Raw genomic sequence first — 226,411 nt, 5'->3', positions numbered from 1 at the left:
GGCGCCGGGGCGGTGCAGGACGCCGCCGTCCTCGCGCAGGGCGTAGACGTCGGCGAGTTCGGCGATCCGGGCGACCGGGTAGTGGAGCCGCTCGGTGTCGGGGCGGAAGCCGGTGCTGGTGGCGACGACGGCCATCTCGCAGTAGTCGGCGGTGGCTCCGGTGGGAAGCGCGGCGACCGCCTCGGCGCGGGCTGCCAGGGTGGCGCGCACGTCGTCGCCGAGGTCGAGCAGGCCGGCCAGTTCCGGGGCGGGGACGGTGATGTCGAGCTGGGTGACCGTGCCGGCGGCAGGGTCCAGGACGAGGTCGTACTCGGTGGACTTGCCGATGGCGACGATCTCCAGGCCGAGCGTCTCGGCCCAGCTCACCAGGCCGATCAGGTTGGCGGGCTGGTCGCCGTCGGCGGTGGTGTAGACGCTGCCGTGGGTGCGGGCCAGTTCGGCGAGGTGGAGCCCGGCGACCGAGTCGACCTCCTTGCTGACCATGGCGACGTGGCGGCCGCCGGTCAGCGCCTGGCGGGCCATCTCGTATCCGGCGGCGGGGCTGCCGGTGGCCTCCACGAGGATGTCCCACTCCCCCGCGCCGAGCAGGGCGCCGTCCCCGACCAGGGCGACACGGCCGTCCTCGCGGGCGTCGCGGACCGCCTGGGCGTCGCCGCAGACCTGGAGTTCCGCGGGGTCGTACCCGAGCTCCAGGAGCATGGCGCGCAGCCCCGGCACGTCCTGGTCGCAGAGGACGGCGGGGCTGAGGCGGGGGATGCGTCGGGTCTGCGCGAGGAGCGTCCGGGCGAATCCGCCACCGGCGCCGGAGAGTGCGTACCGCACGGTCCGGTCGCCGCCCGGGGCGAACAGGTGAAGGAAGTTCATGGGCACTCCTCATTGGGTGCGCGAGGCGTTGGTCCGCGAGGCGGGCGCGGGGTCCGCGAGGCGAGGGGGATGCTCCCGGTGGCCGGAAAGGCAGGCTCACCCGGGGGCTGGTTAACAACATGTACCAAGTTAACTCAGGAACGTAAAGTCTGTTAACATTCTTTCACACATCGACTCACTGAGCGGCCGTCCGCGGGACGCCCCACGGCCGCGCCACACCATGGAGGTCCCATGCCGACCCTCGGGGCCATCGCCGACGACTTCACCGGCGCGACGGATCTCGCCACCATGCTGGTGTCGCGGGGCTTCCGGACGCTGGTCGCCATCGGCGCCGACGCCGTGGACCCCGCGGCGGCCGCCGACGCGGACGCGGTCGTCGTCGCTCTCAAGTCGCGCACGGCGCCGGTGGACGAGGCCGTCGCCGATTCGCTGGCCGCCCTGCGCGCGCTCCGCGCCGCCGGGTGCCGCCGGTACTACTTCAAGTACTGCTCCACCTTCGACTCCACCCCGCGCGGCAACATCGGCCCGGTCGCGGACGCCCTGCTGGACGCGGTCCACGCGGACCGCACCGTGGTCGTGCCCGCCTTCCCCGCCACCGGCCGGACCGTCCGCGACGGACTCCTGTACGTCCACGGCGAGCCGCTCGACCGCAGCCCGATGCGCCACCACCCGCTGACCCCGATGACGGACGCGTCGCTGGAGCGCCTGCTCCGCCCGCAGACCCGGCGCCCGGTCCGGCGCATCCCCCTGGACACCGTCCGCGCGGGAACGGAACCCCTGCGGGCGGCCGTGGACGCCCCCGGGGCGGCTGGAGCACTCCTCGTGGTGGACGCCGTCACCGACGACGACCTGCGCACCGTCTCCGCCGCCACCGGTCACCTCGGCCTGGTCACCGGCGCCGCCGGCCTCGCCCTCGGCCTGACCGGCGCGCACCCCGGCGCCGCCCGCGCCACTCCCGCCTCCGGGCCGGGCGCCCCGGCCGCCGTGCTGTCGGGCAGCGCCTCGTCCACCACCCGGGCGCAGGTGGCCCACGGCCGCGCCCGTCTGCCGCACCGCAAGCTGGACATCGCCGCGCTCCGCCGCGACCTGCACGGCACGGTGGCGGACCTGGCCGCGTTCGCCCGCGAGCAGTGGCGGCTGGACCCCGCCCGCCCGCCGCTGTTCCACTCCGTCGACGACCTCGACGACCTGGAGCGGACCGCGCCACCGGGCGAGACCCCCGCCCCCGCCCTGGTCGAGGAGGCGCTGGCCGCCCTCGCCGTCGCCCTGGTCGACGACGGTGCGCGCCGCCTGCTGGTGGCCGGGGGCGAGACCTCCGGCGCGGTGGTGACGGCGCTGGCCGTGCGGAGGCTGGCCATCGGCGCGCCCCTCGCCCCAGGCGTCACCTGGGCCCGCGCCGAGACCGGGACCGGCAGCCACCGCCGGAGCATCGACCTCGCCCTGAAGTCCGGCAACTTCGGCGACACCGACATCTTCACGGAAGCATGGAGCGCCCTCGTATGAGCGACGTGCGAGCCGACATCGCGGCCGCCGGAGCACACCTCGCCGCCCTCGGCCTGAGTCCCGGAAGCTCGGGCAACCTCAGCGTCCGCGACGGCGGGCGGCTGTACATCACCCCGACCGGGGCGGACCTCTCCCGCCTCGACCCGGACGGACTGAGCGTCCTGGACGCGGACGGCACCCACCTGGAAGGCCCGAAGCCGTCCAAGGAGTTCCCGCTGCACACGGCCCTGTACCGGCGCGACGACGCCACCCGGGCCGTCGTCCACCTGCACTCCCGGCACGCGGCGGCGGTCTCCTGCCTGCCGCCGTGGTCCGAGCGGAGCGCCGTCCCGCCGCTCACCCCCTACTTCGTGATGCGGGTCGGCCAGACGCCCCTCCTCCCGTACGCCGCGCCCGGCGACGCCGACCAGGCCAAGGAGCTGGAGCGCCTGCCGTTCCCGCTGCGCGCCGCCCTGCTCCAGAACCACGGCCCGGTCGTCTCCGGCGCCTCGGTCCGGGCGGCGGTGGACGCCGCCGTCGAGATCGAGGAGGTCTCCGCCCTCCTGCTGGCTCTCGGCGACCGCCCGGCCCGCCTGCTGACCGGCGAGGAGGCCGGGGAGCTGGCCCGCCGGTACGGGTCCTGCTGGGGGGCGTGAGTACGCGGCCGAGCCCGGCGTCGGCCGCGTACGCCCGGGGCGCGCCCCGCGCCGTGTCACCTCAGGTCGGCCTCCCGGGCGGTGCGGCGGGCGAGGACGTCCGCGCGGCGCTCCGCCGTGTGCCGCAGCGCCTCCTTGCGGTCCCGCCGGGAGAGCCGGTCCAGGTAGGTGCGGCCGGTGAGGTGGTCGCTCTCGCGCTGGAGGCACCGGGCGAAGTACCCCGTGCCCTCCACGACGAGCGGGGCGCCGTCCTGGTCGTGCCGGCTGCCAGCTCCTCCGGGGAGAGATGCAGCGACCGTGCGGGGGTCGCGCCCACGTCGGCGAGGCTCGGCGCGTCCGGCAGGGGCTCGGCCCCGGCCGACTCGGGGCGGTGGATCAGCACCGGCACGTCGCGCGTGTGGTGGGCGTGGCCGATCACCGGGTCGTTGCCCAGCCACCGCCTCCGCCCATCTCGCCACCGCCACCGGAGGCGGGAGAACGCGCGAAGAACGCTCCCTGGGGGCCGAACTCGAAGGGGCCGCCCAGGGCGTCACCCACCGCTGAGCCGACGACCGCGCCGGCGGCCCGCTGAATACGCCTCATTCGCGCAGGTGAACCAGGGGGTTGCCGTCGGCCGGGCGACCTCTTCCCCCTTCGGCTCCCGAACCACCGGGTCGATCCCGCCGCGGTTTCCGTCAGTCGAGTTGCCGGACGAACGCCTCGTACGCCCGGTCGTCGAAGAGCACGAACCTCACCTCTTCGACGGCGGTCGGCGTGTTCCGCACCGTCTCGACGGCGATGCGGGCCGCGTCGTCCATCGGCCACCGGTACACGCCGGTGGAGATCGCCGGGAAGGCGACGGTCCGCGCCCCCAGCTCGTCGGCGACCCGCAGGGACGCGCGGTGGCAGGAGGCGAGCAGGTCGGAGCGGTCCTCGGAGGCGCTCCAGACGGGCCCGACGGTGTGGATGACCCACCGCGCCGCCAGCCGCCCCGCCGTGGTGGCGACGGCCTCGCCGGTGGGGAGTCCCTGGCCGTACCGGGAGGCGCGCAGGTCGCGGCAGGCGGCGAGGATGTCGGGGCCGCCCTGGCGGTGGATGGCGCCGTCGACCCCGCCACCGCCGAGGAGGGAGGAGTTGGCGGCGTTGACCACCGCGTCCACGGCCTGCTCGGTGATGTCGCCCTTGACCGGCGTGAGTTCCTTCATGGGCGCGAGGGTAGCGAAGGGCGGCGGCCGGGGGGAGCCGAGGTGCGGCGAGGCGACGCCCCGGCGGGCTCCGCTCAGGCCCGCCGCAGGTGGCGCCAGACCGCCTTGGCCGCGTTGTGGCCGGACATGCCGTGGACGCCGGGGCCCGGCGGGGTGGCCGACGAGCAGAGGAAGACCGCCGGGTGCGGGGTGGTGTAGGGGGTGAGGGACAGTCTGGGGCGGAGCAGGAGCTGGAGGCCGGAGGCGGCGCCGCAGGCGATGTCGCCGCCGACGTAGTTGGCGTTGCGGGAGGCGAACTCCGGGGGCCCGGCGGTGGCGCGGGCGAGGACCCGGTCGCGGAAGCCCGGGGCGTACTCCTCCAGGCGGCGTTCGATGGCGTCGGTGAGGTCGCCGGTCCAGCCGTTGGGGACGTGGCCGTAGACCCAGAAGACCTGTTTGCCCTCGGGGGCGCGGGTCGGGTCGGCGACGCTCGGCTGGACGGTGATGAGGAACGGCGGGGTCGGCGGGCGGTTCTCGCGGGAGACGGCGCGCAGCGCGGCGCCGATCTCGCGCCCGCTCGCGCCGAGGTGGACGGTGGTGGCGCGGCGGGCTTCGGGCGAGGTCCAGGGGACGGGGCCGTCCAGGGCGTAGTCGAGCTTGAAGACGCCCGCCCCGTAGCGGTAGCCGTCGTAGTACCCGCCGAGTCCGGCGATGCGGGCCAGCGCGGTGGGCGAGGTGTCGAAGACGTAGGCGCGGGCCGGCGGGAGGTCGTCGAGGCGCTTCACCTCGTAGCCGGTGTGGAGCGTGCCGCCGTGGTCGGTGAGGAGTCCGGCGAGGGCGTCGGAGACCGCCTGGGAGCCGCCCTCGGCCACCGGCCAGCCCCGGGCGTGCGCGGCCAGGGCGAAGACCAGGCCGACGGCGCCGGTGCCGATGCCGTTCAGCGGCGCCATGATGTGGCCGACCAGCCCGGCCAGCAGCGTACGGGCACGGTCGTCGTGGAAGCGGCGCAGCAGCAGGGAGGCCGGGGGCAGGCCCACCAGGCCGAAGCGGGCGAGGGTGAGCGGGTCGCGAGGCAGGGCGGTCGACGGGAGCGACATGAAGTCGCGGAAGAGGGTCTCCCAGCGGGGCAGCAGCGGGCCGACGAGCCGCCGGTACGTCCCGGCGTCGCGCGGGCCGAAGGAGGCGGCGCTCTCGCCGACGGAGCGGGCCAGCACGGCTGCCGGGCCGCCGTCGAGGAAGGGGTGGGCCATGGGCAGTTCGGCGTGCAGCCAGCGCAGTCCGTACCGCTCCAGGGGGAGCGCGTCGAAGGCCGGGGAGGTGGCGCCGAGGGGGTGCGCGGCGGAACAGGGGTCGTGGCGGAAGCCGGGCAGCGTCAGCTCCTCGGTGCGCGCTCCCCCGCCGATCCCGTCCCTGGCCTCGAAGACGGCGACTTCCAGGCCGCGCCGGGCCAGCTCGACGGCGGCGGTCAGCCCGTTGGGTCCGGAGCCTACGACGACGGCATCGAGCAGCGTGGGCATGCGCGGACTCCTAGGTCGGCCGGGCCGGGACGCCCAGGATATGCGCGTGCGCCGGGCGCGGGGCCGTCGGTACGGTGCCGTGGGGCCGAACCCGGCCCCGACTGCTGGCTTCCGCGTCCGAGCGCGGGTCCGCCCGGCGGAAAGGGTGCGATGACGGGTACGAGCGGGGCGCGCGAGGGCCGGGACGCGGCGTACGGCGGGGGCGCTCCTCCGGCGTGGGAGCCGGTCACCCGGATGGCCCGCGCACTCACGGCGGTCCCCGGCGTGCGGGCCGTGGCGCTCGGCGGCAGCCGGGCACGCGGCACGCACCGCCCGGACTCCGACTGGGACCTCGGCGTCTACTACCGGGGGGCGCTCGACCTCGACCGCCTCGCCGGACTGGCCGCTGCCGCGCAGGGTCCCCCGGTGGAGGTGGCGGGACCCGGCGGCTGGGGCCCGTGGGTGAACGGCGGGGCCTGGCTGCGGGTGGAGGGCGTCCCGGTCGACTGGGTCCTGCGGGACCTCGACCGGGTCGAGGGGGTGTGGCGCGACTGCCGCGAGGGGCGGTACGAGGTGGGGGTGCAGGCCGGGCACCCGCTGGGCTTCTGGTCGCCGGTGTACGCCGGTGAGGTGGCGTACGGGCGGGTCCTCGCCGATCCCGCGGGCGAGCTGACCGCGCTGCGGCACCAGGTGCGCGAGGAGCCCGGCTATCCCGAGCCGCTGCGCCGGGCGCTGGCGGAGGCCGCCTGGGAGGCGGAGTTCTCCGTGGCGGCGGCCGCGAAGTCGGCGCCCGCCGGGGACAGCCTGCACGTGTCGCTCTGCCTGGCGCGGGCCTTCGGCGTCCTGACGCAGTCCCTCCACGCCCACCACCGCCGCTGGCTGCTCAACGAGAAGGGCGCACTGGCGGCCACGGCGGCCCTGCCGGGGACGCCGGACGGTTTCGCGGACCGGGTCACCGCCTGCCTCACCGCGCTCGACGCGGAGGCGGTCGAGGCGGCGGCCGCGCTGGTCCGCGAGGTGCGGGGCGTGCTGGACGCCTGACGCCGGCACCGGCCGGCCCCTGGGGCGGGGCGGCCCGGGCTCAGCCGCCCAGCAGCTTCACCACGCGCTCGGCGGTGGCGGCGTCGCGGGCGGCGGTGAAGGGCAGCGCGTTGCCTCCCCGGTAGCGGAACGGGACGCGGTCGCGGGTGAGGTGGGCGCCGCCCGCCTCCGTGACCAGCAGGAGCCCGGCCGCGTGGTCCCAGGCGGCCTCCCAGGAGAAGGCGGTGGCGTCGCAGGTGCCGCGCGCCACCGCCAGGTACTCCAGCCCGGCCGAGCCGCAGGGGCGCGGGGCGACGCCGGGTGTCCGGAGGCCGAGCAGCGCCTCCTTCTGGGCGGGGGTCGTGAAGTCGGGGTGCGAGGTGGCGACGGTCAGCGGCTCCCCGCCGGCGGGCGAACCGGCCGCCAGGGGGGTGCCGTTCAGCGTGGCGCCCTCGCCCCGCACGGCGAGGGCCAGCTCGCCGAGGGCCGGCGCGTAGGTCCAGGAGGCGAGGGTCTCGCCGTCGCGCACCAGCGCGACCAGGGTGCAGAAGCCGGGGTCGCCGTGGACGAACTGGCGGGTGCCGTCGACCGGGTCGACGATCCACACGGGGGCGTCGCCGTCGAGCGCGGTGTAGACCCCCGGGTCCGCGTGGACGGCTTCCTCGCCGACGACGACGGAACCGGGGAGCAGCGCGGTGAGGGCGCCGGTGAGCTGCACCTCGGCGAGGCGGTCGGCGGAGGTGACCAGGTCGTGCGGGCCGGACTTCTGGACGATGTCGTCGTCGGCGAGCTGCCGGAAGCGCGGCATGACCTGAGCGGCCGCCGCCTCCCGGACGGCCTCGGTGACGTCGTCGAGGTGCCGGTCGAGGAATCCCCTCAGTTCGGAGAAGTGTTCGATCATGTGTCCCATCAGAACACGCCGCACCGACAGCGCCGCACCGCCGGGCGAACCGGCGGCGGCGCCGCGGTGAACTCCGGGTGCCCCGAGGGCGGGGTTCAGCGCCCGACGGCGTACCCCTGCATGCCGCGCGGGTTGGCGGCGGCCGACAGGACGCCGGTGCGCGGGTCGCGGGCGACGGCGCACAGGCGCCCCTCGGACCAGGGGCCGCCGACCGTCACCCGGTGGCCGCGCCGCCGCAGCTCCTCGACCACCTCCGGGTCCATGCGGGACTCCACGGTGATGGCGCCGGGGTCCATGGCGCGCGGGTAGAAGGAGCCGGGGAAGGAGTCGGTGTGCCAGTTCGGGGCGTCGATGGCGCCCTGCAGGTCGAGTCCGCCGCGGACCTCCTCGCGCAGGGCCACGGCGAGGAAGAAGTGGGTCTGCCACTGGTCCTGCTGGTCGCCGCCGGGCGTGCCGAAGGCCAGGACGGGCACCCCGTCACGCAGGGCGATGGACGGCGTCAGCGTGGTGCGCGGGCGCACGCCGGGCGTCAGGGTGTTGGGCAGCCCCTCGTCCAGCCAGGTCATCTGGAGCCGGGTGCCGAGCGGGAAGCCCAGTTCGGGGACGACCGGGTTGGACTGGAGCCAGCCGCCGCTCGGGGTGGCCGAGACCATGTTGCCCCAGCGGTCGACGATGTCGAGGTGGCAGGTGTCGCCCCGGGTCGCCCCGTCGCGCGCCACGGTCGGCTCGCCCGCCCCGGCGGCGCGGGGCGCCGGGGTGTGGGTGGCCTGACCGGCGGCGACGGCGGCGGCGTGGGCGGCGAGCGCGGGCGTGCGCCCCTCGGGGCGGCCGGGCCGCAGCTCCAGGGAGGCCCGGTCGCCGACGAGAGCGCGCCGCTCCTTGTTGTACTCCTCGGAGAGCAGCGCGCCCACCGGCACCTCGGCGGCGTCCCCGTACCAGGCCTCGCGGTCGGCCATGGCGAGCTTGCACCCCTCCACGAGCAGGTGGACGTAGTCGGCCGAGCCGTAGGCCGGCAGTTCCTCGGGGAGCAGCGCCAACTGCTGGAGCAGGGACGGCCCTTGGCTCCAGGCGCCGACCTTGCAGAGCCTCCACCCGCGCCAGTCGTACGTCGCGGGCTCCTCGTACGACGCGGACCAGTCGGCCAGGTCGGCGGCGGTGAGGGTGCCGGTGTGGCGGGTGCCGGTGGTGTCCATGGTGGGCCGGGCGGCCTGGCGGACCAGGGCCTCGGCGATGAAGCCGGTGCGCCAGACGGAGCGGGCCGCCTCGATCTGCGCGACCCGGTCGGCGCCACCCGCCTGCTCCGCCTCGGATATCAGGCGACGCCAGGTCGCGGCGAGGGCGGGGTTGCGGAACAGCTCGCCGGGGGCGGGGGCCTTGCCGCCGGTGAGGTAGACGTCGGCGGAGCTGGTCCACTCGGTGGTGAAGAGCTCGCGGACCGTCTCGACGGTGGCGGTGATCCGCTCGACGGGGGCGTGCCCGTCCTCCGCGTAGCCGATGGCGTACTTCAGGAGCTCGGAGAGGGTGCGGGTGCCGTGGTCGCGCAGGAGGAGCATCCAGGCGTCGAAGGCGCCGGGCACGGCGGCGGCCAGCGGCCCGGTGCCCGGGACGAGATCCAGACCGAGCGAGCGGTAGTGGGCGGCGCTCGCCCCGGCGGGCGCGACGCCCTGCCCGCAGAGCACCTGCACCTCGCCGTCGCGGGGCGCGAGGAGCAGGGGGACCTCGCCGGCGGGGCCGTTGAGGTGGGGCTCCACCACGTGCAGGACGAACCCGGCGGCCACGGCCGCGTCGTAGGCGTTGCCGCCGTCCTCCAGCACGGCCATCGCCGACTGGGAGGCGAGCCAGTGGGTGGAGGAGACCATGCCGAAGGTGCCTTGGAGGGTGGGACGCGTGGTGAACATGCAGCCTCTCGCCTTGCTGTCGACGCCGGTGTTCCCGCAGGCTATCGGTCCGCATCCGGGGCCCCTCCCGCGCCCGTACCCGCTCGGTCCCGGGCGCTCAGGGAATCCGGGCGATCCACTCCTCGGTGGCGAACTTGGTGCGGACGAGTTCCTCGGCGAGGGCTGTCTCCCGCTCGGTGACGGTGCCTTCGGTCAGGCCGTACCGGTCGCGGAAGGAGCCGATCATCCGGTCGATGACGTCGGCGCGCGAGAGGCCGGTCTGGCGGCGGAGCGGATCGACGCGCTTCTTGGCGGAGGTGGTGCCCTTGTCGGACATCTTCTCCTTGCCGATCCGCAGCACGTCGAGCATCTTCTCGGCGTCGATGTCGTAGGACATGGTCACGTGGTGCAGCACGGCGCCGTCCCCGGCGACCACCCGCTTCTGCGCGGCGCCCGCGATCTTCCCGGCGTCGGTGGCGATGTCGTTGAGCGGCTGGTACCAGGCCTTGATGCCCATGTCGGCGAGGGCGCCGAGCACCCAGTCGTCCAGGTAGGCGTACGAGTCGGCGAAGGAGAGGCCCGAGACCAGGGAGGCGGGGACGGAGAGGGAGTAGGTGATGGTGTTGCCGGGCTCCACGAACATCGCGCCGCCGCCGCTGATCCGGCGGACCACGCCGACGCCGTGGCGGGCGGCGCCCTCGGGGTCGACCTCGTTGCGCAGGGACTGGAAGGAGCCGAGGATCACGGCGGGGCCGCCCCACTCCCAGACCCGCAGCGTCGGCGGGCGGCGTCCCTCGGCGACCTCGGTGGTCAGCACCTCGTCCAGGGCCATCAGCAGGGCGGGCGGCTGGGGCGCGGTGTGGATCAGCTGCCAGTCGTGGTCGGTCCAGTCGGTGGCGCGGGCCAGCGCGCGGCGGACGGCGACGGCCACCCCCTCGGCGGTGAGGCCGTACATGACGGTGCCCTCGGGGAGCGCCGCCTCGACGCGGGCGGCGAGGCCGGTGGCGTCGGTGCCGGACGGGACGCCCTCCAGGGCGGCGTCGATGGCGCCGATCGCCTCGTCGGGCTCCAGGAAGAAGTCACCCGCCACCTGGACGTTGCGCAGCACGCCGTTGTCGTCGTCGAGGTCGACCACGACCAGCTTGCCCCCGGGAATCTTGTACTCACCGTGCATCGCGTTCCGCCTCCAGCGCTTGTGACCTGCGCCTACGGTAACTCTGCCCGGATTCGCGAGGGCGCGGCCCGGCGGTCAGGGCCGCACCGGCGGTGCCTCGCTGATGTCGTACTCCCAGGCGGTCGTCCCCAGCACCCCCTCCCCCACGTCGAGTCCGCCGTCGGCGACCTCCACTGTCTGCGGCGGTGTCCCGTCGTCGGGGGCGACGCGCAGGTACGCGCCGAGGCCGCGGCCGGTGGAGGGGTCGACGGCCCAGTAGCGCCAGGCGAGGGTGGAGCGGGCGGACATGCCGGGCTTGAGGGCGAGGGGGCGGGGCCCGGGGTCCTCCGGGGCCATGGAGACGCGGCCGGTGCCCTCGACCACCTCGGTGGCCATCGGTTCGCTGTCCAGGTCGAGGACCTGGAGGAAGGGGTAGCCGTCGAGCCGCAGCGTCTTCGTACCGCAGTTGTGCACGACGACGTACCCCACCCGCAGACCCATGGCGGCGTCGCTGGGCGCGGCCACCGCCCGGAAGCCGGAGGCGGGGCAGCCCTCGGGGTCCCCCGGGTCACCGGTGGCGGAGACGGGCGGCGGGACGGGGGCCGCCTCGGCCGAAGGCGCGGCGGGGGCGGGCGGTGCCGCAGGCGAGGGCGGGCGGGAGGTGCGCGCCGGGTCCGCCTCGCGCTCCAGTTCGGCGGCGAGGCCGCAGCCGGTGAGCGGCAGGGCCAGGGCGAGGACGAGGAGCGGGAGGCGCACCCGGCGCGGGAGTCTCATGCCGGGATCATGCCGTACGGCCGGAGGGGCCCGGTGCCGGACCCCGCGCCCCTCCGGCTCGCCGCCACCGGCGAGTTGGCCGCGGGTCAGCTCAGGGCGGGGATGACGGTCGAGCCGTAGGCGTCGATGACCTCCTCGCGGGCGTCGTGCATGGCGTAGACGGCGAACTGGTCGACGCCGAGGTCCCGCAGGGCGCGCAGCCGCTCGATGTGCGCCTCGGCCGGGCCCAGCAGGCAGAACCGGTCGACGATCTCGTCCGGGACGAAGGCGGTGTCGGGGTTGCCGGAGCGTCCGTGGTGGGCGTAGTCGTATCCCTGCCTCTGTTCCACGTAGGAGGTCAGGGCCTCCGGGACCAGGTCCGAGTGGGCGCCGTAGCGGGCGACCAGGTCGGCGACGTGGTTGCCGACCATGCCGCCGAACCAGCGGCACTGCTCGCGGGCGTGGGCCAGGTCGTCGCCGATGTAGGCGGGTGCGGCGACGCAGATCTTGACGGAGTCGGGGTCGCGTCCGGCGTCGGCGGCGGCGGCGCGGACGGCCTTGATCATCCACTCGGTGAGGAAGGGGTCGGCCAGTTGCAGGATGAAGCCGTCGCCGCGCTGCCCGGTGAGGGCGAGCGCCTTCGGGCCGTACGCGGCGATCCAGACGGGCAGTCGGCCGTCCTTCACCCACGGGAGCCTGATGGGTTCCCCGCCGACGGACGCCTCGCGCCCCTCGGCCAGGTCGCGGATGGCGTCGACGGCCTCGCCGAGCCGGGCGAGGGTGTTGGGCGGGCGCCCGGCGACGCGCATCGCGGAGTCGCCGCGGCCGATGCCGCAGACGGTGCGGTTGCCGTACATGTCGTTGAGGGTGGCGAAGGTGGAGGCGGTCACCTCCCAGGTGCGGGTGGACGGGTTGGTGACCATCGGGCCGACGGTCAGCCGGCTGGTGTGCTCCAGGATGCGGCTGTGAATGACGAACGGCTCCTGCCAGAGGACGGCCGAGTCGAAGGTCCAGCCGTAGCGGAAGCCGTTCCGTTCGGCGCGGCGCATCAGCCCGACGACGGTCGACGCGGGGGGATCGGTCTGTAGAACGAGTCCGAAGTCCATGTCCAGCTCTCTCCTCGGTGACGGTACGGGCGGGGGTGTTCGGTGGTCCGGGTCTCGTCGCGGGGGCGGCGGCCGGATCCGGTACGGCGCTTCCGGCGGCGGCCCCGGAGGGCAGGCGGGGGGCGGCGCGGGCGCGATCCCCGAGGCGTCTGCGGCGCAGGGAGGGCCGGCGGCGCGTCTCACAGTAGGCCGCGCGGGGCGCCACGCCAGGAGCCTCGGGCGCGCGTCGCGGAGGCCAACCCCGGAAAGGCTCCCGGGCGTTGGGGGGCCGGCCCTTCGACGCTTCCCCCTCCCGCACGTCTGCCGCCGCCTGCCGCCGCCCAGCCGGAACCGTCCCGGCATCGCCGATCGGCACGGACCTCCGCATCTCGCATGAATTACTGATCCATATGAATGAAGCACCCGTTTCGTTCCGTGCGAATGCGGACGAAAACGACAGACTCCACTTGTAGCCCGCGACGCTCGTAGCGGGCATGGCAGTTCCGAAAGGTTTCTCATGCGCAACCTCCTCAAGGCCGCCGCCGTCGGCGCCGTCGTCGCTCCCCTCGTCCTCGCCGGCGCCTCCGTCGCGGCCGCCTCCGGCGGCCCCTCCTACGCCAAGCACACCGCGGTGGCCGGTCCGCACGGCGCGGCCTCCTCGCACATCGCCTCCGGCTTCCACGGCAAGCACGGCGACCACGGCAAGAAGCGCAGCGCCGAGGGCAAGCACAGCCACGGCAAGGGCCCGAGCTACAAGAACGTCACCAAGTACGCCGGCCCCAAGGGCGCCTGGGTGAACAAGACCGCCAGCGGCGTCAAGGGCAAGGGCAAGCACGGCAAGGCGTACTACTACAACGACTTCAAGTTCGCGGGCCCCAAGGGCGCCGGCACCAGCACCACCGCCTCGCACTCCTGACCCGCCCGGACCGCCAGGTCCGGACCGTGAGTGAGGTACGGCAGCGGCCCCGGGACAGACGTCCCCGGGGCCGCACCGCTGTGTGCGCACACCGGCACGACCGGCCCCGACGACCGGCGCCGGGGGAGGGAAATCGCTCAGCCCAGGTGCTGGCAGGTGCCCCTGGGGACGTACATCCCCTGGCCGGCCCGCCCGGTGTACCGGCCGCCGTCGATCACCGGCACTCCGCGCGAGAGCACCGTGCGGACCCGGCCGGTGACGCGTTTGCCCTCGTACGGCGAGTAGTCGACGTTCATGTGGTGGGTGCCGGCCGACAGGGTCTGCTCGGCGTGCGGGTCGTAGAGGACGATGTCGGCGTCCGCGCCCGGGGCGATGGTCCCCTTCTTCGGGTACAGGCCGAACATGCGGGCCGGGGCCGCGCAGGCGATCTCGATCCAGCGGCGGCGGCTGATGTGGCCGTCGACCACGGCCTGGTGGAGGAGATCCATGCGGTTCTCGACCCCCGGCATGCCGTTGGGGATCTTCGAGAAGTCGTCACGGCCCAGTTCCTTCTGGCCCTCGAAGCAGAACGGGCAGTGGTCGGTGGAGACCACCTGCAGGTCGTCGGTGCGCAGCCCCCGCCAGAGCGCGGCCTGGTGCTCCTTGGGGCGCAGCGGCGTGGAGCAGACGTACTTGGCGCCCTCGAAGTCCGGCTCGGCGAGGTTGTCGGTGGAGAGGAAGAGGTACTGCGGACAGGTCTCGCCGAAGACCGGGAGCCCCTGGTCGCGGGCGCGGGCCAGTTCGGTGACGGCCTCCTCGGCGGAGACGTGCACGACGTACACCGGCGCCCCCGCGACCTGGGCCAGCTTGATGACGCGGTGCGTGGCCTCCGCCTCCAACAGGGCCTTGCGGACCTCGCCGTGGTGGCGCGGGTCGCGTTCGCCGCGGGCCAGGGCCTGTTCGACCAGGACGTCGATGGCGAGGCCGTTCTCCGCGTGGGTCATGACCAGGCCGCCGTTGGAGGCGGCCTGCTGCATGGCGCGCAGGATCTGGCCGTCGTCGGAGAGGAAGACCCCCGGGTAGGCGGTGAACAGCTTGAACGAGGTGACGCCCTCGGCCACCAGGGCGTCCATCTCCTTGAGGGAGGAAGCGTTCACGTCGGACATGATCATGTGGAAGGCGTAGTCGACGGCGCACCGCCCGCCCGCCTTCTCGTGCCACGCGTCGAGCCCCTCGCGCAGCGAGCCGCCCTTGGACTGGATGGCGAAGTCGACGATGGTGGTCGTGCCGCCCCACGCGGCGGCCCGGGTGCCCGTCTCGAAGGTGTCGGACGCCTGGGTGCCGCCGAACGGCATCTCCATGTGGGTGTGGGCGTCGACGCCGCCCGGGATCACGTACGTCCCGGTGGCGTCGATCTCGTGCTCGGCGTTCCAGCTCGCGGCCGCGTCGGTGCCGTGCGCGGCGAGGGCCGCCACCCGGCCGTTCTCGACGAGGACGTCGGCGTGCAGCTCGTCGGCGGCGGTGATCACGAGGCCGCCGCGGATGACCGTACGGTTCATGGGGTTCCCTCCGGTGCCGGTTCTGGGGACGGGCCGCCGGGCGCGGTGCGGGCGGCCGGGGCGCGCGGGCGGCGCCGGGCGGGGCGGCCGGGCCGGCGCCCGCGCCCGGTGCCTCGTCCGGTGGAGCCGGTCAGGGCGCGGTGAGGCCCTCGTAGGCGTCGGGGCGGCGGTCCCGGTAGAAGGCCCACTGGTTGCGGACCTCCTCGATCAGGCCGAAGTCGAGGTCGCGGACGAGGAGTTCCTCGGTCTTGTCGTCGGCCGGGTCGCCGACGAACTGGCCGCGCGGGTCGACGAAGTAGCTGGTGCCGTAGAAGTCGTTGTCGCCGTACTCCTCCTGGCCGACCCGGTTGATGGCGGCGACGAAGTACTCGTTGGCGACGGCGGCGGCGGGCTGCTCCAGCTGCCAGAGGTAGGCGGAGAGGCCGCGGGAGGTGGCGGAGGGGTTGTAGACGAGCTGGGCGCCGTTCAGGCCGAGCTGGCGCCAGCCCTCCGGGAAGTGCCGGTCGTAGCAGATGTAGACGCCGATCCGGCCGACCGCGGTGTCGAAGACCGGCCAGCCGAGGTTGCCGGGCTTGAAGTAGTACTTCTCCCAGAAGCCCTTGACCTGCGGGATGTGGTGCTTGCGGTACTTGCCGAGGTAGCTGCCGTCGGCGTCGATGACCGCGGCGGTGTTGTAGTAGAAGCCCTCCTGCTCGACCTCGAAGACCGGCACCACGATGACCATGCCGGTCTCGCGGGCCAGCTCCCGCATCCGGGAGACGGTCGGCCCTTCGGGCACGGCCTCGGCCCAGCGGTAGTGCTCGGCCTCCTGGACCTGGCAGAAGTAGGGGGCGTTGAAGACTTCCTGGAACCCGATCACCCGCGCACCGGCGCGGGCCGCCTCGCGGGCGTACTCCTCATGCTTGGCGATCATGGATTCGGTGTCGCCCGTCCAGGTCGCCTGGACGAGTGCTGCGCGTACGACAGGGGCCATGAGCTGCTCCTTCGACCGGTCGTCAGCAGGGCTTTCTACGCCCGTAGAAGGGACGTAGGAGGACGAACGTAAGCCCCCCGCAGGCGCGGGGCAAGACCATCTCCGTCCACATCCCGAGTCGGGCGCGATTGGCACCCGTGCGGGCGCCACCGGCACCGGGGGGCCGCCGCGCGGCCGTCGGTGGAGTGGATCAGGCGAGGACCCCGGCGACCCGGAAGGCGTGCACGAGGTCCCAGTGGCGCTCCTCGGAGACGCCTCGGGCCGCGTCCAGCAGCAGCGGGACGAGCCGGCCCGGATCGTTGCGGGCGACCCCCGCCGCGTCCTCGGCCGAGCGGACCGCCAGGTAGGCCCCGGCGAGAGCGCGGGCCTGGCGGTCGCGGCCGTCGCCGGTGAGCAGGTGCAGGGCGTCGGCGATCTCGGGGGCGGGCCGGGCGACGCCCTGTCGCAGCAGCCGCCGGGCGTCGGCGCCCCGCCCCGCGGCGGCCAGCGCGTCGGCGGCCGCGACCAAGGCGTCCGGGGGCAGCGCCGCCACCTCCCAGAGCAGGGTCGCCCAGTCGGCCTCCAGCCCGGCCCGGTGGAGTGCGGCGGCGAGCAGCGGCAGCCGGGGCGCGGGCCAGTGCGCCAGCTCGGCGAGGAGGACGTGCGCCTCGCCGCCCCTGCCCCGGGCCCGCAGGGCGTGCAGGCGGGCCGCGGCGCCGGCGGCCGCTCGGTCGGCCTCGGGGTCGGGCGGGGCGGGCGCCGGGTCCTCCGGCTGGTCGGCGACACCGGCGAAACGGGCACCCCGGACGGCGGTGGCGGGGGCCGGGGCGGCGGGGACGGTGGCGGGGGCCGGGGGTGCCTCGGCAGCCTCCTCGGCGATCCCGGCGAAGCGGGCGCCGCCCCGGGGGCGCTTCTTCGGTCCGGGCCGCGCGGCGGACCGTTCGGGGCGGGACGTCGCGACCGGGGGCGGTGGGACCGCGAGGGCCTCGCGGCGGGCGCGGAGTTCGGCGCAGCGGGCGGTGGCGCGCCGGTGGTCGTCCTGGGCCCAGGCGAGGTCGACGTCGAGGGCGGCGGCCGCCTCCGCGGTGGTGGCGGTGGCGCGGTGGGCGGTGAGTTCCTGGAGGCGCTCGGCGGCGTACCGCTGCTCGCGGAGCATCCCGTCGAGCCGGTCGGCGAGGGCGGCGGCCGCGCCCGGACGGGCGTCGTGCGCGGTGGTGGCGGCGGCGTGCAGCGCCCGGGCGGTGGTGGCCTCGGCGCGGGCGGCCGCCGCGCCCTGGTCGGCGGCGAGGTCCTGGAGGAGGGCGTCGACCACGTCCCAGGGCGGCAGCTCGGTGCCGTCCAGACAGGCCCGCATGCCGTCGGGGTCGCGTTCCCAAAAGACGGCGCACCAGCCGGCCCGCCGGTCGAGGCGGGCCGTGAGCCCTTCCAGGAAGTGCGCGAAGTCGACTGCCGCTCTCGGGAGTTGTGCCACTGCCATTGCTGCCCGCCCCACAGACCGAAGGCCCGGTGCCGGAGAACGCCGGGCTGGAATCCTCAGGTCCGGTAGGAAACACCACGGTTGTTTCGACGGGGCTACGCGCGTTTTTCGCGGGCGCGCGGATCAGGCGCGGCGGGGCGTTCGGGCGGCGCGCGGCCCGGCCCGCGCGCCGGGGTGGCGGGGACCGGGGCGCGGGGCGCGGGGCGTCAGAAGGTGATGGCGATCCCGGTGTGCGGGCGCTTGCCGAGCCGTCCGATCAGGCCGCCGATGTCGAGGACGTAGAACTGGAGACGGTACTTGCGGCCGAGGCGCTTGCGGAGCCGCTTCAGCCCTTCGGCGTCCTCGACGAGGCGGGCCGTGCCCTCGGCGCGCGGCGCGTCCTCGGCGACCTTGCCGCGTACGTCGCAGACGGTGATCCGGACCCGGGGGTCCCGCCGGAGCCGCTTGATCTTCCACGAGTCGCTGCGGGTCCAGATGTACAGGGTGTCGCCCTCCCGCACCGCCCACACGGGCGTGGCGACGCCGGTGCCGTCCTTGCGGAAGGTGGTGAGGCTGACGTAGGGGGCCTTGCCCAGCTCTTCGAGGATCGTGTCGGGGGTCATGGGGAAGAGCGTAGGGCGCGCGGCAGCCTCCGGGCGCGCCCCCGGGCGGCGTACGCGCCGGGGCCCGGTCCGTTTGCGGGCCTTCGATCGGGTCAGTGAGCTAGGAGTACGAAGTTCCGCTTGTGAGAGGCCCCCGATGAACCGCACCCCCAGCTCCCCGCACCGCCGACCGTCCCGCGCACTGGCCGCCGCCCTGCTGGCCCTGGTGGCGCTGGGCGCGGCGGGCTGCTCCGACGGGGAGGAGCCTGAGACGGGGACGGCCTCCGGCGCGTCGCAGAGCGAGACGCCGAGCCCGACGCCGAGCCCGTCCGACCAGGACACCGCCACTCCGATGGACGACGACGCGCGGGAGAACCAGGCGCTGCTCGCGGCCACCACCGTCTCCCTGGCCGAGGCGGTGAAGGCGGCGGGCGACGACGAGCCGGACGGCCGCCCGGTCGCGGTGGAGCTGGGCCGGACCGCGCGGGAGGCCCCGCACTGGACGGTGACGCTGGCCGGCGAGGACGGCTCGGCCGTCGTCCGCCAGGTCGACGCGGCCTCCGGCGCGGTCTCCGACAGCCCCCGGGGCGACGAGCCGGACGACGAGCGAGAGGACCGCGAGGAGCGTCAGGCGCTGCTGAAGGAGGCGGAGACCGACGCGGCCGGGGCCGCGAAGGCGGCCACCGACCGGCGCCCGGGCACGGCGGTCAAGGCGGAGCTGGAGGAGTCGGACGGTTCGGCGATGTGGCAGGTGGAGGTGGTCGACCAGGAGACGTTCCGCACGACGGAGGTCGACGTGGACGCCGCCGACGGCCGGGTCCTGCGCGAGAACACCGCCGACTGACGGCCGTGGTGCCGGTGCGTCAGGGCTGGCCGGGCCGGACGACCATCGCCGAGCCGCCGCCGCGTCGCTCGGTCTCGGCGGCGGCCAGCCAGCGGCCGTCGGGCAGCCGCTGCACGGCGGTGGCGGCGCCGATCTCGGGGGTGCGCCGGAAGGTGTGGCCCAGCGCTTCCAGCCGGGCCCGCAGCGGGCTGTCCCAAAGGCCGGGCTCCACCTCCGTGTCGGCCGTGTTGCGCTGGCTGGCGCGGGGCGCGGCGATGGCGTCGACCAGTGGCAGGCCCCGGTCCACGACGCCGGTGAGGGTCTGCAGGACGGTGGTGATGATGGTGGCGCCGCCGGGTGAGCCGAGCGCCAGGACGGGCTTGCCGCCGTCCAGGACGAGGGTGGGCGCGATGGAGGAGCGCGGCCGCTTGCCGGGGCCGGGGAGGTTGGGGTCGGGGACGCCCGGGGTGGTGGGGGTGAAGGAGAAGTCGGTCAGTTCGTTGTTGAGCAGGAAGCCCCGGCCGGGCACGGTGATTCCGCTGCCGCCGGTCTGCTCGATCGTCAGGGTGTAGGCGACGACGTTGCCCCACCGGTCGGCGGTGGTCAGGTGGGTGGTGTTCTCCCCCTCGTACGTGGTGGGGGCCGGGGTGCCGCCGGTGGGGCAGCCGGCCGGGTCGCGGGGGTCGCCGGGCGCCAGCGGGCTGGTGAGCGCGGCGTCGTCGCGGATCAGGCAGGCGCGGGAGGCGGCGAAGCGGGGGCTGAGCAGTCCGGCGGTGGGCACGTCGGAGAAGGCGGGGTCGCCGACCCAGCGGTTGCGGTCGGCGAAGGCGATCCGGCTCGCCTCGACAAGCCGGTGGAGGTAGCGCTGCGGGGAGGCGGCCTCGAGGTCGGTGCCCTCCAGGATGTTCAGGGCCTCGCCGACGGTGGTGCCGCCGGAGGAGGACGGGGCGACGGAGCGGATGTCCAGGCCCCGGTAGCCGGTGCGGGTCGGCGCGTGCCGCTCGGTGCGGTAGCGGGCGAGGTCGGCCGTGGTGAGGCGGCCGGGGCGGACGACGCGGTCGGCGTCGGGGTCGACCGGCGGCTTGTTGACGGTCCGGACGATGTCGCGGGCGAGGGGGCCCCGGTAGAGGGCGCCGACGCCCTTGCGGCCCAGCTCGGCGTAGGTGCGGGCGAGGTCGGGGTTGCGGAAGGTGGAGCCGGTCTCGGGGGGCTTGCCGCCGGGCAGGAAGAGCTTGGCGCTGGCGGGGAAGTCGGCGAACCGGGCCTGGTTGTCGGCGGTCTGGGCGCGGAAGGTCTCGTCGACGGTGAAGCCGTCGCGGGCGAGGCGCTCGGCGGGCTTGAGCAGGTCGCGCAGCGGGGTGGTGCCCCAGCGGTCGAGCAGGGTGCGCCAGGTGGCGGGGGTGCCGGGGGTGCCGACGCCGAGGCCGCTGGTGACGGCTTCCTCGAAGGGGACGGGCTCGCCGTCCTCCAGGAAGAGGTCGGGCCCTGCGGTACGCGGCGCGGTCTCCCGCCCGTCCACGGTCTGCACGGTGCCGGTGCGGGCGTCGTAGAGGACGGCGTACCCGCCGCCGCCGATCCCGGCCGAGTACGGCTCGGTGACGCCGAGGGCCGCGGCGGTGGCGACGGCCGCGTCCACGGCGTTGCCGCCCCGCCGCAGCACCTCGATGCCCGCGGCGGTGGCGTCCTGGTCGACGCTGGAGACGGCACCGCCGTGGCCGACCGCGACGGGGCTCTTGCCGGGCGCCGCCCGCTCGGCGGCCCGCTCGCCGGGCGGAGCGGCGGCACCCACCGAGAGCATCGCGACGGCGAGGGCGCAGAGCGAGAGCCTGCGGATCCGGGACGGACGCATTCCATACCTCCAGTCAGCAGCCGTCCGCGCAGCGTAACTTCACCGGGGGATCCCGACCAGGACGCCTCGAACACGGGTGCGCCGCTTACGCCTTCGGGGTGTGCCGGGCGGGGCCGCCCCGGGGTGCCGAGATTGCGCTGAGTGGACGTACCTGGTCGCCCGTGCCGCGGGAATGGCCTGAGATGGAAGCCGAACGCATCCTCATGCAGGAAGGCGAGCCACTGTGCCCGGTCGCGCGGCCCGGCTGTGCGCCGGCAGAGCCCGCCACCACCCGGCGGCGGGCTCCTGACCCTCACGGGCGGGGCCGGCGACCGCTCCCCCGCTTCGCCCTGTCCGTCGGCGGTCCCGCCGAACAGCGGCACAAGAAAGGACGTCCGTGCCATGCAACACGACGAGATGATCGGGAAGGTCCAGGCGGCGGCTCAGCTACCGGGGCGGGGCCCCGCCGAGCGGGTCACGCAGGCGGTGCTGGCCACCCTGGCCGAGCGGCTGCCGTCCGGGCTCGCCAAGAACATGGCCGCCCAGCTCCCTCCCGAACTGGCGGCTTCCCTCCAGCAGTCGCTGGGCAACTCGCCCGGCGGCCCCTCGGACGGCTCGGCCGAGCGGTTCGACCTGACCACCTTCGCCGGGCGGATCGCCGTCCGCGCCGGCACGACCGAGGACACGGCCCTGCGTGATGCCGCCGCCGTGCTGGAGGTGCTCGACGCCGCGCTCGCCCCGGAGCTGATGGAGCACCTGGCCGGAGCTCTGCCCTCGGACATCCGCACGTTGCTGCCCACCGACCGCGCCGCCGAGGACTCGGAGTGAGGGGCTTCGCCGTCGTCCCCTGACGCGTCCTGGCCCAGGCCGGAGGCACGGTGCCGTTGGAGGCTGAGCAGCGCGGGTCGGGGCTACGGGGCGGTGGCTGTGAGCCGGGGCGCCGGGCCACGCGGCGACCCGCCCGGCCTCCTCCGGGCGGCCGCGTCGTCCGGCGGTATCCGGCTGGAGGCGCCGACCGGGGCGGCCGGCGGCCGTGTGACGGCCGTGACCGGCTCCTCCCGGCCCGGGTGGGGGAGGCACGGCGTGGACGGCGCGGCCCTGCTGACCGGTCTCGGGTGGTGCTGCCGGCCGGCCCGTCACGCGCCGGGGGCCGGGGGCCTGTACGCGCTCAGGGCCTCGGTGACCTCCCGGTCGCTCACCTGCTCGAACTCCTCGTACCAGAGGCCCACCGCCCCGAAGCCCGGCGGCTGCTGGAGGCAGACGACGTCGTCCGCCTCCGCGCGCGTCCCGGCGACGGCGTCGGGCGCGCCCACCGGAACGGCGAGGATCAGCCGGGCCGGTTCCCGACTGCTCAGGTGGCGGAGGGCGGCGCGAGCGGTGGCGCCGGTGGCCAGGCCGTCGTCGACGAGGACCACGGCGCGGTCCTTGACGTCGGGCGTCGAGCGGTCGCCTCGGTAGACCAGGGAACGGCGCTGCAGTTCCTCACGTTCACGGGCCACTTCCTGGACAAGGCGGTCCTCGCCGAGGCCGAGCGTCTCCAGTGCCCGCCGGTCGTAGAGCGGCGGGTCGTCGCCCACGACCGCCCCGATGCCCGTTTCCGGACGCCCGGGGATGCCGATCTTCCGTACGACGAGCACGTCCAGCGGGGCGCCGAGGGCCCGGGCGACTTCGACCGCCACCGGAACGCCACCGCGGGGCAGCGCCAGGACGAGGGGCCGGGGAAGCTCTTGACCGGACGCCCATTCCTCGATCCGGCGGCCGAGTTGGAGGCCTGCGTCCCGGCGATCGTGGAATCCCATGATCTATGCCTGCCTTCCTTCTTCCTCGGGGCCCCTGAGAGGATCGCCGCCGGCTTCCGCCCTGCTTCGGAGCCTGCCCCGCGGTGGAGGCGGAAACCCGTCACTCCCCCGTTCCTCGCGTCGCCTCCGCCGCCGTGGGGCCAGGTGAGCCGGCAGTCGTGGCCGCGCCGGTGCCCGCCGCCTCACCGAGGCCGGGAGCGATCGATCCGTCGTCCGAGAATCCGAGGACCACCTTGGTCCAGCCCGCTTCCCGGCGGTCGAAACGGCGGTACGCCTCGACCACGCTCTCCGCGCTTCCCCAGCGGGTGACCAGCGGAGTGGGGTCCAGGCTTCCCGAGGCGACCAGGGAGACCAGATCGGGCACGTAGCGTCGGTGGTTGCAGTTGCCCATCTTGAGGGTCAGGTTCTTCATGAACGCCTCACCGATCGGGTAGTGCTGCACCTGCGGCGGATAGATGCCGACCATGCCGACGGTCCCGGCCTTCGCCGCCATCCGCACCGCCCAGCGTGCCGCCAGGGTGGGGGCGTCGCCCGGCACCCACGTCTCGCCGTCCGGATTCTGCTCCGGCGCGGCCTCGGCGCGCTCGTGGCGGAACTCCTCCTCGTCCCCGCCGGCGGTCTCGGCGGCCTGGCCGTGCGACGGTTTCCGGGCGTCCACGCCCACGGCGTCGATCACTCGGTCCACGCCGATGCCGCCGGTCAGCTCGCGGACCGCCTCCACCGGGTCCTCGGCGTTGAAGTCGACGGTCTCCGCGTGCTGGCTGCGGGCCATGTCCAGCCGGTCCCCGATGCCGTCGACCACGATGATGCGCCCCGCCCCCTGAAGACGCGCGCAGGCGACGGCGGCCTGTCCGACAGCTCCCGCTCCGAGGATCGCCACGGTGTCGCCGTCACCGATCTCGGCCAGTTTGGCTCCGAACCAGGCGGTCGGGTAGATGTCCGACAGCAGAATCGCCTGCGTGTCGTCCACGGTGTCGGGCAGGGGCACGAGCCCGACGTGGGCGAACGGGACGCGGGCGTATTCGGCCTGCAGCCCGTCCAGTCCGCCGGCGGACTGCGGCCCGCCGAAGAACACGGTGCCCGCCAGCGGTCCTCCGGGGTTGGCGTTGTCGCACTGGGCGTAGTAGCCCGCGCGGCAGTAGCTGCAGACGCCGCAGGCGACGGTGGAGGGAACGACCACGCGGTCGCCGGGGCGGAGGTTGCGTACCTGGGACCCGACCTCCTCCACGACTCCGACCGCTTCGTGGCCGAGGACGCGGCCCTCCTGCATACCGGGCATGGTGCCGCGGACGAAATGCAGATCGGTGCCGCAGACGGCGGAGGTCGTGATCCGCACGATCGCGTCGTACGGGTCTGTGATCGTAGGTTCGGGCACGTCCTCAAGGCCGATGTTCCCGAGTCCGTGCCAGACGACGGCTTTCATGCGGATACCCCCTTGTGGGTTACCGAACGAGGCGTTCTTTCCGGTGGTCAGCGGCGCGGAAGACCGAACTGCTGCCGGGAGGCGACCGTTCCGCCCTACGGCTACTCAGCGTAACGCCGTTCCGGCCCGGGCGCGCGGTCTCACCGCTCCCTGACCCGGGGCCCACGCCGGCTCACCGTGCGCAGTCCGGACGGAACGTTCATCGTCTGCTCCCTCGGTCAGGTTGGTCGGCCGGCGGCGGCCTCGGCGACCTCGCCCCGCCTCAGCGACGGGCCAGGAGGGCCCGGGTCTCACGGTCGGCCTGCTGGGCCTCTCCGGTGGGTACGACGACGACCGGCACCGGCGCCCCGGGCCCACTGACGATCTCGGGACGCTCGGCGACCAGCGCCCGCAGGTCACCTGTGAGGCCGAGCGCGGGCAGCCGGGCGCACACCTCCTCGCGCACCTCGGGCTGGTCCTCGCCGATCTCCCCGGTGAAGACCAAGGCGTCGAGCCGGTCCAGGGAGGCGGCCATCCCGGCGATGCCGCGACGGCAGTGGTGGGTGAAGACGTCCAGGGCGAGTGCCGCACGCTCGTCCCCCGCCGCCCGGCTGCGGACCAGGTCGCGTGTGTCCTCCGATGTGCCGGAGAGGGCGAGCAGCCCGGACTCATGGTTCAGCGCGTCCTCGACGGCGTCGGCGGACAGACTGTGCCGGGTCTGCAGCCACGTCAGGGCGCCCGGATCGACACTGCCGCTGCGGTGGCTCATCACCAGCCCCTCCAGCGGCGTGAAGCCCATCGTCGTGTCGACGCTGTGGCCGTCCCGCACGGCGCAGGCGGAGCAGCCGCCGCCGAGGTGCGCGATCACCAGGTGGAGCTGTTCGGGACGGCGGCCGAGGAGCTCGGCGGTCCGGGCCAGCGCCCAGGCGTAGGAGAGCCCGTGAAAGCCGTAGCGCCGCAGGCCGTACTCCTCGCGCCAGGTGGCGGGTACCGCGTACTCCCGCGCGGCAGCGGGCAGGCCGGTGTGGAAGACGGTGTCGAAGCAGGCGACGTGCGGGACGTCGGGCAGCAGCTTCCGGGCCGCGTCCAGGACGGTGAGAGCGGGCGGGACGTGCAACGGCGCGAGGCCGGCCACGTGCTCCAGACGGGCGCGGACGTCCTCGTCGACGAGGGTGTGGCCGCGCAGCTCCGGTCCACCGTGGACGATGCGGTGACCGACGGCCGCCGGAGCAGGCCCTTCGCTCAGCAGACGCCGAAGCGACTGTGAGGCTTCCTCCCCGGGCGGAGCGTCGCTTCGGTGTTCGGCAAGGACCGCGCCGTCCTCACCGAACACCGTCAGGCGCAGGCTCGACGATCCCGCGTCGACCACCAGGACCGGGCTGTTCTCCGACGCGCGCACAGTGATCCCTACCTTCGGACCGGGGCGCCCCGCACGAGGCTTCACGGCCGCGTCGCGGAGCGCGCCTGCCGCGGCACCGCGTACCCGTCCCGGCCTCGCACGAACGGACGACGTGCTGCTGATCGTCAGTGGACCGCCACACCGGCCGAGCACTGGACCGGACGCGGCCCCGCCGCCTCACGGAAGCCGCTGCCTCTCCTGCGTCGCGGCGAGGAAGGGCAGCGGCGTGGGGACTCACTCCGTGTCGAAGACGGCCTTCTGCACCTCGTCCGGCCCCTCGAACCGGTCGGCGTTCACCGAGGAGAGCTTGTCGACGACGCCCGACCCGGCACCGTTGTCCCGGGCGAGGGAGACCAGGTCCTCGCGACTGGCCGGATAGCTGGCGCCGTGAAGGGCTTTCTGCAGGTCGATCGGGCTCAGGTCTGCCACGGTGATCCCTCGATTCTCTGTGTGCCGCGTCGCCTGTGAGCTGCGACCTCGGCGTTGCCATGGGGCGAGAGCGACACCGCACGTAGCCGTGCCGCCTCGCGCGTGTCGCACCTTGCCTTCCACAGCCCGCCGACGGCGAAGCAGAGATTACCCTTTTGCCCCTTACCTCTCGCGTTGCCCTTGGGGCTCTCCGCGGGCCGGCGGACGGCTCGGGCACGGCCGCGCCGGCCGGCTTCCGCCGGGGGGCGAGTGCCCCGGCGGGCGCCGGCAGCGGCGCGTCTGCGGCCTCTTGAGCCGCTACCCGCGCAAGCCCGCGCCGCGGGGCGCCGGCCACCACGCCGCGCGACGCGTTCAGCCCAGGGAGGACATCAGGTCGTTGCACGCCTCTTCGCAGCGGCGGCACGCTTCCGCGCAGACGCGGCAATGGTCGTGCATGTCCGCGTGGCTCCGGCATTCGTCGCCGCAGGCTTTGCAGACGGTGGCGCACGCCTGAAGCAACGTCCGGGTGACGTCGGCGTCGTAGCCGGTGCGGCGGGAGAGCACGGCGGCGGTGGCGGCGCAGATGTCGGCGCAGTCCGCGTCGGTACGGATGCACCTGGTCAGCTCACCCACCGCCTCCTCCGCCAGACAGGCGTCCGCGCAGGCGGTGCACGCTTGGGCGCAGGCGAGGCACTCCTCGATGCAGCGGGCGAGCTTGGCCAGGTCCACGCCGCCCGGGTCGGCGGGGTACGCGTCCAGCATGTCCTTGACCGAATTGGTCATCGGTTCCTCCGGGGACGAGATGCGGTCGGGGGATGACGCTTGTACGCGTATCACCCGGTGCCGCGCCGCAAACAGGCCTGGTCCGTTCTGTCACCGAAGGGTTCGGGGCCGCGGCGGCCCCGCCGGCCGGAGGTGGCGGCGCCCAGGCGCAAACTCCCTGGCCCCGGGGCGTCGGCGATCGCCCAAGGGCCTGCGGCCCGCCGACCGCTTACGCTGACAGGGCACGCACATCCGCACATCCGGCACCGGGAGCACGGCGCGGACCGCGAATCCGCGCCCACGCCTTCTTGCCGGACACAGGACTGGTGGAGGTGAACGGCATGCCAGGACGTCAGGAACTCCCGTCCACCCTGCGCCGCTCGCCCGAAGGGGCGCAGCGCACATGGGTCGAGGCGCACGACTCGGCGGTGAAGGAGTACGGCGAGGGTGAGCGGTCCCATCGGGTCGCCTACGGCGCGCTGAAGCATTCGTACGAGAAGGTGGGCGACCACTGGGAACGCAAGCAGGGAGGCCGCCGCGGCCCCTCGGACCCCCAGTCGGCCCGGCCCCGGCAGCAGGGCGGCCGTAGCGGCCAAGGGGTCGACGAGCAGGCGAGCAAGGCGCACCTGTACGAGCTCGCCCGGCGGCTGGATGTGCCCGGCCGTTCATCGATGAGCAAGCCGGAACTGCTGGACGCGATCCGCAAGGCGAACGCCCGGGAGACACGCGAGTCCCGCTGACCTGGCCTTACAGCCGGCCAACTCCAGCCCGACCGCCCGAGGACGCGTCAGGGGCCGGTCCGCGACGCGCGCGGCCCCCTTCAGGTCGGCGTCGGCGTACCGACCCGATCCAGCAGACGAGGGTCCTTTTCCCCTGGGGAGAAGGGCCCTCTTTTCCGGTACGGGCAGGCCCGCGTCAGCGAGCCACGCGGGCGGTGAGGGCCCGTGGTCGGCCGCTGACGCCGGAAGGCTCCTCCCCGCGCCGAGCACCTTGACCGCATTGCCCCGGTCGCCCACGAGGCTCGACCCGGGCCGAGTGAGCGCGGGGCGGGGCGAAACGGTGGCGCCCCGGAGGGCGCGAGAGGGCGACCCGCAATCGTTACTCGTGCGTAACCTACCCGCCCGTTACCCCGGGTAAGTCATTCCGCTTACCGTCGGGTCACTTGTCCTGCCCGCAGCGAGGAGTGACCCCATGAGACGCCCCCGCCCCGCCCTCACCACCACCGCCGCCTGCGCACTGACGGCGGCGCTCGCCGTCGGCACGCTGTCCGCTCCCGCCCAGGCCGCCCCCGCGGCACCCGGCCGGGCCCAGGCCGGCACCTCGGGGGCGGGCATCCGCTTCGTCGACGTCACCAGCCAGGACGGCACCGTCCTCAAGGCCAACGTGGTGACGCCCTCCGAGGCCGCCGAGGGCGACCGCCACCCGGTGATCGTGCTCCCCACCAGCTGGGCCGTCCCCCAGGTCGAGTACCTGGCGCAGGCCACGCAGCTCGCCGACTCCGGCTACGTGGTGGTCAGTTACAACTCCCGTGGCTTCTGGCAGTCCGGCGGCGAGATCGAGGTGGCCGGGCCGCCGGACGTCGCCGACGCCTCCGCCGTCATCGACTGGGCCCTCGCGAACACCCCCGCCGACCCGGAGCGGGTGGGCATGGCCGGAGTCTCCTACGGGGCCGGGATCAGTCTCCTCGCCGCCGCGCACGACCCGCGGATCAAGACGGTGGCGGCGCTCAGCGGCTGGGCCGACCTCATCGACTCCATCTACAGCGGCCGCACCCAGCACCTCCAGGCCGCCCTGCTGCTCGGCGGCTCCGGCCTGCTCACCGGCCGCCCGAGCGCCGAACTGAAGGGGATCCTGGGGGACTTCATCGGCTCCAAGCTCGACAAGGAGCAGGAGATGATCGACTGGGGGAAGAAGCGCTCCCCCGTCACCCACCTCGACGCGCTCAACGCCAACGGCACCGCCGTGATGCTCGGCAACGCCTGGGGCGACAGCCTCTTCCCGCCCAACCAGTACGCCGACTTCTACGAGAAGCTGACCGGCCCCAAGCGGCTGGAGTTCCGCCCCGGCGACCACGCCACCTCCGAGGCGACCGGCCTGCTCGGCCTGCCCAACGACACCTGGGCCTCGGCCCGCCGCTGGTTCGACCACCACCTCAAGGGCGAGGACAACGGCGTCGACCGCGAGCAGCCGGTCCGCGTCAAGTCCCGCTCCACCGGCGCCTACGAGAACTATCCGGACTGGAAGTCGGTCGGCGCCGACAGCCGCAAGATCGAGCTCGGCGGCTCGCACGAGATCCGCGCCAACATCGACTCGGGCGCCAACGGCGGGCTCATCTTCCTGACCAACGCCCTCGACCAGTTGATCCGGACGCCCCCGATGGCGTCGATGCCACTGCTCCCCCGCCGGTACGCGGCCGTCTGGCAGTCCGAGCGGTACGCCACCGGGGCGGCCGTCCGCGGCACGCCCGAGCTGCACACCACGGTGACGCCGACGAAGAGCAGCGGCACCTTCGTGGCGTACCTGTACGACGTGGGGCCGCTGGGCGTCGGCAAGCTGGTCACGCACGCCCCGTACACCTTCCACGACCGCGAGCCGGGCCGGCCGTTCGCCGTGGACCTGGAGTTGTTCTCCACGGCCTACGACGTCCCGGCCGGTCACCGGCTCGCCGTCGTCGTCGACACCGTCGACCCGCTGTACATCGAGCACAACCCGTCCGGCGCGCAGCTGACCTTCTCCTCGCCTGCGGACGACCCGGGTCACGTGTCGGTCCCGGTCCGCGAGAAGTGATCTCCGGCTGCTGCCGGGCGGGCCAGGGGCGGTGCGCCCCGGGTCGGCCCGCTACCGGTCGCCCGGCAGCAGCCCTCCCGGCTCGGCCCGGGTGACGGCGGCCGCCTCGGCCTTCGGATTGCGGCGCTGCCTGCGGGACACCCACTGGGCGAACCACGAGAGCAGCATGCACATCCCGATGTAGATCGGTGAGATCACCATCACCACGGGGATGAAGGGCAAATCGTAGTCGAGGTTGGAGGCGATGAGTTTTCCGGCGTGGAGGAACTCCTCGTAGGTGATGAGGTAGCCCAGCGAGGTGTCCTTCAGCGCCACCACCAACTGGCTGATGATGGCGGGCAGCATGGCGCGCAGCGCCTGCGGGGCGAGGACGTGGACCATGACCTGGGTCTTGCGCATGCCGAGCGCGTAGGCGGCCTCGCGCTGGCCCTTGTCGACGGAGTTGACGCCGGAGCGGAAGACCTCGGCGAGGACCGAGCCGTTGTAGAGGGTCAGGCCGGTCACCAGCGCGGGCAGCGCCTGGACCTGCAGCGCCACGAAGACGAAGAAGATCATCACCAGCACCGGCATGGCGCGGAAGAACTCCACGATCACCGTCGCCACCCAGCGCACCGGCCGGTGTTCGGAGAGCCGCCCCACGGCGAGGACGCCGCCGAGGACGAGGGAGAGCACCGAGGCGTACGCGAACGCCTTGAGGGTGTTGCCCAGGCCGCGCAGCAGCAGCTCCTGGATGCCGGTGTAGGCGAAGGGGCGCCACTTGGCGGTGGTGAACTGGTCGGTGTCGAAGAGCAGATACAGCACCCAGCCGATGATCACGAGGATCACCAGGGCGGAGAGGATCCCGTAGAGCCGGTGGCGCTTGCGGGCCTTGGGGCCGGGGATGTCGTAGAGGGCCGAGGGTTCCTGCTCGTACTTGGCGGTCATCGGGCGACTCCCCAGCGCTTCTCCATGAGGTTGAAAAGGGCGCTGATGGTGAGGGTGATGATGAGGTAGCCGAGCGCGATCCAGACGAAGGTCCAGATGATGTTGTAGCCGAGCTCGCTGAGGGTGCGGTAGGTGCCGAGGAGTTCGGTGACGCTGAAGGCCCCGGCGATGGCGGAGTTCTTGGCGAGGGCGATCAGGGTCGAGCCGACCGGCGCGATCACCGACCGGAAGGCCTGCGGCAGCACCACCGTGGAGAGGGTCTGGCCGAAGCTCATGCCGAGGCTGCGGGCGGCCTCGCCCTGGCCGCGCGGCACGGTGTTGATGCCCGAGCGGAGCGCCTCGCAGATGAACGCCGAGGTGTAGCAGCCCAGCGCCAGCACGGCGAAGAGCTGGAAGGACAGGGCGAGGCCGAACCGCGGCAGGCCGAGCAGGACGGCGAAGAACAGCAGGGTGAGCGGCGTGTTGCGGAGCACCGTCACCCAGGCCGTGCCGAAGAGGCGCAGCGAGCCGATCGGCGCCACCCGGAAGGAGGCCATCAGGAAGCCGAGGGCGAGCGCCAGCAGCGAGGCGTAGACGGTGAGTTCGACGGTGCCGAGGAACCCTTTGCCGTAGGTGGAGAAGTTGTCGGTCAGGACGTTCATGGCGTCTCCCCTCCTCAGCCGGCCGAGTAGCGGTCGATGGCGGGCGGGGAGGGCGCGGGGACGCCGGAGAGGCCGAGCGTCGCGTCGTACGCCGCCTTCCAGTAGCCGTTGCGCTCGCCGTCCTCCAGGGCGTCGTCGACGGCGAGGCGCAGCGCGTTGTCGGCGCGCAGCACGCCGATGCCGTACGGCTCCTCGGAGAAGGGCTTGCCGACGACCTTCAGCTCGTCGGGGACCTTGGCGGCGTAACCGAGGAGGATGGCGTCGTCGGTGGTGACCGCGTCGACCTGGTAGGTCAGCAGGTTGTCCACGCAGATCGAGTAGGTGTCATAGGAGACGAGCACGGCCTTCGGGTACTCCTCCTGCATCCGCTGGTACGGCGTGGAGCCGGCGGCGGAGCAGACGCGCTTGCCGTCGAGGTCCTGGGGGCCCTTGATGTCCTCCTCGTCGCTGCGGACCAGCAGGCCCTGCCCGGCGACGTAGTAGGGGCCGGCGAACCCGACGAGGCGCTTGCGGTTGTCGTTGATGGTGTAGGTGCCCACGTAGTAGTCGATCTGGCCGTTCTGGAGGGCCGTCTCGCGGTTGGCGGAGGCGATGGTGGTGAAGCGGATCCGGTTCTCGGGGAAGCCGAGGTACGCGCCGACCATCTTGGCGATCTCGATGTCGAAGCCGGTGTAGCCGCCGCCCGCGGGGTCCTTCTCCCCCAGGTACGGCTGGTCCTCCTTGGCGCCGACGACGAGGGTGCCCCGGGACTCGGCACGCCGCCAGGTCGGCGACTCGGGGAGGCTGAAGCCGGTGTCCACGCGGTAGTCGGGGAGCTGGTCGGCGCGGGGGCCCTTCACCGGCGGGCTGCCCTCCTTGCCGCAGGCGGCCACCAGGGCGAGGACGACGAGGAGCGTCAGGGCCAGCAGGCGGGTGGCGCGGCCGGGGCGGGGAAGGGGGCGGCGGGAGGCGGCCTCTCGGGCCGGAGCGTGGCGGTGGGTCAGGTTCGGGTTCATCGCGGCGTCACCCCCTCAGTGCTTGAGGATCTTGGAGAGGAAGTCCTTGGCCCGGGCGCTCTCCGGGTTGCTGAAGAAGTCCTCGGGGGTGCGGTCCTCGACGATGCGTCCACCGTCCATGAAGACGACCCGGTTGGCGGCGGAGCGGGCGAACCCCATCTCGTGGGTGACGACCACCATGGTCATCCCCTCCCGGGCCAACTGCTGCATCACTTCCAGCACTTCGGTGATCATCTCGGGGTCGAGCGCGGAGGTGGGCTCGTCGAAGAGGAGCGCCTTGGGGTCCATGGCGAGGGCCCGGGCGATCGCCACGCGCTGCTGCTGGCCGCCGGAGAGCTGCGCGGGGAGCTTGTCGGCATGGTCGGAGAGGCCGACCCGCTCCAGGAGTTCGCGCGAGCGCCGGTCGGCGTCGGGCCGTTTGCGGGAGCGGACCTTCATCTGGGCCAGCGAGACGTTCTGGAGCACCGTCTTGTGCGCGAAGAGGTTGAACGCCTGGAAGACCATGCCGACCTCGGCGCGGAGCCCGGCGAGCGCCTTCCCCTCCTCCGGCAGCGGCTGCCCGTCGAGCTTGATGGTGCCGGACTGGATGGTCTCCAGCCGGTTGACGGTGCGGCAGAGGGTGGACTTTCCCGACCCGGAGGGGCCGATGACGACGACGACCTCTCCCCGGCCGACGGTGAGGTTGATGTCCTTCAGGACGTGCAGGTCGCCGTAGTACTTGTTCACGTCGTGCAACTCGATCAACGGATCGACAGCCATGCCCAGCTCTACCCACTTCCAGCGGTGTCGGTCCGCGCAAACTATCCAGCGCCCCTCAGGGCCGGACAAACGACACGCACAGGGCGGGATTAACCGTATTTGCCCATCCTCGGACCGCCGGCGGCGGGTGCCGCGGGCCGCGCCGGGCCTGCCGGACGGGCTCGCCCGGGCCACCGGCCGGGGGCAGGGCGGTCAGCCCTCGGAGAACTCCGCGTACATCTGGGAGAGCTCGGGCGCGCCGTGCACCGCCCATTCGACGCCCGCCTCGACGACGTGCAGTTCGCGGCCGGAGGGCAGCCGGACCACGACGCGCCCGCCGGGCCAGACGTGCCAGCGCGCACCGGGCACGGTCCGCACCACGACGGTGCCCAGATAGAGCCCGGCGTCGTTGCCGAGCCAGGGCAGCACCTCGGGGTCGTCGCGCCAGCGCGGCAGCAACTGGTCCAGGGCGGTCAGCGAGGCCGGGGTGTCGTCCAGCTCCAGCCCGGCCAGGTACGCGTGCGAGCGCAGCAGCTCGCACTCGGCGAAGAGCTCGGCGGCGGCGTCCGGGTGATCCTCGAAGACGGTGGCGGCCCCGCGCCCCGGTCCGCTCTGCCGCTCGCGCCACTTGTCCAGGAAGGGGATGTGCATGGCATCCAGCGTGGCACCGCCGGGCGTCCGGGGGCCACAGGCGCGCGGCCGGAAGACGGACATGGCCTGTTCGGCGCTTGTTCACGCCCCGTCACCCGGGGCGCCGTTGACGCCTTCTGACGGCGCTTCCTACCGTGGCACGGACCTTCTTCCACCCGCCGGGTCGCGCCGTGCCCCGGCCCGACGCACCGAACACCTCCCGCACCACGGGACCGGCGCCGCCGACCGGCACCATCGAGTCGGCGGCGGTCCTCGCGACGTACGGGCGTCCGGGCCGCCGGACACCCCCTGGACGACCGACGACCGAAGAAGGGGGCGCGTGTGCGCCGACAACTGTGGGGGCCCGCCCTCGTCCTGGCCCTGGTCACCAGCGCCGCCTCGCTGACCTCGGCGGGCGCGGCCGAGGAGCGGGAGCCGCGGCCGCTGCGCGAGCTGTACGACAACCGGGCGGTCAGCGAGGACGGCCGGCCGGGCGCCGCCGACTTCGACGGGCAGGGCCGCTCGCTGCCGGCCGCCGCGCTGCGCGCCGCCGGGTGGCGGATCGGCGCCCGCCCCACGGTGGAGGGCACCCGGCTCGACTGGCCGGTCTCCAGACCCGGCAGACCGGACAACGTGCGCGCCGACGGCCAGCGGGTGGCGGTGGAGGGCCGCGGCGACGCGCTCACCTTCCTCGTCGCCGGGACGGGCGGGGAGGCGACCGGCATCGGCACCGTGCACTACCGCGACGGCGGCCACAGCCGCTACCGGCTGACCGCCCCCGACTGGCGCACCGGCCCGCTCGCCACCAAGGCCCTCACCCTGCCGTACCTCAACACCCGCGAGGGCGCTGTCGAGGACCGCCCCCGGCTGTACGTGGTCACCGTGCCCCTGGACGCTCGCCGCACCGTGGAGTCGGTACGGCTGCCGCACGTACGGGGGCTGGGCCGGTCCCTGCACGTCTTCGACCTCCGGGTCCGCCCGGCGGCGGAGGGCTGGACGGGGAGCTGGTCGGCGTCGACGGCGGGTCTGCCGGAGGTCGGCCCGTGGCGCGACCAGACGCTGCGGCTGGTCGTCCACCCGACCAAGGCCGGGCCGACGGTGCGGGTCCGGTTCTCCAACACCTTCGCGGCGGCACCGGTCCACGTCGGCAGCGCCACCGTGGCGGTCCGCGCGGAGGGCGCCGCGCCCCGGTCCGAGCCGGTGCCGCTGACCTTCGGTGGGCAGGGCCCCACCGTGCTGCCGGCCGGGGCGGAGGCGGTCAGCGACCCGCTCGACTTCACCGTGGAGGAGGGCGAGGACCTGCTGGTCAGCCTCCACCTGCCGGGTTCGGTGCCGTCCGTGCCGCTGCACGACAAGGCGGTGCAGACGTCGTACCTGAGCACCCGGGGCGACCACGCCGCCGACGCCGACGGCGCCGCGTACACCGGGACGGTCGCCACCTGGCCGCTGCTCACCGGCGTCGACGTGAGCGGCGGGCCCGGCTCCGTGGTGGTGCTCGGGGACTCCATCACCGAGGGGGTCGGCACCCCGGAGGGCAGCAACAAGCGATGGACCGACGCGCTCGCCCGGCGGCTGCGCGAGCAGGACCGGGTGCCGCGCTACGGCGTGCTCAACCAGGGGATCTCCGCCAACCGCGTCCTCAGCGACCGCTACCCGGGCGACGGCGTCTCCAACGACACCGGCGGCGTCAGCGCCCTCAACCGCCTGGACCGGGACCTGCTGGCCCAGACCTCCGCGCGGACCGTGGTCCTCTTCGAGGGCATAAACGACGTGCGCTGGGGCGCGAGCGCCGACGAGGTGGTGACGGGCCTGCGGGAGCTGGCCGACCGGGCCCGGTCCCGGGGCGTACGGGTCGTGGTGGCGACCCTCGCGCCGTGCGAGGGCGAGTCACGGTGCACCGCCGCCGTCGACGCCGAGCGGACCGAGGTCAACCGGGCGCTCCGCGCCGACCGCGGGTCCTTCGACGCGGTGCTCGACTTCGACCGGGTCCTGCGCGACCCCGACCGCCCGGCGCGGATGCTGTCCGCCTACGACAGCGGCGACCACCTGCACCCGAGCGAGGCGGGGCTGCAGGCGCTGGCCGACGCCGTCGACCTGACCGTCCTCGACGGGCGCCCGCGGGGGTGAGCCTCAGACGGTGAGGTCCACGACGACCGGGGCGTGGTCGGAGGCGCCCTTGCCCTTGCGCTCCTCACGGTCCACATAGGCGTCGGAGACGGCGCCGGCGAACGGGGCGTTGCCGTAGACGAGGTCGATGCGCATGCCGCGGTTCTTGGGGAAGCCGAGCTGGCGGTAGTCCCAGTAGGTGAAGGGCTGGTCGTACTTGAGGGGGCGCGGGACCACGTCGCTCAGCCCCGTGGCGCGCAGGGCGGCGAGGGCCTCGCGCTCCTCGGGGGTGACGTGGGTGGCGCCGATGAAGGCGGTGGGGTCCCAGACGTCGGAGTCCTGGGGGGCGATGTTGTAGTCGCCGAGGACGGCGAAGGGGCGCGTCCCCGCCGCGTCGTCTGCGACGGCGTCCCGCAGGGCCTTGAGCCATTGGAGCTTGTAGGCGAAGTGCGGGTGGCCGACCTCGCGGCCGTTCGGCACGTAGACCGACCAGAGGCGGACCGGGCCGCAGGTCGCGGAGATCGCCCGGGGCTCCTCCACGCCGTCGTAGTCGGGGCCGCCGGGCAGGCCGCCGACCACGTCGGCCAGGCCCACCCGGGAGACGATGGCCACGCCGCTCCACCGGCCGGTGGAGCGGACCGCGCTCTCGTAGCCGAGATCGGCGAGGGCGTCGGCGGGGAAGGCCTCCTCGGTGGTCTTGGTCTCCTGGATGCACAGCACGTCCGTGCCGCTGCTCTCGAGCCAGGCCAGCAGCCTCGGGAGGCGCGCGGTGATCGAATTGACGTTCCAGGTGGCGATGCGCATGCCTGACAACCTAACCGACCCCGCCGACATCGCCCTCAGACCTCGGTGAACGTGCCGGGGCCGAGGTGGTGGTGGTCGGTGCCGGCCAGCGCGCCGATCTGCCGCCCGTAGACCGGCAGGGCGAGGTCGGTGAGGAGGGCGTCGTGGATGTCGTAGGCGCGGGTGGGGCGGACCTCGCGGACGTAGTCGACCACCTCGGAGAGCTTGTTCCAGGGGGCCATCACCGGCAGCAGCAGGGTCTCGACGGGCCGCTCGGGGACGGTCAGCGCGTCCCCGGGGTGGAAGACCTCGCCGTCGACCAGGTAGCCGACGTTGGTGATGCGCGGGATGTCCGGGTGGATGACGGCGTGCAGCTCGCCGTGGACCTCGACGTCGAACCCGGCGGCTGTGAAGGTGTCGCCGTGGCCGACGGTGTGGACCCGGCCGGGGAAGGCCGCCGCCATGGTCTCCGCCACCGAGGCGAGCGTCCAGAGCTGGGCGGCCGGGTTGGCCTCCAGGGCGGCGCGCAGGTGGCCCTCGTCGAAGTGGTCGGGGTGCTCGTGGGTGACCAGCAGGGCGTCCGCGCCGAGGGCGGCGTCGGGCTCGGTGAAGTTGCCCGGGTCGATGACGAGCGTGCCCGACTCCTTCTCGAGGCGGACGCAGGAATGGCGCTTCTTGATGAACCTCATGGTTCCATCGTGCTCCCCCCTGGCGCGGCCGCCACTCCCCCGCCCCCCTCCACGCCGGATCAGCCGCCCAGGTCGGGGCTCAGCGGGCGTTCCCCGGCGCCGCCCCGGCCGTGAAGAGCGGCATCAGCACCTCGTCCACGAGTGCCTCCACCTCGGCCCGCGAGACGGTGCCGTGCTCCATGTTGGGCCGCGATGACCAGGCGGGGCGCGGTCGCGGCCGTACGGGGCCGAGTGCCCCGGGGCCCGCCTCGCCGCGGTCGACGGCGGCCCGCGGGAAGCCGAGCAGGATCTCCTTGTGGGGCAGGACGGCCTTCGCGCCGTCCCGGCGGGCGGGGGCCGACGCGGTCACGCACGTCCCGCTCGCGGCGCCGTGGCCCCGGTCCTGCGGGCCGACCTGGTCCTGGTCGACGGCGACCCGCTGGCCGACATCACGGCGACGACACGGGTCCGGGCCGTCTGGTGCGGGGGTGTGCGGCGCGGGGGCCTGTGACGCGCGGGCGCGTGCAGGGGCCGTACGGGGGCGGCCCCTGCACGCGCCCGGGCCGACCCGCCCCCCTTACTCCTGCGGCGTCGTCTCCTCCGCGACCACCGCGCGAGCCACACGGAACGCCTCCTCGGCCGCCGGGACCCCGCAGTAGACGGCGGCCTGGAGCAGAACCTCCCGCAGCTCCACCACGGTGAGGCCGTTGCGCAGGGCCGCCCGTACCTGTGCGGGCAGTTCGGCCGTGTGCCCGGAGGCGATCAACGCGGTCAGCGCGACGCAGGAGCGGGTACGGCGGTCCAGCCCGGGCCTGCTCCAGATCTCGCCCCACGCGTACCGGGTGAGGAAGTCCTGGAACTCGCCCGAGAAGGCGTCGGCCTCGGCCAGTTCACGATCGACGTGGGCGTCGCCCAGCACCTCGCGCCGCACCTTGATGCCGGACTCGTAGGGGTCGGGCCGTACGGCGGCGTCCGGGTCGGTCCAGGGGGCGATCTCGGCGACCGGCCCGGTGGGCTGCGGCGGCAGGGGCACCGGCGCGGGGACCGGCGGCAGGTTCTGCCCGGCCGTCTCCGGGGCGGAGCTCCAGGGCGCGGAGAAGTGCCGTACCAGCAGGTCGGTGACGGCGGCGGGCTGCTCGACCGGTGCGAGATGCGAGGCGCCGGGGACCACCGCGAGGCGTGCGTCGGGTATCCCGGCGACCAGGGTGCGCGCCTCGGCGGGCCCGGTGACCTGGTCCTCGGAGCCGACCAGGACGAGGGTCGGCACGCCGATCCTGCCCAGTTCGGGGCGGATGTCGAAGGCGGCCAGCGCCTCGCAGGCGGCGATGTAGCAGCCGGGGTCGGTGGTGCGCACCATCTGCACCGCCCACTCCGTGATGGCGGGCTGCGCCCCGGCGAACCCGGGCGTGAACCACCGCTCCGGCGCCGCCCGCGCCATCGGGTCCAGACCGTGCGAGCGGACCACCACACCGCGCTGGCGGAACTCGTCCGCGGTGCCGAACCGCGGCGAGGCGGCGATGAGCGCCAGCGAGGCGACCCGTCCGGGATGGCGCAGCGCCAGCTCCGCCCCGACGGCCCCGCCGAGCGCACACCCGGCGAACCCGAACCGCTGGACCCCTGCGCCGTCCAGCGCGGCCAGCACCCGGTCGGCCAGATCGGCGACGGAGCCGGCCGGATGGGCCGGCGCCCCGCCGTGCCCGGGCAGGTCGAACCGGAACACCCGCCAGGTACGGGCCAGTTCGGGCACCTGCCGGTCCCACATGTGCCATGTGGTACCCAGTGAGGGACCCAGGACCAGGACCGGGGCGTCCTCCGGCCCGTCAAAGCGGTATTGAAGGGTGTTCGACGGTGTCTCACTCACGCCCCAGACCCTCTCACGTCTCACCAAATCTCACACAGCCGGGGGAATCACCTGCGCATGCCCTACCTGCGCGACGGTCTGGCTCGCACGGGGACCGTCGTCGAGACCTTCGAGACCGCCGCCACCTGGGACACGACTCCTGCCCTGATCGACGCCGTCCGCCGCGAGGTCGGCGCCGCCGCCTCGAAGGGCACAGGCCACCCGGCCACCGTCAACTGCCGCCTCACCCGCGTCCACCCCGACGGCGCCGCCCCCTACTTCACCGTGGCCGTCGCCGGCCGGCCCGGCGACGAGGCCGAGGTCTGGGACGAGAGCAAAGCCGCCGCGACCGGCGTCCTGCACCGCCACCGCGCCACCATCACCCACCACCTCGCCGTCGGACGCGACCACCGCCCCGGCTACGACCTCCAGCGCCCGGAGCCCTTCGCGCCGGCGCTGCACGCGGCCCAGGGCGCCCTGGACCCCCGCCGCATCCTCAATCCCGGCGTTCTGCTCGACTGACAAGACGGCGGCGACCAGCGCGGGCGGCGGGAACTGCCGCGACGGCTTTCCCCCACCGCGCTCTCCGACAGCGGGTCACGGGCCGGCAATGGCCTGCGGAGCAAGGCGGAGCAAGGCGGAGCAAGGCCCTCTGGGACGCTGCCGAACCAGCCAGGCGAAGCAGGGGACTGTCCAGGCCGACGCCTGCCTCATCTCGCTCGCCGCCCGAGCCGCCCATCGAACGCTGTCAGCAGGCCGACTTCGGGGTAGCTGGACGTTGCGCTTCTGACTGACACATCAGTCAGGGCCTCAATCAGGCTTTTTACCAGTACCTTCTTCTCCATTGATGTTGAGTTTTCCGCAACATGCACCTACGGTCTTGCCTGTGGAAACCGACGACGTCCTCGCCAGCGCACCGCCCGCCGACGCCGCCGCCCGCGTCCGCGAGGTCATCGCGGACGCGGGCGTCAGCCAGCGCGAGTTCGCGCGCCGTGTCGTCATGGATCCGTCGAAGCTCTCACGTTCGCTGAGCGGCGCCCGCCGCTTCACGGTCGCGGAGCTGGCGCGGATCGCGGACGAGGGCCGGGTCGACGCGGGCTGGCTGCTCGGCACCCGACCCCACGAGAGGGAAACGGCGCCGGCCGCCGGCGTCGGGGGCGGGCGACCGCTGCAGATCGTCCGCGAGACGGTCCGGCTGATCGCGGAGCACGGCTTCCACGCGGTGCGGGTCGCCGACATCGCCCGCGCCTGCGCCACCAGCAGCGCCGCGATCCACTACCACTTCCCGGGCCGTGCCGAGCTCCTGGAGGCAGCCGTTCGCTGGTGCATGGACGAGGACACCGCACGCCGCGCCGCCTGCCTCGCCGAGGCGGACGACGCGGCGGCGGAGCTGCGCCAGCTCGTCTCGCTGCAGACGCCGCGCACCGCGCAGCAGCGCCGCCAGTGGGCGGTGTGGCTCGACCTGTGGGCCGAGGCCGCGCGCTCGACGGCGGTGGGCCGGCTCCACTCCGAGTACTACCGGCAGTGGCGGGAGACCGTCACCGACGTCGTACGCCGAGGGGTCGAACAGGGTGTGTTCCGCGCCGGGGTCGATCCGCAGGCGGCGGCGCTGACGCTGACCGCTCTGATCGACGGCCTGGCGACACACGTCCTCTCGGTGAGCGGGCCGTCGTCCGCCACGGCCGCGGACACGATGCACGCGACCCTGACCACCCACATCACCCACACGATCCTGGCTCCGTGACCCAGAGGCCACGGACGCCCACCCCCTGCCCCGCCATCGCCGGAGCGGCAAGATTTCGGGAGGCCCCCGCATGCCCATGACCGAGAACGTCATCGTCACCTGCGCACTCACAGGCGCCGGCGACACCGTCCGCAAGAGCCCCCACGTCCCCATCACCCCGGAGCAGATCGCCAGGAACGCCGTGGAGGCCGCCGCCGCCGGAGCGGCCGTCGTCCACATCCACGTACGTGATCCGGAGACCGGCGACCCGTCCCGCGACCCGAAGCTGTACCGGGAGGTCGTCGAGCGCGTCAAGGAGACCGGTACCGACGTCGTCATCAACCTCACCGCCGGCATGGGCGGCGATCTGGTCATCGATCCGGACGACCCGCTCACCCACCTCCCCGGCACCGACCTCGTCAGCGGTCTGGAACGCCTTCCGCACGTCGAGGAGCTGCTTCCCGACATCTGCACGCTGGACTGCGGCTCGCTCAACTTCGGCGACGGCTCGAACCTCTACGTCTCGACGCCCGACATGCTGCGCGCGGGCGCGCGGCGCATCCAGGAGCTGGGCGTGCGGCCCGAGCTGGAGATCTTCGACACGGGTCAGCTCTGGTTCGCCAAGCAGTTGCTCGCGGAGGGGCTGCTCGACGACCCGACCGTCTTCCAGCTGTGCATGGGCGTCCCGTGGGGCGCGCCGGCGGACCCTGGAGTGCTCCAGTCGATGGTCAACATGCTGCCGGACGGTGCGCGTTGGGCGAGCTTCGCGCTCGGCCGGATGCAGATGCCGTGGGTCGCGCAGTCGATCCTGCTCGGCGGGCACGTCCGCGTGGGCCTGGAGGACAACCTGTACCTCGGCAAGGGCAACAAGGCGACCAACGCTCAGCTCGTCGAGCGGGCCGTGACCCTCACCGAGTCGATGGGCGCACGCGTCGCGACACCGGACGAGGCCCGCGCCACTCTCGGCCTCAAGCCGCGCAAGTAGACCGCCGCGACGACGAAGGATCCCTCTCATGACCTCACCCGAGACGACCTCGCCCGAGACGACCTCTCCGAAGGCGGCGTCACCGGAGATCACCTCACCGGAGAACGTCCGCCGCGTCGCCTGCGTCGGCGCCGGAGTCATCGGCGGCGGCTGGGTCGCCCACTTTCTGGCGCGCGGCTACGACGTGACCGCCTGGGACCCCGCGCCCGGCGCCGGGCAGAAGCTGCGCCGCCTGGTCGACGCGGCGTGGCCGGCGCTCACCTTGCTCGGCCTCGCCGAGGGCGCGTCGGCCGACCGGCTCACCGTGACCGACACCCTCGAACAGGCCGTGGGCAACGCAGAGTTCGTCCAGGAGAGCGCGCCAGAGAAGCTCGATCTCAAGCGCGACCTGCTGGCCCGTCTGGACGCGGCGACGCCGCCCGGCGTCGTCATCGCCTCCTCTACTTCCGGCTACCCGATGACCGACATGCAGACCACGGCCGCGGATCCCTCGCGCCTGGTCGTCGGCCACCCGTTCAACCCGCCCTATCTCATCCCGCTCGTCGAGGTCGTCGGCGGCGAGCGCACCGCCGCGGCGGCGGTCGCCTGGGCCTCCCGCTTCTACGAGGTCGCGGGCAAGTCCGTCATCACGATGGACAACGAGGTACCCGGCTTCATCGCGAACCGCCTCCAGGAGGCGCTGTGGCGCGAGGCGCTGCACATGGTCGCCAACGGCGAGGCGACGGTCCGGGACATCGACCTGTCGATCACCGAGGGCCCCGGGCTGCGCTGGGCGGTGATGGGGCCGATGCTGACGTTCGCGCTCGCGGGCGGCGAGGGTGGCATGGCGCACATGCTGGACCACTTCGGTCCGTCCTTGAAGTCGCCGTGGACGCGCCTCGAAGCGCCGGACCTGGACAAGGAGTTGTACGACGCCGTGGTGGCGGGCTGCGACGAGGCGGCGGAGGGCCGCTCCATCGCGGACCTGGTGGCCGAACGGGACCAGGGTGTCATCGAAGTGCTGCGCGCCACCGGCCGTCTGGGCCGCGAGGAGGAAGCCCGATGACGAAGCTCCCCCTGTTCCACAGCACGGTCCGCCCGGAGTGGATCGACTACAACGGCCATATGAGCGAGGCCTTCTACGTCCTCGTCTTCGGCCACGCCACGGACGCGCTGATGATCGAGACGGGCCTGGACTCCGGCTACCGCGAGTCCACGGGCTGCTCCCTCTACACGGTCGAATCACACGTCCGCTTCCTCCAGGACGTGCCCGAAGGAGCCCACCTGGCCCTCCGTACACGCGTGTTGGGAGCGGCGGCGCGCAAGGCGCGGTTCGTGCACGAGATGTACGTGGTGTCCGAACCGGAGTCGGAGCCGGCGCGCGACGCGGCCCCGGTGGCGACGACGGAGCTGCTCGCGGTCCACGTCGACCAGGAGGCGGGCCGGGCCGCCGAGTTCCCGGAGGCGGTCCGGCGCCGCTTCACGGAGCTCACCGAACCGGCACCGGAGTGGGCGGGCCGCTCCATCGCCGCCGTGGCCTGACGCACACAGGGGCCCGAGCCTGACGGCACCTTCTGGGACCACGTCGACGGGCGGCGGGACGAGCACGCCCGGCCGGCTGTGACCGTGTGGGGGGGGCTGACGTGGGTGGACCCTCGCGAGGAGCGGCCGTGGTCGAAGGACCGGTCCCTCTTGACAGGCCGCGCTGACGCGGGGCGGTCCGGCAGGTGGGGGCCTGCCGGGCCGCCCGGTCCGGCGGAAGGACGACATGGACGTATGAAGCCGAGCCGGCTCGCCGCCTCGGCGGGGCTCACGGGGTCACGTACGTCCCGCACTTGATGGCGACCCAGGCGCGCGCGCCTTTGTGCTTCACCGGCAGCCAGCTGCTGTACGACGTGCCTCCCGACTGGCAGGTGTAGCTCCCGCCCGACGTGGTGCCACCGCAGTTGTCGAGCCAGCAGGGGACGGAGTCGTGACCGCCGCTGCCCGGGCAGTTGCCGTTGCGGTTGTACAGCGTGCGCAGGACAGAGGAGGAGGACTTCGTCCCGGAGCGCACGTTGAGCTTGCAGTGCACCATGGTCGGGGCGGCGTACCCACTGGCGGCCGCGGCGGCCCTGGGGGCCGGTGCCGACGGGGCGGCGGGGGCCGCGGTGGCCGTACCGGCGGCACCCGCCAGGGCCAGCAGGACAGCGGTGAAGAGAGACAGCAGACGGGCGAGGCGCACGGCCCAGTCCTTTCGGAGCGTGACGTCTCCTCCTTCACAAGGGCGCCTTCTTCCGCGCACGAGGAAATCCGGAGAGCCGTGCGGCGAACAGCCGGATATCACGGCCCGCGGAATTCCTGACTCGTACCCTTCCCGATGAGCGTGATCCCCTTGGTGGAGGAGCTTTCCAGAGATCGCCCTCATCTTTCCGCAGCTCCAGCGGGTGCCGCAACCGGTCCAGCATCACGGCAACCTTTTCAGACATGTGAGCGATCGCCGTGACGGAACGGTGAAGCGGCGGGCAGGAGAATTCCCCGATCAGAGGATATTCACTCCGGATGTCACGCCGTCCCGGATTTCCGTTCGACGTCACCGGGGAATCTCCTTTCCTCGCACCGTCGGACGATTTCCACGACTGCCACCTCAGGGGCAAGGGGCCACCCGGCGCAGACCCGGGTCGCCCACCCCGCCGCCACACGCACGCGGACGCCGGAACCATGGGCGCTCGCCCGGGCGTCCCGGTACCGGACAGCCGGGATCACGACTGGGCCGCGGACGCGGCACCGGGACGGGGACGCATGACGAAGACCGCCGCTGCCGCTCCGCCCCGAGCAGGCCGGGGACGGGCGGCCGGGCGACGCGGACGGGCCTGGGGGCGGGCGGGGTGCGGTCTCGCGCTCGCCGCGCCCGCCGCCCTGCTCGGTGTCCGGCTGGCGGGGCTCGACGCGGGGACGCCGTTGGCGGTGCCCGTCGTCCTCTTTCCCTACGCCGCGGTCCTCGTGGTGCTGGTGCTGGGCGTGGTGGTCGCCGTCCCCGCTCTGCGGTCCCGCTGGTCGGTGGCCGTCGCCGGGACTCTGGCGGTCGTCCATGTGGCGGTGCTGGCACCGCGGTTCGTGCCGGGGGGCGAGGCCGTCCCGGCGGGGGCCGTCGAGTTGCGCGTCGCCACCGTCAACGCCGACGGCGGCGGGGCCGATCCCCGCGCGCTGGTGGAGCTGGTCCGGGCCGAGCGGATCGACGTACTGGCCGTGGAGCAGTTGCCGCCCCGAGGGGTGGAGGCCCTGGACAGGGCGGGGCTGGGCGGGCTGTTGCCGTACCAGGCGCTCCATCCCGAGGACGACTCCTCGCTCTACTCACGGCACCCGCTGTCCCGCTCCGGTACGACGCGGGTCGACACCGCCTGGCCCCAGACCACCGCCGAAGTCGTCGTCGGCGGACGTGGGGTCCGGTTCGTGGCCGTGCACACCTATTACCCGCTCGGGGACGCGGAGCGGTGGACGCGGGACATGAGCGCCCTCACCTTCCTGGCGGAGCGCGGCGGCCCGGACACCGTGTTCCTGGGCGACTTCAACGCCTCCCTCGACCACGCCCCGATGCGCCGGCTGCTCGCGGCCGGACTGACGGACACCCATGCCGAACTGGGCCGAGGAGGGGCCCCCACCTGGCCCGTGGGTCATGCCCTTCTCCCGCCGCTGATCCAGTTGGACCATGTCCTGCACGGCCCCGGCCTGGCCGGCGTCACCGTCGGCGAGCAGACGGTGCCCGGGACGGACCATCGGGCCGTCGTCGCGGTGCTGGCCCTGCTGCCGGAGCAAGCCGGGACCGGGTGACCAGGCAGGGGCCGGGCGTCCGTCAGCGGCTCAGCCCTCGGCCAGGGTGGCGAGGACCGCCGCGGTCAGCGCCGCGCGCTCCACCATCCCGCTGACCGTGGTGTTCTCGGTGCGGGCGTGGGCCCCGGAGCCGACCGCGCCGATGCCGTCCAGCACGGGGACACCGGCCGCCACGACGAAGTTGCCGTCGCTGGCGCCGCCCACCGCCGTCTCCCGCAGCTCCCAGCCGAGCGAGGCCGCACACCCGCGGGCCAGCTCGGCCAACTCGGCCACCTGGGCGGTGCGTTCGAAGACCGGGCGGTTCCAGCCGCCGGACACCTCGACGGAGGTGCGCGCGTCCACGGGCCGCAGCGCGGTCAGCGCCGCGCCGATCCGCTCCTGTTCGGCGCCGGTGGCGACCCGGACGTCGAGCCGGGCGACCGCCTGTCCGGCGGTGACGTTGCTACGGGTGCCGCCCTCGACCACGCCGACGTTGAGCGAGGTGCCCGCCTCCCGGTCGCGCAGGTCGGCCAGGCGCAGGATCTGGTGGGCCAGTTCCTCGACAGCGCTGGCCCCGGCCTCCGGGTCGAGACCCGCGTGCGCCTCCTGGCCGGTGACGGTGAGGGTGAAGAGGCCGACCCCCTTGCGGGCCGTCTTGACGGCGCCGTCGGCCGCGGCCTCGAAGACCAGGGCGGCGCGGCTGTCGCGGGCCTCGGCGACGATCGCCTCGCTGGAGGCGAGGCTGCCGGTCTCCTCGTCGCCGTTGAGCATGAGGGTGCACGCCGGGCGGGGCAGTCCGAGCGCGTCCAGCGCCTTCAGGGCCCACACCGCCTGCACCAGTCCCGCCTTCATGTCGAAGACGCCGGGGCCGGTGATCCGGTCGCCGTCACGCCGGAAGGGCCACTGGTCCAGGGTGCCGGTGGGCCAGACCGTGTCGTAGTGGCCGAGCAGCAGGAGCGGGCGGCCGCCGGTGCCGGGGTAGCGGCGGATCAGGATGTCGCCGGTCTCCTCGCGTTCCTGTATCTCTTCGGCCTCGGGGGCGCCGAGCGCCCCGTCGAGCCAGTCGCGCAGCCAGGCCAGGCAGGTGTCGAGCGCTTCCAGGTCGGTGCTGGAGCTCTCCACGGAGGTGTAGGCGGCCAGGTCGGAGACCATCTCCTCGCGGTGGGCCGCCAGCCATGTCCGCACCGCGGCCGCCCGCTCCTCCCCGGGGCCGCCGGTGGCGCCCGGCGCCGTCGGGGCGGCCGGGCCCGTGTCCGCCGCCAGCCGGTCCAGGGCGTCCAGCCGTGCCTCCGCCATCAGGCCGGGATCGCGCTCCAGTTCCCGCAGACCGTCGATGACGGCGTGCAGGACCGGGGTGGCCAGGCCGTGCCGCTCGGCCTGGGCGAAGACCTCGGCGTAGTGCGTGGTCACCTCGACCGGACGGCGGCGTACCGCCAGGTCGCGCCAGATTCCGCTGCGGTCCTTGGCCTGGGTGCGGAGCCAGGCGGTGAGCCGCGCGGTGGCGGCGCGGCGGGCGGCGGGGTCGGCGCCTCGGCGGAACGCCGCGGGTTCGAAGGCGTCGAAAGCCTCCAGGGCGACCCCGAGGGCGCCGGCCACGTCGAAGACCTCCGCGGCCACCGCGTCCATCGTCGGCGGGTGGCGGTCGATCAGCTCGGCCATGGGGGCGTCGGCCAGGGCGGTGGCGGCCAGCATGGCGCCGAATCCCGCCTTGGCCCACAGGTATCCCTCGACGTTGTCACTGGCCACGGCCGGCCCCCAGCTGCGCAGGTCGGCGACGAGGGAGCCGACGCGGTCGGAGACGGCGGCGCCGTGGCGCTCGCCGACCACCAGGGCCCCGGCGCCCCCGTCGAGGATCACCCCGGGCTCGACGACGTCGGCGAAGATGTTGACGAAGGCGGCGACGGTGCGGTCCGGCCCGACCCGCTCCGCGATCAGCTCCTCGTTGAAGCCGTTCTGCAGGGAGACGACCCAGCCGTCCGGGGCGAGCCGCGGCGCGATCCAGTCGAGGGCGGCGCCGGTGGCCTGCGCCTTGACCGCGAGCAGCACGCGGTGGACGGGGCCGTCGTACGCGTCGGGGGTCACCGCCTCGACGGGTACGCTCTCGCGGTGCTCGCCCCGGGCGACGGTGAGCCCTCGCGCACGGATGGCCGCGACGTGCGCCGCGTCCGTGTCGACGAGGCGGACCCGGTGGCCGGCCCGGGCCAGGCTGAAGGCGAGGGTGCCGCCGATGGCCCCGGCGCCGACCACGGTGTAGCTGTCGCTGCTCATGCGGGATGTCCTTTCGTGGCCTGGGCAGGCGCGGGTACGGCGTCGTGGGGCGGGTGGGTGCCGTCGGTCGGCCCGGTGGCCGCCGGCGGCCAGATCCGGGGCAGCTGGAGGGCGCCGGTGCTGGATCCCCCGTCGACCCGCAGGATCTCGCCGGTGATCCAGGAGGCGTCCCCTCCCGCGATCCAGCGGACCGCGCGGGCGACGTCCTCGGGGGTCCCGGCCCTGCCGAGGGGGTTGGCGCCGATCGCGGCGGCGTACTCCTCGGAGACCGGGTTGCAGGCGCTGTCGACCGGGACGAATCCGGGGCTGACCGCGTTGACCCGGATGCCGTGGGCGCCCAGTTCGAGGGCGGCTGCCCGGGTGGCCATCTCCAGCGCGGCCTTGGAGCTGGCGTAGGGGCCGCCGCCGGGGCGGGCCCGCAGCGCCGAGCCGGACGAGATGTTGACCACCGCGCCGCCCCGGCCGTGCTCGACGGCCAGGTGGGCGAAGGCGGCGGTGGCCAGTACGGGCGCCCGCAGGTTGACGGCGAAGAGGCGGTCCCACGCCGCGGCGTCCACGTCGGCCATGTCGAGGGACGGGTAGACCCCGGCGGCGTTGACCAGGACGTCGACCGGTCCCCGCGCCGCCCAGGCCCGCCGGACGAGCTCCGCCGGCGCCTCAGGGGCGGCCAGGTCGGCGGTGAGCGCTCCGGCGGCGGAGGCGGTCTCGGCCAGCCGTGCGACCTGGCGGTCCAGGGCGGTGTGGTCGCGGTCGGCGAGGGTGAGGACGGCGCCTTGCGCGGCGAACTCCGCGGCGATCGCCCGGCCGATGCCTCCGGCCGCGCCCGTGATCAGGACGTGGCGCATCAGTGGAACTCCTTGTTCTTGGTCTCCGGCATCGTCACGTAGACGAGGAAGGAGATCAGCGACGCCGCGGAGACGTACAGCCACAGGAGGTCGCTGTGGCCGCTCTCGTGCATCCAGGTGGTGAGGTACGGCGCGGTGCCGCCGAAGAGGGCGACGGCCAGCGCGTACGGCAGGGCGATCCCGGTGGCCCGGATCTCCGCGGGGAACTGCTCGGCCATGATCACCGCGCAGTTGGCGGAGTAGCCGAGGATCAGCAGCATCCCGGTCAGCTGCACCAGGAACAGGCTGAGGAAGCTGTTGTCCAGCAGGTGCAGCAGGGGCCAGGCCAGCAACGCGAACCCGCCCGCGAAGGCGGCCATGGTCGGCTTGCGCCCGAGCCTGTCGGAGAGCAGGCCGACGAAGGGCAGCAGGACGACGAAGACGATCAGGCAGAGCGTCTGGGAGAGCAGGGCGCTGCTCAGCGGGATGCCGGTGGTGAGGTTGGCGTACGTCGGGAGGTAGTTGACCCAGATGTAGTACGTCAGCGTGCCCGCGACGGTGATGCCCGCGACCCGCAGCGCGGCGCCGGGGTGCTCGACGAACATCGCCTTGAGCGGGTTGGAGCGCGTACGGCCCGCTCCCTGTGCCTCGGTGAAGGAGTCGGTGTCCTCCACCGACACCCGCAGCCACAGGCCGACCAGCCCGAGCAGTCCGCCGATGACGAAGGCGGCGCGCCAGCCCCAGGCGTGCAGGGCGTCGTCGCTGAGGAGGGAGGTGGTGAGGGTGCCCAGCAGGGAGGCGATCAGCACGCCTCCGGCGACGGACACCTGCTGCCACGACCCGGCGAAGGCACGGCGGCCGGTGGCGGCGGACTCGACCAGGAAGGCCGAGGAGGAGCCGAACTCGCCGCCCGCCGAGAACCCCTGGACCAGCCGGGCCACCAGCAGCACCAAGGGGGCGAGGACGCCGATCGTGTCGTAGCTCGGGGTCAGGGCGATGACGAACGCGGCGCCGGCCATCAGCCCGACCGTCAGGGTCATGCCCTTCTTCCGCCCGCGGCGGTCGGCGTAGACGCCGAGCACGGCCGCGCCGACGGGCCGCATGACGAAGCCGACGGCGAAGACGGCCAGGGTGGACAGCAGGGCGACCGCGCCGTTGCCCGAGGGGAAGAACTCGTCGGCGATGATCTTGGCGAAGATGGAGTAGAGGGCCCAGTCGACCCACTCCACGGTGTTGCCGATGGTGCCGGCGACGATGGCCTTGCGCTGCTTGCCGTTCAGCTTGTGCGCGGGGTGCGCGGCCGGAGCCGTGCGGGACTCGGTGCTCATGAGGGCTGCTCCGGGTTGTCAGGGGCGGAGGCGGCGGTCCGGACGGCCCGGGCCAGGTCCGCGTGGGTGGCGTACCAGACGCCGGTGTGCGCGCTGATGTGGTCCAGCAGTTCGCGCAGCACGGTCAGCCGTGAACGGTGGCCGATCACGTGCGGGTGCAGGGTGAGCTGGAAGACGCCGCCGGAGCGGTAGGCGGCGTCGAACTCGTCGGTCCATATCTCCAGCACGTCGCGGGGGCGGCTGTGGGGGCGGACGGCGCCGTAGCGGTCCATGGTGAAGTACGGCGCGTCGTCGCGGATCCAGTCGACCGGGATCTCGACCAGCCCGGTGGGGCGGCCCTCGGCCAGGATCTCGTACGGCTCGTCGTCCGCCATCAGCGAGGAGTCGTAGGCGAAGCCGAGGTCGAGGATGGTCTCCAGGGTCGAGTCCGAGAAGTCCCAGGACGGCGTGCGGATTCCGGTCGGGCGCTGCCCCGTGAGGTCGGTGAGGGTCTTGAGGGCCCGTCCCACCAGTTCCTTCTCGTCCTCGGCGCCGAGCAGGGTGTTGCGCTCGTGGATCCAGCCGTGGACGGCGATCTCGTGGCCGTCGCGGGTGTACGCGCGGGCCTCCTCGGGGTGGAGCAGCGCGGAGACGGCCGGCATGAAGAACGTCGCCGGCACGCCGAAGCGGGCGAGCAGCTCCAGGACGCGCGGCGCCCCGACCCGGGCCCCGTACTCGCCCTGGGCGAGCAGTCCGGGAGTGGTCTGCCCGTCGCGCAGGGGGATGGTCTCGTGGTCGGAGTCGAAGGACAGGGCGACCGCGACCCGCGCGCCGTCCGGCCAGCGCTCGGGGCGCAGCGGGCGCCCGGCGCGGACCGCTTCGACGTGCCGGCGCCACGTGGTCTCGGGCCATTGCCAGCTCGGTGTCGTCGTCTCCGGGTCGGTCGTGGACATGGTGGTCTCCGGTGGGGGCTCGGGGGTGCGCTCGCCTCGGGGGCGGCCGGTGCGTGCCTGCGGCGGGACGTGCGCCCCGGGGGTACGGGGAGGCCGTCGGCGCATGCCGGACGTGCCGTTGCGCGTGGGTGGGGTGTGCGGATGTGCGGGCGTGCGGCGGAGGGCCGCGGGGGCGGCGGGGTGCTCGCAGGGGCTCGCCCGGCGGGCTGTCTCAGACGGCCTGGTCCAGCCGGGTCCAGGCGCCCTTCAGGGTGGCGAGGTGCACGGTGACGTCCGAGGCGTTCAGCCCCGGCAGGGCACCGATGACCTCACCGGTGTAGCGGAACAGATCGGTACGGCGGGGCAGGACCATGTGGCCGACCAGGTTGAACCGGCCGGTGGCGGCGGCCAGGAACTTGGTGCCGGGGTGACGTGCGAGCTGGCGGCCCGCGGCGTCGAGCTGGTCCGGCTCGATGGAGAGCCAGACCATGAACTCGGCCTGGTAGCCGAGCAGAGCGGGCTCGACCAGGGTGCGGAAGTGCAGGACGCCGCGCTCCACGAGCCGGTCGAGGGCCCGCGAGACGCTGGACTCGCTGCGGTCCAGCCGGCGCGCCAGCGCGCTGACCGGCAGCCGGCCGTCCTGGGCGAGGCCGTCGGCGACGGCCTGTTCGAGACCGGAGAGCGCTTGTGGCGCTCGGTCCCAGTCGTCACGGTCGCACGGTGGGGCGAGCGTGGCGGGCCGCAGGTCGGCGACGGCCTCGGCGGGCAGCAGGCCGGTGTCCCACATCGCCGCCGAGGTGAAGCTGCGGATGACGGCGACGCACTCGGTGCTGGTGATCAGGTGTGCGCCCGGCAGGTCGGTGAAGAGCAGCCTCATGAGCTCTTCGTTGTCCTGGGCGACGAAGTCGACGATCAGGTCGGCCGTGCCGGTGACGACGGCCAGGAACCGCGTCTCCGGGCAGGCGGCCAGCAGCTCGGCGAGCTCCAGACCCTTGCCCGGCTTGGCGTGCACACGCACCAGCATGGAGGAACCGCTCTCGGTGCGGTCCAGCTCCAGCGCGCCGACCACATGGACGAGCCGGCGCTCGCGCAGCGCCTGGTAGCGCCGCTGCGCGGTGGTCTCGCTGGCTCCCACCCAGCGGGAGACGGAGTTCCACGAGGCACGGCCGTTGAGCTGGAGCGCGGCGATGACGCGGCGGTCCAGTTCGTCGATCATGCCTGCGTGGGCGCGGGGTCTCATGGCGGGGACGTTAACCACCGGGCCGGAAGCCCGTCAACGGTGGAATCCTGCACGGCCGCCCCGCCCACCGGGGTTCTCCGGCGCCACGCGGGTCTCAGGAAGGCACATTCCGCAGATCGGCCCCGTGGCCGGGCAAGGGCGGGCGCCTGCAGGATCGCTGCGCGAGAAGGCCGGATTTTTCCGCGCGGGCGGGCGGCCGACCGGCCCGTCCGCTCGGGACGGTGGGCTACGGCGGCGGGAACGCGGCTCAGGCCGCCGCGATCCGTGCCCTCTCCTCGAGCAGCCTTCCGCGCCGCACCGCCCCGAGCACCGGGACAGTCGTCAGCGGGATTCCCTCGCCGGGTGCAGCGGCCTGGCCCGGCGCCCGCACCGACGCCCACGCATCCGAAACGGCTCAGGGCGTCCGGGGCGCTCCGGGAGCGCATCCTCTCACTCCCGCGGCACCACCATCGGGGTCCCCGTCACAGGGTCGGGGACGACCACGCACTCCAGGTCGAAGACGGCCTCGACCAGGGCGGCGTCCACGATGTCGCCGGGCGCTCCCTGGGCGACCACCCGGCCGCCGCGCATCGCCACCAGGTGGTCGGCGAAGCGGCAGGCCTGGTTGAGGTCGTGCAGGACCGCGACGACGGTGCGGCCCTCGTCCCGCAGCCGGGCCAGCAGCCGCAGGAGCTGGTACTGGTGGGCGAGGTCCAGGAAGGTGGTCGGCTCGTCGAGCAGCAGGTACGGGGTCTCCTGCGCCAGCACCATGGCCACCCAGACCCGCTGCCGCTGGCCGCCGGAGAGCTCCTCGACGGGCCGTTCGGCGAGTTCGGCGACGCCGGCCGCCTCCATCGCGTCCGCCACGGCCCGCTCGTCCGCCGGGGACCAGGTGGCCAGCAGCGACTGGTGCGGGTAGCGGCCGCGGGCGACGAGCTGCCGTACCAGGGTGTTCTCCGGTGCCGTCAGCCCCTGGGGAAGGAAGCCGAGTTGGCGGGCGACCGCCTTGGGGCGCAGCGCGTGCAGGTCCTCGTCGTCCCACCGGACGGTCCCGGCGTTCGGGGTCAGGAGCCGGACGAGGGCCTTGAGCAGGGTCGACTTGCCGCAGGCGTTGGCGCCCACCACGGCGGTGAAGGCGCCGTCGGGGACGTCCAGGCTGAGGCGCGGGGAGACGACCCGGTCCCCGTAGGCGAGTTCGAGGGCGTCGGCGGTCAATCGGGGCGGCATGGCGGTGGGTTCTTTCTGGGGGTGGTTCGGTTTCCGCGGGACGCGTCCCGGTACGGCGGCCTCGGGCGGCCGGGGCGCGCGGGTCATCGGCGCACCTCGCGCAGGAGCAGCCAGAGCAGGTAGCCGCCGCCGACCACCGTGGTGACCGCGCCCACCGGCAGCGCCACCGGTGCCAGGACGGTCTGCGCGGTGAGGTCGGCCACCAGGAGCAGCACGGCGCCGGTCAGCGCGGCCGGGAGCAGCGGCACACCGGCGGCGCCGGCGAGGCGGCGGCCGATCTGCGGTGCGGCCAGGGCGATGAAGACGATCGGCCCGGCCACCGCCGTCACCGTGGCCGTGCAGCCGACTCCGGCGAGCACGACCAGCGGCCGGTAGCGGGAGAGCCGTACGCCTGAGGTGACGGCGAGGGCGTCGCTGATCGCCGCCTGGTGCATGGGGCGGGCCAGGACGGCCAGCAGCACGGCGAGGACGCCGAGGAGCGCGAGCGGCAGGCGCAGGTCGCCCCAGCCGATGCCGTTGAGCGAGCCGGCGCTCCAGCCCACGGCGGCCATGGCGACCTCCAGTTCGGCCCGCAGCACGATCCACGAGTTGAGCGCGGTGAGCATGGCGTTGACGGCGATGCCGATGACCACCAGGCGCAGTCCGCCGAGGCCGGAGCCGAGCGACAGCAGGTAGACGACGGCCGCCGCGGCCAGCCCGCCGACCACCGAACCGACGGCCAGCTGCACGCTGGTGCCCGACAGCACGGTGAGGGCGACCAGGGCGCCTGTGTAGGCGCCCGCGTCGAGGCCGATCACGTCGGGGCTGCCCAGCGGGTTGCGGGTGAGGTTCTGGAAGACCGATCCGGCGGCGCCGAGGGCGGCCCCGAAGACCAGCGCCGCGGTCACCCGGGGCAGCCGCCACTCCTGGACGACGAAGGCCGCGTCGCCGTGACCGGCCAGCGCGGCGAACACCTCGCCGGGCGGGTCCCAGGAGTCGCCGCGGCACAGCCCCGCGAAGGCCAGTACGGCGGCGAGGACGGCCAGCACCGCGACGGCGGCGGCGGTGCGCCGCTCCACGGCCGCGGAGAAGGGGCCGAGCCTGACGGCGAAAGGCCGCCGGGCGGCGGCAGGTGTGCCGCTCCCGCCGCCGGCGTCGTGGTCCCGCGTCTTGTTCTCGACGAGCGTCACAGCGTCACCGCCCCGTAGCGTCGTACGGCCCAGATCAGCACCGGCCCGCCGAGGAAGGCGGTGACGACCGCGACCGGCACCTCGCCGGTCGGCAGCAGCAGCCGCGCCGCGACGTCGGCGGCCAGCAGGATCAGCGGGCCCAGCAGCATGCACAGCCCCAGCAGCAGCCGGACGGAGCCGCCGGCCAGGCGGCGGGCCAGGTGCGGGACCATCAGCCCCAGGAAGGCGACCGGCCCGGCCAGCGCGGTCGCCGCCCCGGCCAGCACCGTGATGAGGACCAGCACGGTGATCCGGGTGCGCCTGACGCGGCTTCCCAGGGTGCGCGCCACCTCGGTGCCCAGCGCCAGCGCCTGGAGCGGTCTGGCCGCCGCCAGCGCGCCGGCCAGGCCGGCCGCGATCACCAGCAGCGGCAGCAGGTACGGCACCTGCTCGCGCCCGGCGAGCGAGCCGACCACCCAGAAGCGGTACGTGTCGAAGACGTCCGGCATGGTCATCCGCAACCCCAGCGACAGCCCGGCGAGGACGAACCCCAGCGCGGTGCCGGCCAGCACCAGGCGCAGCGGGGAGGCACGGCCCACGGCGTACACGAGGAGCGCCGCGAGCAGCGCGCCGAGGGTGGCGAGGCCGAGTTGGGCCGCCTGCGAACCGGCGAGTCCGGCCACCGCGCCGAGGGTGACGGCGAAACCGGCGCCCCCCGTCACCCCCAGCACGCCGGGTTCGGCGAGGGCGTTGCGGGTGAGCGTCTGCATGAGCGCGCCGGAGGTGGCGAGCGCGGCGCCGACCAGGACACCGATGACGGTGCGGGGCAGCCGTACCTCGCGTATCACCAGGTGGTGGGCGGTCGTGGCGCCGTCGCCCGGCGGGGTGTCGAGCAGGGCGCGCCAGACCTCGGACGGGGGCACGGTCCGCGAGCCGACGGCGAGGCTGGCCACGGCGGCGGCCAGCAGCACCACCAGCACGCCGGACAGCAGGGCGGCGCGGGCCGGTTCAGTCCTCAAGTCCGGCAACTCCGCGCTTCCAGTAGCCGGTGAACAGCGCCTCGCAGCGGCCCCGGCTCCAGGCCCGCAGCGGCTTGATGTCGCCGGACTCCCCGGCAGCGAAGAGAAAGGTCCGACCCGGGCGGGCGGGCAGCTCCCGCACCGTGTCGGCGAGTCGGGACGGTCCGCCCGCCCGGGTCAGACGGATGACCTCGACACCGGGGCGGTCGGCGAGCGGGTAGTCGTGCTCGCACTCCTCGTCGGTCTCCACCACCACCCGTGCGGAGGTGGTGACCGGGCTCTCCTCCAGCCAGCGGGCGACGGCCGGCAGTCCGGTGGCGTCCACGGCGAACACGTAGTGGTCGTAGGTGTGCGGGAAGGACTTGGCGCCGGGCGGCCCGGCCACGGTGATCCGCTCCCCCAGCGGCACCGAGACGGCCCAGCCGGAGGCGTGGCCGCCCTCGTGGACCACGAAGTCCAGGTCGAGTTGGCGGGCGGCGGGGTCGTGGCGGCGCACGGTGTAGACCCGGCTGAGCGGGTGCGGGCGCGGCCAGCTCAGCATCTGGCCGGGAGCGGGGACCGGCGGGCGCAGCGTGCCGTCCGGGTCGGGGAAGACCAGTTTCACGTGGTCGTCGGCCTGGTGGCTGTGGAAGCCGTCGAGTTCCGGGCCGCCCAGGGTCAGCCGCACCATGCGCGGGTTGATCCAGGTGCGGGCGAGGACCTCCAGGGTGCGGACCTCGATCGGGTACCCGATGCGGGCCACTCCGGTGCCGCCGCGGTGGTGTGCGGCGACCCGGGGTCCCGGGTTCGACCGGTCCTCGGAGGGGTCGTCGGGTCCGCCCCTGCGGCGGTGCTGGTGCTGGTGGTCTGCGGTGCTCATCGCCGTCACCGGTCCAGGAGCGGCTTGAGCGCCTTGTCGAGGGCGTCCAGGGTGCGCAGGGCGGAGGGGTAGGTGGCGGCCTCGGTGTAGCGCAGCGGCAGGGTCAGCTTCGCGCGGGTGGCCGGGAGCTCCTTCCACAGCGGGGAGTCGAGGACGTACTGCACGGCCGCGGCGGGTTCGCCGTCGGGCTGCACGGTGTAGGTGATGACGTCGGCGTCACCGAGGCTCTCCGGCAGTTCCTCGATCGACGGGTTCTCGCTGACGTCGCCGCTGCCGCCGGTCTTCTCCTTCACCTCGCCGTAGTACGAGATGCCCACGTCCTCGGCGATGTTGGTGCCCCAGGAGCGGCCGAACTCGCGCTGGAAGGAGCCCTTGCCGGCCTCGCTGTAGGCGCCGACGTGTCCGAACTCCAGCCCGTCCAGGGCCTTGGCGTACTTCTTCCGCAGCTCTCCGGCCCGCTTCTCGTAGGCGGCCCTGGCCTCCTCGAAGTGGTCGAGGCGGCCGGCGGCGTCGGACTGGCGCCGGGAGAGGGTGCGCCAGGCGTCGGGCTGCGTGGGCCCGATCGCGACGACGGGAGCGACCGACTCCAGGCGCTCCATGTCGATGTCGGCCAGCACGGGCGTGGGCACGCCGATCACGATGAGGTCGGGGCGCGCGGTGGCGATGGCCTCGTAGTTGGTCTCGGCGGCGGTCTCCCCGGCGACCTTGGGCACCTTCTTGTAGCGGGCCAGGTCCTTCTCGGTCATCAGGTCCAGGCCGCGCTTCCAGGTGGAGATGCCCACCAGCGCCGCGTCGGCCTCGATGAGGGCCGGGACCGCGTACCCCGTGGCGACCACGCGCTTCGGGTCGACCGGGATCTCGACCTCGCCGTTGTCGGCCTTGAAGACCCGCGTCTTCGGCCGGTCGCCGCCCTTGTCCTCGGTGTCCGTGCCGCAGGCCGCCGCCCCGAGGGCGAGTGCGAGGGCGAGGGCGCCGACGCGCAGCGGCAGGGCGCGGCGTCGCGCGCCGGCCGTCCGCGCGGAGGCGGTGGACGGCGGTCTGACGGGGAGGGAGGAGGCCGTGGCGGGCGGCGGGGAACTCGGGGACATGGGGCGCGTTTCCTTCGGCAGTGGTGCGGTGAACGGCCACCCACGCGGGCGGCGAAAGTTAGGCTAGCCTTACTTTTCCGTGAGGGGTGTCGCTGAAAGGACGCGTTGTGTCGCTCGGGGGACAGCGAACCGGGGATCCGGTGCACTGCCAGGAGTACGGGTACGGGCTGGGGCGGCCTGAGGGCATCTTCGTGCTGCGCTACCAGTCGGCCGGACCGCTGGAGTTCGGCGCCATCGCCCGGCAGGACTTCCTGCACCAGCTCTACTGGTCGCCGGACGGCGCCCTGTCGGTGCTGCACGGCGGCGACGCCCGCTTCCTCGGCCCCGGTGAGGCGTTCTGGGCACAGCGGGCCGTCAGCCACGAGGTGCGCGGAGCCGACCGGCAGACGGTGTACCGGATCTGCCTGCGCGAGATCCCGGCCGGGCTGAGGGAGCTGCGCGCCGGACCGGTCGTCGTACGGGAGGAGACGGGACGGCTGATCCGCGGGCTGGCCCACTCCGGGGTGACCGAGGCGGACGCGCTGGCGGACCGGGCGCGCATCATGGCGGCGCTGGTGCCGTACTCCCCCGCCGGCTCCCGCCCGGGCGGCGACGAGCCGCCCCCCGGGCACGGCGCCGGACACGCTCTGCGGGTGGCCCGCGCCCTCGCCCACGACCCGTCCGACGCCCGCGAGTTGGCGGCGTGGGCGGCCCATCTGCACATCAGCGCCAAGACCTTGCAACGCGACTTCCAGCGGGAGTTCGGCATGCCGTACACCCGCTGGCGGACCCGGCTGCGGCTGAGCGCCGCCCGCGCGCTGCTCGGCACCGAGCCGGTCACCCGCATCGCCCGGCGGGTCGGGTACGCCAGCCCGTCGGCGTTCGTGGAGGCGTTCGCCAAGGAGTACGGGCAGACCCCGGGGCGCTACGCGCGGGGAAGGGGAGGCGGGGCCGCCGGGTGAGAGGCCCGGCCGCTCATGCCGACGAGGACGCGGCCGGCTCGTCGGGCCGGGTTCCGCGATGACCCCACGCACGCCCCTGCCCGGCCTGGTCCCTCCCAGAAGGCCGGCTCCCGGGCACGTACCGGCCGTTCGCGGTGCCCCGCCGGCCCGAAGCGCCCGTCCAGCAGGCAGATCAGACCAAGATCAATCTCAGCGACGCTTTCTCTGCCTCGACTAGTCACACCTGTCCACCCCCGGCGCGCCGGCGCGCCGGCGCGCAGCTCGGGCAGGTCCGGATGCGGTTGTGGAGCGAGCCCGGCGAGACGCCGAGCGGTCCGGGGATCGAGGTGATCGAGGTGATCGAGCGGCCCGGGTCGGGCAGCAGGTCACGGGCGGCCCGGATGATCTCCTCGGTGGCGACGCTGGGGCGTCCGCCGACCCGGCCGCGGGCGCGGGCGGCGGCGAGGCCCTCCTTGGGGCCCATGACGATGAGTTCGCGAAGGCCTTCCGGCACCCGGTGGTGAGCGCGTCGAGCTGCCGCTCCAGTTTCCGCGCGCCGGTCGACACCCGGACGTGCCCGCTTTTGGTCTCGGTGCGCACGAGCGGCTCGGCGACGAGCGCGTCCGCGTTGTGCGCCGGCCCCTGGGTGGCCGTCACGGCCTCGGGTCATGCCAGAAGGCGGCGCTCCGGAGTTCTTGAACACTCGGGATTTCGGAGGGCCTTTGAAGGCTTCGAGGCGGCTGGGCGGCCCCATCGGGGGTGGTCTTCGGAAAGCGAAGCTCTTCCGACACTTCCCACCCCACATCTGGGCCAGCCCAATGCGGGACCGGGCGCCAATCAGCGCGGCGTTCGCCCCGGCGACGGTGTCGGCGCGCACGTGGTTCTGGTCGACGTGCGAGAGGCGCGAGCGGGTCAGCGCCTTGCTGCTCGGGTCGATGGCCGGGGTCAGGCCGACGTCGCCGCCGGGGGACGAGCAGGCCCTCCATGCGGGTATGCGGCGGCCGGAGACGTGGCCGAGGGAGTCAAGCCGGTCCAGGAGCGGGCCTCGGACAGCAGGTCCGGCAGGTCCGGCAGGTCCGGCAGGTCCGGCAGGTCCGGCAGGTCCGGCAGGTCCGGCAGGTCGATGCTGTCCGCCGTGCGGGCGGTGGGCGGGCAGCCGGTCTGCGGCGGGCCGGGCGCTGGTGTCTTCGAAGTCCTGTGCGGTGTCCGCAGTGTCCGGTGCGTGCTCTCGGCGCGCCGGGCGGGACTCTGAAGACATCCCTGGGCCCGGCCGCCTCGTACGTACGGCCTTCTCAGGCCCCGCCGCCGGGCAGCCCCCCGAACACCGCCACCGGGTCCAGCCCCGGGGTGCCGGTGGGCCACCAGTCGTCGCGGCCGGGGTCGGAGATGTAGCCGTACCAGAGGCCGTCGCGGCCCAGGCGGAGCTGGCGGTCGGCGGAGGGGTGGGTGAGGCGGTTGCGTTCGGGGCGGAGGCGCGGGTGTCCGGCGGCGAGGAGGGCGGGGCGGGCCCGGTCGAAGGGGCCCGCGGGCGGGTCCCAGGGCTCCTCCAGGGCGGCGAGGCCCGCCTCGCCGCCGAGCTGCCAGGCGGCGACGGCGCGGTGCAGGGCGGTGACGTCCCGTCCGGCGGCGCGGGCCAGGCGGGCGTAGAGGTCGCGGGCGGCGGAGGTCAGGCCGGAGCCGGGCCGGGCGGCGGCGATGCGGACCGCGTCGGCCCAGTGGCCGAGCCCGGCGAGCGGGTCGCGGCCGGTGGTCAGCAGGGCGTGGGCGCGGGCGGCCGCCTGGGTGGCGAGCTGGTCGAGGGCGAGCGGGTCGGGGCCGCCGTGGCCGGACGGGTACGAGGGCGGCGGCGCGGGCCCGTCGGGGACCGGGGCGGGCGGCGGCAGGGGCGGGCGGGGTCCGGCGGTGAGGACGTCGCGGGCGCGGACGCCCGGCAGGGCGGGCGTCCTGTGCGGGTCGTCGGCCCCGTCGCTGCCGTCGTCCGGGCCGACGTCGGCGCCGGGGGCGGGGCGGGCGGCGCGGGTGACGCTGAGCCGGGTCAGGGTGTCGAGCAGGTCGTCCTCGCCCCGGCCGCGCAGGAGCAGCAGGACGAAGGGATCCTGGTCGAGGAGGCGGGCGGTGCGGTGGCAGAGCGCGGCCGCGTGTTTGCAGGGGCGGACCGGGTCGGGGCAGGTGCAGTCGGGCACCAGGTCGCCGGCGCCGGGCAGCAGCGGCACCGGGCCCTCGGCGAGGGCGGGCGGCAGTTCGCGGTCGAGGAGGGCGGCGAGGTGGGCCGGGTGGTCGGCGATGTGGTCGAGGAGGCGTTCCCAGGCGTCGTCGGTGAGCGGGCGGACCCGCAGCCGTGCCCGGTAGGGGCGGGGGCGGCTGCCGTGGACGTAGGCGAGGACCAGGCCCGGGGTGACGGTGACGGCGTCGACGCTGCCGCGCGCGGCGTACTCGCTGCCGCGCTCCAGGCGCCCGGGGTCGCGGGACTGCGCGGTGAGCGCGGTGACCCAGGCGCGCCCCCACCAGGTGGTGGCGGCGGCGTCCCCGGCCTGCTGGGCGGGGAAGGTGCGGCGCAGGCCGTCGGCGGAGGCGCGGGCGCGGGCGCCGGTGGGGCGGTTCACGAGGTCCTGCGCAGGGAGACGAGGTCGGTCAGCTCGCGGTCGGTCAGCTCGGTGAGCGCCCCTTCGCCGGAGCCGAGGACGGCGTCGGCGAGGGCCCGCTTGGCGGTGAGGAGTTCGGCGATGCGGTCCTCCACGGTCCCTTCGGTGATGAGCCGGTGGACCTGGACGGGCCGGGTCTGGCCGATCCGGTAGGCGCGGTCGGTGGCCTGCTCCTCGACGGCCGGGTTCCACCAGCGGTCGAAGTGGAAGACGTGGGAGGCGCGGGTCAGGTTCAGCCCGGTCCCGGCGGCCTTCAGGGAGAGGACGAGGACGGGGGTGCCGCCCTCCTGGAAGCGGTCGACCATGCGCTCGCGCTCGGCGATCGGGGTGCCGCCGTGGAGGAGTTCGGCGGGGACGGCGCGGGAGGCGAGGTGGGCGCCGATGAGCTTGGCCATGCCGACGTACTGGGTGAAGACCAGGGCGGAGCAGTCCTCGGCGAGGAGGGTGTCGAGGAGTTCGTCGAGCAGGGCGAGCTTCCCGGAGCGGCCCTCCAGCCGGGCGGGTCCCTCCTTGAGGAACTGCGCGGGGTGGTTGCAGATCTGCTTGAGGGAGGTGAGGAGCTTGAGGACCAGGCCGCGGCGGGCGATGCCCTCGGACGCCTCGATGGCGGCCAGCGACTCGCGGACCACCGCCTCGTAGAGCGAGGCCTGTTCGCGGGTGAGCGGCACCGGGCGGTCCGTCTCGGTCTTGGGCGGCAGTTCGGGGACGATGCCCGGATCGGACTTGCGGCGGCGCAGCAGGAAGGGCCGGACCAGGCGGGCCAGCCGCTCGGTAGCCTCGGGGTCCTCGCCGGACTCGACCAGCCGGGCGTGCCGGGCGCGGAAGGCGGTCAGCGGGCCGAGCAGGCCGGGGGTGGTCCAGTCGAGCAGGGCCCAGAGTTCGGAGAGGTTGTTCTCGACGGGGGTGCCGGTGAGGGCGACGCGGGCGGCGGCCGGGATGGTGCGCAGCGCCTGGGCGGTGGCGGAGTGCGGGTTCTTGACGTGCTGGGCCTCGTCGGCGACGACCATGCCCCAGCGGATCGAGGCGAGCGACTCGGCGCTGGAGCGCATCGTGCCGTAGGTGGTGAGGACGAAGCCGTCGGGTACGTCGCCGAGGCTGCGGCCCTGCCCGTGGTAGCGGCGGACCGGCACGCCGGGGGCGAACCGGGTGATCTCGCGCTGCCAGTTGCCGAGCAGCGAGGCGGGGCAGACCACGAGGGTCGGGCCGCTGCCGGTCCGCTTGAGGTGGAGGGCGATCAGGGTGACGGTCTTGCCCAGGCCCATGTCGTCGGCGAGGCAGCCACCGAGCCCCAGCGAGGTCATCAGCTCCAGCCAGCCGAGGCCGCGGAGCTGGTAGTCGCGGAGGGTGGCGTTCAGCCCGGGTGGCGGCTCCACGCGGCCGGGCGGGGCGGTGAGCCGGTCGCGGAGGGCGGCGAGCGCGCCGACCGGAACGGCCTGGACCGGCTCGCCGTCGACCTCGGCGGTGCCGGTGAGGGCCACACCGAGGGCGTCGACCGGGTCGAGCAGGCCGAGGTCGCGTTTGCGGGCGCGGCGCACCACGTCGGGGTCGACCACCACCCACCGGTCGCGCAGCCGCACCACCGGACGGTGGGCCTCGGCCAGTTCGTCCATCTCGGCCTCGCTGAGCCGCTCGCCGCCGAGCGCGACCTGCCAGCGGAACTCCAGGAGCCGGTCGGCGTCGAAGAAGGGGGTGCCGTCGGTCGCCGAGCCGGGGGCGCCGCGCACCTCGGCCTCGGCGGTCAGCTCCCGGGCCAGTTCTCTGGGCCAGTGCACGGGGACCCCGGCGGCGCGCAGCCGCTCGGCGGCCACGCCGAGCAGGTCGGAGAGTTCCGCGTCGTCCAGCGGGAGCACGTCGGGGACGGGCTGGTCGGCGAGGCGTTCCAGGGGGGCCCAGACGCGGGCGGCGCGGCGCAGGGCGAGCGCGGCGTCGATCCGGGCGCGGGGGCCGAAGCCGGGCAGCCGCTCCCCCGACCAGAGGGCGGCGGCGTCGGCGACGCGGGTGGGGTCGGCGAGGCTGTGGACCTGGAGGACGGCGGCCCCGGCGCCCCGGCGGCCGTCGTCGCCCTCGGGGTCGAAGAGGCCGTACGCGGAGAGGTCCAGGCGGAGCGAGACGCTGACCCCGGCGTCCTGTCCGGCGGCGGCCAGCGCCGCCCAGCCGCGTGCCTGCGCCAGCCGCTGCGGTGCCCGGGCGGCGAAGGGCGCGCCGAGGGCGTCGGCGGCGGCCGGGGTGCGTGGCAGGGTGTCGGCGACGGCGTCGAGGAAGGCGCGGAGCAGCGCCTCGGGTTCGGCGACCAGCAGCGGGGCCCGGCCCTCCAGGGTGACGGGGTGTCCCTCGGGCGGCAGGGCGGCTGCGACGGCCCGGAGCCGGGCCAGGTCGGCGGCGTCCAGCGGGCCGGCCCGCCAGGCGTCCTCGTCGGCCTCGGTGAGGCCGGGCAGCAGGCGGCCCCGGGTGACGAGGTCCAGGGCGAGCCGGGCGGCCGCCTGCCAGCAGGCCGCGGAGGGGCTGGGGGCGGGGTCGGCGAGCAGGGCGGTGAGGCCGTCCTCGACGTCGAGGACGGCGGCCTCCACCTGGACGCGGCGCACGGTGGCGCCCCGGGCGCGGGCGACGGTGAGGGTGGTGGTGGCGCCGGTGTCGCGGGGCGGGGCGCCGCCCTCGGGCGACCACCAGGCGAGGCGGCCGCGGCGGGGCAGCACGGCGGGCAGGAAGGTGACGGCCGCCCGCTCCGGCCCGCCGCCGGTGCGGCGCGCGGCCCCGCTCACCGGAGGGCTCCCGGTCCGCTCACGGCGTGCTGGTGGCGACCACGTAGACCAGGGCCTCGCCGGTCGGCTTGCGGGTGACGGTGATGTCGTGGGTGGGCAGCGGGTCGTCCTGGCGGTGGGTGAGGCCGGACCAGGGGCCGGAGACGCCGAAGTCCCAGCCGGTGACGGACTGGTTGCGGGCGCTGATGGTGACCTCGCCCTGCCGCAGCTCCTCGGGGGTGGCGTCGTAGGTGGCGAGGAAGGCGGCCAGTTGCTCCTCGGTGGTGCGGAACTGCACGTACAGGCGGCTGGTCTTCCAGTTGTTGGTCTCGTAGTAGGCGACGTGCCAGGCGTTGGGCGGGATGGGGACCTGGTAGACGCGGCGCTGCACCTGGGAGGGCCAGCCGGTGGTGAGGCCGGTCGCCGACCACTTGCGCTCCTTGTCGCGGCCGCTGTCACGGCTCTGCCCGGCCGAGACCAGCAGGTACCCGGCGGGGACGCCGATCAGCAGCACGATGACGATGGCGGTGATCCACCGCCTGCGCACGGTGCGGCGGCGCTGCTCGCGGGTGGGGTGCGGCGGCGCGGCCTCGGGCCCCGGCTTGGGTTCGGTGGGGCTGGGGACGCTCATGACGGGGTTTCCTGGCTGGTGGCGGCGGTCTGCTCGTCGCCCGCGCGGCGGCCTTGGACGTACCGCTCGTAGCGTTCGTACCGCTCGACGCGGCGTCGCTTGGCGCGGCGGAAGCGGCGGGCGACCAGGCGGGCCAGGTCGGCGGCGCCGACCATGCCCGCCTCGGGGCCGAGCTGGGCGCGGGTGATGCGGGCCTCGGGGCGGTAGCCGCGGCCGGTGAGCTGGCGGCGGAAGGCGTCGCGGGCCGGGAGGATCAGCAGGTCGTCGGCGGCGCTGACGCCTCCGCCGACGACGAAGCAGGACGGGTCGAGGGCGGCGGCGAGGTTGGCGATGCCGACGCCGAGCCACTGCCCGATGTCGCCGAGCAGCTCCACGCACATCGCGTCGCCCTCGCGGGCGAGCTGGGTGATGAGGGGTCCGGTGATGTCGTGGACGTTGCCCTGCACCCGGTCGATGAGGTTGTACGCGACCGGGGAGTCGGCGGCGGCCAGCTCACGGGCCTCGCGGACCAGGGCGTTGCCGGAGCTGTACTGCTCCCAGCAGCCGCGGTTGCCGCAGGGGCAGCGGTGGCCGCCGGGGACGACCTGCATGTGGCCGAACTCGCCGGCGACGCCGTACTTGCCGCGCTTGACCTGGCCGTCCTCCAGGATGGCGCCGCCGATGCCGGTGCCCAGGGTGATCATCACCAGGTGGTCCTCGCCGCGTCCGGCGCCGAAGCGCCACTCGGCCCAGGCGGCGGCGTTGGCGTCGTTGTCGACCATGACGGGGACGGCCAGGCGCCCGGAGAGCCGGTCGCGGAGCGGTTCGTTGCGCCAGGAGAGGTGGGGGGCGAAGAGGACCCGGTTGCGGTCGGCGTCGACCCATCCGGCCGCGCCGATGCCGACGGCGTGCACGTCGTGCCGGTCGGAGAGGTCCAGCACCAGTTCGACGATGGTGTCCTCGACGACCTTGGGGCTCTTCGACTTGTCGGGCGTCTCGGCCCGGAGCTGTTCGAGGATGACGCCGTCGGGGTCCACGACGCCCGCCATCACCTTCGTCCCGCCGATGTCGATGCCGACGGTCGGCACCCGGGGCGCGGTCAGGTGGGACCGCCTCTCCCTCGTGCCGACGGTACGCAGGACGGTGGCCCGTGCGGAGCCGCGGTGTGCGAGGTCGCGGTAGGTGCTCATCGCGACGATTCTGCCTTACCGGGCGCGCCAGGCGCACACGCGCCCGCCCGGGTGCGTACCCCGGCGGGGGCTCGGCCCGCCGGGGTACGGGTCACCGGGTGCCGGTGTCCGGGCGGTCCGCGGCGGCCCGGCCGAGGTGGTCGGGGACGGGGGCGCGCTCCAGCGCCTCGCCCAGTTGGTCCAGGTCGGAGCCGCCCGCCATCTGCCGGGTCAGCTCGTCCAGGTCGATGTCGCCCTTGAGGTGGCTGCCGGCCATGGCACCCCGCTTGAGCAGGACGAAGCGGTTCCCGACCAGGTAGGCGTGGTGCGGGTTGTGCGTGATGAGCACGACACCGAGACCGGCGTCGCGGGCGGCGGCGACGTACTTGAGGACGACGCCGGACTGCTTGACGCCGAGGGCGGCGGTCGGCTCGTCGAGGACGAGGACCTTGGCACCGAAGTAGACGGCGCGGGCGATGGCCACGCACTGGCGCTCGCCGCCGGAGAGGGTGCCGATCGGCTGGTCGACGTCGCGCAGGTCGATGCCCATCCGGGCCAGCTCGGCGCGGGCCGTCTCGCGCATGGAACGGACGTCCATGCGGCGGAACGGTCCCTTGCCGAGGGTCGGCTCGGAGCCGAGGAAGAAGTTCCGCCAGACCGGCATCAGCGGGACCACGGCGAGGTCCTGGTAGACGGTGGCGATGCCCTGGTCCAGGGCCTGGCGCGGCGAGGAGAGGTGGGTCTCCTCCCCGGCGACGCGCAGCGTGCCGGTGTCGTGCGGGTGCAGACCGGCAATGATCTTGATGAGGGTGGACTTGCCCGCGCCGTTGTCGCCGAGGACGCAGGTGATCTCGCCCGCGTGGACCTCCAGCGAGACGTCCTCCAGGGCGCGGACGTTGCCGTAGTACTTGCTGACGTCGGCCAGCTCGACGAGGGCGCCCGGGTCGGCCGGGGCCTCGGTGGGTGCGGGGTGCGCGCTCATGCCGTCTCCTCCGCCCGCTTGCGGACCCAGTGGTTGAGCAGGGTCGCCAGCAGCAGCATCGCTCCGAGGAAGAACTTGAACCAGTCGGGGTTCCACTCGGCGTAGACGATGCCCTTGCTCGTCATGCCGAAGATCAGCGCGCCGATGGCGGAGCCGATCGCGGAGCCGTAGCCGCCGGTGATGAGGCAGCCGCCGATGACGGCCGCGATGATGTAGATGAGTTCGTTGCCGACGCCCTCGCCGGACTGGACGACGTCGAACGAGAAGAGCAGGTGCTGGCCGGAGATCCAGGCGCCGAGGGCCACACCGAGGTAGAGGCCGATCTTGGTGGCGCGCACCGGCACGCCGACGGCGCGGGCCGCGTCGGCGTCGCCGCCGGCCGCGAAGATCCAGTTGCCGTACCGGGTGCGGAGGAGGATCCAGGTGGCGACGGCGACCAGGGCGATCCACCACAGCACGGTGATCTTGATGTTGACGCCGCCGACGGTGAGCGTCGAGGCGAAGACCGCCCTGGCGGAGCCGAAGCCCTCCATGTCGGCGATCGACTTGGTGGAGACGGTGCCGCTGATCAGCTTGGTCAGGCCCAGGTTCAGGCCGGTCAGCATCAGGAAGGTGCCGAGCGTGATGATGAAGCTGGGCAGCCTGGTGCGGGTGAGCAGCGCGCCGTTGAAGAGTCCGATGGCGAGGGTGACCAGCAGGGAGACGCCGACGCCGACCCAGACGTTGGCGGTCATCTGGTAGCTGAACATCGAGGAGACCAGCGCCGAGCTGGTCACGGCGACACCGGTGGAGAGGTCGAACTCGCCGCCGATCATCAGCAGCGCCACCGGCACCGCCATGATCCCGATGGTGGAGGCGGCGTAGAGGACCGTGGTGAGGCTGGAGAGCTGGAGGAAGCTGTCGGCGGCGAAGACGAAGAAGACGAAGACCGCGACGGCGCCGACGACCGCGCCCAGCTCGGGGCGGCCGAGGAGCTTCTTCAGCGGGGAGCGGGTGATCAGCCGCTCGTCGGCGGCGGCCGGGGCCGCTGGGCCTGAGGGGGTGGCGGGTGCGGGCGCGCTCATCGGGTGCCCCGCTTGGTGTGGTCGGCGAGGGCGTCGGCGTCCTTCTCGGTGATGATCTGCGGACCGGTGAGGACCGGCCGGCCACCGCCGAGGACGTCCGCGTTGTAGTGGTACAGCCAGAGCAGGTCGACCGCCTCGTACCCCTGGAGGTAGGGCTGCTGGTCGACGGAGAAGCCGAGGGTGCCGTCCTTCAGCCCCTGGGCGACCTTGGCGTTGAGGTCGAAGGTGTTGATCTCGGCCTCGCTGGAGGCGCCCTCCTTGGCCTTGACGGCCGCGTCCGCGAAGGGCGCGCCGAGGGTGACCACGGAGTCGAGGCTCTTGTCGGTCTGGAGCCGCGCCTCGATGGAGGCCTGCACGTCGGGCATGTTGGTGCCGTCGACGTAGAGATTGATCAGCTTGCCGTCGAAGCTCTCGCGGACGCCGTCGCAGCGCTGCTCGTGGCCGACGTTGCCCTGCTCGTGCAGGACGCAGAGGGCCTTCTTGCGGCCGCGCTTGTTCAGCTCCTCGCCGACGGCCTCACCGGCGATCTCCTCGTCCTGCCCGATGTGGGTGAGGGCCCCGAACTCCTTGGACTTCTCGGAGCCGGAGTTGACGGTGACGACCGGGATGCCGGCCTTCACGGCCCGCTCGACGGCGGCCTTCATCGCGCCGGGCTTGGCGAGGGTGACGATCAGGCCGTCGACCTTCTTGTCGATGGCGGCGTCGACCAGCTGCGCCTGCTGCTGGGCCTCGTCGTGGTGCGAGTAGAGGAACTTGATGTTGTCCTTGGCGGCGGCCTGTTCGGCGCCCTTCTGGACGATGTCCCAGAAGGTGTCGCCGTCGCCGGAGTGCGTGACCATGGCGAAGGTCCAGCGGGGCGTGTTCACCGCGGCCCTCCCCTGGGCCGCCTCGGCCTTGGCGGCGTCCTCGGCGCGCTTGCCGCCCGTACTGCTGCATCCCGCGAGGGATGCGCCGAGAACCCCCGCCAGCGCGATGCTTACCCAGGTCCGAAACCGTGCCACGAGGCCGTGCCCTTCTCGCTGTGCCGCTTCATGCGAAGGGGGCGGAGAAGCCGCCCCAACCGCCCAAGTATCCCCGACCACCCCCGGCGGCTCTCAGGCCGGGGGCCCGGGGCCGCCGGACCGGCCCGGCGCCCCGGGGGCGCGAGGCCCGCGTCTGCGGGGTCAGGGGAGGTTGTAGTGGGGCCTGCCAGGCCCGTCAATGTGTGCGACGCCACGTTGGCGGTTCGTTGTACGACCGTTCCCGTACGGCCTCGCGCTCAGCGGCGGGCGAGGAGCTGGAAGTCGAAGGAGTGGCGGGTGGCCCGGTAGACGTGGCTGCCCAGTTCGACGGCGCGTCCGGTGTGGTCGCGGCTGAGGCGGCCCATGGTCAGCAGCGGGGCGCCGGGTGCCTCGCCGAGCAGCTCGGCCTCCTCGGCGGTGGCGGCGCGGGCGCCGACCGACTGGCGGGCGCTGTGCAGGGTGACACCCGCCTCGCGGAGCAGCGTGTAGAGGCCGCTGCCGGCGAGCCGGGCGGGGTCGAGTTCCAGCAGGCCGGCGGGGAGGTGGTTGGTGAGCCGGGCGAGCGGTTCGCCGTGGCTCAGCCGCAGCCGCTCCAGGCGGACGACCTCGCTGCCCTCGGCGACCTGGAGGGCGGCGGCCGTCTCGGCGGTGGCGGGTTCGGTGGCGCAGCGCAGGACGCGGGTGGTGGGGCGCAGCCCGGCCGCGTCGAGGTCGTCGTGGAGGCTGCTCAGCTCCAGCGGGCGGCGCAGCGGGGCGTGCAGGACCTGGGTGCCGACGCCCCGGCGGCGGACCAGCAGCCCGGCGTCGACCAGCGACTGGATGGCCTGGCGGACGGTCGGCCGGGACAGGCCCAGGCGCCGGGCGAGGTCGATCTCGTTGCCGAGGAGGGTGCCGGGGGCGAGGGCGCCGCCGGTGACGGCGGCCTCCAGTTGCTGGGCGAGCTGGTGGTAGAGCGGGACGGGGCTGCCGCGGTCGACGCCCAGGTGGAGCGAGGCGGTGGGGTCGTGGTCGGTCGGGGGCACGCAGGCGAGCGTAGGGGATGGCGGGAGGGGCGGGAAGCGGTGCGGTCCGGTTGTCCGGACAACCGGTTGACGGGACGGACGGTGCCCTGCACGTTGGGTCCATGAGGATCGCACTCGCCGGAACCGGCCGGATCGGCTCGGCCCACGCCCGGACGCTCGCGGCGCACCCGAAGGTGTCGTCGCTGGTGGTGGCGGACGCGGAACCGGAACGGGCGGCGGCGCTGGCGGCCCGTACGGGGGCGGAGGCGGCGCCGGACGTGGACGCGCTCTTCGCGGCGGGACCGGAGGCGCTGGTGGTGACGGCGGCGACGGCGGCGCACGCCCCGCTGATCGGGCGGGCGGCGCGGGCCGGGCTGCCGGTCTTCTGCGAGAAGCCGGTCGCGGTGGACCTGCCGGGGACGCTGGCGGCGCTCGCGGAGGTGGAGGCGGCGGGCACGGTGCTCCAACTCGGTTTCCAGCGGCGCTTCGACGCCGGGTACGCGGCGGCCCGGCGCGCGGTCCGCTCGGGGGAACTGGGCCGCCTGCACACCGTCCGCGCCCTCTCCTCGGACCCCGCTCCCCCGCCGCCCGCCTACGTCCCGCTCTCCGGCGGCCTGTTCCGCGACTGCCTGGTGCACGACTTCGACATGGTCCGCTGGGTGACGGGCCGCGAGGTCACCGAGGTGTACGCGGTGGGGTCGGACGCCGGTCCCGCGATGTTCCGCGACGCGGACGACGTGGACACCGCGGCCGCCCTGCTGACCCTGGACGGCGGCGCCCTGGTGACGGCGACCGCGACGCGCTGCAACGGCGCCGGGTACGACGTGCGCATGGAGCTGGCCGGTGAGGCGGCCCAGCTCACGGTGGGCCTGGACGCCCGGGCTCCGCTCACCTCGGCCGAGCCCGGCGGCCCGGCCGCGCCGAAGGACCCGTGGCCCGGTTTCCTGGAGCGGTTCGCCCCGGCGTACGCGGCGGAGCTGGACGCCTTCCTCGCGGTGGCCCGGGGTGAGCTGGCCAACCCGTGCGACGGGCGCGAGGCGCTGGCGGCGCTGCGGATCGCGGAGGCGTGCGAGGTGTCGCGGCGGGAGCGCCGCCCGGTGCGGCCGGCGGAGATCGAGGGCGGCTGAGCCCGGTCGCGTGCGGCGGCCCCGGCGCGGCGGCGCGCCGGGGCCGGTCGTTCACCAGCGCAGCGGGAGGTCCTTCACCCCGCGGATGAGCAGGCCCGGGGCCCAGCCGGAGGGTTCGCCGTCCGGCGCGAGCTCCGGGCAGCGCTCCAGCAGGGTGGTGAGGGCGATCCGTCCCTCCATGCGGGCGAGCGGAGCGCCCAGGCAGAAGTGCAGGCCGTGACCGAAGGCCAGGTGGCCCTGGGCGCGGCGGCGGATGTCGAAGCGGTCCGGGTCGGGGAAGCGGGCCGGGTCGTGGCCCGCGGCGGCGAGGCTGACCAGCACCGGTTCGTGCTTCTCCATGCGAACGCCGCCGATCTCCAGCGGTTCGCCCGTGTGCCGCCAGGTGGCGGTCTCGATGGGGCCTTCGTAGCGCAGGATCTCCTCGACGGCACCGTCGATCAGGGCGGGGTCGGCGCGCAGCGCGGCGAGCTGCTCGGGGTGGCGGAGCAGGGTGTGGACGCCGCCGGCGATGAGGTTGACGGTGGTCTCGTGGCCGGCGATGAGCAGCAGGTAGGCCATGGCGCGCAGTTCGCTGGAGCTGAGCTGGTCGCCCTCGTCGTCGGCGGTGCGGATGAGGTCGCCGATCAGGTCGCCGGTCGTCCCCGAGCGGCGCTTCTCCTCGATCATCGCGTCGAGGAAGGTGCCGAGCGCGGCGAGGTTCACCTCGGGTGGCACGTCGCCGGAGGGGGCGACGACCTCGCTGGACATGCGGCGGAAGGCGGCCCGGTCGGCGACGGGCACGCCGAGGAGTTCGCTGATGACGGTGAGCGGCAGCGGGAAGGCGAACGACTGGACGAGGTCGGCGCGGCCGTGCGGCACCATGGCGTCCAGCAGGTCGTCGGTGATGCCCTGCACGAGCGGCGCCAGCGCCTGGACCCGGCGGGCGGTGAACTCGCGGGCGACCAGGCGCCGGAGCCGGGTGTGCTCGGGCGGGTCGGCGGTGAGCATGTGGCGCCCGATGAGTTCGCCCTCGGGGATCTGGATGCCGAGGTCGGCCGGGTCCTTGGAGAGGCGCTGGTCGGCGAGGGCCTCGCGGGCCTCCTCGTAGCCGACGACCAGCCACGCCTCCATCGGGCCGTTCCCTCTCGGGACGCGGACGCGGTGGACCGGGCCGCGTTCGCGGAGTTCGGCGTAGACGGGGTACGGGTCGGCGGTGAACTGCTCGCCGTAGGCCGTGAGGTCGATGACGTCGGTCATGGTTCCCCCTTCGTACCGGCGCCGCGTCAGGTCCCTCCCGGTGCCGCGCCAGCCCAACCACCCTACTGTTCGCCCCTGTTGGCGTATTCGTCGAGGCTTGCCCCGGCGTGTCTCACCGGCCCCGGGGTGGCGGGCCGCCCGGTGCGGGGTCGGCCGGGTACCCGGCGTCGTAGGTGAGCAGGGCGATCTGCACGCGGTTGTTGAGGCCGAGGCGGGCGAGGACGCGGGAGACGTGGGCCTTGACGGTGGCGACGCTGAGGTACATCTCGGCGGCGATCTCGGCGTTGGACGCGCCGCGGCCGACCGCCAGGGCGACCTCACGTTCCCGGGGCGCGAGGGAGGCGAGCCGTTCACGGGCCCGGGTGCGGCGGGTGTGCGGGCCGTCCTGGGCGACCTGGTCGATGAGCTGCTGGGTGACGGCCGGGGAGAGCACCGGGTCCCCGGCGGCGACGCGACGGACGGCGGCGACGATCTCGGCGGGCGGGGTGTCCTTGAGGACGAACCCGGCCGCTCCGGCGCGCAGCGCCCGCAGCACCTGCTCGTCGGCGTGGAAGGTGGTGAGCAGCACGACCTCCGGGGCGTCGGGCAGGGCGCGGAGCCGTTCGGTGGCGGTGAGGCCGTCGACGTGCGGCATGCGGATGTCCATCAGGACGACGTCCGGCCGGACCCGCTCGACCAGGGCGGGGACCTCCCGGCCGTCGCCCGCCTCGCCGACGACGCGGAGGTCACCGGCGCCGCCCAGCATGAAGGAGAGGCCGGCCCGCAGCAGCGGGTCGTCGTCGACGAGGAGCACCGTGATCTCGGTCGTGTCTCTCATGACGCCCACGGTAGCCAGGCGGTGACCCGGAATCCGCCGTCCGGGGCGGGCCCGTGGCCGAGGCGGCCCCCGGCGAGCGCGGCGCGTTCGGTGAGTCCGATGAGGCCCTGTCCGGAGCCGGGTACGGGCGGGACGGGTCCGGGCGGGGCGGCGTTGGCCACGGCCACGTCGAGGCCGTCGCCCGGGCCGCCGGTGAGGGTGACGGTGACGGGGGCACCGGGGGCGTGTTTGCGGGCGTTGGTCAGGCACTCCTGGACGATGCGGTAGACGGTGCGGCCCAGCGCGGGCGGGACGGCGGCCGGGTCGGTGACGCGCCGGTCGAGGGTGAGAGGGGTGCCGCCCTCGCGGGCCTCGTCGAGGAGGTCGCCGAGGGCGTCCAGGGTGGGCTGGGGGCGGGCGGCGTCGGTGTCGTCGCCGGTGCGCAGCACGCCGATGATCGCGCGGAGGTCCTGGAGGGCGTCGTGGGCGCTGTCCCGGATCACCCCGGCGGCGCGGGCGATCTCGGCGGTCGGGGCGTCGGGCCGGAACTCCAGCGCCCCGGCGTGCACGCTGAGCAGGGTGAGGCGGTGGGCGAGGACGTCGTGCATCTCGCGGGCGATCGCCTCCCGGGCCAGCCGCTGGGCCTGCGCGGCCCGCAGCTCCGCCTCGGCCTCGGCGCGCCGGGCGCGTTCACGCAGGCTGAGCAGGAGCTGGCGGCGGGAGCGGACGTACATGCCCCAGCCGACGGTTCCGGAGATCAGCAGCGCGGCGAAGACGATCGCGGCGACGTAGTGGAGGCCGGGGTCGGGGTAGAGCCAGAAGGTGAGCGGTGCCGAGGCGAGGGAGAAGACGGCGACCCAGGCGACCTGGCGGAGGGGCCGGTGGACGGCGACGGTGAAGAGCCCGACGACGGCGGCGCCCCCGGCGGTCTGCGCGACGACGGCTACCACGGCGGTGGCGACGGCGAAGCCGAGCGGGTACCGGCGCCGCACCCAGACCGCCGCGCAGGCGAGCGCTCCGACGACCTGGTCGGCGACGGCGACCCCGGCGGGGACTCCGGAGGCCTGCTGGAGGACGTCGAGGCCGGTGAGGCCGATCACCACGGCGACCGCGAAGCAGACGAAGTCGGCCGCCCAGTCACGCGGCCGGCGCCGGGCCGGCCGGTCCCGGGCGGGGTCGGCCGGGTCGGTCGCGGGCCGGGCCGCGGCAGCGGGCCGCTGGGGTGGCGGGGTGGTGGGGTGGCGGTCGGCGCGGATTCCCATGGTCGGCAAATCTACGCATCCCGGCACCCGCGAGGAGGCGGTCGGCGCCGATCGTGGACCGTCGTCGGCGCGGTGCCTACTTCGGTAGGGGGTCGGTGCGGGCGGGCGCCTACCGGGGAGGGGGTGCGACCTCGCCCCGCGGCCGATGTGAGTGGGGGGTCCGCGGGGCGAGGATCGCGGCATGAGGAAAACCCTGGAAGTCGCCGGTTTCCTGCTGCTCCTGCAGGGCGTCATGGGCCTGGTCACCGAGTTCACCGACCGGTTCGACGTGGGCCTGATCTCCCGCGTCGGCCTCCTCGACGGTTACGAGGTGTACGCGAGCATCGCGGCCCTCGTGCTGTCGCTGGCGCTGTTCGCGCTGGCGGAGAGCCGTCCCAGGTGAACGCCGTTCGACGCCCGTATGCTCCGGGCCGGCGGTGTGTGGGGCACCGCCGGCCCGTGGGCCGGCCCTCGCGGGGAGGCGCAGGGCCGGGGTCGGGTGGGTCAGCAGCCGTGGTCGACGAGGTCGAACGAGGCGTAGTGGTCGGCGGTGTAGTAGTCCTCGTCGGCGGCGGAGCCGGTGACGATGCGGCGGGCGCCGCGGTCGTCGGAGCCGGGGGTCTCCACCGTGTACTCGTGGTAGTAGCCGGTGGACTGCGAGGGCAGCAGGCCCTCGCGGTTCTGGAAGACGGTGCCGTCCTGCGGGTACGGGAAGGGCCCGCCGGAGTCGATGAGGTCGAGGGTGTCGTGGGCCTGCGCGGGGAGGTCGGAGTAGCAGATGTCGCCGACCGCCTGGGCCGCGAGGACGGCCTGGACGCTGTGGGCGACGGGGGCCTGGGCCGGGACGGCCTGTGCGGCGGCGGGGCCGCCGAGCAGCAGGGCGGCGGCGAGCGCGGTGACTGCGGCAATGCGTGGGGGGATTCGCATGCGCATAAGGATGACGCGCGTAGACAGGGGGCCGTCAAGGTCAACGACCGTTAATTTTCCCGCTGTTGACGAAGAACCTGGATGCGCCGCCCGGGTCCGCCGGTGGTGCGCCCCCGGCGCTCACGCCGTACCGGACGGCCGCACGACGGCCGGACATCGGGCCGGACGGGTGCGCCGCACAAGGCGGCGGCTCCACCCCGGCGCTTCGGGGTGGGGCCGCCGTCGGGCAGGCGTGCTGGCGCCGCGTCAGCCCCGCTCCAGCAGACGGCCCGTGGGCTCGGTGTAGGTGCCGTCATGGAGGATGCGGCGGCCTCGCAGCCAGGTGGAGCGGACGACGCCGTGCAGGGTCCTGCCGGCGTAGGCGGTGACGCGGTTGCGGTGCTGGAGCGCCGCCGGGTCGACGGTGAAGGTCTCCTCGGGGGCGAGCACGGTGAAGTCGGCGTCCTTGCCGGGGGCGATGGCGCCCTTGGCGGTGAGTCCGGCGAGGCGGGCGGGCGCCTCGGACATCCAGCGGACCACGTCCTCCAGGGTGTGGCCGCGCCGCCGCGCCTCGGTCCAGATGGCGGGGAGGCCGAGCTGGAGGGAGGAGATGCCGCCCCAGGCGGTGGCGAAGTCGCCGGTCTTGAGGTCGGCGGTGGACGGGGAGTGGTCGGAGACGACGCAGTCGATGGTGCCGTCGGCGAGCGCGGCCCAGAGCGCGTCCTGGTTGGCGGCCTCGCGGATGGGCGGGCAGCACTTGAACTCGGTGGCCCCGTCGGGGACTTCCTCGGCGGTGAGGGTGAGGAAGTGTGGGCAGGACTCGACGGTGATCCGCACCCCGTCGCGGCGGGCGGCGGCGATGGCCGGGAGGGCGGAGGCGGCCGAGAGGTGCAGCACGTGGACGCGGGCGCCGAGGCGCGCCGCCTGCCCGATGAGGTTCTCGATCGCCTGGTTCTCGGCCTCGCCCGGCCGCGAGGCGAGGAAGTCGGCGTACTGCGGGCCGGAGGCCTGCGGGGCGCCGTCGAGGGCGTGCGGATCCTCGGCGTGGACGATGAGCAGTCCGTCGAACCCGGCGATCTCGGCGAGGGCGACGGCGAGCTGCTCCTGGTCGAGCGGCGGGAACTCGTCCACGCCGGACGGCGACAGGAAGCACTTGAAGCCGAAGACGCCCGCGTCGTGCAGCGGCCGCAGCTCCTTGGTGTTGTCGGGGAGCGCGCCACCCCAGAAGCCGACGTCCACGTGGGCCTGCGGACGGGCGGTGTCCTGCTTGACCTTGAGGTGGGCGGGGGTGGTGGTGGGCGGCAGCGAGTTGAGCGGCATGTCGACCAGGGTGGTGATGCCGCCGGCCGCGGCGGCCCGGGTGGCGGTCCAGAACCCTTCCCAGTCGGTGCGCCCGGGGTCGTTGACGTGGACGTGGGTGTCGACGAGCCCCGGCAGCAGAGCCGCGTCCCCGAGTTCCTCGACGGGCACCCCGGCGGGCAGCGGCGCGTCGTGCGGCAGTACGCCGGTGATGGTTCCGTCGGCCACGGTGACCTGGGCGGCCCGTGTTCCGGTGGGAGTGATGACCCGTGTCGAGCGCAGTACCCGTTCCAGTTCCGGCACCCCGGCCCCTTTCCTGCTTATGTGCTGCGTGGCGCGGACGCGGCGGCGGGCCTTCGGCGGCGTGGCGCCGTCGCGTGCGGCGGCCGGAGGGGCCGGGCTTCCCCCGGACTCCGGTTTCAACGATCTGTTGAAGGAGTTTTCCCGCCCCGGCCGACCCCGTCAAGGGCGGCCGGGCCGCCCGGAGCGGCTCCGACCGCCTCACCCCGGAGGTTTCACTCCGCCGCCGCCGGGCGGGAACACCGGGGAAACACCGGGCGAGCGTCCCTTGCCCGGGGCCAGACGACGCCCTCCGTACGCTGGACGTTTTCATTTTGTGAAATTACTCTTCCGGATAACAGAACATGAACCGTGTGTACGGGCCGTCCCGGCGCCACGCGTTCCCCCTTCCGGCCGCCTTCCCACGGCGCCCGGAGGCGGGCGCCGCCCGCCGGGTAGGCTGCAGCCTTGCCCGCCTGCTCCGAAAGGAACGCGACGTGCCGACGTCCCGCACCCCCGACGCCTCCGCCGAGAGCGCGGCCCCCCGGCCGTCCGGCGGCGTGCAGTCCCTGGAACGCGCCTTCGACCTGCTGGAGCGGATGGCGGACGCGGGCGGCGAGGTCGGCCTGAGCGAACTCTCGGCCACCAGTGGCCTGCCGCTGCCGACCATCCACCGCCTGATGCGCACCCTGGTCGCCTGCGGCTACGTACGCCAGCAGCCCAACCGCCGCTACGCGCTCGGCCCCCGCCTGATCCGCCTCGGCGAGTCCGCCTCGCGCCTGCTCGGCACCTGGGCCCGGCCGCACCTGGCCCGCCTGGTCGAGGCGACCGGCGAGACCGCCAACATGGCCCTGCTCGACGGCGACGAGGTGGTCTACGTGGCCCAGGTGCCCTCCAAGCACTCGATGCGGATGTTCACCGAGGTCGGCCGCCGGGTGCTGCCGCACTCCACCGGCGTCGGCAAGGCCCTGCTCGCCGACGCCCCGCCGGAGGAGGTGCGTGCGCTGCTGGCCCGCACCGGCATGCCGGCCGCCACCGCCAGGACGCTGACCACGCCGGACGCCTTCCTCGGCGCCCTGGACGAGGTGAGGCGGCTCGGTTACGCGGTCGACGACAACGAGCAGGAGGTCGGGGTGCGCTGCCTGGCCGTGCCGGTCCCCGACTCCCCCACGGCGGCGGCCATCTCGATCTCGGGACCGGCGGGCCGGGTCACCGAGGAGGCGGTGGTCACCATCGTCCCCATGCTCCAGCAGGTGGCGGCGGAACTCTCCGTCGAACTGGCCGCCTCCGGCCAGCCGGGCTGATCCCGGACGGGCGGGGGCCGCACGCCCCCGCCGCCGGTCAGCCGCGTACCCCTGTCCCGAAGAGCTCGACGGCGGCGCGCAGCCGCGTCAGCTCCCCGCTGAAGGCGCTCACGGAGCCGAGTGAGGCGACGACCAGGAGCAGCGAGCGGCGCAGCCGCCCCTGGTCCGGTGCGCCCTCCCGGGCCATCGCGCCGAGCGCCGCCAGTTCCTCCTCGGCGACCGCCCGGTCCGGGAACTCGGCCCGGTGGGCGGCGAGCCGCTTGCGCAACTGCACCGTGGCGCCGCGCAGTTCCTCGATCCTCGGGTCCTGGCACGCCTCGACGACCTGCCGGTCCTGCTGCCCCATGTCCATGCTTCGCAACACGGCCCCTCCCCTGCGCACACCGTTGTGCGCCGCACCTGTGTGATGGTCCCGCTCCCCACTCCCCCTGGCACGGTGGTCAAGCGCACCGGGGGTCGTTCAGTAAACGCCAGCAGGGGCCCGACGCGCCAGCGGGCGGGGCGAATTCGCCGCTGTTGCCACCGTTGCCGCCCTTTCGGCAGGCCGGATTCCGCTTACGCCCTGCCCGGGCGGCCGCCCCCATGAGGTATGCAGGGCGGGTGGAGACGAGAGCGGAGACACCCGGCGGACCTGGCGGGACACGGGAGGACGAGGTGGTCGGCCTGCTGCTGGCGGCTGGCGGCGGCCGGCGGCTCGGCGGCCGCCCGAAGGCGCTGCTGGAGTACGGCGGGCGCCCGCTGGTGGAGCAGGCGGTTGCGGCCCTGCGCGCGGGCGGCTGCGCGCGGGTGCACGTGGTGCTGGGGGCGGCCGCGGAGACGGTACGGGCCCGCGCCGACCTGACCGGCTGCGTCCTGGTGGAGAACCCGGAGTGGGCCACCGGCATGGGCTCCTCACTGCGCTCCGGACTCGCCTCCCTCACCGGCTCCGGGGCGGGCGCCGCCCTGGTCGGCCTGGTCGACCAGCCCGGCATCGGCGCGGCGGCCGTCGGCCGGGTCCGCTCCGCGTACCGGGGCTCCGGGACGCTGGCGGCGGCCGCGTACGAGGGGCGGCGGGGCCACCCGGTGCTCTTCGGGTCGGCGCACTGGCGGGGCGTGGCGGCCGGGGCGGACGGCGACCGCGGTGCGCGGGACTACCTGCGCGCACACGCGGCCACCGTGGCGCTGGTGGAGTGCGGGGACGTCGCCGAGCCGTACGACATCGACACCCCTGGGGACCTGTGGCGGCTGGGCGGCGCGTAGGGGGGTGTCTCCCCACGTTCCGGTTCCGCGCTCAGGCGTCTCCGGCGAGGGCGGCCCGGACGTGGTCCGGGGTGAGGGGCAGGGAGCGGAAGCGGACGCCGGTGGCGTGGTGGGCGGCGTTGCCGATGGCGGCGGCCATGCCGACGATGCCGATCTCGCCGATGCCCTTGCCGCCGACCGGATTGAGGTGCGGGTCCTGTTCGTCGATCCAGGCCACGTCCATGGCCGGGGACGGCGGCACGTCGGCGCTGACCGGGACGTGGTAGGCGGCGAGGTCGCGCTCGGCGAAGCCGCCGAAGGCCGGGTCGAGGGTGCTGTGCTCGGTGAGGGCCATGCCGATCCCCATCACCATGCCGCCGAGGAACTGGGAGCGTGCGGTACGGGCGTTGAGGATGCGTCCGGCCGCGAAGCGCCCGTGCGCGCGCAGCACCCGGACCTCGCCGGTGTCGGTGTCGACGCTGACCTCGGCGAAGTGGGCGCCGAACGCGTGCCGGGCGTACGGCGATCCGGCCTGGACCGCCTCGGTGGTGTCGACCTCGGCGGTGAGCCCGTCCGGCGGCAGGTCCGGGGCCTCGGTGAGGCGCCGGGCCAGCTCCGTGCACGCCTCGTGGACGGCCCACCCCCAGGAGGCGGTTCCCGAGGAGCCGCCGGCGAGCGGGGCGGAGGGCAGGTCGCTGTCGCCGATATCGACGCGGATCCGGTCGCCGGGGACGCCGAGGGCGTCGGCGGCGATCTGGCCGAGGACGGTACGGGCGCCGGTGCCGATGTCGGTGGCGTTGACCCGGACGCGGTAGCCGCCGTCGGGCAGTGCGGTGGCGGTGGCCTGGCACGGGGAGGCCATGACCGGGTACATGGCGGCGGCGACGCCGGTGCCGGTCAGGCGGGGCCCGTCGCGGCGCACCCCGGGGCGCGGGTCGCGGTCCTGCCAGCCGAAGTGGCGGGCCCCCTCGCGCAGGCACTCCACCAGGTGGCGGCTGCTGAAGGGGCGGCCGCTGTCGGGCTCGGTCTCCGGGTCGTTGCGTACCCGCAGTTCGACGGGGTCGAGCCCGGCCCGCTCGGCGAGTTCGTCCATGGCCGACTCCAGGGCGTACATGCCGGGCGCCTCGCCGGGGGCGCGCATCCACGAGGGGCTGGCCACGTCGAGGGCGACCACCTCGTGGACGGTACTGCTGTGCGGCGAGCCGTACATGACGCGGGCGGGGACGGCGGCCTGCTCCACGAACTCCTTGATGCGGGAGGTGTGGGTGAGCGCCGTGTGCTCGACGGAGAGCAGCGTGCCGTCCTCCTGGGCGCCGAGCCGCACCCGGTGGAGGGTGGGCGCCCGGTGGCCGACGGAGGCGGGCAGGTCGCGCCGGGGCAGGGCGAGGGTGACAGGGCGTCCGGTGTGGCGGGCGGCGAGGGCGGCGAGGACCACGTGCGGGCGCGGGGTGCCCTTCGAGCCGAAGCCGCCGCCGACGTGCTCGGAGGTGACGGTGATCTGCTCCTCGGGGAGGCCGAAGGCCTGGGCCAGGACGGAGCGGACGGTGGTGCTGCCCTGGCTGGAGTCGTGCACGGTGAGGCGGCCCCCGGCCCAGGAGGCGGTGGCGGCGTGCGGCTCCATGGGGTGGTTGTGCAGCGGCGGCACGTCGTAGGAGGTGTCGACCCGGACCGGCGCGTCGGCGAAGGCGCCCGGCGCGTCGCCGCGCTCGCGGACCGCGGGGAAGCCGCCGTTGGCCTCCTCGGGCACGTAGCGGCGCGGGTGGTCGCGGGTGAGGGTGACGTCGTGCGGCCGGGTGTCGTACGTGACGCGTACCGCCTGGGCCCCCGCGCGGGCGGCCTCCACCGTCTCGGCCACGACGAGGGCGACGAACCAGCCCCGGTGCGGGACGTCAGCCCCCTGGAGGACGTTGAGCGTCGGGTCGTCGGCCGGGGTGAGCGGCGGGGTGTTCTCGGAGGTGAGGACGGCGATCACGCCGGGCAGCGCGAGCGCCTGGGCGGCGTCCACCGACCGGACGCGCCCGGCGGCCACGGTGGCGGGCACCGGCCAGGCGTGGGCCCGGTCGGCCGGGGCGAACTCGGCGGCGTACCGCGCGGCGCCTGTGACCTTCTCCCGGCCTTCGCGGCGGGGAGCACCGGTACCGATTTCCGAGGTGGTGTCAGTCATCTCAGCGGACTTCCTTCGCAGGGGCCGGAAAGGCGGTGGGCCGCGGGCTCACGGCCGGGTGAGGCCGAGCAGGACGGCGCGGGCCAGGTCGCGGGCGAGGCCGATCTTGAAGACGTTGTCCCGCAGCGGCTCGGCCGCGGTCAGTTCGGCGTCGAGCGCGGCGGTCACCCGCTCCTCGGAGAGCGGCTGGCCGGTGAGCTCCGCCTCCGCCCGCCACGCCCGCCACGGCCGGTGGGCGACCCCGCCGAAGGCGAGCCGCACCTGCTCCGCGGCCCCGTCGTCCCGCTGGGCGACCTGGGCGGCCACGGAGACGAGCGCGAAAGCGTACGACGCCCGGTCGCGCACCTTCCGGTAGGTGGCCCGGGTGCCGTCGAGCGGCGGGGGGAGCCGTACGGCGGTCACCAGCTCACCGGGTTCGAGCACGGTGTCCCGCTCCGGCAGTTCCCCGGGCAGCCGGTGGAACTCGGTGACCGGGATGACGCGTCCGCCCCCGGGCCCGGCGGTCTCCACCTCGGCGTCGGCCGCCGCCAGTGCCACGGCCAGGTCGGAGGGGTGCGTGGCGATGCAGGCGGCCGAGTGGCCGAGGACCGCGTGGTCGCGGTGGACGCCTTCGCGTGCCGCGCACCCGGTGCCGGGCTCCCGCTTGTTGCAGGGCATCGACAGCTCCTGGAAGTAGACGCACCGGGTGCGCTGGAGCAGGTTCCCCCCGGTGGTGGCGGCGTTCCGCAACTGGCCCGAGGCCCCGGCGAGCAGCGCCTCGGAGACCGCCGGGTACCGCGCCCGGACCACGGGGTGGGCGGCGAAGTCGCTGTTGCGCACCAGCGCCCCGACCCGCAGCACTCCGTCGGCCTCCTCGCTGACGGCGTCCATCGGCAGCCGCGTGATGTCCACCAGGGTGTCGGGCGCCTCGACCCCCTGCTTCATCAGATCGACCAGATTGGTACCGCCCGCCAGGTAGCGGGAGCCGTCCCGGCCGCCGTGGGCGCGCGCGGCCTCCTCGGCGTCGGTGGCCCGGAGATAGGTGAAGGTGCGCATCAGCTCAGATCCCGTACGGCGTCGACGATGTTCGGATAGGCCCCGCAACGGCAGAGGTTCCCGCTGAGCCGCTCACGGATCTCGTCCTCGGTGAGCGGCACCGGCTCCCCCGCCGGATGCGCCGGATCGGTGACGGCCGAGGGGTGCCCCTCCGCCGCCTCGTCCAGCACCCCGAGGGTGGAGCAGAGCTGGCCGGGCGTGCAGTACCCGCACTGGAAGGCGTCACGGTCGAGAAACGCCTGCTGCACCGGGTGCAGCCCGTCCCCCTCCCCCAGCCCTTCCACCGTGGTGACCTGGGCCCCGTCCATCGTCACCGCGAGCAGCAGGCAGCTGTTCACCCGCCGCCCGTCCACCAGCACGGTGCACGCCCCGCACTGTCCGTGATCGCACCCCTTCTTGGACCCGGTCAGCCCCAGCACGTCCCGCAACACGTCCAAGAGGGCCGCCCGGTTGTCGAGGGTCAGCTCGTACGGCTCCCCGTTGACCCGCAGCGCGACGGGCGTACGTCCGACATCCTCCGACGCAGACTCCGAAACGGCAGACACAAGTCACCTTTCTCGACGCGGCGAAGAACCCCGCACAGACGGACCGACACCTCTCTCGCCTTTCCACCCTCAGCCACGCCACTCCACCCCGCCCGCCGAACAGCGCGAACGAGTACCCCCCCTGCCGACCTCAGCCCGGCCGGCCCGGGGGGCCCCCCGGGGCCCCCGGGGGGGGGGGGCCCCCCGGCCCCGCCCCCCGCCGGGGGGGGGCGGGGCCCGGGGCCCCGGGGCCACCTTCTATCGACCGAAAGATTCTCGACATCAACAGACCATTGAACTTCCACCATGAGGAAACTAGTATCCACTGATCAGAACCACTGCCCTCGAAGACGGCCCTCCAAAAGCCCCGAATCCCCCCCTGGCACCCAGTGCCGCAGCCCAACCAGCGGCCCCCCGCCAGGGGAACCCCACGGACCGGCCCCGCCAGGGGCCACCCCACGTGAAGGAAGTGACAGTCATGTCCGCACCCGCGTCCCCGTCCGCGACGCCGGTCACCGTCGACGCCGAGCCCCTCCCCCGCCAGGAGGAAGTCCTCACGGACCAGGCGCTCGCCTTCCTGGGCGAGCTCCACCACCGGTTCACCCCCCGCCGGAACGAGCTCCTGGCCCGCCGCGCCGAGCGCCGCGCCGAGATCGCCCGGAACTCGACGCTCGACTTCCTTCCCGAGACCGCGCACATCCGCGAGGACGACTCCTGGCGCGTCGCCGAGGCCCCGGCCGCGCTGAACGACCGCCGCGTCGAGATCACCGGCCCGACCGACCGCAAGATGACGATCAACGCCCTCAACTCCGGCGCCCGCGTCTGGCTCGCCGACTTCGAGGACGCCTCGGCTCCCACCTGGGAGAACGTCATCCAGGGCCAGATCAACCTCACCGACGCCTACGAGCGCCGCATCGACTTCACCGACGAGCGCACCGGCAAGTCGTACGCGCTGAAGCCGCAGGAGGAGCTGGCCACCGCCGTCGTCCGCCCGCGCGGCTGGCACCTGGACGAGCGCCACCTGCGCGCTGCCGACGGCACCCCGCTGCCGGGCGCCCTGGTCGACTTCGGCCTGTACTTCTTCCACAACGCGCAGCGCCTCCTCGACCTCGGCAAGGGCCCGTACTTCTACCTGCCGAAGACCGAGTCGCACCTGGAGGCCCGCCTCTGGAACGAGGTCTTCACCTTCGCCCAGGAGTACGTCGGCATCCCCCACGGCACCATCCGCGCCACGGTCCTCATCGAGACCATCACCGCCGCGTACGAGATGGACGAGATCCTCTACGAGCTGCGCGACCACGCCTCCGGGCTGAACGCGGGCCGCTGGGACTACCTCTTCTCGATCGTCAAGAACTTCCGTGACGGCGGCCGCAAGTTCGTGCTGCCGGACCGCAACGCGGTGACGATGACCGCGCCGTTCATGCGCGCCTACACCGAACTCCTGGTCCGCACCTGCCACAAGCGCGGCGCCCACGCCATCGGCGGCATGGCCGCGTTCATCCCCTCGCGCCGCGACGCCGAGGTCAACAAGGTGGCCTTCGCCAAGGTCAAGGACGACAAGGACCGTGAGGCCCGGGACGGGTTCGACGGCTCCTGGGTCGCCCACCCCGACCTGGTGCCGATCGCCCTGGAGTCCTTCGACTCCGTCCTCGGTGAGAAGCCGAACCAGAAGGACCGGCTCCGCGAGGACGTCTCGGTGGCCGCCGGGGACCTCATCGCCATCGACTCGCTCGACGCCGAGCCCACCTTCGACGGCCTGCGCAACGCCGTCCAGGTCGGCATCCGCTACATCGAGGCGTGGCTGCGCGGCCTGGGCGCCGTCGCCATCTTCAACCTGATGGAGGACGCCGCCACCGCCGAGATCTCCCGCTCGCAGATCTGGCAGTGGATCAACGCCGGTGTCGAGGTGGAGCGGGACGGCGCGACCGTCCTGGTCACCCGCGACCTGGCCCGCGAGGTCGCCGCCGAGGAACTGGCCGCGATCCGCGCCGAGATCGGTGAGGAGGCGTTCGCCGCCGGACGCTGGCAGCAGGCCCACGACCTGCTGCTGACCGTCTCCCTCGACGACGACTACGCCGACTTCCTCACGCTCCCCGCCTACGAGCAGCTCGTCGGCTGACCCCGCCGCACCCGCGTACGCCCTGTGCCCCGGCGCCCACCGCCGGGGCACAGGCATCTCCGAGGCCGGCCCGGCTCACCCCAGGTGCCGGGACCAGTCGGGGGCCGCGTCGGGCTTGCCGTGTAGGTCGGGGACGTGCTGCAGCCAGGCGGGGCGCCCGGCGCGGGTCGCGGCCGCGCGTTCGGCGTCGGCCTCGGCGAGCTGCCGGGCGGAGGGGAACTCCAGCGGCAGCCACTGCTCGGAGACGGCGGCGCGTTCGGCGAGCTGCCGTGCGTACGCCTCGCGCAGCTGATCGGGCGAGGAGAAGCCCGGCTCGTCGGCGAGCCAGGCGTCGGGGACCAGCGCGGTGACCTCGCGGAGCAGGTCGAGGGTGACCCGGGCTGCCAGTTCCGCGTCGGCGTCGGCCACCTGGGGGGCGTACCCGCCCAGCGCGTGGTGGCGGAAGTCGTACCGCTTGGTGACGGCTCCGGCGGCGTTCTCCCACCGGTGGTGGAAGACGAGGGCCGCCCCGTGGTCGATCAGCCAGAGCCGCCGCGCCGAACGCGGGGTCCCGGCCGGGGGCCAGATCATCAGGTTGGTGCTGTGCACGGTCCGGTCGACGTTGGCCGTGAGCGCGTCGAGCCACACCACCCGCCCGGCCTCCAGCGGGTCCACCGCGAGGTCACCGGGGTGGAAGTCGACCGCCCCCGGCAGCAGGTCCATGCCGAGGTTGAGCCCGGCACTGGCCCGCACCAGGTCCTGCACCTCCTGGTGCGGCTCGTCCCGCGCCACCGCCGGGTCGAAGTCGACCAGCACCAGCTCCGGCACCCGCAGTCCGAGCCGCCGCGCCAGCTCCCCGACGACGATCTCGGCCACCAGCGCCTTGCGCCCCTGCGCCGACCCGGTGAACTTCACGACGTACGTGCCCAGGTCGTCGGCCTCGACGACTCCGGGGACGGAACCACCGGTGGTCAGCGGCTGCACGTAACGGGTGGCGGTGACCTCTTTCAGCATCTTCCAAGGCCCCACGTGTCATTTACGTCGTCTTCCACGGCCAACTCCCAGGCGGTGCGCTGTGATGGGACCTCCCCGGCACGAAGTGTGCATAGTAACCATGCGTGAGACCCGGGGACGAGCGCCAAGCCGGGCCGCACCGGGGGACCCGCCGGACCGGTTGGTCCGAGTGCCGGCGCGACCGGCCCGGGCGGTAAGCACGAGCTGGGCGCCGGCCCCGGAAATCGCGCCCGGCCACGGTGATCAGCCAGCCCTTGGCGTCCCGGACGGGGACAGCCGTACCCAGGGGGAGCCGAGAGCTCGGGGAAGGGCCGGCCGGTGAAGGCCGGAACGCCTCGACGAGAGCCTCCCGCACGGCGTCCTCGGCCGCCGCGAAGTCGGCTCCGCGGCGGGCGAGGACGGTGAGCACGCTCGGTGTGAGGCTCCGGAGCAGGAGCTCGTCCACCGGTGAGGTCACTCCGCGACGGTGGGGCGGCGCGGACAGGGAGGGGGGCGCACCTCCAGCCACTCGTGGATCGGCTCGCCGCCCGCCCCGGGCGCGGCCGACAACTCCCCGGCCAGCTCGACGGCCATGGGGGTTCTCCTCGGTGTTCGTGCGCCCATTGTGGGCGCACGAACACCGGGGACGGAGCCGGACACGCGTTCTCGACATCGCCGCGCGTCTCTTCTTCCGGGCTCGTGCCTCCGGCGAGCGGCGGGCACGGCCACCGACTTCAGTCGGCGCGCTCCTCGGGCACGTCCAGCTCCTCCAGGGGCCGGGTCGCCGGGCCCTGGAGGACCGCCCCGTCGACGTCGAAGCGGGAACCGTGGCAGGGGCACTCCCAGGCGGTCTCGGCCTGGTTGAAGGAGACCAGGCAGCCGAGGTGGGTGCACCTGGCGGAGACGGCCCGTACCGTGCCGTCCTCGGCGCGGTGGACGGCACAGCGGCGGCCGCCGAGGCGTACCACCGCGCCGGTGCCGGGCGCGATCTCCGCCACGCTGTCCACGTGGGTGACGCGCAGCCGGTCACCGGCGAAGTGCCCGGCCACCTCTGCCTGCAGGCCGAGCAGGGCCCGCCCCTCGCGCATAAGGCTCTTCAGCCGCCTCGGGTCGTACAGGTCCGCCCACGGCGGTACGCCGGAACCGGTGATCAGGCTGGTGAGGAGGTGTCCGGCGAGCGCGCCGCCCGTCATGCCCCAGCCGCCGAACCCGGTCGCCACGTAGGTGTGGCGCGCGCCGGGGTGGAAGGGGCCGACGAGCGGGACGGTGTCGCTCGGGTCGAGGTCCTGGGCGGCCCAGTGGTAGGCGGTGGGCCCGGCCGCCGGGAAGCGGTCGTGCATCCAGGTGTCCAGGCGCCGCAGGGCGGCGCGGGGGTCGCCGGTGCCGGGCGTGAAGCTCTCCCCGGTGACGATGAGCAGGCGGTGCTCCTCGTCGAGCGGGGCGGTACGGACGGAGCGCTTCCCCTCGTCTTCGGTGATGTACATGCCCTGCGGCGCCCTCTCCCGCGCGAGGGGCGCGGCCACCACCAGTTCGCGGCGCGGGCTGAGCCGGGCGAAGAGCAGGGCCCGGTCGAACACCGGGTAGTGCGTGGCGATGACGACGTCCCGCGCGGTGACCTGCTGCCCGGTCTCCGTGGTGACCCGGCACGGCTGGCCCTCGGAGAGGCGGGTGACGCGGCTCCGTTCGAAGACGCGGCCACCCCTGGCCTCCAGGTCGGCGGCGAGGGCGAGGAGGTACTTGCGGGGATGGAACTGGGCCTGGCCGTCGAGCCGGACGGCCCCGGCGACGGCGAAGGGCAGGCCGGTCTCGGTGACGTGCCGGGCCGCGAGCCCCGCCTCGGCGGCGGCCCGGGCCTCGGCCGCGATCGCGTCGGCCGAGGCGGGACCGGCGGCGTAGGTGTAGGCGTCGGCCCGTTCGAAGTCGCAGTCGACGGCCAGTTCGGTGACGGTGCGGGCGATGCGTTCGACGGCGTCCCGCTGCGAGTCGGCGTACAGCCGGGCGGCTTCGGCGCCGTGGGCGCGGCGCAGCGGGTCGTAGACGCGCGAGTGCAGCGCGGAGACCTTGGCGGTGGTGTAGCCGGTCACCCCGGAGGCGACACGGTCGGCCTCCAGCACCGCGACGGACCGTCCCGCCCGGCTCAGCTCCCACGCGGCGCTGAGCCCGGCGACGCCGCCGCCGACCACGGCCACGTCCACTTCGATGTCTTCGGCGAGCGGCGGTCGCTCGGGGCCGGGGGCGGTCTCCATCCAGTAGGACTCGTCGCGGCCGGGCAGCGGGGGCGGGGCTGACATCAGACTGACTCCTGTCGTACGCGCGGGGGCAGGTCTGGCGTGTTCCCGGTCACGGCGCCCGCACGCACCGGGCGGTGCCCCGAACGGTGCGGGGCGCCTGCCTCAGGCGGCCATCGTCAGCAGGGCCAGGACCGAGAGCGCGGTGCAGAAGGCGCCGAGGAGCAGGGCCGTCGTCGCGCACCGGCGACGCAGCCGGTCGCGGGCCTCCTGGGCGGCGCGCTGCCGGTCGAGCCGGGCGCGGGCGTCCTGGGCGAGGGCTAGGCGGTCGTGGGTGTAGCGGCGGACGAGGGCGTCGCGCTGGACGGCGGAGAGGCGGGGCACGAGGTCTGCGAGGGCTTCCGCCGCCCGGCGGGCCCTGGCCCTCTCCTCCTCCACCGCGAGGAACGCTTCGATCTCCCCGTCGCTGGGGTACGCGGACGGCGTGCGCTGCCGCACGCGGCGCTCCTGGGGCGCGGTCATCGGCGGCCGCCCCCGGACGACTTGCCGTGCCCCCCGGGTTCGAAGACGTCACGCTTACCGGCGCCCTCGGCCTCGTCCCACCGTGCGACGACCGGGTAGTGCAGGTCGAAGGCGGGCGACTCGCTGCGGATGCGGGGGAGCGTGACGAAGTTGTGGCGTGGCGGTGGACAGGAGGTGGCCCACTCCAGTGACCGGCCGAACCCCCACGGGTCGTCCTCCTCCACGCGCTCGCCGGTCTGGGCGGTCTTCCAGACGTTGTAGAAGAACGGGAGCGTGGAGGCGCCCAGGAGAAAGGCCCCGATGCTGGAGACGGTGTTGAGTGCGGTGAAGCCGTCCGCGGCGAGGTAGTCGGCGTAGCGGCGGGGCATTCCTTCGGCGCCGAGCCAGTGCTGGACGAGGAAGGTCATGTGGAATCCGGTGAAGAGGGCCCAGAAGTGAATCTTCCCCAGCCGTTCGTCAAGCATGGTGCCGGTCATCTTGGGCCACCAGAAGTGGAATCCGGCGAACATCGCGAAAACGACCGTGCCGAAAACGACGTAGTGGAAATGGGCGACGACGAAGTAGCTGTCGGTGACGTGGAAGTCCAGCGGCGGGGAGGCGAGGATGATCCCGGTCAGCCCGCCGAACAGGAAGGTGACGAGGAAGCCGATCGACCACAGCATGGGGGTCTCGAACGAGAGCGACCCCTTCCACATGGTGCCGATCCAGTTGAAGAACTTGACGCCGGTGGGCACGGCGATGAGGAACGTCATGAAGGAGAAGAACGGCAGCAATACCGCTCCCGTGGCGAACATGTGGTGCGCCCACACGGTGATGGAGAGGCCGGTGATCGCGATGGTGGCGCCGACGAGTCCGAAGTAGCCGAAAATGGGCTTGCGGGAGAACACCGGGATGATCTCCGTGACGATGCCGAAGAATGGCAACGCGATGATGTACACCTCGGGATGACCGAAGAACCAGAACAGGTGCTGCCAGAGGATGGCACCTCCGTTCCCCGGGCTGAACACCTGGGCGCCGAACCGGCGGTCCGCCTCCAGCACCAGCAGCGAGGCTGCCAGCACGGGAAAGGCGAGCAGCACCAGCACCGAGGTGAACAGGATGTTCCACGTGAAGATCGGCATCCGGAACATCGTCATACCGGGAGCCCGCATGACGACGATGGTCGTGATGAAGTTCACGGCGCCCAGGATGGTGCCGAACCCGGAGAGCGCGAGGCCCATGATCCACAGGTCCCCGCCCACCTGGGGCGTACGCTCACCGCTGCTCAGTGGGGTGTAGGCGGTCCACCCGAAATCCGCCGCCCCCTGGGGAGTGAGAAGGCTGGCGAGGACGATGAGTCCACCGAAGAGGAACAGCCAGAAGGACAGCATGTTCAGGCGCGGGAAAGCCACGTCGGGAGCACCGATCTGCAAGGGCATGATCGCGTTGGCGAAACCGGCGAACGTCGGCGTGGCGAAAAGCAGCAGCATGATCGTGCCATGCATGGTGAAAGTCTGGTTGTACTGCTCGTTCGAGACCATCTGAATTCCAGGGCGTGCCAGTTCCGCCCTCAGCAGCAGTGCCATCAGGCCCGCCACGACGAAGAAGAAGAACGAGGCGATGAGATAGAGATGACCGATCTTCTTATGATCGGTCGTGGTCAGCCAGGAGACTGCCACGCTGCCCGGGCCGCGTTTCTCGTCCGCTACCAAGGTCGGTGGTTCAGTGGTGGACGAAGTCATGTGGGCCTCACTCACGTTGAGCTGAACAGTGCGGGGCAGCAGCCGGCCGCAGCTACACAACGCAAGATATAAGCAACCCTGCCCAAGTCCAGGAATACGCGCCTGACGGGATGGGAGAAGCGCTCAGCAGTCATGAGAGGAATGAGAGCGCCCTCTCCGCCGAGGGGCACGCGGCCGGGCCGGCCTGATCGACCGTGACCCGGCAGGCCGGTGGCGCGCCGACGCCAAGGGCGCGCACGGCCTGCCCCCGGTCGCCGACAGCACGCCCGGCCGCTCCCCAGCGGCGGTCTGACCGGTCTACCCTGGCGGCCCGGCCGACGCCGCGCCGGGCCGCCGCGTACCACCCCCGAAGGGACATTTCCTGTGATAGTCGTCGCCGGTGAGGCTCTGATCGACCTGGTGCCGCAAGTCCGGGGCGACGCCCTGACCCCGCTGCGGCCGGTGCGCGGAGGCGGTCCGTACAACACGGCCGTGGCGCTGGCCCGGCTGGGCGGCGAGGCCGCCTTCTGCTCGCGCGTCTCCACCGACGCCTTCGGCGCCTCCCTCCTGGAGCGGCTGGCCGAGGAAGGCGTCGCCACCGGCCTCGTCCAGCGGGGCCCCGAGCCGACCACGCTGGCCGTCGCGGCGGTCGGTGCGGACGGCTCCGCCTCGTACGCCTTCTACACCGGCGGCACCGCCGACCGCCTCTTCACCCTGCCGCCCGCCCTGCCGGAGCCGACACGGGCGGTCTCCTTCGGCACCTGCTCGCTGGTGCTGGAGCCGGGGGCGAGCGCCTACGAGGAGCTGATGCGGCGCGAGGCGGCGCGCGGCGTCCTCGTCGCCCTGGACCCGAACATCCGAGCCGAACTGATCCCCGACGCGGACGCCTACCGGTCCCGGTTCCGCGGCTGGCTCCCGCACGTCTCGCTGCTGAAGCTGAGCGAGGAGGACGCCGACTGGCTCGGCCTGGGCCTGCCGGAGCTGGCCGCCGCCGGTCCGGCCGCCGTCGTCCTCACCCGGGGCGGGGACGGCCTGACCGTGCGCACCCGGGAGGGCACCGAGCACTCCGTTCCGGGCGAGAAGGTCGAGGTGGTCGACACGATCGGCGCGGGCGACACGGTCAACGCCGCCCTCCTGCACGCCCTCGCCGAACGCGACCTGCTGACCCCGGCGGCGGCGGCCGGGCTGGACGCGGCCGGCTGGGCCGAGATCCTCGCCTTCGCCGCCCGCGCGGCGGCCGTCACCTGCTCACGGGCGGGGGCGGAGCCGCCTCGGGGGTGGGAGGTGGAGGCGTTCGCCGCACGGTGAGCGCGCACGGGCGGCCCGGCCCGTAACCGCCCGCCGTTCCGCGCGTTCCGGCACCATGAGCGCGGCGGTGCCGGGGCCGCCGCCGACAGGGGGTGCGCGATGGCGAGCGGGACGAGCGGTGTGGTGGAGCCCGTGGCGGTGATCGGTGGTTCGATCGCCGGGTGTGCGGCGGCGCTCGTGCTGCCCCGGCGCCACCGCAGCCTCCCGCACCCTGGACACGGCCCACCGGGCCCGGCTGACGGAGATCACCGACGAGCTGCTGCCCCCGTTCTGGGGCGAGTTGATCCGCCGCACGGGCCCCGGCTCCGTCTTCCTCCAGCGGCTGTACGACGTGACGGCGCCCCGGTACGCCTCGGAGCGCCTGCTGCTGCTCGGCGACGCCGCCACGGTGGCCCGTCCGCACACCGGGGCGGGCGCCGTCAAGGCGCTCCAGGAGGTGGCCGTGCTGGAGTCCTCGCTCGCCGGAGCCGCCGACTGGGCCTCGGCGGCCGCGGCCTACGAGGTCGCCGTCGGCCACTTCGACGGCGTAGGTCAGCGGGGTCCAGCAGAGCCCCTGCGAGTAGGTGGGCTTCCGCCGGACCCGCCAGCGGTACTTGGCCCCGTCGACGGTGATTCGCCGGGACCCCTTCTTGTTCAGCGCCAAGGCTCGTCCCCCCTGATCGGCTCGTGCCGAATTCCGTCGGACGGTACTCCCGGCGTTCGGTCCACATTGTCAGTGCCGCCCGGCACTCTGGACGGTGGGCGTGCGCAGGGGCGCGCCGGACGGGAGGTGCGGTCATGGTGAAACCGGTGACGGGGGCGCAGCAGCGGATCATCGAGGCGGCCGAGCCGGGCACGGGACGGTTGACGGGGACGGCCGCGCAGCTGGAGGGCCTGGTGCGGCGCGGCCTCGCCTTCCGCCATCCGAGGCCGCCGCACGCCTGCTTCCTGACTCCGGCGGGGCACCGGCTGCGGGAGGGGGACGCGCCGGTCTCGCCGCCGCCCCCGGACTGCCCCGTCCCGGGCGAACGGCCCGCGCAGGACGGCGGGTTCCGGGCGCGGACCGGTGGGCAGGACGATCCGCCGGGCGGTGCGGCGCGGCTGCGGGAGGCGCGGGGTGCCTGGTCGGGGATGCGGGAGTTGCGCCGGATGACCCGGGCGGACGGGGCGACCGGTCGGCTCTGCGGCTGGGAGCGGCAGCATCTGGTGCGGGCGGCGGCGCTGGTCCTGGAGGCGGCGGGGTTCCCGCCCGCCGCCGAGGAGCCCGGCGGGTACCGGGTCTCGGAGACGCCGCAGCCCGACGCGGTCGAGGTGCGGCCGGTGGGCGGCGCGCCTCCGGAGCGGGTGGACGAAGCCTGGTCGCGGACGCTGACGGAGGCGGGCTGGCAGGTCAGCCACCACCAGGGTGTCCGGCCTGCGGGGCCGTATCTGCTGGCCTCGCCGCGCCGGGACTGAGCGGGGCGGCCCGGCCCGGTGGGCGGGGGGCGCGGTTACGCTCGGCCGAGGGGCGGCGGTGCGTGCCGCGCAAGGCATCGGGACGGCGGGGCGGATTGCGGACGGCGGGGGCGAGTTGAGGGCGAGGACGCGCAGGGAGGTCGGTGCCGCGCTGCTGGGGGTGGCCGTACTGGCGGCCTGTTCCGGCGAGGCGGCGGGGGACGGCGGACGGGGCGGCGGGAGGAGCCCTCGCACACCGACACGTCCCGGATCGACACCGCCCAGCGCGTCTTCCTCCGCGAGGGGAACCTGCGCCTGGACCCGCCGCTGGTCTGGCGGGTGTATGGGGACACGTACCGGATCGACACGTGAAGGGGGCGGACGGCGAGGTGGCGGCGGGCGGTGTCGACGAGCGGCGGGCCGGACGGCAACGGGAGCTGATCGGCGAGGCGCTGGGGGCGGCTCGGCGGACCGGTACGGAGCTGTGGCTGCGCGGGCTCTGCTGGAGCGGTGTGTGGCGCAGGGGGCGGGGAGGACGGAGCCGTCGTCCCGTGACGCCGGCCGCCCGGCCCCTGCCGGGACCGGGCGATCAGCGGTGCGAGGTACGGCGCGGGCGGGTCAGTGCGCTCCGGCCCCCTGGCGGTGGGACGGGAGGTCGGCCGCCGGTTCCATGGGGGCGGTGACGTCGTCGCTGTCTCGGCCCTGGCCTTTGCCGAGGTGGTTGAAGACCAGGTTGAGCAGGACGGCGGCGACGCAGCCGGTGGAGATGCCGGAGTCCAGGATGATCTTCGCGGTCTCCGGGAAGGCGTGGTAGAAGTCCGGCGCGGTGATCGGGATGATGCCGACGGCCAGCGAGACCGCGACGATCAGGACGTTGTTGTCCTTCTCCAGGCCCGCCTTGACCAGCGTCTGGATGCCGCTGGCGGCGACCGAGCCGAAGAGGACGACGCCCGCGCCGCCGAGGACCGGGCGGGGCACGACCGCGATGAGCGAGGCGGCGATCGGGCAGAGCCCCATCAGGACGAGGAAGCCGCCACCGGCGGCGACCACGAAGCGGCTGCGGATGCGGGTCATGGCGACCAGGCCGATGTTCTGGGCGAAGGCGCTGCACATGAAGCCGTTGAAGATCGGGCTGATGGCGCTGCCCAGGGTGTCGGCACGCAGGCCGGCGGCGATCGTCTTCTCGTCGGCGGGCTTGTCGACGATCTCACCGAGGGCGAGCATGTCGGCGGTCGACTCGGTCATGGAGACGACCATGACGACGCAGAGCGAGATGATCGCGGCGAGCGCGAACTGCGGCGGCCCGAAGTGGAAGGGCGTCGGGAAGCCGATGATGTCGGCCTCGGCGACCGGCCCGAAGTCGGTGGCGCCGAACGGGATCGCGATGACCGTGCCGATGACCAGGCCCAGCAGCACGGCGATCTGTTTGACGAAGCCGCGGGTGAAGCGGCGCAGCAGCAGGACGACCAGGAGGGTGATCCCGGCGAGGCCGAGGTTGGTGGCCGAGCCGAAGTCGGGCGCCTCCGGGGACGGTCCCTGGGCCCAGCCGAAGGCGACCGGCATGAGGGAGACACCGATGAGGGTGATGACCGTACCGGTGACGACGGGTGGGAAGAACCGGACGAGTTTGCTGAAGAACGGTGCGGCGAAGAAGCCCAGGACTCCGGCGACGATGACCGCGCCGAAGATGATCGGCAGGGCGTCCTTCTTGTCGTCGGTGGAGTCGACCACGGCGAGCATGGGGGCGACGCCGGCGAAGGTCACGCCGTTGACGAAGGGCAGCCGGGCGCCGATGTTCCAGATGCCGAGCGTCTGGAGGAAGGTGGCGAGGCCCGCGGTGAAGAGGCAGGCGCCGGTGAGGAAGGTGAGTTCGGTGGCGCTGAGGCCCACGGCGGCGCCGACGATGAGCGGGGGCGCGACGACGCCCGCGTACATGGCGGCCACGTGCTGGAGGCCGGTGGTGGCCATCTTCAGCGGTGGCAGCTTCTCGTCGACGGGGTGGACGGCGGGCTCGCCGGCGGGCTCTGCGGCCCCCGGTTCGACCGGCTCCTGACCGGTCTTCTGTCGGGGTATCGGCCCCTCGCCCTCGACGGGGTCGTGGGCCGGGTCTTTCGGGTTGAACCTGGGCGTGTCGGCCACTGCGGCTCCTCCGGTTGTTTTCCTGTGCCGTCGCGTTGCGGCACGTGCTTCTGGGAGGTGATGCGAAATGCCAGGAATACGGTGGTACGCACCCGGATGGAGGGTGCGGCGGTGCGCCTCGTCGCGCCCGAGCGGCGAGGGTCTGCGGTGTCTCTGTCGTGTTCTTGGTCGTGCTGTGGTGCGCCCAGGTCGTACCGGCCGCGCGGTGTGCGGCGCGGGTCGGTACGGACCGCCCCGGTGGCGTGAGGCGTTGGGCCACGCACCGGGGCGGCGTCCGAGCAGCCCGCTCGGCTGCTCGGACCCCGGCCGGGAACCGTCCCTCCCGGCCGGAGTTCAGGGGGTCAGCCGCCTGCGGCGATCCGCGCCAGGCGCTGTGCCTCGTCCCGCGTGGAGCGGGCGACGGCGTCCTCGTCCACCGTGGTGAGGTGGTTGTCCTCGACGACGGTGCGGCCGCCGACGAGGGAGAGGGTCACGGGGGCCGGTGCGCCGAGGACCAGGGCGGTCACCGGGTCGGCGATGGAGGAGTGCGCGAGGGTGTCCATCCGCCACAGCACCAGGTCGGCGAGTTTGCCCGGCTCCAGGGAGCCGGTCTGGTCGCCGCGCCCGAGGACGCGCGCCCCGCCGTGGGTGCCGAGCCGCAGCGCCTGACGCGCGGTCAGCGCGGCTTCGCGGTGCGGGCCGAGGCGGTTGACGAGCAGGGCGTTGCGCAGCTCGGTGTGGAGTTCGCCGGACTCGTTGGAGGCGGTGCCGTCGACGCCGAGGCCGACGGGGACACCGGCGGCGAGCAGGTCGGGGACGCGCGCGATGCCGGCGGCGAGCCGGGCGTTGGAGGACGGGCAGTGCGCGACGCCGGTGCCGGTGCGGGCGAAGGCGTCGATGTCGGAGTCGTTCATGTGGACGCAGTGCGCCATCCACACGTCCTCGCCCAGCCAGCCGGTGGACTCGAAGTAGTCGGTGGGGCCCATGCCGAACAGTTCCTTGCAGAACTGCTCCTCCTCGACGGTCTCCGAGCCGTGCGTGTGCAGGCGTACCCCCTTGCGGCGGGCGAGTTCGGCGCCCTGGCGCATGAGTTCGGTGGAGACGGAGAAGGGCGAGCAGGGCGCGACGGCGATCTGCGTCATCGCGTCGAAGGAGGTGTCGTGGTGCCGGTCGATGGTCTCCTCGGTGGCGGCGAGCGCGCCGTCGAGGCTCTCCACGGCGAAGTCCGGGGGCAGCCCGCCGTCCTTCTCGCCGCGGTCCATGGAACCGCGCGCCAGGGTGAAGCGGACGCCCGTCTCGGCGGCGGCGCGGATGATCGCGCCGGAGAGGTCGCCGGAGCCGCGCGGGAAGACGTAGTGGTGGTCCATGGCGGTGGTGACGCCGCCGCGGGCCATCATGGCGAGCGAGCCCTGGGCCGCCGCGTAGGTCATCGACTCGTCGATCCGCGCCCAGGTGGGGTAGAGGGCGACGAGCCAGTTGAAGAGGTTGTGGTCGGTCGCCAGGCCCCGGGTGATCCACTGGTAGAAGTGGTGGTGGGTGTTGACGAGGCCGGGGGTGACCAGGTGCCCGGTGGCGTCGACGCGCCGGGTGACGCCGGTCAGCCCCTCGGGGGCGGGACCCGCGCCGACCGACTCGATACGCCCCCCGGCGACCACCAGGTGGCCGTGGGCGTACTCCGTGTCGTCGGCGTCGACGGTGGCGATGTGGGCGTTCTCGATGACCAGGCGGTCCGCGCCGTCCGCGGTGCCGGGGGTTGCCGGTGCTGCCATGGTGAGTCCTTTGGCGAGGAGTGGCCGGGTACGGCAGGACCCTGGGAATTTGAGTGCCGGGGCCGGCCGGGGCGCGGGGCCGCCGGCCGGGGTGCGTCCCCCGGGTGCCGAGAGGGTGGCCGGTGCGGGCGGGCCCCGGTCCGCACGGCGGGGTCCGCCCCGGCCGGCGGGGGTGGCGGGCGGTGGCGCCGCCCGCTCCCCCTCCGGCCCGGCTGGTGCTCAGAGGTTGCTGGTGCTCAGAGGTTGGTGAGGTCTTCCGGGATGCGCGGCTCGCAGCCGTCGCGCAGCACGGTCGCCTCGATCAGGCCGTAGGGCCGGTCGGCGGCGAAGTACACCTCGTTGTCGTTCTTGAGGCCGAAGGGCTCCAGGTCGACGAGGAAGTGGTGCTTGTTGGGCAGGGAGAAGCGGACCTCGTCGATCTCCGCGCGGTGGTTGATGATGCGCGCGCCCATCTGGTACAGCGTCTGCTGGAGGGAGAGCGAGTACGTCTCCGCGAACGCCTCCAGCATGTGCTTCTTCACCTGCTTGTAGGAGGTCTCCCACTGCGGCATGCGCTGCTCGTCGTCGGTCCAGTTGAACCGCCAGCGGGCGGCGACCTGGGTGGCGAGGATGCGGTCGTACGCCTCGGGGAGCGTCGTGTACTTGTCCTTGACGTAGCCCCAGAACTCCGAGTTGGTGGAGTTCATGACGACGAGGTCCTTGAGGCCGGAGACGACCTCCCACCGCTCGCCGTCGTAGGTGATCTGGGTGAGGCGGGTCTCCTGGCCCTGGCGGACGAAGGAGTGCTTGACCTCGTCGGCGCCGATGAACTGGGAGTTGGCGTCGGAGGCCGGGATGCGCTCCCAGGAGTACTCCTCGATGCGGATCCGCGCCCGGTGGATGGGCTCCTGGCTGGTGACGAAGTGCCGGGCCAGGTGGATGCCGAACTGCTCGGCCGACTCGATGCCGTGTTCCTTGGCGAAGGCGAACACGGTGTTCTTGGTGGTGTCGGTCGGCAGGACGTTGGCGTTGGAGCCGGAGTAGTGGACCTCCTCCATGTCGCCGGAGAGGGCGACGGAGACGTTGAGGTCCTTGATGTGGTGGGTGGCGCCCTCGCGGGTGATCTTGACGACGCGGTTCTCGGCCTTGCCGTACTGGTTCTGGCCGAGCATCACCGGGCGGCTGGAGCGGGAAGCGGCCGGGCGGCCGGGCTGGGGTCGGACGGTCATCTGTCTGCTAGCTCCCTCGGTAAACGGAGTAGCCGAACGGGTTGAGCAGCAGCGGTACGTGGTAGTGCTCGCCCTCTGCGACGGCGAAGGTGATCGCCACCTCGGGGAAGAACGCACCGCTGTCCCTTACGCGGGGGGCGTCCTGCTGCGCCTCGGCTTGCTTCTTCGGTTCTGTGCCGTCGGCCGTGAAGTACGCCTCGGTGTCGAAGTCGAGCCGTACGTGGGCCGTCTCCGCCGGCAGCGCCGGCAGGTCCTTGCAGCGCCCGTCCCCGTCGGTACGGGAGGTGCCGAGCTCCGCCCAGGGGGCCCCGGCGCCGGTGCGCGCGCTCAGGGTGACCCGCACCCCCCGGGCGGGCAGGCCGATGCTGGTGTCCAGAATGTGGGTGGACACCGAGGCGGTGGTGTCGGTGCTCATGCGTTCTCTTCCTCGGGGGCGGGCGCGTCCGCGGCCGGCTCCGCCAGGAGGCGGCCGAGCCGGATGCGGTTGATCTTGACCAGTTCGGTGCGGGCGTTCTCCCGCTCGCGCTCCGGCGTGTTCTCCAGACGGGAGGCGAGCGCGTCGCGCATCCGCTTCCCGTCGAGGCCGGTGGCGCAGATCAGGAAGACGTGGCCGAACCGCTCCTGGTAGGCGAGGTTCAGCTCCAGCATCTCGGCCTTCAGCCCCTCGTCGGCGTCGGCCATGCCGCGCTGTTCCCGCGAGGAGGTGGGGTCGCCGGGCTTCGGGCGGCCGATCGGCGGGTGGCCGGCCATCGCCTCGTCGAGGCCCTTGTCGTCGAGGTCGGCCAGGGCGGCGTCGCTCGCGGCGTAGAGGGCTTCGGGGCTGGCGTAGGGGCGGCCCTCGGCGAGGGCGGCGGCCCAGTCGCGAGCGGCGCAGACCTCGGTGAGGGCGGCGTCGGCGGCTTCGCGGGGCAGGGCGTTGAACCGGGTGAGGCCCGCGCTGTCCTGGGAAGATCCCCCGGACGCAGGCGGCGAACTCGTAGTCACGGGAGCCTCCGTGGCCTTGTGCTGGACGGGCTGCGGATAGCTAACGCCGTCGACGAGTCGGCGTCAACACTTTGTTGAAACAATGCTGTGAACTCATTTTCACGCTCCCGAGGGCCGCCGGCCACGCGAAAGCCGCCGTCCGGACAGGGGACGGCGGCGGGTTTTCGCGGGGCGGGCGGGGCCTGCGCGGGGGCGAGGGCCGTGCACGGCGAGGGCGCCTGGCGCGCTTCGGAGGATCACGTGAGGCTTGAGGGGCCGCGCGCGGTCCCGCCCGGAGCCCCACGCCGCTTCAACGGATTTCGCGTCTGTTGCGGTGTTTCAGCGGGTTTCGGACCGGTTCAGGTAGTTGTAGACGGTGAAGCGGCTCACGCCCAGGGCGCCCGCGACCGTCTCCACGCCGTGGCGGACGGAGAAGGCGCCGCGGGCCTCCAGGGTGCGGACGACGGCCTGCTTGGCCCTGCGGTCGAGTTCCGCGAGGGGGCGGCCGTGCTTGCGCTCCAGGGCGGCGATGATCTGGTCGAGGGAGTCGCTGAGCTGCGGCAGCCGTACGGCGACGACCTCGCGCCCCTCCCAGGAGAGGACCACGTCCTCCTCACCGGCGCGGGCCGGCGGCAGCAGCTCGCCACCCATCGCGTCGACCAGCGGCTTGACGGCGTCCACGAAGGGCTCGCCCACGACTGCCTCCCCCGCGACCGGCGCGGCCGGTCCCTCCGCGCTCACCGGTCACCCTCGATGACGTTGACCTGGAGGGAGACCCGGGTCGCCCCGGAGGCGAGCGCCTCGCGCAGCAGCGCGTCGACGGCGCCGAGCACCTGGTCGGCGCCGCCCTCGGCGGTGTTGCCGAACGGGCCGACGTCCACCGCGTCGAGGTCGGCCGAGGAGATCACCTCGCGGGCCACCAGCGCGTGCGGGGGCGCCTCGTCCAGATCGAACGGTTCCGTCGTGAATTCCACTCGCAATCGCATTGCGCCCCTGTTCGCCGTTCTCCCTCGACCTGGCTTTTTCTCGTGGCGCCCGGCCTCGCCCCGACCCTAACGGACCCGGGCGGCGGCCGGGTTCCGGCGAGGTGAACGCCCGGCCGGAAGGCCTACGCGGGCACGGCCGGACCCCCGCCCCACCACCGACGGCTCACCACCACCCCCTTGACAGCCGCCGAACCGTCCGGGCAATCTTCCGTTGAGCAGAAACATACTTCCGCAATACGGAAGGAGCATCGGTCTCCCCATGGGCTACGCCAATCAGCGGTTCGATGTGAACCTCTCGATCCTCTTCACCGAACTGCCGCTTCTGGAGCGGCCCGCCGCAGCGGCGGCGGCCGGCTTCACCGCGGTGGAGCTGTGGTGGCCCTGGGTGGCCACCCCCACTCCCCCGCAGGACGAACTCGACGCCCTGGCCAAGTCGTTGAAAGACGCGGGCACGCAGCTCGTCGGCCTCAACTTCTACGCCGGCCAGCTGCCGGGCCCGGACCGGGGCGCGCTCTCGCTGCCCGGCGAGGAGTCCGGCCGCTTCCGCGCCAACCTCGACGTGGCGACCCGCTTCGCGGAGTCCACCGGCTGCACCGCGCTCAACGCGCTCTACGGCAACCGCGTCGAGGGCACCGACCCGGCGGCCCAGGACGAACTCGCCCTGGAGAACCTGGTGCTGGCCGCCCGCGCCGCCGACCGGATCGGCGCGACGCTGCTCCTGGAGGCGCTCAACGAGCCGGAGTCGCCCCGCTACCCGCTGCTCGGCGCCGACGAGACCGTCGCGCTGGCCGACCGGGTCAACGAGGCGAGCGGGCTGGCCAACGCCACCTTCCTGATGGACCTGTACCACCTGTCCATGAACGGCCTGTCCACCGAGGACCTGTACGCCGTCATCGACACCCACGCGGCCCGGACCGGCCACGTCCAGATCGCCGACAACCCCGGCCGCGGCGCCCCGGGCACCGGCACGCTCCCCCTGGAGTCGCTGCTCGACCGGCTGCACGCCGCCGGATACACCGGCTGGACCGGCCTGGAGTACAAGCCCGGGGACCGCCCGAGCGCCGACGCCTTCGGCTGGCTCCCCGCCGAGCTGCGCGCCGCCCGCCCCTGAGCCGGCGCCCGCCGACGGACCGCGCACACCCGGGCCGGCCCCGCTCCCCCTGGCCCCCCGACCCCCGAGAGAGGCACCCGATGAGCAAGACCGCCGACACCGCCCGCCCGTCGATCGCCTGGATCGGCCTCGGCATCATGGGCTCCCCGATGTCCGAGAACCTGATCAAGGCCGGGTACGCCGTCACCGGCTACACCCTGGAGCAGGAGAAGCTCGACCGGCTCACCGCCGCGGGCGGCAAGGCCGCCGCCTCCATCGCCGAGGCGGTGCGCGAGGCCGACGTCATCATCACGATGGTCCCCGCCTCCCCGCAGGTCGAGGCGATCGCCTACGGACCCGACGGCATCCTCGCCCACGCCCGGCGCGGCGCCCTGCTGATCGACATGTCCTCGATCACCCCGCAGACCTCGGTCGACCTCGCCGAGGCCGCGCGGGAGAAGGGCGTCCGGGTCCTGGACGCGCCGGTCTCCGGCGGTGAGGCGGGCGCCGTGGAGGCGGTGCTCTCCATCATGGTCGGCGGCGAGCAGGCCGACTTCGACGAGGCGCGGCCCGTCTTCGAGGCGCTGGGCAAGACCATCGTGCTCTGCGGCCCGCACGGCTCGGGACAGACGGTGAAGGCCGCCAACCAGCTCATCGTCGCCGTCAACATCCAGGCGTGCGCCGAGGCCGTGGTCTTCCTGGAGAAGTCCGGCGTGGACCTGGGCGCGGCGCTCGACGTGCTCGGGGGCGGACTGGCCGGCTCCACCGTGCTGGCCCGCAAGAAGGACAACTTCCTTCAGCGCGACTTCGCCCCCGGCTTCCGGATCGACCTGCACCACAAGGACATGGGCATCGTCACCGACGCCGCCCGTACCGTCGGCGCGGCCCTGCCCGTCGGCTCGGTCGTCGCCCAGCTCGTCGCCTCGCTGCGGGCGCAGGGCGACGGCGGCCTCGACCACTCGGCACTGCTGCGCGGGGTCGAGCGCCTCTCCGGCGGCCAGGTCTGAGCCTGCCGCCCCAGGGCATGTCCACAAAGTCCCGCACGGCGTCCACGGCGTCCACGGCGTCCACGGCGTCCACGGCGCCCGAGGCGCCCGAGGCGCCCGGCACGCACGCTCGCCACGCCGACACCGCACAGGACTTCACGGACACGCCCTGGCTCCGGACCACGCGGTCCGGCCCCTGAATGTCCGGGTGGTGCCGTCGCTGACACCTGTCCTGTCGCGCCCAGGCGGCGGCACCACCCGGATACCTCTTGCCTGCTCATTTCTTCTTCCGGTCGGCGGAGCACAGCTCCGCCCACTGTTTCAACAAACTGTTGACGTTCGGTTCCGCCGAACCTACGCTCCACGCAACGCTCCACCCAGCGGAAGAGTTTTTCCGTAGTTGCTCACCCGTACGGAAGGTCCCCATGTCGAAGCGTGTGCTCACGACCGAGTCGGGCGCTCCTGTCGCCGACAACCAGAACTCCGCCAGCGCCGGCGTCGGCGGTCCCCTCCTCCTCCAGGACCAGCACCTCCTGGAGAAGCTGGCACGCTTCAACCGGGAGCGCATCCCGGAGCGCGTCGTGCACGCCCGCGGCTCGGGCGCGTACGGCCACTTCACCGTCACCGACGACGTGTCCGACCTGACCAGTGCGGCGTTCCTCAGCACGGTCGGCAAGCGGACCGAGCTCTTCACCCGGTTCTCCACCGTCGCCGACAACCTCGGCGGGGCCGACGCCGTCCGCGACCCGCGCGGCTTCGCGGTGAAGTTCTACACCGAGGAGGGCAACTACGACCTCGTCGGCAACAACACGCCGGTCTTCTTCATCAAGGACCCGTTGAAGTTCCCGGACTTCATCCACTCGCAGAAGCGCGACCCGTTCACCGGCAAGCAGGAGCCCGACAACGTCTGGGACTTCTGGGCGCACGCCCCCGAGGCCACCCACCAGGTCACCTGGCTCATGGGCGACCGGGGCATCCCCGCCTCGTACCGGCACATGAACGGCTACGGCTCGCACACGTACCAGTGGACCAACGCCGAGGGCGAAGCCTTCTTCGTGAAGTACCACTTCAAGACCAACCAGGGCATCCGCTCGCTCTCCTCCGAGCAGGGCCAGGAGCTGGCGGGCAAGGACTCCAACTCCCACCAGACCGACCTGCTCCAGGCCATCGAGCGCGGTGTGCACCCGTCCTGGACGCTCTACGTCCAGGTGATGCCCGCCGCCGAGGCGGACGGCTACCGCTTCAACCCGTTCGACCTGACGAAGGTCTGGCCGCACGCGGACTACCCGCTGCGCCGCGTCGGCCGTCTGGTCCTCGACCGCAACCCCGACAACGTCTTCGCCGAGGTCGAGCAGGCCGCCTTCTCCCCCAACAACTTCGTGCCCGGCATCGGCCCGTCCCCCGACAAGATGCTCCAGGGCCGCCTCTTCGCCTACGCGGACGCGCACCGCTACCGGCTCGGCGTCAACCACACCCAGCTCGCGGTCAACGCGCCGCGCGCCACCACCGCCGACAACTACGGCCGGGACGGCCTGATGGCCGCCAACGCCCAGCCGCGCGGCGAGAAGAACTACGAGCCCAACTCGTACGGCGGCCCGGAGGAGACCGGCACCCCGCTGGCCTCGCCGCTCGCGGTCAACGGCCACACCGGCACCCACGAGGCCCCGGCCCACTCCAAGGACGACGACTTCTTCCAGGCGGGCGAGTTGTTCCGGCTGATGTCCGAGGAGGAGCGGGCCCGGCTCGTCGCCAACATCGCCGGCGGGCTCTCCCAGGTCTCCCGCGAGGACGTGATCGAGAAGAACCTCGCCCACTTCCACGCCGCCGACCCCGAGTACGGCAAGCGCGTCGAAGCCGCCGTGCAAACCCTGCGCGAGGGCTGACCCGCCCCCAGTACCACGCTCCGCGGCAGCCGGGGAGGCCGTCCCCGGAGCGTGCCCCGCGCCCGCCGGTCCCGATGAGGGGTCGACCGGCGGGCGCGGGCCCCCAGACCGCCCTTCCGCCCGGCTCTCACCAGCCGCGCGCGAGGGCCCGTACGACCGCGGCGGCGACGAGCCAGTGCGGTGGTCAACGCGTTCCGTCGTGCGCGCCCGGCCCTGAGGGGGCCGCGACGGGGTGCGATCGCCGCCGCCGCGGTCGGACTTCTCCCCTTCCACGGGAGCGCCTGGGCCCCGGACGCCTCACGCGTCCGGGGCCTTTCGTGCCGTCGGTGCTCAGTCGACGAACCGCACCTTCGGGTGGGCGGGCGACGGACCGTCCAGCAGGTCCTGGGGCCGCTGTCGCAGGTGCTGCTCGAAGAAGGCGGCGATGCAGGCGCGCTGGGCGGAGCCCACGGCCGGAGCGCGGTCTCGGCGACCTGGCGGTTGCGGGTGACCAGGTCGGCGGGCAGGACCCTCTTCGTCACGAGCGACTCGCACTCCCGGTCGAGCTCCGCCGCCAGCGCGAGGACGCTCCGGCCTGCCCGGCCCCGCATGGGCGGCAGGGGCGCTTCATGCAGCTTCCGGATGGCGGCGCCCGCCGCGGCCCACGCCGCCGGCGAACCGGTCGACGGCCCGCCCAGGCGCCCGAGCGTCGTCCCCGGCAGCGCGGCGATCGCGAGCACCGGCGGCTTGCGCCACAGGACCGCCGGAGTCGGAAACGCGAGGGCCATCGCCTCCACTTCGACGTCGACACGCGCCTGAGCGCCGTCCACCTTCAGAAACACGTCACCGACACGCAGGGTCGCCCGCTCGCAATGCGCGACGACGACTTCCACCTCATCATCCAGGCCAGCAGGTCGAGTGCGATCTGCGCGATCTCCAGCCAGATGCGGTTCTGGGCAGTGCGGTGCAGGGGCAGGTTACGCAGACCGGTGGCCCGGGCGGCCCGGATCCGGTCCTCGGCCCGGGCCCGCAGCCGGTGCCGGAGCTCGAGCTCGGCGATCGGCCGGCCCGAAGTGTTGGTGGCGAAACAGGTCAGCCGCATGCCGCCAGCGTCCGTCAGCCGCAACTGGGCTCGGAGTGCGGCCGTTCCTTGCGGACGATCAGCCGCATGCCCTGAGGCCAGCCGTCCAGGACGTCGCCGGTGAGTTCGGCGACCCAGGCCCCGCCACGGATCTCGCCGTCCGCCTCGACGGCTGGTGACCAGGCCGAGGTGGGTACCTTCAGCACGTGGCTGTGGATCGCCTCGGTGATCACCATGCCCACCGAATAGGACAGCCACCGTCCCCGCCGGGCGAGCCAGGCCACGAAGTCGTGAGTGCCGCCCGCAGAATCCGTGCGGATCAGGGCCCGGCGCCCGCGCCGGTATGCCTTCGGCAGTTGGGACAAGGCCAGTTGGGCGGCGGTGATGTGGTCGGCCGCGGTGTTTGAGCCCGCGTTTCCCGGCCTGAGCAGGGCCGCCACCGGCTCCCCGGTGCCGCCCGGAAAAGAAGCTTTCCAGGTGGGCGGGGGCGCCAGGCCCCACTCGCATGCCCACGTTATGCGGTGGCCGGTCGGGCGGCGCGGGCGGTCAGTCGGGCGGCGCGGGCGGTCAGTCGGGCGGCGCGGGCGGTCAGTCAGCCGCCCTGTGTGCGCTGAGGTGGGAGCGGTGCCGGTCCACGATTCCCTCGACGATCTTCATCAGGCGGTCTCCCGTCTGATCGACGCTTCCGTTCTGTGTGCTGACCTGCGCCCCTTCGAGTACGAAGGTGATCTCGGCCGCGGCCTGTCCGGGGTCGGGCATCTGGGCCTTGGTGCACATGCCGATCAGCCTGCGGGTCTGGTGGGCCTTGTGGTCCTCGATCACCTGCCGTGCCGGATGAAGGCGGTCGGGCAGCTCGGCGAGGGAGTTGATGAACGGACAGCCCCTGTATGAGATCGTCGGCAGCCCCTCGGCGATGAAGCGGGCCAGGCCCAGAATCTGCTCCTCGGGTTGGTCGGGGTATTCGGTTTCCACGCGGTCGAAGGCCGCCTGGTAATCGGCGGCGACGATCCGCAGCCACTCCGCGACCAGCGCGTCTTTGGTCTCGAAGTGCCGGTAGATCGCCATTTTGGTGGTCTCGGCCTTGTCGGCGATCGTCTGGACCCCCACCTGCCGGATCCCTTCCCTCTGGAAGAGCTCTTCGGCCGCGTCGAGGATGCGCTCACGAGGCGGCAGCTTCGCCACTCTGCCCGGCCTGCTGAGGGTCGATGCCATGACTACTCCGTCACTCCGGTCGATCGTGCGGTCCACAACCCCCTACGGTACCAGCCAGACCCCTTCGATACCGTAGAGTATCGTTCGGAACTGAGCGGTATCGTTCTTGTCAGGGAGTGGCAGTGAAAGTTTCTGAGTACGTGAGCTTCGACGCGGTCGGGCTGGCGGAGCTGGTGGCTAAGGGCGAGGTGCTCCCCGCCGAGTTGGAGGCAGCCGCGCGCGAGGCTGTACAGGCAGTTGATCCGCGGATCAACGCCGTCGTGGAGACCTGGCTGACCGACGACGAGCCTGTCCCCGGTAGCACGCCACTGGCCGGCGTCCCTTTTCTGATCAAGGACATCGCGGTGGCCATGGCCGGGAGGCGGATGGAGCTGGGAAGCCGCCTGGCGGCCGGTAACGTCGCCGGCGCCGACTCCTCGCTGATGCAGCGCTTCCGGCGCGCGGGCCTCGTGACGTTCGGGCGCACCGCGACACCGGAGATGGCCTATGGCATCTCCACGGAATCAGCGTTGTACGGCGCGACCCGCAACCCGTGGGACCTGGAGCGCAGCGCGGGCGGATCCAGTGGAGGCGCGGCCGCCGCTGTCGCCGCCGGGGTGGTCCCGGTCGCCCATGGCACCGACGCCGCCGGATCGCTCCGTATCCCCGCCGCATACAACGGCCTCTTCGGGATCAAGCCCACCCGTGGCCGGGTGTCCATGGGGCCCGACGTCGACGAGGTCTTCAACGGCCTGGCCGTGCACGGCAGCGTCAGCCGCACCGTACGCGACAGTGCGGTACTGCTCGATCAAATACGCGGCCCGGAGTCGGGCGACCCCTACTTCGCCCAGCAGCCGTCACGGCCGTACGCGGAGGAAGTCACCCGTCATCCGGGCTCGTTGCGAATCGGTGTCCTCGCCCAAGCGTGGGGCGGACGCCGCACTACCGCCCCGGTGACCGACGCCCTCTCCCGTACCGTGCGGTTGCTTGAATCCCTCGGTCACCAGGTGGAGGCGGCCGAGATCGACCTCGGCGCCGACTGGGAGAAATTCGTCCTGGCCAACGCCCAGCTCATGACGGTGAACCTGACCACCCTGGTCGACGGGTTGGCCGCCGCCTTCGGCCGTCCCATCGACTCCTCAGCCCTTGAGCCGGCGACCCTCGCCGGCTACCGCTACGGGCAGCGGGTCGGCGGCGCGCAATTCCTCACCGCTCTCGCGATGCGGAACCGGGTGGCCCGAAGCCTGGCGCGGTACTTCGACGCGTACGACATCCTCCTCACGCCGACCCTGCCGGAGCCCCCCTTGCCTCTGGGCACTCATACCGAGGGTGTGGAGACACTGGACGGCCTCGGCTGGATCGAGCGCATCAATGACCTGTCGCCGTTCACCATGCCGTTCAACGTGGCGGGCACGCCCGCCATGTCCGTACCTGTGACGGCCGACGCCGGGACGGGGCTTCCGGTAGGTATGCAGTTCGCCGCCGGATACGGCCTCGAAGGCCGGCTCTTCCGCCTCGCCGGCCAACTCGAACAGGCAAATCCGTGGTCAGGCCGAATCCCCACGGTATGGGCAGGGAACCACCCAGCCCGCTGAAGACGCTCCTGGCACGCCACAGAGAGACATCGAAGGATTCTTGTCGGTCCCAGGACCGAAAACTCTCGCGGCGCACGGGGCGGATGCCCTCAATGCCGAGGCGAAGCCGCGGGTATTGCCGGCCTCGAAGCGGCTGGTGCCGGACGAGTTGTGGGAGTTGTTCCAGCGGGTGGCGCCGGAGGCGCCGTCGCGACCGCAGGGCGGTGGCGGGAGGCGGCCACAACCCGCAGCCGCCCCCCCTACAGCCCCGCCAGGGTCACCCCTTGAGCGTCCGCACAGCGGTGGGCGCATGCCCCGGCTCCGTAGCGAGTTCCTCGAACTCGTTGACCTTGTCGATGTCACTCCCGCTCATCGCGATGTTGGTGACGCGCTCCAGGACGGCCTCGACCACGACCGGGACGCGGAACTCCTCGGCGAGCTTGCGGGCCTCCTCGAAGGCCCCGGCCAGTTCGGCGGGGTCGGTGACGCGCAGGGCCTTGCAGCCCAGCCCTTCGGCGACCTTGACGTGGTCCACGCCGTAGACGCCCAGCTCGGGCGCGTTGATGTTCTCGAACTCCAGGTTGACCTGGAAGTCGATGTCGAAGTTCCGCTGCGCCTGCCGGATCAGCCCCAGGTAGGCGTTGTTGACCAGGACGTGGACGTAGGGGATGCGGTGCTGGGCGCCCACCGCCAGTTCCTCGATCATGAACTGGAAGTCGTAGTCGCCGGAGAGGGCGACGACCGGCGTCGTGGGGTCGGCGACGGCCACGCCGAGGGCGGCGGGGACGGTCCAGCCGAGCGGGCCCGCCTGACCGCAGTTGATCCAGTGGCGGGGCCGGTAGACGTGGAGCATCTGGGCGCCGGCGATCTGGGAGAGGCCGATGGTGGAGACGTACCGGGTCTCCGGGCCGAAGGCGCGGTTCATCTCCTCGTAGACCCGCTGCGGCTTGATCGGGATGTCGTCGAAGTGGGTGCGACGCTGGAGGGTGGCGCGGCGCTCCTGGGCGGTGGCGGACCAGTCGGAGCGGTCGGGCAGGGTCCCGGCGTCGCGCTGTTCGCGGGCGATCTCGACGAAGAGTTCCAAGGCGGCGCGGGCGTCGGAGGCGATGCCGTAGTCGGGGGCGAAGACGCGGCCGATCTGGGTGGGTTCGATGTCGACGTGGACGAAGGTGCGGCCCTCGGTGTAGACGTCGAGGCCACCGGTGTGGCGGTTGGCCCAGCGGTTGCCGATGCCGAGGACGAAGTCCGACTCCAGGAAGGTCGCGTTGCCGTAGCGGTGCGAGGTCTGCAGGCCGACCATGCCCGCGTTGAGCGGGTGGTCGTCGGGGAGGACGCCCCAGCCCATCAGGGTCGGCACCACGGGGACGCCGGTCAGTTCGGCGAACTCGGTGAGCAGGTCGGCCGCGTCGGCGTTGATGATGCCGCCGCCCGCCACGATCAGCGGGCGCTCGGCCTCCTGGAGCATCGCCAGCGCCTTGGCGGCCTGCGCGCGGGTGGCCGCGGGCTTGTAGACGGGCAGCGGCTCGTAGGTCTCCGGGTCGAACTCGATCTCGGCCATCTGCACGTCGAGCGGGAGGTCGACCAGGACCGGGCCGGGCCGGCCGGAGCGCATCAGGTGGAAGGCCTGCTGGAGGACGCCGGGGACCTGGGCCGGCTCCAGGACGGTGACCGCCATTTTGGTGACCGGGGCGGCGATGGAGGCGATGTCGACCGCCTGGAAGTCCTCCTTGTGGAGACGGGCGGTCGGCGCCTGGCCGGTGATGCAGAGGATCGGGATGGAGTCGCCGGAGGCGGAGTAGAGACCGGTGATCATGTCGGTGCCGGCGGGGCCGGAGGTGCCGACGCAGACCCCGATGTTGCCGGGGTGGGTGCGGGTGTAGCCCTCCGCCATGTGGGAGGCGCCCTCGACGTGCCGGGCCAGCGTGTGCTGGATTGCGCCGGACGCCTTGAGCGCGGCGTAGAAGGGGTTGATGGCCGCGCCCGGCACGCCGAACGCGCGGCTGACGCCTTCGCGCTTGAGGATCTCGACTGCCGCGCGGGCAGCGGTCATACGAGCCATGGAGGTCTCCTGGTTCGACGGCGGCCCCGGTTCCCGTCGCGCCCGCCGGTCGCCGGGTGCCGCATCAGCTTCCGTAGGCGAGGATCGGCCGACCCCTCCCTCAACAGGGTTTTTTCGCTCTACGGAAAACTGATTCTGTTATGTGGAATCAATCTAGAGTCGAGGTTCCGGCAGCGTCAAGGGGAGACCGGCGGGCGGGGCAGGACGTGAGCTCGGCGGGGCGGCCGTTCGGCCGGCGGGCAAACCGGGCGAACGCCCGCCCCGGGCCGCCTTCCTGGGAGACGATGGGCCGCCGACCACCTCGGCGAGGGGAGCCTGCGATGCCCGACCGCGTTCCGGTGCGGTGCCCGGTCTGCCGCCGCGACCACCAGTACGCGCCGACGGCGTACCCGTGCCGGTGCGGTGCGCCCGTGGTGGCGCCGCCCGCGCTCGGGGCGCCGGTCCGGCCCCTCGTCCACCGGGTCTGGGAGGACTCCTGGATCACCGTGCGGTGCGGCGCCTGCGGCCGCCAGGACCGGTGGCCGCAGCCCGAACTGGACTGCGGCTGCGGGGCGGTGCTGGCCCTGCCGGTGCTCTCGGTGCCGCAGGCGGCGACCCGCGGGGAGCCGAAGGTCCCCCGCCACGGGACGGCGCCCGCCTGGGACCCGGTGGCGCTGGCCGTGCACTGGCTGGAGCGGCTGGGCCACCGGGAGGTACGGCGGATGGAGCGGCGCGGGGCCAGCGCGGTGGGGCTGCGCGCCGACGGCGTCCTGGCGGAGGTGGAGACGGCGGTACGGCCGGTCGGCGCCCGGGCGGTGGAATGCCTGTGGCTGAGCGGCCTGGCGGCCGGGCTGCCCGCGGTGCACTTCGCGCGGGGCGGCTACACGGCGGGGGCCAGGCACCGGGCCGACGGGATCGGGCTGGCCCTCTTCGCCCTCGACCCGCGCGGCACGGCCCTGCCGGTCAGCGGGGCGGCGGGGGAACTGGCCCGGCGGGCGGGGAGCGACGGGTGAGCGGGCGGCCCGGACGCGTGTGGGGAGGCGTCACGCGTCCGGGGCCGGCCGGGGCGGGGCCGGGGTCAGCGGCCGTAGCGGTCGCGGAGCTCGACCTTGCGGACCTTGCCGCTGACGGTCATGGGGAAGGCGTCGAGGAGCTGGAGGCGGCTGGGGACCTTGTAGTGGGCGAGGCGGTCGCGGCAGTAGGCGCGCAGCTCCTCCAGGGTGAGCGGCCCGGTGCTCTGCCGCGGGATCACACAGGCCAGCACCTCCTCCCCGTACTTCCCGTCGGGCACGCCGACCACCTGCACGTCGGCGACCTTCGGGTGGGTGTACAGGAACTCCTCGATCTCCCTGGGGTATATGTTCTCCCCGCCGCGGATGATCATGTCCTTGATGCGGCCGACGATCTCCACGTACCCGTCGTCGCGGAGGACGGCGAGGTCGCCGGTGTGCATCCAGCCCGCCGGGTCGACGGCCTCGGCGGTGCGCTGCGGCTCCTCCCAGTAGCCGAGCATCACCGAGTAGCCCCGGGTGCAGAGTTCACCGGCCTCGCCGCGGGGCAGGGTGATGCCCGAGCCGGGGTCGATGACCTTGATCTCCAGGTGCGGCAGGACGCGGCCGACGGTGCCGGTCCGGTGGGCGAGGCTGTCGTCGCGCCGGGTCTGGGTGGAGACCGGTGAGGTCTCGGTCATGCCGTAGCAGATGGAGACCTCGGCCATGTGCATCTCGGCGACGACCCGCTTCATGACCTCCTCGGGGCAGGGCGAGCCCGCCATGATGCCGGTGCGCAGCGAGGTCAGGTCGTAGGAGGCGAAGTCGGCGAGGTTCAGTTCTCCTATGAACATCGTCGGTACGCCGTACAGCGCGGTGCAGCGTTCCTGGGCGACGGCGGTGAGGGTGGCGACGGGGTCGAAGACCGGGCCGGGGATGACGATGCAGGCGCCGTGGGTGGTGGCCGCGATGTTCCCCATGACCATGCCGAAGCAGTGGTAGAAGGGGACGGGCAGGCAGACGCGGTCCTGCTCGGTGTAGCCGACGTTCTCCCCGACGAAGTAGCCGTTGTTGAGGATGTTGTGGTGCGAGAGGGTGGCGCCCTTGGGGAAGCCGGTGGTGCCCGAGGTGTACTGGATGTTGATGGGGTCGTCGCAGCTCAGCTCCGCCTCGCGTTCCGCGAGCGCGTCGGGCGGGCAGCCGGACGCGGCGGCGAGCAGCGCCGTCCAGCTCTCCTCGCCGAGGTAGGCGGTCTCGCGCAGGGCGGGGCACTCCTCGCGGACCTCGTTGACCAGGGCGCGGAAGTCGTTGGTGCGGTGGCCGGGGGTGGCGACGAGCAGGCCGATGCCGGACTGGCGCAGCACGTAGGCGAGTTCGTGGGCGCGGTAGGCCGGGTTGATGTTGACCATGATCGCGCCGATCCGGGCGGTGGCGTACTGGACCAGCACCCACTCGGGGCAGTTGGTCGCCCAGATGCCGACCCGGTCGCCTTTGAGGACACCCCGGGCGAGCAGGGCCCGGGCCAGCGTCTCGACGTCCTCGGCGAAGCGGGCGTAGGTCCAGCGGCGGCCGGAGGCGACGTCGACGAGGGCCTCGCGGCCGGGGTGGGCGGCGACGGTGCGGGCGAGGGAGGCGCCGATGGTGTCGGGGAGCAGCGGGGTGGTGCCGGTGCCGTGGGCGTAGCTGAGGGTGGCGGGTGCGGTGGTCACCGGTACTCCTCCTCCAGGTATTCGGCGTCCGATCCGGCGGCGGTGGCGGTGCGCAGTTCGACCCGGCGGATCTTGCCGGAGACGGTCTTGGGCAGCTCGCCGAACTCCAGGCGCCGCAGCCGTTTGTAGGGGGCGAGGACCGCGCGGGAGTGCTCGAAGAGCAGCTTGGCGGTGTCGGGGCCCGGTTCCCATCCCGCGGCGAGGACGACGTACGCCTTGGGGACGGCGAGCCGCAGCGGGTCGGGGGCGGGGACGACCGCGGCCTCGGCGACCGCCTCGTGTTCGAGGAGGGCGCTCTCCAGTTCGAAGGGGCTGATCTTGTAGTCGGACGCCTTGAAGACGTCGTCGCTGCGGCCGACGTAGGTGAGGTGTCCGTCGGCGTCGCGGGCGCCGATGTCGCCGGTGCGGTAGTAGCCGCCGGCCATGGCCTCGGCGGTGCGCTCCGGATCGCCCCGGTAGCCGGTCATCAGGCCGACGGGGCGGGCGGCGAGGTCGAGGGCGATCTCGCCCTCGTCGGCGCCGGGTTCGCCGGTGACGGGGTCGAGGAGGGTAACGGCGTAACCGGGGCTGGGGCGGCCCATGGAGCCGGGCTTGAGGCGCTGGCCGGGGGTGTTGGCGACCTGGACGGCGGTCTCGGTCTGGCCGAATCCGTCCCGGATGGTCACGCCCCAGGCGCGGCGGACCTGTTCGATGACTTCCGGGTTGAGGGGTTCCCCGGCGGCCAGCGCCTCCCGGGGCGGGGTGGCGAGCCGGGTGAGGTCGGCCTGGATGAGCATGCGCCAGACGGTCGGCGGCGCGCAGAAGGTGGTGACGCCCGCGCGCTCCATCTCCCGCAGCAGGCGGTCGGCGTCGAAGCGGGTGTAGTTGTGGAGGAAGACGGTGGCTTCGGCGTTCCACGGGGCGAAGAGGTTGGACCAGGCGTGCTTGGCCCAGCCCGGCGAGGAGATGTTGAGGTGGACGTCGCCGGGGCGCAGACCGGTCCAGTACATGGTGGCGAGATGGCCCACGGGGTACGACACATGGGTGTGCTCGACCAGTTTGGGCCGGGCGGTGGTGCCGGAGGTGAAGTACAGCATCAGCGGGTCGGCGGGGTCGGTCGGCCCGTCGGGGGTGAACTCCGCGGAGGCGTCGGCCGCCTCGGTGTACGGCCGCCATCCCTCGGCGGGCGGCCCGACGGCGATCCGGGTGTACCCGCCGGGTACGTCGGTGAACTTCGGCGAGTCCTCCGTACGGGCGATCACGTGCCGCACCCCGCCGCGCTCCACCCGGTCGCGGAGGTCGGCCGGGCCGAGCAGCGGGGTGGCCGGGATGACGACGGCGCGGAGCTTCATCGCGGCGAGCGCCGTCTCCCACAGCTCGGCCTGGTTGCCCAGCATCACCAGGACGCGGTCGCCGGGGGCCACGCCCAGTCCGCGCAGCCAGTTGGCGGTCCGGGCCGAGCGCCTGGCCATGGCGGCGAAGCTGACGACCGTCTCGGCACCGTCCTCCTCGACGATGTGCAGGGCGGGCCGGTCGTTCCCCTCGGCGATGACGTCGAACCAGTCGAGGGCCCAGTTGAACCGCTCGGGCCGGGGCCACCTGAACCCGGCGTACGCCGTCTCGTAATCGGTGCGGTGCCGTAGCAGGAAGTCCCGGGCCTCGCGGAACTGTTCGGTGGCACTGGTTGCCGCCATGTGTCCTCCTCATTGCCGGACCACTGCCTACCATCGTCTAATTCGTGATGCAGGTCTCACCACCCCCGGACGGGGGTACGGACGGACCATGCCCGAACGTCCGGGACCGGGACGAGCAGGGCGAAGGGGCAGGAAGGAGCACGGATGTGACGACGGGCGGACAGGATCGCTCGCGCGGGCGGGCGCGCGGCGGCGATCTCGAAGGCGCCGAGATGCGGGAGGCGTTGACCAGGCTGCGGCGCGCCACCGGCCTGCCGATCGCCTTCGGCGGGCTCATCGAGGGACGCCACCAGGTACGCATCGCCGAGCTGAGCGGTACGGGCACCACCGCCCTGCGCGGCCTCAACGTCTCCTCCGGCAACGGCCTGGGCGGCAAGGCCGTCGCCCTCACCCGCCCGTGCGCGGTCACCGACTACCGCGCCTCGCGCCGGATCAGCCACGAGTACGACGCGGCGGTCGCCGCCGAGGGCCTGCGCTCCGTCCTCGCCGTCCCGGTCGTCGTCCACCGCCACGTCCGGGGCGTGCTGTACGGAGCGCTGCGCGCCCCCACCCCGGTCGGCGACCGGACCCTGTCGGCGGCGGTGGCGGCGGCACGCGACATCGAACAGGCCCTGGTCGCCCGCGAGGAGGCGGCGCACCTGCTGTCGCGGGCCGGGGAGCCCTCACTGCCCGGCTCTCCCGCGGCGTGGGAGGAGGTCCGCGAGATCCACGGCGAGCTGCGCACCCTCGCGGCCCGGCTGGCCGACCCGGCCCTGCGCGCCGAACTCCTCGCCGCCTGCACCCGGCTGGCCCGCGCCGGACATCCCCAGTCCGCGGCGCCGCCCGGCGCGCCGAAGATGCCGCCCGCGGTGCTGACCCCCCGCGAGGTCGACGTGCTGGTCTGCGTGGCGGGCGGGGCGACCAACGCGGCGGTGGCGGGCCGGCTCGGGGTACGGCCGGAGACGGTCAAGGGGTACCTGCGCTCGGCGATGCGCAAACTGGGCGCCCACACCCGGCTGGAGGCGGTGGTGGCGGCGCGGCGGCTGGGGCTGCTGCCCTGACGCCCGGCGGGCCCGGCGGACATGCCCGAGGGAGCGGCGGGACCGTCCGGAGCCTTGGTGCGTCAGAGCTGCCGCCGCTCCGGGGCCGAAGGTCGCCCGTGCCCCTCAGCCCGTGTGGAGATCCGGAAGCGATCGGGTTCCGCCGGGTCCCGGTCGACGACCTGGATCGGCGCCGCGGCCCATTGCCGGACGCCGGCGCCTGACGTGCGGGAGAACCGGATCTCCCCCCGGGTGCCCATGGCCGCGACGTCCGGCCGGGCTCGGGCGATGCGAGCGCCGATCCGGACAGGCGGCCCGTCGGTCCGCTCCGGCCCTCTCGGCGTGGGTGGCGTGTCCATGCGTAGGCGTCCCGCTCTCGTGACGATGCGCTCCCGGTCAACCCAGATCGCCGAGCGGCAGGGCCCGGCGGTGCGCTTCCGTCCCGGCGGGCGCACCTGGGTGTTCACACCGACATTGCATCCACCACCGCCGCCGACGGGCAACCGGATTTCGCGCCCTTCGCCGTCAGCGCTCGGCCGGGAACGCGTACCGCACACCGGCCAGTCGCTCCGGCACCATACGGAGAGTTCGTACGCCGCGAGGTGAACGCGGCGCTCGTCGTCGGCACGCGGCTGCTCCGAAGCGCCGTCACGTACGGTCTGCGCCATGACGGAAGAGGAGGCGAGGATGCCGAAGCCCCGGGCGCAACTGGTCATGGCGGTCGTCCGCAGGGGGGACGAGGTCCTGCTGGTGCGGGAGCGCCTGGGTGCGGGCGGTGAGTCCCTCTGGTCGCTCCCGGGCGGCGGCGTCGAGGACGGCGAACTCGCACACGGGGCATTGCGGCGGGAGTTGAGGGAGGAGACCGGGCTGCTGGTCGGCGATCCGGTGCGGACCGCGTTCCTCGTGCACGTCGACTCCGCTTCGCATCCTTCGGCGTGGGCCGCCGCCTTCGAGGTCGGCGGCTGGTCGGGGGAGATCGCGCCGGAGGACGACGAGATCGAGAAGGCCGCGTTCTTCGCTCTACCTGACGCGCTGGAACTGCTCGGCGAGTTGGACAGCGCCGCCCAGCGCGACCCCATCGTCGGATATCTGGCGGGTGAGGTCGCCCCAGGGACGATGTGGCTGTACCGGGGCCGTGGTGCAGACGAGACGCTCGTCGCCCGCTGGTGAATGCGGGTGACCCGCGGCAGGGCCAAGGGCTGCCTCACAAGTGAATGCGAGACATGCCGACTGGCGGTCGTCGGCGTCGGTCCGTCCTCCGGTGAGGGTGGCGCCGACGACTGGGCTCAAGAGCTCGCGGTCGGCAGCCGTTCACCGATGTTCCGGGCTGCCTCCCGGATCCGGTGGGTGCTCCGTGCGGCCACTTCTGGGAGGAAAGCGGTGGTGAGCAAGGGGAAGGAGCTACTCGGACCCTTGGCCGGTGCAGTGAGAGGGCGTGGTGCCGGGTGCCGTGGCCGCTGTCCACGGTGTGCCGGGCACGCTCTGACCCACCCGGTGGGAGGAGAACGGCAAAGACCGTCGGCTCACTGCAGGAGATCGGGGACCCGCGGATGCCTTTCGGCGGCCGCAGGGGCAGGCCGGGCGGTCGGCGTGCGCTGCCGGCGCGGCCTGCGGGAACTCCGTACGGGCGGACGGGCGTACGCGGGTACGGGTTCGCGGCGGGCGGCCGGTGGGCGTGGCTGACGCGGGGGCGGGGCGTCGGCGGGAGCCGGGGCGGACGGGCCTCTCAGAGAAAGCAGCCCGGGGTGTCAGGCGGCCGATCCGACACGGCCTTCGGAGCCGGTGGGGCCGTCGTGGTGGATCGGGGTGTGGGCGCCGCGCAGCGGGACGCCGGTGCCGCCCCGGCGCAGGGCGACGATCTCGGCGGCGATGGACAGGGCGGTCTCCTCGGGGGTGTGCGCGCCGAGGTCGAGGCCGATCGGCGAGCGGAGCCGGGCCAGCGCGGTCTCGGGGACGCCCGCCTCGCGGAGCCGGGCGTCGCGGTCCAGGTGGGTGCGGCGCGAACCCATGGCGCCGACGTAGGCGACGGGCAGGGTCAGGGCCAGCCGCAGCAGCGGGATGTCGAACTTGGCGTCGTGGGTGAGGACGCAGAGCACGGTGCGTGCGTCGACCTCGGTCCGCTCCAGGTAGCGGTGCGGCCAGTCGACCACGATCTCGTCCGCCTCGGGGAAGCGGGCGGCGGTGGCGAAGACGGGGCGGGCGTCGCAGAGGGTGACGCGGTAGCCGAGGAAGCGGCCCATCCGCACCAGCGCCGAGGCGAAGTCGATCGCCCCGAAGACGATCATGCGCGGGGCGGGCAGGTTCGCCACGACCAGCAGGCCGGTGCGCGGCCCGCACCCGGTGTCGTCGCCGCCCTCGCCCCAGCCGCTGCCGGGGCCGCCGTCCCCGCCGACGGTGATGTGGGCGGTGCGTCCGGCGTCCAGGAGCGCCCGGGCCTGCGCGGCGGCGGCCCGTTCCACGGCGGGCAGGGCGCCGAGGCCGCTGTCGGCCGTGCCGTCGGCGCGGACCAGCAGAGGCTGGCCGAGGAGTTCGGCGGGGCCCTCGGTGACGAGGGCGAGGGCCGCCGCCTCGCCGCGGATCGCGGCGGCGAGGGCGGCGGCCAGGACCGGCCGGGCGGGATCGCCGCGGCGGACCGGGGTGACCAGGATGTCGATGACACCGCCGCAGGTCAGGCCGACCGCGAAGGCGTCGTCGTCGCTGTAGCCGAAGCGTTCGCGGACGGGACGGCCGTCCTCGACGGCCTGGCGGCACAGGTCGTAGACGGCGCCCTCGACGCAGCCGCCGGAGACGGAGCCGATGACGGTCCCCCCGGCGTCGACGGCGAGGGCGGCGCCGGGCCCGCGGGGCGCGCTGCCGGAGACCGCCACGACAGTGGCGACGGCGAAGTCGCGGCCCTGCTCGGTCCAGCCGTGCAGTTCGGCGGCGATGTCCAGCACGGTCCTTCTCCTTTGCGCGGTTACGCGGTTACGCGGTTACGCGGTTGCCGGAGCCGGACGGCGTCACTTCACGCCGAGCCAGCTCTCGATGGGACTGAGGGCGAAATAGACGAGGAAGACGGCGGCCAGGACCCACATGAAGGCTCCGACCTGGCGGAACCTACCTTGTGCCGCCTTGATCGCGACATAGGAGACGACGCCCGCGCCGACCCCGGCGGTGATCGAGTAGGTGAACGGCATGAGGACCACGGTGAGGAAGACCGGGACGGCGACCGAGCGGTCGGCCCAGTCGACGTGCCGGGCGTTCTGCATCATCATCGCGCCGATGACCACCAGCGCGGCCGCCGCGATCGGTCCTGGCACGATCTGCGCCAGCGGGGTGAAGAAGAGCCCCGCCGCGAAGAGCGTCCCGGTGACGACCGAGGAGAGGCCGGTGCGGGCGCCCTCCCCCACGCCGGTGGCCGACTCGACGAAGACGGTCTGCCCGGAGGCTCCCGCGACGCCGCCGATGGCACCGCCGGCGCCGTCGACGAAGAGGGCCTTGGAGAGGCCGGGCATGCGGCCCTTCTCGTCGGCGAGGTTCGCCTCGGTGCCGACACCGATGATGGTGGCCATCGCGTCGAAGAACCCGGCGAGGACCAGGGTGAAGACGATCATGCCGACGGTGAGCGCGCCGACCGATCCCCAGCCGCCGAACTCGACGTGGCCGAAGAGCCCGAAGTCGGGCATGGAGACGGCGCTGCCGTTCAGCTCGGGGGCGCTGCCGCCCCACGCCTTGGGGCCGAGGTCGCCGACGGCGTTGACGATCACGGCGAGGACGGTGCCGGTGACGATGCCGATGAGGATGGCGCCGGGCACGTTCCGCGCCTGGAGCATGAAGATCAGCAGCAGGGTGACGCAGAAGAGCAGCACGGGCCAGCCGCTGAGCTGCCCGCCCGTGCCGAGGGTGACCGGGTTCCCCTTGCCGACGAATCCGGCGTTGAAGAGGCCGATCAGGGCGATGAAGGCGCCGATGCCGATGGTGATGCCGTGCTTGAGGGCGAGCGGGATGGCGTTCATGATCGTCTCGCGGAGCCCGGTGACCACCAGCAGGATGATCACCACGCCGTACATGACGCACATGCCCATCGCCTGCGGCCACGTCATGTAGGGGGCGACCTGGGTGGCGAGGACACCGGAGACCGAGAGCCCGGCGGCGAGCGCCAGCGGGACCTTGCCGACGAAGCCCATCAGCAGGGTGGAGACGGCGGCCGCCAGCGCGGTGGCGGTGATGAGGCCGGCGTGGTCGAGGCGGTTGCCCGCGACGTCGGGGCCGGAGAGCAGCAGCGGGTTGAGCAGGAGGATGTAACACATCGCCATGAAGGTGGTGACGCCGCCGCGCATCTCGCGGCCGAGCGTGGACCCCCGGTCGGTGATGTGGAAGTACCGGTCGAGCCAGGAGCGCCCCGCCGGGACGCGCGAGCCGTCGCCCGCGTCGTCGGCGGTCGTCCCCGGCTTGAGGGACTGGTCGGTCATGAGGGTGTCTCCCGTGGTCACAGGGGGCCCGTACGGCCGGACGCGGTACGGGTGGGGTGGTGCGCTGGACGCACGACCCGGGGGACGGCCCGAGACGAACGGTCCGCGGCCGGGCCCCTTCTCGGGGCGCGGGCGTGGGGTGGTGCCGAGGTGCGGGGCCGTGAGCGGGCGGCCCCGGGGCTCCGGGCGGTGCGGGCTGGGAAGGCGTGACGTTTCCTGGGAGGCACGCACCGCCCGGAGGGCGGGTGGGCCGCCCCGCGGTGGGCGGGGCGGCGCCGGTCAGGTCCCGGTGAGGTGCTCGGGACGGACCGGGGTCCGGTCCAGCTCCAGGCCGGTCGCCGCGCGGATCGCCGCGAGGACCGCCGGGGTGGAGGAGAGGGTCGGCGCCTCGCCGACGCCGCGCAGCCCGTACGGGGCGTGGTCGTCGGCGAGTTCGAGGACGTCGACCGGGATGGTCGGGGTGTCGAGGATGGTCGGGATCAGGTAGTCGGTGAAGGAGGGGTTGCGGACCTTGGCGGTGGCCGGGTCCACGACGATCTCCTCCATGACGGCGACGCCGAGGCCCTGGGTGGAGCCGCCCTGGATCTGGCCGACCACGGAGAGCGGGTTGAGGGCCTTGCCGACGTCCTGCGCGCAGGCCAGCTCCACCACCTTGACCAGGCCGAGTTCGGTGTCGACCTCGACCACGGCGCGGTGGGCGGCGAAGGAGTACTGCACGTGCCCGTCGCCCTGCCCGGTGTGCAGGTCGAGGGGTTCGGTGGGCCGGTGGCGCCACTCCAGCTCCAGGTCGACCACCTCGTCGCCGAGCACCTCGGCGAGGTCGGCGAGGACCTCCCCGCCGTCGGTGACGACCTTGCCGCCCTCCAGGAGGAGTTCGGCGGTGGCCCAGGCGGGGTGGTACGTGCCGAGCCTGGCGCGGCCCAGCTCCAGCACCTTCTCCCGGACCGCCTCGCAGGCGTGCTTGACGGCGCCGCCGGTGACGTACGTCTGCCGGGAGGCGGAGGTCGATCCGGCCGAGCCGACCCGGGTGTCGGCCGGGTGGATGGTGACCTGGGAGACGCCCAGTTCGGTACGGGCGATCTGGGCGTGCACGGTGATGCCGCCCTGCCCGACCTCGGCCATCGCGGTGTGCACGACGGCGACGGCCTCGCCGCCGATCGCCTGGAGGCTGACCCGGGCGGTCGAGTAGTCGTCGAAGCCCTCGGAGAAGCCGACGTTCTTGATGCCGACGGCGTAGCCGACACCGCGGACGACGCCCTCGCCGTGGGTGGTGTTGGAGAGGCCGCCGGGCAGGGCGCGCACGTCCGGAGCGCCGCCGGCCGACTCCCACTGGCGCTCGGGCGGCAGGGGGCGGGCCTTGACCCGGCGCAGCAGTTCGGCGACGGGCGCGGGCGAGTCGACCGACTGGCCGGTGGGCAGGACGGCGCCCTGCTCCATGGCGTTGATCTGCCGCAGCTCGACCGGGTCCATCTCCAGAGCGGCGGCGAGCTTGTCCATCTGCGCCTCGTACGCGAAGCACGCCTGGACGGCGCCGAAGCCGCGCATGGCGCCGCAGGGCGGGTTGTTGCTGTAGAGGGCGATCGCCTCGATCTCGACGTCGTCCACGACGTAGGGGCCCGCGCCGAGCGAGGCCGCGTTGCCGACGACGGCGGGCGAGGAGGAGGCGTACGCGCCGCCGTCCAGGACGATGCGGCAGACGAGGTGGGTGAGCTTGCCGTCGCGGGTCGCGCCGTGTTCGTAGTGGAGCTTGGCGGGGTGGCGGTGGACGTGGCCGAAGAAGGACTCGAAACGGTTGTAGACCATCTTCACGGGCTTGCCGGTGCGCAGCGCCAGCAGACAGGCGTGGATCTGCATCGACAGGTCCTCGCGGCCGCCGAAGGCGCCGCCGACGCCGGAGAGCGTCATGCGGACCTTCTCCTCGGGCAGGCCGAGGACGGGCGCGATCTGGCGCTGGTCGGCGTGGAGCCACTGCGTGGCGACGTACAGGTCGACGCCGCCGTCCTCGGCGGGCACCGCGAGCCCCGACTCGGGGCCCAGGAACGCCTGGTCCTGCATGCCGAAGACGTACTCGCCGGTGACCACCACGTCGGCGCGGGCGCGGCCCGCCTCGACGTCGCCGCGGATGATGGGCTGGCGGTGGACGATGTTCGGGTGCGGGGTGTGCGCGGCGTGGTGGTCGTCGCGGTTCTCGTGGAGCAGGGGCGCGTCCGGGGCGGTGGCCGTGGCCTCGTCGGTGACGAGCGGCAGCTCCTCGTAGACCACCTTGATCTTGGCGGCTGCGCGGCGGGCCGTCTCCGGGTGGTCGGCGGCGACCAGGGCGACCGGCTCGCCGTGGTGGCGGACCCGCTCGTGGGCGAGGGCCGGGGTGTCCCGGATCTCCAGGCCGTAGTGCTTCACCTCGGCGGGCAGGTCGTCGTAGGTGAGGACCGCGTACACGCCGGCCTGGGCCAGGGCCTCGCCGGTGTCGATGGAGACGATGCGGGCGTGGGCGTGCGGGGAGCGCAGGGTGTGGCCCCAGAGCATGTCCTCGTGCCACATGTCGGAGGCGTACGCGAACTCGCCGGTGACCTTGAGGGTGCCGTCGGGCCGCAGCGTCGACTCGCCGATCCCGCCCTTGGTGGCGCCCTGGGTCAGGTGGCCGGGGACGCCGGTGGCGGTCATCGGCTCACCGTCCCTTCCTGGCGGGCGGCGGCGAGGCGGACCGCGTCGAGGATCTTCTCGTAGCCGGTGCAGCGGCAGAGGTTGCCGGAGAGGGCCTCGCGGATGTCGGCGTCGCTGGGCGAGGGGTTCTCCTCCAGCATCTCGTCGGCGGCGACCAGCAGGCCGGGGGTGCAGAAGCCGCACTGGACGGCTCCGGCGTCGATGAACGCCTGCTGGATCGGGGAGAGTTCGGTGCCCTCGCCGGTCTGCGAGTCGGTGCCCCTGGCGGGGTCGGCGCGCCACCGCTTGGCCTCGTCGAGCCCGGTGCCGCAGGCGCCCGAGGCGCAGTCGCCGCCCTCGGTGCGGCAGGCGGCCAGGGCGGCGAGGCCCTCGACGGTGACGATGTCGCGGTCCTGGGCCTGGCCCGCGGCGACCAGGCAGGAACAGACCGGTACGCCGTCCAGGCGGACCGTGCAGGAGCCGCACTCGCCCTGCTCGCAGGCGTTCTTGGAGCCGGGCAGGCCCATCCGCTCGCGCAGGACGTACAGCAGCGACTCGCCCTCCCAGACGTCGTCGGCCTCCTGGCGGCGGCCGTTGACGGTGAAGTTCACGCGCATGCGGTGCTCCTCTCGCGGGCGGCCCAGGTCCAGCCGAGGGTGCGGCGGGCCAGGACGCCGATGGCGTGGCGGCGGTAGGCGGCGGTGCCGCGGACGTCGTCGATGGGGTTGCAGGCCCCGGCGGCCAGTGTGGCGAACTGCTTGACGAGGGACTCGGGGAGCGGCGCGCCGCTCTCCCAGTGGTTGCCCTCCTCCAGGGCGGCGCCGAGGAACTCCTCGGCGGCCTTGGCCCGGACCGGGGTGGGCGCCGCGGAGCCGATGCCGGTGCGCACGGTGCGCGTCTCGGGGTGCAGGGCGATCCCGAAGGCGCAGACGGCGATGACCATGGCGTTGCGGGTGCCGACCTTGGAGAACTGCTGCGGGCCGTCGGCCTTGCGGACGCGGACGGCGCGGATCAGCTCGTCGGGGGCGAGGGCGTTGCGCTTGACGCCGGTGTAGAAGTCGTCGATCGGGATGAGCCGGGTGCCGCGTACGGACTCCGCCTCGACCTCGGCGCCGGCGGCGAGCAGCGCCGGGTGGGCGTCGCCCGCCGGGGAGGCGGTGCCGAGGTTGCCGCCGACGCCGCCGCGGTTGCGGATCTGCGGGGAGGCGACGGTGTGCGAGGCGAGTGCCAGACCGGGCAGGTCGCCGCGCAGGTGCTTCATGATGCGGCTGTACGGGACGCTCGCGCCGAGGCGGATGCTGTCGCCGAGGTCCTCCCAGGCGGTCAGCTCCTCGATGCGTCCGAGGTCCAGCAGGTGGTCGGGGCGGCGGTGGTCGAAGTTGATCTCGACCATCACGTCCGTGCCGCCCGCGATCGGCACGGCGGCGGGGTGCTCGGCCTTCGCGGCGAGCGCCTCCTCCCAGCCGGCGGGACGAAGGAAGTCCATGCGGGGCTCTCTTCCGGTGTCGTGGCGTCGATGGCGTACGGGCAGTTCCGGCGGTGCCGTGCGGGGCGGAGCTCGGACGTGCGTCACGGGCCGGCGGGGCGGTCCGGTCCTGTTCGGAACGGTCCACCGGATCCGGCCTCGTTCGTGCGCTGTTCACGCGAAGTGCGGTCAGTACACAGGCCTGCGGGGGGCTGCGGTCAGTCACCGAACACATGAAGGAATTGGCTGGCCACGGCAGGCTTCTTGTAGATTCATATGAACGGCGGAAAACGGTAACCTCGCCGTTTCGCCCCGGAAACCACAGACGCGGCCGAGCGGTGTGCGCTCAGCCCTGTCGGAGGCGTCCGGCGCGATACCTGCCCGACCCCTGTCCACCTGTTCCTGAACGAGAGATCGGCGGCGACGAGATGCGGCTGCGCGCCCTGCTTCGGACCGAAGGCCTCGGCCTGCGGCTGCTCGGCGGCGAGGACGAGCTGGACCGCACGGTCCGCGGTGTGATGACCACCGACCTGCGCGACCCCAGCCGCTACCTCTCCGGCGGCGAACTGGTCCTCACCGGACTGGCCTGGCGGCACGGCCCCGCCGACTCCGAGCCCTTCGTCCGCATCCTGGCGGGCGCCGGGGTGACCGCGCTCGCCGCGGGCGAGGCGGAGTTCGGGGCGGTCCCCGAGGACCTGGTGGCGGCCTGCCTCCAGCACCGGCTGCCGCTCCTCGCGGTCAACGAGTCGGTCGCCTTCGCCACCATCACCGAACACGTCGTACGCCGCGTCTCGGGCGAGCGCGCCGGGGACCTCGCCGCCGTCGTCGACCGGCACCGCCGGCTCATGACGGCCGGGCCCGCGGGCGGCGGCCCCGAGGTCGTCCTCGACCTGCTCGGCTCCGACCTGGACCTGCGGGCCTGGGTCCTCTCCCCCACCGGCCGACGCGTCGCCGGTCCCCGCGACCTCGCCCCGCTCCCCCACGAGACGGCCTCCCGGCTCGCCGCCGACGGCCTCGCCGCGGTCCGCGCCGGCCGGCGCAGGCCGGCGCGGACTAGCGTCGACGGGGAGCCGTACGCCCTCTTCCCGATCCGTTCCGCGCCCTCGGGCACGCCCCGGGGACCCGCCCTCGCCGACTGGCTGCTCGCGGTCCGCGCGGACGCCTCCGACTGGCCCGACGAGCGGCTCGACCTGCTCGACGGCGTCACCCAGCTCATCGCCGTGGAGCGCGACCGGCGCGACGCCGCCCGCACCGTCCGCCGCCGCCTCGCCGGCGAGGTCCTCGAACTGGTCCAGTCGGGCGCCGCTCCCGCCGAGATCGCCGCGCGGCTCCGGGTCGCCGCCCCCGTACTGCTGCCCGGCCTGGGCGCCGCCCCGCACTGGCAGGTGGTGGTCGCCGCCGCCGAGGGGCCCGGGGCGGGCGGCGGGCAGGCGGCCCAGGCGCTGCTGGAGGAGATCCTGGTGGCGCCGGACGCCGCCGGGCCCGAGGTGTCCGACCGGATCGCGGTGGCGCGCCTCGGCGAGGAGGCCGTCGCTCTGGTCCCGCTGCCCGCCGTGGCGGCCGACGGCGCGTCCACCGGCGACGCCGCGGACGGGCAGGCCCCGGAAGGGCTGGTCGCCGAGGAACTCCTCGACGCCGTACGGCTCCCGCTCTCGGCCGGGCTCGGCGACGGCGACCGGATCACGCTCGGGGTCAGCGCGGCGGTCCACTCGGCGGAGGGGCTGCGCGGCGCCCTGGAGGAGGCCCGGCACGCCCGCCGGGTCGCCGCCGCCCGGCCCGGCAGCGTCTGCGCGGCGGGGCACCAGGAGCTGGCCTCGCACGTCCTGCTGCTGCCGTTCGTGCCGGACGACGTCCGCCGCGCCTTCACCGCCCGCCTCCTCGACCCGCTCCGCGACTACGACCGCCGCCACCGCGCGGAGCTGGTCCCGACGCTGGAGGCGTTCCTCGACAGCGACGGGTCCTGGACGCGGTGCGCCGCCCGGCTTCATCTGCATGTCAACACCCTGCGCTATCGAGTGGGCAGGATCGAGCAGCTCACCGGCCGGGATCTGTCGCGTCTTGAGGACAAGCTCGATTTCTTCCTGGCGCTGCGGATGAGCTGAGCCCCTCGCGGGGGGCCGGGCAGGGGGTGCCGTTCGTGCTCTGGGCGCCCCCGGCTGGGTGCCGGCGGGCCGCTCCCCCCCCCGAGCCCGCCGGTCGAGGGCGACCCACCCCCCGACGGCGCCCGCCGGTGCCGGAGGCCCTTCGGCCCTGCCGCCCCTGAGACTCGCCGCTCCGCGCCTCATCGGCCTCAAGCGCCGGCCGGGCTCGAATGGCCTCAAGCGCCGGCCGGGCTCAAGTGGCCTCAAGCGCCGGCCGGGCTGGATTCCACCCAGGCGGACCTCGAACCGCCTGTGCTGAGCAGCAGCCAGCAGATAACCGCCGAGGTCAAGCCCAAGAACAGCCCGGCCGGCGCTTGAGGCCACTTGAGCCCGGCCGGCGCTTGAGGCCGCCCCGCCCGGCGCCCCGGCGCACACGGGAGCCCGGCACGCGCCGGTGATCAGGGGCGCGCCGGTGATCAGGGGCGCGCGCCAGCACACCCCCAAGGATTGTGAAATCTTTCACCCGACCCCTTGGCTGACCGCCACGTTCCGTGCTGAGATGCGGGCCACACTCAACGGCGCGCGTGGGGGAGGGAATGTGGCGGACACCGCCATGTCCGATACGGGTTCTCCGGAGGCCACTACAGGGCCGGACGGGCCGGGTCGCCCGGCCGGGCCGGCCCGGGAGGCGACCCGGACGGCGGTGTGGCGGCTGCGGTCCCGCGGCTGCTGGGCGGACGCGGCGGCCCTGCTCGCCAAGGCGCACGGCCCCGCCGCCGCGCTGGAGCGGACCGCGCTGCTGGTGGAGCGCTGCCTCTACACCGGGCGGGGCTGGTCCGAGGCGGAGGACGGGCTGCGCCAGGCCGAGGCGCTGGCCGGGACCGACGAGGAACGGGGCGCCGCCGCCTGCGAGCGCGGCCACCTCGCGTACGCCTCCACCGTCCTCGGGGTCCGCGACCGCGCCGACGAGGCGCGCTCCGCCCTCGGCCGGGCCGCGGCGCTGCTCACGCCCTCCGCTCCGGGCCGGGCCCTGCTCGACTACCGGCGCGGGCTGATCTCCGAGCACATCTCCGACTCTCCCCAGGCCGCCCGCGCCGCCTACCGCCGGGCGCACGCCGGAGCCACCACCCGCGACGACGCGCTGCTGCTCTCCTCCACCTGGCGGCACCTGGCCGGGTTGGCCCTGCGCGAGGGCGAGCTGGCGGAGGCGCGGCACGGTTTCACCCAGTCGCTGCTGCTCCGCGAGGAGCTGGGCTTCCTGGTCGGGACGGCACCCGCGCTGGCCTCTCTGGCGCGGACGGAGCCCGAGCCGGAGGCGTCCCGGCTGCTGGCCGAGGCGCGGCGGCTCTTCCGGCTGCTGGGCGGGGTGCCCACCTGGCTGGCCGACCAGCTGGCACCGGCCCCCGACCCCCTCTGACCGACCCTCCCGCAGGGGTCAGCGCGCGCCCGCGAAGTGCTCCCGGACCAGCGACTGGACCGCCGGGAGGTCACGGGTCGCCAGCGCTTCGAGGAGCGCGAGGTGCTGGGCGGCGTCGGCCACCAGGTCGGTGCGGCGCCGCGAGAGCGGGCCGGTGACCAGCGGCCACTGGGCGCGCCGGTGCAGGTCGGCGGCGACCGAGGTGAGCTGCCGGTTCCCCCCGAGCCCGAGGACGGCGCTGTGGAAGGCGCGGTCGGACTCGGCGTAGCGGGCCCGGTCGCCGGTCTCGGCGGCGGCGACGGTCGCCTCGGCCAGCGGCCGCAGCGCCGTCCACTGGTCGGCCGGGACCGAGTGGGCCAGCCGCAGCATGACGGGGATCTCGATGAGGGCGCGCACCTCGGCCAGTTCGGCCAGTTCGCGGGCGTCCCGCTCGATGACGCGGAAGCCGCGGTTGGGGACCACCTCGACGGCGCCCTCCAGAGCGAGCTGCTGCATGGCCTCGCGGACGGGCGTGGCGGAGACGCCGAAGCGTTCGGCGAGGCAGGGGGCGGAGTACACCTCGCCCGGCGTGAGGTCGCCCGCGACGAGGGCGGCGCGCAGGCCCTCGAGCACCTGGCCGCGTACGGACGCGCGCCGCAACGGGGTACGGGGGGCGGGCGGTTCGCTGTGGACGTGCTCGCCGCGCGCCGCGCCGGCCGGGCCGTCCGCGTCGCGGGCGGTCGGCTGGGCGGGGACGCGGGGGCGGGCCGCTTCCCCGGGGCGGTCCGGGGAGTGTGGTGTGGCGGCCCGGGGCAGGGCGTGCTCCACTCGGATTCCTCCTCCTCGCGGGGACCGCTGAAGACGTCGGCCGGGACGGGCGCCCCGGAGTGGCGAGCCGGGCGGCCGGTTCACCCGGATGCCTGCGACGAGGATAGGGCAAGGTCAGGATGGGGAACCCTGGGGTAAGGTAAGGCTTACCTGCAAACGATCGCGATTCGGTGGTCCTCCCGCATGTCCATCACCGCTCCGGCGCCCGACGCCCTCCGCCCCCTCCCGGCCTCCCCGATGGCCGCCGCGTACACCCGTCTGGCCGAGGTCTTCCCCTCGCTGCGCGTGGAAGAGGTCCGCCCGGGCGAAGCGCTTCCCGAGGGCACGGGGTGGACCCGGGCCGACCGGCTCGCGGCCGGCGGCGCGGAGCTGGACGCCTTCATCGCCTGGGACGAGGAGCAGGTCCTGCGGGACTACGGCCAGGCCGCCCGTCCCGACGTCATCGCCACCTTCGGTCTGCACCGGTACGCCTGGCCGGCCTGCCTGCTCGTCACCGTCCCGTGGTTCCTGCTGGGCCGGGTGCCGCGCTTCCCGGTGGACCAGGTGGCGTACGACCGGACCGAGGGCCGGATGGCGGTGCGCACCGCTACGTTCGCCTGCCTGCCGGACGACCCGGCGGCGGGGCTGCCCGGGGCCCAGGTGGTCGCGGACGAGGAGGCGCTGCGCGGTGAGGTGCGGGCGGCGGTCGCCGAGCACCTGGAGCCGCTGCTGGCCGGATTCGGTCCCCGGATGCGGCGGCGCGGCCGGGCCCTGTGGGGCATGGCCACCGACGAGATCGTCGAGAGCCTCTGGTACATCGGCCACCTCCTCGGCGAGGAGCAGCGGGCCATGACCGAGCTGGAGCGACTCCTTCCGGGCGCGACCCGGCCGTACGTGGGCACGGCGGCCTTCCGTGAGCTGACCGGCCCCAACGGCGAGGCTCTGCCGACCCGGGACCGGGCGAGCTGCTGCATGTTCTACACGCTGCGGCCCGAGGACACCTGCGTGACCTGCCCGCGCACCTGCGACACGGACCGCGTCAGCAAGCTGACGGCCACGGCCGCCACGACCGCCTGACGCCCCGGATCGCCGGGACTCCTCGGCGGCACCGCACCGGTTCGAACGCAACCCCCTTTCCTCATACGGATATTCGAGTTCAGCGGGGTGTTCCGAAGGGTAAGCCACCCCTTTGGCGTCCTCTTGTCCCGAAACCCTCTGCGCGGTGGTTCCCGTGCGCCACTATGGCGCCCGAACGCCCCACCGCTATGCAAGGGACCCCTGATGAGACTGACCGACATATCGCTTGACTGGCTGCTTCCCGGCGCCGTTCTGCTCCTGGGTGTGCTGGTCGCGGTGGCGGTTCTCGCGCGAGGGAAGCGTGCCGGGGCCAAAGCGGACGCCGACGACTCGTGGGAGCGCAGCGAGGAGCGCCGCAGGCGCAAGGAAGCCCTCTACGGCATGGCCTCCTACCTCCTGCTCTTCTGCTGCGCCGCCGTCGCGGCCGCCCTCTCCTTCCACGGGCTGGTCGGCTTCGGCCGGCAGAACCTCAACCTCTCCGACGGCTGGGAGTACCTGGTGCCGTTCGGCCTGGACGGTGCGGCGATGTTCTGCTCCGTGCTGGCCGTCCGGGAGGCCAGCCACGGCGACGCCGCCCTCGGCTCGCGGCTGCTCGTGTGGACGTTCGCCGGTGCCGCCGCCTGGTTCAACTGGGTGCACGCACCGCGCGGTCTGGGCCACGCGGGGGCGCCGCAGTTCTTCGCCGGGATGTCGCTGTCGGCGGCGGTCCTCTTCGACCGCGCGCTGAAGCAGACCCGGCGGGCGGCGCTGCGCGAGCAGGGTCTGGTGCCGCGGCCCCTTCCGCAGATTCGTATCGTCCGCTGGCTGCGGGCGCCCAGGGAGACGTACCAGGCCTGGTCCCTGATGCTGCTGGAGGGCGTGCGGTCGCTGGACGAGGCCGTGGACGAGGTCCGCGAGGACCGCCGGGAGAAGGTCCAGGACCGGACGCGCCGGCGGGACCAGCAGAAGATGGACCGGGCCCGGATCAAGGCGCTCGCCCGCAGCCAGCGCACCGTCTGGGGCGGGCGGCGCGGCGGCGCCCAGGTGGAACTGGCCCCCGCCGGGACCCCGGCGGTGCCGCAGCAGCTCGCGGACCCCGCCATATCGGCGCCGGAGCAACTGCCGGTACGCGGCCGTCCCTCCCTGCAAGCCGTGACGGGAGCTGACGCCGCGGGCCAGCCGCAGGCCAGGACCGTCGACCTCACCGCCGAGGACGACACCCAGGCCCTGCCCCGGCTCGATTCGCTGGAGCAGAAACTGAAGGACCTGGAGCAGCAGTTCGGCTGAGCCTCGTCCCGTGTTCCGCGCCCGGAGGGGGCGGCCACCGAGAGATCGGGGGCCGCCCCCTCCGCCGTGCCCGAGGACTCCGCCGCGCCCGAAGGCTCAGCCCACTGCCCCAGTTCGGACCAGACAGCCTTGCCCACTTTGTGCCGCCGGACGCCCCAGTCGTGTACTGGCGGGACTTCGCAGGCGGCCCCTAGGGCCGGGGAATGTTGCGCAGGTTGGAGCGGGCCATCTGGAGCATCTTGCCGACGCCGCCGTCCAGGACCATCTTGCTGGCGGAGAGGGCGAACCCGGTGACCATCTCGGCCTTGATCTTCGGCGGGATGGAGAGGGCGTTCGGGTCGGTGACGATGTCCACCAGGGCGGGCCCGTCGTGTTTGAAGGCGTCCTTGAGGGCGCCCGCGAGCTGCTTGGGCTTCTCTACGCGTACGCCGTAGGCGCCGCAGGCGCGGGCCACGGCGGCGAAGTCCGGGTTGTGATTGGTGGTGCCGAAGGCCGGCAGCCCGCCGACCAGCATCTCCAGTTCGACCATGCCCAGCGAGGAGTTGTTGAAGAGGACGACCTTCACCGGCAGGTTGAGCTGGACCAGGGTGAGGAAGTCGCCCATCAGCATGGAGAAGCCGCCGTCGCCGGACATCGAGACGACCTGCCGGTCCCGCTCGACCATCTGCGCGCCGATCGCCTGTGGCAGGGCGTTGGCCATGGAGCCGTGGCTGAACGAGCCGATGACGCGCCGCTTGCCGTTGGGCGTGATGTAGCGGGCCGCCCAGACGTTGTTCATGCCGGTGTCGACGGTGAAGACGGCGTCGTCGGCGGCGAGTTCGTCGAGGACCGAGGCGACGTACTCGGGGTGGATCGGGACGTGCTTGTCGACCTTGCGGGTGTAGGCGCGGACCACACCCTCCAGCGCCTCGGCGTGCTTCTTCAGCATCCGGTCCAGGAAGCGGCGGCTGGACTTGGTCCGCACCAGCGGGGTGAGGCAGCGCAGCGTCTCGCGGACGTCGCCCCAGATGGCGAGGTCGAGCTTGGAGCGGCGGCCGAGGTGCTGGGGGCGTACGTCGACCTGGGCGATCTTCACGTCGTCGGGGAGGAAGGCGTTGTACGGGAAGTCGGTGCCGAGCAGGATCAGCAGGTCGCACTCGTGGGTGGCCTCGTAGGCGGCGCCGTAGCCGAGCAGGCCGCTCATGCCGACGTCGAAGGGGTTGTCGTACTCGATCCACTCCTTGCCGCGCAGGGCGTGGCCGACCGGGGCCTTGAGCTTCTCGGCGAACTCCATGACCTCGTCGTGGGCGCCGGCGGTGCCGCTGCCGCAGAAGAGGGTGACCTTCTCCGCCTTGTCGATCATGTCGACCAGCTTGGCGATCTCGCTCTCGCCGGGGCGGACGCTGGGGCGTTCGGTGACCAGCGCGGATTCGATGGACTTCTCGGGGGCGGGCTTGTCGGCGATGTCGCCGGGCATGGTGACGACGCTGACGCCGCCCTGGCCGATGGCGTTCTGGATGGCCGTCTGCAGGAGCCGGGGCATCTGCTCGGGGTTGGAGATCATCTCGCAGTAGTGGCTGCACTCGCGGAACAGCAGCTCCGGGTGGGTCTCCTGGAAGTAGCCGAGCCCGATCTCGCTGGAGGGGATGTGGGAGGCGAGGGCGAGCACCGGCGCCATCGAACGGTGCGCGTCGTAGAGGCCGTTGATCAGGTGGAGGTTGCCGGGGCCGCAGGAGCCGGCGCAGGCGGTGAGCTGGCCGGTGATCTGGGCCTCGGCTCCGGCCGCGAAGGCGGCGGCCTCCTCGTGCCTCATGTGCACCCAGTCGATGCCGGGGGTGCGCCGGACGGCGTCCACGACGGGGTTGAGGCTGTCGCCGACCACGCCGTACATCCGCTTCACCCCCGCACGGACGAGGATGTCGACGAACTGCTCGGCGACGTTCTGCTTGGCCATGCCTCACGCACCCCATTTCCCGCACCTGTGCGGCTCGGACGGATTCACCGGGTCCCGCATCGGGTACCCGGTGGATCCATCAAGTCACGGGGCGGGCGCTCACGCCTCCCAGACGGCGGCCGCCGTACGGTCGTCGGCGTACCCCTTCACCCGCAGGCGGGCGTCGGCGAGGAACCCGTCGAGGCCGGGCGGAGCCCCTTCGCCCCAGCGTGCGCGGAGCCGTTCGGCGAAGGCGGGCTCCTCGCGCAGGGGCGCGGCGAGACCTGCGGTGCTCAGCAGCAGAACGTCACCCGGGCGGGCTACCGGGGCGCGGAAGCGGAAGGGCTCGCGGACCGGTTCGACCGCCGGCTCCCAGGGGCCGGGCGGCACCGCGATACCGAGGTCCATGGTGATCCGCTCACCCCCCTCCGCCTCCGGGCGGGGCGCACCGCCGCGCTCCTCCGCGCGTGGGTAGGGATCAAGGTCCTGCCAGGCGCCGTCGCGCAGCCGGTGCAGGCCGCCGTCGCCGACGCCGAAGAAGACCCGGGTGGTGCGGGCCGGGTCGGCGGGGAGCAGCAGGCAGCGCAACGAGGCCGTGTACGCCTCCGGTTCGACGCCCAGCTCGGCGGCGCGTGCCCGCAGCCGGCCCAGGGCGTGGTCGGTCAGCCGGTGCAGGCCGGAAGCGAGTTCGGCGCGCCGGCCGTCCCGCAGGTCGCCCGCCAGGCGGGGGTGGCTGCGCCCCACGGCACGGGCGATCCACCGGCACGCCTCGGTGGCCGCCCGGTGCGTGCCGGTGCCGGTGCGGGACCCGGTGGCCACCGCCAGCAGGACCACGGCGTCCTGGCCGGTGCCGAAACGGGCGGTCAGCAGCGTGTCCCGGCGGGGCTCGCCCCGGAACCGGGCGGAGTCGCCGCGCAGCGAGACGGCCCGCACGGTGAGAGAGCCGTGGCGGCCGCCGTCCAGGACCGTGTCCGGGGTGAGCTGGTCCAGGTGGTCGGGGTCGGCCGCGGGCAGCCCGGCGGGCTCGGCGTCGTAGGTGGGCGGGCCGTCGCCCACGTACGGGGGTTCCGGTACGAGGCCGGGCCGGGGCCTGCCCGCGGGGAGCCGCCCGGCCGGGGGCCGCTGCTCGCGCGGCGGGCGCTGATCGGCGGCGGGAGTGGTGGGGGCGGGGGCTGAGGGGCGTTCCTTGCGGCGGTGCCAGCGACGGGACGGGAGGCGGTCCGGGGCGGGGGGCGGCTCCGCCGCGAGGGGTTCGGGGGCGGCCATGGCTTCCTTCGCCTCGGGGGCCGGGTCCGGCGCGCGGGCTGCGGCCCCGGGACTGGCGGGAGGTGCGGCTCCGCCGTCGGTGGGCCCGGGCGGCGGAGTGTCGGAGGAAGGCGTGGGCGGAGGCGGGGTCTCCGCGTCGGGGCAGCCGTCGGTGAAGGGGGTCGGGGTGGTCGGGGGCTTGGCCGCCGCGGCGCCGGGGGGCTCGCCGGGGTCCCCGCCGGAGGCGCTCCAGATGAGGTCCGGCGCGAGGCGGGGGGCCGGTGCCAGGCGGGGGCCGGTGCGGGGGTCGGACGCCAGGGCCGGACCCCGGTCCGTACCGGGCGGGTCGGACTCTTCTGTCCCGCTCTGGCGTGAGGGAGCCGGTACGTCGCCCGGGCGGAGGCGGACCGGACCGGCCTCGGCGCGAGGAGCGTCGGACGGCGCGTCAGGCGCCTCCGTGCCCGCAACCCGGACCGGGCCCGGATTCCGGCCCGGACGGGACTGGTCGGAGCCGTCGGACCCACTCGGGCGTGAGGAAGCCGGTACCTCTCCTGAGCGGGCGGGGTCCGCTTCAGCGCGGGAGCCGGCGGCTTCCCGAGGAGCGTCCGCTCCTGTCCAGGGGGCACCCGCCGAGGGGCGCCCGGCCGGGACCTCCGGCGTGCTCCGGGGCGGGGCGGCCTGGGCGGCCGCGCCGGGAACACCAGGCGAGCCCTGCCCCGGGAGAACGGGGGCGCTGTCCGCAGCGCCGTCCAGCGGGTCCCGTACCGGCTCGTCCCGGATTTCGCCCGCCGTCGCCGCCCGGTCCCCCGCCGCCTCCGGAGAAGAGGCGTCCGCTCCGCCGGGCGCACCACCGGAGCCCTCGCTCGACGTCCCGGAGTCGCCCCCGGCCTCCCTCGACGGCCCGTCAGCGCTCTCACCGGCTGCGGGCGGCCGCTCCCGCCAGGCTCGCGGCAGCTCCGGGACGGGGTCGTCGGGCGGGGCCGTCGGCTGGTGCGGGACGCCTCCGAGGGTGCCGGAGGCCGAGGCGAACCGGTCGTCGAGGCTGTCCTCGGCCGGGGCCGGGCCGGTGTCCTCGGCGACCTCGTCGTACAACTGCGCCCACCAGGCGTCCTCCTGGGCCGAGGTGCCGGTGGGCCTGTCCCCCTGCTGACTCATGCCCTTATTGTCCACCGCACAGGGCGCCGGAAAACGGGGGAGGCGGAGTTTTCGGCCCCGTCCGCCGACGGGACCCGGCGACCGCCGAGCGGCCCCACCCCCCACGGGAAGGCCGCCCGGCGGCGTCGGCACGACCCGGCCGAGGCGCATCTCAGGTGCGCGTCGGGACATGCGGGCGGCGGCGTGTTCCCTCCCCTTGCCGGCGGGAGCGGGTACGCGGCCCGAGTGGGCGCACGGGTGCTCCGGCGGTGAGACGGGGAGGGTCGCCGCAGGCCCGGCCGGTGCCGGGTCGCGGTGCGGACACAGTGGCAGACAGTTCGGCGCTGCGGGGATGATGGGCCCAGGCGGGTTTGTGCCGTGGCTGGTTTCCGCCAGTCGGCGGTCCCGCCGGTGAACGACCGGGGAGGGGAGCGGCGATGCTCGCGGCGATAGGTCTGGACGAGCGGCACGAGGCGGCGTACCGCGTGCTGGTGGCGGTCGGGGTGGCGGAGGTGCCGGAGCTGGCGCACCGCCTGGCGCTCGACGAGGCGGAGGCGGCACGGGTGCTGCGCAGACTGGAGCAGCACGGTCTGGCGGCCCGTTCGACGGCCACGGCCGGGCGGTGGGTGGCCGCTCCGCCGGGGGTGGCGCTCGGCGCGCTGGTGACGCAGCGCCGCCACGAGCTGGACCGGGCCGAGCTGGCCGCGGCACTGCTGGCGCAGGAGTTCCGGGCCCAGGCGACCGAACCGGCGGTGCAGGACCTGGTGGAGGTGGTGACCGGGGCGGCCGCGGTCTCGCAGCGCTTCCTGCAGATGCAGTACGGCGCCACGCGCGAGGTGTGCGCGCTGGTGACCGGTACTCCGGTGGCCGTCACCGGTCAGGACAACGCGGCGGAGGACCAGGCGGCGGACCGGGGCGTGACGTACCGGGTGGTGCTGGAGCGGGAGGTGATCGCCGGTCCGGTGGGGCTGCGCCAGGTGACCGAGGCGATGGGCCGCGACGAGCGGGTGCGGGTGGTGGACCGGGTGCCGACCAAGCTGGTGATCGCGGACAACTCGCTGGCGATGGTGCCGCTCACCTCCCGCGGCGCGGTGGCTCCCGCGGCGCTGGTGGTGCACGCCAGCGGGCTGCTGGAGTCCCTGTCGGGGCTGTTCGAGGCGGTCTGGCGGGACGCGCTGCCGCTGCGGCTGGGTACCGATGGCCCGGTCGAGGAAGAGCCGGACGGGCCGGACGTGACGGATCTGGAGATCCTGTCGCTGCTTCTGGCGGGGCTGACCGACGTGAGCGTGGCCAAACAGCTCGACCTGGGGCTGCGGACGGTCCAGCGCAAGGTGAAGCGGCTGATGGAGCTGGCGGGGGTGACGACGCGGCTCCAGCTGGGCTGGCACGCGTACGAGCGCGGCTGGGTGGCGCGGGGCCCGCGCGGCTGACCGCACCGGCCGCTGCGCCACCCGGGCGGCGGGGCGCCCGGACGCCCCGCCCGGCCTGCGCCCGGCGGCGGGGGCGCGCAGGCTGGGTCAATGGGTGCCTGGGAGCTGCTGCTGGTCGGGGTGGTGATGATGCTGGGCCTCGGGGGTGTGCTGGTGCCGGGCCTGCCGGGCACCTGGCTGGTGTGGGCGGCGACCCTGTGGTGGGCGCTCCAGGACCGGTCGCCGTCGGCCTGGTGGGTGCTGGTCGGCGCGTCGGTGCTGCTGCTGGTCGCCCAGGCGGTGCGCTGGCAGTTGCCCGCCCGCTCCGGCAACCCGATGGGGGCGCGGCTGGCCCAGTGGGCGGGGTGGGGCGCGCTCGTCGGGTTCGTGGTGGTGCCGGTGGCGGGGGCGATTCCGGGGGCGCTGGTGGGGCTGTACGTGGCCGAGCGGGTGCGGCTCGGCCGCTGGGACGACGCCGCCGCCTCGGTCCGGGACGTGCTGCGGCGGGGCGGCTGGAACGTCCTGGTCGAACTCTTCGCCTGCCTGCTCGTGGCGGGCGCCTGGGTGGGGGCGCTGGTGTGGGGATGAGTGCGGGGGACGGGCGCCCCGGTCAGCCGGTGGGCGCGGCGGTCCGGGCGCCTTCCAGGCCGAGCAGCCAGGTCTTGCGTTCCAGTCCCCCGGCGTACCCGGTGAGCGACCCGTCGGCGCCGACGACCCGGTGGCAGGGGCGTACCACCAGCAGCGGGTTGGCGCCGACGGCGCCGCCCACGGCGCGGACGGCGGGGCGGGTGGCGCCGATGCGCGCGGCGAGCTGCCCGTAGCTGACGATGGTGCCGTACGGGATCTCGTCGAGCGCCGCCCAGACCCGCGCCCGGAAGGGGGTGGCGGGCGGGGTGCCGAGGCGCAGGGTGAAGTGGTCGCGGTCCCCGGCGAAGTACTCGTCCAGTTCGTGGCGGGCCTGGGCGAAGGGGGCCTCGTCGTGGACGGCTCCGGGAGCCGGTACTCCCTTGGCGCCGGGTGCGCCGGGGACGGTCAGCGACGTGAGGGCGCCGGTGGCGTCGCAGGTGAGGAGGAGGGCGCCGAGCGGTCCGGCGTGGGTGGTCCAGTACGCGGTCATCGTTCTTCCCTGGCGTGCGGGTGGCGCCCGGCCGGGGCGGCGGGCACCTCCAGTGTGCCGAGCCCGGTGGCGAGGGGCTGGCGGAAAAACGACATGGCGTTTCCCGGTGCGGCGGGCGCCCGGTGGGCGGGGCCGCCCTGGCCCGCCGGTCCTGCCGCCACGGCGGACCGGCGGGCCCCGAGGGCCCGGGGACGCCCCGGGCCCTCGCGTGCCGGGCCTCTCGCCGGGCCCGGCACGGGTATCGGTCAGCGGATGCGGCCGCGCTTGGCCTCGGCGGCGGCCCGGCCCTCGGCGCCCTTGATCCGCCACTCGCGGCGGATCTCCTGGCGGAGCCGCGCGTCGGTCTTGGCGACGATGCGCTGGTTCTCCCGCTGGAGCTTGCGGTAGCTCTCCAGCCGCCGTACCGGCAGGTCGCCGGTGTCGAGGGCGGCGAGGACGGCGCAGCCCGGTTCGCTGTGGTGCGCGCAGTCCTGGAAGCGGCACTTCCGTGCGTACTCCTCGATCTCGGCGAAGACCCGTTCCACGCCGGTGCCCGCGTCCCACAGTCCGACGCCGCGCAGGCCCGGGGTGTCGATGAGGGTGCCACCACCGGGCACGGTCAGCAGGTTGCGGGTGGTGGTGGTGTGGCGGCCCTTGCCGTCCATGTCGCGGACGGCCTGCACCTCCATGGCCTCCTCGCCGATCAGGGAGTTGGCCAGGGTGGACTTGCCCGCGCCGGACTGGCCGAGCAGGACGGTGGTACCGGAGGCGACGAGCGCGGCGAGGCGGTCGAGGCCGGTGCCCTCGGAGCCGCTGACGGCGAGGACGGTGACGCCGGGCGCGGCCCGCTCGACGTCGGCGACGAGGTGGCCGAGGGCGGCCGGATCCGGCACCAGGTCGGCCTTGGTGAGGGCGACCAGAGGTTCGGCGCCGGACTCCCAGGCGAGCGCGGTGAAGCGTTCGACCCGGGCCAGGTCGAGTTCGGCGGCGAGGGAGACGGCGATCACGGCGCGGTCGATGTTGGCGGCGAGCACCTGGCCGTCGGAGCGCTTCGAGGAGCCGGAGCGGACGAAGGCGGTGCGGCGCGGCAGGTACGCGCGGACGTAGCGCGGGGTGGCGCCCTCGGGGTCGAGGGCGGCCCAGTCGCCGGTGCAGACGACCTTCATCGGGTCGCGGGGCACGACGAACGCCGTGTCGGCGCGGACGGTGCCGTCCGGTGTGACGACGTCGCACCGGCCCCGGTCGACGCGGATGACCCGGCCGGGGACGAGGCCGCGAGCGGCGTACGGGCGGAAGGCGTCCTGCCAGGCGGCGTCCCAGCCGTACGGGACGAGCGAGGCGAGGGCGGCGGAGGCGGTGGAGCGGGAGGAGACCTGACGGGAAGCGGGGAGAGACAAGGGGGGACCCTTCGAGGGGCAGCCCCGGCGGGCGTCGTACGGGCCGGTCGTTACCGGCCGGTCGCCCGGGGGCGGCGGGTGAGAGTAGCGGCACGCTGAGTGCGGGCGAGGCCCGTCTCGATCTCGACAGCCATCGGTCACACCTCCCGGTTCGTACGACGTGGGGACGGTGGCGGCGCGTCTGCGCGCGGCCACCGCCGTGAACTGTGAGGACCGTAGCCCGGGCCGCCCTGAGGGGGCCACAGGTTTTTCACGGCCCCGCGCCCCCGCCGCCTTTCCGGCGGCCGGTCGCCCCAGGAGCGTCCCCGTCTCCGACCCTGCGGGCGGTGGCCTCAGCCGTGCACCTCCATGACGAACCCGCTGCGGGGCGCCGTGGGCACCCGGCTCAGCGGGATGCGCAGGTCCTGGTCGGGGACGGTGTACTCCAGCCGGGCGAGGGCGGGGGCGAGGGCGGCGAGGACGGCAAGGGTGACGTCCTCGCCCGGGCAGCGGTGCCCCGCGCCGACGTCGCCGCCGCCCTGCGGGACGAGTTCGTCCCGGCCAGGCTCGCGGCCGGTGAACCGCTCGGGCTCGAAGGAGTAGGGGCGGGGCCAGAGCGCGGGGTCGTGGTTCTGCCCGTGGAGGTCGAGCAGGACCATGGTCCCCTCCGCGAAGCGCACCCCCTCCCACTCCAGGTCGCGGGCGGCGAGCCCGCCCACGAACGGCGCGAACGGGTAGAAGCGGCGCACCTCGTGGCCGAACGCGCGGGCCTCCTCGGGGCCGCCCTCGGCGAGGAAGGCCCGGAGCCGGGGCCACCGGTGCAGGGCGTGCGCGGCGAAGACCGTGTACCAGGTGACCGCCACCGTCGGCCGCAGGACGTTGAGGAGTTCGACGGCGGCCGTCCGCGGGTCGAGCAGTTGCCCGTCGGCGTCCCGGTGGACGGCGACCGCGTGCGCCACCGAGGTGCCCGGCTCCCCGCTGAGCCGGAGCTTCTCGATCTCCCGGGCGAAGTGCTCCTCCTGGCGGGCCCGGGCCCGGCGGGCGCGGAAGTGCCGGGGGCCCGCGGTGGCGAAGCCGTCGACCATGGCGAGGAGGTCGCGGGCGACTGCGGGCGCCTCGTGCGGCTGCTGCGGGACGCCGGCCCAGGCGCAGACGGCGCGGGTGAGGACGAGGCCGACCTCGTCGAAGAGGACCACCGGCGGGCCCCCCTTCCATTCCGCGACCCCCGCCAGCCACTTCCCCTCCACCTCGGCGGCGAGTTCGGCCACCCGGCCACCGTCCTTGAGGAGGGAGGTGAACATCGCCTTGCGCACCCGGTGCGCCTCGCCGTCGAGCGTGTGGACCGCGCCCTGGCCGAAGAGGGTGTCGATGACCGGCTCGGGCAGCGCGGACCGGCGGCGTACGTGGTCCTCGTCGTAGAAGAAGGCGACCGCGGCGGGCCCGTGCAGGGCGACGGCGGGCTTGCCGAGGAGCCGGGTGCGCACCGGCGCCCCGCCGGTTCGGCGGAACTTGTCGGGGAGCCAGGCGTATCCCTGGGTGAGCAGGGGGAGCGTGCTGTCGAACATGGGGGTCCTCCCGGGCGCCCTGGCGAGGGGGCCGGTGTCGCTCGTGCGGGTCTGGTCGCCTCTCGGGTGTGGTGTCCCGGGTGCCCGTCCTCGGCGACGCCATGCGCGGCGGCGGGGTGAACCGTGCGCCGACGACGGCTCGCGGTGTGCGGGGGCGCCCCACGCATCAGCCGCCGCCGAGCGGGTACCCAGCCGGGACACCTCCCGTCTCCGGCGCCACGCCAGGGGGAGGACCCGGCGACCCGCGAAAACCCTGCGAAGGAAGAGGAAGCCCCCGATGCGCGCTCTGGCCCTGGTCTGCAGTCTCAACGCCTCCCCCGCCGCCTCCAGCAGCCATCACCTGGCCGACCAGGTGATGACCGAGCTGGCGTCCCACGGGGTCACCGGGGAGACGGTGCGGGTGGCCGACCACTCCGTCCTGCCGGGGGTCGCCCAGGACCTGGGCGAAGGGGACGACTGGCCGGCGCTCCGGGAGAAGGTGCTGGCCGCCGACATCCTGGTGCTGGCGACCCCGATCTGGCTGGGGCACCCCTCAAGCGTCTGCCAGCGGGTCCTCGAACGGCTGAACGCCGACACCACGGAGACCGGTGAGGACGGACGTCCCCTGATGTACGGCAAGGTCGCGGCCGTCGCCGTGGTGGGCAACGAGGACGGCGCCCACAAGGTGAGCGCCGACGCCTTCCAGGGCCTCAACGACGTGGGCTTCACCCTGGCGGCCGGCGCCGTCACGTACTGGGTCGGGGAAGCCATGCACGGCACCGACTACCAGGACCTGGACGAGACGCCGGAGGCGGTGGACGGCACCACGCGCGCCCTCGCCGCCAACGCCGCGCACCTGGCGCGCCTCCTCTCCGACGCCCCTTACCCGGCGGGCTGACCCGCCGGGGCGGCTCGGCCGGGCCGCCCCGGCTCAGACTCCCGGCCCCATGAGCCGGGCTCTGCGGCGGGCGGCGTCCCGGCCCGCCGGGGAGAGGCACCACGCCCACCACCGGTCGAGGAGCCGCTCGCAGACCGTGTCCGCCGTCAGGGTGGCGGGCCAGCGCAGCGCGCGGGCCTGGGCGCTCACCTTGGCGCCGCCCGCCACCGGGTCGACCGCCAGCACGGGCACTCCGGCCCGCAAGGAGAGCACCAGGCCGTGCAGGCGGGTGGTGAGGACCAGGTCCCACCCGCCGACGAGGGCGAGGAACTGCTCCGGCGTGGCGCACAGGCGCCAGTCCCCGGAGTCCAGCCGGGTCTCGGCGGGCACCCGCGCGCAGTCCCGGCCCCCCACCCAGCGTTCCAGCAGCGCGCCGACGGCCTCGTGGCGGCGCGCCGCCCCGTACTCCCCCTGCCCCCCGGTCAGGACGACGCCGACGACGGGCGGCGGCGGGCCGAGGGGCGCGCGGACCGAGAGGTCCGCCCGGGGCCTGCCCACGCCGTCCCGGGCGACGACCAGGTCGAAGCCGGCCACCTCCGGCGCGTCCGGGTCGACGACGCTGACGTCGACCGCGAGGCGGCGGCAGCGCGCGTAGCGCCGGTGGAGCGCCTTGATCTGCTCGCCGTGCAGCGGCCCGCAGACGAAGAGCAGGTGGCCGTACTCGTCGGGCTCGGCGGCGTCCAGGTGCAGGGCGTCGGCCCGGAAGCCCGCGCTCCACGCGGTGTCGTGGGCGATCCCCGCCCGGGTCAGAGCCTCCTGCGCCGCGCGCAGGGCGAGCACGTCCCCGGCGGTCACCTCGCCGTCCTCGAAGCTGAACCACCCCGTGATCAGCAACCGCTGAGGGCCGTCAGGGTGGTCACGCAGCGTGGCGATCACTTCGTCCATCGGATCGGTCACGACATCACTCCAGTTCAGAGGGGGTGAGCGGTGCTCACGTCGAGGTACGAGGCGTAGCAGAGCGGAATTCGGGCCTGCCGGGCGACGTGTGGACCGCCGCTGTACGGGCACCCGGTGCGGATGCCGCGGTCACCGCTCCCGCGAGGCGGCCCGCCCCTCCTGCCTACCCCTCCCTCCCTCTCCCTCTCTCGTGCGAAAGAAGGACGGACATGTCACCGAAGCTCACGCGCAGCGACTGGCGGCGCGCCCTGGTGACCGGCGGCGCCGGATTCCTCGGCTCGCACCTGTGCGAACGGCTGCTCGACTCGGGCGCCGAGGTCGACTGCGCCGACAACCTGCTCTCGGGCGACGTCGGCAACGTCGCCCACCTGGCCGGGCGCCCGGGCTTCCGGTTCGTCGAGTGCGACCTGGCCTCCCCGCGGTGCGCCGAGGAGCTCCCCGGCCCCTACGACCTGGTCCTGCACTTCGCCTGCCCGGCCTCCCCCGTCGACTACCTGCGGCATCCGTTGGAGACCCTGGACGCGGGCAGCAGCGGTACGCGCCACGCCCTGGCCCTCGCCGAGCGGGACGGCGCGCGGTTCCTGCTCGCCTCGACCTCCGAGGTGTACGGCGACCCTCTGGTCCACCCGCAGCGCGAGGACTACTGGGGCAACGTCAACCCGGTCGGCCCGCGCAGTGTGTACGACGAGTCGAAGCGCTTCGCCGAGGCCCTGGTGACCGCGCACGCGGCGGTGCGCGGCACCGACGCGGGCATCGTGCGGATCTTCAACACCTACGGCCCCCGGATGCGTACCCACGACGGCCGTGCCGTGCCGACCTTCGTCCGTCAGGCGCTGGCCGGCGAGCCGGTCACCGTGGCGGGGGACGGCAGCCAGACCCGGTCACTGTGCTTCGTCGAGGACACCATCGACGGCGTGCTGCTGGTGGCCGGGAGCCGCTCGGTACGCCCGGTGAACATCGGCGGGAGCGACGAGGTGACGGTGCGGAAGATCGCCGAGAAGATCGTGGAACTCACCGGCTCCCGCTCCTCCCTCACCTTCGTCGACCGGCCGGTGGACGACCCCGAGCGGAGAAGGCCCGACACGGCACTCGCCCGTGAACTCCTCGGTTGGGAACCGGTGGTCGGCTGGGAGGAAGGACTCAAGCGCACGATCGCCCACTACGCGGGGCCTCCCGGCGGCGACACCGCCGCTCTCATCGACCGGCGCGGCACCTGACCACGCGGACCGCCCGCCCCGCTCACGTCGTCACGTTGGAGTTCTCATGCGCATTCTCGGAGTCAACGCACTCTTCCACGACCCCGCCTCCGCCCTGGTCGTCGACGGCCGGGTGGTGGCCGCGGCCGAGGAGGAGCGCTTCAGCCGCCGCAAGCACGGCAAGCGCCCGCTGCCCTTCTCCGCATGGGAGCTCCCGGAGCTGTCCGCCCGCTGGTGCCTCGAACAGGCCGGTCTCACCCCGGCCGACCTGGACGCGGTGGCCTACTCCTACGACCCCGGGCTCTCCGCCCCGGCGGACGAACTCGGCCTGGACGACCCCTGGGACTGGCTGCGCCAGGACTACGCCCGGCAGGCCCCCGGCTTCCTCGCCGAGGCACTCCCCGGGCTCGCCCCCGAGAAGGTCCGGTTCGTCCCCCACCACATGGCGCACGCCGCGTCGGCCGGCATGGCCGGCCCCCACCGGGACAGTGCGGTGCTGGTCCTGGACGGCCGGGGCGAGTGCGGCGCACACCTCGCCGGGCACTACCGGGACCGGGAACTGACCGTCCTCGCCACCCAGGACCTGCCGGACTCGGTCGGGCTCTTCTACGAGGACCTGACCGAGCACCTGGGCTTCCTGCGCAGCAGCGACGAGTTCAAGGTGATGGCCCTCGCCTCCTACGGCACCCCGCGCTTCGCCGACCGCCTCCGGGCCTACGCGCACGCCGAGGACGGCGGCCGCTTCCGGGCCCGTCCCGTGCCCTGGCGGGAGTTCACCCCCCGGCGCGGTCCGGGTGAGCCGTGGACGCAGGACCACGCCGATCTGGCCGCAAGCGCCCAGCTGTGCCTGGAGGAGACCCTGCTGGGGCTGGCCCGGTGGCTGCACGAGCAGACCGGCGAGGAGGCGCTGACCTTCGCCGGGGGCGTCGCGCTGAACTGCGTGGCCAACACCCGGCTGTACCGCGAGTCCCCCTTCCGCGACATCTGGGTGCAGCCGGCGGCCGGGGACGCGGGGACCGCGCTCGGTGCGGCGCTGCACGTGGCCCGGGAGAAGGAGCCGGTGGGCCCGATGCCGACGCCGGCGCTGGGCCGCGGGTGGAGCGACGAGGAGCTGAGGGAGTGGCTGGAGACCGCGGCCGTCCCCTACGAGGAGCCGGAGGACATCGCGGCGGTGGTCGCCGAGGAGCTGGCCCGGGACGGTGTGGTGGCCTGGTTCCAGGGCCGGTCCGAGTTCGGGCCCCGCGCACTCGGCCACCGCTCGCTCCTCGCCCATCCCGGCCGGGCCGCCAATCTGGAGCGGCTCAACGCCGTGAAGGGCCGGGAGGAGTTCCGGCCGGTGGCTCCGATGGTGCTGGCCGAGCGGGCGGCGGAGATCTTCTCCGGCGGTCCGCTGCCCAGCCCGTTCATGCTCTTCGTCCACGACGTGGCCGAGGAGTGGCGGGAGCGCGTGCCGGCGGTCGTGCACGTCGACGGCACCGCCCGCGTCCAGACCGTGGACGCCCGCGAGGAGCCTTTGGTGGCGCGGATGCTCGCCGCGTTCGAGGAGCGAACGGGGCTGCCGGTCGTGGTGAACACCAGCCTGAACACCGCGGGCCGCCCCATGGTCGACGACCCCCGCGACGCCCTGGAGTGCTTCGGCTCGGCCCCGGTCGACCTGCTGGCGCTGGGCCCGTTCGCGGTGCGCAGGGGGAGGTTCTTCGGATGAGCGTGGCCGATCCCCTCGACGTGCAGGGCGACGGCGGCGCCCGTCCGCCGGACGCCCCCGCGTACACCGTCGTCGTGCCGACGATCGGCAGGGCCTGCCTGGCCGACTGCCTGGCGGCGCTGGCGACCTCGGAAGGGCCGCCTCCGCTGGAGGTGGTCGTCGTCGACGACCGGCCGGAGCCGGGTGACCTGCCGCTCGCCGCCGCCGGCGCCCTCCGCGACCGGACGCGGGTGCTGGCCACCCGCGGCCGCGGCCCCGCCGCGGCCCGCAACGCCGGTCTGCGGGAGGCCGGCGCCCCGTGGGTCGTCTTCCTCGACGACGACGTCCGGGTGGACCTGGACTGGCGGCGACGGCTCGGGGCGGACCTCGCGGCGGCCCCACCGCTGACCGGCGGGGTCCAGGGGCGGCTGGTGGTTCCGCTGCCCGAGAACCGGCCGCCCACCGACTGGGAGCGCGGGACGGCGGGCCTCGCCGACGCCTCCTGGGCCACCGCCGACATGGCCTACCGGGCCGAGGCGCTGCGTGCGGTGGGCGGGTTCGACGAACGGTTCCGCCGGGCGTTCCGGGAGGACGCCGACCTCGCGCTCCGCGTGAGGGCGGCCGGCTGGGAGCTGCGCCGGGGCGCGCGGACCACCCGGCACCCGGTACGGCCCGCCGACCGCTGGGTCTCCGTACGGGCTCAGCGCGGCAACGCCGACGACGTGCTGATGACGCGGCTGCACGGCCGCGACTGGTGGGCCCGGGCCCGGGCGCCGAAAGGCAGGTTCCCCGGGCACCTCCTCGTCACCACCGCCGCCCTCACCGCGTCCCTCTGCCTCGCCGCCGGCCGCCGGCGGCCGGCCGCGGTGGCGGCCTCGCTGTGGGCGCTGGGCACGGCGGAGTTCGCCGCGGCCCGGCTGCGCGGCGGGCCGTGGACGGCCGAGGAGATCACCACCATGGCTGCCACCAGCGTGCTGATCCCGCCCCTGGCCGTCGGCCACCGGCTCGCCGGACTCCTCCGCCATCGCGGCGCCCGGCCCTGGCGGGGTGGAGCGTGACGCCCCCCGCCGAGCGCCGGCCGGGTGAAGCCGGACGGGCGGCGGCACCGTTGGAGGCCGTCCTCTTCGACCGGGACGACACCCTCGTCGTGGACGTCCCCTACAACGCCGACCCGGCCCTGGTGCGGCTCATGCCCGGCGCCCGGGAGGCGGTGCGGCTGCTCCGGGAGCACGGGGTGGCGACCGGGGTCGTCAGCAACCAGTCCGGGGTGGGGCGCGGCCTGCTCACCGCGGCCGACGTGCGCCGCGTCAACCGGCGCGCCGACGCGCTGCTCGGCGGGCTCGACGTGTGGGTGTTCTGCCCGCACGCGCCCGACGAGGGGTGTGCCTGCCGCAAGCCGGCCCCCGGACTGGTCCTGCTGGCGGCGCGCCGGCTGGGCGTGGCGGCGGAGCGGTGCGCGGTGGTCGGGGACATCGGGGCGGACGTGGACGCCGCGCGGGCGGCGGGCGCGCGCGGTGTCCTGGTGCCGACCGCCCGGACGCTGGCCGAGGAGGTCACGGCGGCCCCGCACACCGCCCCCGACCTGCTGACCGCCGTCCGCGGACTGCTCGACGGCTCCCGGCCGCAGCGGGTGCCGGCCCGGCAGGGGCGGCCGGAAGGGGGAAGCCGATGAAGGCGCTCGTGGCGCGGCTCGACAGTTTCGGTGACGTCCTCCTGGCCGGTCCCGCCGTACGGGCGGTGGCGGCCGGAGCCGATCAGGTGACCTTCTGGTGCGGCCCCCGGGGCGAGCCGGCCGCCCGGCTCCTGCCGGGGGTCGACGAGGTCCTGGTGTGGGAGGCGCCGTGGGAGGGCGCGCGTCCGCCGGCGGTGGACCCCGCGGCCGTGCACGCGATGACGGAGCGGCTGCGCGCGGGCGGGTACGACACGGCGCTGGTCCTCACCTCCTTCCACCAGAGCCCGCTGCCGACCGCGCTGCTGCTGCGACTGGCCGGCGTCGGCCGCGTCGGCGCGGAGAGCACCGACCACCCCGGCAGCCTGCTGGACGTCCGGCACCGCAGGCTGCCGGGGCGGCACGAGGCCGAGGCCGCCCTGGACACCGCCGCGGCGATGGGTTTCGCGTTGCCCCCGGGCGACGACGGCGCGCTGCGGGTGACCCCCGCGCCGGACACCGTCCCCCTCACGGGGAACGGGCCGTACGTCGTGGTCCATCCGGGCGCCAGCGTCCCCGCCAGGAGGTGGAGCGCGGAGCGGTGCGCCGAGGCCGTGGCGCTGCTGGCCGACGCGGGGCACCGGGTGGTCGTGACCGGCGGGGAGGACGAGCGGCGGCTGACCCGGTACGTCAGCGGGGGCGTCGCGGTGGACCTGGGAGGCAGGACGGCTCCCCGCGTCCTGGCCGGGGTGCTGCGCGGGGCCGAGGCCGTCGTCTGCGGCAACACCGGGCCGGCCCATCTGGCCGCCGCCGTGGGGACGCCCGTCGTCTCGCTGTTCGCCCCCGTCGTCCCCGCGGACCGCTGGGGGCCGTACAAGGTTCCGGCCGTGCTGCTGGGCGACCAAGGGGCGCCGTGCGCGGGGACCCGCGCACGGGACTGCCCGGTGCCCGGCCACCCGTGTCTGGAGCAGGTCACCGCGGCCGATGTCGTGCGGTCCGTGCAGAAGCTCCTGAAGGAGGCGGAATGAACATCTTGATCTGGCACGTGCACGGGTCCTGGTCGACCTCGTTCGTCCAGGGATCCCACAGCTACCTCGTCCCGGTCCTGCCCGACCGGGGCCCCGACGGGCGGGGGCGGGCGCGGACCTGGGAGTGGCCCGCCGGCGTCCGCGAGGTCGCCCCGGAGCGGCTGCGGGCCGAGCAGATCGACCTGATGGTGCTTCAGCGCCCGCACGAGGTGGAGCTGGCGGAGCGGTGGACCGGGCGGGCGCCCGGCCGCGACGTGCCCGCCGTGTACGTGGAGCACAACGCTCCGGACGGGTCGCCGGAGCGCACGCGGCATCCGCTGGCCGGGCGGTCGGACATCCCCGTGGTCCACGTCACCCATTTCAACCGCCTCATGTGGGACTGCGGCCGGGCCCCGACCACCGTGGTGGAGCACGGGATCATCGACCCCGGCCCGCTGTGGAGCGGCGAGGTCGAGCGGGCCGCGGTCGTCGTGAACGAGCCGGTGCGCCGCGGCCGTACCACCGGGACGGACCTGCTGCCGGCGTTGGCCGAGACGGTTCCGCTGGACGTCTTCGGGATGCGGACCGAGGGGCTCGCCGCCCACCTCGGCCTGAACGCCGACCGGTGCCGCACCCAGGATCTCCCGCAGGCCGAACTGCACGCGGCGATGGCCCGCCGCCGGCTGTACCTGCACCCCGTCCGGTGGACGTCGCTCGGGCTGTCGCTCCTGGAGGCGATGTTCCTCGGCATGCCGGTGGTCGCCCTGGACACCACCGAGGCGCGCGACGCCGTCCCCCAGGAGGCGGGAGCCGTCTCCAACCGGCCCGAGGTCCTCCGCGACGCGGTACGCGGACTGCTGGCCGACCACGACCTGGCACGGGCGGCGGGCGCGGCGGCGCGGGCGGCGGCGCTCGACCGCTACGGGATCCGGCGGTTCCTCGACGACTGGGACCGGCTCATGAAAGAGGTCGCGCGATGAGGCACCCCCGAAGGACTCCGCGGCGTATCGCCATGGTCTCGGAGCACGCCAGCCCGCTGGCCGCGCTCGGCGGGGCGGACGCGGGCGGCCAGAACGTCTACGTGGCGCGTCTCGCCGGACAACTCGCCCGCCAGGGCCACGAGGTCACCGTCTACACCCGGCGGGACGACGCCAGACTGCCACCCCGGGTCTCGGCGGAAGGTTTCACCGTCGAGCACGTCGCGGCGGGCCCGCCCACCCAGGTGCCCAAGGACGAGCTGCTGCCGTACATGGCAACCTTCGGGGAACGCCTGGCGAAGGAGTGGACGGCCCGCCCGCCCGACGTGGTGCACGCCCATTTCTGGATGTCCGGCGCGGCGGCGCTGGCGGGGGCCCGCGGGCTGGGGCTGCCGGTCGTGCTGACGTACCACGCGCTGGGCACCGTCAAGCGGCGCCACCAAGGGCCGGCCGACACCAGTCCGCCCGAGCGGATCGCGGTGGAGGCCGAACTCGGACGGCTGTGCCGGACCGTCCTCGCCACCTGCGCCGACGAGGTCCGCGAACTGCTGGCGATGGGGGTGCCGCCGCACCGGGTGACCGTGGTGCCCTGTGGCGTCGACACCGACCACTTCTCGCCGGTCGCCGCCGCGCGGCAGTCCGGCCAGGGCTCCCCCCGCACCCTGCTGGCCGTCGGCAGGCTGGTCCCCCGCAAGGGCTTCGACCGGGCCGTGCGGGCGTTGCGGCACCTGCCGGACGCCCACCTGCTCATCGCGGGCGGCCCCGACGCTTCCCTGCTCTTCGCCGACCCGGAGGCCGAGCGGCTGCGGAAGATCGCCGCGGAGTGCGAGGTGTCGGACCGGGTGACCCTGCTCGGCGCCGTGCCCCACGCCGGCATGCCCGCCCTGCTCTCCCGGGCCGACCTGGTGCTGTCACTCCCGCAGTACGAACCGTTCGGCATCGTCCCGATCGAGGCGATGTCCTGCGGTGCGCCGGTGGTCGCCACGGCCGTCGGCGGCCAGCTCGACACGGTCGTCGACCAGGTCACCGGGGCGCACGTGCCGGGCCGGCCGGACGGCCCCGGGCCGGACGGCGACCGGTTCCTCGTCCGGGTCGTCCGCGACCTGCTGGACGACCCCGACCGCCTGGCGCGGTACGGCGCGGCGGGCCGGCGCCGCGCACTGGACCACTACACCTGGGACCGGGTGGCCGACGGTGTCGCCCGGGTGTACGAAGGAGCCGTCACGGCTCCCCCGCTCTCGGAGGCAGCTCGATGAAACCGGGTATCGACTCATATCCCCGCACCCCCCGCACGGTCGGGACCGACGACCGGCACTGCGACGAACTCCTCACGGCACTGGCCGCGTTCCGCCGCTCGGCCCCGCTGATCCACCGCTGGGGCACCACGCTCGCCCAGGCCCTCGGCGGCGGGGCTCGGCTGCTCGTGGCCGGGAACGGAGGCAGCGCGGCGCAGGCGCAGCACCTCACCGCGGAACTGGTCGGCCGCTACCGCGACGACCGGCCCGCCTACTCGGCGCTGGCCCTCCACGCCGACACCTCCTCGACGACGGCCATCGCCAACGACTACGGCGTCCAGGAGGTCTTCGCGCGGCAGGTCAGGGCGCACGGCAGGGCCGGTGACGTGTTGATGCTCCTCTCCACCAGCGGGGCCAGCGCCAACCTCCTCGCCGCCGCCGAGCAGGCGAGGGGCGCCGGCATGGCCGTGTGGGCGCTGACCGGTCCGGCCCCCAATCCGCTGGAGGCCGCCTGCGACGAGGCGCTCTGCGTGGACGCGCCCGTCTCGGCCACCGTCCAGGAACTGCACCTGGTGGCGGTCCACATGCTCTGCGAGTCCTTCGACCGGTCGGTGGGGGGCCCGCCGGGCCCCGCCGCGGTGGTGGAGGCACCGGGCACCGGTCTCGCCGGGACGGAGGCAGGCGGATGACGGCCCGCACCCCCCTGGTCGTGGTCGGGGACGCGCTGCTCGACGAGGACGTGCGCGGACACGTGGAACGGCTGGCGCCCGACGCGCCGGTCCCGGTGGTCAGCGGGGCCCGCTCCGTGCGGCGGCCGGGAGGCGCGGCGCTCGCCGCCTGGCTCGCCGCACGGGACGGCCGGGAGGTCACCCTCGTCACGGCCCTGGGTGACGACGCGTCGGCGCGGGCGGTCCGCGAGCTGCTCGCGGGGTCGGTGCGGCTGGTCGAACTGCCGCTCTCCGGCACCCTTCCCCGCAAGACACGGGTGCTGGGGGCGGACCGGCCGCTGCTCCGCCTCGACGAGGGCGACGGCCGGGCCCGCGAGGCCACCGAGGAGGCCCGCTCGGCGGTACGGGCCGCCCGGGGGCTGCTCGTCGCGGACTACGGGCGGGGTGCCGCCGATGTCCTCAGGCCCGAGCTGGAGCAGGCGGCGGCGCGCGCCTCGGTCGTCTGGGACCCGCATCCGCGAGGGGGCCCGCCCGTCCCCGGTACCCGGTTGGTGACACCGTCCGCGGCGGAGGCCTCGGGCTTCGCCCGCCGCCTCGCCGCCGGTCCGGCGCGGGACGCCGCTCCGCCCGGCTCCGGGGCTCTGGAGCGGGCCGCCCGGGACGCGGCCCTGCTGCTGGCGGAGTGGGGGGCCGCCGCGGTCGCGGTCACCCTCGGCGAGCGGGGAGCGCTGCTGACCTACGGCGAGACCCCGCTGCTCGTCCCGGCGGCGGGGGCCGCGCACGGCGACGCCTGCGGAGCGGGCGACCGGTTCGCGGCGACGGCCGCCGGTCTGCTGGCGGACGAGGCCCTGCCGGAAGAGGCGGTCCGTGCCGCCGTGGCGGCCGCCACCCGCTACGTGGCCGAGGGCGGCGCCGCCGCGGTCCTCGCCGACGAGGAGCGCGACGCCCCGGGCACCGCCGCGCCAGGCGCGCGTGAACTGGCCGAGCGGGTACGCGCCCGGGGCGGCACGGTGGTGGCCGCGGGCGGCTGCTTCGACCTGCTGCACGCCGGGCACGTGGCGCTCCTGGAGGCCGCCCGCCGCACCGGCGACTGCCTCATCGTCTGCCTCAACTCCGACGCCTCCGTCCGCCGCCGCAAGGGGCCCGGACGGCCGCTGGTCGAGGCGGCCGACCGGATGCGTGTCCTCAACGCCCTGGAGTGCGTCGACGCCGTCGCCGTCTTCGACGAGGACACCCCCGAAAGGCTGCTGCGCGACCTGCGGCCGCACATCTGGGCCAAGGGCGGCGACTACGCCCGGTCGGCGCTGCCGGAGACCCGGCTGGTGGAGAGCTGGGGCGGCCAGGTGCTCCTCCTGCCCTACCTGGACGGCCGTTCCACCACCACCCTGGCGGAACGGGCGGCCCGCCCGGCCGCACCCGCTCCAAAGGGCACGGCGTGAGCGCCCGTCAGGCCGGGCGGCCGACCGTGCTCGTGCTCCGGGCCCTGGGGCTGGGCGACCTGCTCGCCGGTGTGCCCGCGCTGCGCGCGCTGCGCCGGGCCTTCCCGGACCACCGGACCGTCCTCGCCGCCCCGGCGGCGCTGCGGGACGCGGCCGCGGCGACCGGCGCGGTCGACTCCCTGTTCCCCGCGGCCGCCCCGCGGCGCGGCGTGCCGGACCTGCGCCACTGGCCCGGTCCGCCCCCGGAGGTCGCCGTCGACCTGCACGGCACCGGCGGGCTCAGCCGCGACGCGCTGGCCGCCCTGGACCCGGGGCGGCTGCTGGCCTACGCGCGCCCGCAGGACGGGACGGCGGCCCTGCGGCCGCGTCCCTGGGAGCACGAGCGGGAGCGCTGGTGCCGGCTGCTGCGGGCGCACGGCGTCCCGGCGGACAGCGGCGACCTGCTGCTGGCGCCGCCGCGCGTGCCGTCGCCCGCGCCGGGCGCGGTGGTGGTGCATCCCGGTGCCGACGCCGTCGCACGGTGCTGGCCCGCCGAGCGGTACGCCGACGTGGCCGCCGCGCTGGTCCGCCGGGGCCACCGGGTGGTCCTCACCGGCGGGCCGGGCGAGGACGCCCTGGTGGGCGCCGTGGCGGGGGCCGCGGGGATCGGTGCGCCGGACCTCTTCACGGGCGGGCTGCCCTTCGCGAGGCTGTCGGCCCTGATCGCCTCCGCCCGGCTGGTGATCAGCGGCGACACGGGTCCGGCCCACCTCGCCGCGGCGCACGCCGTTCCCTCGGTCACCCTCTTCGGCCCGGTGCCTCCCAGCGCGTGGGGGCCGCCGCCGAAGCGGCTCCACGCCGCCCTGTGGCACACCGGTCCGCCCGGCGACCCGCACGGAACCGTCCCCGACCCGCAGCTCCTGCGGATCACCGTGGACGAGGTGCTGACCGCGGCCCGCAACCGCCTCCCGGAGGCCGAGGCCGCGACGGCTGCGGCACCCGCGCCGGGCGGGGAGGGGCGCGGCCGTGTCCGATGAGCTCCGTGGCGGCCGGCCCGACGGGCGGACCACCGTCGCCGTCATCACCCGGGACCGGCCCGGCAGCGCCCTGCACACGCTGGACCGGCTGGCCCGGCTGCCCGAACGCCCCCCGGTGCTGGTCGTCGACAACGGGTCGGACCCGCGTACCACCGCGCTCCTTCGGCGGCACCCCGTCGGCGCCCACGTCCTGCGCCCGCGCCGCAACACCGGGGCGCTCGGCCGCAACCTGGCGGTCCGGCAGGCGGTGACGCCGTACGTGGCGTTCAGCGACGACGACTCCTGGTGGGAGCCGGGTGCCCTGCGCCGGGCGGCCGACCTCCTCCAGGACCACCCGCGACTGGGGCTCCTCGCCGCTCGCACCCTGGTCGGCGACGACGCCGGGGAGGACCCGCTCAACGCGGTCCTGGCCGCCTCGCCGCTGCCGCGTGCCGCGGACCTCCCCGGCGTTCCCGTGCTGGGCTTCCTCGGATGCGCGGCCGTGGTGCGCCGGTCGGCCTTCCTCGACGCCGGCGGCTACCACCCGGTGCTCTTCTTCGGCGCCGAGGAGACCCTGCTCGCCTACGACCTCACCGCGCTCGGCTGGGGTGTCGTCCACGACCCGTCCGTGGTGGCCCGGCACCGGCCGGACGGCGCGGTACGGCCCGGACGTACCGCCCTGGTACGGCGGAACGAACTGCTCACCGAGTGGCTGCGCAGGCCGCTGCCGGTGGCGTTCGCAAGCACCCGCCGGCTGGTGGCCGACGCGCTCGGCGGTGACGCGGCGGCGCGCGGTGCGCTCGGCGGGGCCCTGCTCCGGCTCCCACGGGCGTTGCGGCACCGCAGGCCGCTGCCGCCGGTGGTCGAGGAGGCCGTCCGCTCCGTACGAAGAGTCCCGCCGTCCCCTCGCCCTGTGGAGCAGACATGACCGAGCACTCCGGGCCCGCCGAGGCCGGCCTCGTCCGGCCCGACGACCGGGTCAGCGTGGTCGTCATCACCCACGACCGCCGCCAGGAACTCCTGCGCACCCTGCGGCTCCTGCGTGACCTGCCGGAGCGGCCTCCGGTTCTGGTCGTGGACAACGCCTCCTCGGACGGCACGGCCGACGCGGTGGCCGCCGAGTTCCCGGAGATGACCCTGCTGCGGGCCAAGAGCAATCTGGGCGCCGTCGGCCGCAACCTCGCCGTCGGCCGCGTCCGCACGCCGTACGTGGCCTTCTGCGACGACGACAGCTGGTGGGAGCCGGGTTCCCTGCGCACCGCCGCCGACCTGCTGGACGCCCGGCCGGAACTGGCCGCGGTCACCGCACGGATCCTGGTCGAGCCCTCCGGCGAGGAGGACCCGGTCGTGGCCGAGCTGCGCGACTCGCCCCTCGCCGGGCCCCCGTGGCTGCCCGGCCCCGCCCTCGGCTCCTTCCTGGCCGCCGCCACCGTCCTGCGCACCGACGCCTTCCGGCAGGCGGGCGGCTTCCATCCGGCGCTGTGGCTCGGCGGGGAGGAGGAACTGCTCGCCACCGATCTCCAGCGCCGCGGCTGGTGGCTGAGTTACGCGCCCCGACTCACCATCCACCACGCCCCCTCGGCGCTCCGGGACCCCCGGGCACGGCGGATCGTCGGCCTGCGCAACACCCTGTGGTTCACCTGGCTGCGCCGCCCGCTGTGGCCCGCGCTGCGCCGCACCGCCCACCTGGTGCGCACCGTGCCCCGGGACGGCGCCTCGGTGACCGCCTTCCGCCGGGCACTGGCCGGACTCCCCTGGGTGCTGCGGCTCCGGGACCCGGTGCCCGCCGCGCTGGAGGCCCGGCTCTGGGCCCTGGAGAAGGCCCAGCGCGCGGGCGGATCACGGCGGTACGTCGGCTGACTCCTGCTCCGGGTCCGCGGCGGGAGCGGCGGCCGGGTCGTCCTCCACCTGGCTGCGTACCCAGGCGCAGGTCTGGTTGAGGAGACGGGAGACGTGCATCTGGGAGAGGCCCAGCTCCGCCCCGATGGAGCCCTGCGTCATGGAGCGGAAGAACCGCAGGTACAGGATGCGCTTCTCGCGCTCGGGCAGCGCGGCGAGGGCCCGGCGCACCGCCTCCCGGTCCTCCACCAGGGCGAACCCCGGCTCGACGGCCCCCTGCCGGTCGCCCACCGCGAACGGCGTGTGGGGGTTCAGCAGCGCCTCCAGGGAGACGGGCCGGTAACTGTGGACGGCCTCCAGGCCCCGCCGGACGTCCTCGCCGGGCAAGGCGGTGTGCGCCGCCAGTTCCTCGACGGTGGGCGCCCGGGGCGCGGTGACGGGCGCGAGGGCCTGCAGCGCGGCACGGACGACGCTGCGCAGCTCCTGGACGCGGCGCGGCACGTGCAGGCCCCAGGTGTTGTCGCGGAAGTGGCGTTTGATCTCCCCGCGCACCGTGGGGACGGCGAAGCTCTCGAAGGCTCCCGCCCGGTCCGGGTCGTAACGGTCGATCGCCTTCACCAGGCCCAGGGCGGCCACCTGGCAGAGGTCCTCGTACTGCTCCCCGCGTTCCCGGTAGCGGGAGGCCAGGCGGCGCGCCATCGGCAGCCAGGCCTCCAGGAGCGCCCCGCGCAGGCGCTGCTTCTCCTCCCCCTCGGGCAGCGCGCGCAGCCGGCGGAAGGCGTCGGCCGCGCGTCGGGGGTCCGGCTCGTCCGTGAAGCGCCGCGGGGTGGTGGTCGTCATCGGTGGGCTCCGGGGTGCCAGGTCACGAGGACTCAGGAGGCGGGCTGCCGACGCCCCCGGTCCGCGAGCCGCCTTCTCGCCGGTGGCCCCGGACCGGCCGCGTCTCCCACCATCCTGTCGGTCCTCGCCCGCCTCGCACCTTTTGGCGGGCCGGTCGGACGAGCCGGGGCGGTGTGCGGGAGGGCCGTCCCCCTCCGCGCACCGCCCCCGCTGTCACTTCTTCGGGCCCTTGCCCACCCCCGGCAGGAACTCCGCGGCCTTCGCCTTGATGCCCCGCTTGACGACGTCGGCCCGGTCGCTGTCGCCCTTGAGGAGCGCGGCGGCGGTGGCCTCGGCCTGCTCCCAGGTGGCGTGCGGCGGGATGGGCGGGACGGCCGGGTCGGTGCGGAAGTCGAGGACGAAGGGTCGGTCGGCCGCCAGCGCCCTGCTCCAGGCGCGTTCCACCTCGTCGGGCCGCTCCACGCGCACCCCGCCGAGGCCGAAGGAGGCGGCCACCTCCGCGTAGGGGATGTCCGGGATGTGCTGCGACTGCTCGAACTGCGGGGCGCCGGTCATGGAGCGCATCTCCCAGGTGACCTGGTTGAGGTCCCCGTTGTTGAGCACCGCCACGACCAGGCGCGGGTCGGACCACTCCTCGTAGTACTTGGCGGCGGTGATGAGTTCGGCGAGGCCGTTCATCTGCATGGCGCCGTCGCCGACGAGGGCGATGACCGGGCGGCCGGGGTGGGCGAACTTCGCCCCGATGCCGTACGGCACGCCGCAGCCCATCGTCGCCAGGGTCCCGGAGAGCGAGCCCCGCATGTCGTCGCGCATCCGCAGATGCCGCGCGTACCAGTTGGCGGCGGAGCCGGAGTCGGCGGTGACCAGGGCGTCGCCGGGCAGTTGGGCGTCGAGGGCGTGGACGACGTACTCCGGGTTGAGCGGGTCGGCCTCCAGCGCGGCGCGGCGCTCCATCACCTCCCACCAGCGGGCGGTCCCGGCCTCGATCTCCGCCCGCCACTTCCCGTGCTTCTTCGGTTTCAGCAGCGGCAGCAGGCGGCGCAGGGTGGCGGCGGCGTCGCCCACCAGGTTGGCTTCGAAGGGGTAGCGCATCCCGACCATGTGCGGGTCCAGGTCGATCTGGACGGCTCGGGCCTGCCCGTACTCGGGGAGGAACTGGCTGTACGGGAAGCTGGAGCCGACCACCAGCAGGGTGTCGCAGTCCTGCATGAGCTCCCAGGACGGCCGGGTGCCGAGCAGCCCGATGGACCCGGTGACCCAGGGCAGGTCGTCGGGGAGGACGTCCTTGCCGAGCAGGGCCTTGGCGACGCCGGCGCCCAGGTGGTCGGCGAGCTGCCGCACCTCGTCGGCGGCGCCGCGCGCGCCCTGGCCCACCAGGACGGCGACCTTCTCCCCCGCGTCGAGGATCTCGGCGGCGCGACGCAGCTCCTCCTCGGCGGGGACGGGCGCGGCGTAGGAGGTCCCGAGACTGGAGGGGACCATCTTGAACGCGTGGGTGGGCGGCGAGTACTCCAGTTCCTGGACGTCGGCCGGGACGATCACCGCCGTGACGGTGCGGCGGCCGACGGCGGTGCGGATGGCCCGGTCCAGGACGTTGGGGAGCTGCTCGGGGACGGTCACCGTCTCGCAGAAGTCGGAGGCGACGTCCTTGTACAGGCTCTGGAGGTCCACCTCCTGCTGGTACGAGCCGCCCATGGCGCTGCGGTTGGTCTGGCCGACGATGGCCACCACCGGGACGTGGTCCAGCTTGGCGTCGTACAGGCCGTTGAGCAGGTGGATGGCGCCGGGCCCCGAGGTCGCGGCGCAGACGCCGACCCGGCCGGAGAACTTCGCGTAGCCGACGGCCTCGAAGGCCGCCATCTCCTCGTGCCGCGCCTGGATGAACCTCGGCCGGTCGTCCGCCCTCCCCCAGGCGGCGAGGAGTCCGTTGATGCCGTCCCCCGGGTAGGAGAAGACGTACTCCACGTCCCATTCGCGCAGGCGCTGGAGGATGTGGTCCGAGACTTTCGGCGCGGCCATTGGGGGCGTCCTTTCGCTGAGTGGTTCGTCGGCGGCCCGGATGGTCCCGGGGCGTCAGCCCCGCCCGTCGGGCCGCTCACCGGACGCCTGCCCGAGATCGCGGGGGTGTACCGGACGGCGTGTCTCCGGCTGGGTACGCGCGGAGCGCTCAGCGCTCCAGTTCCTCGTCCACCGGCGGCTTCGGGACGTCCCGGAGGTGCTGCGAGAGGCCGGGCTTGCCGCCCTGGCGGGCCTGCTCGCCCTTCTCGCCGGCGGTGCGCGGGATGTCCGAGTCGGGGTCGAGCCGGACCGAGCGGGCGATGTCCTCGCGGGAGCCGTACTCCTCGGCGGGGATCTCCTGGAGCGCCCTGACCACCTCCCCGGACGCCCCGGCCCGCTGGGCCGTCTCCAGGAGCGCCTCCTTCCCGGCCGGGAAGTCGACGGCGTCCAGCGCGGCGAAGATCTCGTCGAGAGTGGTGTGCGCGGTCATGGGAGTACCTCCGGAGGGTGGGCCGGGTGGGCGCGGGCGATACCCGCCCCCAGCCATGCTCCGCCGATGAGCCGGGGCCCGCACCCGCAGACCCTGCCCGTTACGCCCACCGGCGCTAGCGTGGAGGGGACGCCCTGTACACCGTGCTGTACGGGGAGACCCGTCCACGGGAGGTGGATACGCGTGACCCAGCACCCGCCGGGCCAGCCCGGACCCACCGGTGGCCGCACCGGAACCGAACCCGTCCTCGCGCGGAGCGCGCTCGGCCTGCGCCTGGTGATCTCCAGCGTCGCCGTACCCCTCTTCGCGGCGGTGACCGTGCTGGTCTCGATCTGGGCCGCCGGCTCCTCGGAGACCGACAGTCCGAGCGGCACCTCGCTGACCGTGCTCGCCGCCGTCTTCGGCGTCCTCACCCTGATCGCCCTTGTCGACCTGATCGTCGTGATCCGGCGGCGCTCACGGGCCCGCGAGGCCGCGCGCCGGGCCGAACGCGGCGAGGGCTGACCGGACGGCACCACCGTCCGGCCCGCTCAGACGGCGAGTTCCGCCCGCAGCCGGTCCAGCGCGGCCTCGACGCGCAGGGCCTCGCGGGCGTACCTCTCCAGGTCGCCCCAGCGTTCGGCGAGCGCCTCGAAGGCGGCGTCCAGGTAGGCCGGGCGGACCTCGGTGAGGACGGCGGCGATCTCCGGGTCGCCGCCCCGGTCGGTGAACCGGCGGACCAACGGCGCGTACTGGGCGCGGACCGCGTCGTTGACGGCGAGGTACTCGCGGCGTACGGCGTCATGGTCCGCGCCGAGCAGCAGGAGCAGGACGGCGGCGCCCCAGCCGGTGCGGTCCTTGCCCGCCGTGCAGTGGAAGAGGAGCGGGTGGGTGCCGCTGTCGGCCGCGGTCTGGACGAGGGCGGCGTAGGCGCTGCACGCGCCGGGCGAGAGGACCATCCGCCGGTAGGCGTCGCGGAACCGCTGCTCCGCCCGGCCGCCGCCCAGCTCCTGCTCGGCGAGGACCGGGTCGGCGAGGAGTTCGCCGAGGCGTGCCGGGGCCACGCCCGGGTGGCTGCCGAGGACGTCGCCGACGAAGGGGCGGGCGCCGGGTGGCAGCACGTCGGGGGCGGCCTCGCGTTCGCCGGTGGTGCGCAGGTCGAAGACGACCTGGACGCCGCGCCCGGTCAGCACCGGGTCGGTGTGCGGGTCGTGGCGCGCCAGGTCGGCGGAGCGCAGCAGCGCGCCGGGGCGCACCGACCGTCCGGCGCCGGCGCCGGGCAGGGGGATGCCGCCGAGGTCGCGCAGGTTGGCGACGGTGGCGGCCTCGACGGCCCTGCCGGTCGGCTCGGTGTCCATGCGGTCATCGTCGGCCGGGCGGGGCGAGGGCGCACGCCGGGGGTGGGACGGGCGCCTCCGGACGGAGCATCCCCGCCTTCGGCGGGATGCGGTGACGTGAGCCCCGGGCACGCGTTTCCGGGCAGGCCGACGCTCGGGGCTCGCGTCCGTCCGACGCCAGGCGTACGGCGGCCAGGCGTACGCGACCAGAGGCGTGCGCGCGCCCGGGATCGACGGCGGGCCACCCGGTGCGAGCGCCCGCCTCCCGTGTCAGCCGTGCCGGAGCCGGCGGCCGGGCGTGTCAGCGATGCCCGCCCCAGGGGCGGCCCCGCGGGGGAACGTCGCCGGAGGAGAGGCCGCCCAGGTGACCGGTCTGGATGACGATGCCCTGCTGGGTGCCGCCGCTGATGGTGTTGGTGACCTGGAAGGTGGGACCGGCGCCCTCGGCGGGGGCGATCTCGTCGATCAGGCGGCGCAGTTCGGTGGCGGCCTCGGGGTCGGCGCGCAGCAGGCGGCGCAGCCGGAGCTGCCACTCCTCCTGGACGTCGGCCCGGTGCTCCTCGTCCCCGGTCCGGTCGGCCTCGGCGAGCTCGGCGCGGGCGGCGGTGAGTTCGGCGGTGACCCGGTCCTCGTCGCCGCCGCGGGCGAGGAGGCGGGCGACCCTCTCGCGCGTGGCCGACCAGGCGTCGGAGACCATCAGGCCGACCAGGGAGCTGGCTCCACTGGCGGCGAGCGCGGCGAGTTCGGCGTCCACGTTCTTCTCCCCCTGCGTTCCCTCCGGCCGCGACCGGCCGGGGCGGGCCGTACGGTCCGCCGTGAGACCACCGTAGGCAGCCGGGCGCTTGGCCGGTAGTCCCCCGTGCCGGTGGCGGGGTGGCACGGGGTCCGGCGGCGGACAGGGCTCCGTTTTGCTTTGGGGGCGTGAAGAGCGAGGCTGTGACCATGAGTACACACTTCGACGTGGTGGTGCTGGGCGCTGGCCCCGGCGGGTACGTGGCGGCGATCCGTGCTTCGCAGCTCGGGCTGCGGGTGGCGGTGATCGAGGAGAAGTACTGGGGAGGCGTCTGCCTGAACGTGGGCTGCATCCCCTCGAAGGCGCTGCTGCGCAACGCGGAGCTCGCCCATCTGGTGAACAACGAGGCGAAGACGTTCGGCATCCGCATCGACGGTGAGGTCACCTTCGAGTACGGACCCGCCTTCGAGCGCAGCCGCACGGTGGCGGACGGCCGGGTCAAGGGCGTCCACTACCTGATGAAGAAGAACAAGATCACGGAGCTGGACGGCCGGGGCACCTTCACCGACGACCACACGCTCCGGGTCGACGGCCCCGACGGCAGCCAGACGGTCACCTTCGACCACTGCGTCATCGCCGCCGGTGCCACCACCAAGCTGCTGCCGGGCACCGAACTGAGCGAGCGGGTGGTGACGTACGAGGAGCAGATCATGACGCGTGATCTGCCCGAGTCCATCGTCATCGCCGGTGCGGGCGCGATCGGCGTCGAGTTCGCCTACGTCATGCACAACTACGGCGTGCAGGTGACGATCGTCGAGTTCCTGGACCGGATGGTGCCCAACGAGGACGTCGAGGTCTCCAAGGAGCTGGCGCGCCGGTACAAGAAGCTCGGCGTCCAGGTGCTGACCTCCACCCGGGTGGAGTCGATCGAGGACTCCGGGCCCAAGGTCCGGGTGACGGTCAGCAAGGACGGGCAGCAGCAGGTGCTGGAGGCCGACAAGGTCCTCCAGGCCATCGGCTTCCAGCCGCGGGTGGAGGGCTACGGCCTGGAGAACACCGGCGTCGCGCTGACCGAGCGGGGCGCCATCGACATCGACGGCCGCTGCCGGACCAACGTGCCGCACATCTTCGCCATCGGCGACGTCACCGCCAAGCTGATGCTGGCGCACACCGCCGAGGCGATGGGCGTCATCGCGGCCGAGACGATCGCCGACGCGGAGACGATGGAGCTGGACTACGCGATGATCCCGCGGGCCACCTACTGCCAGCCGCAGATCGCCAGCTTCGGCTACACCGAGGCCCAGGCCCGGGAGCTGGGGTACGACGTCCAGGTGGCGAAGTTCCCCTTCATGGCCAACGGCAAGGCGCACGGGCTCGGCGACACCGGCGGCTTCGTCAAACTGATCAGCGACGGCACGCACGGCGAGCTGATCGGCGGCCACCTGATCGGCCCGGACGTCACCGAGCTGCTGCCGGAACTGACGCTGGCCCAGCAGTGGGACCTGACGGTCCACGAGGTGGCGCGCAACGTCCACGCCCACCCGACCCTCGGCGAGGCCGTGAAGGAAGCGGTGCACGGCCTGGCGGGACACATGATCAACATGTGAGCCGAAGCGTCGGAAGCCCGGAGGAAGCCCTCCTCAGCGCCCCCGCCGAGACGTGTTCCACGCGTCTCGGCGGGGGCGCTTTCCGCTGCTTCGAGCGGCGTACGGCGGGGCCGCCGCTCGGCGCGCCCGCCAAGCGGGATAAAGCGGGGCAAAATAGGATGATGTGAGGTTTTCTGCGGACGGGTGTCTCGATCACGACCCCGGCCGACCCGACGGACCCGGGAGCGGCCGATGAACGGGCAACGCCCCCCGCGCGAGGAGAGCGCGGACGCCCTGCTGACCCGGCTGGGGCGGCTCACCGCGGTGGCGCGGGAACGCGTGGAGGTGCAGCAGGCCCGGGTGGAGCTGGCCGAGGCGCTCCAGCGGGAGATGCTGCCGGCCCGGCTGCCGCAGGTCCCGGGGTTGCGGGCGGCCGCCCGGTACGCGCCGGCCCGCGACGGTCTCGACATCGGCGGCGACTGGTACGACGGCTTCGAGCTCGGCGACGGCACCCTCGGCTTCTCCATCGGCGACGTCCAGGGCCACGACGTGGAGGCCGCCGCCTTCATGGGGCAGGTCCGGATGGCGCTGCGGGCGGTGGCCAGCGCGGTCAGCGACCCCGGCGAGATCCTCGGCCGCGTCAACGACCTGCTGGTCTCCGTGGAGGGCCCGCTCTTCGCCACCTGCTCGTTCCTGCGCTTCGACCCGGCCACCAAGGAGCTGTACAGCGCGCGGGCCGGGCACGTCGGCGCGGTCTGGGCGGCCGCCGACGGCCGGGGCGGCGTCGCCGAGGACGTGGGCGGCCTCCCGCTCGGCATCATCTCCGGCGAGCGCTACCCCGTCACCCGCCGCCGCTGGACCCGCCCCGGGGCGTACGTCCTGCTGACCGACGGCGTCGTGGAGGGGCCGTCCTTCTCGATCGAGGAGGGCCTCGCCCGCGTCACCCAGCTGGTGACCGCCGGGGTCGGCCTCGACCCAGGCCAGCTCGCCGACCGCGTGATGCGGGTCGCGGGCCGGACCGGTCACCTGGACGACGCGGCGGTCCTGGCCCTCTCCCACGGCGGCCTCGCCACGGGAGGCGTACGCCCGTGAGCCCCGGCCCCGACACCCCGCGCCGCTGGTGGCGGACGACCCGCCGCCGCGACGCCGACCGGGCGGGCCCCACCCCCGGCGCCCACCGACCGGCGCCACCGGAGGAGGCCGCCCCGGCGGGCGTCACCGTACGGCCGGCCCCGCCCGACAGCGCCTCCCCGGAGGGGGCCGGGGCCTGGCGGCCGGGCCTCTCGCTGGAGCAGTTGCGGCGCACCGCCGGGGTCGACCCGGAACGAGAGGGGCGGCAGACGGAACTGCCCGTACGCGTCCTGCGCCTGGTGACCCTGATTCTCGCCGTCGCCCTCGCCTACTACGGCGCGGGCCGACTCGGCCTGCTGCGCCAGGTGGCGGTGGAGGGGGCGACGGTGACGCCGCTGTGGCTGCCCTCCGGAGTGGCCGTCGCCGCGCTCTTCGCCTTCGGTCCGCGCATCGCCCCGGGCATCACGCTCGGCATGCTGGCGGTGACCTCCACCATCAGCCCCGTCTCCGGATACTCGCTGCTGACAGCGGTGGGCAACACCCTCGCCCCGCTCGCCTCCTGGTACCTGCTGCGGCTGGTCGGCTTCCGGCCGTCGCTGGAGCGGCTGCGGGACGGGCTCGCCCTGGTCTTCCTCGGGGCGCTCGGCGGGATGACGGTGAGCGCCGCCGTCGGCACCGGCACCCTGCTGGCCACCGACAAGATCCTCTCGGCCAACGCCTGGTCGGTGTGGGCCGCCTGGTGGGCCGGGGACGCGCTCGGTGTGCTCGTCGTGGTGCCGCTGCTGGTGGTGCTGATCCGGCCCCGGCTGCCCCGCGACGCGCTGGGCTGGCTCGAACTGCTGGGGCTGTTCGCGGTGACCGCCACGCTCACCTGGGTGGCCATCTACAGCCCGCTCGACCTGCTCTTCCTCGTCTTCCCGCTGCTGATCTGGGCCGGGCTGCGGTTCGAACTGACCGGCAGCGCGCCCGCCGCCCTGATCGTCTCGGTCCTGGCGGTGACGGCGGCCACCCGCCAGCAGGGGCCGTTCGCCGGGCGGGAGATGGGCGAGGTCATGGTCAACCTCCAGGCGTTCAACGTTTCGGTGGCCCTGACCGGCCTCCTCCTCTCCTCCCTGGTGACCGAACGCCGCCACATCCGCGAGCGGATCGAGAACGCCTGCCAGGAACTGGCCGAGGTGGTCGACACCCTCGCGCCGGGCGCCTCCCGTGCCGGGTGGGCGCAGGACCCGGAGGAGGACCCGGAACAGGAGGAGGGCGGAGGCGGACGGCGGACCGGCGGCGGGTGGGGCGCCGGTTAGCGCGCCGGTCCCGGGCCGTCCGCCCCTTGGCAGGCACTTTCGGACACTCCCTGGCGAGATGTGCCAGGTCGGGCCCCACGGGAAGATCTTCGCGACTAGCGTTCTACATGCGTGTAGAGAACGCGGGGGCGGCCGCCCGGATCACCGATTCGCATGTTCCTGAAAGGACAGCTGTGGCTTCGATCGATCTGGACAAGGTGCTGGACAAGGCGTGGGCGGAGAAGAGTCTGCCGGAAATCCTCGCGGCGCCGGTCTCCGCGCTGAAGGGCGTCTCGGACCGGGACGGTGAACTCCTCCAGGAGGCGTTCGGCGTCCGGACCGTCTCCGACCTGGCCGGGCTGAAGTACGCCCGCTGGGCGCAGGCCCTGGCCGCGCTCGACACCTCCGCCGCGTAACGCCCCACCGCCCGCCGCTCCCCCGGGTACGGGGCGGCGGGCGTACCGGCCGCCCCGGCGCCACCCGCCCTCACCGAGCCTCGGCGCGCTCCAGGCTCACCCGCAGCCGGTGCAGGGCGCGCCGGGCGTGGCTCTTCACGGTGCCGAGCGGCAGTACGGCGTGAAGACCGCGAAGTGGCCCGAGGAGGCGGGGGTGGCCGCGCCGGGCGGCAGGGCGGTGATGACGCCCTCGTGGACGAGGAGGCGCCGCCCCTCGGCCTCCAGGGCCTCTCGCAGCCGCTCCTCCCGGCGCCGGGCGAAGGCGCTGACGCCCGCCGCCAGATGGACCTCCTCGGCGTCGGCCTCGGTGACGACCCGGCAGACCTCTTCGACCAGGTCGCCGGAGCGGATCACGAGCCGCCCGCCGCGCTCCCGGAGCGAGCGGTCCAGGTCGGTGAGGCAGTCGGCGAGGAAGGCGCGCCGGTTGGGCGCCGCGGACCCGGCGTCCGTGACGGCGTCGTCCTGGACGAAGAGCGGCACCACGGCGTCGGTCGCGTCGAGCGCGGCCCGTAGCGCGGGCTGGTCGTGCAGCCGCAGATCGGAGGTGAAGCGGACGACGGAGACCGTCATGGTGCTCTTTCCGGGGTTGCTTAGGTACGGCGTGCGGGGCGGGGCGCGCGGTTCAGGGGGTGGGCCGCGAGACGGTGTCGTCGGAGTCTCCGGGCGCTCCGGAGGCGGCCCCGGCCTCCTCGTCGGCGGTCTGTTCGCGGGCGGCGGTCAGCGCGATGTTGCGGGCCATGCCGCCGAAGACCACCGCGTGGAAGGGGGAGATGGACCACCAGTACGCCTGGCCGAGCAGGCCGCGCGGCAGGAAGACGGCGCGCTGGCGGTAGCGGGTGCGTCCGGCGTCGTCACGGTCGACGGTCATCTCCAGCCAGGCCAGGCCCGGCAGCCGCATCTCGGCGCGCAGCCGCAGCAGGCGGCCCGGCTCGATCTCCTCGACCCGCCAGAAGTCCAGCGACTCCCCCACCCGCAGGTGCTGGGCGTCGCGCCGCCCGCGCCGCAGGCCGACCCCGCCGACCAGCCGGTCCAGGCGGCCGCGCACGGCCCAGGCGAGCGGGAAGGAGTACCAGCCGTGCTCCCCACCGATGCCCTCGACGACCCGCCACAGCGCTTCGGGTGAGGCGTCGACGAGGCGCTCGCGCCGGTTCTCGTAGAGGCTGCCGCCGGACCATTCCGGGTCGGTGGGGAGCGGGTCGCTGGGAGCGCCGGGGACCGAGGCCGAGGACCAGCGGGTGGCGACCTGGGCGTCCTGGACACGGCGCAGCGCCAGCGCGAGGGCCTGGTCCACGCCGATGGGCCGGCCCGGGGCGTCGGGGACGTACGCGGCGATGTCGTGCTCTCGGCAGACCACCTCGTGGCGGAGCGACTCGGCCAGCGGGCGGGCGATGGCGGCCGGTACGGGGGTGACCAGGCCGACCCAGTGGCTGGAGAGGCGCGGGGTGAGGACGGGGACGGGCAGGATCAGGCGGCGGGGCAGCTTGGCGACGGCGGCGTACCGCTGCATCAGTTCGCGGTAGGTGAGGATGTCGGGGCCGCCGATGTCGAAGGTGCGGTTGACGTCGGCGGGCATGGCGGCGGCGCCGGCCAGGTAGGCGAGGACGTCGCGGACGGCGACCGGCTGCATCCGGGTGTTGACCCAGCTCGGGGTGATCATCAGCGGCAGCCGCTCGGTGAGGTAGCGGAGCATCTCGAAGGAGGCGGAGCCGGAGCCCAGCACCACGGCGGCGCGCAGCACGGTGGCGGGCACGCCGGAGTCGAGCAGGATGCGGCCGACCTCGGCACGGGAGCGCAGGTGCGGCGAGAGCCTGCTCTCGGGGACGCCCTCGGGGGTGAGGCCGCCGAGGTAGACGATGTGGCGGACCCCGGCCGCGCGGGCCTCGCGGGCGAAGATCCGGGCCGCCTCGCGGTCGGTGCGCTCGAAGTCCGAGCCGGTGCCGAGGGCGTGGACCAGGTAGTACGCCACCTCGACGCCGCGCATCGCCTCGCGCACCGAGTCGGCGTCGGTGACGTCGCCCTGGACCACCTCGGCACGCTCGGCCCAGGTCAGGTCCCGCAGCTTCCCCGGGGTACGGGCCAGGGCGCGGACCCGGTAGCCGGCGTCCAGCAGGGCGGGGGCGAGGCGGCCGCCGATGTACCCGGTGGCGCCGGTCACCAGGACCAGCGCGCCGTCGCCTCGCGGGGTGGGCTCGGTGGGGTGCTCATCGCTGCTCATGGCCTCTCTCCGGGATCGGTGACCGGGCGGAACGGCGGTGTCCGGGCCGCTCCCGGTCCACCGTCTCGCGCCACTGCTTCTTCCGCGCGTCCCGGGCGCGCGAATGCGGCGGCCGGCGGACCGTCGTCTACCGCAGTGTGCTGCTGCCGCTGGTGATCATCTTCGGCGCCGTCCTCGCCCTCGGGCTGGCCTGCGCGGTGGTCTACGCACTGGCCGAGCGGGACGTGGTCCGGGTCGACGGGCAGGTGCCGGGCATCCTCTCGATCCTGGTGATCGGCGCCGCCACCGACTACGCGCTGCTGCTCACCGCCCGGTTCCGCGAGGAACTGAGTCTGCACGGCGACCGGTTCACCGCGATGCGGCTGGCCTGGCGGCAGTCGTTCGGGCCGATCACCGCCAGCGCGGCCACCGTGGCCCTCGGTCTGCTGGCCCTGCTGCTCGCCGACCTGACCAACAACCGGGCGCTCGGCCCGGTCGGCGCCATCGGCATCGTCTGCTCGGTCTTCAGCGCCCTGACCTTCCTGCCCGCCGCCCTCGTCCTGCTGGGCCGGGTCGCCTACTGGCCCGCACGGCCCAAGGTCACCGGCACCGGCGGCAGCCACCGCCTGCGGCAGCGCGTCGCCGACCGGGTCGACCGGACGCCGCGCAAGGTCTGGGCCGTCACCCTGGCCGCCCTCATCGCGTGCGCCGCCTTCGCCCCGACGCTGGCCAGCCGGGGCGTCCCGCTGGACGAGATCCTCGTCAACGACGCGCCCTCGGTCTCCGCCCAGGAGACGCTGAGCCGCCACTTCCCCGGCGGCTCCGGCAACCCGGCGGTCGTCATCGCGGACGCCGGACGACTGGACGAGGTGACGGAGGCCGCCGAGCGGACCGAGGGCGTCGCCTCGGTCGCCCCGGTCACCGAGTCGGGGCGGCCCGGCGGCGGCGCACCGCTCGTCGTGGACGGCCGGGTCCGGATCGACGCGACCCTCCAGGACGACGCGGACAGCGACGCCGCCAAGGACACGGTGGCCCGCCTGCGCACCGCCGTCCACGCGGTCGACGGCGCCGACGCCATGGTCGGCGGCTACACCGCGCAGCAGTACGACACCCAGCGCACCGCCGAGGCCGACCGGAACCTGATCATGCCGGTGGTACTGGCGATCACCCTCGTCATCCTGGTCGCCCTGCTCCGCTCTCTGGTGACCCCGCTGCTGCTGGTGGCCACCGTGGCGCTGAACTTCGCCGCCACCCTGGGCATCGCCTCGCTGGTCTTCACCCACGTCTTCGGCTTCACCGGCACCGACGCCTCCGTCCCGCTCTACGGCTTCGTCTTCCTGGTCGCTCTCGGCGTCGACTACAACATCTTCCTGATGTCCCGGGTCCGCGAGGAGACCGCGCGGCACGGCACCCGGGAGGGCGTACGGCGCGGCCTGACCACCACTGGCGGCGTCATCACCTCGGCCGGCGTCGTCCCTGGCGGCGACCTTCGCGGCGCTCGGGGTGATCCCGCTGGCCTTCCTCGCGCAGATCGCCTTCATCGTCGCCTTCGGCGTGCTCCTCGACACCCTGGTGGTCCGCTCCCTGCTGGTGCCCGCCCTGGTCCGCGACATCGGTCCTGCCGCCTGGTGGCCGGGGGCGCTCAGCCGCCGGGCCGAGCCCGCCGAGGACGCGTCCGGGGAGCCGCGAACCCCGGCGTAAGCGCAGGCAGTACGCGTACGACGGCTCTCCCCGCCCCCGGGCGTGGGAGGGCCGCTGTGCTAGCTTTCGCACGCCAGTCGTACCCGCGCATCTCCATGCGAACGGGTCAGGGAATCCGGTGCGAACCCGGAACTGACGCGCAGCGGTGAGGGCGACGGGCGGCGCAGGACGCCACTGGGGCACGCCCCGGGAAGGCGCGCCGTCCGCACGACCCCGAGTCCGAAGACCTGCTGGCCCTCCGCCCGTACGGACGGGGTTCCTGTACGCCAGGCTTCGCGACCGAGCCTCGACACCGAAAGCCGCACCCCTGTGCCTGTTGCGCCCTTCCGCCGGACCTCCCTCGCCGCATCCTGCGCCGCTCTCGCCCTGCTGCTCACCGCCTGCTCGGGCGGAAGCCCCGCGCCGGCCGACGACGCGAAGGGGGCCGGCGCGACGACTCTGAGGAACTGCGGCCGCACCGTGACCGTCGAGCAGCCGCCGCAGCGGGCCGTCTCGCTCAACCAGGACTCGACGGAGATCCTGCTCTCGCTCGGCCTCGCCGACCGGATGACGGGCACCGCGACCTGGACCGACCCGGTCCTGCCGCACCTGGCGAAGGAGAACGCCAAGGTGAAGCGGCTCGCCGACAACAACCCCTCCTTCGAGAAGGTCCTCGACGAGGAGCCGGACTTCGTCACCGCCTCCTTCGAGTCGACCCTCGGCAAGGGCGGCGTCGCCACCCGCAAGGCGTTCGAGGACCTCGGCGTCGGCACGTACGTCTCGCCCGCCGACTGCGCCAAGTCGAACACCGGCGACGGCGACGGCTCGCGTACGACGCCGCTCTCCATGGCCGACATCCACGGCGAGGTCACCGACCTGGCCGAGGTCTTCGGGGTCGAGGAGCGCGGGAAGAAGCTCGTCACCGAACTGACCCGGCGGGCGGAGAAGGCCACCGAGGGGCTCAGCACCAAGAAGGCGCCCGCGTCCGAACGCCCGACCCTGCTCTACTGGTTCGCCAACTCCGAGGCGCCGTACATGGGCGGCTGCTGCGGGGCGCCGGGCATCATCACCGAGGCGGTCGGCGGGAAGAACGTCTTCGACGACACCAAGGACGAGTGGCCGCAGATCAACTGGGAGACGGTCGCCGACCGCGACCCCGACGTGCTGGTGATCGGCGACCTGACGCGCAAGTCGCAGACGGCGGAGAGCGCAGCCAAGAAGATCGCCTTCCTGGAGTCCAACCCGGCCACCCGCACCATGACGGCGGTGAAGAAGAAGCGGTACGTGCTGGTGAGCGGCGCGGCGATGAACCCCTCGATCCGCACGGTCGACGGCATCGAGGAAGTCGCCGCCAAGCTGCGCCAGTTCGGGTTCGCCACGTGACCGCCACCGTCGCGCGGACCGGCCCGGAGCCCGGGCGGACGCGGCGGCGGCCCGGGGCGTGGACGCTCAGCCTCCTCGCCTTGGTCCTGCTGCTGGCCTCCGTCTCGGTCGCCATCACCATCGGCCCGGCCCGCGTCTCGGTGCCGGACGTCTGGGCGGTCGTCGCCTTCCGGCTCGGCGGCGGTGAGAGCGGCCTGACGCCGATCCGCGAGGGCATCGTCTGGGAACTGCGGCTGCCGCGCACCGTGCTGGCGGCGGTCTGCGGGGCGGGGCTCGCGGTCTGCGGGGTGGTCATGCAGTCGCTGCTGCGCAACCCGCTGGCCGACCCGTTCGTCCTCGGCGTCTCCTCCGGTGCCTCCACCGGCGCGGTCGCCGTGGTCGTCCTCGGCGTCGGCGGCGGCGCCCTCTCCGTCTCCACCGGGGCCTTCATCGGCGCGCTGCTCTCCTTCGGCCTGGTGCTGCTGCTCAGCCACAGCCTGGGCGGCACCACCGACCGGGTGGTGCTCTCCGGGGTGGCGGGCATGCAGCTCTTCTCGGCGCTCACCTCGTTCATCGTGATGTTCGCCGCCGACGCCGAGCAGACCCGGGGCATCCTCTTCTGGCTCCTCGGCAGCCTCTCCGGCGCCACCTGGACCGACGTCTGGGCGTGCCTGGCGGTGCTGGCGGTGGCGCTGGTGGTGTGCGGGGCGCGGGCCACCCAGCTCGACGCCTTCGCCTTCGGCGCGGAGAGCGCCGCCGCGCTCGGCGTCTCGGTGGCGCGGACCCGGCTGATCCTGCTGAGCGTCACCGCGCTGCTCACCGCCGCGCTGGTCAGCTCGGCGGGCGCGATCGGCTTCGTCGGCCTCGTGCTGCCGCACGCCGCCCGCGCCCTGGTCGGCACCCTGCACGGGCGGCTGCTCCCGGTGGCGGCGCTGAGCGGCGCGGTCTTCCTGGTCTGGGTGGACACGCTGGCCAGGACCGTGCTGGAGCCGCAGGAGATCCCGGTCGGCGTGGTGACCTCGCTGATCGGCGTGCCCGCCTTCGTCCTCATCATGTACCGGACCCGGAGGCCCTCATGACCGGTCGGAACGCAACCCCCGCCGACGACCGGCCCGTGCTCCGGGCCGAGCGGGTCTCCCGGTCGGCCTGCGGGCGGCTGATCCTCGACGGCGTGGGGCTGGAGGCACGCCCCGGCACCACGGTGGGCCTCATCGGACCCAACGGCTCCGGCAAGTCCACGCTGCTGCGGCTGCTGGCCGGGCTGCTCGCGCCGACCGGCGGCACCGTCACCGTCGACGGCGCCACCCCTGCCGAACTGGGCCGCCGCGAGACGGCCCGGCGGCTCGCCGTCGTCGGGCAGCACGCGACGACCGACACCGACCTGACCGTCCAGGACGTGGTCGGCCTCGGTCGCGTACCGCACCGCAGGGCCTGGTCGGCGCCGAGCCCCGCCGACCGGGAGGCGGTCCGCGCGGCACTGGAGCGGACCGGGCTGACGCCACTGGCGGGGCGGCTCTGGCACACGCTCTCCGGCGGGGAGCGGCAACGGGCCCAGATCGCCCGGGCGCTCGCCCAGGAGCCGCGTCACCTGCTCCTCGACGAGCCGACCAACCACCTCGACGTGCAGCACCAGTTGGAGTTGCTCTCGCTGGTGGCGGGGTTGCCGGTGACGTCCGTGGTGGCGCTGCATGATCTCAATCTTGCAGCGATGTTCTGTGATGAGATCGTCGTGCTTCGCGCGGGGTGTGTGGTGGCCTGTGGCGCTCCCGGGGTGGTGCTCACCGAGAGCCTGATCCACGAGGTCTACGGGGTGCGGGCCGTGGTCGCCGAGGGCGCCGGAGGGCGCCCCTTCGTCCGCTTCCTGCCCCCGGGCGGCCCCCACTGACCGGCCTCAACGGCCGGCCGGGCTTGGGTTTTGGCTGAGCGCCGCTCGACCGTGCCGGTCGCAGACGGCCTCGAACGCCGGCCGGGCTGGGGTTTGGCTCGGCGCCGCTTGACCGTGCCGGTCACAGATGGCCTCAAACGCCGGCCGGGCTGGGGTTTGGCTGAGCGCCGCTCGACCGTACCGGTCACAGACGGCCTCAAACGCCGGCCGGGCTGGGGGTGGTTGCGGTTCGCCTTGACCGTGCCGGTCACCGATTGGCCTCAAGCGCCGGCCGGGCTGGGATTTCGTCGGTCGCCGCTGCCCATGAGTGCGGCCTTGCCGAGGGGTTCGCGGTTTGTCCGCGGGGTGGCGCGGGCGGGGCCGCACCGGTGTACCTCCTCACAGACTGACGAGGCTGGAGCCAGTAGTGAGTTCTGGCTCCTCACGTCAGTCCGCTGCGGGGGCACCCCGGCCCGTCCCCGCCCTCCCGTCTCGTCGGCGGCCAACCGCCGGTGGCGGGTGGGGCCGTCACCGAGCAGTCTTCCGTCCGACAGGTGCGGCCGGCCGGCGGTCACTGTGGTGGATCGGTGGTGGGGGACGGTCTCGCCCACCACCGGCGGGTGGCCGCGTACGAGACCGTGGGGTGGGGTCGTGCCGGGGTGCCCCCGCAGCAAACTGACAACCTCGGCCGCCATACTCCAACTGACCCTTGAGCTGTCAGTTTGTGAGGAGGTACCCCGGCGCGGCCCCACCCCACCCACGTACCGGAGGAACCGCGAACCCCAAGCCCGGCCGGCGCTTGAGGCCATCTTGGACCGGCACGGTCGACACGGACAGAAGCCAAAACCCAGCCCGGCCGGCGCTTGAGGCCAGCAGGGACCGGCACGGCCAAGCCGCGGCGCAGCCACACCCCAGCCCGGCCGGCGCTTGAGGCCATCAGTGACCGGCACGGTCGGGACGGACAGGACGCCAAAGAACAGCCCGGCCGGCGCTTGAGGCCAATCAGGAGCCGGCACGGCCAAGCCGCGGCGCAGCCACACCCCAGCCCGGCCGGCGCCCGAGGCCGAATCGAACAGGATACGGACGAGCGGGCGTGTCTGCCCCCGCACCCCAGCCGGACCGTGTGAACTTCCCGTGCGGGACGCACCCCCGGTGCGTCCCGCCCCCCTCCGGACACGGCCGAAAGGCAGGGAGCACCGCGATGGACCGGATCGGACAGCGCTGGCCCGCGTACTCGGGGGCCGTGCCGTGGGCGCTGCTGGTCCTGGGCATCGTGATGGACCTGGCCACTCCCACCGAGGTCAGCGGTGGCCCGCTGATGGTGCTGGCCTGTGTGGCGGCCGGGGTCATCATGTCGTTCCGGGGCACGGTGCGCCTGGTGGTGGCGGCCTTCGTCATCGAGCTGCTGACCGGCCTCAGCCAAGGCGGCTTCGGCGACCACCAGGAGACCATCGACCTGGTGTACATCGTGGTCGCCGGGCTCGTCGCGCTCGACCTCGACCGCCTGCTCTTCCGCTACGGCAAGCGCATCTCGGCGGTCCGCACGGTCGCCGAGAGCGTGCAGTTGGCGCTGCTGCCCGATCCCCCGGTGCGGCTCGCCGGGTACGACATCGCCGCCTCCTACCGGGCGGCCCAGACCGAGGCGCGGATCGGCGGCGATCTGTACGCCGTCCACGACAGCCCCTGGGGAGTACGGGTCTTCATCGGGGACGTACGCGGCAAGGGGATGGGCGCGGTCAGCACCGTCGCCCTGCTGCTCGGCGCCTTCCGGGAGGCCGCGGAGGACGTGCCCACCCTGGAGGCGCTCGGCGCCCGGCTGGACCGCCGGATGTCCCGCGAGGCGGCCGGGCTGGGCGAGGAGCTGGAGCTGGAGGGGTTCGCCACGGCGGTCCTCGCGGAGTTCCCGCACGGCGGGCGGGCGGTGCGGCTGTTGAACTTCGGCCACCCGGGTCCGTACCTGGTGGCCGACCGGCACGCCCGGGCCCTCGACGCCGAGGTGCCGAACCTCCCCCTGGGCATGTCCGGGTTCGGCCAGGAGGTCTCGCCGCACCAGGAGCACCCCTTCCCGCCAGGGTCGAGTCTGCTCTTCGTCACCGACGGGGTGACCGAGGCGCGGAACTCCGAGGGCGCCTTCTTCGACCCGGCGCGGGAGCTGGAGGGCATGAGCTGCTCCTCCGCGCGGGCGGCGGTCGCCGGCCTCCTCACCCGCGTCGACGCGTGGACCAACGGCGTCTCCACCGACGACCGCGCGGTCCTCGCGGTCGCCCACTGACCGGCGTACGCGCCCCCGGTCTCGTCACCCGCCCCTGATCGCCCCCTCCACCGCCGCCAGCCGGTCGGCGAGGAGTCCGAGGGCGGCGACGGCACGGCCGAACTGGTCGCCGTCGGCGCCGCCGATCGCCTGGTGGCGGACGTGGGCCGCGCACACCTGGTCCCAGCGCGCGGCCTGTTCCTCGGTCAGCCGGCCGCGCAGGGCGGCCAGTTTCAGCAGGTTGGCCTCGGCGCCGCCGGTGAGGGTCTGGGCCTCGGCGCGGTAATGGTCGTCGACGAGCGCGGCCAGCTCGGCCGCGTCCATGACCGGGGAGATCCGCTCGGCGATGCGGTTCATGTTGCGGTACGAGCCCTGGAGGCGGAACGGGGGTTCGGTACGGGTCTCGTCGGCCTGGGCGGCGGAGGCGATGTACGCGGAGTTGACCGCGAGGACCGTCTCGCGGGCCGTCAGCAGGTGGCGCAGGACGGCGGTGGCGCGCTCGCGCTCGACGGGCGGGCAGGGCGCCAGGAGCGCGTCGGGCCGGGCGGAGGCGTCGCCGCGGGCGAAGCGGAGGAAGAGGTCGAGGTCGGCGCGGTCGCGGCCGGCCAGCGGGGCGAGGTCGGGGTGGGAGGTGAGGGCGTTCTCCACGAAGCTCTGCGCGAAGGCGTCCTCCTTGCCGGTGAGGACGTCGCCGAGGTTCCAGACGTCGGCGCGGTTGGCGAGCATGTCCGGGACCCGGAAGAGGTGCCCGGACTCGGTGTACGGGTTGCCGGTCATGCAGATGGCGAAGCGCTTGCCGCGCAGGTCGTAGCTGCGGGCGCGGCCGTCCTGGACGCCGTCGACGCGGCGTTGGGCGTCGCAGAGCGGGATGAACTTCTGGAGGAGTTCGGGCGAGAGGTGCTGGATGTCGTCGATGTGGAGCAGGGTGTTGCTGCCCGCGGCCAGCGCGAAGTTGATCTTTTCGATCTCCTGGCGGGCGGTGGCGTCGGGCGCCTCGGCCGGGTCGAGCGAGGTGACGCGGTGGCCGATGGCGGGCCCGTCGACGCGGACCCGGAGCAGGCCGAGGCGGTCGGCGACGTACTCCATCAGAGTCGTCTTGCCGTAGCCGGGCGGGGAGAGGAGGAGCAGCAGGCCGCTGTGGTCGGTGCGGCGGGCGGCTCCGGCGGCGCCGATCTGCTTGGCGAGGTTGTCGCCGACGAGCGGCAGGTAGACCTCGTCGATGAGGCGGTTGCGGACGAAGGAGGTGAGGACGCCGGTGCGGTGCTGGTCGAGGCGGAGCCGGTCGCGTTCGGCGGCGACCAGGGCGGCGCGGCGGGCCTGGTAGGCGCGGAAGCCGGGCAGGGTGCGGGTGGCGAAGTGCCGGGTGCGGGCGAGGAAGGTGTCGAGCCGCAGGGCGAGGGCGCGGTGGTGGATGCGGGGGTGGTCGCCGAGGAGCCCGTCGGCGGTGGCGGTCAGCGGCGCGTCCAGCTCGTACCGGCCGAGCTCCGGGCAGAGTTCGATGGCGGCGGCCTCGGCGAGGTCACCGGGTTCGGTGGTGTCGCCGCTCGCGGCGGTGGCGGCGGTGAGCCAGGCGGTGACGAGCTGGTGGGCGGCGGGCAGGGAGCCGGGGCCGAGAGCGGCCAGGTCCTCGTCGTACGCGGTTCCGGCGGCGCGGCGGAACTTCTCCAGCAGGGCGCGCGCGGCGCCCCCGGTGGCGAACCCCTCGCGCGGGTCGGCCAGTTCCTCGAAGAGGTAGGCGGCGGCGAGGCCGGTGTCGACGCCCTCGGTGGCGGGTGTGCCGCTCGCCGCGAGGGCGTCGGCGAGTTCGGCGCGCAGTTCCTCCTCGGCGTAGGTGGCGCCGAAGGTGGCGCGGGCGCGGGCCAGTGAGCGGGCCCTGCGGGTGAGGTCGGCACGGGCGGCGGGCTCGGTGTGGTGAGCCCAGAAGAGCTGGGTGGCGGCGCGTTCGGCGGCGGGGAAGCGGAGCAGGCCGGCGCCCTGGTGGAGCGGCAGCAGGGCGCCGAGGATCCGTACGGTGTCGTGGTCGTGGACGCCGCGCTCGTACCCCTCCTCCGGTGCGGCCTCGGCGGCGGCGCGCACCAGTGCGGGCAGGTCGGCGGCGGCGAGGGCGTCGGCGCCGTGGGTGGTGAGGAGGCGGGCGGCGAGGTGTTCGGCGCGGTAGACCTCGGCGGACTCCGAGGGGAGGGTCTGCGTCCAGTAGGGGCGGGTGGCGGCGAACTCCGGGTCGGTGACGGGGCTGCGGTAGTCGGTGCCGCTGAGGGCGAAGGCGAGGGTGTCGCCGTCGGGGACGAGGGTGAGTTCGGCGGGGCGGGTGGTGACGGCGAAGCGGTGGCGGCCCAGGCGTACGGTGCGCCCGCCGTCGGCGTAGAGGTCGGCGCGGTCGCGCAGCGCGCGGGTGGCCTCCTGGCGGGCGGCCTTGAGCCGTCCGGCGAGTTCCTCGGCGCGGACCGGGTCATCGGCCTCGCGCAGCGCCTCGATGGTGCGGGTCACCTTGGCGGCCATCGGGTCGGTGGCGAGGAAGGCGGTGACCGCCTCCTGGTCGGGGAGGGCCGCCAGGCGCCGGGTGAGGGAGGTGAGGACCCGGTCGGCGGAGTCGGCGAGCCGCTGGGCGTGGCGGGCGCGGGCGTCGGCGAGGGTCTGGCCGCGGGTGGTGAACGCCTCGTGGATCTCCTCGCGCCGGGCGGCGAGGTCGTCGAGGAAGACGTCCTGTTCGGCGAAGCGGCTCTCCAGGTCCTCGACGCGCAGCAGCAGCCCGGCGAGCTGCTCGGCGCAGTGCTCGGGGGTGTCGGCGGCGGCCAGCGCGGCGGTGGTGGCCTGGGCGAGGAGGGCGAGTTCGGCGCCGAACTCGGCGCGGCCCTCGGTCTCGGCGAGGGCGCGGCGGCGGGCGGCGAGGGTGGCGCGGGCGCGGTTGACGGCGCCGAGGACGTCGGCCACGGCTTCCAGGATGCCGGTGCGGACGGTGGCGTCGGAGATGTCGATGCCGGCGACGACCTCGGAGACGGTGGTGAGCCGTTCGGTGTGCTCGTCCAGGCTGCGGGTGAGCGGTTCGGCCTCGGCGGCGGTGGTGAGGGCCTCGGCCTCCTCGGTGAGGCGGGCCGCTTCCTCGTGGTGGGCGGCGAACGCGTCGGGGCGGGCGAGGTGGCTGACGGCGCGGCGGGCGGCGGCGGCCGTCTCCTCGCCGAGGTCGGCGGCGAGCCGGTCGGCGCGCTCGGGGTCGGCGTACCGCAGCTCCTTGGTGGCGAGGATGCGGCCGTGGGCGCGGCGCAGCGCGGTGAGCGAGGCGACCCAGGCGTCGGCGGACCTGGGCACCTCGCCCCGGACGCGGCGGACGAGGGCGGCGGCGTCGGCGGCGGCCTCGTCGAGGGCCTGGGCGGCCTGCCGCGTGAGGTCGGTGACGTGCTGGAACTCGTCGATGATCTGCCCGGCGGTCTGCCGGATGCGGTCCAACGGCTCGTGCAGCGCGCCGAGTTCCGGATCGCCGAGCCAGGGGTGCCGGTCCAGGACGGCGGCGCAGTCGTCGCGCAGCGCGCGGTAGACAGCGGTGGTGGGCGCGGTGGCGCCGCCCGCGGTACGGGCGAGCGAGAGGCAGGCGCCGAGCGCCCGCACCAGGTCCGGGTTGCCGACCCGGGCCAGGGGGCCGTCCCCGCCGTAGGCCTCGGCCCGGGTGTCGGCGACGTAGGGGGTGCGCCAGAGCTGGACGGGGTGGACGCGGGTGGGCTCGCCGCCGTCGCCGGCGCGGAGCACGGCGAGGGTGCCGTCGTCGTGCCGGGCCCAGCCGGTGCAGCGCAGCGGGGCGGCCAGCTCCTTGCGGAGCATGTTGTACGAGAGGAGCAGCCCGGGGGCGAGGCCGTGGGCGTGGTACGCGTACAGCACGTCCTCGCCGAGCGGGGAGCGGATCTCGCGGTCGAACTCCAGGGCGGCGCCGGTCTCGGCCTCGAAGCTCTTGCCGGTGCCGGTGGCGAGGAACATCCCGCCGGGGTGGACGACCCCCTGGTCGTCGGGGAGGCGGCGGAAGGCGCCGTCGGGGGCGTCGAGCCGGTGGACGGCGCCGGTCGGGGTGTGCACGACCAGGTGCCGCCAGCCCTCCTCCTTGTACGGGCGGACCCGCAGCAGGACGAGCGGGCCGACCCGGGCGTGGGCGATGTCGGCGTCGGCCAGCGACTGGAGGGGCTCGTCGACGGGCTCCTGGTGGGCGGGGGCGGGGTCGTCGCCGGTGGTGACGGTGAGGTGGCCGCCGACCGTGGAGACGCCGACGCCCTCGCCGAGGGCGACGTACGGCTGACGGCCCAGGACGCCGACGACGTGCTCCTCGCGGGTGGCCGGGGTCCAGACGACGCCCGGGCCGCCGGGGGCGGGTCCTCGGGCGTCGCGCTCGCCCCGGGCGTCGAGGAAGGCGACGGTGGAGTCGGCGGCGACGGACCAGCGCAGCACCCGCAGGTCCTCGACGCGCTCGCCGGTCCGGAAGACGGCGAGCAGCTTCTGCCCGGCCCGCCGCAGGCGGAGCAGCCGGGCCCGGCGGTAGTAGCGGTGCAGCGCCGCGAACTCGGTCCGGAAGGCCGGGTCGTCCAGGAGCCCGGGCACCGCGTCCTCGGGCAGCGCCGAGCCGTCGCGGGCGTGCAGCGAGAAGACGTCCCCGACGGCGGGCCCGCCGTCGGCCGTGACGGTGTCGGGCAGGTCCCGTACGCCGAACAGCAGGACGTCGCCGAGTGCGGCGAGGTCGGCGGCGCGGGCCGGGTGGGTGGTGCGCAGGGTGAGGGTGCCGGTGGCCGCCGGGGCCGTCGACCCGAACGCCTCGGTACGGCGGGCGTCCAGCGCCTCGGCCCGGCGGGCCAGTTCGCCCGCCTGGGCGGCGAGCCGGTCCCGCAACACGTCGTAGGCGGCGCCGTCGAGCCCGGGTCCGGCGGCGGTACCGCCGGCCGGGGCGGCGGCCTGGTCCTGGGGGTGCGGGGCGGTGGGCGAGGTGGTCATCTGCTGGGTGCTCCTTGGGCTGTGCCCGGCGGGCGGGGCCTTCGTCCCTCGGCGGGGCTGGTCGCGGTCGCTGCGGGGCCGCCTTCTGCGGTGGGTTCTTCGGGGCGGGGGTGGCCGGGCTCTTCCGGTGCGAGAGGCCGGCGCGGGCCGGCGCGGGCCGTTGCCGGCAGCGTCAGCCGGGCCTGGTCCGCACCATGTCGGTGTGGCGGGCCGGGCGGTGCACCGGGAGGTCCCCTGGCGGGCCGCCCGGGTGGCCGGTCACCCGGGCGGCCCGTCCTCCCCCTGTTTCCCCCTTCGGTCGGAGGGCCGGTCCGGGCCGGAGCTGCCGCCCCCTGTGTCGGCAGCTACGGGTCCCGGACCGGCGCTCCGGTCGGGTGCGGGGCGCCCCCGTGGCCCCGCGGTCCGGCGTCCGGCGTGGCCGCCGCCCGGTGGTCGGCCGGGCGGGCGTCCGGTGGTGCCGGAGCCGTGGTCGGTGGCGGGGGGTCAGTCCGCCGTGCCGGTCGCGCCGTTGCGGGCGGGCCCGGCCGGCGCGGGCGCCGCGTCGGCGGTGAGCAGCCCGGCCTCGCGGGCCCGGTCGAGGAGTTCCCCGGCGCGGTCGGCGGTCAGGCCCTCCTTGGCGAGGCGGCCCATCAGCGCCGAGGCGCTGAGGTCGCGCAGGCCTCCGCTGGTGACCGAGGACAGGACGCTGGTCAGGTCGCCGGTGAAGGAGCTGGTGCCGTCGAGCCAGTCGGCGCCGAGCCGCTGGGCGGTGGTGGAGTTGCCCACGAAGGCGTCCAGGCCCTTGCCGAAGGAGACCGAGTCCATGATCCGGTCGAAGAAGACCGACTCGCCGCCGACGATGTTGATGTCGGCGCTCTCCAGGCCGGTGGCGAGCACGGTGGCCTGCGCCTCGGCGACCTCCTTCTGCGCCTGGAGCCCGGCGAGCCGGATCTCCTTCTCTGCGGCGAGCCGCAGCCGGTACTCCTCGTGCCCCCGGGACGCCTCGTCCAGGGCGGCCATGGCGGCGGCCTTCTCGGTCAGTCCTGCCGCCTCGGCCTTCAGCTTCTCGCCGACGGCCGCGGCGTCCGCGCTCGCCTGGGCCGTGGTGCCCTCGGCGCGGGCCAGCGCCTTGGCGCGCTCCCCCTCGGCCTCGGCGCGCAGCCGCGCCTCGGTGGCCTGGGCCTCGGCGAGGCCGGTCTTCTCCACCGCGTCGGCCTCCTTCTCCTGGACCTGGACGCGGGCCAGTCCCTCGGCGGCCTGCTCCGCCTGGACGCCTTCGGCGAGCTTCAGCTTGGCCTGGGCTTCGAGCCCGGCGGCCTTGACCCGGGCCTCGGCGAGGGTGACCTCCTCGTTGGCCCGGTGCACGGCGGCCTGCTCGGCGGCCTCGGCGGCCTTGATGTCCTTCACCAGCTGCTCCTGGGCGACCGCCTCGGCGGCGATGACCAGGGCCTGCCGGTCGCGCTCGGCCTCCTCGACGGCGCGCAGCCGCTTGATGGACTCCTCCTGCTCGGCCACGGTCCGGTCGACGGCGACGCGTTCGCGGATGACCTCGGCGATGTCGCGGCGCTCGGCCTCGACCTCCTTGTCGGCGGCGATCCGGGTCAGTTCGGTCTCCCGGTCGCGGGCGATGACCTCCAGCAGGCGGTCCTTCTCGATCCGCTCGGACTCGACCGCGATGACGCGCTCGCGGTTCTTCTGGGCGACGGCGATCTCGCGGGCCTGGTTCTCGCGCTGCACGCCGAGGTTCTCCTCGGTGTGCAGGAAGGCGGTCTGGGCGCGCAGCCGCTCCTCCTCGGTGACCCGGGCGATCTCGGCCTCCTCCCGGGCGCGGAGCGTCTCGATCTCGCGGCGCTGCTTGATCTCGGCGTCGGAGCGGCGGCGTTCGAGTTCCAGGATCGCCTCGCGGGCGTCGACGTCCTGGCGGGTGATCTCCTTCTCCTCGTGCCGCTGGAACTCGTTGGTGCGGACGTGCTCGGCGGCGGTCAGCTCGGTGATCTTGCGGATGCCCTGGGCGTCGAGGATGTTCGCCGCGTCGAGCTGGGAGAGCGGCGTCTGCTCGACGTAGTCGATCGCCGCGTCCTCCAGGCTGTAGCCGTTGAGGTCGGTGCCGATGACCGCGATGATGCGGTCGCGGAACTCCTCGCGCTGGGTGTAGAGGTCGGTGAAGTCGAGCTGCTTGCCGACGGTCTTGAGGGCCTCGGAGAACTTCGCGTTGAAGAACTCCTGGAGGGCGTCGGCGTCACTGGCGCGGGCGGTGCCGATGGACTGGGCGACCCGGATGACGTCCTCGACGGTCTTGTTGACGCGCAGGAAGAACTGGATGCGGATGTCCGCGCGGATGTTGTCGCGGCAGATCAGTCCCTCCCGGCCGGTGCGGGAGATCTCCAGCGTCTTGACCGAGATGTCGAGCGTCTCGGCCTTGTGCAGCACGGGCAGGACGACCTGCCCGGTGAAGGTCACGTCGACCGAGCGGACCTTGGAGACGATCAGTGCCTTGCCCTGTTCGACCTTGCGGAACAGGCGGGTCACGGTCAGCAGCAGGGCGATCAGGATCAGCAGGACGACGACGCCTGCGGCGCCGACCCCCCAGGTGATGGCATTCACAAGCGGCCTCACGGGGTCATGGGGACGTGCGTCGGCACGTCCGGGCGGGTACGGGGTGTGGCCGTGCCCGCCGGATGGGCGGTGTGCGGTACCGGGCCCGCGGCGGCCGACCGGCGCCGCCGCCGGAGACGGGGGCCGGGACGCGAGCGTGCGGGGCCTGGAGCGGTCGTACGGGTAATGCTGAGTTAGTCGTTACGGGTGCTGTCGGTCGGTCAGGGGCGGATGCGCGGGTCGAGTGCCGCGTCGAAGGGCGCCACCCAGAAGAACTCTCCGGCCACGTCGTAGGCGTAGAGCAGTCCGGTCCGGCCCGAGCTGAGGGCCGGGTCGGGGTCGCTGGCGCGGACCTGGACGATGGCCGTGGAGCCGTCCTCGGCGACCACCTCGGCCTGTCCGAACCTGCCGTCCACCCGCCCGGTGCGGATGGTGCAGGTGGAGCCGACGAAGTCGAGCCGGGACGGCCCGGGTTCGTCGGGGAAGAGCGCGCGCAGGGGCCGCAGCAGCAGCCGGGTCAGTCCCCAGGCCGCCAGCAGGGCGGCGGCCAGGGCGAGGAGGACGAGGGCGGCGTGCGGCACGCCTGCCGTGTCGGTGCGTCCCACCAGGACCCCTCCGGTGAGGCTGGCGAGCCAGCCGGTGGTGACGTAGACGGAGACCGCCACGGTCACCGGGACCCCGCCGAGGCCGAGTGCGCCGAGGTCGGCGTCGGCGTCGAAGCCGTCGGCGTCGGCGATGCCGAGCAGGACCAGGACCCAGAAGACCAGGACGACGGCGAGGGCGGCGGTGAAGACGACGGTGGGAAAGCGGCTGATCGTGCCGATGAACTCGTCCATGCCCGTCTTCCCCTCCGTGCCCGCGGCGGTGCCCCTCGCACCCCGCTCCCCCGGGTGGACGGGCGCCGCACGGACCACGGTCCGGCCGGGACGTCCCGGCGGCACCGCGAAGGTTTCCGCGGTGCGGCACCGGGACGCTCTCCCCGTTTCCACCGAGACCATCCTGACAGGCCGTCGGCAGCGCACGCATTGCCGTGTTCCGGCAATCTTGATGCATCCTTGATGCCGGATGCGGTCCCCGCGAAGCCCCCGCCAGGCCGCATCCGATGCGTTAAGAAGGCGCTAACAACCCGCCAAGAAGGAGAGGGACCCCTTGACGACCGAGCAGCGGACCGATGACTGGGTGTCCGGTTATGACCGGATACTCGCGGAGGTGGGCGAGACCGGACGGCGGCTCACCCGGGAGGAGATACAGGACCGCAGGACACTGGGCGAGCGGGCCGCCGATGCCGGGATCCCCCTGCGCGCCCTCGTCGGCCGCCACTTGGCCATGACCAGGGAGCACTGGCCGGTCTCGGCCCGCACCCCGGCGGCGGTCGACGGGGTGCTGGCGGCTGTGGAGCAGACCGTGGACGCCTTCGCCTCGGGGTACGAGCGGGCGCAGCGGCTGGCGGTGCGGCAGGAGGAGGCGGCGCGCCGGGAGTTCATCGACGACCTGCTGTACGGGCGCAGCGACCTCGGGCGGATCGCGGAGCGGGCGGAGCGGTTCGGGCTGCTGCTGTCGCACGCGCACGCGGTGGCGGTGGCGGTGGGCCCGGAGCCGTACGACGAGACGGACCCGGTGCCGCAGTTGGTGGAGCGGGCGCTGACCGGGCGGTTCGGCGAGCGGTCGATCCTGGTGACCACCAAGGACGGGCGGCTGATCTGCGTCGCCCCCGCCGACCAGGAGGAGGTGCTGCTGTACTTCGCCAAGCAGGCGCACGCGGCGACCGACGGCGGGCAGGTCGCGGTGGGCCGGCCGCACCCGGGGGCGGGCGGGGTGGTGCAGTCCTACGAGGAGGCGCTGAACGCCCTGGACCTGGCCGAGCGGCTGGAGCTGGACGAGCCGGTGGTGCGCTCGGCCGACCTGCTGGTCTACCCGGTGCTGACCCGGGACCGGCAGGCCATCGCCGACCTGGTGACCAGTGTGCTGGGGCCGCTGACGCAGGCGCGGGGCGGCGCCGAGCCGCTGATGGACACCCTCATCGCCTACTTCGACGCGGGGTGCGTGGCGGCCCAGGCGGCCCGGGACCTGAGCCTGAGCGTGCGCGCGCTCACCTACCGCCTGGCCCGCATCCACCGGCTGACGGGCCACAACCCGGCCGATCCGCTGCAACGTTACACCTTGCAGACAGCCGTGCTGGGGGCTCGCCTGGCAGGCTGGCCCGGGACCCCGCTGTAAGGGCCGGGCCCGCCGTACAGGAGGGTGGAGCCCCCGGACACGGGCGTCCGGGGAGTTCACGACGGACGCACACGGGGGTGCGCGAGGGATGACGGCGTACGACGGTTCCGCGACGGCGGACGGCGGGGCGCGGCCCCCCGAGGAGGGCGGGCGGGGGCGAAGGCGGCCGCCGGGGCGGTTCGGCGCGGCGGTGTCGGTGGTGCTCGCCGTGGTGCTGCTCTTCCCCTGGCTGGTGCCCAACGCCCGGTTCCGCGCGGGGAGCCTGGTGGAGACCTTCCTGCCGTGGCTCGGGGTGCTCGCCGTGGTGCTGCTGTCGGCCGGGCTCGCGCGGCGCTCGCCGCTCGCGGTCGGGGCGGCGCTGCTGCCGCTGCTGGCATGGCTGGTGCTCTTCGCGCCGCTGGTGACGGGCGGGACGACCGTCGAGGGGGCGCGGCTGTCGGTGGTGCAGCACAACGTGAGCGACGTGAACCCCGATCCGGTGGGCACCGCGCAGGCGCTGGCCGCGCCCGGGCCCGACCTGATCGCGGTGGAGGAGCTGACCGAGGAGGCGGCCCCCGCCTACCGCCGGGCGCTGCGCGAGGCGTACCCGCACCACGTGGCGTACGGGACGGTCGCCCTCTGGTCGCGCCACCCGCTGCTCTCGGACGAGCCGGTGGACCTGCGACCCTCCGGGGTGGGCGATCAGTGGCGGCGGGGGCTGCGCACGGTGGTGCGTACGCCCCACGGGGACCTCGCCGTGTACGTGGTGCACCTGCCGTCGCTGCGGATCACCTCCGAGGGGATGCGCACCCAGCGCCGCGACGAGAGCGCGCGGCTGCTCGGGGAGCGGCTGGAACGGGAGCGGGCCGGGCGGGTGCTGGTGGTCGGCGATCTCAACGGCACCCTCGACGACCGCGGGCTGGCGCCGGTCACCGGCCGCCTCGGCACTCCGCAGGGGCGTTTCGCGTTCAGCTGGCCGGAGCGGTTTCCGGTGGCCCGGATCGACCATGTGCTGGGTCGGTCGGCGGCTGTCGTGGGGCTGCACACGCTGCCGGCGACCGGGAGTGATCATTTGCCGGTGTTGGCGCGGGTTGATTTGCGTGGGGGCTGAGATTGGCCTCAAGCGCCGGCCGGGCTGTATGTGGCCGCCGCGCACCGGACGACCGTGCCGGCCACCGATGGCCTCAAACACCGGCCCAGCTTGGAAAGGTGGCCTCAAACGCCGGCCGGACTGTAAGTGGTCGCTGCGCGTCGGACGACCGTGCCGGCCACCGATGGCCTCAAACACCGGCCCAGCTTGGAAAGGTGGCCTCAAACGCCGGCCGGGCTGTGAGTGGCCGCCGCGCGCCGACCGTCAGCACCGGTCAGCGATGGCCTCAAACGCCGGCCCTGCTTGGAGGGGCCCCTCGGCCGGGCCCGGAGAGAAACGTCTGCCAGGTTCGGGGAGGAGCGTTGGTCGGGGCTAGGGGGTGTCTGACAGACCCTGCGCGGTGTCCGCGGTCTTCGGTGCGTGCTCTCGGCGTGCCGGACGAAGGTCCTCGTAACGGAGCTACTTGGGCCTTCGTCCGGTGCGGCGAAGGGGGCACCTCCCTGGTCGAGCGAAGCCGAGAGCTTGGGGGCGCGTGCCGGGCGCCGCGGGCGCCGTGCGGGGTTTGCCAGACGCTCCCTAGGGGGGCTTGTGGCGGTCGGGGTGGGGCGGGGTGCGGTACCAAGGAGGGGTGAGTTCTTGGTCGGTGGGTTCTGTGGCCTTCGTCGATGCGCTCGGGCGGCGCCCGCTGGTGCTGGACGGGGGGCTTTCCGAGCAGCTTGAGGTGCGGGGGCATGATCTGGCGGACGCGTTGTGGTCGGCGCGGCTGCTCGCGGACGCGCCCGAGGAGGTGGTGGCGGCGCACCGCGCGTACTTCGCGGCCGGGGCCCAGGTGGCGATCACCGCCAGCTACCAGGCGACCTTCGAGGGCTTCGCCCGGCGCGGCACGGGTCGCGCGGCCACCACCCGCCTGCTGACCGCCAGTGTGGAGCTGGCCCGGCGCGCGGCCGACGAGGCGCGGGCCGACGACGGTGTGGTGGGCCCGCTCTGGGTGGCGGCGTCGGCGGGGCCGTACGGGGCGATGCTCGCCGACGGCTCGGAGTACCGGGGGCGCTACGGTCTGACCGTCGCGGAGCTGGAGCGCTTCCACCGGCCCCGGCTGGAGGTGCTGGCCGCCGCCGCGCCCGACGTGCTCGCCCTGGAGACGGTGCCGGGCGCGGACGAGGCCCGGGCTTTGCTGCGGGCGGTACGCGGGCTGGGGGTGCCCGCCTGGCTCTCGTACTCGGTCGCGGGCGGCCGTACCCGCGCCGGTGACCGCCTGGCGGACGCCTTCGCCCTGGCCGCCGCCGCCCCCGAGGTGGTGGCGGTCGGCGTCAACTGCTGCGACCCGCGCGACGTGGAACCCGCGGTCCGGCTGGCCGCCCGCGTCACGGGGAAGCCGGTGGTGGTCTACCCGAACAGCGGGGAGCACTGGGACGCGGCCGCCCGCGCCTGGCGCGGCCCCGCCCAGCCGCTCGCCGAGGGGGCGCAACGGTGGGTGGCGGCGGGGGCCCGGCTGGTCGGAGGGTGCTGCCGGGTGGGGGCGGGGGCCGTGCGGGAGGTGGCTTCGGTGGTACGCGGGTAGGAGCCCGGAGGCCCGGCCTCGCCCAGCGCCGCCCCAGGGATGCCGATTCGTTCAAGACCGCGCGGTCCGCCCCTGCCTACGCTCGCCCCATGAGCACTCAGACATCCGGTCGGGTCCGTTTCGACGCGCTCGGCATCACCACCACCGACCTGGCCGCCTCCCTCGCCTTCTACCGGCGGCTCGGCCTGGAGTTCCCCGAGGACGCCGAGAAGGCGCCACACGTCGAGGCCGTCCTGCCCGGCGGGACCCGCCTCATGTGGGATCCGGTGCCGGACGGAGAGGCGGCGCCCGGGGGCGGCGGCCCGCAGCTCGGCTTCCGCTGCGACTCCCCCGCGGTGGTCGACGCCCTCTACGCCGAGCTGACCGAAGCCGGCCACCGGAGCGTCACCCCGCCGTGGGACGCCGTCTGGGGACAGCGGTACGCGGTGGTCGCCGACCCTGACGGCAACGGCGTCGACCTGTTCGCGCCACTGGACACCCTTCCCGGGGCCGTCGGCTGATCCTCACCCGCGCAGCAGGGCTCCGGGGGTCAGCCCGGTCAGCGCGCGCACCTCGCGGCCGAGGTGCGGCTGGTCGGCGTACCCGGCGCGGTACGCGACCTCGGCCGCGGGGAGGCCGGCGGCGCCCAGTTCCCGGGCGCGGCCGAGGCGCAGGATGCGGGCGAGGGTCTTCGGGCCGTAGCCGAAGGCGTCGCGGGAGAGCTGGTGCAGGCGGCGGGGTCCCACACCGAGGGTCTTCGCCGCCTCGGTGACGGAGGTGCCGTCGGCGAGCAGCGCCACGAGGTGGAGCAGGCGCGGGTCGGGCGCCGGTCGCCCGGCGGCGTGCCGCGCGGCCCAGGCGTCGAGAGCGCGGCCCGGGGTGTCCGCCGCCTCCAGGCGGTCGGCGAGGGCGCGCACCCGGGCGGCGGGCCAGAGGTCGGCGAGGTCCACCCGGCGGTCGCGCAGGGCGTGGGCGGCGACGCCGAGCAGGGCGGGGGCTGTGCCGGGGGCGAAGCGGACGGCGGCGTAACGCGTGCCGGGCAGGTCGGCGGCCGGGTGCGGGCCGGTGTCGGGCCCCGCCACGGTCAGCCGCCCGGGGCCGCCGCCGGGCGGCACGGCCCACAGCAGGTCCATGCAGCCGTCGGGCAGGACGGGCCGCACCGGTGCGGCGGGCATCGTCCGGGTCCAGAGGACCGCACCGGGGAGGCGCGCGGGACGCTCCCGGTACGCGCCGGTGCCGACGGGCTGGCCGGCGGAGCCGGCCGGGTCGACGGGATCCATGGGATCAGCGTAGGCCGGTGGGCCGACGGGCGCGGGCGCGGCGGTGTCAGCGGTCGCGGTCGCCGGGGCGGTCGCCCGGAGGGTACGCCGGTTCCGGTGGGGCCGGCGGGCGCGGGGCGGGGGTGCCGGTGCGGGGCGGCTGCCGGACGGGCTCGTCCTGGCCGGGGTCGGTCCGGCCGGGGTCGGTCCGCGTCGTCTCCGCGCGGGCGGGGGCCTGTGGGGTGGCTCCGCGCCGGGTCTGGCCGCGCAGGCGGCCGGTGACGTCCTCGGGCGGCAGGAACTTGGACCAGCGCTCGGGGAACTCGGAGGGCATGTCCGGGTCGTCGGGGTCGTCCCGCTCGGCCCGGCTGGCGGCGACCCGGGCGGCAGCGGCGGCCGCGCGCTCCTCGCGGGCGGCGTCGTTGGCGGCGCGGGCGGCGGCGGTGGCCACCGAGGGCCAGACCCGGTCGATGGCGGCGTTGACGGCCGCACCGACCAGGACCGCGAAGGCGGAGACGCCGATCCACAGCAGTACGGCGACGGGGGCGGCCAGCGAGCCGTAGATGGTGGGGCCCTCGACCGTGTTGGTCAGGTAGATCCGCAGCAGGAAGCTGCCGAGGACCCACATGCCGAGGGCGACCAGCGCGCCCGGGGTGTCCTCGGTCCACGGCGAGCGGACCGGGACCGAGACGTGGTAGAGCGTGGTCAGGAAGACCACGGAGAGCACGATGATCACCGGCCAGTAGAGCAGCTGGACCAGGTTCTCGCTCCAGGGCACCACGGAGACGAGGGTGTCCGGGCCGATCACCATCAGCGGCAGCACCACCGAGCCCATCAGCAGGGCCACGATGAAGAGGCCGAAGGCGAGCAGCCGTGTCTTGACGATGCCCCGGACGCCGTCCAGCCCGTACATGACGGTGATGGTGTCGATGAAGACGTTCACCGCGCGCGAGCCGGACCAGAGCGCCAGCAGGAAGCCGATGGAGATCAGGTCGGGGCTGCCGCCCTTGGTGACGTCGTGCAGGATCGGCTGGGCGATCTCGCGGACGCCCTGGTCGGAGAGGACCGCCCGGGACGCCTCCAGGATGTTCTGCTCCACGCTGGCGATGGTGTCGGCGCCGGTCCAGCTGTCGACGTAGCCGAGCAGGCCGACCAGGCTGAGCAGCAGCGGCGGCACGGAGAGCAGCGTGAAGAAGGCGGCCTCCGCCGCCAGCCCGAGGATGCGGTACTCCATGCAGGAGTTGACGGTGTCCTTCAGCAGCAGCCAGGCGGTTTTCCGTTTCGACACGTTGCGGTAGAGCGCACGAACCCGTCGAAGTCGGCCGGAGGGCCGCTCGGGTGTTTCTTTTGCCTGGTCCACGTCTTTACCGTAGCGGCATGGCAGCCAGCACCCACACCGTGACCAACCAGCCTCCGCCCCTGGTCGGGTATGACGTCTACGCGGCGGACCGCGCGCTCACCGAAGGTGTGGAGCGCCATCTGGATCCGGCGCTCCTCGACGAGGCCACCACCGAGCTCTCCGAACTGGGGCGTGCCGCCGGTTCCACGCAGGCCCGGGAGTGGGGGTTCGAGGCCAACGAGAACAGCCCCGTGCTGCGCACCCACGACCGGTACGGCCACCGGATCGACGAAGTCGACTTCCATCCCGCCTGGGACCGGCTGCTGGGCCATGCGGTGTCGGCGGGGCTCACCTCCGCCTGGTCGCGGCCCGGCGGCCACCTGCGGCGCGCGGCCGGGTTCCTGGTCTGGACGCAGGCCGAGGCGGGGCACGGCTGTCCGCTCTCCATGACCCACGCCGCCGTCCCCGCGCTGCGCCGGGAACCGGAGCTGGCCGCCTTCTGGGAGCCGCTGCTCACCTCGCGGACGTACGACCCGGGGCTGCGGCCCGTCGCCGAGAAGGCCGGTGCCCTGTTCGGGATGGGGATGACCGAGAAGCAGGGCGGCAGCGACGTCCGGGCCAACACCACCCGCGCGGAGCCGCTCGCCGAGGACGGTACGTACCTGCTGACCGGGCACAAGTGGTTCTGTTCGGCGCCGATGTCCGACGGCTTCCTGGTCCTGGCGCAGGCGCCCGCCGGGCTCTCCTGCTTCCTGGTGCCGCGAGTGCTCCAGGACGGGACCCGCAACCCGTTCGCCATCCAGCGGCTCAAGGACAAGCTGGGCAACCGGTCCAACGCCTCCAGCGAGGTCGAGTTCGACGGGACCTGGGCGCGGCGGGTGGGCGAGGAGGGGCGCGGGGTCCGCACCATCATCGACATGGTCGCCGCGACCCGCCTGGACTGCGTCCTCGGCAGCGCGGCGACGATGCGGCAGGCGGTGGCGCAGGCGCTGCACCACGCCGCGCACCGGGAGGCCTTCGGCGGGCTCCTCGCCGACAAGCCGCTGATGCGCAACGTCCTCGCCGACCTCGCCCTGGAGTCGGAGGCCGCCACCACGCTGGCGCTGCGGCTGGCCGCCGCGTACGACGACGGGAGCGAGGCCGAGCAGGCGTTCCTGCGGATCGCGGTGCCGGTCGCCAAGTACTGGGTGACCAAGCGGTGCACAGCGGTGGCCGCCGAGGCACTGGAGTGCCTGGGCGGGAACGGGTACGTGGAGGAGTCGGGAATGCCGCGGCTGCTGCGGGAGTCGCCGCTCAACTCCCTCTGGGAGGGGTCGGGGAACGTCCAGGCCCTCGACGTGCTGCGCGCGATCGGCCGCGAGCCCGGGGCGCTCAACGCCTTCCTCTCCGAGGTCGGCCTGGCGCGCGGCGCCGACCACCGGCTCGACGGGGCGATCAAGCAGCTCCTCACCGAGCTGGCCGACCTCGCCGGCATCGAGGGGCGGGCCCGGCGGCTCGCCGAGCGGATGGCCCTCGTCCTCCAGGGCTCCCTGCTCCTCCGCTTCGCCCCGCCGGAGGTGGCCGACGCCTTCTGCGCCTCCCGCCTGGGCGGCGACTGGGGGCACGCCTTCGGCACTCTCCCCCACACGCTCGATCTGGGCGCCGTGGTCGAACGGGCGACGCCGGAGGTGTGAGGAGGCGGGATGATGCATGCCGGGCGACGGGAAACCCCGGCCGGAGCTGGACCGACAAGGCGGACGGAGAGGGTGGGGAGACGGATGTCCTTTCTGAGCTTCGCGACCGACGAGGTCAAGGAGATGGCCAGCAAGCTCGACCAGAGCGGCGGCCACATGAAAGGTGCTTCCAAGGAGATGAAGCGCGCCGACACGAAGCAGGTGGGCCACAAGGCCCTGGAGTCCGCCTGCGACGACTTCGCCGAGTCCGGGACAACGGCTTCGGCCGGCTGTCCAAACTCACCGAGGGCGTCTCGAAGTTCGCGAACAAGGTCGCGGAGGAGTTCGCCCGGCTCGACCAGAAGCTCTACGACGAGCTGAGGAAGGCCGGCGACGGGCGAGGAGAGCGGTGAGTCTGCGGCGTCATCTCAGAAGAAGGAGCTGTTCCCGGACGCACTCAGGCACGAAAGGCTTCCCGGCATGCGCGCGGGCCCGCCTGGAAGCCGTCCAGGCTTGTCTCCCAGCCCACCAGAGCCCGGTGGCCGGAGTGCATGGAGGTGAGCGCCCTGCCGAGTAAGGGGGGACCTTGTCGACGGAGTCGGTGAACACGTCGGCGGACTTCCCCACCCAGATGCCGTCCGATGTCCCCAGCTTGCTCAGCTGGGACAGGGCGGCTCCTCCGTCACGCACCACCCGGCCCACCGCCGCGACGATCAGCCGCACGGTCTCAGGTTCCCCCGGCGCGGGATCGAACCCGAGGTTCGCATACCTCGACGGACTCATGTCCCCCCCCACATCTGACACGGATCGGCCCCCGCTTTCGCGGGACGTTCCCCACCTGCCGCTGCAGAAGTTACAAGGACAACATCAGCCCAAAAACCAGCCCGCCCGGCGCTTGAGGACTCATTTCAAGCCCGTCCGGCGTTTGAGGAGACCCCACCCCAGCCCACCCGGCGCCTGACGACACACTCCCAGCCCGTCCGACGCCTGGGGACAAAAAAGGGGGTGATGCCGCGCCGACACGGCACCACCCCAAAGCAGCCACCCCCTCGACCAGAGCCGAAGGCGAAACCACCCCCCAAGCTTCAACCCCCACCCCACCTCGCACGAGAGTTGCAAAGGGTTGCAGCCCGATCCGCGAAGTCCACCCCCACACCCCCCGCTCCCAGGCACGATGTCCCCAGCACACCCGGCACACCCCCGCGCGGAGCGCACCCCGCACCCCGCACCCCGCACCCCCCGCGCGGAGCGCACCCCCGGGCGACGATCGAGGAGACACACCGTGACCCAGGCAGCCATCGACCTAGGCCGCCTCGCCGGCCGGGACGTGGGCCGCGCGGCGAGGCTGATGGCCGAGGCGCACGCGGCAGCGCTCTCCGGCAAGCCCCCGGCCGTCCCGCCCCGCCCGGAGATAGGCGCGTCCTGGGAGCGGATGCTGCGCCGGGGCGTCGACCCGGAGCGCGCGGTCCGCCCCCGCCCGCTCACCTCGGCCGAGCTGGCCGAGCGCCGCCAGCGCTCGCACCTCACCGAGGTGCTGCCGCTGCTGCGGGACGGCCTCGTCTCCGTGGCCGAGTCGGCGCAGCACATCATGGTCGTCTGCGACGCGGACGGCGTCGTGCTGTGGCGCGAGGGCCATCAGTCGGTGCTGCGCCACGCGGACGCGATAGGGCTGGCTCCGGGCGCCGACTGGCGCGAGGCCACCTCGGGCACCAACGGCCTCGGTACGCCCCTGGTGGCCCGCCGCCCGGTACAGGTCTTCTCGGCCGAGCACTTCGTCCGCGCCCATCACCGGTGGACGTGCTCGGGCGCCCCGATCACCGACCCGCGCGACGGCCGCCTGCTGGGCGTGGTCGACGTGAGCGGCCTGCTGGAGACCCTGCACCCGGCGATGCTGAAGCTGGTGGAGTCGGTGGCGAAGCTGGCCGAGGCGGAACTGCGCGCCCGCCATCTGCGCGGCCTGGACCGGCTGCGTTCGGTCGCGGCGCCGCTGCTGGCCCGGATCGGCGGGCGGGCCGTGGCGGTGGACGAGGAGGGCTGGGTCGCGGCGGTCACCGGCATGGCGCCGGTGGACCGGCTGCCGCTGCCCCGCACGCTGAGCGCGGGCCCGGTCCGGCTCGGCCCGCTGGGCCTCTGCTCGGCCGAACCGCTGCCCGGCGGCTGGCTGCTGCGCCCGGCCCTGCGCCCGCACGCGGGGGTCGCCCGGCTGCGGCTGGACCTCTCCGAGCCGGGCCGGCCGTCGCTGACGGTGGCGGGTGAGGTCGGCTCGTGGACCCACGACCTCTCCCCGCGCCACGCCGAGCTGCTGTTCCTGCTGGCGGGCGAGGAGTCGGGGTGTTCGGCGGGCGCGCTGGCCGAGGCGGTCTTCGGGGACGCCGGGCGCCGGGTGACGGTCCGGGCCGAGCTGTCGCGGATGCGCCGCTACCTGGGCGAGCTGCTGGAGCACCGCCCGTACCGCTTCCGGGAGGGCACCGGCGTGGAGGTGGTGCTCCCCGAGGACCGGTCGGCGCTGCTGCCGCACTCGCTGGCCCCGGCGGTGGTGCGGGCCCGCGCCGGGACGGCCCCCCGCCGCTGAGCGGGGCGGGGGGCGTGGTTGCCTGGCCGCATGAGCATCACCGTGACCACCTGGTACCTGGAGCAGACCTCCCCTGGGGATCTGCGCCCCGCCACCCCGGCCCGCGCCCGCGCGGCCGACATGGCCGGCGAGGGCCCGCTGATCATGCGGGCCGAGACCCCGTCCCCGGAGTTCAGCCGCTTCCTCTACGCCTCCGTCGGCCAGGACATCCGCTGGACCGACCGGCTGGCGCTGACCTGGGCCGAGTGGGAGCGGGCGGTCTGCCGTCCGGAGGTGGAGACCTGGGTGGCGTACGACCGCGGCACGCCCGCCGGGTACGCCGAACTGGAGGCGGCCGCCGACGGCTCGGTGGAGATCGTCTACTTCGGGCTGATCCCGGCCTTCCGGGGGCGCGGGATCGGCGGGCCCCTGCTGTCGGAGGCGGTGGCCCGTGCCTGGGACCTGGGTGAGCGGCGGGAGGGCTTCGCGCCGACCAAGCGGGTGTGGCTGCACACCTGCAGCAAGGACGGGCCGCACGCGATGGACAACTACCTGCGGCGCGGCTTCCGGCTGTACCGGACCGAGACCGCCGAGGAGGACGAGGTGGCGACGCCCGGTCCGTGGCCGGGCGCCGGTCCGCTGCCGTACGACGTCGAGGAGCCCGGACGGCCGGCCGTCGGGGGCTGAGTGCTCGTCAGAGGAGGGCCGTCCGCCGAGGCGTGACCGTTCCGCCCGTAAAGATCGCTTTTCGTGCCGTGCCGGCTCCGGTCGCCGAGCCGCCTCACCGACACCCTTGTCCCACGATGCGGGACAAGGGTGTCCGCATGCTGGATTACGGTGGACTGCCGGAAGAGCGTCGTGCCACGCTTCCGTCATGTCTACAGCTGGAATTGCCTTGGTGAGTCGGCGGCACGTCGATCTCGGCCGCATGTCCAGCGCCATCTGTCGGGTCGGCCGCTAGCTCCGGCAGCGCCACCCTCCCCCCTTTCCCCGCCCGGCCCGCACCACGTCGCGCACGCCTGCCCGCTCGCACGTATGCCCAGGTCAGAGCCGTTTCCTGCTGTCCCGAAGGACGTACCATCCATGGCCGCAACCCCGCAGAATCCCGCTGCCGCCACGCCGCGCCGCAAGGCGGGCCGTCACCGTGGTGAGGGTCAGTGGGCCGTGGGTCACTTCACCCCGCTGAACGGCAACGAACAGTTCAAGAAGGATGACGACGGTCTCAATGTGCGGACACGCATTGAGACGATCTACTCCAAGCGCGGTTTCGACTCCATCGACCCGAACGACCTGCGCGGCCGCATGCGCTGGTGGGGTCTGTACACCCAGCGCCGCCCCGGCATCGACGGCGGCAAGACCGCCGTGCTGGAGCCGGAGGAGCTGGACGACGAGTACTTCATGCTCCGGGTCCGCATCGACGGCGGCCGCCTGACCACCCAGCAGCTGCGGGTGATCGGTGAGATCTCCCAGGAGTTCGCCCGGGGCACCGCCGACATCACCGACCGGCAGAACATCCAGTACCACTGGATCCGCATCGAGGACGTCCCCGAGATCTGGAACCGGCTGGAGGCGGTCGGCCTGTCGACCACCGAGGCGTGCGGCGACACCCCGCGCGTCATCCTCGGCTCGCCGGTCGCCGGAATCGCCGAGGACGAGATCATCGACGGCAGCTGGGCCATCGACGAGATCCAGCGCCGCGTCATCGGCAACCCCGCGTTCTCCAACCTGCCGCGCAAGTTCAAGTCGGCGATCTCCGGCTCGCCGCTGCTGGACGTCGCCCACGAGATCAACGACATCTCCTTCGTCGGCGTCCGCCACCCCGAGCTGGGCCCCGGCTTCGACCTGTGGGTCGGCGGCGGCCTCTCCACCAACCCCAAGATCGGCCAGCGCCTCGGCGCCTGGGTCCCGCTGGAGGAGGTGCCCGAGGTCTACGAGGGCGTCATCTCGATCTTCCGCGACCACGGCTACCGCCGCCTGCGCACGCGCGCCCGCCTGAAGTTCCTCCTCGCCGACTGGGGCACCGAGAAGTTCCGCCAGGTCCTGGAGGACGACTACCTCGGCCGCAAGCTCACCGACGGCCCCGCCCCGGACCAGCCGGTGGCCCGCTGGCGCGACCACATCGGCGCCCACCGGCAGCAGGACGGCCGCTTCTACGTCGGCTTCGCCCCGCGCGTCGGCCGCGTCGACGGCACCGTCCTCACCAAGATCGCCGAGCTGGCCGAGGCGCACGGCTCCGGCCGGCTGCGCACCACCGTCGAGCAGAAGATGATCGTGCTGGACGTCGAGGAGGACCAGATCGCCTCCCTGACCGCCGGCCTGGAGGCGCTCGACCTCACCGTCACCCCCTCCCCGTTCCGGCGCGGCACGATGGCCTGCACCGGCATCGAGTTCTGCAAGCTGGCGATCGTCGAGACCAAGGCGCGCGGCGCCGCCCTCATCGACGAACTGGAGCGCCGCATCCCGGAGTTCGACGAGCCGATCACCATCAACCTGAACGGCTGCCCGAACGCCTGCGCCCGCATCCAGGTCGCCGACATCGGCCTCAAGGGGCAGCTCATGATGGGCCCCGACGGCCAGCAGGTCGAGGGGTTCCAGGTGCACCTGGGCGGCGCGCTCGGCCTGGAGGCCGGGTTCGGCCGCAAGGTGCGCGGGCTGAAGGTCACCGCCGACGAACTCCCCGACTACGTCGAGCGGGTGCTCAAGCGCTTCCAGGAAGGCCGCGAGGAGGGTGAGCGGTTCGCGAGCTGGGCCGCCCGCGCCGACGAGGAGGCCCTGTCGTGAGCGAGCGTGCCGCCCCGTTCCACTGCCCGTACTGCGGCGACGAGGACCTGCGCCCCGGCGAACAGGGCCACGGCGCCTGGGAGTGCGCCGCGTGCAACCGCGCGTTCCAGCTGAAGTTCCTGGGCCTGCTCACCCGCGGGCTGGCCCGGGACACCACCTCAAAGGGCGAGCAGATATGAGCGAGATCCGCACCGAACCGGCCGCCGCGCCGGACACCGGCGACGAGGAGCTGCGCGCGCTGGCCGAGCGCGCCGGCGCCGAGCTGGAGGAGGCGTCCGCGCTGGAGATCGTGCGCTGGGCCGCCGACACCTTCGGCGAGCGGTTCTGCGTCACCTCCTCGATGGAGGACGCGGTCGTCGCCCACCTCGCCTCCCGGGTGCGGCCCGGCGTCGACGTCGTCTTCCTCGACACCGGCTACCACTTCCCGGAGACCATCGGCACCCGCGACGCCGTCTCCGCCGTCCTCGACGTCAACGTCCTCACCCTGACCCCGCGTCAGAGCGTGGCCGAGCAGGACGCCGAGTACGGCCCGAAGCTCCACGACCGCGACCCCGACCTGTGCTGCGCCCTGCGCAAGGTCAAGCCCCTCGAAGAGGGCCTGTCCGGGTACGCCGCCTGGGCGACCGGGCTGCGCCGCGACGAGTCGCCGACCCGCGCGAAGACCCCGGTCGTCGGCTGGGACGCGCGCCGCCGCAAGGTCAAGGTCTCCCCCATCGCCCGCTGGAGCCAGGACGACGTGGACGCGTACGTCAGCGAGTACGGCGTCCTCACCAACCCGCTGCTCACCGACGGCTACGCCTCGGTCGGCTGCGCCCCCTGCACCCGCCGGGTGGCGGCCGGGGAGGACGCCCGGGCCGGGCGCTGGTCGGGCACCGGCAAGACCGAGTGCGGGCTGCACGGCTGAGCCATGGAGACCACCACGCCACCGCCCGCCGGGGCGGCGACCTCGCAGATCCCCCGGCGTCAGAACGACCCGCAGCAGATCCATCCGCAGAGGCAGGAGAAGAACGTGACGGGAGCCACCCTCTGGCTCACCGGTCTGCCGAGCGCAGGCAAGACCACCCTCGCCCGGGAGCTGGCGGCGCTGCTCGCCGCCGACGGCCACCGCGCCGAGGTGCTCGACGGCGACGAGATCCGCACCTTCCTCTCGGCGGGCCTCGGCTTCGACCGGGCCGCCCGGGACACCAACGTCCAGCGCATCGGCTTCGTCGCCGAACTCCTCGCCTCGCACGGCGTGACCGTGCTGGTGCCGGTCATCGCGCCGTACGCGGACAGCCGCGAGGCCGTCCGCGAACGGCACCGCAAGAACGGCACGCCGTACCTGGAGGTGCATGTCGCCACCCCGGTGGAGGTCTGCGCCGAGCGCGACGTGAAGGGCCTGTACGCGCGTCAGGCGGCGGGCGAGATCAGCGGCCTGACCGGGGTGGACGACCCCTACGAGGCTCCCGAGGCCCCGGACCTGCGGATCGAGACGCACACCTCGACCGTGGCCGAGTCGGCCGAGGCGCTGCGGGACCTGCTGGCCGAGCGGGGACTGCTGTGAGGCGCGCCCCGGCCGGGCGGCCGACCCCCCGCCCCCACGAGCAGCAGACCGGCTCCCGACACGAAAGGCGGAGCGCATGACGACCGTCGCTTCCTCCTCGCGGGCCGCCGGCCCCGAGACCCCGTACGCGCTGAGTCACCTGGACGCGCTGGAGTCGGAGGCCGTGCACATCTTCCGGGAGGTGGCGGGCGAGTTCGAGCGCCCGGTGATCCTCTTCTCGGGCGGCAAGGACTCCATCGTCATGCTGCACCTGGCGCTGAAGGCGTTCGCCCCGGCCTCGGTGCCCTTCTCGCTGCTGCACGTCGACACCGGGCACAACTTCCCCGAGGTGCTGGAGTACCGGGACCGGACCGTCGCCGAGCACGGGCTGCGGCTGCACGTCGCCTCGGTGCAGGAGTACATCGACGCGGGCACCCTGCGCGAGCGCCCCGACGGCACCCGCAACCCGCTCCAGACCGTGCCGCTGACCGACGCCATCCGCGAGCACCGCTTCGACGCGGTCTTCGGCGGCGGGCGCCGCGACGAGGAGAAGGCCCGCGCCAAGGAGCGCGTCTTCTCGCTGCGCGACGAGTTCTCCCAGTGGGACCCGCGCCGCCAGCGCCCCGAGCTGTGGCAGCTCTACAACGGCCGCCACGCCCCCGGCGAGCACGTCCGCGTCTTCCCGCTCTCCAACTGGACCGAGCTGGACGTCTGGCAGTACATCGCCCGGGAGTCGATCGCGCTGCCGGAGATCTACTTCGCCCACGAGCGGCCGGTCTTCCGCCGCAGCGGCATGTGGCTGACGGCCGGCGAGTGGGGCGGCCCGAAGGACGACGAGCCGGTCGAGACCCGCCTGGTGCGCTACCGCACCGTCGGCGACATGTCCTGCACCGGCGCCGTCGACTCCGACGCCACCACGCTGGACGACGTCATCACCGAGATCGCCGCCTCCCGCCTCACCGAGCGGGGCGCGACCCGCGCCGACGACAAGCTGTCCGAGGCCGCGATGGAAGACCGCAAGCGCGAAGGGTACTTCTAGCCGTGACCACCACCACCGCCACCGAGCAGCTCTCGGCCACCACCCTGCTGCGGTTCGCCACCGCCGGTTCCGTCGACGACGGCAAGTCCACCCTGGTCGGGCGGCTGCTGCACGACTCCAAGTCGGTCCTCACCGACCAGCTGGAGGCCGTCGAGGCCGCCTCGCTCAGCCGCGGCCACGAGGGCCCGGACCTGGCACTGCTCACCGACGGCCTGCGGGCCGAGCGCGAGCAGGGCATCACCATCGACGTCGCCTACCGCTACTTCGCCACGCCCCGGCGCCGGTTCATCCTCGCCGACACCCCGGGCCACGTGCAGTACACCCGGAACATGGTCACCGGCGCCTCCACCGCCGAACTGGCCGTGGTCCTGGTCGACGCCCGCAACGGCGTGGTCGAGCAGACCCGCCGGCACGCCGCCGTCGCGGCGCTGCTGCGCGTGCCGCACGTGGTGCTCGCCGTCAACAAGATGGACCTGGTCGACTACGCCGAGCCCGTCTACGCCGCCATCGCCGAGGAGTTCACCGCCTACGCCACCTCGCTGGGCGTGCCCGAGGTGACCACCATCCCGATCTCGGCGCTGGCCGGGGACAACGTCGTGGAGCCCTCGGCACGGATGGACTGGTACGCCGGGCCGACCGTGCTGGAGCACCTGGAGACCGTCCCGGTCAGCCACGACCTCACCGCCTGCGCCCCGCGCTTCCCGGTGCAGTATGTGATCCGGCCGCAGAGCACCGAGCACCCCGACTACCGCGGGTACGCGGGGCAGATCGCCTCGGGCGCGCTGCGGGTCGGCGAGGAGGTCGTGGTGCTGCCGTCCGGGCGGACCACCACCGTCGCCGCCATCGACGCGCTGGGCGAGCCGACCGACATCGCCTGGGCGCCGCAGTCGGTGACGGTCCGCCTCACCGACGACGTGGACGTCTCCCGCGGCGACCTGATCGCCCCGGCCGCCGAGGCTCCGGAGCTGACCCGCGAGGTCACGGCGACCGTCTGCCACGTCGCCGACGCGCCGCTGACCGTGGGCCACCGGGTGCTGCTCAAGCACACCACCCGCACGGTGAAGGCGATCGTCGAGGCGATCCCCTCCCGGCTCACCCTGGACGACCTCTCGCAGCACCCCGAGCCTGGGCGGCTGGAGGCCAACGACATCGGCCGGGTGCGGCTGCGCACCGCCGAGCCGCTGGCGCTGGACGCGTACGCGCTCTCGCGGCGTACCGGATCGTTCCTGCTGATCGACCCGGCGGACGGCACGACGCTGACCGCGGGAATGGCGGGTGACGCCTTCGCCGACGGCGCCGCCGCCGCGAAGTCCGCGGCCGAGGCCGACGACGAGGGCTGGGACTTCTGAGATGACGACGGGCGGCAGCACCGCGCCGGGCGCGTTCCGCGCCCGGCGGGCCGACCTCACCCACCGCTCCTTCGCGGACGTCTACGGGACGTTCGCGAAGGAGGGCGGCCGGGTCGGCAGCGGGGCGCTCGGCAGCGGGCAGGGCGGGGTCGCGCGATGTGCGCGCTGACGTACGCGCACCGCTCGCGCGCCCACGCCCCCCACCCGCTCCACCGAAGACCGCCGACCGCCCGGCCGCCCCGACGACGGGGCCCCTGAAGCGCCGGGCCTGCGAGAGGACACCTCCCGTGCCTGCCAGCCGTCCCCCGTTCCGTACCCGCATGCCCCTGCGGGCCCTGGCCGCCGCCGCGGCCCTGCCGCTGCTCGTCGGCGCCCTCGCCTCCTGCGGCTACGGTTCGGACGCCGCCGCCGAGAAGAAACCCGAGAAGGCCGCGGGCGGCAGCAAGCTCTCCACCGACAAGGTGAAGGTCGGCTACTTCCCGAACCTCACCCACGCCACCGCGCTGGTCGGCGTCGAGAAGGGCCTCATCGAGAAGGAGTTGGGCGGCGCCGAGCTGGTCCCCTCCACCTTCAACGCCGGGCCCTCCGAGATCGAGGCGCTCAACTCGGGCTCCATCGACATCGGTTTCATCGGCCCCTCGCCGTCCGTCAACGGCTACGTCAAGTCCAAGGGCGACAGCCTGCGCATCATCAGCGGCTCCGCCTCCGGCGGCGTCAAGCTGGTCGTCAACCCCGACAAGATCAAGTCGGTCAAGGACCTCAAGGGCAAGAAGATCGCCACCCCGCAGCTCGGCAACACCCAGGACGTGGCGTTCCTGCACTGGATCTCCGAGCAGGGCTGGAAGGTCGACCCGCAGTCCGGCAAGGGTGACGTGTCGGTGGTCCGCACCGACAACAAGATCACCCCGGACGCCTACAACTCCGGTTCGCTGGACGGCGCGTGGGTGCCGGAGCCGACCGCGTCCAAGCTGGTCGCCGACGGCGCGAAGGCGCTGCTGGACGAGGCCGACCTGTGGCCCGACAAGAAGTTCGTGATCACCAACATCATCGTGTCGCAGAAGTTCGTCAAGGAGCACCCGGACGCCGTCGAGGCGGTGCTGCGGGGGTCGGTGAAGACCAACAAGTGGATCAACGACAACCCGGAGGAGGCGAAGGCGTCCGCCAACGACGCGCTGAAGTCCCTCACCGGCAAGCCGCTGCCCGCCGACGTCCTCGACCCGGCGTGGAAGTCCATCCAGATCACCGACGACCCGCTGGCCGCCACCCTCGACTCGCAGGCGCAGCACGCGGTCAACGCCGGTCTGCTGGAGAAGCCCGACCTCCAGGGCATCTACGACCTGCGGCCGCTGAACAAGGTACTCAAGGCCGAGGGCGCGCCCGCGGTGGACGACGCCGGGCTCGGCGTCAAGTAGCCCTCCCGTCCCGGTACCCCCGACCGCAGCCCGTCCGCCCGCTCACCCCGGGCGGGCGGGCCCCTTCCCGGAGGTGACTCCCATGACCACCACGGTCACCGAGGCAGGCCTCGCCGACGGTACGTCCGCCGGCGCCGCGCCGTCGCCCGCAGCCCGTATCGCCCACGTCTCGAAGTCCTTCCCCGGCCCGGCCGGGGACCAGCTCGTCCTCGACGACATCACCCTGGACGTGGCGCCCGGCGAGTTCGTCACGCTGCTCGGCGCCTCCGGGTGCGGCAAGTCCACCCTGCTCAACCTGGTCGCCGGGCTCGACGCGCCGAGCGGCGGCACCATCGAGACGCCCGGCCGCCCGGCGCTGATGTTCCAGGAGCACGCGCTCTTCCCCTGGCTGACGGCGGGCAAGAACATCGAGCTGGCGCTCAAGCTGCGCGGCGTCCCGAAGCCCGAGCGCCGCCCGCGCGCCGAGGAGCTGCTGGAGCGGGTGCGGCTGGCCGGGGCGTACGGCAAGCGGGTGCACGAGCTGTCCGGCGGGATGCGCCAGCGGGTCGCGCTGGCCCGGGCGCTGGCCCAGGACAGCCGGCTGCTGCTGATGGACGAGCCGTTCGCCGCGCTCGACGCCATCACCCGCGACGTGCTCCACGACGAGCTGACCCGGGTCTGGCACGCCGCCAACGACGACCCCGACGGCCGGAAGCTGTCCGTCCTCTTCGTGACGCACAACGTGCGCGAGGCGGTACGGCTCGCCCAGCGCGTCGTCCTGCTGTCGTCCCGTCCCGGCCGGGTCGCCCGGCAGTGGACGGTGGACATCCCGCAGCCGCGCCGCATCGAGGACACGGCCGTCGCGGAGCTGTCCGTCGAGATCACCGAAGAACTGCGTGGGGAGATCCGCCGCCATGGCCAGCACTGAGACCCGCGACGCCGCCGAGGAGGCGGCCCGCGAGCCGAAGAAGCCCTCCGAGGACCTGGCGGGCCTTGAGGCGGGGCTCGACGCCCTGGACGCGGTCCCCACCCGCCGCACCTCGCTCCGCGACACCCTGGTCCGCAAGGTGCTGCCGCCGCTGGTCGCGGTCGCGCTGGTGCTGGTGGTCTGGCAGGTCCTGGTGTGGGCCCAGGTCACCGAGGAGTACAAGCTGCCCTCGCCCGGTGCCGTCTGGGCCGAGGTCTCCGAGGCCTGGTACCAGGGAACGCTGCTCGGCTACATCTGGACCAGCGTCTCGCGCGGCCTGCTCGGCTTCCTCTTCGCGCTGGCCATCGGCACGCCGCTGGGGCTGCTGGTGGCCCGGGTGAAGTTCGTCCGGGCGGCGATCGGGCCGGTCCTCTCCGGTCTCCAGTCGCTGCCGTCGGTGGCCTGGGTGCCGCCCGCGGTGATCTGGCTGGGCCTCAACGACCAGATGATGTTCGCGGTGATCCTGCTGGGCGCCGTCCCCTCCATCGCCAACGGCCTCGTCTCCGGCGTCGACCAGGTGCCCCCGCTGTACCTGCGGGCCGGGCGCACGCTGGGCGCGACCGGGCTGCGCGGCACCTGGCACATCGTCATGCCCGCCGCGCTGCCGGGCTACCTGGCGGGGCTGAAGCAGGGGTGGGCGTTCTCCTGGCGGTCGCTGATGGCGGCGGAGATCATCGCCTCCTCGCCCGAGCTGGGCATCGGCCTGGGGCAGTTGTTGGAGAACGGCCGCACCGCGAGCAGCATGCCGATGGTGTTCCTCGCGATCCTGCTCATCCTCGTCGTCGGCGTCGCCATCGACCTGCTGATCTTCAGTCCGCTGGAGCGCTGGGTACTGCGCAACCGCGGGCTGCTCGCCCGGAGCTGACCATGCGCCACCACACCTTCCCGCCCGCCGCCCGCACCCCGGACACCGCCGCGCCCGTCCTGATGGTCGTCGCCCACGGCAGCCGGGACCCGCGGCACGCCGCCACGGTGCACGCCCTGGTGGAACGGGTCCGCGGGCTCGCCCCGGGGCTGCGGGTCGAGGCCGCGTTCCTCGACTTCGACGCGGAGACCGTGCCCGGGCTGCTGGAGCGGCTGTACGCCGAGGGGGCACGGGACGTGGTGGCGCTGCCGCTGCTGCTGACCCGGGCCTTCCACGCCAAGGCCGACCTGCCCGCCGTCCTCGGCGAGGCCGCGGCCCGGCTCCCGCTGCTGCGGGTGCGGCAGGCCGGGGTGCTGGGCCCCTCCCCGCTGCTGACGGCGGCGCTGGAGCGGCGGCTCGGCGAAGCCGGGGTGGAGCTCGGGCAGCGTGGCTCGACCGGGGTCGTGCTGGCCTCGGCGGGCTCTTCCGACCCGGAGGCGATCGCAGTGATCGCAGACATCGCGCGGGAGTGGCGGCGCACCGGTTGGTGCGCCGTGCGGCCTGCGTTCGCCTCCGCCTGTGGTCCGGGGCGTCCCCGGACCGAGGACGCGGTCGCCACCCTGCGCGCCGAAGGCGCGCGTCGGGTGGTGGTCGCGCCCTACGTCCTCGCGCCCGGGCGCCTTCCCGACCGCATCGCCGAGGGGTCCGCCGGGGCGGACGCCCTCGCCCCCGTCCTCGGGGCCGCGCCCGAGGTGGCCCGCCTGGTCCTCCGGCGCTACCGGGAGCGAGCGGACCTCGGCCTGGCGGCGGCCTGACCCCGGCGTCGGGACGGCCCGGCCTCAAGCGCCGGCCGAGCTGTTCTTGCGGCTGCTCTCCGCTTCCGAGCACCGGTTCAAGACGGCCTCAACCGCCGACCGGGCTTGATAGGTCGCCTCCACCGCCGACCAGGCTGAGACCAGCCCAGGCCCGACTCACCAGACCAGCCACCCGACAGCCCGGCCCGCCTTCCAGCCCGGCCGGCGTTTGAGGCCGTCTCGAACCGCCACCCGCAGCCGGGGAGCGGCGAAATTCAGCCCGGCCGGCGCCTGAGGCCAATCTCAGCCCGGCCGGCGCTCGAGGCCACCGCGGCCGTGGAGGCCGTCCTCCCCCGCTGACCCCGCCGGGCCTCACCGGTCGAGGTCGGACATGTCCAGGACGAAGCGGTACCGGACGTCCCCGCGCTCCAGCCGTTCCAGCGCCTCCCCGACCCGGGCGCAGGGCAGCACCTCGACCTCCGCGGTGATCTCGTGCTCGGCGCAGAACGCCAGCATCTCGGCGGTGGCGGGCAGTCCGCCCGTGCCCGACGAGGTCAGCTCCTGGCGGCCGATGCAGAGGCCCAGGACGTTCACCTGACAGACTGTTCGGTCTGCCTACGGTAGGACGCCGTGACCCTGGAGGCGAACAGACCGGTCTGTCTGTTGGCGTGGCGCCATGGCGGCAGAACCCTCGACGAAGCGCGGAGCCGCGACCCGGCGGCGCATCCTCGACGCGGCCACGGCGGAGTTCGCCCGGTACGGCATCGCGGGCGCCCGGGTGGAGCGCGTGATCCAGGCCGCACGCACCAACAAGGCGATGCTCTTCGGGTACTTCGGCAGCAAGGACGGCCTCTTCGATGCCGTGGTGAGCGATGCGCTGGAAGGGATCACCACCCTGGTCCCGATCGACGCCGAGGACCTGGCCGACTGGGCGGTCCGCCTCTACGACGAGTACCTGGTGACCCCGGAACTGGTCCGCCTCGCCACCTGGATCCGGCTGGAGCGCCGGCCCGCCGGCCATTTGACCGGGGAGGCCGACCGGTTCGACGGCGCCAAGACCGAGGCCACCGCGCGCGCCCAGGCGGCCGGCCTGGTCGGCGAGGGCGACCCCTTCGACCTCATGGCCCTGGTCATCGCCATGTCGTGCGCGTGGTCCCCGGTGAGCGGTGTCTACGCCGCCACCGCCCACGAGGACCCGGCGGTCCACGAACGCCGCCGCACCCTCCTGCGTGACTGCGTACGCCGCGCCACCGCTCCCTTCCCTGACACGCCGAGGCGGGCCGGCAGCACAGAGGAATGTGACCGCGGCGGGGGCAGCAAAACGCGGACGACCGCCGTGCCCCGTGGGGGCGGGCACGGCGGTCGTCGGTTCCGGGAGGGTGTCCCGGGCCGGAGCCCGGGGGCACCCGGTGCCGAACGGGTCGGCGGGAGGCGTCGGGTGATTACTCGACGACCTTCAGGAGCAGGTTGGGCGTGCCCGAACTCGGGTTGGTGATGGCGTCCGGGGTGGCGCCGTCGGTGAGCGCGGTGGCGACCTCCTCCGGGGTGGCCTCCGGGTTGCCCGCGAGATAGACGGCGGCGGCGCCGACGACGTGCGGGGTGGCCATGGAGGTGCCGGAGATGGTGTTGGTGGCGTCGTCGCCGGTGTTCCAGGCCGAGGTGATCTCGGAGCCCGGGGCGTAGATGTCGACGGTGTCGCCGTAGTTGGAGAAGTACGACTGCGCGTCGTCCTCGTCGGAGGAGGCCACGGTGATGGCTTCCTCGACGCGGGCGGGCGAGCTGGACGAGGCGTCGCTCGACTCGTTGCCCGCGGCGACGCCGTAGGTGACACCGGCGGCGATCGAGTTGCGGACCGCCGTGTCGAGGGCCTCGTCGGCGCCGCCGCCGAGGCTCATGTTGGCGACGGACGGGCCGGAGTGGTTCTCGGTGACCCAGTCGATACCGGCGACGACCTGCTCGGTGGTGCCGGAGCCGTTGTCGTCCAGGACGCGGACGGCGACGATGTCCGCCTTCTTGGCGACGCCGTGGGCGGCACCGGCGATGGTGCCGGCGACGTGGGTGCCGTGGCCGTTGCCGTCGTCGGCGTCGTCGTCGCCGTCCACCGCGTCGTAGCCGGAGGTGGCGCGGCCCTCGAAGTCCTCGTGGGTCACGCGGACGCCGGTGTCGATGACGTAGGCGGTGACGCCCTCACCGGCCGAGTCGGGGTAGGTGTACTCGCCGTCGCCGGCGGTCTCGGTCTGGTCGATGCGGTCCAGACCCCACGACGGCGGGTTGGTCTGGGTGGCGTCGATGGTGAACTTCTTGTTCTGGACGACCTTGTCCACCGCCGGGTCGGCGGCGAGGCGCTTGGCGTCCTCCAGCGACATGCCGGAGGTGGAGAAGCCGTTGACGGCCGAGCCGTAGTTGCGCTTGAAGGTGCCGCCGTACTCCTTGGCGAGGCCCTTCTTGTCCGCCGCGCTGACCTTCTTGTCGAGCATGACGATGTAGCTGCCGGAGACGGCGCCCTTGGCGGCCGTGCCGTAGACCTTGCCCTCGACGGGCGCCGGGGCGGCGCCCGCGAACGGGCTCGCGAAGACGGTGACGCCGACGGCCATGGCGGTGGTGGCTATCGCGGCGGTGAGCTTGGTCCTGCGAGCACGCTGGTGAGTTGCCATGAAGAGGGATCTCCTCGCGCTGTGTGGGGGGTTGTGAGGGTGAGCGGCGCGCACCGTCCGCCCGAGTACGGCAGTGGGGGTGGGGCGGGTGATGCGGCCGGACGCCAACCGCCCCGGAAATTCTGGCGAATTCCTGGGGCTGGGACGAAACCCTGTCTGATTGACGCGCGCAGATCAAGGCCTTCATGCGCCTGTGACTTGTTCAACAAGTTTTCGTAATCACAAATCCGCGACCTGCTGACACTTCGGGCAACGGTGGCCGCTTCCCCCGCTTTCCGGGGACATGCGGGCCATGTACGTGAAGGTTCCGCGAGCGTTCGGGCGACTTGGTGATCACCCGGCGGGACTCCGTGACCACTTCGGAGTGCGCCGCACGCGCCCAGCACGACCGGAGCGCGGTGCCTCAGTTGAACCGGCCACCGACTGGCCGAATCCGCACCACCACCTCCTCGCCACAGCGACGAGAACCAGCCACCCGTTCGGCCCGGAACCCGCGCCGCACACCCCGAACCGCGTCCGCCGAACGGACGCCGCCCACCTCGCAGCGGTACAGCGTCGCCCCTCGGAAGCCGACACAACACAACGAAAGCCTTCTATCGGACACCACCTGCCGCTGGAGACTCCCATGACGCCCCCTCACACGCTCTCCCCCGACACCTTGGACGAGGAGGCGGCCCTCCTCCACGAGTCCGCCGTCTGGCAGGAACTCGTCGCCTCCTGGTCCACCACGGCCGCCCCCGCCCCCGCTCCCGCCCCTCAGGAGGAATGGCGCGCCCTGCTCTCCGTCCCGGTGGCGGAGCTCGTCGCGGAGGCCGCCCGCGCCCGCCCGGCGCCGGACCCGGCCACCGCCTCCCCGCTGCCGGGCCGGGTGGGGGCGATCCTCCCGGACCGCCTGTACGGCTGGCGGCGTGCGGGCGCCGCCGACGTTCTCCCCTCGGCCCACATGGCGTACGCGCGGCGCGTGCTGGTCGACTGGGGCTGGCAGAACCGCCCCTACCGGATGCGGAATCTGCGTGGGGCCCGCTGCCTGTGCGGCGCCCTGCTCACCGCGCACCGCCTCGGCCACGGCAGCCTGGACACCGCCAACCGCTCGGCCGCCTGGCTCATGACCGAGCTGCGCGCCCGCGGCTGGCGCGACCTGATCGGCCCGTGGAACCGCGCCCCGGGCCGGACGGCGGCCCAGGCCCTGGAGCTGCTGGACGCGGCGGCGGCCAGGGCGCGGGGCGCGGGCGAGTGATCCGACGCCCCCGAGTCAGGGCGCCGGTACGGGCGGAGGGGCGTCGTCAGCCCCGCCCGGTGCCCGGCAGTTCGCGGGGCTCCTCCGCCGCGCCGCCGTCCTTGCCGAGCAGGCCGCCGGCGGGACGGGCGGGGGCCGGTGCGGCCGGGCCCGTGGTGATGCGGGGCAGCGCGTACGGGTGCTCCTCCGTCAGCCAGACGAGGAGCTGCTCACGGACGGTGCAGCGGGCGGTCCAGATGTCGTCGGCGTCCCGGGCGGTGACGACGACGCGTACCTCCATGGTGGTGGCGGTGGAGTCGGTGACCGCCAGGCTCCAGTCGCGCCGGTCCCAGGCCTCGCAGTGGTCGAGGATCTCCTCGACCTTCTTGCGCATCAGGCTGAGCGGCGCCCGGTGGTCGAGCTGGAAGAAGACGGAACCGGTCATCTGCACGCCGCCGCGCGACCAGTTCTCGAAGGGCTGGCTGGTGAAGTAGGAGACGGGCATGGTGATGCGCCGCTCGTCCCAGGTGCGCACCGCGACCACGGTCAGGGTGACCTCGTCGATGACGCCCCACTCGCCGTCGACCACCACGGTGTCGCCGAGCCGCACCATGTCGCCGAAGGCGATCTGGAACCCGGCGAAGAGGTTGCCGAGGGTGGACTGGGCGGCGACACCGGCGACGATGCCGATGATGCCCGCCGAGGCGAGCATCGAGGTGCCGACGGCACGCAGTTCCGGGAAGGTCAGCAGCATCGCGGCGCCGGCGACCACGCAGACCACGGCGGTGACGATCCGCAGGATGAGCGTGACCTGGGTCCGCACCCGCCGCACCCGCGCCCGGTCGGCGGACATCGAGGCGTACCGCGCGTAGGTCGACTCCACGGCGGCGGCCGCCGCGCGCAGCACCAGCCAGGCGGTGGAGGCGATCAGGACGAGTGAGAGCACCTGCCCGATGCCCGCCTCGTGGTCGTGGATGATCTCCAGCTCGGTCTGCCGGTACGCGCCGCGCAGGATCGCGGTGAGCAGCACCACCTGGAGCGGCGGCCGGCAGCGTCGCAGCAGACCCCAGAGCGGGGTCTCCGGATGCCGGGCGTTGGCCCGGCGCAGCAGCAGGTCGGCGAGCCAGCCGAGCAGCAGGGTGAGGGCGAGGGCACCGCCCACGACGATCAGCGGACGCAGTACGTTCTCCATGACTCCGGGTGCCAGTGGCGGGACGGGGACGGGGGCAGCGGCCCGTACGACCTCCTCGCGGGAGGCGGGAAACGGGGGCCGCGACCGTGCCGCCGCCCGCACCCCGGTCGGGGAAGGGGGGCGCGAGGCGTGCGACCGGTCAGCTCTGCGCGTGCCCTGGCCCGCCCCGGGGAAACCGCGTGGGGTGCGCCCCACGAGGGAGCCGGGGTCAGTTCTCGTCAGCGCCGTTGTAGCGGAGCAGGTAGTCGGCGAACCGGTCGAGGTCGGCCTCGGCCCACTCCCCCAGGCGTTCCCGGTAGGCGGCGCGGCGGACGTCGGTGGTCTGGGCGAGCACCTCTTCGCCGCGCTTGGTGAGATGGAGCACATGGACGCGGTGGTCGTCCTCGGCGACGCGCCGCTCGATGAGCCCTGAGCGTTCCAGCGCCCCGACCTGGCGGCTGATCGTCGACTTGTCGAGGAGGTAGTGGGTGGCGAGGTCGGTGGCCCGCATGCCCTCACGGGTCTCCAGGTGACTGAGCAGCGTGTACGAGACGAGCGAGAGCTCGGGGTGCAGGTTCGCGGCCGCCGCACGGGCCCGGCGGGCGAACGCCGTCATCTCGCGCTGGATCGTCTCCAGCGCCTCCTCCCGGTGGCTCACCGGCGCACCCTTTCCTCCGAGCGGTGACCGCGGCGCGGACAGCGCGCGGAACGCCCGGGCTGCCTGCCGAGCATTTAGTTGTATAGTACAAAGTAATTAAGAAGTTGTCATAGCCAACCACTGATCCGCGCGGCACCCCCGGGCCTCCTGAGCCCCTCGGAGCCTCCGGGTTCTTCGGCCCCTTCGGCCGAGACCACCGCGCGGAGTCGGTGCGGGAGAGCGATCCGATGTCTTCAGTCAGGAAACCGGCGGCCCACGCCCCGGCCTCCTCGGGCGCGCTGCGCCACGTCCTGCTCCACCTCGTCACCCCGCTGGTGATGTGCCTGGGAATGGGCCTCGCCTACATGAGCGCCTTCGTCAGCCCCCACCCGCACGAGGTACCGGTCGCGGTGGTCGGCTCCGGCCCCCAGACCCAGGTGCTCGCCCAGACCGTGAAGGACCAGGCGGGGGACGCACTGGACGTCCGCACCGTCGCCGACCGCGGCGAGGCCAGGGAGCTGCTGCACGACCAGGAGCTGTCCGGCGCGTTCGTCCCGGACGCCGACCGGCCGGAGCTGCTGATCGCCTCCGCCGCCTCCGACATGAGCGCCATCGCGGTGCAGAAGGTCTTCACCCCGCTCGCCGCCGAGCAGGGCGCACCGCTGACCATCACCGACGTGGCCGCCCCGGTCGACGACGACCCCACCGGCCAGGGCCTCTTCTTCCTCCTGGTCGCCGTCAGCATCGGCGGCTACGCCTCGGTCGCCGTGGTCGGCGGCGCGGGCGGCGCCCTGCCGATGCGCCTGCGCGCCCTGCTGGCCGCCGGCGTCTCCCTGGTCGTCAGCCTGATCGGCACCGCCCTCGCCGGCCCCGTCTTCCACCTGGCCCACCACAGCCTCTTGCAGGTCTGGGGCCTGAGCTGGCTCTACGCGGCGGGCATCCTCGCCATCGGCACCGGCCTGCACACCTTCCTCAAGCGCTGGACCACGCTCGCGATGATGGTGCTCTTCGTGATGCTGAACTTCACCAGCTCCGGCGGCCTCTTCCTCCCCCACCTCCAGAACGGCTTCTTCGGCTCCCTGCACGCCTTCTGGAACGGCGCGGGCTTCGTCGAGGGGCTCCGCTCCCTCCTCTACTTCGACAGCCGCGGTCTCTCGGGCCACATCTGGACCCTCGTCGCCTGGCTGGCCGCGGGCGCCCTCGCCCTCGTCGCCGCGGCCCTCCACGAACGCCGCCTCCACCGGGCGCCGGCCGCCCCCGCGGCCGACCGCGCCGCCACCGACCCGGAGGAGAAGGCCGACACGGAGGAAGAGATGGAGGAGTCGGTCGCCGTCTGACCTTCCCTTCCCTCCTCCTCTCCTCCCTCGCCTGTGCCCCGCCGGACCGACGCCTGCGGGGCACAGGCGTGCCGGCGCCCCGGTCAGGCGGAACGCACCCACCCGGTGGACTCCAGCCCCGCGGTGAGAAAGCGGCGCACGATCTCCGACCCGTCCGCCTCGACCCCTTCCGCGGCCACCGTCACCTCACCGATCACCGCCCCGCAGAAGGCCCACCCGAGTTCCATGGCCTTCTCCTCACCTCGTGGACGCGCTGCTGGACGGCCTCGGGCTCGCCCGCACCCACCAGTGCGGCACTTGTACGGGGCCTGGCCGGCCGTCAGGTACGCCCTGCACGCGCCGGAGCGGGTGAACCGCCTCGCCCTCGTGGACCCCCCCAGGTCTTCGCCGGATTCCGCGTCGGCCACCTGGTGCGCGCGCTGCCGGCGCTGCTCCGCCCCATCGTGGCTGGCCCGCACCCGCGTCTTCGTCGCACCCACGACGTCTCAGGCCCGGCGCTCCACCGTCCTGCGGGGCATCTGCGTCACTCCCGCCATCCGGTACGCACACCCGGCCACCGACCTCACCCCGCGCTACAACCCGGCCGGCCCTTGAGGCCGCCCCAGCCCCGCCGGGCCGATCCCAAAACCTCCGGCCCACCGCCAGGTGAAAGACTGGGCGAGCACAAACCCCACGGAGGAACGATGGACGAGCCCCAGGCCAGATCCGTACTGGCCGCCGCCGGCCTCTCGACCCCCGCCGACAAGGCGGCCCTGCTGGCCTTCGGCGAGAACGCCGTCTTCGCCTTCGGCGACCTCGTGGCCAAGGTCGGCCGCGCCCCCGAGCTCCTGGAACGCGCCCGCCGCGAACTGCGGATCGCCGTCTGGCTCCAGGAGCAGGGCGTCCCCGCCGTCCGCGCCGTACAGCCCGAGCCCCTGCTGGTCGACGGCCACCCCGTCACCCTCTGGCGCCGCCTCTCCGACCCGGTCCGCCCCGCGGCCCCGGCCGACCTCGCGGCCCTGCTCCGCCAGGTCCACGCGCTGGACCCGCCCCCCTTCGGCCTGCCCCGCCGGGAACTCCTCGGCGGCGTCGAACGCTGGCTCCGCCTGGCGGGCGACGCCATCGACCCGGCCGACGCCGACTACCTCCGCGAGCGCAGAGACGGCTTCGCCAACGCCACCGCCGCGCTCGTCCCGCACCTGCCACCCGGCCCGATCCACGGCGACGCGCTCCCGCGCAACGTCCACATCGGCCCCGACGGCCCGGTCCTCACCGACCTGGAGACCTTCTCCTCGGACCTGCGGGAGCACGACCTGGTCGTCCTGGCCCTCTCCCGCGACCGGTACGGCCTCCCGGACGAGGAGTACCGGCGCTTCACCTCGGTCTACGGCTGGGACGTCCGCGAGTGGGAGGGCTGCGCCGTGCTGCGCGGCGCCCGCGAGACGGCGAGCTGCGCCTGGGTCTCCCAACACGCCCCGGGCAACCCGAAGGCACTCGCCGAGTTCCGCCGCCGCGTCGCCTCCCTCCGCGAAGGCGACACCGAAGTCCGCTGGCACCCCTTCTGACACCAACCCGCCCCACCAGCCCAACCGTCCCTTGAGGCCGACCCGGCCCGGCCGGCGCTTGAGGCCATCAGTAACCGCCACGGTCAAGACGGACCCAGCCAAAACTTCAGCCCGGCCGGCGCTTGAGGCCAACCCAGCCCGGTCGGCACCCGGCGAAGCCCAGCCCCCGGCAGGCGGCCGAGGCACCCCGCCTCAGGCCGCCTCGCCATGCAGCGGCCATCCCCCGTCGACAACAGCCCCCACCTCCCCCTTACGCCGCAAATACGCCTGAAAATCGGCGGCCCTCTCAGCCGCCCACCCCACCTGCCGCTCATGCAGCGCCGCCGGCCCGAGAGCGGCGACCTTCGGGTGGCGCAGGGCTATCGCCCGGGCCAGCCGGGCCGCCGCCAGCGCGTCCGCCGAGGCGTCGTGCGCGTCCTCCAGCTCCACCCCGTACTCGGCGCAGACCGCCGAGAGGCGGCGGCTGCCCCTGCGGTACCGGTCGACAGCGCGGTCCACGGTGAGCGGGTCGATCACCGGGCCGACCGGTGCTCCGCCGAGCCGGTCGGCCAGCGAGGGCAGCCGGTGGCGCCGCAACTCGGCGGCGAGCAGGGTGAGGTCGAAAGGGGCGTTGTAGGCGACGACGGGGACGCCCGCGCGCCAGTACCCGGTGAGGGCGTCGGCGACGGCGTCGGCGACCCGGTCGGGCGGGCTTCCCTCGGCCGCGGCCCTGGCGTCGGTGATGCCGTGGACGGCGGTGGCACCGGCCGGGATGGGTATGCCCGGATCGGCCAGCCACGCGCGGTGGCCCTTGCGGGCGCCGTCCGCCACCTCGATGACGGCCGCCGTGACGATCCGCGCCTCCCGCGGGTCGGTGCCCGTCGTCTCCAGGTCGAACCCGATCAGCAGCTCCCGGTGCCAGCCCATGGCCGCCCCTCCTTTTTGTGCGTTCCCCCAGTGGTGCCCCACCTTCGCACGCACCACCGACAGCGCCCCGTCCTCCGCCCTGCCGTGCCCAGCCACCTGCCCACCGGGGCCACCCGGCGCCCCGGGCGGAGGGAACCGTGTCAGGAGACGGGCCGCGAGTCGGCCCAGGCCAGTTCGAACTCCTCGCGGTAGGTCTCGAACAGCCCGTTCTCCCCCGGCCCGTCCTCGCGCCCGCCGCCGTGGCGCACGACGCGCGCACCGCCGCGCAGGACGAGGACCGGCGCCTCCATGCCGCGGGTGCGGCGCAGGTAGGACTGGACGACCGCGACGCCGTCGGCGCCGTCCCCGTCGACCAGGTAGGCGGTGAAGCGGGGCGTCTCGTCGTACACCTGGATCTCGAAGGCGCCGGGGTCGCGCAGGCGGGCGCGGACGCGGCGCATGTGGAGGATGTTCATCTCCACCGAGCGGCTCAGCTCGCCGCGCTTGAGGCCCAGCTCGCGCTCGCGGCGCTTGACGGCGCTGGAGGCCGGGTTGAGGAAGAGGAGGCGGACCCGGCTGCCCTCCTCGGCGAGCCGGACCAGGCGCCGCCCGGAGAAGTTCTGCACGAGGAGGTTGAGCCCTATCCCGATGGCGTCGAGGCGACGGGCCCCGCCGAACAGGTCCTCGGCGGGGAACTGCCGCAGCAGCCGGACCCGGTCCGGGTGGACGCCGACCACGTCCGCGTACCGGTCCCCCACCAGATCCTCCACGGCGTCGACGCGCAGCCGCCGGGCCGAGGGCACGTCGGAACCGGCGCCGAGCATCTCCAGCAGGACCGCCGAGGCCCGCTCGGCCTGGGAGAGGACGGCCTGCGAGAGGGCTCGGTTGCGGGAGACGACGTTGCGGGTGACCTCCAGCTCGTCGAGGGCCAGCTCGACGGCACGGCGGTCGTCGAAGTACGGCTCGAAGCAGGGCCAGTGCTGCACCATCAACTCGCGCAGCTGCGGCAGGGTGAGGAAGCTGAGCACGTTGTCGTCGGCCGGGTCGAGCAGGTAGCCCTTGCGGCGGCTGACCTCGCGGACGGCGACGGCGCGCTGCACCCACTCCTGTCCGGCGGGCCCGGCGGCGGCGACGACCCAGTCCTCGCCGTGCACCGGCTCGTAGACAGGGCGCAGCACGGCGGCGACCACCGCGCGGAGCCGCTGTTCGACCAGATTGAGCCAGATGTAGGCGCGTCCTGCGCGCTGGGCGCGGGTGCGGACCTCGCTCCAGGCGTCGGCGCCCCAGTCCAGCTCCGGGCCTATCTGGGCGCCGGTCTCCACCGGCCGCGCCAGGGACACCGCTCCGGACGGGACCTCCCCGGAGCCCCCCTCGTGACCTGGGTCACCAGGGGGCAGCTCCAGCCCTCCCGAGCTCACCCGCGTACCGCCTTCCGCTCCCCGGAGGCCCCCGGCACTCCCCTGTTCAACGATCAAGGAAGGGTACTCCGGGTGTGGCGGGCGTGCAGCCCGATGCCCGGGGTCCCATCCCAACTCGACTGATCGTCAAGGACGTTGCCGGAAGCCTAATGGACCTCAGGGGCCCCGCAGGCCGTGGTCACCCGGGTGGACCGGCCGAAGTCCTAGGTACTCCCCCCACTTTCGGGGAGACTCACCCCGAAGCGGTCCCATGTTCCGGGCATGCCCCGGGCCTCAGATGGAAGAGTCGAGCCATGCAGGTCTGGCCTGGACAGGCGTATCCCCTCGGTGCCTCCTACGACGGTGCCGGCACGAATTTCGCGGTCTTCTCGGAGGCGGCGGACCGGATCGAACTGGTGCTGCTGCACGACGACGGCTCCGAGACGGCGGTGGAGCTGCGGGAGACGGACGCCTTCGTCCGCCACGCGTACCTGCCGGGCGTCATGCCCGGCCAGCGGTACGGCTTCCGCGTGCACGGCCCGTACGCCCCCGAGCGCGGCCAGCGCTGCAACAGCGCGAAGCTGCTCCTCGACCCGTACGCCCGCGCGGTCAGCGGCAAGGTGAAGTGGGGCGAGGAGGTGTACGGCTACCACTTCGGCTCCCCCGAGAAGCGCAACGACCTCGACTCCGCACCGCACACCATGACGTCGGTGGTGGTCAACCCGTACTTCGACTGGGGCGACGACCGCCGCCCGCGCACCGACTATCACCGCACGGTGATCTACGAGGCCCATGTGAAGGGGCTGACGATGCTCCATCCGGCCCTGCCGGAGGAGCTGCGCGGCACCTATGCGGCCCTCGCCCACCCGGCGATCCTGGAGCACCTCACCGAGCTGGGCATCACCACGCTGGAGCTGATGCCGGTCCACCAGTTCGTCAACGACCACCGCCTCGCCGACGCGGGCCTCGCCAACTACTGGGGCTACAACACCATCGGCTTCTTCGCCCCGCACAACGCCTACGCCTCCTGGGGCGACCGGGGCCAGCAGGTGCTGGAGTTCAAGTCGGCGGTCCGCGCCCTGCACCAGGCGGGGATCGAGGTCATCCTCGACGTGGTCTACAACCACACTGCCGAGGGCAACCACCTGGGCCCCACGCTCTCCTTCCGGGGCCTGGACAACGCCTCGTACTACCGGCTCAGCGAGGACCCCCGCTACTACATGGACACCACGGGCACCGGGAACTCCCTGCTCATGCGGTCCCCGCACGTCCTCCAGCTGATCATGGACTCGCTGCGGTACTGGGTGACGGACATGCACGTCGACGGGTTCCGCTTCGACCTGGCGGCGACCCTGGCCCGCCAGTTCCACGAGGTGGACCGGCTCTCGTCCTTCTTCGACCTGGTGCAGCAGGACCCGGTGGTCAGCCAGGTCAAGCTGATCGCGGAGCCGTGGGACGTCGGCGAGGGCGGCTACCAGGTGGGGAACTTCCCGCCGCTGTGGACCGAGTGGAACGGCAAGTACCGCGACACGGTGCGCGACATGTGGCGCGGCGAGCCGCGCACGCTGGCGGAGTTCGCCTCCCGGCTCACCGGCTCCTCCGACCTCTACCAGGACGACGGGCGGCGGCCGCTCGCCTCCATCAACTTCGTCACCTGCCACGACGGCTTCACCCTGCACGACCTGACGGCGTACAACGACAAGCACAACGACGCCAACGGTGAGGGCAACCGGGACGGCGAGAGCCACAACCGGTCGTGGAACTGCGGTGCCGAGGGCGCCACCGACGACCAGAAGGTCCTGGAGCTGCGCAGGCGGCAGATGCGCAACTTCATCGCCACCCTGATGCTCTCCCAGGGCGTGCCGATGCTCAGCCACGGCGACGAGTTCGCCCGCACCCAGCGCGGCAACAACAACGCCTACTGCCAGGACAGCGAGATCTCCTGGGTGCACTGGCCCGAGGAGGCCGGCGGGAGGGCGACGCCGCAGGAGCCGGAGGGCGGGCAGTCGCTGCTCGACTTCACCCGGGCGATGGTGTGGCTCCGCCGCGACCACCCGGTCTTCCGGCGCCGTCGCTTCTTCCACGGCCGGCCGGTGCGGGGCACCCACGACGACCTCTCCGACATCGCCTGGTACACCCCCGAGGGCGAGGAGATGACCCAGCGGGACTGGGACTCCGCACAGGCGCGGGCGCTCACCGTCTTCCTCAACGGCAACGCCATCTCGGAGCCGGGCCCGCGCGGCGAGTCCATCCAGGACGACTCGTTCCTGCTGATGTTCAACGCCTCCCCCGAGCCGCTGGAGTTCCTCGTCCCCGCCGGGCTGGGCCGCGAGTGGCAGGCCGTCGTGGAGACGGCCGCCCCGGAGGGGGCCCGGCCGGGTGACGGTCCGAAGGTCCGGGCGGGGCAGCGGCTCACCCTGCCCGACCGCAGCCTGACCGTGCTCCAGCGGCCGGCCTGAGGCCTACGGGGCCCCGCCGCCCGGCGCGCGGGGCCCCGCGCCGTCACCCCGGCGCGCCGCGCGATGACAACAACGGCCGCCCAAGGGGTACGTACCCGTCCATGACGCCCGACTCCCCGGTGCCGCCCGCGCCGCCCACCGCCACGTACCGGATCCAGCTCCACCCCGGCCATCCCTTCGCCGCCGCCGAGGCCGACGTACCGGCCCTCGCCGCGCTCGGCGTCTCCCACCTGCACCTCTCCCCGGTCCTGGAGGCGGTACCCGGCTCCTCGCACGGGTACGACGTCACCGACCCGACCCGCGTCCGCGCGGAGCTCGGCGGGGAGGCGGGGCTGCGCTCGCTCTCCCGGGCCGCGCGCGAGCACGGCATGGGCCTGGTGGTGGACATCGTCCCCAACCACATGGCCGCCGACCCGCGCCACAACCAGGCCCTGCGCACGGTGCTGCGCGACGGGCCGCACTCGCCGTACGCCGCGTGGTTCGACATCGACTGGGCGGGCGGCGGCGGGCAGATGCTGCTGCCCGTCCTCGGTGAACGCGTCGGGGAGGCCGGCGCCTCGACGCGCGTCGAGGACGGCGAGCTGTGCCTGCCCGGCGGCCTGACCCTGCCGCTGCGCGCGGGCACGGCCCACCTGCCGCTGCCGGAGCTGCTCGACGCCCAGTGGTACCGGCCGGTGTGGTGGCGGCTGGCCCGCACCGAGCTGAACTACCGGCGCTTCTTCACCATCAACGACCTGATCGCGCTCCGCGTGGAGGACCCGGCCGTCTTCGACGCCACCCACGCCACCGTCCTCGCCCTGCTCGACGAGGGCGTCGTGCACGGCCTGCGTGTCGACCACCCCGACGGCCTCGCCGACCCAGGCGGCTACCTGGCCCGCCTGCACGAGCGGAGCGGCGGGCGCTGGACGGTGATCGAGAAGATCCTCGCCGACGGCGAACCGCTGCCGCCCTCCTGGCCGGTCGCGGGCACCACGGGGTACGACGCGCTGCGCCACGTCGACGCCGTCCTCACCGACCCCGACGGCGCCCGCACCCTCCTGGAGCAGTACCGGGCCTTCGCCGATCCGGAGCCCGAGGAGGGCGGCGAGTGGCACTCCACCGCCCGCCGCGCCGCCCGGCACGTCGTCGGGCACGACCTCGCCGCCGAGGTGGAGACCCTCGTCCGTACCGCAACCCGGGTCTGCGCCGCCGACCTCCGCCTCCGCGACCACGCCCCGTGGGCCCTGCGCACCGCCGTCCGCGAACTCCTCGTCCGGGTCCCCGTCTACCGCCCCTACGCCGAGCAGTCCCCCGCCGAGACGGCCGCCGTCCTCACCGATGAGGCGGCCGAACAGGCCCGCGCCGCCTTCGACGTGCCCGAGGAGGCGCACGCCGTGGACGTCGTCCGGGGCCTGGCCGCGGGCACCCTGACCGGCCTCACCGACGCGGCGGGCGCCGCCGCCTTCCGCGCCCGCTTCGCCCAGGTCGCCTCCGCCCTGCACGCCAAGGCCGTCGAGGACCGGGCCTTCTACCAGTACGTCCCGCTCCTCTCCGCCTGCGAGGTCGGCGGCGACCCGGGCGCCCCGGCCCTGCCCCCGGAGGCGTTCCACGCCTTCTGCGCCCGGCTCCAGCGGGAGTGGCCGGGGACCGGGACCGTGCTCTCCACCCACGACACCAAGCGCAGCGCCGACGCGCGTGCCCGCATCGCGGTGCTCGCCGACTTCCCGCACCTGTGGAGCGAGTTCCTGACCGGCGCCGTCCGCCGGGCGGGCAAGGACGCGGCGGCCGCCGTCGGACTGCCCTTCGTCTGGGCCGCCTGGCAGACCGTCTGCGCCCTCCTGCCGGACGACGGCACCCCGCTCTCCGAGGGCGCCGGGCCCTACGCCGACCGCCTGGCCGGCGCCCTGCTCAAGCACGCGCGCGAGGCGGGCCTGCACACCACCTGGACCGAGCAGGACCCGGCGTACGAGGAGGCGGTGGAGCGGTACGTCCGTGAGGGGCTGACCGGGCCCGCCGCCGACCAGCTCCCCGCCCTCGCCGAACGCCTCGGCCCGTACGTCCGCGCCCACGTCCTGGGCGCCGCCCTGCTCCACCTGACGATGCCCGGCGTCCCCGATGTCTACCAGGGGAGCGAACGCGACCGCCGCTCCCTCATGGACCCCGACAACCGCGCCCCCGCCCCCGCCCCGGGCGCCGCGCTCCGCGCCCTCGGGGCCGGAAGCCGCCCCACCGGTCTCGACGAGGAGAAACTGGCCCTCACCGCCACGGCCCTGCGCCTGCGCCGACGCCGTCCCGGACTCTTCGGCGCCGCCTCCGGCCACCACCCCCTCACCGCGCGCGGCCCCGCCGCACCCCACTGCCTCGCCTTCGGCCGGGGCCCCGCCGATGAGGGCCCGCAGGTGCTCACCGCCGTGACCCGCCTGCCCGGCGCCCTGGACCGGGCGGGCGGCTGGCGCGACACCACGCTGCCCCTGCCGCCCGGGCGTTACGTGGACCTCCTGGCCGACCGGGACCCGGATTCCGGGACCCCGCACCCCGGCTGCCGCGTCCACGAGGGAGAGGCCCCCCTCACCACCCTCTTCGCCCACCGTCCGGTGGCCCTGCTCTGCCGCAAGGAGGACTGACGGCGCCGACGGTCCGGCCAGGAGCACCGGGCTGAGGAAGCGCCGGGCCGTCCGCCGGAGTACGCCGTACCGCAGTTGGCGTAGTTGCGCGCCGGACGGCGTGTTCTCCTCCCCCGTGCGCCCCCTCGCGGCGGATCGTACGGTGCACGTCCGTCGGCCGCGCCCGCGGCGGCCGGCGGTGGCGAGCCACGGGGGGTGGGCGCACATGTCCCAGTACGAGCAGGCCGTGACCGTCCGCACGCCGGACCGTGCGGGGCCGGCGACCGACAGCTTCCCGCTGCCGTCCGAACTGGTACGCGCCGCCGTCGCCCTGGTACGCCGCCATCCCCGGCTCTGCGTCCTGCGCCGGATCGGCGTCTCCCGCGCGGGCCGCCCCCTGCACCTGCTCTCCGTGGGCCACGCCGAGGCCGCCGTCCTCGTCGTCGCGGGGGCGCACGCCAACGAGCCCGCGGGCGGGCCTGCCGTACACAGGCTGGCGGAACGTGTCGCGGCCGATCCTGCCCTGCGCACCCGTACCTCCTGGCACTTCCTGCTCTGCGCCGACCCGGACGGGGCGCGTCTGCACCGGATGCGCGCCCCCGGCTCACTCCTCGAATACCACCGGCGCTTCTACCGCCCGCGCGGCGCGGAACAGCCCGAGTGGTCGCCGTCGTACGTCCCGCCGCACCGCCTGCCGCCCGAGACCCGGGCACTCACCGGCGTCCTGGACGAGCTGCGCCCCTACCTCCAGGTCTCCCTGCACGGCACCGACCTCGGCGGGAGCTGGGTCCAGTTGACCCGCGACATCCCCGGCCTGGCCGAGCCCTTCGCCAAGTCCGCCGCCGAGCTGCGCATCCCGGTGGAGGCGGGCCCTTCGGACGCGGTGGGCTGGCCCGTCTCCGGGCCCGGCGTCCACGTCATGCCGGAGCCCGGTGCGGCGACTCCGTTCCCCAGCGTCCCCGAGGACGTCCGCCACAGCACCTGGCACCACATACACCGCTACGGAGGCCGCACCGCCGTGGTCGAGGTCCCCCTGTGGGCCAGCGACCGCGTCACCGACCTCACCCCGCACCCGGACCCGGCCGCCGCCCTGCGCGCCAGCGCCCACCGCCTGCGCGCCCACACCCGCGCCGTCACCCGCGTCCTCACCACCGCCCTGCCCCACCTGCCGGGCCCACCGGGGCCCCTCACCCGTTCGGCCCGCTGGATCCTCGACCTCTCCCCCGCCCTCGCCGACGACTGGGACGCCCTCCCCTCCGAAGGCGCCACCGCCGCCTACGTCTCCGGCATGGAGGCCTTCGGCAGACGCCTCCCCCTCCGCGCGGCCGGAATGCTCCTGCGCGAACTGGCCCGCCACCACCCGCCGTCAGCCACAGACCTCGAATCCCTGGTCACCCACTGGTCCCACGACTTCACCACCCACTTCACCCCCCGCTGGGTCCCCCTCGAAGCCCAGACAGAACACCAAACCCGCACCACCCTCGCAGCCGCCACCCACGCGCCCCACCCCTGACTCCCCAGCCCGGCCACATCCCGGCCCGGCCGGCACTTGAGGCACCCCTAGGAAACCGCCACGCGATAAACCATCGACCCGAAACTCACCTGATCCCCATCCCGCACCATCGCGGACCCCACCACCCGACGCCCATTCACCGACGTCCCGTTGGTGGACCCCAGGTCCCGCAGAACCCACACCCCACCCTCAAAACTCAACTCCGCGTGATAACGCGACACCGTGTCATGACTCAGCCGCAACCCGTTCCCCTGATCCCGCCCGATCCTGAGCACCCCCCGCAGATCGGGCCCAGGCAGCAGCAGCTTGGGCAACCGCTCCCCCTGCCAGGCCCGCCGCATCTTCACGGAGAACCCGGAAACGGCCCGTACCGACCCGAACACCACCCGCGAGAGCGCCCCCTCCTGGGGCAGATCCGCCGTCAGCTCGGACAGCTGGGCAGAACTGCGCGCCGCCAGTGCCAGCTCCATCCGCCGGATGAACGTGTCGTGCGAGAGTCTCCCCTCCGCGGCCCCGTCCCGCAGCACCTTGAGTGCCCGGTCCCGCTGCGCGTCGGTGACGCGCGGCGCCGGCTGGGGATGGAACTGCGAGGTGGTCACCTCCCGATTGTCCGCCACGCCGCGACACGCTGTCCAGCGCCGGACCGGCCCCCACCCCACCGTCAGAAGGCCCCGGACGGAAACGAATTGATCTCACCCCCTCGTCCTGCCCCCCGTTGTCGGTGGCAGCGTGTTCACTGATGACAGCGGTGTGTGAGCGCCGCGCGGACCTCTCACCCGGGCGGTCCGGGGCCGCGCCGGGACGAGGACCGTCCCGTGCGGCTGCGCAGGGCGAGACCGACCGAGGACGGGCGAGAGACGGATGACCGAGGGGGCCGAGGTGGCACGGTTCGAGGTGTGGGCACCGGAGAAGAACGAGGTGGCGCTCGAAGTGAGCGGAGAACGCCGCCCCATGGAGCGGGACGCCTCCCGCCCCGGCTGGTGGGCGGCCCAGGCCCCGGCCGGGGACGGCACACGGTACGGCTTCGCGGTGGACGGCGGCCCGGTCCTGCCCGACCCCCGCTCCCGACGCCAGCCCGACGGCCCGGACGGCCTCAGCGCCGTCGTGGACCACGACGCGTACGAGTGGCGCGTCCCGTGGCCGGGCCGCGGCCTGCCGGGCGCTGTCCTCTACGAGCTGCACGTCGGCACCTTCACCCGCGAAGGCACCCTCGACGCAGCGGCCGACCGCCTGGACGCCTTGGCCGCGCTGGGCGTCACCCACATCGAGCTGATGCCGCTCTGCCCCTTCCCCGGAGTGCACGGCTGGGGGTACGAGGGCGTGTCGCTCTGGGCCGTCCACGAACCGTACGGCGGCCCGGCGGCCCTGAAGCGCTTCGTCGACGCCGCGCACGAGCGCGGCCTCGGCGTCGTCCTCGACGTGGTCCACAACCACCTCGGCCCGTCGGGCAACTACCTCCCCGCCTTCGGCCCGTACTTCACCGACACCCATCACACGCCGTGGGGCGCCGCGGTCAATCTCGACGCCCCCGGCTCCGACGAGGTCCGCGCCTTCCTGGTGGAGAGCGCCCTGGCCTGGCTGCGCGACTACCACCTCGACGGTCTGCGCCTGGACGCCGTGCACGCCCTCTGCGACACGCGGGCGACGCACTTCCTGGAGGAGCTGTCGGAGGCGGTCCGCGCCCTCTCCCGGGACCTGGGCCGCCCCCTCTTCCTCATCGCCGAGTCCGACCTCAACGACCCCCGTCTCATCACCCCCAGGGACCAGGGCGGCCTCGGCCTCCAGGCCCAGTGGAACGACGACTTCCACCACGCCCTGCACACCAGCCTCACCGGCGAGGCCGCCGGCTACTACGCCGACTTCGCCGAACAGCCCCTGCGCGCCCTCGCCAAGACCCTCACCGGCGGCTTCTTCCACGACGGGACGTACTCCTCGTTCCGCGGCCGCGGCCACGGCCGCCCGCTGGACCGCTCCCGCATCTCCGCCCACCGCCTCCTCGGCTACGCCCAGACCCACGACCAGATCGGCAACCGCGCCCAGGGCGACCGCCTCGCCGGCTCCCTCCCGCCCGGTCTGCTGGCCTGCGCGGCCGCGCTGGTACTGACCGGCCCGTTCACGCCGATGCTGTTCATGGGCGAGGAGTGGGGGGCGCGTACGCCCTGGCAGTTCTTCACCGACCACACCGACCCGGGGCTGGCCGAGGCCGTCCGCCAAGGGCGCCGCCGTGAGTTCGCCGCGCACGGCTGGGCCGAGAAGGACATCCCCGACCCGCAGGACCCCGCCACCCGCGACCGCTCCTGCCTCGACTGGTCCGAGCGCGAGCGGGAGCCGCACCGGCATCTGCTGGAGTGGCACCGCACCCTGATCGCGCTGCGCAGAGCCCGTCCCGACCTCCTCGACGCGGACCTGGCCGCGGTCCGCGTCGCCTTCGACGAGCAGGCCCGCTGGTTCGCGTTCCGTCGCGGCGACATCAGGGTCGCCCTCAACCTCGGCGAGGAACCGGCGGCGGTCCCGCTCGGCTGCGGCGCCCTGCGCACCCTCGCCGCGTGGGACGACTCGGTGTCGCTGGACGCGGACGGCCTCCTCCGCCTCGGCCCGCGCTCGGCGGTCGTCCTGGGCGAGCGGTGACCCCGCCGGCCCCGCCACCCCGCCTCCGGGTGGCCGCCTACGTGATCCGCCTCCACCCGGCCCCCGCCGTCCTCGTCTTCGACCACGTCGGCCTGCCGGAGGCGGGCACCCAGGTCCCGGCGGGCGGGATCGGTCCCGGCGAGCCGCCGGAGCGGGCGGTGCTGCGGGAGACGCGGGAGGAGACAGGGCTGACGGCCACCGTGGTCGGGCGGCTCGCGGTGGAGGAGAAACCGCATCCGCAGACGGGCCTGCCCCGCCGGACCACCTTCTTCCTCCTTCACGCACCGGCCGACGCACCGGACACCTGGCTCCACCAGGTGCGGAGCGAGGGCGACGACGCGGAACTCACCTTCGCCTGCCGCTTCGTCCCCCTGCCGTTGGCAGGCCCTCTGGCCGACCACCAGGACGCCTGGCTGGGCCGGGCCGACCCCGGCTGGGCCACCCTCGGGCCGCCGCCCGGCGCAGCGGCCCGGAACAGCTCGTAACCGTTCCGCCGAACTCCGCCCGAGGGAACGCCTGTTCTGCTGGGATGGCCCCGGCGGCCCACCGGGGAGCCCGCCGGTGCCCGGGCCCGACCGGCGCGAAAGGATGCGGACGTATGAGCCTCGCCCAGTTGCACCACACCACGCCCGGTCCCGGCTTGGCCGCGGTCTCCCCCGGTGTCCCGTCGGACATCCAGCAGGCGGCGGAACAGCTCTTCGGCTACGTGCCGCCCCAGGGCACACCGCCTCACCCCACCCCCGCCGAGGTGGACCGGCTCCCCACCGCGTTCGCCCTCACCGCGCTGCCGGACGGCAGTCTCCTGCTCGGTCACACCGCCCCCACGGCGGCCGGACCGGTCGGCCTCACCGTCCACACCCACGCGGTCCACCTCCCGCACGGCGCGAGGCTGCCCGACGACGTGCCGCCCGTCTACTGCTGGGGAGCGCCGCAGTGGGCCCGCACCGCTCCCGAGGGCGGCGTCCCGAAGCCCGTGGCCGCCTTCACCCCGGCCCGGGAGCTGAGCCGCGCCTCCTTGACGGCGTTCGCCGCCTCCCGCGTCCCGTGGCTCGCGGCCTTCTTCGCCGAGGTACGCGCCCTGGTCGCCGATCCCTCCGGCCCGCCCCTCGTCGTGGTCGAACGCGACCCGGTGGCCGTCGCCCGCTGGCTGGCCCTGGCGACGACCGCCCTTCCTCCCGTCGAGGCCCATCGGCTCACCTTCACCACGTACACCCGCGCCCCGGTCCACGGGCACCGCATATCCGGCATGCTCCCCGAGGACTACGCGGCCCTGGACGCCCCCGACCGTTACCGGGTGGTCGACTGCTCGGCCGCCCCGCCTCCCCCGCACACCGTCCCGGACCTCTGGGCACGCCTCTGCGCCCGGGTCTGGCTCGCGGGTGCCCCCGGCCTCTTCAAGGAGACGGCCCACGCGCCCGACCCCGGCTGCCTGGCGGCCGCGGCCGTACGCACCGGGGTCCAGGTCGACGCCGAGGCCCGCGCGGTCGCCGCCCGCTGGATCGCCGCGGCGGGCCCGACCGTGGAGGCGGCCGAACTCGCCGCCTTCGTCACTGCCCTCAGCGCCGCAGCCGACCAGAGCGACCCGGTGGAGGCCCCCGCCCTCACCGGCCTCCGCGAGGCCCTGCGCGGCCGACTCCCCGTCGAAGAACTGGAACCCCTGACGGCGACCGCCCTCACCGCCGCCATCCGCACCGACATGCCGCGCCTCCCCTTCCTCTACGCGGGAGACCTCGGCCCGTCCCTGCGCGACCGCCTCGCCTCCCGGCTCCGCTCGGACATCCGGCGCGGGCTCACCGACCCGGACGCCCCTCCCCTGGGCCGGCCGTTGGCCCTGCTGCGGATCGCCGAGACCCTGGGCGTCGACCACGCCGACCTGCTGCCGGAGCTCACCGCCCGTGCGGCGCGGGCCGTCTTCGCCGACCCGGCGACGGCAGCGGGCATCGAGGAGGTCCGCGGCACCCTCGCCGGAACCCCCTCCGTACGCAACGCCGTGGTGGACCAGCTCGACGCGCTGGCCGCCCAGGACCCGCCCGCGGGCTGCCGGGTGCTGGCGGCGATGACGCTGGAGGTGGACCGCTTCACCGCCCCGCACCTGCTGCTCTGCTCCCTGCCGGTTCCTGAGGGCGACCTCGTCGCCGCGGTGGAGGGCCTGCTCCGCACGGCAGGCCTGTCTCCCATGACCTCCCCGGAGGCGCTCGGCACGGCCGTACGGCGCGTCTGGCCGAACACCGCGCCGACCGGCGACGAGGCACGCAGGCTGCTGGCCGCCACCGGCTCGGACACCCACCGCACCGCCGGCACACTGCCGCTCCTGCTACGCGCGGCTCTCGACGCCCACCCGGACGACGAGGCGGTCGGCCTCCTCGCCAACGACCTCCTCAAGGCCTTCCCGTCGGACCTGACCACCCGCGACCGCGCCGCCCTGGGCCTGCTCCTGTACACCGACCGTCTCGGCACCCCCGCCGAAGGCACCGAGTGGGTACGCCACCTCACCGACCACGCCGCCGCCTCGGCCCCGGTCCCCGAGGCCCTGCGCGCCCGCGCGGAACGCGCTCTCGCCCACCGCCTGCTCGCGGGGAACGCCGACGACATAGCGGAGCTGAGCGACCTCGCCCGCTCCGGGGACCCCGCGCTCCTCTTCACGTACGCCAAGGTCGCGGGCGAGGAGCCCGCGCTGCAGCGGCTCCGCACCGACCCGGCGTACGCGGCCGCGTGCTTCCGCGACTGGTCGTCCCATCCGGGCGCCACTCCCGAGTGGGACGAGACCCGCCGCTCCCTGCTCACCACGGTGTTCCGCCCTGTCGTCCGTGCCCTCCCCTTCGAGGAGGTGCAGCAGATCGAACGCCTCCTGGCGGCCCACCGCGCTCCGCTCGCCGAGGAGTTCCGCGAAGCGAATCAAGGCCGCCTGACCCGCCTCACCCGAGGCCTCACGCAACGAGGCCGGCGACGCACCAGCCAGCCGTAATCCGGCCCGGATACCGAACAGGCGGGTGCAGGGGCGACACCGATGGGTGTCGCCCCTGCACCCGCCTATGCCTTTTCCCAAAAAAGGTCCTGAACGCAGAAATGCCTCGGGCCCCGGAAACCCTTTGACAGGTTTCCAGGGCCCGAGGCCACAAATAGTTCGGCGGCGTCCTACTCTCCCACAGGGTCCCCCCTGCAGTACCATCGGCGCTGTAAGGCTTAGCTTCCGGGTTCGGAATGTAACCGGGCGTTTCCCTCACGCTATGACCACCGAAACACTACGAAACACACCAGCAACCACAACCCACCAAAAGATGGGTGTTGTGGTTGGTGTTCGTGGTTTCAGAACCAACACAGTGGACGCGAGCAACTGAGGACAAGCCCTCGGCCTATTAGTACCGGTCAACTCCACCCCTTACAGGGCTTCCATATCCGGCCTATCAAC

The 226,411-nt window shown here is 74.2% G+C and carries 188 protein-coding genes, 1 rRNA gene, 11 pseudogenes and 1 riboswitch (1 of these 201 cut by a window edge); of the genes and pseudogenes, 90 read left to right on the top strand and 110 right to left on the bottom strand.

Annotated elements, in window-relative coordinates; genetic code table 11:
• Positions 1-864: the 5' portion of a homoserine dehydrogenase gene (locus ACFWMZ_RS04945; protein ID WP_383199541.1), read on the bottom strand. The gene continues 537 nt to the left of window position 1, outside the view; the window shows 864 of its 1,401 coding nt (coding positions 1-864); the start codon lies at positions 862-864; its stop codon lies off the left edge, out of view.
• A 231-nt stretch (positions 865-1,095) separates the two neighbouring features.
• Here ACFWMZ_RS04945 and otnK point away from each other — a divergent pair, with 231 nt between their 5' ends.
• Together otnK and ACFWMZ_RS04935 are read left to right on the top strand one after the other, a co-directional pair.
• Positions 1,096-2,367: a 3-oxo-tetronate kinase gene (otnK, locus tag ACFWMZ_RS04940; protein WP_383199539.1), complete on the top strand. Its 1,272-nt coding sequence runs from the start codon at positions 1,096-1,098 to the stop codon at positions 2,365-2,367.
• Positions 2,364-3,002, top strand: coding sequence for a class II aldolase/adducin family protein (locus ACFWMZ_RS04935; RefSeq protein WP_383183067.1), 639 nt, complete (start codon positions 2,364-2,366; stop codon positions 3,000-3,002). Before otnK ends, ACFWMZ_RS04935 begins: the two co-directional genes overlap by 4 nt.
• A gap of 56 nt (positions 3,003-3,058) precedes the next feature.
• Here ACFWMZ_RS04935 and ACFWMZ_RS04930 read toward each other — a convergent pair.
• The 4 genes and pseudogenes from ACFWMZ_RS04930 to ACFWMZ_RS04915 form a co-directional block, all read right to left on the bottom strand.
• Positions 3,059-3,307, bottom strand: a pseudogene (locus ACFWMZ_RS04930) (peptide deformylase); the annotation flags it as partial.
• Positions 3,259-3,432 (bottom strand): annotated as a pseudogene (locus tag ACFWMZ_RS04925) (phosphopentomutase); the annotation flags it as partial. The pseudogenes ACFWMZ_RS04925 and ACFWMZ_RS04930, both read right to left, overlap by 49 nt.
• Positions 3,433-3,676: 244 nt before the next feature.
• On the bottom strand, positions 3,677-4,186 hold the full coding sequence (locus ACFWMZ_RS04920; protein WP_383199537.1) for an O-acetyl-ADP-ribose deacetylase: 510 nt from the start codon (positions 4,184-4,186) through the stop codon (positions 3,677-3,679).
• Positions 4,187-4,260: 74 nt separating this feature from the next.
• Entirely contained in the window at positions 4,261-5,682 is a 1,422-nt protein-coding gene (locus ACFWMZ_RS04915) for a phytoene desaturase family protein (RefSeq protein WP_383183061.1), read from the bottom strand.
• 150 nt (positions 5,683-5,832) lie between these two features.
• Here ACFWMZ_RS04915 and ACFWMZ_RS04910 point away from each other — a divergent pair, with 150 nt between their 5' ends.
• Positions 5,833-6,702, top strand: coding sequence for a nucleotidyltransferase domain-containing protein (locus ACFWMZ_RS04910; RefSeq protein WP_383199536.1), 870 nt, complete (start codon positions 5,833-5,835; stop codon positions 6,700-6,702).
• Between the two features lie 40 nt (positions 6,703-6,742).
• Here the strand turns inward: ACFWMZ_RS04910 and ACFWMZ_RS04905 are convergent, their stop codons facing one another.
• From ACFWMZ_RS04905 to ACFWMZ_RS04885, 5 genes are all read right to left on the bottom strand, one after another.
• Positions 6,743-7,582: an inositol monophosphatase family protein gene (locus tag ACFWMZ_RS04905; protein WP_383199534.1), complete on the bottom strand. Its 840-nt coding sequence runs from the start codon at positions 7,580-7,582 to the stop codon at positions 6,743-6,745.
• Between the two features lie 95 nt (positions 7,583-7,677).
• Complete coding sequence (locus tag ACFWMZ_RS04900; protein WP_383183055.1) at positions 7,678-9,480, bottom strand: gamma-glutamyltransferase family protein; 1,803 nt, start codon at positions 9,478-9,480, stop codon at positions 7,678-7,680.
• A gap of 97 nt (positions 9,481-9,577) precedes the next feature.
• Positions 9,578-10,633 (bottom strand): biotin/lipoate A/B protein ligase family protein, encoded by a 1,056-nt coding sequence (locus ACFWMZ_RS04895; protein ID WP_383183053.1) that lies wholly within the window; start codon positions 10,631-10,633, stop codon positions 9,578-9,580.
• Positions 10,634-10,708: 75 nt separating this feature from the next.
• Positions 10,709-11,386 (bottom strand): DUF4232 domain-containing protein, encoded by a 678-nt coding sequence (locus tag ACFWMZ_RS04890; RefSeq protein ID WP_383183051.1) that lies wholly within the window; start codon positions 11,384-11,386, stop codon positions 10,709-10,711.
• An 86-nt stretch (positions 11,387-11,472) separates the two neighbouring features.
• Positions 11,473-12,471 (bottom strand): TIGR03842 family LLM class F420-dependent oxidoreductase, encoded by a 999-nt coding sequence (locus ACFWMZ_RS04885; RefSeq protein WP_383183049.1) that lies wholly within the window; start codon positions 12,469-12,471, stop codon positions 11,473-11,475.
• Positions 12,472-12,967: 496 nt separating this feature from the next.
• Between ACFWMZ_RS04885 and ACFWMZ_RS04880 the strand changes: the two genes are divergently transcribed.
• Positions 12,968-13,366 carry a hypothetical protein gene (locus ACFWMZ_RS04880; RefSeq protein ID WP_383199532.1) on the top strand — a complete coding sequence of 133 codons (399 nt, stop codon included), beginning with the start codon at positions 12,968-12,970 and terminating at the stop codon, positions 13,364-13,366.
• Positions 13,367-13,503: 137 nt separating this feature from the next.
• On the opposite strand, the gene hydA is transcribed toward ACFWMZ_RS04880, so the two are convergent.
• The 4 genes from hydA to ACFWMZ_RS04860 all read right to left on the bottom strand — a co-directional run bounded on the left by hydA (position 13,504) and on the right by ACFWMZ_RS04860 (position 17,935).
• Positions 13,504-14,904 (bottom strand): dihydropyrimidinase, encoded by a 1,401-nt coding sequence (gene hydA / locus ACFWMZ_RS04875; RefSeq protein ID WP_383183045.1) that lies wholly within the window; start codon positions 14,902-14,904, stop codon positions 13,504-13,506.
• A 130-nt stretch (positions 14,905-15,034) separates the two neighbouring features.
• Positions 15,035-15,877, bottom strand: a complete 843-nt coding sequence (locus ACFWMZ_RS04870) for a nitrilase-related carbon-nitrogen hydrolase (RefSeq protein WP_383199530.1) — start codon at positions 15,875-15,877, stop codon at positions 15,035-15,037.
• A gap of 190 nt (positions 15,878-16,067) precedes the next feature.
• Complete coding sequence (locus tag ACFWMZ_RS04865) at positions 16,068-17,327, bottom strand: hypothetical protein (RefSeq protein WP_383199567.1); 1,260 nt, start codon at positions 17,325-17,327, stop codon at positions 16,068-16,070.
• A 212-nt stretch (positions 17,328-17,539) separates the two neighbouring features.
• Positions 17,540-17,935: a PPOX class F420-dependent oxidoreductase gene (locus tag ACFWMZ_RS04860; protein WP_383199528.1), complete on the bottom strand. Its 396-nt coding sequence runs from the start codon at positions 17,933-17,935 to the stop codon at positions 17,540-17,542.
• Positions 17,936-18,071: 136 nt separating this feature from the next.
• Here ACFWMZ_RS04860 and ACFWMZ_RS04855 point away from each other — a divergent pair, with 136 nt between their 5' ends.
• A complete protein-coding gene (locus ACFWMZ_RS04855) occupies positions 18,072-18,758 on the top strand; it encodes a PepSY domain-containing protein (RefSeq protein ID WP_383199526.1) in 687 nt (228 codons plus the stop codon).
• 19 nt (positions 18,759-18,777) lie between these two features.
• Here the strand turns inward: ACFWMZ_RS04855 and ggt are convergent, their stop codons facing one another.
• A complete protein-coding gene (gene ggt / locus ACFWMZ_RS04850; protein WP_383199524.1) occupies positions 18,778-20,586 on the bottom strand; it encodes a gamma-glutamyltransferase in 1,809 nt (602 codons plus the stop codon).
• 381 nt (positions 20,587-20,967) lie between these two features.
• Here ggt and ACFWMZ_RS04845 point away from each other — a divergent pair, with 381 nt between their 5' ends.
• A complete protein-coding gene (locus ACFWMZ_RS04845) occupies positions 20,968-21,393 on the top strand; it encodes a DUF2267 domain-containing protein (protein ID WP_383177479.1) in 426 nt (141 codons plus the stop codon).
• A 308-nt stretch (positions 21,394-21,701) separates the two neighbouring features.
• On the opposite strand, the gene ACFWMZ_RS04840 is transcribed toward ACFWMZ_RS04845, so the two are convergent.
• From ACFWMZ_RS04840 to ACFWMZ_RS04820, 5 genes are all read right to left on the bottom strand, one after another.
• Positions 21,702-22,364: a phosphoribosyltransferase gene (locus ACFWMZ_RS04840; RefSeq protein WP_383177482.1), complete on the bottom strand. Its 663-nt coding sequence runs from the start codon at positions 22,362-22,364 to the stop codon at positions 21,702-21,704.
• A gap of 100 nt (positions 22,365-22,464) precedes the next feature.
• A complete protein-coding gene (locus ACFWMZ_RS04835; RefSeq protein ID WP_383177485.1) occupies positions 22,465-23,787 on the bottom strand; it encodes an alcohol dehydrogenase catalytic domain-containing protein in 1,323 nt (440 codons plus the stop codon).
• A gap of 262 nt (positions 23,788-24,049) precedes the next feature.
• Positions 24,050-25,165, bottom strand: a complete 1,116-nt coding sequence (locus ACFWMZ_RS04830; RefSeq protein ID WP_383177487.1) for an acetate/propionate family kinase — start codon at positions 25,163-25,165, stop codon at positions 24,050-24,052.
• A gap of 234 nt (positions 25,166-25,399) precedes the next feature.
• Positions 25,400-25,594, bottom strand: coding sequence for a DUF2795 domain-containing protein (locus ACFWMZ_RS04825; RefSeq protein ID WP_383177490.1), 195 nt, complete (start codon positions 25,592-25,594; stop codon positions 25,400-25,402).
• Positions 25,595-25,945: 351 nt separating this feature from the next.
• On the bottom strand, positions 25,946-26,356 hold the full coding sequence (locus ACFWMZ_RS04820; RefSeq protein WP_383199522.1) for a four-helix bundle copper-binding protein: 411 nt from the start codon (positions 26,354-26,356) through the stop codon (positions 25,946-25,948).
• 320 nt (positions 26,357-26,676) lie between these two features.
• On the opposite strand from ACFWMZ_RS04820, the gene ACFWMZ_RS04815 reads away from it, so the two are divergent.
• Complete coding sequence (locus ACFWMZ_RS04815) at positions 26,677-27,075, top strand: ChaB family protein (RefSeq protein WP_383177496.1); 399 nt, start codon at positions 26,677-26,679, stop codon at positions 27,073-27,075.
• 451 nt (positions 27,076-27,526) lie between these two features.
• Positions 27,527-29,122, top strand: coding sequence for a CocE/NonD family hydrolase (locus ACFWMZ_RS04810; RefSeq protein ID WP_383177499.1), 1,596 nt, complete (start codon positions 27,527-27,529; stop codon positions 29,120-29,122).
• Positions 29,123-29,173: 51 nt separating this feature from the next.
• Here the strand turns inward: ACFWMZ_RS04810 and ACFWMZ_RS04805 are convergent, their stop codons facing one another.
• The 5 genes from ACFWMZ_RS04805 to ACFWMZ_RS04785 all read right to left on the bottom strand — a co-directional run bounded on the left by ACFWMZ_RS04805 (position 29,174) and on the right by ACFWMZ_RS04785 (position 33,071).
• Positions 29,174-30,046 carry an amino acid ABC transporter permease gene (locus ACFWMZ_RS04805; RefSeq protein ID WP_383177502.1) on the bottom strand — a complete coding sequence of 291 codons (873 nt, stop codon included), beginning with the start codon at positions 30,044-30,046 and terminating at the stop codon, positions 29,174-29,176.
• Complete coding sequence (locus ACFWMZ_RS04800) at positions 30,043-30,687, bottom strand: amino acid ABC transporter permease (RefSeq protein ID WP_383177505.1); 645 nt, start codon at positions 30,685-30,687, stop codon at positions 30,043-30,045. Before ACFWMZ_RS04800 ends, ACFWMZ_RS04805 begins: the two co-directional genes overlap by 4 nt.
• A gap of 14 nt (positions 30,688-30,701) precedes the next feature.
• Positions 30,702-31,682, bottom strand: a complete 981-nt coding sequence (locus ACFWMZ_RS04795) for a glutamate ABC transporter substrate-binding protein (RefSeq protein WP_383199521.1) — start codon at positions 31,680-31,682, stop codon at positions 30,702-30,704.
• A gap of 15 nt (positions 31,683-31,697) precedes the next feature.
• Complete coding sequence (locus tag ACFWMZ_RS04790; protein ID WP_383177511.1) at positions 31,698-32,441, bottom strand: amino acid ABC transporter ATP-binding protein; 744 nt, start codon at positions 32,439-32,441, stop codon at positions 31,698-31,700.
• A 192-nt stretch (positions 32,442-32,633) separates the two neighbouring features.
• Complete coding sequence (locus ACFWMZ_RS04785; protein ID WP_383177514.1) at positions 32,634-33,071, bottom strand: DUF6278 family protein; 438 nt, start codon at positions 33,069-33,071, stop codon at positions 32,634-32,636.
• A gap of 321 nt (positions 33,072-33,392) precedes the next feature.
• On the opposite strand from ACFWMZ_RS04785, the gene ACFWMZ_RS04780 reads away from it, so the two are divergent.
• On the top strand, positions 33,393-35,177 hold the full coding sequence (locus ACFWMZ_RS04780; protein WP_383199519.1) for an SGNH/GDSL hydrolase family protein: 1,785 nt from the start codon (positions 33,393-33,395) through the stop codon (positions 35,175-35,177).
• Positions 35,178-35,180: 3 nt separating this feature from the next.
• Here the strand turns inward: ACFWMZ_RS04780 and ACFWMZ_RS04775 are convergent, their stop codons facing one another.
• The 4 genes from ACFWMZ_RS04775 to ACFWMZ_RS04760 form a co-directional block, all read right to left on the bottom strand.
• Positions 35,181-35,960, bottom strand: coding sequence for an exodeoxyribonuclease III (locus tag ACFWMZ_RS04775; RefSeq protein ID WP_383177520.1), 780 nt, complete (start codon positions 35,958-35,960; stop codon positions 35,181-35,183).
• 35 nt (positions 35,961-35,995) lie between these two features.
• Positions 35,996-36,628 carry an MBL fold metallo-hydrolase gene (locus ACFWMZ_RS04770; RefSeq protein ID WP_383177523.1) on the bottom strand — a complete coding sequence of 211 codons (633 nt, stop codon included), beginning with the start codon at positions 36,626-36,628 and terminating at the stop codon, positions 35,996-35,998.
• A gap of 79 nt (positions 36,629-36,707) precedes the next feature.
• Positions 36,708-36,977 (bottom strand): hypothetical protein, encoded by a 270-nt coding sequence (locus tag ACFWMZ_RS04765; RefSeq protein ID WP_383177526.1) that lies wholly within the window; start codon positions 36,975-36,977, stop codon positions 36,708-36,710.
• Between the two features lie 207 nt (positions 36,978-37,184).
• The gene (locus tag ACFWMZ_RS04760) at positions 37,185-38,468 is read right to left on the bottom strand and encodes an alpha/beta fold hydrolase (RefSeq protein WP_383199517.1); all 1,284 of its coding nucleotides are present in this window, start codon (positions 38,466-38,468) and stop codon (positions 37,185-37,187) included.
• Here ACFWMZ_RS04760 and ACFWMZ_RS04755 point away from each other — a divergent pair.
• The 5 genes from ACFWMZ_RS04755 (at position 38,439) to ACFWMZ_RS04735 (ending at position 42,676) form a co-directional block, all read left to right on the top strand.
• Positions 38,439-38,969, top strand: a complete 531-nt coding sequence (locus ACFWMZ_RS04755; protein ID WP_383199515.1) for an FAD-linked oxidase C-terminal domain-containing protein — start codon at positions 38,439-38,441, stop codon at positions 38,967-38,969. The genes ACFWMZ_RS04760 and ACFWMZ_RS04755 overlap by 30 nt on opposite strands.
• 364 nt (positions 38,970-39,333) lie before the next feature.
• Positions 39,334-40,191 carry a TetR family transcriptional regulator C-terminal domain-containing protein gene (locus tag ACFWMZ_RS04750; RefSeq protein ID WP_383199513.1) on the top strand — a complete coding sequence of 286 codons (858 nt, stop codon included), beginning with the start codon at positions 39,334-39,336 and terminating at the stop codon, positions 40,189-40,191.
• 70 nt (positions 40,192-40,261) lie between these two features.
• Positions 40,262-41,155, top strand: a complete 894-nt coding sequence (locus tag ACFWMZ_RS04745) for a 3-keto-5-aminohexanoate cleavage protein (RefSeq protein ID WP_383177537.1) — start codon at positions 40,262-40,264, stop codon at positions 41,153-41,155.
• A gap of 28 nt (positions 41,156-41,183) precedes the next feature.
• Positions 41,184-42,200 carry a 3-hydroxyacyl-CoA dehydrogenase NAD-binding domain-containing protein gene (locus ACFWMZ_RS04740; protein ID WP_383177540.1) on the top strand — a complete coding sequence of 339 codons (1,017 nt, stop codon included), beginning with the start codon at positions 41,184-41,186 and terminating at the stop codon, positions 42,198-42,200.
• Positions 42,197-42,676, top strand: coding sequence for a thioesterase family protein (locus ACFWMZ_RS04735; protein WP_383199511.1), 480 nt, complete (start codon positions 42,197-42,199; stop codon positions 42,674-42,676). Before ACFWMZ_RS04740 ends, ACFWMZ_RS04735 begins: the two co-directional genes overlap by 4 nt.
• Before the next feature lie 268 nt (positions 42,677-42,944).
• Here ACFWMZ_RS04735 and ACFWMZ_RS04730 read toward each other — a convergent pair whose 3' ends face one another.
• Positions 42,945-43,358 (bottom strand): hypothetical protein, encoded by a 414-nt coding sequence (locus ACFWMZ_RS04730; protein ID WP_383199509.1) that lies wholly within the window; start codon positions 43,356-43,358, stop codon positions 42,945-42,947.
• 557 nt (positions 43,359-43,915) lie between these two features.
• Here ACFWMZ_RS04730 and ACFWMZ_RS04725 point away from each other — a divergent pair.
• Entirely contained in the window at positions 43,916-44,944 is a 1,029-nt protein-coding gene (locus ACFWMZ_RS04725; RefSeq protein ID WP_383199507.1) for an endonuclease/exonuclease/phosphatase family protein, read from the top strand.
• A gap of 30 nt (positions 44,945-44,974) precedes the next feature.
• Here the strand turns inward: ACFWMZ_RS04725 and ACFWMZ_RS04720 are convergent, their stop codons facing one another.
• The 10 genes from ACFWMZ_RS04720 to ACFWMZ_RS04675 all read right to left on the bottom strand — a co-directional run bounded on the left by ACFWMZ_RS04720 (position 44,975) and on the right by ACFWMZ_RS04675 (position 56,814).
• Complete coding sequence (locus ACFWMZ_RS04720; protein ID WP_383177552.1) at positions 44,975-47,191, bottom strand: 2-dehydropantoate 2-reductase; 2,217 nt, start codon at positions 47,189-47,191, stop codon at positions 44,975-44,977.
• Positions 47,188-48,036, bottom strand: coding sequence for an SDR family NAD(P)-dependent oxidoreductase (locus ACFWMZ_RS04715; RefSeq protein WP_383199505.1), 849 nt, complete (start codon positions 48,034-48,036; stop codon positions 47,188-47,190). Before ACFWMZ_RS04715 ends, ACFWMZ_RS04720 begins: the two co-directional genes overlap by 4 nt.
• Positions 48,036-49,343 (bottom strand): MFS transporter, encoded by a 1,308-nt coding sequence (locus ACFWMZ_RS04710; protein ID WP_383177558.1) that lies wholly within the window; start codon positions 49,341-49,343, stop codon positions 48,036-48,038. The genes ACFWMZ_RS04715 and ACFWMZ_RS04710 overlap by 1 nt, the downstream gene beginning before the upstream one ends.
• Positions 49,340-50,275, bottom strand: a complete 936-nt coding sequence (locus ACFWMZ_RS04705) for a polysaccharide deacetylase (RefSeq protein ID WP_383177560.1) — start codon at positions 50,273-50,275, stop codon at positions 49,340-49,342. Before ACFWMZ_RS04705 ends, ACFWMZ_RS04710 begins: the two co-directional genes overlap by 4 nt.
• 211 nt (positions 50,276-50,486) lie before the next feature.
• Positions 50,487-51,470: an Lrp/AsnC family transcriptional regulator gene (locus ACFWMZ_RS04700; RefSeq protein ID WP_383177696.1), complete on the bottom strand. Its 984-nt coding sequence runs from the start codon at positions 51,468-51,470 to the stop codon at positions 50,487-50,489.
• 453 nt (positions 51,471-51,923) lie between these two features.
• Positions 51,924-52,700 carry an ABC transporter ATP-binding protein gene (locus tag ACFWMZ_RS04695; RefSeq protein WP_383177563.1) on the bottom strand — a complete coding sequence of 259 codons (777 nt, stop codon included), beginning with the start codon at positions 52,698-52,700 and terminating at the stop codon, positions 51,924-51,926.
• 83 nt (positions 52,701-52,783) lie between these two features.
• The gene (locus tag ACFWMZ_RS04690; protein WP_383177699.1) at positions 52,784-53,758 is read right to left on the bottom strand and encodes a FecCD family ABC transporter permease; all 975 of its coding nucleotides are present in this window, start codon (positions 53,756-53,758) and stop codon (positions 52,784-52,786) included.
• 107 nt (positions 53,759-53,865) lie between these two features.
• A complete protein-coding gene (locus ACFWMZ_RS04685) occupies positions 53,866-54,867 on the bottom strand; it encodes a FecCD family ABC transporter permease (protein WP_383199503.1) in 1,002 nt (333 codons plus the stop codon).
• Positions 54,857-55,726: a siderophore-interacting protein gene (locus ACFWMZ_RS04680; RefSeq protein WP_383177569.1), complete on the bottom strand. Its 870-nt coding sequence runs from the start codon at positions 55,724-55,726 to the stop codon at positions 54,857-54,859. The genes ACFWMZ_RS04685 and ACFWMZ_RS04680 overlap by 11 nt, the downstream gene beginning before the upstream one ends.
• Before the next feature lie 5 nt (positions 55,727-55,731).
• On the bottom strand, positions 55,732-56,814 hold the full coding sequence (locus ACFWMZ_RS04675; protein ID WP_383199500.1) for an ABC transporter substrate-binding protein: 1,083 nt from the start codon (positions 56,812-56,814) through the stop codon (positions 55,732-55,734).
• A gap of 107 nt (positions 56,815-56,921) precedes the next feature.
• Between ACFWMZ_RS04675 and ACFWMZ_RS04670 the strand changes: the two genes are divergently transcribed.
• Complete coding sequence (locus ACFWMZ_RS04670; protein WP_383177575.1) at positions 56,922-57,755, top strand: helix-turn-helix transcriptional regulator; 834 nt, start codon at positions 56,922-56,924, stop codon at positions 57,753-57,755.
• A 217-nt stretch (positions 57,756-57,972) separates the two neighbouring features.
• Here the strand turns inward: ACFWMZ_RS04670 and ACFWMZ_RS04665 are convergent, their stop codons facing one another.
• From ACFWMZ_RS04665 to ACFWMZ_RS04620, 10 genes and pseudogenes are all read right to left on the bottom strand, one after another.
• Complete coding sequence (locus tag ACFWMZ_RS04665) at positions 57,973-58,218, bottom strand: hypothetical protein (protein WP_383199569.1); 246 nt, start codon at positions 58,216-58,218, stop codon at positions 57,973-57,975.
• A 318-nt stretch (positions 58,219-58,536) separates the two neighbouring features.
• Positions 58,537-58,992 (bottom strand): annotated as a pseudogene (locus ACFWMZ_RS04660) (hypothetical protein); the annotation flags it as partial.
• A gap of 34 nt (positions 58,993-59,026) precedes the next feature.
• A complete protein-coding gene (locus ACFWMZ_RS04655) occupies positions 59,027-60,337 on the bottom strand; it encodes a hypothetical protein (protein WP_383177581.1) in 1,311 nt (436 codons plus the stop codon).
• Entirely contained in the window at positions 60,334-63,135 is a 2,802-nt protein-coding gene (locus tag ACFWMZ_RS04650) for a DEAD/DEAH box helicase (RefSeq protein ID WP_383199498.1), read from the bottom strand. The genes ACFWMZ_RS04655 and ACFWMZ_RS04650 overlap by 4 nt, the downstream gene beginning before the upstream one ends.
• A 19-nt stretch (positions 63,136-63,154) precedes the next feature.
• The gene (locus tag ACFWMZ_RS04645) at positions 63,155-63,745 is read right to left on the bottom strand and encodes a sugar kinase (RefSeq protein WP_383177587.1); all 591 of its coding nucleotides are present in this window, start codon (positions 63,743-63,745) and stop codon (positions 63,155-63,157) included.
• Positions 63,742-64,914, bottom strand: coding sequence for an ROK family glucokinase (locus ACFWMZ_RS04640; RefSeq protein WP_383177590.1), 1,173 nt, complete (start codon positions 64,912-64,914; stop codon positions 63,742-63,744). Before ACFWMZ_RS04640 ends, ACFWMZ_RS04645 begins: the two co-directional genes overlap by 4 nt.
• A 91-nt stretch (positions 64,915-65,005) precedes the next feature.
• The gene (locus ACFWMZ_RS04635; protein WP_383199496.1) at positions 65,006-65,875 is read right to left on the bottom strand and encodes an ATP-binding cassette domain-containing protein; all 870 of its coding nucleotides are present in this window, start codon (positions 65,873-65,875) and stop codon (positions 65,006-65,008) included.
• A complete protein-coding gene (locus tag ACFWMZ_RS04630; protein WP_383199494.1) occupies positions 65,872-66,939 on the bottom strand; it encodes an ABC transporter permease in 1,068 nt (355 codons plus the stop codon). Before ACFWMZ_RS04630 ends, ACFWMZ_RS04635 begins: the two co-directional genes overlap by 4 nt.
• Complete coding sequence (locus tag ACFWMZ_RS04625; protein WP_383177599.1) at positions 66,936-67,940, bottom strand: sugar ABC transporter substrate-binding protein; 1,005 nt, start codon at positions 67,938-67,940, stop codon at positions 66,936-66,938. The genes ACFWMZ_RS04630 and ACFWMZ_RS04625 overlap by 4 nt, the downstream gene beginning before the upstream one ends.
• Positions 67,941-68,197: 257 nt before the next feature.
• Positions 68,198-68,962, bottom strand: a complete 765-nt coding sequence (locus ACFWMZ_RS04620; protein WP_383177602.1) for a GntR family transcriptional regulator — start codon at positions 68,960-68,962, stop codon at positions 68,198-68,200.
• A gap of 101 nt (positions 68,963-69,063) precedes the next feature.
• On the opposite strand from ACFWMZ_RS04620, the gene ACFWMZ_RS04615 reads away from it, so the two are divergent.
• Positions 69,064-70,068, top strand: a complete 1,005-nt coding sequence (locus ACFWMZ_RS04615; protein WP_383177605.1) for a Gfo/Idh/MocA family oxidoreductase — start codon at positions 69,064-69,066, stop codon at positions 70,066-70,068.
• A 51-nt stretch (positions 70,069-70,119) separates the two neighbouring features.
• On the opposite strand, the gene ACFWMZ_RS04610 is transcribed toward ACFWMZ_RS04615, so the two are convergent.
• The 3 genes from ACFWMZ_RS04610 to ACFWMZ_RS04600 all read right to left on the bottom strand — a co-directional run bounded on the left by ACFWMZ_RS04610 (position 70,120) and on the right by ACFWMZ_RS04600 (position 73,362).
• A complete protein-coding gene (locus ACFWMZ_RS04610; protein WP_383177608.1) occupies positions 70,120-71,304 on the bottom strand; it encodes a cytochrome P450 in 1,185 nt (394 codons plus the stop codon).
• A gap of 112 nt (positions 71,305-71,416) precedes the next feature.
• A complete protein-coding gene (locus ACFWMZ_RS04605) occupies positions 71,417-72,121 on the bottom strand; it encodes a response regulator (protein ID WP_383177611.1) in 705 nt (234 codons plus the stop codon).
• Positions 72,118-73,362 (bottom strand): sensor histidine kinase, encoded by a 1,245-nt coding sequence (locus ACFWMZ_RS04600; protein WP_383199492.1) that lies wholly within the window; start codon positions 73,360-73,362, stop codon positions 72,118-72,120. Before ACFWMZ_RS04600 ends, ACFWMZ_RS04605 begins: the two co-directional genes overlap by 4 nt.
• A 181-nt stretch (positions 73,363-73,543) precedes the next feature.
• Between ACFWMZ_RS04600 and ACFWMZ_RS04595 the strand changes: the two genes are divergently transcribed.
• Positions 73,544-73,744 (top strand): hypothetical protein, encoded by a 201-nt coding sequence (locus tag ACFWMZ_RS04595; RefSeq protein ID WP_383177617.1) that lies wholly within the window; start codon positions 73,544-73,546, stop codon positions 73,742-73,744.
• Positions 73,745-73,845: 101 nt separating this feature from the next.
• Here the strand turns inward: ACFWMZ_RS04595 and ACFWMZ_RS04590 are convergent, their stop codons facing one another.
• Together ACFWMZ_RS04590 and allB are read right to left on the bottom strand one after the other, a co-directional pair.
• Positions 73,846-74,268 carry a ribonuclease domain-containing protein gene (locus ACFWMZ_RS04590; protein WP_383199490.1) on the bottom strand — a complete coding sequence of 141 codons (423 nt, stop codon included), beginning with the start codon at positions 74,266-74,268 and terminating at the stop codon, positions 73,846-73,848.
• A 246-nt stretch (positions 74,269-74,514) separates the two neighbouring features.
• Entirely contained in the window at positions 74,515-75,849 is a 1,335-nt protein-coding gene (gene allB, locus ACFWMZ_RS04585) for an allantoinase AllB (protein ID WP_383199488.1), read from the bottom strand.
• Positions 75,850-76,322: 473 nt separating this feature from the next.
• On the opposite strand from allB, the gene ACFWMZ_RS04580 reads away from it, so the two are divergent.
• Entirely contained in the window at positions 76,323-77,129 is an 807-nt protein-coding gene (locus ACFWMZ_RS04580; RefSeq protein WP_383177626.1) for an IclR family transcriptional regulator, read from the top strand.
• Positions 77,130-77,166: 37 nt separating this feature from the next.
• Here the strand turns inward: ACFWMZ_RS04580 and ACFWMZ_RS04575 are convergent, their stop codons facing one another.
• Positions 77,167-77,475 (bottom strand): DUF5955 family protein, encoded by a 309-nt coding sequence (locus tag ACFWMZ_RS04575; protein WP_383199565.1) that lies wholly within the window; start codon positions 77,473-77,475, stop codon positions 77,167-77,169.
• 317 nt (positions 77,476-77,792) lie between these two features.
• Between ACFWMZ_RS04575 and ACFWMZ_RS04570 the strand changes: the two genes are divergently transcribed.
• Positions 77,793-78,368, top strand: a complete 576-nt coding sequence (locus ACFWMZ_RS04570; protein ID WP_383199563.1) for an NTP transferase domain-containing protein — start codon at positions 77,793-77,795, stop codon at positions 78,366-78,368.
• 31 nt (positions 78,369-78,399) lie between these two features.
• Here the strand turns inward: ACFWMZ_RS04570 and ACFWMZ_RS04565 are convergent, their stop codons facing one another.
• The 3 genes from ACFWMZ_RS04565 to ACFWMZ_RS04555 are packed head-to-tail and all read right to left on the bottom strand — an operon-like array spanning position 78,400 to position 82,091.
• Positions 78,400-80,511, bottom strand: a complete 2,112-nt coding sequence (locus ACFWMZ_RS04565) for a xanthine dehydrogenase family protein molybdopterin-binding subunit (protein ID WP_383177629.1) — start codon at positions 80,509-80,511, stop codon at positions 78,400-78,402.
• Between the two features lie 48 nt (positions 80,512-80,559).
• A complete protein-coding gene (locus tag ACFWMZ_RS04560) occupies positions 80,560-81,546 on the bottom strand; it encodes an FAD binding domain-containing protein (protein ID WP_383177632.1) in 987 nt (328 codons plus the stop codon).
• Entirely contained in the window at positions 81,546-82,091 is a 546-nt protein-coding gene (locus tag ACFWMZ_RS04555) for a (2Fe-2S)-binding protein (RefSeq protein WP_383177635.1), read from the bottom strand. Before ACFWMZ_RS04555 ends, ACFWMZ_RS04560 begins: the two co-directional genes overlap by 1 nt.
• A gap of 457 nt (positions 82,092-82,548) precedes the next feature.
• Between ACFWMZ_RS04555 and aceB the strand changes: the two genes are divergently transcribed.
• Entirely contained in the window at positions 82,549-84,189 is a 1,641-nt protein-coding gene (gene aceB / locus ACFWMZ_RS04550; RefSeq protein WP_383177638.1) for a malate synthase A, read from the top strand.
• 75 nt (positions 84,190-84,264) lie between these two features.
• On the opposite strand, the gene ACFWMZ_RS04545 is transcribed toward aceB, so the two are convergent.
• From ACFWMZ_RS04545 to ctaD, 4 genes are all read right to left on the bottom strand, one after another.
• A complete protein-coding gene (locus ACFWMZ_RS04545; protein WP_383177641.1) occupies positions 84,265-85,182 on the bottom strand; it encodes a HipA family kinase in 918 nt (305 codons plus the stop codon).
• A 713-nt stretch (positions 85,183-85,895) separates the two neighbouring features.
• On the bottom strand, positions 85,896-87,452 hold the full coding sequence (locus ACFWMZ_RS04540; RefSeq protein WP_383177644.1) for an FAD-dependent oxidoreductase: 1,557 nt from the start codon (positions 87,450-87,452) through the stop codon (positions 85,896-85,898).
• Positions 87,453-87,554: 102 nt separating this feature from the next.
• Entirely contained in the window at positions 87,555-87,887 is a 333-nt protein-coding gene (locus tag ACFWMZ_RS04535; protein WP_383177647.1) for a hypothetical protein, read from the bottom strand.
• Positions 87,888-87,907: 20 nt separating this feature from the next.
• On the bottom strand, positions 87,908-89,632 hold the full coding sequence (gene ctaD, locus ACFWMZ_RS04530) for a cytochrome c oxidase subunit I (protein WP_383177651.1): 1,725 nt from the start codon (positions 89,630-89,632) through the stop codon (positions 87,908-87,910).
• A 363-nt stretch (positions 89,633-89,995) separates the two neighbouring features.
• On the opposite strand from ctaD, the gene ACFWMZ_RS04525 reads away from it, so the two are divergent.
• The 4 genes and pseudogenes from ACFWMZ_RS04525 to ACFWMZ_RS04510 form a co-directional block, all read left to right on the top strand.
• Entirely contained in the window at positions 89,996-90,919 is a 924-nt protein-coding gene (locus tag ACFWMZ_RS04525; RefSeq protein ID WP_383177654.1) for a carbohydrate kinase, read from the top strand.
• A 163-nt stretch (positions 90,920-91,082) separates the two neighbouring features.
• The gene (locus tag ACFWMZ_RS04520; RefSeq protein WP_383199486.1) at positions 91,083-91,703 is read left to right on the top strand and encodes a hypothetical protein; all 621 of its coding nucleotides are present in this window, start codon (positions 91,083-91,085) and stop codon (positions 91,701-91,703) included.
• Entirely contained in the window at positions 91,697-92,353 is a 657-nt protein-coding gene (locus ACFWMZ_RS04515) for a hypothetical protein (protein ID WP_383177660.1), read from the top strand. Before ACFWMZ_RS04520 ends, ACFWMZ_RS04515 begins: the two co-directional genes overlap by 7 nt.
• A 219-nt stretch (positions 92,354-92,572) precedes the next feature.
• A pseudogene (locus ACFWMZ_RS04510) lies at positions 92,573-92,704 on the top strand (chitosanase); the annotation flags it as partial.
• A 246-nt stretch (positions 92,705-92,950) separates the two neighbouring features.
• Here ACFWMZ_RS04510 and ACFWMZ_RS04505 read toward each other — a convergent pair.
• The 7 genes from ACFWMZ_RS04505 to ACFWMZ_RS04475 all read right to left on the bottom strand — a co-directional run bounded on the left by ACFWMZ_RS04505 (position 92,951) and on the right by ACFWMZ_RS04475 (position 99,376).
• Positions 92,951-94,471, bottom strand: coding sequence for a nucleobase:cation symporter-2 family protein (locus ACFWMZ_RS04505; protein ID WP_383177663.1), 1,521 nt, complete (start codon positions 94,469-94,471; stop codon positions 92,951-92,953).
• A 341-nt stretch (positions 94,472-94,812) separates the two neighbouring features.
• The gene (locus ACFWMZ_RS04500) at positions 94,813-96,219 is read right to left on the bottom strand and encodes an 8-oxoguanine deaminase (RefSeq protein WP_383199484.1); all 1,407 of its coding nucleotides are present in this window, start codon (positions 96,217-96,219) and stop codon (positions 94,813-94,815) included.
• 236 nt (positions 96,220-96,455) lie between these two features.
• Positions 96,456-97,427, bottom strand: a complete 972-nt coding sequence (pucL, locus tag ACFWMZ_RS04495; RefSeq protein WP_383177669.1) for a factor-independent urate hydroxylase — start codon at positions 97,425-97,427, stop codon at positions 96,456-96,458.
• A gap of 7 nt (positions 97,428-97,434) precedes the next feature.
• The gene (gene uraH / locus ACFWMZ_RS04490; RefSeq protein ID WP_383199482.1) at positions 97,435-97,842 is read right to left on the bottom strand and encodes a hydroxyisourate hydrolase; all 408 of its coding nucleotides are present in this window, start codon (positions 97,840-97,842) and stop codon (positions 97,435-97,437) included.
• Positions 97,839-98,411: a 2-oxo-4-hydroxy-4-carboxy-5-ureidoimidazoline decarboxylase gene (gene uraD, locus ACFWMZ_RS04485; RefSeq protein ID WP_383177675.1), complete on the bottom strand. Its 573-nt coding sequence runs from the start codon at positions 98,409-98,411 to the stop codon at positions 97,839-97,841. Before uraD ends, uraH begins: the two co-directional genes overlap by 4 nt.
• Before the next feature lie 318 nt (positions 98,412-98,729).
• Positions 98,730-99,131 (bottom strand): helix-turn-helix domain-containing protein, encoded by a 402-nt coding sequence (locus tag ACFWMZ_RS04480; RefSeq protein WP_383177678.1) that lies wholly within the window; start codon positions 99,129-99,131, stop codon positions 98,730-98,732.
• Positions 99,128-99,376, bottom strand: a complete 249-nt coding sequence (locus ACFWMZ_RS04475; protein ID WP_383177681.1) for a hypothetical protein — start codon at positions 99,374-99,376, stop codon at positions 99,128-99,130. Before ACFWMZ_RS04475 ends, ACFWMZ_RS04480 begins: the two co-directional genes overlap by 4 nt.
• A gap of 259 nt (positions 99,377-99,635) precedes the next feature.
• On the opposite strand from ACFWMZ_RS04475, the gene ACFWMZ_RS04470 reads away from it, so the two are divergent.
• From ACFWMZ_RS04470 to ACFWMZ_RS04460, 3 genes are all read left to right on the top strand, one after another.
• A complete protein-coding gene (locus ACFWMZ_RS04470; RefSeq protein WP_383199480.1) occupies positions 99,636-100,487 on the top strand; it encodes a TIM barrel protein in 852 nt (283 codons plus the stop codon).
• Positions 100,488-100,567: 80 nt separating this feature from the next.
• Positions 100,568-101,473: a 2-hydroxy-3-oxopropionate reductase gene (locus ACFWMZ_RS04465; protein ID WP_383177687.1), complete on the top strand. Its 906-nt coding sequence runs from the start codon at positions 100,568-100,570 to the stop codon at positions 101,471-101,473.
• A 404-nt stretch (positions 101,474-101,877) separates the two neighbouring features.
• Positions 101,878-103,335, top strand: a complete 1,458-nt coding sequence (locus tag ACFWMZ_RS04460; protein ID WP_383177690.1) for a catalase — start codon at positions 101,878-101,880, stop codon at positions 103,333-103,335.
• Between the two features lie 440 nt (positions 103,336-103,775).
• Here the strand turns inward: ACFWMZ_RS04460 and ACFWMZ_RS04455 are convergent.
• From ACFWMZ_RS04455 to ACFWMZ_RS04445, 3 genes and pseudogenes are all read right to left on the bottom strand, one after another.
• Positions 103,776-104,219: pseudogene (locus ACFWMZ_RS04455) on the bottom strand (aminoglycoside phosphotransferase family protein); the annotation flags it as partial.
• Positions 104,213-104,859: pseudogene (locus ACFWMZ_RS04450) on the bottom strand (transposase); the annotation flags it as partial. The pseudogenes ACFWMZ_RS04455 and ACFWMZ_RS04450, both read right to left, overlap by 7 nt.
• A 124-nt stretch (positions 104,860-104,983) precedes the next feature.
• Positions 104,984-105,607, bottom strand: a complete 624-nt coding sequence (locus ACFWMZ_RS04445; protein WP_383179726.1) for a TetR/AcrR family transcriptional regulator — start codon at positions 105,605-105,607, stop codon at positions 104,984-104,986.
• A 122-nt stretch (positions 105,608-105,729) separates the two neighbouring features.
• Between ACFWMZ_RS04445 and ACFWMZ_RS04440 the strand changes: the two genes are divergently transcribed.
• On the top strand, positions 105,730-107,181 hold the full coding sequence (locus tag ACFWMZ_RS04440; RefSeq protein WP_383199478.1) for an amidase: 1,452 nt from the start codon (positions 105,730-105,732) through the stop codon (positions 107,179-107,181).
• 256 nt (positions 107,182-107,437) lie between these two features.
• Here ACFWMZ_RS04440 and gcl read toward each other — a convergent pair whose 3' ends face one another.
• Positions 107,438-109,219: a glyoxylate carboligase gene (gene gcl / locus ACFWMZ_RS04435; protein ID WP_383179732.1), complete on the bottom strand. Its 1,782-nt coding sequence runs from the start codon at positions 109,217-109,219 to the stop codon at positions 107,438-107,440.
• A 320-nt stretch (positions 109,220-109,539) separates the two neighbouring features.
• Here gcl and ACFWMZ_RS04430 point away from each other — a divergent pair, with 320 nt between their 5' ends.
• Positions 109,540-110,211: a hypothetical protein gene (locus ACFWMZ_RS04430; RefSeq protein WP_383199476.1), complete on the top strand. Its 672-nt coding sequence runs from the start codon at positions 109,540-109,542 to the stop codon at positions 110,209-110,211.
• 65 nt (positions 110,212-110,276) lie between these two features.
• Here the strand turns inward: ACFWMZ_RS04430 and ACFWMZ_RS04425 are convergent, their stop codons facing one another.
• Together ACFWMZ_RS04425 and ACFWMZ_RS04420 are read right to left on the bottom strand one after the other, a co-directional pair.
• A complete protein-coding gene (locus ACFWMZ_RS04425) occupies positions 110,277-111,896 on the bottom strand; it encodes an AMP-binding protein (RefSeq protein ID WP_383179738.1) in 1,620 nt (539 codons plus the stop codon).
• The gene (locus ACFWMZ_RS04420; protein WP_383179741.1) at positions 111,893-113,569 is read right to left on the bottom strand and encodes an AMP-binding protein; all 1,677 of its coding nucleotides are present in this window, start codon (positions 113,567-113,569) and stop codon (positions 111,893-111,895) included. The genes ACFWMZ_RS04425 and ACFWMZ_RS04420 overlap by 4 nt, the downstream gene beginning before the upstream one ends.
• Positions 113,570-113,781: 212 nt before the next feature.
• Here ACFWMZ_RS04420 and ACFWMZ_RS04415 point away from each other — a divergent pair, with 212 nt between their 5' ends.
• Positions 113,782-114,609: a response regulator transcription factor gene (locus ACFWMZ_RS04415; RefSeq protein ID WP_383199561.1), complete on the top strand. Its 828-nt coding sequence runs from the start codon at positions 113,782-113,784 to the stop codon at positions 114,607-114,609.
• A gap of 62 nt (positions 114,610-114,671) precedes the next feature.
• On the opposite strand, the pseudogene ACFWMZ_RS04410 reads toward ACFWMZ_RS04415, so the two are convergent.
• Positions 114,672-114,884: pseudogene (locus ACFWMZ_RS04410) on the bottom strand (hypothetical protein); the annotation flags it as partial.
• A gap of 370 nt (positions 114,885-115,254) precedes the next feature.
• Here ACFWMZ_RS04410 and ACFWMZ_RS04405 point away from each other — a divergent pair.
• Positions 115,255-115,758 (top strand): NUDIX domain-containing protein, encoded by a 504-nt coding sequence (locus ACFWMZ_RS04405; protein ID WP_383199474.1) that lies wholly within the window; start codon positions 115,255-115,257, stop codon positions 115,756-115,758.
• A gap of 578 nt (positions 115,759-116,336) precedes the next feature.
• On the opposite strand, the gene ACFWMZ_RS04400 is transcribed toward ACFWMZ_RS04405, so the two are convergent.
• The 5 genes from ACFWMZ_RS04400 to ACFWMZ_RS04380 all read right to left on the bottom strand — a co-directional run bounded on the left by ACFWMZ_RS04400 (position 116,337) and on the right by ACFWMZ_RS04380 (position 123,165).
• A complete protein-coding gene (locus tag ACFWMZ_RS04400; RefSeq protein WP_383179747.1) occupies positions 116,337-117,524 on the bottom strand; it encodes an XdhC family protein in 1,188 nt (395 codons plus the stop codon).
• 63 nt (positions 117,525-117,587) lie between these two features.
• Positions 117,588-119,039: an NCS2 family permease gene (locus tag ACFWMZ_RS04395; protein WP_383199472.1), complete on the bottom strand. Its 1,452-nt coding sequence runs from the start codon at positions 119,037-119,039 to the stop codon at positions 117,588-117,590.
• Between the two features lie 279 nt (positions 119,040-119,318).
• Entirely contained in the window at positions 119,319-121,700 is a 2,382-nt protein-coding gene (locus tag ACFWMZ_RS04390; RefSeq protein ID WP_383179753.1) for a xanthine dehydrogenase family protein molybdopterin-binding subunit, read from the bottom strand.
• Entirely contained in the window at positions 121,697-122,296 is a 600-nt protein-coding gene (locus ACFWMZ_RS04385; RefSeq protein WP_383179756.1) for a (2Fe-2S)-binding protein, read from the bottom strand. The genes ACFWMZ_RS04390 and ACFWMZ_RS04385 overlap by 4 nt, the downstream gene beginning before the upstream one ends.
• A complete protein-coding gene (locus tag ACFWMZ_RS04380) occupies positions 122,287-123,165 on the bottom strand; it encodes an FAD binding domain-containing protein (RefSeq protein WP_383179759.1) in 879 nt (292 codons plus the stop codon). The genes ACFWMZ_RS04385 and ACFWMZ_RS04380 overlap by 10 nt, the downstream gene beginning before the upstream one ends.
• 407 nt (positions 123,166-123,572) lie before the next feature.
• Between ACFWMZ_RS04380 and ACFWMZ_RS04375 the strand changes: the two genes are divergently transcribed.
• A complete protein-coding gene (locus ACFWMZ_RS04375) occupies positions 123,573-125,246 on the top strand; it encodes a PucR family transcriptional regulator (RefSeq protein WP_383179762.1) in 1,674 nt (557 codons plus the stop codon).
• A gap of 592 nt (positions 125,247-125,838) precedes the next feature.
• Entirely contained in the window at positions 125,839-126,642 is an 804-nt protein-coding gene (locus ACFWMZ_RS04370; RefSeq protein ID WP_383199470.1) for a hypothetical protein, read from the top strand.
• Between the two features lie 18 nt (positions 126,643-126,660).
• Here the strand turns inward: ACFWMZ_RS04370 and ACFWMZ_RS04365 are convergent, their stop codons facing one another.
• A complete protein-coding gene (locus ACFWMZ_RS04365; RefSeq protein ID WP_383179767.1) occupies positions 126,661-127,449 on the bottom strand; it encodes a GntR family transcriptional regulator in 789 nt (262 codons plus the stop codon).
• A gap of 183 nt (positions 127,450-127,632) precedes the next feature.
• Here ACFWMZ_RS04365 and ACFWMZ_RS04360 point away from each other — a divergent pair, with 183 nt between their 5' ends.
• Together ACFWMZ_RS04360 and ACFWMZ_RS04355 are read left to right on the top strand one after the other, a co-directional pair.
• On the top strand, positions 127,633-128,505 hold the full coding sequence (locus ACFWMZ_RS04360; protein WP_383179770.1) for a (2Fe-2S)-binding protein: 873 nt from the start codon (positions 127,633-127,635) through the stop codon (positions 128,503-128,505).
• 204 nt (positions 128,506-128,709) lie between these two features.
• Positions 128,710-129,771, top strand: a complete 1,062-nt coding sequence (locus ACFWMZ_RS04355) for a DUF2637 domain-containing protein (RefSeq protein WP_383179773.1) — start codon at positions 128,710-128,712, stop codon at positions 129,769-129,771.
• A gap of 190 nt (positions 129,772-129,961) precedes the next feature.
• On the opposite strand, the gene ACFWMZ_RS04350 is transcribed toward ACFWMZ_RS04355, so the two are convergent.
• Positions 129,962-131,704 carry a pyruvate dehydrogenase gene (locus ACFWMZ_RS04350; RefSeq protein WP_383179775.1) on the bottom strand — a complete coding sequence of 581 codons (1,743 nt, stop codon included), beginning with the start codon at positions 131,702-131,704 and terminating at the stop codon, positions 129,962-129,964.
• Between the two features lie 99 nt (positions 131,705-131,803).
• Complete coding sequence (locus tag ACFWMZ_RS04345) at positions 131,804-134,083, bottom strand: protein phosphatase 2C domain-containing protein (RefSeq protein WP_383199468.1); 2,280 nt, start codon at positions 134,081-134,083, stop codon at positions 131,804-131,806.
• Between the two features lie 416 nt (positions 134,084-134,499).
• Here ACFWMZ_RS04345 and ACFWMZ_RS04340 point away from each other — a divergent pair, with 416 nt between their 5' ends.
• Both ACFWMZ_RS04340 and ACFWMZ_RS04335 read left to right on the top strand, forming a co-directional pair.
• The gene (locus ACFWMZ_RS04340) at positions 134,500-135,492 is read left to right on the top strand and encodes a helix-turn-helix domain-containing protein (RefSeq protein ID WP_383179781.1); all 993 of its coding nucleotides are present in this window, start codon (positions 134,500-134,502) and stop codon (positions 135,490-135,492) included.
• Between the two features lie 90 nt (positions 135,493-135,582).
• Positions 135,583-136,059: a DUF456 domain-containing protein gene (locus ACFWMZ_RS04335; RefSeq protein WP_383199466.1), complete on the top strand. Its 477-nt coding sequence runs from the start codon at positions 135,583-135,585 to the stop codon at positions 136,057-136,059.
• 22 nt (positions 136,060-136,081) lie between these two features.
• Here the strand turns inward: ACFWMZ_RS04335 and ACFWMZ_RS04330 are convergent, their stop codons facing one another.
• From ACFWMZ_RS04330 to ACFWMZ_RS04320, 3 genes are all read right to left on the bottom strand, one after another.
• On the bottom strand, positions 136,082-136,588 hold the full coding sequence (locus ACFWMZ_RS04330) for a methylated-DNA--[protein]-cysteine S-methyltransferase (RefSeq protein ID WP_383199464.1): 507 nt from the start codon (positions 136,586-136,588) through the stop codon (positions 136,082-136,084).
• A gap of 245 nt (positions 136,589-136,833) precedes the next feature.
• A complete protein-coding gene (gene rsgA / locus ACFWMZ_RS04325) occupies positions 136,834-137,964 on the bottom strand; it encodes a ribosome small subunit-dependent GTPase A (RefSeq protein ID WP_383199462.1) in 1,131 nt (376 codons plus the stop codon).
• A gap of 332 nt (positions 137,965-138,296) precedes the next feature.
• Complete coding sequence (locus ACFWMZ_RS04320; protein ID WP_383179793.1) at positions 138,297-139,508, bottom strand: cytochrome P450; 1,212 nt, start codon at positions 139,506-139,508, stop codon at positions 138,297-138,299.
• 277 nt (positions 139,509-139,785) lie between these two features.
• Between ACFWMZ_RS04320 and ACFWMZ_RS04315 the strand changes: the two genes are divergently transcribed.
• On the top strand, positions 139,786-140,385 hold the full coding sequence (locus tag ACFWMZ_RS04315) for a flavodoxin family protein (RefSeq protein ID WP_383199460.1): 600 nt from the start codon (positions 139,786-139,788) through the stop codon (positions 140,383-140,385).
• 33 nt (positions 140,386-140,418) lie between these two features.
• Here ACFWMZ_RS04315 and ACFWMZ_RS04310 read toward each other — a convergent pair whose 3' ends face one another.
• A complete protein-coding gene (locus ACFWMZ_RS04310; RefSeq protein ID WP_383199458.1) occupies positions 140,419-141,321 on the bottom strand; it encodes a polysaccharide pyruvyl transferase family protein in 903 nt (300 codons plus the stop codon).
• A gap of 209 nt (positions 141,322-141,530) precedes the next feature.
• Here ACFWMZ_RS04310 and ACFWMZ_RS04305 point away from each other — a divergent pair, with 209 nt between their 5' ends.
• From ACFWMZ_RS04305 to ACFWMZ_RS04250, 12 genes are read left to right on the top strand one after another with little or no spacing between them, the layout of a single operon-like run.
• A complete protein-coding gene (locus ACFWMZ_RS04305; RefSeq protein WP_383179801.1) occupies positions 141,531-142,538 on the top strand; it encodes an NAD-dependent epimerase/dehydratase family protein in 1,008 nt (335 codons plus the stop codon).
• Between the two features lie 46 nt (positions 142,539-142,584).
• The gene (locus ACFWMZ_RS04300) at positions 142,585-144,222 is read left to right on the top strand and encodes a carbamoyltransferase (protein WP_383179804.1); all 1,638 of its coding nucleotides are present in this window, start codon (positions 142,585-142,587) and stop codon (positions 144,220-144,222) included.
• Entirely contained in the window at positions 144,219-145,259 is a 1,041-nt protein-coding gene (locus ACFWMZ_RS04295; protein ID WP_383179807.1) for a glycosyltransferase family 2 protein, read from the top strand. The genes ACFWMZ_RS04300 and ACFWMZ_RS04295 overlap by 4 nt, the downstream gene beginning before the upstream one ends.
• The gene (locus ACFWMZ_RS04290) at positions 145,256-145,873 is read left to right on the top strand and encodes a D-glycero-alpha-D-manno-heptose-1,7-bisphosphate 7-phosphatase (RefSeq protein ID WP_383179810.1); all 618 of its coding nucleotides are present in this window, start codon (positions 145,256-145,258) and stop codon (positions 145,871-145,873) included. Before ACFWMZ_RS04295 ends, ACFWMZ_RS04290 begins: the two co-directional genes overlap by 4 nt.
• A complete protein-coding gene (locus tag ACFWMZ_RS04285; protein ID WP_383179814.1) occupies positions 145,870-146,877 on the top strand; it encodes a glycosyltransferase family 9 protein in 1,008 nt (335 codons plus the stop codon). The genes ACFWMZ_RS04290 and ACFWMZ_RS04285 overlap by 4 nt, the downstream gene beginning before the upstream one ends.
• The gene (locus tag ACFWMZ_RS04280) at positions 146,874-147,836 is read left to right on the top strand and encodes a glycosyltransferase (protein ID WP_383179817.1); all 963 of its coding nucleotides are present in this window, start codon (positions 146,874-146,876) and stop codon (positions 147,834-147,836) included. Before ACFWMZ_RS04285 ends, ACFWMZ_RS04280 begins: the two co-directional genes overlap by 4 nt.
• Positions 147,833-149,089, top strand: coding sequence for a glycosyltransferase (locus tag ACFWMZ_RS04275; RefSeq protein WP_383179820.1), 1,257 nt, complete (start codon positions 147,833-147,835; stop codon positions 149,087-149,089). The genes ACFWMZ_RS04280 and ACFWMZ_RS04275 overlap by 4 nt, the downstream gene beginning before the upstream one ends.
• Positions 149,086-149,757, top strand: coding sequence for an SIS domain-containing protein (locus tag ACFWMZ_RS04270; protein WP_383179824.1), 672 nt, complete (start codon positions 149,086-149,088; stop codon positions 149,755-149,757). The genes ACFWMZ_RS04275 and ACFWMZ_RS04270 overlap by 4 nt, the downstream gene beginning before the upstream one ends.
• Entirely contained in the window at positions 149,754-151,175 is a 1,422-nt protein-coding gene (gene rfaE2, locus ACFWMZ_RS04265; RefSeq protein ID WP_383179826.1) for a D-glycero-beta-D-manno-heptose 1-phosphate adenylyltransferase, read from the top strand. The genes ACFWMZ_RS04270 and rfaE2 overlap by 4 nt, the downstream gene beginning before the upstream one ends.
• The gene (locus tag ACFWMZ_RS04260) at positions 151,172-152,191 is read left to right on the top strand and encodes a glycosyltransferase family 9 protein (RefSeq protein ID WP_383179828.1); all 1,020 of its coding nucleotides are present in this window, start codon (positions 151,172-151,174) and stop codon (positions 152,189-152,191) included. The genes rfaE2 and ACFWMZ_RS04260 overlap by 4 nt, the downstream gene beginning before the upstream one ends.
• Entirely contained in the window at positions 152,181-153,098 is a 918-nt protein-coding gene (locus tag ACFWMZ_RS04255) for a glycosyltransferase family 2 protein (protein ID WP_383179831.1), read from the top strand. Before ACFWMZ_RS04260 ends, ACFWMZ_RS04255 begins: the two co-directional genes overlap by 11 nt.
• Entirely contained in the window at positions 153,095-154,030 is a 936-nt protein-coding gene (locus ACFWMZ_RS04250) for a glycosyltransferase family 2 protein (protein WP_383179833.1), read from the top strand. The genes ACFWMZ_RS04255 and ACFWMZ_RS04250 overlap by 4 nt, the downstream gene beginning before the upstream one ends.
• On the opposite strand, the gene ACFWMZ_RS04245 is transcribed toward ACFWMZ_RS04250, so the two are convergent.
• The 3 genes from ACFWMZ_RS04245 to ACFWMZ_RS04235 all read right to left on the bottom strand — a co-directional run bounded on the left by ACFWMZ_RS04245 (position 154,010) and on the right by ACFWMZ_RS04235 (position 157,337).
• Positions 154,010-154,849, bottom strand: coding sequence for a SigB/SigF/SigG family RNA polymerase sigma factor (locus ACFWMZ_RS04245; protein WP_383179836.1), 840 nt, complete (start codon positions 154,847-154,849; stop codon positions 154,010-154,012). The two genes, ACFWMZ_RS04250 and ACFWMZ_RS04245, sit on opposite strands and share 21 nt — an antisense overlap.
• 213 nt (positions 154,850-155,062) lie before the next feature.
• The gene (locus tag ACFWMZ_RS04240) at positions 155,063-156,868 is read right to left on the bottom strand and encodes a thiamine pyrophosphate-requiring protein (protein WP_383179839.1); all 1,806 of its coding nucleotides are present in this window, start codon (positions 156,866-156,868) and stop codon (positions 155,063-155,065) included.
• A 148-nt stretch (positions 156,869-157,016) separates the two neighbouring features.
• Positions 157,017-157,337: a DUF2795 domain-containing protein gene (locus ACFWMZ_RS04235; protein ID WP_383199456.1), complete on the bottom strand. Its 321-nt coding sequence runs from the start codon at positions 157,335-157,337 to the stop codon at positions 157,017-157,019.
• Between the two features lie 183 nt (positions 157,338-157,520).
• Between ACFWMZ_RS04235 and ACFWMZ_RS04230 the strand changes: the two genes are divergently transcribed.
• On the top strand, positions 157,521-157,841 hold the full coding sequence (locus tag ACFWMZ_RS04230; RefSeq protein WP_383179845.1) for a DUF6343 family protein: 321 nt from the start codon (positions 157,521-157,523) through the stop codon (positions 157,839-157,841).
• 26 nt (positions 157,842-157,867) lie between these two features.
• On the opposite strand, the gene ACFWMZ_RS04225 is transcribed toward ACFWMZ_RS04230, so the two are convergent.
• Positions 157,868-158,674: a tyrosine-protein phosphatase gene (locus ACFWMZ_RS04225; RefSeq protein WP_383199454.1), complete on the bottom strand. Its 807-nt coding sequence runs from the start codon at positions 158,672-158,674 to the stop codon at positions 157,868-157,870.
• A 280-nt stretch (positions 158,675-158,954) separates the two neighbouring features.
• Positions 158,955-159,407, bottom strand: a complete 453-nt coding sequence (locus ACFWMZ_RS04220; RefSeq protein WP_383179851.1) for a hypothetical protein — start codon at positions 159,405-159,407, stop codon at positions 158,955-158,957.
• A gap of 188 nt (positions 159,408-159,595) precedes the next feature.
• On the opposite strand from ACFWMZ_RS04220, the gene lpdA reads away from it, so the two are divergent.
• From lpdA to ACFWMZ_RS04200, 4 genes are all read left to right on the top strand, one after another.
• Positions 159,596-160,993: a dihydrolipoyl dehydrogenase gene (gene lpdA / locus ACFWMZ_RS04215; RefSeq protein ID WP_383179853.1), complete on the top strand. Its 1,398-nt coding sequence runs from the start codon at positions 159,596-159,598 to the stop codon at positions 160,991-160,993.
• A gap of 231 nt (positions 160,994-161,224) precedes the next feature.
• Positions 161,225-162,064, top strand: coding sequence for a PP2C family protein-serine/threonine phosphatase (locus ACFWMZ_RS04210; RefSeq protein ID WP_383179856.1), 840 nt, complete (start codon positions 161,225-161,227; stop codon positions 162,062-162,064).
• The gene (locus tag ACFWMZ_RS04205; RefSeq protein ID WP_383199452.1) at positions 162,061-163,341 is read left to right on the top strand and encodes an MASE1 domain-containing protein; all 1,281 of its coding nucleotides are present in this window, start codon (positions 162,061-162,063) and stop codon (positions 163,339-163,341) included. The genes ACFWMZ_RS04210 and ACFWMZ_RS04205 overlap by 4 nt, the downstream gene beginning before the upstream one ends.
• Before the next feature lie 173 nt (positions 163,342-163,514).
• Positions 163,515-163,736 carry a hypothetical protein gene (locus tag ACFWMZ_RS04200; protein ID WP_383179862.1) on the top strand — a complete coding sequence of 74 codons (222 nt, stop codon included), beginning with the start codon at positions 163,515-163,517 and terminating at the stop codon, positions 163,734-163,736.
• 147 nt (positions 163,737-163,883) lie between these two features.
• Here the strand turns inward: ACFWMZ_RS04200 and ACFWMZ_RS04195 are convergent.
• Positions 163,884-164,345, bottom strand: a pseudogene (locus tag ACFWMZ_RS04195) (deoxyribodipyrimidine photo-lyase); the annotation flags it as partial.
• Positions 164,346-164,397: 52 nt separating this feature from the next.
• A complete protein-coding gene (locus ACFWMZ_RS04190; RefSeq protein ID WP_383199450.1) occupies positions 164,398-165,990 on the bottom strand; it encodes an SDR family oxidoreductase in 1,593 nt (530 codons plus the stop codon).
• Between the two features lie 122 nt (positions 165,991-166,112).
• On the opposite strand from ACFWMZ_RS04190, the pseudogene ACFWMZ_RS04185 reads away from it, so the two are divergent.
• From ACFWMZ_RS04185 to ACFWMZ_RS04165, 5 genes and pseudogenes are all read left to right on the top strand, one after another.
• Positions 166,113-167,670, top strand: a pseudogene (locus ACFWMZ_RS04185) (MMPL family transporter); the annotation flags it as partial.
• A gap of 57 nt (positions 167,671-167,727) precedes the next feature.
• Positions 167,728-167,920: riboswitch (cobalamin riboswitch) on the top strand.
• A gap of 59 nt (positions 167,921-167,979) precedes the next feature.
• Positions 167,980-169,032 carry an ABC transporter substrate-binding protein gene (locus ACFWMZ_RS04180; RefSeq protein ID WP_383199448.1) on the top strand — a complete coding sequence of 351 codons (1,053 nt, stop codon included), beginning with the start codon at positions 167,980-167,982 and terminating at the stop codon, positions 169,030-169,032.
• Positions 169,029-170,090 (top strand): FecCD family ABC transporter permease, encoded by a 1,062-nt coding sequence (locus ACFWMZ_RS04175; protein WP_383179871.1) that lies wholly within the window; start codon positions 169,029-169,031, stop codon positions 170,088-170,090. The genes ACFWMZ_RS04180 and ACFWMZ_RS04175 overlap by 4 nt, the downstream gene beginning before the upstream one ends.
• Positions 170,087-170,896, top strand: coding sequence for an ABC transporter ATP-binding protein (locus ACFWMZ_RS04170; protein ID WP_383199446.1), 810 nt, complete (start codon positions 170,087-170,089; stop codon positions 170,894-170,896). The genes ACFWMZ_RS04175 and ACFWMZ_RS04170 overlap by 4 nt, the downstream gene beginning before the upstream one ends.
• 1,180 nt (positions 170,897-172,076) lie before the next feature.
• Positions 172,077-173,147 (top strand): PP2C family protein-serine/threonine phosphatase, encoded by a 1,071-nt coding sequence (locus tag ACFWMZ_RS04165; RefSeq protein WP_383199444.1) that lies wholly within the window; start codon positions 172,077-172,079, stop codon positions 173,145-173,147.
• 24 nt (positions 173,148-173,171) lie between these two features.
• On the opposite strand, the gene ACFWMZ_RS04160 is transcribed toward ACFWMZ_RS04165, so the two are convergent.
• The 3 genes from ACFWMZ_RS04160 to ACFWMZ_RS04150 form a co-directional block, all read right to left on the bottom strand.
• A complete protein-coding gene (locus tag ACFWMZ_RS04160) occupies positions 173,172-178,091 on the bottom strand; it encodes a DNA repair ATPase (RefSeq protein ID WP_383199442.1) in 4,920 nt (1,639 codons plus the stop codon).
• A gap of 483 nt (positions 178,092-178,574) precedes the next feature.
• Positions 178,575-180,674 carry a flotillin family protein gene (locus ACFWMZ_RS04155; protein WP_383199559.1) on the bottom strand — a complete coding sequence of 700 codons (2,100 nt, stop codon included), beginning with the start codon at positions 180,672-180,674 and terminating at the stop codon, positions 178,575-178,577.
• Positions 180,675-180,886: 212 nt separating this feature from the next.
• On the bottom strand, positions 180,887-181,501 hold the full coding sequence (locus ACFWMZ_RS04150; RefSeq protein WP_383182066.1) for a hypothetical protein: 615 nt from the start codon (positions 181,499-181,501) through the stop codon (positions 180,887-180,889).
• Positions 181,502-181,814: 313 nt separating this feature from the next.
• Between ACFWMZ_RS04150 and ACFWMZ_RS04145 the strand changes: the two genes are divergently transcribed.
• From ACFWMZ_RS04145 to ACFWMZ_RS04130, 4 genes are all read left to right on the top strand, one after another.
• Positions 181,815-182,882, top strand: a complete 1,068-nt coding sequence (locus ACFWMZ_RS04145) for a PucR family transcriptional regulator (protein ID WP_383182068.1) — start codon at positions 181,815-181,817, stop codon at positions 182,880-182,882.
• 88 nt (positions 182,883-182,970) lie between these two features.
• Positions 182,971-183,972: an endonuclease/exonuclease/phosphatase family protein gene (locus tag ACFWMZ_RS04140; protein ID WP_383182070.1), complete on the top strand. Its 1,002-nt coding sequence runs from the start codon at positions 182,971-182,973 to the stop codon at positions 183,970-183,972.
• 664 nt (positions 183,973-184,636) lie between these two features.
• Positions 184,637-185,512, top strand: a complete 876-nt coding sequence (gene mmuM, locus ACFWMZ_RS04135) for a homocysteine S-methyltransferase (protein WP_383199557.1) — start codon at positions 184,637-184,639, stop codon at positions 185,510-185,512.
• A gap of 89 nt (positions 185,513-185,601) precedes the next feature.
• Positions 185,602-186,012 (top strand): VOC family protein, encoded by a 411-nt coding sequence (locus tag ACFWMZ_RS04130; protein WP_383199440.1) that lies wholly within the window; start codon positions 185,602-185,604, stop codon positions 186,010-186,012.
• A 3-nt stretch (positions 186,013-186,015) separates the two neighbouring features.
• Here ACFWMZ_RS04130 and ACFWMZ_RS04125 read toward each other — a convergent pair whose 3' ends face one another.
• Together ACFWMZ_RS04125 and ACFWMZ_RS04120 are read right to left on the bottom strand one after the other, a co-directional pair.
• Positions 186,016-186,771: a helix-turn-helix domain-containing protein gene (locus tag ACFWMZ_RS04125; RefSeq protein WP_383182074.1), complete on the bottom strand. Its 756-nt coding sequence runs from the start codon at positions 186,769-186,771 to the stop codon at positions 186,016-186,018.
• A gap of 46 nt (positions 186,772-186,817) precedes the next feature.
• On the bottom strand, positions 186,818-188,110 hold the full coding sequence (locus ACFWMZ_RS04120) for a YihY/virulence factor BrkB family protein (protein WP_383182076.1): 1,293 nt from the start codon (positions 188,108-188,110) through the stop codon (positions 186,818-186,820).
• Between the two features lie 17 nt (positions 188,111-188,127).
• On the opposite strand from ACFWMZ_RS04120, the gene ACFWMZ_RS04115 reads away from it, so the two are divergent.
• The 15 genes from ACFWMZ_RS04115 (at position 188,128) to ACFWMZ_RS04045 (ending at position 203,000) form a co-directional block, all read left to right on the top strand.
• Positions 188,128-189,762: an acyl-CoA dehydrogenase family protein gene (locus tag ACFWMZ_RS04115; RefSeq protein WP_383199438.1), complete on the top strand. Its 1,635-nt coding sequence runs from the start codon at positions 188,128-188,130 to the stop codon at positions 189,760-189,762.
• A gap of 1,261 nt (positions 189,763-191,023) precedes the next feature.
• Entirely contained in the window at positions 191,024-192,313 is a 1,290-nt protein-coding gene (locus ACFWMZ_RS04110; protein ID WP_383199436.1) for a GAF domain-containing protein, read from the top strand.
• A 30-nt stretch (positions 192,314-192,343) separates the two neighbouring features.
• Positions 192,344-192,979, top strand: a complete 636-nt coding sequence (locus ACFWMZ_RS04105) for a GNAT family N-acetyltransferase (protein ID WP_383199434.1) — start codon at positions 192,344-192,346, stop codon at positions 192,977-192,979.
• A 187-nt stretch (positions 192,980-193,166) separates the two neighbouring features.
• Positions 193,167-193,253, top strand: a complete 87-nt coding sequence (locus tag ACFWMZ_RS04100; RefSeq protein ID WP_383182141.1) for a putative leader peptide — start codon at positions 193,167-193,169, stop codon at positions 193,251-193,253.
• A gap of 122 nt (positions 193,254-193,375) precedes the next feature.
• A complete protein-coding gene (locus tag ACFWMZ_RS04095) occupies positions 193,376-195,073 on the top strand; it encodes a nitrite/sulfite reductase (RefSeq protein ID WP_383182084.1) in 1,698 nt (565 codons plus the stop codon).
• Positions 195,070-195,252, top strand: a complete 183-nt coding sequence (locus tag ACFWMZ_RS04090) for a hypothetical protein (protein WP_383182086.1) — start codon at positions 195,070-195,072, stop codon at positions 195,250-195,252. Before ACFWMZ_RS04095 ends, ACFWMZ_RS04090 begins: the two co-directional genes overlap by 4 nt.
• Entirely contained in the window at positions 195,249-195,977 is a 729-nt protein-coding gene (locus tag ACFWMZ_RS04085; protein ID WP_383182088.1) for a phosphoadenylyl-sulfate reductase, read from the top strand. Before ACFWMZ_RS04090 ends, ACFWMZ_RS04085 begins: the two co-directional genes overlap by 4 nt.
• 3 nt (positions 195,978-195,980) lie before the next feature.
• Positions 195,981-196,616, top strand: coding sequence for an adenylyl-sulfate kinase (cysC, locus tag ACFWMZ_RS04080; RefSeq protein WP_383182090.1), 636 nt, complete (start codon positions 195,981-195,983; stop codon positions 196,614-196,616).
• A gap of 76 nt (positions 196,617-196,692) precedes the next feature.
• Positions 196,693-197,634 carry a sulfate adenylyltransferase subunit CysD gene (gene cysD, locus ACFWMZ_RS04075; protein WP_383182092.1) on the top strand — a complete coding sequence of 314 codons (942 nt, stop codon included), beginning with the start codon at positions 196,693-196,695 and terminating at the stop codon, positions 197,632-197,634.
• Between the two features lie 2 nt (positions 197,635-197,636).
• Entirely contained in the window at positions 197,637-198,983 is a 1,347-nt protein-coding gene (locus ACFWMZ_RS04070; RefSeq protein WP_383182094.1) for a sulfate adenylyltransferase subunit 1, read from the top strand.
• Position 198,984: 1 nt separating this feature from the next.
• Positions 198,985-199,152, top strand: coding sequence for a hypothetical protein (locus ACFWMZ_RS04065; RefSeq protein WP_383182096.1), 168 nt, complete (start codon positions 198,985-198,987; stop codon positions 199,150-199,152).
• Positions 199,153-199,303: 151 nt separating this feature from the next.
• Positions 199,304-200,395 (top strand): ABC transporter substrate-binding protein, encoded by a 1,092-nt coding sequence (locus ACFWMZ_RS04060; protein WP_383199432.1) that lies wholly within the window; start codon positions 199,304-199,306, stop codon positions 200,393-200,395.
• An 82-nt stretch (positions 200,396-200,477) separates the two neighbouring features.
• Positions 200,478-201,302: an ABC transporter ATP-binding protein gene (locus ACFWMZ_RS04055; RefSeq protein WP_383199430.1), complete on the top strand. Its 825-nt coding sequence runs from the start codon at positions 200,478-200,480 to the stop codon at positions 201,300-201,302.
• Positions 201,289-202,206, top strand: coding sequence for an ABC transporter permease (locus tag ACFWMZ_RS04050; RefSeq protein ID WP_383182102.1), 918 nt, complete (start codon positions 201,289-201,291; stop codon positions 202,204-202,206). Before ACFWMZ_RS04055 ends, ACFWMZ_RS04050 begins: the two co-directional genes overlap by 14 nt.
• 2 nt (positions 202,207-202,208) lie before the next feature.
• Positions 202,209-203,000: a sirohydrochlorin chelatase gene (locus ACFWMZ_RS04045; RefSeq protein ID WP_383199429.1), complete on the top strand. Its 792-nt coding sequence runs from the start codon at positions 202,209-202,211 to the stop codon at positions 202,998-203,000.
• Positions 203,001-203,351: 351 nt separating this feature from the next.
• On the opposite strand, the pseudogene ACFWMZ_RS04040 reads toward ACFWMZ_RS04045, so the two are convergent.
• Positions 203,352-203,558: pseudogene (locus ACFWMZ_RS04040) on the bottom strand (NAD(P)-dependent alcohol dehydrogenase); the annotation flags it as partial.
• Positions 203,559-203,655: 97 nt separating this feature from the next.
• Here ACFWMZ_RS04040 and ACFWMZ_RS04035 point away from each other — a divergent pair.
• A pseudogene (locus ACFWMZ_RS04035) lies at positions 203,656-204,237 on the top strand (TetR family transcriptional regulator); the annotation flags it as partial.
• 184 nt (positions 204,238-204,421) lie between these two features.
• Here the strand turns inward: ACFWMZ_RS04035 and ACFWMZ_RS04030 are convergent.
• The gene (locus ACFWMZ_RS04030) at positions 204,422-205,633 is read right to left on the bottom strand and encodes a S8 family serine peptidase (protein ID WP_383182108.1); all 1,212 of its coding nucleotides are present in this window, start codon (positions 205,631-205,633) and stop codon (positions 204,422-204,424) included.
• A gap of 625 nt (positions 205,634-206,258) precedes the next feature.
• On the opposite strand from ACFWMZ_RS04030, the gene ACFWMZ_RS04025 reads away from it, so the two are divergent.
• Positions 206,259-206,870, top strand: a complete 612-nt coding sequence (locus tag ACFWMZ_RS04025) for a hypothetical protein (RefSeq protein ID WP_383182110.1) — start codon at positions 206,259-206,261, stop codon at positions 206,868-206,870.
• A 46-nt stretch (positions 206,871-206,916) separates the two neighbouring features.
• On the opposite strand, the gene ACFWMZ_RS04020 is transcribed toward ACFWMZ_RS04025, so the two are convergent.
• On the bottom strand, positions 206,917-208,041 hold the full coding sequence (locus ACFWMZ_RS04020; protein WP_383182112.1) for a mechanosensitive ion channel family protein: 1,125 nt from the start codon (positions 208,039-208,041) through the stop codon (positions 206,917-206,919).
• A 208-nt stretch (positions 208,042-208,249) separates the two neighbouring features.
• Positions 208,250-208,678 (bottom strand): MarR family winged helix-turn-helix transcriptional regulator, encoded by a 429-nt coding sequence (locus tag ACFWMZ_RS04015; RefSeq protein WP_383182114.1) that lies wholly within the window; start codon positions 208,676-208,678, stop codon positions 208,250-208,252.
• A 227-nt stretch (positions 208,679-208,905) separates the two neighbouring features.
• Between ACFWMZ_RS04015 and ACFWMZ_RS04010 the strand changes: the two genes are divergently transcribed.
• Positions 208,906-209,994, top strand: a complete 1,089-nt coding sequence (locus ACFWMZ_RS04010; RefSeq protein WP_383182115.1) for a hypothetical protein — start codon at positions 208,906-208,908, stop codon at positions 209,992-209,994.
• 83 nt (positions 209,995-210,077) lie between these two features.
• Here ACFWMZ_RS04010 and ACFWMZ_RS04005 read toward each other — a convergent pair whose 3' ends face one another.
• Positions 210,078-210,221 carry a hypothetical protein gene (locus tag ACFWMZ_RS04005; RefSeq protein ID WP_383199427.1) on the bottom strand — a complete coding sequence of 48 codons (144 nt, stop codon included), beginning with the start codon at positions 210,219-210,221 and terminating at the stop codon, positions 210,078-210,080.
• Between the two features lie 456 nt (positions 210,222-210,677).
• Here ACFWMZ_RS04005 and ACFWMZ_RS04000 point away from each other — a divergent pair, with 456 nt between their 5' ends.
• The gene (locus ACFWMZ_RS04000; RefSeq protein WP_383182119.1) at positions 210,678-211,538 is read left to right on the top strand and encodes an aminoglycoside phosphotransferase family protein; all 861 of its coding nucleotides are present in this window, start codon (positions 210,678-210,680) and stop codon (positions 211,536-211,538) included.
• A 192-nt stretch (positions 211,539-211,730) separates the two neighbouring features.
• Here the strand turns inward: ACFWMZ_RS04000 and ACFWMZ_RS03995 are convergent, their stop codons facing one another.
• Positions 211,731-212,444 (bottom strand): exonuclease domain-containing protein, encoded by a 714-nt coding sequence (locus tag ACFWMZ_RS03995; protein ID WP_383182120.1) that lies wholly within the window; start codon positions 212,442-212,444, stop codon positions 211,731-211,733.
• Between the two features lie 140 nt (positions 212,445-212,584).
• On the bottom strand, positions 212,585-213,841 hold the full coding sequence (locus tag ACFWMZ_RS03990) for an SAV2148 family HEPN domain-containing protein (protein WP_383182122.1): 1,257 nt from the start codon (positions 213,839-213,841) through the stop codon (positions 212,585-212,587).
• Between the two features lie 293 nt (positions 213,842-214,134).
• Here ACFWMZ_RS03990 and glgX point away from each other — a divergent pair, with 293 nt between their 5' ends.
• The 3 genes from glgX (at position 214,135) to ACFWMZ_RS03975 (ending at position 220,374) form a co-directional block, all read left to right on the top strand.
• The gene (gene glgX / locus ACFWMZ_RS03985) at positions 214,135-216,279 is read left to right on the top strand and encodes a glycogen debranching protein GlgX (RefSeq protein ID WP_383182124.1); all 2,145 of its coding nucleotides are present in this window, start codon (positions 214,135-214,137) and stop codon (positions 216,277-216,279) included.
• A gap of 101 nt (positions 216,280-216,380) precedes the next feature.
• Positions 216,381-218,882: a malto-oligosyltrehalose synthase gene (gene treY, locus ACFWMZ_RS03980; RefSeq protein ID WP_383199425.1), complete on the top strand. Its 2,502-nt coding sequence runs from the start codon at positions 216,381-216,383 to the stop codon at positions 218,880-218,882.
• Between the two features lie 205 nt (positions 218,883-219,087).
• On the top strand, positions 219,088-220,374 hold the full coding sequence (locus ACFWMZ_RS03975) for a M14 family zinc carboxypeptidase (RefSeq protein WP_383182128.1): 1,287 nt from the start codon (positions 219,088-219,090) through the stop codon (positions 220,372-220,374).
• Between the two features lie 47 nt (positions 220,375-220,421).
• On the opposite strand, the gene ACFWMZ_RS03970 is transcribed toward ACFWMZ_RS03975, so the two are convergent.
• Complete coding sequence (locus ACFWMZ_RS03970) at positions 220,422-220,973, bottom strand: FHA domain-containing protein (protein WP_383199423.1); 552 nt, start codon at positions 220,971-220,973, stop codon at positions 220,422-220,424.
• 262 nt (positions 220,974-221,235) lie between these two features.
• On the opposite strand from ACFWMZ_RS03970, the gene treZ reads away from it, so the two are divergent.
• From treZ to ACFWMZ_RS03955, 3 genes are all read left to right on the top strand, one after another.
• Positions 221,236-223,002: a malto-oligosyltrehalose trehalohydrolase gene (gene treZ / locus ACFWMZ_RS03965; protein ID WP_383199421.1), complete on the top strand. Its 1,767-nt coding sequence runs from the start codon at positions 221,236-221,238 to the stop codon at positions 223,000-223,002.
• A 29-nt stretch (positions 223,003-223,031) separates the two neighbouring features.
• Entirely contained in the window at positions 223,032-223,487 is a 456-nt protein-coding gene (locus ACFWMZ_RS03960) for an NUDIX domain-containing protein (RefSeq protein ID WP_383182133.1), read from the top strand.
• 113 nt (positions 223,488-223,600) lie between these two features.
• Positions 223,601-225,967 carry a GTPase-associated protein 1-related protein gene (locus ACFWMZ_RS03955; RefSeq protein ID WP_383199419.1) on the top strand — a complete coding sequence of 789 codons (2,367 nt, stop codon included), beginning with the start codon at positions 223,601-223,603 and terminating at the stop codon, positions 225,965-225,967.
• Positions 225,968-226,124: 157 nt separating this feature from the next.
• On the opposite strand, the gene rrf is transcribed toward ACFWMZ_RS03955, so the two are convergent.
• Positions 226,125-226,241 (bottom strand): 5S ribosomal RNA (gene rrf, locus ACFWMZ_RS03950).
• Positions 226,242-226,411 lie beyond the last annotated feature (170 nt).

The organism is Streptomyces sp. NPDC058373, from assembly GCF_042723275.1.
Taxonomy (GTDB): domain Bacteria; phylum Actinomycetota; class Actinomycetes; order Streptomycetales; family Streptomycetaceae; genus Streptomyces.
This window is presented reverse-complemented; position numbering and strand designations above follow the sequence as displayed.

Coding starts and splice junctions, on each gene's coding strand:
- ACFWMZ_RS04355 (WP_383179773.1), top strand. CDS start 128,710: ATGAGACTGACCGACATATCGCTTGACTGGCTGCTTCCCGGCGCCGTT.
- ACFWMZ_RS04275 (WP_383179820.1), top strand. CDS start 147,833: ATGAGGCACCCCCGAAGGACTCCGCGGCGTATCGCCATGGTCTCGGAG.
- ACFWMZ_RS04320 (WP_383179793.1), bottom strand. CDS start 139,508: ATGTTCGACAGCACGCTCCCCCTGCTCACCCAGGGATACGCCTGGCTC.
- ACFWMZ_RS03955 (WP_383199419.1), top strand. CDS start 223,601: ATGAGCCTCGCCCAGTTGCACCACACCACGCCCGGTCCCGGCTTGGCC.
- ACFWMZ_RS04795 (WP_383199521.1), bottom strand. CDS start 31,682: ATGAACCCGAACCTGACCCACCGCCACGCTCCGGCCCGAGAGGCCGCC.
- ACFWMZ_RS04745 (WP_383177537.1), top strand. CDS start 40,262: ATGCCCATGACCGAGAACGTCATCGTCACCTGCGCACTCACAGGCGCC.
- ACFWMZ_RS04405 (WP_383199474.1), top strand. CDS start 115,255: ATGACGGAAGAGGAGGCGAGGATGCCGAAGCCCCGGGCGCAACTGGTC.
- ACFWMZ_RS04300 (WP_383179804.1), top strand. CDS start 142,585: ATGCGCATTCTCGGAGTCAACGCACTCTTCCACGACCCCGCCTCCGCC.
- ACFWMZ_RS04680 (WP_383177569.1), bottom strand. CDS start 55,726: ATGAGCACCGCAGACCACCAGCACCAGCACCGCCGCAGGGGCGGACCC.
- otnK (WP_383199539.1), top strand. CDS start 1,096: ATGCCGACCCTCGGGGCCATCGCCGACGACTTCACCGGCGCGACGGAT.
- gcl (WP_383179732.1), bottom strand. CDS start 109,219: ATGGCTCGTATGACCGCTGCCCGCGCGGCAGTCGAGATCCTCAAGCGC.
- ACFWMZ_RS04895 (WP_383183053.1), bottom strand. CDS start 10,633: ATGCACGGTGAGTACAAGATTCCCGGGGGCAAGCTGGTCGTGGTCGAC.
- ACFWMZ_RS04415 (WP_383199561.1), top strand. CDS start 113,782: ATGCGGGAGGCGTTGACCAGGCTGCGGCGCGCCACCGGCCTGCCGATC.
- ACFWMZ_RS04000 (WP_383182119.1), top strand. CDS start 210,678: ATGGACGAGCCCCAGGCCAGATCCGTACTGGCCGCCGCCGGCCTCTCG.
- ACFWMZ_RS04705 (WP_383177560.1), bottom strand. CDS start 50,275: ATGTCCACGACCGACCCGGAGACGACGACACCGAGCTGGCAATGGCCC.
- ACFWMZ_RS04675 (WP_383199500.1), bottom strand. CDS start 56,814: ATGTCCCCGAGTTCCCCGCCGCCCGCCACGGCCTCCTCCCTCCCCGTC.
- treZ (WP_383199421.1), top strand. CDS start 221,236: ATGACCGAGGGGGCCGAGGTGGCACGGTTCGAGGTGTGGGCACCGGAG.
- ACFWMZ_RS04910 (WP_383199536.1), top strand. CDS start 5,833: ATGACGGGTACGAGCGGGGCGCGCGAGGGCCGGGACGCGGCGTACGGC.
- ACFWMZ_RS04835 (WP_383177485.1), bottom strand. CDS start 23,787: ATGAAAGCCGTCGTCTGGCACGGACTCGGGAACATCGGCCTTGAGGAC.
- ACFWMZ_RS04190 (WP_383199450.1), bottom strand. CDS start 165,990: ATGAGCAGCGATGAGCACCCCACCGAGCCCACCCCGCGAGGCGACGGC.
- glgX (WP_383182124.1), top strand. CDS start 214,135: ATGCAGGTCTGGCCTGGACAGGCGTATCCCCTCGGTGCCTCCTACGAC.
- ACFWMZ_RS04725 (WP_383199507.1), top strand. CDS start 43,916: ATGACGAAGACCGCCGCTGCCGCTCCGCCCCGAGCAGGCCGGGGACGG.
- ACFWMZ_RS04840 (WP_383177482.1), bottom strand. CDS start 22,364: ATGGGATTCCACGATCGCCGGGACGCAGGCCTCCAACTCGGCCGCCGG.
- ctaD (WP_383177651.1), bottom strand. CDS start 89,632: ATGACTTCGTCCACCACTGAACCACCGACCTTGGTAGCGGACGAGAAA.
- ACFWMZ_RS04845 (WP_383177479.1), top strand. CDS start 20,968: ATGCAACACGACGAGATGATCGGGAAGGTCCAGGCGGCGGCTCAGCTA.
- ACFWMZ_RS04050 (WP_383182102.1), top strand. CDS start 201,289: ATGGCCAGCACTGAGACCCGCGACGCCGCCGAGGAGGCGGCCCGCGAG.
- ACFWMZ_RS04900 (WP_383183055.1), bottom strand. CDS start 9,480: ATGTTCACCACGCGTCCCACCCTCCAAGGCACCTTCGGCATGGTCTCC.
- ACFWMZ_RS04710 (WP_383177558.1), bottom strand. CDS start 49,343: ATGAGCACCGAGTCCCGCACGGCTCCGGCCGCGCACCCCGCGCACAAG.
- ACFWMZ_RS04060 (WP_383199432.1), top strand. CDS start 199,304: ATGCCCCTGCGGGCCCTGGCCGCCGCCGCGGCCCTGCCGCTGCTCGTC.
- ACFWMZ_RS04115 (WP_383199438.1), top strand. CDS start 188,128: ATGGCAGCCAGCACCCACACCGTGACCAACCAGCCTCCGCCCCTGGTC.
- ACFWMZ_RS04305 (WP_383179801.1), top strand. CDS start 141,531: ATGTCACCGAAGCTCACGCGCAGCGACTGGCGGCGCGCCCTGGTGACC.
- ACFWMZ_RS04210 (WP_383179856.1), top strand. CDS start 161,225: ATGAACGGGCAACGCCCCCCGCGCGAGGAGAGCGCGGACGCCCTGCTG.
- ACFWMZ_RS04420 (WP_383179741.1), bottom strand. CDS start 113,569: ATGGCGGCAACCAGTGCCACCGAACAGTTCCGCGAGGCCCGGGACTTC.
- ACFWMZ_RS04020 (WP_383182112.1), bottom strand. CDS start 208,041: ATGGAGAACGTACTGCGTCCGCTGATCGTCGTGGGCGGTGCCCTCGCC.
- pucL (WP_383177669.1), bottom strand. CDS start 97,427: ATGACCGTCCGACCCCAGCCCGGCCGCCCGGCCGCTTCCCGCTCCAGC.
- ACFWMZ_RS04085 (WP_383182088.1), top strand. CDS start 195,249: ATGAGCGAGATCCGCACCGAACCGGCCGCCGCGCCGGACACCGGCGAC.
- ACFWMZ_RS04345 (WP_383199468.1), bottom strand. CDS start 134,083: ATGAGTCAGCAGGGGGACAGGCCCACCGGCACCTCGGCCCAGGAGGAC.
- ACFWMZ_RS04610 (WP_383177608.1), bottom strand. CDS start 71,304: ATGACCGACGTCATCGACCTCACGGCCTACGGCGAGCAGTTCACCGCC.
- ACFWMZ_RS04560 (WP_383177632.1), bottom strand. CDS start 81,546: ATGCGCACCTTCACCTATCTCCGGGCCACCGACGCCGAGGAGGCCGCG.
- ACFWMZ_RS04285 (WP_383179814.1), top strand. CDS start 145,870: ATGAAGGCGCTCGTGGCGCGGCTCGACAGTTTCGGTGACGTCCTCCTG.
- ACFWMZ_RS04065 (WP_383182096.1), top strand. CDS start 198,985: ATGACGACGGGCGGCAGCACCGCGCCGGGCGCGTTCCGCGCCCGGCGG.
- ACFWMZ_RS04615 (WP_383177605.1), top strand. CDS start 69,064: ATGAGGATCGCACTCGCCGGAACCGGCCGGATCGGCTCGGCCCACGCC.
- treY (WP_383199425.1), top strand. CDS start 216,381: ATGACGCCCGACTCCCCGGTGCCGCCCGCGCCGCCCACCGCCACGTAC.
- ACFWMZ_RS04245 (WP_383179836.1), bottom strand. CDS start 154,849: ATGACGACCACCACCCCGCGGCGCTTCACGGACGAGCCGGACCCCCGA.
- ACFWMZ_RS04915 (WP_383183061.1), bottom strand. CDS start 5,682: ATGCCCACGCTGCTCGATGCCGTCGTCGTAGGCTCCGGACCCAACGGG.
- ACFWMZ_RS04165 (WP_383199444.1), top strand. CDS start 172,077: ATGGACCGGATCGGACAGCGCTGGCCCGCGTACTCGGGGGCCGTGCCG.
- cysC (WP_383182090.1), top strand. CDS start 195,981: ATGGAGACCACCACGCCACCGCCCGCCGGGGCGGCGACCTCGCAGATC.
- ACFWMZ_RS04590 (WP_383199490.1), bottom strand. CDS start 74,268: ATGCGAATCCCCCCACGCATTGCCGCAGTCACCGCGCTCGCCGCCGCC.
- ACFWMZ_RS04775 (WP_383177520.1), bottom strand. CDS start 35,960: ATGCGCATCGCCACCTGGAACGTCAATTCGATCACCGCGCGCCTCCCG.
- ACFWMZ_RS04540 (WP_383177644.1), bottom strand. CDS start 87,452: ATGTCAGCCCCGCCCCCGCTGCCCGGCCGCGACGAGTCCTACTGGATG.
- ACFWMZ_RS04235 (WP_383199456.1), bottom strand. CDS start 157,337: ATGACCGCGCACACCACTCTCGACGAGATCTTCGCCGCGCTGGACGCC.
- ACFWMZ_RS04375 (WP_383179762.1), top strand. CDS start 123,573: ATGCGGCTGCGCGCCCTGCTTCGGACCGAAGGCCTCGGCCTGCGGCTG.
- ACFWMZ_RS04445 (WP_383179726.1), bottom strand. CDS start 105,607: ATGGCATCGACCCTCAGCAGGCCGGGCAGAGTGGCGAAGCTGCCGCCT.
- ACFWMZ_RS04500 (WP_383199484.1), bottom strand. CDS start 96,219: ATGGCAGCACCGGCAACCCCCGGCACCGCGGACGGCGCGGACCGCCTG.
- ACFWMZ_RS04025 (WP_383182110.1), top strand. CDS start 206,259: ATGACGCCCCCTCACACGCTCTCCCCCGACACCTTGGACGAGGAGGCG.
- ACFWMZ_RS04380 (WP_383179759.1), bottom strand. CDS start 123,165: ATGGACTTCCTTCGTCCCGCCGGCTGGGAGGAGGCGCTCGCCGCGAAG.
- ACFWMZ_RS04805 (WP_383177502.1), bottom strand. CDS start 30,046: ATGACCGCCAAGTACGAGCAGGAACCCTCGGCCCTCTACGACATCCCC.
- ACFWMZ_RS04055 (WP_383199430.1), top strand. CDS start 200,478: ATGACCACCACGGTCACCGAGGCAGGCCTCGCCGACGGTACGTCCGCC.
- ACFWMZ_RS04010 (WP_383182115.1), top strand. CDS start 208,906: ATGTCTTCAGTCAGGAAACCGGCGGCCCACGCCCCGGCCTCCTCGGGC.
- ACFWMZ_RS04815 (WP_383177496.1), top strand. CDS start 26,677: ATGCCAGGACGTCAGGAACTCCCGTCCACCCTGCGCCGCTCGCCCGAA.
- cysD (WP_383182092.1), top strand. CDS start 196,693: ATGACGACCGTCGCTTCCTCCTCGCGGGCCGCCGGCCCCGAGACCCCG.
- ACFWMZ_RS04885 (WP_383183049.1), bottom strand. CDS start 12,471: ATGGACTTCGGACTCGTTCTACAGACCGATCCCCCCGCGTCGACCGTC.
- ACFWMZ_RS03975 (WP_383182128.1), top strand. CDS start 219,088: ATGTCCCAGTACGAGCAGGCCGTGACCGTCCGCACGCCGGACCGTGCG.
- ACFWMZ_RS04770 (WP_383177523.1), bottom strand. CDS start 36,628: ATGAGGTTCATCAAGAAGCGCCATTCCTGCGTCCGCCTCGAGAAGGAG.
- ACFWMZ_RS04870 (WP_383199530.1), bottom strand. CDS start 15,877: ATGGCCCCTGTCGTACGCGCAGCACTCGTCCAGGCGACCTGGACGGGC.
- ACFWMZ_RS04575 (WP_383199565.1), bottom strand. CDS start 77,475: ATGGGGCAGCAGGACCGGCAGGTCGTCGAGGCGTGCCAGGACCCGAGG.
- ACFWMZ_RS04390 (WP_383179753.1), bottom strand. CDS start 121,700: ATGACCGCCACCGGCGTCCCCGGCCACCTGACCCAGGGCGCCACCAAG.
- ACFWMZ_RS04045 (WP_383199429.1), top strand. CDS start 202,209: ATGCGCCACCACACCTTCCCGCCCGCCGCCCGCACCCCGGACACCGCC.
- ACFWMZ_RS04360 (WP_383179770.1), top strand. CDS start 127,633: ATGTCCATCACCGCTCCGGCGCCCGACGCCCTCCGCCCCCTCCCGGCC.
- ACFWMZ_RS04370 (WP_383199470.1), top strand. CDS start 125,839: ATGTCCGATACGGGTTCTCCGGAGGCCACTACAGGGCCGGACGGGCCG.
- ACFWMZ_RS04905 (WP_383199534.1), bottom strand. CDS start 7,582: ATGATCGAACACTTCTCCGAACTGAGGGGATTCCTCGACCGGCACCTC.
- ACFWMZ_RS04600 (WP_383199492.1), bottom strand. CDS start 73,362: ATGGGAATCCGCGCCGACCGCCACCCCACCACCCCGCCACCCCAGCGG.
- ACFWMZ_RS04735 (WP_383199511.1), top strand. CDS start 42,197: ATGACGAAGCTCCCCCTGTTCCACAGCACGGTCCGCCCGGAGTGGATC.
- ACFWMZ_RS04545 (WP_383177641.1), bottom strand. CDS start 85,182: ATGCTGAAAGAGGTCACCGCCACCCGTTACGTGCAGCCGCTGACCACC.
- ACFWMZ_RS04630 (WP_383199494.1), bottom strand. CDS start 66,939: ATGAGCGCGCCCGCACCCGCCACCCCCTCAGGCCCAGCGGCCCCGGCC.
- ACFWMZ_RS04340 (WP_383179781.1), top strand. CDS start 134,500: ATGCTCGCGGCGATAGGTCTGGACGAGCGGCACGAGGCGGCGTACCGC.
- ACFWMZ_RS04790 (WP_383177511.1), bottom strand. CDS start 32,441: ATGGCTGTCGATCCGTTGATCGAGTTGCACGACGTGAACAAGTACTAC.
- uraH (WP_383199482.1), bottom strand. CDS start 97,842: ATGAGCACCGACACCACCGCCTCGGTGTCCACCCACATTCTGGACACC.
- ACFWMZ_RS04645 (WP_383177587.1), bottom strand. CDS start 63,745: ATGAGCGTCCCCAGCCCCACCGAACCCAAGCCGGGGCCCGAGGCCGCG.
- ACFWMZ_RS04335 (WP_383199466.1), top strand. CDS start 135,583: ATGGGTGCCTGGGAGCTGCTGCTGGTCGGGGTGGTGATGATGCTGGGC.
- ACFWMZ_RS04515 (WP_383177660.1), top strand. CDS start 91,697: ATGGTGAAACCGGTGACGGGGGCGCAGCAGCGGATCATCGAGGCGGCC.
- ACFWMZ_RS04460 (WP_383177690.1), top strand. CDS start 101,878: ATGTCGAAGCGTGTGCTCACGACCGAGTCGGGCGCTCCTGTCGCCGAC.
- ggt (WP_383199524.1), bottom strand. CDS start 20,586: ATGCGTCCGTCCCGGATCCGCAGGCTCTCGCTCTGCGCCCTCGCCGTC.
- ACFWMZ_RS04295 (WP_383179807.1), top strand. CDS start 144,219: ATGAGCGTGGCCGATCCCCTCGACGTGCAGGGCGACGGCGGCGCCCGT.
- ACFWMZ_RS04855 (WP_383199526.1), top strand. CDS start 18,072: ATGAACCGCACCCCCAGCTCCCCGCACCGCCGACCGTCCCGCGCACTG.
- ACFWMZ_RS04890 (WP_383183051.1), bottom strand. CDS start 11,386: ATGAGACTCCCGCGCCGGGTGCGCCTCCCGCTCCTCGTCCTCGCCCTG.
- ACFWMZ_RS04920 (WP_383199537.1), bottom strand. CDS start 4,186: ATGAAGGAACTCACGCCGGTCAAGGGCGACATCACCGAGCAGGCCGTG.
- ACFWMZ_RS04465 (WP_383177687.1), top strand. CDS start 100,568: ATGAGCAAGACCGCCGACACCGCCCGCCCGTCGATCGCCTGGATCGGC.
- ACFWMZ_RS04270 (WP_383179824.1), top strand. CDS start 149,086: ATGAAACCGGGTATCGACTCATATCCCCGCACCCCCCGCACGGTCGGG.
- ACFWMZ_RS04100 (WP_383182141.1), top strand. CDS start 193,167: ATGTCTACAGCTGGAATTGCCTTGGTGAGTCGGCGGCACGTCGATCTC.
- ACFWMZ_RS04170 (WP_383199446.1), top strand. CDS start 170,087: ATGACCGGTCGGAACGCAACCCCCGCCGACGACCGGCCCGTGCTCCGG.
- ACFWMZ_RS04800 (WP_383177505.1), bottom strand. CDS start 30,687: ATGAACGTCCTGACCGACAACTTCTCCACCTACGGCAAAGGGTTCCTC.
- ACFWMZ_RS04475 (WP_383177681.1), bottom strand. CDS start 99,376: ATGCGATTGCGAGTGGAATTCACGACGGAACCGTTCGATCTGGACGAG.
- ACFWMZ_RS04280 (WP_383179817.1), top strand. CDS start 146,874: ATGAACATCTTGATCTGGCACGTGCACGGGTCCTGGTCGACCTCGTTC.
- ACFWMZ_RS04470 (WP_383199480.1), top strand. CDS start 99,636: ATGGGCTACGCCAATCAGCGGTTCGATGTGAACCTCTCGATCCTCTTC.
- ACFWMZ_RS04240 (WP_383179839.1), bottom strand. CDS start 156,868: ATGGCCGCGCCGAAAGTCTCGGACCACATCCTCCAGCGCCTGCGCGAA.
- ACFWMZ_RS04715 (WP_383199505.1), bottom strand. CDS start 48,036: ATGCGCCACGTCCTGATCACGGGCGCGGCCGGAGGCATCGGCCGGGCG.
- ACFWMZ_RS04880 (WP_383199532.1), top strand. CDS start 12,968: ATGCGCAACCTCCTCAAGGCCGCCGCCGTCGGCGCCGTCGTCGCTCCC.
- ACFWMZ_RS04640 (WP_383177590.1), bottom strand. CDS start 64,914: ATGAGCACCTACCGCGACCTCGCACACCGCGGCTCCGCACGGGCCACC.
- ACFWMZ_RS03995 (WP_383182120.1), bottom strand. CDS start 212,444: ATGGGCTGGCACCGGGAGCTGCTGATCGGGTTCGACCTGGAGACGACG.
- ACFWMZ_RS04820 (WP_383199522.1), bottom strand. CDS start 26,356: ATGACCAATTCGGTCAAGGACATGCTGGACGCGTACCCCGCCGACCCG.
- ACFWMZ_RS04315 (WP_383199460.1), top strand. CDS start 139,786: ATGCGCGCTCTGGCCCTGGTCTGCAGTCTCAACGCCTCCCCCGCCGCC.
- ACFWMZ_RS04125 (WP_383182074.1), bottom strand. CDS start 186,771: ATGGATCCCGTCGACCCGGCCGGCTCCGCCGGCCAGCCCGTCGGCACC.
- ACFWMZ_RS04225 (WP_383199454.1), bottom strand. CDS start 158,674: ATGGACACCGAGCCGACCGGCAGGGCCGTCGAGGCCGCCACCGTCGCC.
- ACFWMZ_RS04720 (WP_383177552.1), bottom strand. CDS start 47,191: ATGAGCAGCGACAGCTACACCGTGGTCGGCGCCGGGGCCATCGGCGGC.
- ACFWMZ_RS04810 (WP_383177499.1), top strand. CDS start 27,527: ATGAGACGCCCCCGCCCCGCCCTCACCACCACCGCCGCCTGCGCACTG.
- ACFWMZ_RS04700 (WP_383177696.1), bottom strand. CDS start 51,470: ATGATCGACGAACTGGACCGCCGCGTCATCGCCGCGCTCCAGCTCAAC.
- ACFWMZ_RS04140 (WP_383182070.1), top strand. CDS start 182,971: ATGACGGCGTACGACGGTTCCGCGACGGCGGACGGCGGGGCGCGGCCC.
- ACFWMZ_RS04105 (WP_383199434.1), top strand. CDS start 192,344: ATGAGCATCACCGTGACCACCTGGTACCTGGAGCAGACCTCCCCTGGG.
- ACFWMZ_RS04695 (WP_383177563.1), bottom strand. CDS start 52,700: ATGCCGCCCCGATTGACCGCCGACGCCCTCGAACTCGCCTACGGGGAC.
- hydA (WP_383183045.1), bottom strand. CDS start 14,904: ATGAACCGTACGGTCATCCGCGGCGGCCTCGTGATCACCGCCGCCGAC.
- rfaE2 (WP_383179826.1), top strand. CDS start 149,754: ATGACGGCCCGCACCCCCCTGGTCGTGGTCGGGGACGCGCTGCTCGAC.
- ACFWMZ_RS04740 (WP_383177540.1), top strand. CDS start 41,184: ATGACCTCACCCGAGACGACCTCGCCCGAGACGACCTCTCCGAAGGCG.
- ACFWMZ_RS04150 (WP_383182066.1), bottom strand. CDS start 181,501: ATGGACGAGTTCATCGGCACGATCAGCCGCTTTCCCACCGTCGTCTTC.
- ACFWMZ_RS04160 (WP_383199442.1), bottom strand. CDS start 178,091: ATGACCACCTCGCCCACCGCCCCGCACCCCCAGGACCAGGCCGCCGCC.
- ACFWMZ_RS04250 (WP_383179833.1), top strand. CDS start 153,095: ATGACCGAGCACTCCGGGCCCGCCGAGGCCGGCCTCGTCCGGCCCGAC.
- ACFWMZ_RS04665 (WP_383199569.1), bottom strand. CDS start 58,218: ATGGGCCCCAAGGAGGGCCTCGCCGCCGCCCGCGCCCGCGGCCGGGTC.
- ACFWMZ_RS04030 (WP_383182108.1), bottom strand. CDS start 205,633: ATGGCAACTCACCAGCGTGCTCGCAGGACCAAGCTCACCGCCGCGATA.
- ACFWMZ_RS04005 (WP_383199427.1), bottom strand. CDS start 210,221: ATGGAACTCGGGTGGGCCTTCTGCGGGGCGGTGATCGGTGAGGTGACG.
- ACFWMZ_RS04395 (WP_383199472.1), bottom strand. CDS start 119,039: ATGACCGACCAGTCCCTCAAGCCGGGGACGACCGCCGACGACGCGGGC.
- ACFWMZ_RS04430 (WP_383199476.1), top strand. CDS start 109,540: ATGCCCGACCGCGTTCCGGTGCGGTGCCCGGTCTGCCGCCGCGACCAC.
- ACFWMZ_RS04385 (WP_383179756.1), bottom strand. CDS start 122,296: ATGCGCGTGAACTTCACCGTCAACGGCCGCCGCCAGGAGGCCGACGAC.
- ACFWMZ_RS04350 (WP_383179775.1), bottom strand. CDS start 131,704: ATGGCCAAGCAGAACGTCGCCGAGCAGTTCGTCGACATCCTCGTCCGT.
- ACFWMZ_RS04595 (WP_383177617.1), top strand. CDS start 73,544: ATGAGGAAAACCCTGGAAGTCGCCGGTTTCCTGCTGCTCCTGCAGGGC.
- ACFWMZ_RS04095 (WP_383182084.1), top strand. CDS start 193,376: ATGGCCGCAACCCCGCAGAATCCCGCTGCCGCCACGCCGCGCCGCAAG.
- ACFWMZ_RS04565 (WP_383177629.1), bottom strand. CDS start 80,511: ATGACTGACACCACCTCGGAAATCGGTACCGGTGCTCCCCGCCGCGAA.
- ACFWMZ_RS04860 (WP_383199528.1), bottom strand. CDS start 17,935: ATGACCCCCGACACGATCCTCGAAGAGCTGGGCAAGGCCCCCTACGTC.
- ACFWMZ_RS04785 (WP_383177514.1), bottom strand. CDS start 33,071: ATGCACATCCCCTTCCTGGACAAGTGGCGCGAGCGGCAGAGCGGACCG.
- ACFWMZ_RS04635 (WP_383199496.1), bottom strand. CDS start 65,875: ATGAGCGCGCACCCCGCACCCACCGAGGCCCCGGCCGACCCGGGCGCC.
- lpdA (WP_383179853.1), top strand. CDS start 159,596: ATGAGTACACACTTCGACGTGGTGGTGCTGGGCGCTGGCCCCGGCGGG.
- ACFWMZ_RS04605 (WP_383177611.1), bottom strand. CDS start 72,121: ATGAGAGACACGACCGAGATCACGGTGCTCCTCGTCGACGACGACCCG.
- aceB (WP_383177638.1), top strand. CDS start 82,549: ATGTCCGCACCCGCGTCCCCGTCCGCGACGCCGGTCACCGTCGACGCC.
- ACFWMZ_RS04330 (WP_383199464.1), bottom strand. CDS start 136,588: ATGACCGCGTACTGGACCACCCACGCCGGACCGCTCGGCGCCCTCCTC.
- ACFWMZ_RS04130 (WP_383199440.1), top strand. CDS start 185,602: ATGAGCACTCAGACATCCGGTCGGGTCCGTTTCGACGCGCTCGGCATC.
- ACFWMZ_RS04935 (WP_383183067.1), top strand. CDS start 2,364: ATGAGCGACGTGCGAGCCGACATCGCGGCCGCCGGAGCACACCTCGCC.